Here is a 227,955-nt window from a genome sequence, read left to right as displayed (position 1 = left end):
GATGACCCCCTCGCGGGCCGGTTTGGCGAGCACCTCCATCCGTACCTGCTGCCCATGCAGGAGATCGTAGGGGGAAGGCACGACGAATGGTGTCACAATCGGTGCGCGCGCGTGCAGCATGTTCTCGATCAGTCCGGCCTTCCGGAGTATGTGTGGCCAGAGCCATTGATCATGACGGGTGTCGGCGATATAGGCAGCCGATTCTGTCAGGGCCCAGATCGCCAGACCCGGTGCGTCGGCTTCCGGTCCGGCCCCGCCGGCGAAATCGTGAGTGGCCAGGAATCGCGAGAGTACCCAGCCGACCTGCGGGTCGCCCGCTCGTGAGAGGGCTGCCGTGATATACGCGCCTTGACGCTGCCAGGCGCGAAAGAACATCGTCGGGTCTCCCGGCCTGGTTTCTCCGCTGATCAAGCCCATCATCAGATGGGACCGCTGAGCTTCCATGGAACGCTGGAAATACGGGTCGGGCAGGTCGACGTGAATCGCCGGCGAAGCAGCCCTGTAGTAGTGCTGCATCTCGATCGGCACCCGTCTGTCTTCCAGCACAAGTCTGAATTCCTGTTCCCGTTGGCCGGAATCGGCCGCAAGCGTCAGGCGAGCAAATCCCCAACCGGAGGCTCCATTCCAGGTCGAGGCGGAGGATCGGGCCGTCAATCCCTCGTGTCCGTTCTCGTCACCCAGGACGATGTCGGCTGGGGCCGGCGTCACGCGGATCACCCATCGACGGTTGACGGTGAGCTCATTCCCGTCGCGTCGTAAATCGGTGACCGGCCCACCGGCCGGTCCTACGCTCCGGATGAGGACCGCCGGTGTATGGGGACTATGGTGCGTGAACCGGAGCTCCCAGTGTGTCGCGTCGAGCCTCGACCAGGAGGCGTCATAGTAGGGAGTCTTGGTCGCAATCGCGGGCACAGCCGAATGTGCCGACGGTTCGAAGGTCTGGTGAATCTCCGCCAGAGGCATGGTTTGACTGGTGACGAGCGGGCGCCCTCTGTCATCACACAGCCACAACGAGACGCCGAAACTAGGCGTCTGCGGGCTGAAGTCGCCCCCTGGTTCGTGGTAGGCGTGGTCGGCTTCTGAAGCCCCCGGGACGGCCAGCGGGATATGCCCGACCGACCTGGGCCATGGTCGACTGGGATCCTTCTGCATCTGATCGAGCATCGCCTCACGCTGCGGTGTGAAGTGCGTGGCCAACTCGACCGACTCGCGAAACTGCTGCCAATTGTTGAGCCCTGCGCAGAGGGTGAACATTCCGGCCAGCACCAAGACCCAGGGGCGTCGTCGACCCAAGGTGCCGAACGCGGTCACCGCGATGAGCAGGGGAAGAAAATTCATGCTGTACGTAAACGTCTCTTCGCCATAGACCATGTGCAGGGACAACTCGAACAGCAGCATCGCCGTCAGGACCGCCCGGAAACGCCACTGCTGCTTCACGCTGAAGACACTCCAGATCCCGGTCAACAGTAACGCTGACCACAATCCGACGGCTGCAAGACCGAGCGGACTCCCTGAACCTGGCGTGGAGAATTGAAAGGCGAGGCGTTGAGAAAGGCGAAAGGAATCGTCTCCATACTGAATATACCCGTCGTCATCCATGAGCCGAACGGCAGGGGCGACCAGCGTATGCAACGCAAATGACGCGGCGATGTGCTGCACCTGTCCCGATTGGGGATGGTTGACCCAACTGGCCTCCTTCCGGCTTCCGATAAAAAACTCTGCGGACGGGAAGATGAATTTCTGTGCACCCCAGAGCAGCACCACCAGGCAGAACGCGTTGATCGACAGCTGGACGGCCTGCTTTAAGGGCCATCGCGCCACCGTGGCTAGGAGACCGCTCATCCAGTTGGTCACCGTGATGCTCAAGGTGAGAGCGCTGGCGACCACATACGCCGTGGCTCCGACTCGGCGTTGTTCGGCAACCAGCAGCACGATTAGCGCAAACATGATCGTCCACGAGCCCCAGGTGTAGGAATTGGGGACGGGCAGCCAGAAGATCGCCGACGCGCTGGAGAGGCCGAGTATGGTGAAGAGGCCGGCATCCAGTCGCCTGCACCCCATCAGCCGCAGCATCACGAAGAGGGTTCCGCTCCACAGGCCGCCGAGCAGTCCGGTGACATAGAGCACGGCTTGCAACGCGGGGATGCCGAACAGGTGCTTGACGAGGAAGACGGGCGTAAAGGCGAGAAGCGAAAAAAGCGGGTGGACCGAAGTGCGAGAATGATCGTCCGTCGTCGAAATCATGTTGGAGACTTCACGGATCGTATCGGCCTCGAACCAAAAATCCATCGAATGCAGGAGAAACGAGGGAATGCTTCCGGCGATGACGGTCGAGGCGATGCCGACGAAGAAGACCAGGCAGGCGGTGATGAGCCAATCGGCCAAACCAAGGAGCGCCCGTTTCGGAGGAGGTTCGGGTGTCGGTGCTGGTGAGAACGGCGGTTCTTCCGGCTCCAGAGAAGGAAGCGGGCGTGCGGTATTTCCGTCGATGACCATAGTGATTCCAGATTGCGTGCAGGCCGACTCGACCACAGACGAACGGAGTGTGGTAGTGACAGATCGGACAATTCATTCCGAGACTGAAGCAGGAAGGCAACGAACCCGGTCTTGTGGAGGCCTGCTGAGGCAGGGTGCTGCAGCAAGGCCTGTAGGAACCGGCCTATGCAGGTGGGATGGTCAAGTTGCTGGGACGTTCTACCGATAAAATCGAATGCCCATGCTGGTGTTCTATGCGGGAGTCCTTGCGCTGAGCCTGTTGTGGTGGGGCGCCTTCCGGTCCACTTTCGTTCGCCGCGAACGGTGCCTCCTGCTGGCCCTCGGAGTAGTCGGGCTCTGGCTCTGGCTCTGGATCTGGAGTCTCTCCGAGCCCTCCGTGCCCTTCTCTGATTTCAACGTCGCCTATTACCCTGCAGGGCGTGCGATCATCGAAGACCTTCCCCGGCTCTTCAGACGGTGCTGGGATACGCCGGTCTGCGGATTCGTCAATATTCCGATCGTGGCGTTGCTGTTTACCCCGTTCTCCATGCTGACGCTTCGGCACGCGCAGTGGCTGTTTGTCGCGCTATCGCTGGTCGGTCTGGTTGTGACCCTGCTCTTGCTCTGGAGCATGACCGACCGGGAGCCGTCGAAACGATGGGCCATCCTGTTGCTGTTTGCGATGAACGGGCCGCTGGTGTACAGCTTGAAAGAGGGGAACCTGACGCACTGCGCGTTGCTTGTCCTGGTTGCAGGCGTGGTCTGTCTGGATCGCGGCTGGGAACGAAGCGCGGGGGGGTGTTTTGCACTGGCGGCGATCATCAAGCTTCCGCTGCTGCTGTTTGCCGTCTATTTTGTCGGGATGAAGAAGTGGCGTGCCGCGTTCGGATACGGGCTCACCCTGGCGACGATCTCCGGTCTCTCGCTTTGGTATGCGGGGTGGGCCAGTCATGTGGCCTGGTATCGGGAGGTCATTCTTCCCCTGTCCGATAAGGGGCTGAGCGCCTTCAATGTGCAATCGATCGAAGGGGTATTGCTGCGGTTACAGGACGATGCGCGCCTGTACGATTGGACGCCAGTGGCGGTGTCCCCGGATATCCGGATGGCCGGGCGACTCTGTGCGGCCCTGCTGTTCGGACTCTCGTGCCTGTTGTGTCTGCGTCGCCCCGGCACGAGGCATCGGGACACCATGTATGTGGAATTGTCGATGGTGCTGTGCCTCGCGCTGCTCATCAGTCCGATTTCCTGGACGCACTACTACCTCTTTCTGTTGTTGCCCTTGTCGTTGTATGCAGGGAACCGCCTGCCGATGCCCGATCGCGGCGGATGGCTTGCAGCGATGACGGTCGCGACGTTACTGCTTGCGCCTCCGGTGACATTTACCGAGGGAGCCGTTTCACGCGGACTGGTGGAAAAACTCCTCCTCTCCCACTATGTGCTGGGCGCGTTGCTGTTGTGGGGGGTGTTGGCCTATGCGCGATGGCGGATGGTAGAGGTCCAGCAGTTCCGGCTGGTTGTGACCAAGCACGAGTCGGCGCGGGATCGTCGGGCCTACAGCGTGCCGGTGTCTCATGTGCCGGATGAGTCTCCCGATCGAAAGATTGCCGGGTAGGCAGCCCCTACTCGATCTCCTTAATTTATCCGCTCCGCCCGAACCACGTATCTGAGCGGACCGCCTGGCGTCACGGCGTCAAAGGGATAGCAGGTCACGAAGACCACCTCCTGGCCGTCTCGTGCCAACGGAATCCCATCCCGCCGCGAATCCAACACCTGCTGCTCTGTAACACGGTAGTGAACCGTGTGTCCGTCCGCGCCGGTGAGATCCACGCGATCGTCCAGTCGCACCCCTTTGAGAAACCGGAAATGTGTGTCTCGATGGCCGGTGAGAATCATGGTGCCGGTCTCTCCCGGTAACGCACTCGAACCGACATGTCCTGGCCCGAACGCCAGTGTTCGGCCATAGGCGCCAGCCAGGACGATCATGTCCATCGACAGTCGGTTGAGCTGCAGGCGCGCGACGGGCCAGGTGTCCGCCCAAGGCCATGGTTTCGGAGTGGGTTCACCAGCCAGGGCGCGGGTCCAGGCCCGCTGCAGCAGATACTGTGCGAGCCTGGCTTTCGCAACGATATAGGATGCTTCTCCGATCTGCCAGAAGCTGGTGGCGAGCAGTCCCACCACCAACCCAGTCAGAAGCTGCTCCTTGAGTCGGCGCCGAGTCATCCGGCCGTCGTCCTGAGCTTCCACAACAGTGCGGCAGATAGGAGTGCCGACAGTCCCAGCAGGAGGTGCCATTGCATTCCGGTTGCGGTCTTCGGCAGGCCGGCCAGCAGCGCCTGATCCTGCGCGCGTGCCGGATTCATGGCGCGGTCCTGTTCAGCAGCCGAGGCCTCGGTGGGCCTGGTCGGTGTCACATCCACGGCCACCAGGCTCGTATACCGACTGACGAGGTGATGCGACAGTGCCACATCGAGCACCGCCTTGCGGACGGCGTCGCCGGGAGTGCCCTTATACGCTTCGTCCATGAGGGCCGATATTTTTTGCCTCGCCCAATGGATGGAAAGTCCTCCCTGCGCCGCAGCAGGGTGAATGGAAACTGGAAGCGTCCATGCGACGTTCCCGGCCTTTCCGCGCAATGTCGCTTGCTCGGGGAGCGAGGCGGCTTTGATCGCGAGCACAACCGGCTCGCCTTCGTACAGATCCCCGATAGTGGAGGGATAGGGCTCCAGGGTCGGCCAGCCGGTCCCGTCCAGTGTGATGTCGCTGAGCACCGGCCGCTCCAGTTTCTTCAACAGTCCATCCAACTTTTCCTTCACCTCCTCGATCTTGCCGATGTAGGTAAAGGTGCCGCGGCCGAACTCGGCCACTTTTCGCATCACGTAGCTGTTCGGAGTCGCGCCGATGCCGATGGTGAACAGGCGTCGAGTGCCGACACGATGCTGCAAGAGCTCGAACAGATCTTCTTCGTTGCCGATTTGCCCGTCGGTGAGGAGAATGAGTTGCTGGAGGCGAGACGCGTCTTGCGGGCTGTTCAGCGCCTGTCGAAGAGCCGGCAGCACCTCGGTGCCACCGTCCGCCTTGAGGTGTTCCGTATATCGCACGGCCTGTTTGATGGTGGTGATGCTTACCGGTTGCGGGCTGGCGAAGAGCGATCGGACCTGGTTGTTGAACTGAATGATGTTGAAACGGTCCTGGGCGGTCAGCCGCGTCAGAGCGGTCGCCAAAGAACTCTTCGCCTGTTCGATCGATGCGCCGGCCATTGACCCAGAGGTGTCGATGATGAAGGTGAGGTCGCGAGGCACCCGCGGCGCATTGGCGTCAGGCTGGGTCGGTGGAACGAGCATCAGGAGGGTATAGGTGTCGCCGGTCTTCCGCTCGGTGAAGATGGTCGCCAGCGGTTGGGTCCGTGGGGCTTGGCGCCAGGTGAGCTGAAAATCGCGATCGGACGGGACCGTCTCTTCTTTGAAGCTGATGTGATGGCTCTGGTCCGCGTCGGGGATGGTGATGATGGGGTGATAACGCGATTCGATGTGCTCAACGGGAAAGCCCGGGCTGAGCGTGACGGACAGGCTGAGCGGATTCACTCGCCCCTCGTCCGGTGCCACGACGGGAGGTGTGATGCGTGACGCGTCGGGGACGCGGTCGGTATCCGGCATCGTGCCTGATCCCCTGGGCGTTTGCCCTTCGATGATCACCGGCGTGCCGGGGATGTAGCGTGGTCCTACCGCCATCGGGAAGCGGAGTTGGAACTGCCCGTTCTCATATCGAACTGTCTCCTGGTACTCGATCTCGACGATGATTCGTTCCCCGGGTCCGATGTTCGCCACGGAGGTCGTGAAGATATTCGGGCGTTCCTGCTCCACGAGACTGGTCCGTTTCCCCTCTTGCTTCGCCCGTTCGTAGGTTCGCTTGGCCTCGTCCCGCTCCTTGATCTGTCCCTCGATCGTTCGCTCGCCGACCTTCATGCGCAGCTGGTCGACGGCAGCGGTCTCGGGCAACGGAAAGACATACATCCCTTCCAGCCAATCGCCCTTGCGTGTGCTCGGGTTGGTGAATTCCTGTGTGACCGTCGCGCGGGCGATGGTGCCGGTGACGACAATCTGCACGTCGGTCTTCAGAATGGGGGCCGGGATATAACGGCCCGTCCGGCCGGTCCGGAAGAGCAGGGCTCCCTCGGTGACATCGCTGATCCCCATAGTTGGAATGACTCCGGTTGTCAGCGTGGCGGGCGGTTCGGCGGAGAGGGCCGCAGGGGGCGGCGTCGCCAATCCGGAAAAAGAGAGGGCAATGCACAGCATCAGGCGGGCGGCGAGCCGGCCGGCTCGCTGTCGATGGGCAACAGAGCGTGTCGCAAGCATGTGATCCTCGTATGGTCTGGAATGATGATGACGCGGCCGCCGGATGGCCCGGGAAAGACGGAACATCTTTCCCGGGCGCGTTCCGACCGGCCATTAGTTGCCGGTGCTCGAGTCGACGGCGGTTGCTGCGGGGTCGGTTTCGACTGAAGCGGAGGCCGGGATCTCGCCGATCGGATCGACGGTCTCCGTCTCGGTGAAACGATCGACATTGTCGGCGAGTGAGTCGGTCAGGGATTCAGTGGCGAGGGGTGCGCTCACCATATGCTCCAGGCCGATCTTTCGCATCTCCAGGTGGACCCGTCGGTTCATCCGGCGGCAGACATCGCTCTTGTCGATGCACAGGGCGCCTTCCTCACCCAGGCTGACGGTGCGAATCGCCGTTTCCGGCACGCCCAGCGCGATCAGCTGTTGCTTGACGGTTTCCGCACGCTTGAGGCCGAGGATTTTGTTAAAGCTCATCGAACCCTGTTGATCGGTATACCCCTGAACCAACACGCCCCAGTCTGGTTCGTTCTTCAGGAACTCTGCATGGCGTTGCAAGGCGGCCTTGCCGTCGTCGGTTAACCCCTTGCGGCCGACTTCGAACGAGATATCGTCGTGCAGGATGTCCGTGCTTCGGCTCGCCAGAGGAGCCATCTCAACTCTGGTGGTTGGGACGGACGCTATGACCGGCATCTGCTCGGTCGAGTCCTTGAGGACTTGTGACACCTGCGCACTGTTGAGTGCTTCGGCTGAGCGGTTGCTATGAGCGGCCTCGTCGGCCTGAGAGTAGTACCAGAAGGCGGCGACCACGATGGCGAGGAATCCGACCAATCCGCTCAGGATGTAGACGTCCTTCATGTCCTTCTCCGGTCCCATGATGGTCGGGGCGACTGGTCCGGCGCTGACGGTGGCTGTGGCTGTGGGGGATTTCTGCATGATGTGGTGCTCCTTGTGTTGAGGCCGACTCGTGCGGCCTGCTGGTGGTTGATCGAACCTTCGACTGGCCCTGTGCCGCGGGGCCGGCTGGGTGATGCTCACCTCCTTCCTGCCGGGTTGCCCGCCGTTGGCCGGTGCCTAGAGCAAGGGCGAGACCAGGCGAATCCGCGCGCCTGATGACCGAAAAGTAACGGCACAACAAAGAGTTAGCGAAAATTGATCGCTGCGTGGAGACAACGATTCATGCGGGGGGCAGCGGGAATGCGGGGCTGGCCCCGCATCAGACCGACGGGGAGTCGGCCATGACGGGAGAGCTGATTCGCTGATCGCCAGTTGTTGCTGAATGCCGGGTGGCTACGGCGCTGGGGGCTTGGGGAACGTGCGCAGCGGACTGGTCCGCCGGCTTACGCTTGTGACTCGAAATGTCGTCGCACGAGGGTTTCGACGAACCTGAAGTGCCGTTCGGGAAGGTTCTTGAATCGCCGTTTGCAGTCGACCAGCGCCTCCTCCACATCGGCGAAGGGCGCGATCGTATCCATGAGGTGCGCCCTGTAGTCCATCAGCTTCAGTTCGACGGTGCGCAGGAGTGAGGGGGCTCCCGCCAGGGCCGAGGCGGCTTTGGCCTGGTCCCCCGCCGATTCCACGAGCGCCTGAAAGCAGAGCCCTTTCAGTCGTTGGGTGACCGTGCTGCGATCCCAGCCCAGGGCCCTGGCCGTGGCCTGCATGTCGAACCGGTTTCGACGCAATTGGTTCAGGACGGCCAGGTCGCCGGCCGAGTCCGGCAACAACGCTGCTGCGGTGGGTGTGTCCGCGACCGAAGTCGACGTGCCGGGCAGTCGGAGATCGCTCGCCGTGATGAGCGCCCCCTCGGCCAGCGCCACCGCCTGTTCAAGGCATTGGCGCAACTCCCGTACGTTGCCTTTCCACGATTGCGTGGTGAGCGCCTCCAGGGCTTCCCCTGAGAGCGGCATCGGGGGTTGATGGCTCTTCTGTGCGGCCTCTCGCAGACAGACTTCGGCCAGCAGCGGAATGTCTGCGGTGCGCTCGCGAAGGGGCGGCAGGTGCAGGACGAGCCCCTTGAGTCGAAAATACAGATCTTCGCGAAACCACCCTTCCGAGACTCCGCGCTGCAGATCCTTATTGGTAGCGGCGACGATGCGGACATCGACCGTGGTGGGACTGGTGGCCCCGACACGATAGAAGGTCCGGTCCTGCAGCACCCGCAAGAGTTTGCTCTGGTGGTCGAGCCGGAGGTCGCCGATCTCGTCGAGAAAAATGGTGCCCAGATGGGCGAGTTCGAAATAGCCTTTGCGGTCTGCGTGTGCCCCGGTGAAACTCCCGCGCACATGGCCGAAGAGTTCGCTTTCGAAGAGCTCGGGAGAGATAGCCGCCATGTTGACGGCAACGAAGGGTTTTGCGGCGCGGGGGCTCAATCGATGCACCGCGCGGGCACAGAGCTCTTTGCCGGTTCCCGCTTCGCCGGTGATCAGGACCGTGACCGGCGAGCGGGCCCCCTTTTTGAGATCCCGAAACATCGTGAGCATCGCCGGGTCGTTGGTGACGATCCCGGATTGTTCGCATTCGCGCCGCAGCTGCTCCTGCTCGATATTCCTCAAGGGCGCTGCGCTGATCGTGGCGGCCCGCAGGTTGTGCAGTTGCCCCTCAAGCGCGTCCATCCGTTGCCTTGTCGCTTCTTCCTGCGCCTGTGCCTCGGCGAGCATGCGTTGCAGGTCGGCGGCGAGTGTTGCCGATTCGGCTGCTTTGGATGCGGAATGGGACATGCTGGTGCGAGCGGACTCGAGGTCTTCTTCCAAACTCTCCACGGCCGTTTCTTGATAGATCAATGCTTCCCGCACCGCGACCAGCTGTTGTTGCACCGACAACATGTCCTGTTCGAGCAGCACCAGGCGTCGGGTCGCCACGATTTGGCCGAGCAGGCTGCCGGCCACGAGCAGGAGCAGGGCAGCGGTGACCGGCATTACGAAGGGTAGGACCAATCGGAGGAGGGCGAGACTGATCACTGCGACCGCCAGATAGACGAGCAGCAAGCCTGAGCCCAGCAGGATCCCTCTCCAGTCGGTCCACCGGAAGGCAGCCCAGGCCACGCCGACGGAGAGGACGAATGCGAGGACGCCTCGTTGCCACGGAGTAAGTTCCCTGATCCAGTCCTGGGTCAGGAGCGTGTGAAGGAGCTGTGCTTGCAACAGCATGTCGGTCGTGTCTTCGCCGGACGGCACCGTCCGTTCCGGTTGAGGGCGCGGTTGTGTCGTCAGGAGAACTGCTTTGCCGTTGACCAGGGCGACCAGGCGGTCGTTGTCCTTCTGTTCGATCAGTCGAAAGATGTCGAGAATGGTGGCGGAGGGGATCGGCGCCAGGGATTGCGGTCCCGTGAAGTTCAGCAGCAAACGACCCTGACGATCGACGGGGATCGTCACGTCGCCCGTGGCGCCGCCCCCTATCTGTGCGTGAGGTAGCCGTATGGAGCCGGATCGCCGTTCAATGCGTTCAAGCGGAACCTGCCAGACGCCGGCGGCCAAGGAGAGGCCCAACGAGGGGAGCTCGCTGGATCCACTGCCATGATAGAGCAGGCCCCGGCGTACCACCCGATCGAGATCGAGCACCGGTTGCAATGTGCTCTTCCCCGGCACGAGGTGCTGCGGCGGCATCATCGGTGAGGGCCCCTCCTGGTCAATAGCCGGGGCTAGGACCGCTGGATAGGCGACGGTGCCGGCCGACTTGGCTGCCTCGATCAGCAACGCGTCGCTCACGGCGCCTCCAAGGTTGGGCGGACTCGGGAGATCGAGCGGAATATCGATGCCGATGGCGGTTGCGCCGGCGTCATGCAGCGCGGTGATGAGGGTGGCTGCCAGGCTGCGATCCCACTGGCCCGCGCCGAACTGATGGTCGCCGGCCGGATCTCTGGTGACGAGGAGCAGGTGTGGATCGGGTGCCGGATGGGGGCGGAGTCGGATCCAGGTGTCGTACGGGGCCCATTCGATCGCGTGGAACGTGGCAGGGGCCGCCGTCCAGATCAATTGGCTCACGAGGAGGGCGCACAAAGCCATGACCAGAGCTTGTAGCCAGACATTCCTGACGAACAAGCGGGTGGCGGTGCTCATGCGATGGTCGTGGCTACGGTTTCGGCGGCTCGGAGGCGGCGTCGTCGAGGATGCGTTTGACGTCCTCCCGTGGGAGACCTTTCAGGTAGCTCTTGGCCCTTGCGAGATCAGGGGCCAAGCCCAGGCCCTTGGCGTAAATGCGGGCGAGAGCCATGCGGGATGGTATCGCGCCGTCGGCGGCGGTCGATTCCAGGTAACTCAGAATCCATTGGCCATGGGGCGGCAGTTGGCCATCGAGCCCCTGTTCGTACAATTGTACGAGGGTCGCATGGGAAATCTCGTTGAGTGCATAGGCTTCACGCAACAGCACCGGCAGGGCCTCGGCGGTGCGGCCCTGTTTGAGAAGAGTGGTCCCGACCGTTTGTGTCGGCTGGTCCCGGTCGAGATCGGGAAAATCCAGCCAGAGTTGGTCGCAATAGTTCTTGAACGCTTCAGCCGCTGCCTTCGATTGTTTCGTCTGTAGGGTACCCTTTACCGCCGCCAGCCGTCTGAGCTGGGTCAGAGCCTGTGAGGCCTCCGGCAACCCCTGCTCGAACGCCTGCGCCCACCAGGTGATGGCCATGAGCTGACTCTTTTCAACCCCCTGCCCTGAGCGATAGGCGTTTCCCAGGAAGTACTGCGCCTTGGCGAGACCGGCCAGTGCGGCCGCTTCCAGCTCTTGCGCCGCGTCCTTGTCGCGCCCCGCCATTTTCAGGACCAAACCTAACCGGTAATGGGCCTCGGCAAAATCCGGCTTCAGCCGCAACGCCTCCTGGTAGGCCTTGATGGCGGATTGAATGTTGCCACGGGTGTAGTGAATCGTGCCCATGCTGTAATGGGCTTGCACGAGGGTGGGATCTAAGCGAGCCGCTTCCTGCAGCTCCGTCATGGCGGTTCGCCAGTCTTGTTTAGCCATGAGCGCCGTGCCGAGATCTAAATGGGCCTGTGCAACCGTGGGATGAAAGCGCAAGGCGGTTCGGTACTCGTCGATGGCGCCATCGGTATCGCCCAGCTGAAAGAGCGTGCGGCCCAGCGTGAGTCGCGGTTCCTGGGCGTCGGGTTCGGCATGCAGGGCTTGGCGAGCCTGCGCAAGCACCTCCAGTGGTGTCAGCGGAATTGGCGTCGGTACAACGATCGGCGGTGCCGGAGGGGGCGACGGCGAAGCGGGCGGCGGCGGAGGCGCTGGTTCACTCGGAAGCGGCTCGACTCGAACGGCTTCCTGCGGCGTGCTGTCAGCCGGTGGCGGCGGTTCGGCGATCGGCGATTCGGTTTGGACGGTTTCGATTGTTGGATTGGGAGAGGGCGCGTCTTGCGCACTGACCGGCAGGGACTGGAGCGGCAACGTGACGCTGATGAGCAGGACCCACCGTCCAAAGGCGACGCGTTGCAGGAACATAGGCGCTGACAGGCCTCCAGGTAAAAAAGATCGCTCTATATACACATAGATGGGAGGAAAATTCCACGGGATCTGAGTGGGGGATCTCTCTTGCGAGGCAGTTCACGTGGGCCTCAGGTCGTGAGCAGCGTGAGGAGCAGGTTCACCGAGGCGAGCAGCACCAACAGGCCCACAACGAGATAGCGCCACCAGGACAGTTGATCCTGAATCGGCATGAATCCCAAACTGACCCCTTCGGCAAGCAGCCAGTTTCGAAACTCCTGAGGGGCGACGAGACTGATCCCGCGCTCCGTGCACGAGGCAATGAATCGATCCACGATGATCCCGCGCAGGGCTTTGCGGATGAGCGTCTCCAGCCAGCGCGGCAGTCGCAGGCGTTCGCCGGTTCGAGTGGCCCATTGCTCAACCAGGGTTTCGTACTCCGCGCGCACGCTGTCGACAGGACGGCCTGTTGCTCCGTCCGCTCGTGCTGCGGCGGGAAGGGTATGCAACCAGGCACGGAGTTGTTGCTCCATTCGTTCGACTGTCTGTTGGGCCGCGTCCAAGAGCCCGGCCAGGATGCCGCCGGCCCCTGCGAGCATGAGCGAGACCGCCGTCAGCGACCAACTGCCCACAAGCGCCCATAGGCCATGCCCTGCCATGGAGGTGCTGGAATACAGCGCGCATCCGCCGACCACGAGGATCGACGCGAGCAGGTGCAGCGGGACGGTTCGGATCACCATCTGCGAAAACGTCCGGGGCGTCGTGGTATCCGGCTTGGGTGCTGGTGCGGACATCGGTGTGCGCGGATCGCCTCAGGCTTGCGGTGGCCTGTCGTCACAGTGTGTCGGCCAGCGCGTTCTCATGCGGTCGATCATGGAGGCCAGGGCATCCCCTTCCAACCGGACCGGTTCATGCGCGATGCGCCAGACCGGTTCGAGTGGGGCCGGGTCCTGACTGAGGCGCGGGATCAGATGCCAATGGATATGGGGCAGCTGATTGCCGAGCAATTCATAGTTGATCTTCACCGCATGCCACTCCTCGGCCAGGAGGGCGGCGACCTGGGCGACTTCTTCGATGAGGCGACTGCGTGCGTCGCGGGAGAGGTGGAAGAGTTCCGTCGCGTGGCGAGTCAAGACGAGCACGGTCCAGCCTGGAAAGAACTGGTCGTCGTGGAGATAGGCCCGCGTGAGGCCGCAGTCGGCGATGAAATGGTCCTGTCTGGGCCAGGTGCCGAGACAGGCTTTGCAGCCGGCGTTGGTCATGGTTGGTGCAGGAGCCGTCCTTCTTCCGCCGTGATCACACCCTTCTTGATCAGTAGTTGGATGAGTTTGTCGGTCGTGGCCTTGTTCGGCGGTGGTTGGGTGGCGGCGGCGCCGGTGGCATTTTTCTGCTTGGGCGGCTCGCGCTTCTGTCCCATCACGCGAAAGGCCGGCGTGAAGACGGCGACATAGTCGCGATTCCGGATGCGGACGGATACGGGCAGGCTCTCGCTGTTCGGGGTGAGGTCCGGCCCGGATCCCTGCGGGACACGGAAGAACGGCTTGCCGTCCTCGGTCGTGCCGTCCTGGCCGATAATCTCCATCCTGGTGAGGAGCGATTCCCCCGTCAAATTCTCACGATCCTGGCCGGCGGTGTTGGTGATGTGGTCCAGCACGACGATGAGGGAGTCGGCCACGAACAGATCGGGAGACACGTTGCGGACCGTGACATCGTACCGATACTCACTCGAAAAGTTGTCGCGGCTGCGCAGGGTGACGAAGGGGGTGACTTTGCCGGTCACATCGACGAGCTGATCGAGCGCGAACGCGGGCGCGATGGTTGCGGCCAACAGCAGATTCGTGCTGCAGGCCAGGATGTGCATGGTCCGACTCATCCGCATGGTTTCCTCCCCTGGTCGATCGGCCTCGGGGCCAGAATAACAAAGCCTCACCGCCAGTGCGAGGAAATCCTCTGCCTGCGCGGCGGTCTGCTTGACACCTTCTTTTGGCGAACGATATTCTGCCGAGCGGTAACGCGTCGACCCCGGTGCCCCACACCTGCATGGCCATATCACGTATCACCCTGCCTCCGTTGCTTGTGCCGCGTACCCTTGCCTCTCAGTTGTTGCGACTCTACGACTATCCGGACCCGCGCCGCCCAGGGCGAATGATCAAGGGCTACGACTGTCCCCATGCGGTGAGAACGGCCCGCATGTGCGCGGCGGTGGCTGAGCGATTGGGTCATCCGCCCGCTCGCGTGAGACAGTATCAGATCGCCTGTCTCCTCCACGATTTGGGACGCGCCGGACTTGACCGGCGTCTCTTCGGTCGGATTTGGTCCTGGGCACGCGCCCATGGCATTCCGACCAGACCGCGTGAATGGAGGGCCGTTCATCCGGACACCGGCTATGGACGTGAAACCGAGGCGTTTGTGGCTCGATATCGGAGAGCCATGGAAGGTGACGGCATCACGCTCGATTCGTGGGCCTGCGAGCAGGTGGAAATGCGGTTGGGTTATGCGCGTAGACTGGCGGCGCGGCTGCGGGCCGTGAAGCCGGTGTTGCGTGAACTCGGGGTGGCCTGGGCGCCGTGGATGGGCCGGGTCATGCTGTATTACTACTATCCTGAAAAGTTGGAAGGCGCGAAGCCCTGGGTGCGTCAGCTGGCGGAAATCCTGGTCGCCTGTGAACAGTTCGAGGCGTACAGCAACCAGCGCCGAGGCCGCGACTATTATGTGCGGCGGCGGGAGGATCTGTCCGAGGCCTTTGCCTACCTGCACAGGTTGCAGCAGGACCAGATCCTCAGCCGGCCGGTGGTGCGGGCGTTGCGCGATCTTGCGGCGGAGGGTGCGTTCGACGCGGTGTTGGCGCAGGCCAGGGGCCGGGCGCTCACCGCGCGTGAGCGAGCCTATTTGCGCCGTACCGATAAGGAGTTACTCGATGGCGGTTAAGTCCGTGTCATTGCGAGTCTCGATGCAGGGCCATTGCCAGGTGGAAAACATTACCGAGCGGGTGCGAGCGGCGCTTAAAGACACGCAGCTGCGCGCGGGTATTCTTACGATCTTCATCAAGCACACGACCGCCTCCGTCCTGATCATCGAGGATGAGCCCGGCATCCGAGCCGATACGAAAGCGATATGGGAACGGTTGATTCCTGCCGATCCCACGTGGCAGCACAATGAGCGAAATGCAGGAGAGGACAACGGGCATAGCCATCTGCGCGGGCAGTTGCAGGGACAGTCCCTCACGGTTCCGTTCAACGACGGAGCCATGGTGTTAGGGACATGGCAGCAAGTGGTGGTGTTGGACTTCGATACCCGCGCGCGGACCAGAGAACTGGTCCTGCAGGTCATTGGTGAATAGATGATGACGAACGCAAGGCGCACAGAGTGGATGACAGGGTGGCGTGCCGGGCGACGGGTGGAGCTGGGTGTGCTCGCCGGCATCGTGGCGAGTCTATGGATGCTACTCGGGTACGTCCGTGCCGGGGAACCGAACGGACTCCTGCTGGCGCAGTCGGTTGCCCCGACCGAGCTTAGTGCGGAGGAGCAGGCCACCATTGCCGTCTTCGACCGGGCGGCTCGATCGGTCGTCTTCATCGCCAATACGGCCATGCAGCGCGATCCCTGGTCGTTCAACGTCTTTGAGGTGCCACAAGGGTCCGGGACAGGCTTCGTCTGGAACCGGCAGGGGCATATCGTGACCAACTATCACGTCATCTATGGGGCTGATTCGATCACGGTGACCTTGGCGGATCGAACAGAAACCAAGGCGAAAGTGATTGGCGCCGATCCGGACCATGACATCGCCGTGCTGCAGATTCAGGCGCCGGAGTCGGCGCTTCAACCGGTTACGATCGGCAGTTCTCAGGCGTTGCGCGTCGGGCAAAAAGTATTAGCGATCGGCAATCCCTTCGGTCTCGACCATACCCTGACCACCGGGGTGGTGAGCGCGTTGGGTCGGACCATCAAATCGATGAGCAACCGGACCATTGAAGGGGTGATCCAGACCGATGCCGCCATCAACCCGGGCAACTCCGGCGGGCCGCTGCTGGACAGCGCCGGACGTTTGATCGGCGTGAACACTCAAATCGTCAGTCCCAGCGGCGCGTTTGCCGGGATCGGGTTTGCGGTGCCGGTCGATACGGTGAATCGCATCGTGCCGGAGCTGATCAAGCATGGCAAACTGATCAGGCCTGGGTTGGGCATTTCCCTGGTTCCCGACGCGATGGCGAGACGTTGGGGCGTCAAGGGCGTGATTATCGGGAAGGTGGGCCGCGGGAGCGCCGCGGAACGTGTGGGGTTGCGCGGTGCGCGGGAAACCATGGGCGGGCGCGTCGAACTCGGCGATATTCTTGTGGCGGTGGACGGCAAGCCGGTGGAGACCGTCGATGATTTGATGGATGAGATGGAGAAACATAAGGTCGGCGACCAGGTCACGATCGAATATGCGCGCGGCAATCGGCGCCTGCAAGCGACGGTGACGCTGCAGGCTGTGAATTGAGGGGCGGGGGTCTCAGCCGGTTTGCTCGCTCGGTAGAAGAGGGTGTGGTCTGTCGCTGGCGTCGCTTCTCAACAACCTGTTAGGATGACCGGAGTTGGACCAGCCGGAGGAAGAGTATGAGTGACCATCGCAATCCGGATCAGCCTGCCGCTGGGGGGCATCAATCGCCGCCCCGTGACGCTTCGGTGTCGGCCGATCCGATCGAACTGATAGACGAATGTTTAGCCGCGTTTCCCGACGGCGATCCCCGCCAAAAGCTGCTCTATAAATTGCGGCATGTGGTGCTGGCGCAATCGGTGACGCACGACCGTCGTGATGGTGAGCTGAAGAAGCTCAATGATGTCGTTGCCAAATTGACGGCGCCTGCCAATCGCGTGGGCCTCCTCGTGGAGTTGCCAGGGGAGGGGGTGGCCCGGATCGTGGTCGGCGGCGCAGAGTATTACGCCAATACCGATCCCCGGCTCTCGGTGGAAGACCTGAAGATCGGCACGCAGATCCTTGTCAACGAGGCCTATACGGTGATCAAGGCGCTCGGGTACGACCGGAATGGGCCGGTGTTGAAAGTCGCCGAGCTCCTGCCGGACGGTCGGATTCGTTTCGAACAGGATACGGGGCGGCAGGCGCTGATTCTGCAGCGCTCCAGCGATTTGCTGGGAGCGGACCTTAAGCCGGGCGATGAGGTGCGGGTTGAGCCGACGCACCGCATTGCGATCGAAAAATTCGAAAACCGGCAGGCACGCGCGCATCTGTTGGATGAAGTGCCGAGCGTGACCTGGGAACAGATCGGCGGCCAGCATCAGGCGATCGAGGCCATTCGTAAAGCGATTGAATATCCGTTGCTGCATGCCGACACGTTTTCGAAGTACCAGTTTACGCAGCCGAAGGGTTTCCTCCTGTACGGGCCGCCGGGATGCGGCAAGACGCTGATCGGGCAGGCGGCGGCGGCCAGCCTGTCGCAGTTGGTGCGGGAGTCGCAGGGGCAGTCCGCTTCTGAGGGTAAGGCCAAGCATCCTCCAGTGACGAGCGGCGCGTTCCTGCACATCAAGGGCCCGGAAATCTTGAATATGTGGCTGGGCGAATCGGAGCGGATCGTGCGCGATCTGTTTGCCAAGGCGCGCACCAGGCGCAAGGAAGGAGCCTTGCCGTTCATTTTTATCGACGAGGCGGAGTCGGTGCTTGGGACCAGACGGTCGATGCGATCGTTCAATATCAATAACACCCTCGTGCCGATGTTTTGTGCCGAAATGGATGGGATTGAATCGCTGCAGGATGTGGTGATCATCCTGGCGTCGAACCGGCCGGATTTGATCGATCCGGCGATCCTGCGGCCTGGCCGCATCGATCGGAAGATCAAGGTAGCGCGCCCGAACCGCGACGCGGCCGTCGAGATTCTGTCGGTCTATCTGACCGCGGCGCTGCCGCTGGATCATGAGTTGCTGAATCGGCACAATCAGGATCACGCCGCCGCTCGCCGTGCGGTCATTGAACAGGTAGTGGATCAGCTCTTCTCCCGTACAGACCAGAATCGCGTGTTATCGATTCGGCTCAGGAACGGGCAGAACAAAGTCCTGTATCGGGGCGATTTGGTCAGCGGCGCGATTCTTTCCTCGATCGTGCAGCGGGCGAAGGAGCAGGCGATCGAGCGAGCGGTCGCGGAGGCAGGCGCTCCATCCGGTGACGGCATCCGCGCTCAGGATCTGCTCGATGCGGTGCAGGAGGAATATCGTGAAGGGGAGATGCTGCCGCCTGATGATGCGGCAGAGGAATGGCTGAAACTGCTGGATCACCATCCGGAGCAAGTGGTCGGCGTGTCGTCCTTCCGGCGCGGCCGGGCTTCGGAAGAGCGGTTGGTGAATCAGATTATCTGACTATTATGCATCTCTTCGGCATTGAAACCGAGTACGGCATCACCAGAGAAGACCTCGACGCGGTGGATCCGGTCGAAGAGTCGATGGAGTTGGTGCGCGCGCATCTGACTGGGACCTTTGAGCGGCGATGGGACTACCGGGGCGAGGATCCGCATGAAGATGCGCGTGGGTTTCGGGTCTCAGGCCTGCAACAGGACAAGGAAGAGGACGACTTTGCCAAGCTGGATGCCCACCGTCCCTACTCGTTTCACGAGATGAAAAGTGACCTGGTGTTGCCGAACGGCGCCCGGTTTTACAACGACCATACCCACCCCGAGTATTCCACTCCGGAATGTCGCACGCTCAAGGATCTACTAGCCCACGATCGGGCCGGCGAGCGCATTGTGCAGCGGGCGGCGGATCACCGCAATCAACAGCTCGGCGGGGCCCATGTGCAGCTCTACAAAAACAATACGGATTTTCACGGCCACAGTTACGGCTGCCATGACAACTATCTCGTGCCGCGCTCGTTGCCCTTTCCTCAACTTGTGCGCGGGCTGATGCCGTTTCTGGTCAGCCGGCAATTGTTGGCCGGGGCCGGGAAAGTCGGGATGGAAGCGCAGGAGTCCGGGCATGTGCCCGGTTCCTTCCAGCTTTCGCAACGGGCCGACTTCATGGAAGCGGAATTGGGGGTGGATACGATGCACAATCGCCCCATCCTCAATACGCGCGACGAGCCCCACGCCGATCGAACCAAGTACCGGCGTCTGCACCTGATCCTCGGCGATGCCAACATGTGTGAATACGCGACCGCTCTCAAGGTCGGCACCACCAGGCTGGTGCTTGATCTGCTCCGGCGTGGCGCGGCTCCGATCGTGGATTTGGAACAGCCGGTGGCGGCGATCAAGCAACTGTCGCGCGATCCAGAACTGAAGGCGACGGTGAGACTCAAGGACGGGCGGGCGTGGTCGGGCTTGGCCATTCAAGAGGAATATTGGAATGCGGCGAGTCGGGTCTGTGGAGGCAGTGATCCCGATGCGGACTGGGTCTTGCGCGAATGGCACGAGACGCTCCGACTGCTGAGACAGGATCGCGCCCAACTGGTCGGCAAGCTGGATTGGGTGACCAAACAGTGGTTATTGGACACGTTCATGCGCGAAGAGCGGTTGACCTGGGAGGATCCATGGCTCGCCAGCTTGGATCTGGAATATCATAATGTGAATCCCGAGCGTGGACTGTTTCTGGGGTTAGAGGCGGAAGGAAAAACCTGGCGCATGACGACCGAGCGCGACATTGCGGAGGCGTCGGCGGCCGGGCCTGCGGATACCCGCGGAGGGTTGCGCGGATTGTGTGTCAGACGGTTTTCGGCAGAGATCAGCGGTATGCAGTGGGAGCGGGTCCAGTTCAGCGGGGGATTGCGGTCGCGCACCTTGGAGATGGGCGACCTGTTTGAGCCGGATGCCGTACGGGCCTGCGCGGCACTGTTGGAATCCGCGGCCTCGACGGCCGACGCCCTGGCTGCCTGGGCGAAACGAAAGGACTCATAGCCATGCGATATATGTTGATGCCGGATCGTCGTGAAGCGCCCGGTGATCCGATGCCGAAATCTCCGACCCCATCGGAGGAAGGCGGGGGGCCGAGACGCCCGGACGCCGGTTCGCCGGATAAGGACAACCTCTTGAAGCGGATGCGCAAGGTGGATCCGAAGCAGGCGGAACGATATCGGCAACGGACGGGAGAGTGAGGCCGGCCACCGAGTCAGGGTTTGTGCTCGCGCAACGCGCGGCCTCGGAAGGCCCTCGTTGGACGCGCGCAGCTAAGCCCTGATCTCTGTGTCCGCCAGAAATGACGGGAGCGAACGAATCGGAAAGGGTAGAGAGATGGGTATGCAGGGGGATTTTTTTCAGCTGTTGAAAGAGCAGGGCTATCAGTTCGGCAATCCGGTGGCGGCGGCCGCCGGCATTGAGGTGCCGACTGCGACGACGATTCTTGCCCTGAAGTATCGTGACGGCGTGTTGGTCGCGGGGGATCGCCGGGCAACTGCCGGCAACATGGTGATGTACGACCGCACCGATAAGGTGCTGGAGATTGATCGGTACAGTGTGATGGCTATCGCGGGCGTTCCAGCCACCGCCTACGAAATGGTGCGTGTGTTGGAACATTCGTTCAAGTACTACCGTCGCACGCAGCTGCAGGAGTTGAGTTTTGAGGGCAAGCTTCGCGCCGTGTCCAAGTTGCTCAAGGAGAATGTGCCTGCCGCGTTGGCGGGCACCGGGGCCGTCGTGCCCGTCTTCGCTGGGTATGACCATGAGCAGGGCGCGGCCAAGATTTATTTCTACGACATTCTCGGCGCCGAGTTTGAAGCGGTGGAGTATGCCGTGTCCGGGTCCGGCTCACCGACGATCCGTGGCATCCTGCACTACCAGAACACCTGGGGCCCGCAGCCACTGGCGGCCTTGCCGGAAGAACAGGCCACGGTTCAGGCGTTACGTTTGCTCTCCAGCGCCGCGGAGTTCGACTCGGCGACGGGCGGGGTCAATCGGGAACTGAACCTGTATCCGGTGGTGAAGTTGATCACCCAGGCCGGTGTCCGTGTCATTGCGGATGGCGATTTGAAACGACTCTACGAACAGGACGTGTTGCGCGTGCGGTAAGCCACGAGGTTCATTCAGCGCGACGGCACCGGCGTGATGATTGATAAAGGTGACATCTGATGTACGAAGAACCCTATCGATGGATCGAGGCGGTCGGCAACCGACGGCACTATCTCGATGAGCAGTTTACGAAAGGCACGCCGGTCGTGGCGTCCGCCTATGCCGACGGTATTCTGATGCTGACGGCGAGCCGTGGCACGCCTAAGCTGTATGAAATCTATGATCGCATTGCCCTTGGCGGCATGGGGCATCCAGCCGATCTGGAGAAGCTGCGGTTCTCCCTGCTGGAGATGGCGCACATCGAGGGATTCAACCGCTCTCCGTCCGATGTGACCGGCGCTCGATTGATGAAGTATGGGCTGGCTCCCGCCATCAAGCAGGCCTTTGAAGAAATCTACAAGGCGCCGTTTATCGTGAAGATTCTTTTGGCTGAGTTGGGGACCAGGCCGGAGCGGGACCTGTTCCTGACCATCAATTACGACGGCACGTTTGAGGAGAGTCGTCGCTGGGCTGCGTTGGGTGCCACCGCCGCCGTCCAGGCGCAGATGGGGCGGTACCTGGATTCGCAACCCGGCTTCGAACAAGTCCCGTTGAGGCAGGCGCTTGAGGCGGCCCTCTGTACTTGGGCCGTCGGTTCTCTGGCGCAAGCTGCCTCTGATACTGCGGAAGGGGAGGAGCCTTCCGGTCCCACGTCGGCGGATAACACTGCGAGTGACGCGTCGACCTTGCCGGACAAGGCCTCGTTGCTGGCCCATGTGCAGCAGATCGCGACCGAGAAATCTTTGGAATGTATTCTGCTTGAGCGTAACGGGCCCGGTTCGTCGAAATACCGCGCGCTCCGTCCCGACGAGTTGGGGGGCTTGTTGCCGTCCGGCATCAGGGCGGGGAGCTCTGCCTGATCGGTTAGTATGTTGAATCGTATCTTCGGACTCGAAACGGAGTATGGCCTCCTGGTGAACCAGGATCGGCCTGAGTACTCCCCCTCGTGGGTGGCCCAACGTATTCGCGATCACATTTTTCGTGTGGATCGGCGTGGGTTGCTCGATCTCCATCATCGCGGTCATGATGAACCGCCCGGCAACGGCGGGTTTTTGACCAATGCCGGACGGCTCTATATCGACATGGGGCATCTGGAATATGCGTCGCCGGAATGCACCACGCTGGCGGATCTGGTGGCCTCGGATCGAGCCGGCGACCGCATCATTCAGCAAGCCATCACCGCCTTGGGTTTGGACGCCACGGTGTCCCTGATCAAGAATAATATCGACCACGAAACCGACGCGACGTTTGGCTCGCATGAAAACTACCTGGTGAGCCGTCAGTTTCCCTTCTCCCGGCGCGGGCTTGGGCCGTTGGTCACCTTCTTGGTCACCAGGCAGATTTTCACCGGCGCCGGGCGGATCGGCTGTGCCAGTGATCCCAATGAGTGGGTGCAGGTCGGCGGGCTCATTTTGCATCGGCCAGGGCTGCGGGATGCCCAAGACCGCTCGATCGTGCCCTTCCAGATCTCCCAACGAGCTGATTACATCGTAAACGACTTCTTCGAATGGGTACAGCACAACCGGGCGATTGTGAACACGCGAGATGAGCCGTTGGCCGACCCCAATCAGTATCGACGCATTCACCTCCTGTGCGGCGATTCGAACATGGCCGAGTACGCCACGGCGTTGAAGATGGGGACCACGGGATTGGTGTTGCAACTGATCGAAGCCGGGCAGGCGCCACGCGGACTCGGGATCAGTGAGCCGGTCGAGGCGTTGCAGGACATTTCACGTGATCCGGAGCGCCGATGGATCGTGCGACTGGAGTCGGGGCAGTCCATCTCTGCCATCGATGTGCAGGAGCAATTTCTTGCCGCGGCGCAACGCCATTGTCGGGGGCAGGACGAAGAAACCGATTGGGTGCTCGCTCAGTGGGAATCGGTGCTGGCCGATCTGCGACGTGGATACGAGACGCTGGTGGGTCGGATCGATTGGGCCTCGAAGTTGTGGTTGCTGGACACCTATCGGGACGCGGAGCAGGTCGCCTGGGATGATCCCATGTTGAAGAGTCTCGATCTTGAATACCACAATCTGCATCCGGAGCGGGGGCTCTGCTACGGGCTTGAGGAGGAGGGGCGCGCGCCACGGTTGACGACTGAGAAGGTTGTCCAACTTGCGCAGGACCATCCGCCTCGAAACACCCGCGCGTTCGGCCGCGGGGAGTTGGTCCGTCATCTCTTGGCCGGCGGCGGGGCCGAACCGGAACAGGAGCCCCCGCATGAATACGACGACCACGCGTCGTACGACTACATTATTAACTGGTCGAATTTTAGGCTGCGGGGTGCCGTGCCCTTCTTTATGGCCGATCCGTTCAGGACCTATGTGCAGGATGTCCGCAGCCATCTCGCCGAGAGGTCAGTGTTGCCGGACCCACACGATGCTGGTTGAGCGGCAGCTGAATCTTTTGGGATGGGCGTCTCTGCGTTCCGCACGGAAGCGAGAGCGATGTTCCCCGCCTTACCTCTTGAGACCGACCCGTTCCATCGCCCCCTTGGATACATCAAACGCAAACCGCAGTTGCACGGCATAATACTTTTGAACGAGCCCGGATTGATCGAGCGGCCGGTCTTCTTCCCGGTAGAAGGACAGCTCCGTGTCCTTCCAACGCACGGCAATGCCGACGATCCAGTCGAGTTCCGATGGGTTTAGGGTATTGCTCGCTTCCCGGTCGGTAAAGAGGTTCGTGTCGGCATAGAGCACGAGCTTGTTCTTGTATAGATCCAGGTCGGCATGGGCAACGTAGCGGAACAGGGCACGACCGGTGTTGTTCGGGCGGGCAAAGTACTGACTGTTGTGAAATAGCCAGCCGGCTCCGGCGTAGGCCGTGAGGTTCTGATTGGGAAAGGTTCGACGCCACCAGGTGGAATCCTGGGTGGCCTGAAAGCGCGCGGTCACCAGCGCGTCCGCATACGCCTGCTTGAGGCCGCGGCGGTCGAGGGGGGCATCGCGCTCGTATTGCAGGCGCCAGTTGAACCGGTCGATGACACCCGTGAAGGCAAAGGTGGCATCCCATTCCGACAGCGTGATCCAGCCGCTGGTGCGGTCCGAGAAAAAGTTCTGATCCGTGTAAAACGTGAGGTATTGTTTGTAGAGATCAGTTTCGAGATGCAGCATGTGGCGCATTCCCACGAGGCCCGTATTGTCCGGCCTGGCGGCAAAGGTGGGGTTTTTGACGAAGGCGCCCGTCAGCAAGTATCCGCCGAAGAGCGTTTCCTCTTCCTCCCTGGCTTCGTGTTCCGGTTCGTCCATGGATGGGAGCGGTCGCCCATATTTTTCGAGCCCATGGGCAGGTTGTGGCCCGTACGTCGGGAACGGGAGGCAGCAGGACAAGAGCACCAACCAGAGAAGCCGCCCCCCCTTGTGTTGAAGTCGCATCATTCGGGGCAGTTGGCGAAGATTTCTTCGCAATCGTTTGAGGCATCCACAGAACTCGGCACGAAGCGGTAGCGAACCTGGTCGACTCGTTGATTCTGCAGAATGACGGTAGCCCAGCAGCCATGATGCACGGTCGGACGGCTGCTCTTCGAGCCCACCATGGACTCTTCCAAGAGCGGCGCTTCCTTGTAGTATCGGAGAGTAGTGAGTGTCCCCTCCTCTCGCTCCTGCAGCGGAGTTCCCGCACAGGCCACCACCTCGTGTTTTGACTTTCCCCGGAGCCCTTGTTGGTGGGGAAACCCATCGGTGACCGGCAGGGCGCGTTGGCAGCTGAACTGGAGGCCGGTAAGCAGGAGGATCACGAGCGTCGCATGACGCCTGAAGTGTGAAGGCCGCATGATGATGTGCATAAGGTAGAGGTCAGGCACAGTGGGTAGCATAACCACACGGTCAAAGCAACCAGCGTGGGTTCCTGCTGCAGGCGGCGGGACTCACCGGTCTTTCACCATGAACTCAGCAGGAATTGGCGGGAGATGAGACGACCGATGTGCCGACATGTGTGTCAGGATCGTGACACACGTCAGTGGGCTGACTGGCTGAGATGGTGCGAACGGCGCGAAAGCCGAGAACGCTACGGACGGTCGGCCCTATAGGGAACAACTAGGTTATTTGTAGTAGCCCGCCAAACTTTTTCCGTCAGATGAGTTGACAAATATGTCTAATTCCCTAGAATAACCTTCGAATCTACGCCACTTTGAGTGGTCGCTGTGTGCCTACACTGAGGCTGTGCGTGCCGCTTACCCTCCCCCGTTTCGATTGCTCGACATCACCCTGTCTCTCTGGAATCGTTCGTGCGCTTGCAAGAGTCCAGCCTCGCCCGGAGCTCAATGCGTAAACGGGCGACGATGATCACTCAGCCTGCATCACCAGGCGATGGATGGACCAGCGTTCAATCTTTCCGGGGAGGATGTATGTCGAATCAGGTCGCGACGCGCAATTTAAAACAAGTTGTGATCGGCCCTTGCGGGCCTGAGGATAGCCAAATCGCTTCGGCCCCTGAGAGGAAAAAAACGAGTGAGGCCTGGTCGCTCTCCATCGCTGAGCGGCGTGCTTCTCGCCGTCTGACGCTTCGTGTGCTGACCCAGCTTCGATTCCAAGGACAGATGTGGAAGGGGACGACGAGGAGCATCAGCCTCGGTGGACTCTCGATGGAGTTTGCCTCGGAGATTCCCGCAATGCTCAATCAGCAGATGATGCTGAGCCTCGGCCGGGAAGCCGCCGGGGTCGAGAGTGTGGGCATGGTCTGCGGTATCCGCGCGTCCGAAGATGCGCTCGGGTTGGGGAGGGTGCAGGCCACGATGACCTTGGCCATCCAGTTTGTTCATCTGAGCGCCGCCGACGAGCAGGTGTTGGCGGCATTACTGAGCGAGGGGCATACCGGGATAAAGGAACTTCGTGTGACCGCAGTATTGGTTGCCCAGGAGCAGGAGGAGGCCTTGATCGAAGCCGGCGCGTCCACCGCACCGATCGCTCCGGCTCGCTTGGCGCTTGTGCGGGGGGCTGAGTGTCCTCGCCACGAACGGCGACGTCAACCACGGGTGGTCGTCGGATTGAGCACGGAGGTCAGTCTCAGAAATCAAGCGGGGGGGCGATTCTGTTCCGAGGCATTGACGACGGATCTCACATCGAATGGCGCCTGTGTCCGTCTCTCGGTCGACGAGGATGTGCTTGGCTCTGAGCTTGAACTGCGGTGGACATCAGCCAGCGCTCCTCAGGGCATGTCCGGGGATGTCATGCCGTCCGGGCTCTGTTCGGTGGTGGGTGAGGTAGTCTGGACGAAGCCTGGTTCGGCCGATGCGCGTCCGGGGTGTGTTCCAGTGGCAGAGCGGACCGTGTTGGCGGGAGTGCGGTTTCTTCCGGTTGCGAAGGAGGCCGAAGATGTCATCGAACATCTACTGGCGCAGGTCCCGGCCGGAGGCGTGGAGTCTCGATCGGAAGGTCCCTCCGTCATCAGTGAGTTTTCGGAATGTGCCCGGCCTTCAGGCGACCGAATCGTGCTGTGCCATGACCGTTCGCGCACGGCCTCGGTCGACGATGCGCCAATTGTGATCTTGGCTCCCGGATATGGGGAGAGCAAACGCGACTATGTGCCGCTGGCGTATTACCTCGCGGGCAACGGCTTTCATGTCGTGCGATATGACAATGTCAATCATGTTGGGGAGAGTGACGGCCTGGTCACGCAATTCCGTCTTGAAGACATGGAGACCGATTTGGAGACCGTGCTCGACCATGTGGCCGGTCAATGGCCTGGTCGCCCCATCGGTCTTGTGGCCACCAGCCTCGCCGGACGCGTGGCTCTCAAGGTGACGGGGCGTGTCCCCCACGTGCGCTTACTGATGTTGATCAACGGCATTATGGATGTCCGGCATACGTTGCAGGCGGTCCACCAAGAGGATCTGATCGGTGAGCATCTAGCGGGTGTGCGCAAGGGCGTGGTGAATATTCTTGGGCTGACGATCGATGCCGATCGTTGGCTTGAACATGCGGTTCAGGCCGGGTATGCGGATTTATCCACGACACAGTCCGATGCCGAGCGTCTGCACACCCCGGTGGTGTTATTCCATGCCGAGCAGGATGCCTGGGTTGATCCGGCGTCCATCGCTTCCGTGGCTGAGGCGATTGGTCCGAACCTGCGCCACTCCTTTGAAGTCCCCGGTGCCTTGCATCGACTCCAGGAAAGTCCGCGAAAGGCTCGGACGGTGTATCGCCAAATCGCCGTCTGCTGTCAGCAGGAGTTGTGGCCGGAGCGGCGTCAGGAACGGATCGTGGAGCCCTCACATCGCGAGATCGGGGCGCAGAATCGGACTGAACGTGAGCGGAGCAAGACGCGCCGGCCGATGAGAAAATCCGACCACGTGGCTTTCTGGCAGGACTATCTGCAAAATTTTCAGACTATCCCGAACGTGGCCGACTTCTGGCGGCTGATGGATCATCTCTATCGTTTAATGGGCGATTGTCACCAGGGGGAACGGATTCTGGATGCGGGCTGCGGGAACGGCAACTTCGGCGTGTTCCTTCTGCTCAATGAGGCGTTCCGGCAGCGATATGCCCGTCGGGGGAATTTCCGTTCCCCTGATTACGTGGGACTCGATTTTGTGCCGGCGGCGTTGGCACAGGCCACGGTCAACTTCGAGCAAGTCGGATCAACGCTGCAGGGACAGTTCTACGAAGGGCTGCGGGCCTATGTGCCGATGTCGATGCGCCTGTGCCAAGCGGACCTGGAACATCCGCTGCCGTTTCCCGACCAGTCCTTTGACCGTGTCGTGTGCAACCTCGTGCTCGGGTATGTGCGTGATCCGTTGTCGACGCTTCGGGAATATCTGCGCGTGTTGGCTCCTCACGGACGGCTGGTAATTTCCAATCTCAAACCCTATGCCGACCTTTCGGCCATCTATCGAAATTTCGTGGATACGGCACAGACGCCGGATCAAATCGAGGAAGGCCGTCGTCTCCTTGATAATTCTGGTAGAATCAAGGAACGCGAAGGCGAAGGCACGTTTCATTTCCACTACCAGGCTGAATTCGAAGGACTCTTACGCGCTGCGGGTGTGTCCCGCCCGCGTGTATATTCCACGTTCGGGAATCAAGCGCTCATTGCCGTGGCCGACAAGGGTCTGGCCAATGTCACGATTGCTGCATGATGACGCGACTCGGGCCATGCCAGAGTACCTGATATGAAAGTGCTCGCATTCAGCGCGTTGGTGAATGCGCTGGCTGCGACAGGCCTCGGACTGTTTGTCTATTTCCGGGATCCTGCCGCAGCCCGCAACCGCATCTACGGGCTGTACTGTCTGAGCATTGCCTTCTGGAGCATCTTCTACTGCGGCTGGCAGCTCACCGAGTCGAAAGATCTTGCGGTCATCCTGTTGCGCCTGGTGATGGCGGGCGCGTCCCTCATTCCTGTCCTGTATTTCCACCACACGGTCACCTTTCTCGATATTACGGCACGTCATGCTCGAGCGTTGAAGCTCGGTTATGCCCTGGCCGGATTCTTTCTGCTGGCGGATACGACGCCCTGGTTTGTCGCGGGCGTGCGTCCCGCGATGTCCTTCTCCTTCTGGCCGGTGCCGGGACCGTTTTTTCACCCGTTTCTGCTGTATTTCCTCTGGTATGTCGTTTACGCCACCTCGCTGGTCGGCGTGGCCTTGCGGGATGCCAACGGAATCCGGCGTCATCAGTACGCGTACATGCTGGTGGCCAGTGTCATCGGATACGCGGGCGGTGCGACGAATTTCCCCCTCTGGTACGGGATTCCGCTCTTGCCGTACGGTACGGTGCTGATCACGGTCTACACCGCGTTGATGGCCTATACGATTGTTCGGTATCGCCTGATGAACATCAGTGTGGTGCTGAACAAGGGCCTCGGGTATGCCATCGTGTTGGCGATCATCGTCGTGGCGACGTCGATCGGGGCCATCCTCAGCAATCGTGCCACGGGGCAATCCACCCCCCCACTGTTGGCCGGGACATTATTTCTGATTTGTGCTTTTTGGGTCCTGAGCAACAATCCTCGTTCTTCTTCCAATACGGTCTTCAGTGCAGTGTGTGGTGCGGCCTGCCTGTGGTTGTTCGGCTGTTTTATGCTGTTCTCGGCGTCACGCGAGGATGAGGCGCTGTTCTGGGTGCGGGTGATCTATACAGGAGTCGTGTTTCTGCCCGCCTTGACCTATCACTTCGCGCAGCGACTCGCCTGGGGGGCGGTGCAGGATCGATTCATTCTCTGGAACTATCTGGTCGGCGCGCTGTTCTGGGGCCTGCTGTTCACGCCGTATCTGGTAGAAGGCCAGTATATCTATCAGTGGGGGCGCTACCCAAAGGCCGGCTTCCTCCACCCATGGCTGGTGGCCTATGTGGTCACGGGGGGCGGTCTCTCTGCCTACCGACTGTATCAAGGCTACCGCTTCCATCTCGCCTCTACCCCGCTCCTTGGCGCGCAACTCAAATATACCTTCGTCGCCGTTGCATTGGGATTCCTCGCCTCGCTGGATTTTCTTCAGAATTACGGCGTGAATTTCTATCCGGTCGGCTATCTGCTGGCGGGGCTGTCCGTGACGGTTGTGGCGTACGCGATTGCTCGATACGAACTGATGGACATCTCGTTCGTTCCGAGCCGCCCCAAGGTCATGTTGTCGATCAAACTGATGGGGCTGATTCCGGCCTACATGATGATTCTGCTGGTGATTCGAATTTTTACCGGCACGTTTCACTATTTACTCGCGGGTGTGCTGTTCGGATTGTTTGTGATTGTCTCCAGCGGCTTGGCGAACCTCCAGAAAGGTGTGGAGCGCGCGATCGGGCAAACCCTCTTTCGGGAACGGTACGACGCCTACGATACGCTGGTGCAGTTTTCCAGGTCTCTCGTGGCGATTCTGGAACTGAAGTCGCTCACGAAGGAACTGGTGCAAACGCTCGCCCGTGTCATGAACATCAAGACCGCGTCGGTGTATGTGCTTGATAACGAGCAAGGTGTCTACAGTCTGACCGCGTCCTATGGGTTTGTGACTCGCAATGTCATTGTGCCTCCCATCAAGATGGAGAGTGAATTTCCGCGAGTGTTGCTTCGAACGGAGACGGCACTGGTCCGGGAAGAAATCGAATATGACAAAGCCGATACCGATCACTTGGGACTGTTGGATACCTTGAAGGGGCTGGAATCTGAGGTGTGTATTCCCCTGGTCAGCAAGGAACGGCTCGTCGGATTCTGCAATTTGGGGCGCCGCGCGAATCATGGAATGTATTCCACCGAGGAACTGGCGCTGCTCAAGACGCTGGCACAACATGCCGCCATTGCGATCGACAACGCCTTGTTGTACGAGGACCTCCGGCGTTCACAATTGCTGATGCGCCGAACCGATCGGCTACGATCGCTGGAAACGATGGCCGGGGGGTTCGCCCATGAAATTCGAAACCCGTTGACCTCGATTAAGACATTCGTGCAATTGGCACCGGATCGACGGGATGACGTGGAGTTTATGGAACAATTCAGTCAGGTGGTGTGTGAAGACGTGGAGCGGATTGAGCGATTGGTGCATGAAATTCTGGATTATGCCCGCTACATGACGCCGAAGCTGACACAGGAGAATCTCAATGACGTCGTGTCCTCCTGTCTGTATTTTATCGAGGTAAAGGCCAGCAGCAAAGCCATTACGATTCAGAAAGAGCTCGAGGCCGACCTGCCGTATGTCAAGCTGGACCGGCAGCAAATCAAACAGGTGTTGCTGAACTTGTTCATTAACGCCATGGAAGCGATCGGCAGTGAGCAGGGTGGCCGACTGTCAGTGCGGACGAGGAGGTTGGTCAAGCCGGTGAACGAGCCCTGGGTGCAGATCGAAGTAGAAGACAGCGGGCCTGGGATCGAGCCGCAGGATCTCGATCACATCTTTGATCCCTTTTACACGACCAAACATGAGAGCGGCGAACGTGAGGGGACCGGCCTTGGCCTGACCATTGCCCATCAAATTGTGCAAGAGCATGGTGGTTACGTGGAGGTGCTGAGTGAACTAGGGCATGGAACGAAGTTCATGGTGAACCTCCCCGTGAACCCGCCTTTAGCTGAGTGGCAGGCCGCACAACCGGCGTATGATGATGGCCGAAAGCTGGCGGGATCATTCCTGGCCAGGCCTCACCTGGGGCTTGATGAACAATTTGGCAAGCCTGGCCCGACTGTCAAGGCCAGAACCTGAAAGGACCGGCTCGTTTCCGATACCTGATGCGGTGCGCCTCGTAATGTTGATGATAGCATCACGTCCGATTGAAAGTGGCGGCCAAGCTCACTTTCTGTGCCGAGCAGTTTAGCGGCGCAGGCCCAGCCACTCGACAATTCTATTTTCCGCCCAAAACCGATCTTCATCCTGGGTGTGTTTTTGGAAAAACCCACAATGCCCGCCGAACCGGAGCATGGCAGTCGTCACGTATTTGTTGCCGCTGATGGCAGGCGTGTCGAACATGGAGGCCGGTATGAACGGGTCATCCTGGGCGGAAATGATCAGGGTGGGAACTGCGATGTTGTGCAAGACGTGACGCGCCCCTGCGCGATCGTAGTAATCGGCAGCATCCCGATAGCCCCCATCGCGAGCCGTGTACAACTCATCGAATTGCGAGATGGTTTTGATCTGCTGCAGCGCGGAGATATCCCATCGTCCAGGAAACAGCGCTGCCTTGCGACGCAAGCGTGCTTTGAGGCTGGTAAGGAAGTGTAAATGATAAAGCCAGTTCCTGGGTGTTTCTAGGGCTGCCACGCATTGCGTAGGATCGATATTGGGGCTTACAGCCACGACTCCGGCCAACGCTGATTCGGATCGTCCAATTTCCCCCGCCGCCTTGAGGAGCAGATTGCCGCCCATTGAATATCCTACGAGCCAGATACGGTGCAGGCGATCCGTGTCTGTCAATTCTCGAACGATGGCCAAGTAGTCGGCGCTTAACCCGCTGTTGTAGAGCGTCGGCGTCAGGTGATCGGTTCCGCCACATGTGCGTTGGTTCATGCGAACCACGTTAAATCCTGCCCGGAACGCTTTGGCGGCCATGCCGCGCATGTAGTGTGACTCCGCGGAGCCCTCCAAGCCGTGAACCAACAAGACCGTTGATGTCGCAGGGGGATCGACTTGCCAGTGACACATTCCGAGAAGCTGGGTGTCCGGCGCAGTGGTGAACAAGCGTGTGATTTGCGGAAGGCCTTGCTTCCAGTGAGGTCGAGGCCAGTACCGAGGCATCAACGTCATCAAGTGAGGATTACGGAACAATAAGGGGGGGCTGAATTCATACAGGGAACGCATGCCAACGCCATCATAAACAAATGCGGATGCCGCTGCCCACTGCAAATGCTTGTCTTGTGGCGCTTGCCGGGTGCCGCGGCCTCAAGGGTTTTCGGCCACTGGCCGATAACAGATGCTGGAGAGTTCGTCCTTACAGGAGGCAGGCATGCTGACGGCAATCGGCGATGTGATGCGGCGAGTGTACGAGCGAGGGTGGATTACAACCAGAGATGGGAACATCAGCATGCGAAAGCGGGATGGGAAATATCTCTATATCACGCCGTCCGGATGGCGGAAGACCATTGTCCATCCCGAGCACGTCGTGCGGTTGGAGGTGATTGCCGATCCGGCAACCGGATTGCCGGCCCCCAAAGTGCGTGAGGGGCAGCAACCTTCCGGCGAACTCTGGATGCATTGGAATCTTCAGCGGGACACTAAGAAGACGCGCACGGTTGTCCATGTTCATGCGACCCATATCGTGGCCGCCATGTATGCAGGTATTGATTTGCAACAAATGAGTGCCGAGTTTCCCGAAATCTCTCGGTACACCCGTGTCGGGCCCACGGTCCCTGCACTGCCTGCGTTGTCCCGTGATTTGGCCGATGTGACAGCAGAGTGCTTAGGACTCAGGAAAGACGGGAGCTTGGAGTTCGACATCGTGGGGCAAACGAACCATGGCGTGTGTGCCGTGGACACGGACCCCTGGGCGGCCTATGAGCATATTGAACGCCTGGACCATATCTGCGAAATCGTGCTGAAAAGTGGAGTCGCTGCGCGCTCGATTGAGCAATAGAGATCCAGGTTCAGGACAGTCCTGGAGAGGATCAAAAGCAAAGGAAAAAGGTTGGTTGCTGGTCCAGACAGGGGGCTCTCGGTATGTTGCCGAGAGCCCCCTGTGTATTTTTAGATTGGCTCCCCGGGCAGGACTCGAACCTGCGACCAGCCGGTTAACAGCCGGCTGCTCTACCAACTGAGCTACCGGGGAATGAAGACGTAGTCAATAACCGACGCATTGTAACAAAACTAAAGTGCGAAGGGGGAGACTTTTTTAGATATCGAAGTCCTCTGTTTCATCTTCGTCGGATGACGCATCAGTGTTGCCCTCCGCCAACGCAGCGAAGTGTTTGGCCCAGGTAAGGTACAGATTTCCGCTGTCACGCATCGTGTCGGCTGCCTTGAAAAGCTTGTCCGCTAATTCAGGATCTTTTCCTTCCGCATGAATGACGGCAGCGCGTCGTTCAATGACCTTGGGGTATTCGTGAAGGAGACCGGAAATGTTGCGGAGGAGTTCGTCGAGCAAATTGTCTTCCTGTTCCATTTCATCCTCTCCCGCCAGACATCTAACAAAAAACCCCACGGCGACGGCGCCATGGGGTTTGATGAAGAGCCTGTGTGGCTCGTTCTAGCCTTGGTACGCCTGCCCCAGGGCTGCAGATTCACCCTTCCGATTGATTAATTCGCCAGTAGCACTAACGGCCTGCATCACGATCGCTTCATGCTTGGCGGCGTTACACACGACGACGCATAATTCGCAGCCTTTGCATCGGTCGATGTTAACTTCTGCCACCATCTTAGAGGTGTTGAGATCCAAACAGTTAGCCTCTGGGCAGTACATGATACAGAGGCGGCACCCCTTCTTTGCGGTGCATTTTTCGTCGATCACTTGCGCAACGTTATACATGTGGCTGGATTCCTTTTCTTGCGCTCACGCTGCAACTGCGGGGTTGCCGACTTTCAGCTCAATCTTATTTTTCTCGGCCCATTCGCTTGCGATTTCATATGCACGCTTTACGGTGGCCAAGTTTTTTTGAAGCAGCATTTCTTTCTTGGCAAACTTCTTCTTGATGGCTTCATCCAGAGAGGCGGTTCCTCCGGAGGCCACGAACTTTTTCCCGAATCGCTCTTGCAGCGCACCGTCTAAGGCTTCCATGGAGACGCATTTGGTAATTCCGGCGACTGAACCAATCATAGTCATATTTGTCGACAATTCCGTTCCGGCGACCTCAATGGCGAGTTCCGTTCCGGCGATGTAGAAGACGGCGACATTTAGGTCCTTCAGCCGCTCGATATCCTCCTCAGACAGGAGATTCTGAGCGGAGTTGATGATCACGACGCCGCCTTCCTTAATGCCAGAGTAGAACGGCATGGTGTAGCTCTTCCCCATGGTGATGACCTGAGGGTGAAAGACTTCGATCACGTCCGGGAACACCAGCTCGCCGCGGTCGTAGATCCGTTCAATGCCGATGCGGCAGTAACTTTCTGCCGGAGCCATACGCTTTTCGGCTCCAAAGAAGGGATTCGAGATCGAAAATTTCCCATCCCGGTTGGCAGCCATTGCCATCACGTGGGCTGCAGTGACGGCGCCCTGGCCGCCGAGTCCGGACATACGAATATTGAGTCTCTTCTTAATCATGGACGACCTCCGATTCTTTAAGCTTTTCCAGCCAATTGCTTGGCCGCAGCCTTCCGCTCTTTGTCTTTTGCAGCCAACTCGGCCAAAAGTTGCTTGGCAGGTTCGCTGACATATTCTTTGTAAGCAAACCGTTCGGTCGGCTTTTCAGAATCGCGCATTTCTTGGAGGCCTTCCATGCTGTTCTTGCCGATTTCCAGGATGCAAGGTGTATAGAGCTGAACGTAGGTCGGACCGATTTCTCGGGCGATTAACACCGAGTTCCGAATCACTTTCTCAACGAGCGAAGGCTTGCTCACCGTGCAGTTCACGACATAGTGGCAACCCGATTCTCGTGCGATTTCCGGGAGGCGAACCTTGTCGAAAAGCTTCCCAACTGGAGCCATTTTGGCCACGAAGCCTTTCTGCATCAAACCACTTTCCTGCCCACCGGTGTTGGCGTAGAGCTCGTTGTCAAAGCAGATCGTAGTGAATTTTTCCTGGCGAAACCAGGCTTGCAAGGTCATATCAAGTCCGATGTCGACCGTTGCTCCGTCACCCGCCAGCACAACGACATCTTTAACTCGATCTGGGAAACGGACACTGAGGGCTCGTTTCAGACCGGAGGCAATCGCATTCTGGTTGCCGAAAAGAGAGTGAATGTTGTGTACGGCCACCATAGGAAACACCAAGCTAGTGCAGCCAGTGGAGCCCACCATGACCGTGTCTTCCGGATTTGGGAGGGATGCCAGGATATATCGGAAAGCCATGGATTCAGGACAGCCAGCGCACAAGGAGTGCTGTTCAATCAACTCCTTCGATGTGCCGATGTCTTTCCAGCCACGGTCTTCTTTCCCATAGGTCGCACTCTGGACTAAATCTTGGTAGTCCGATGGCATGATGTCATATAGATCCGGCGAAATTTTGATTCGCTCTTTGCTCATGTATGCCTCCTCACGGCGTGTCTATCGGGACAATTGATCGTTCAGTTCTCCGCTCTACGGGAGAAGCAATCTCAGCTACCTCTGCCAGCGAGTGACTCGGAACGCAACCCAAGGGCCGTCTTAATCTCAGATACAATGATTTCCGGTGGCATGGTCATACCGCCGCAGACGTGGGGGCCAGCGTGGACACGTTCGCTGTTGGGGATGGTTGCCTTAATTTCTTTGGCCAGCCATCCCGTCACGTTAAATTCTGGAACAAAAATGTGCTTGGCATTCTTGGTCGCTTCTCGAATCTCTTCTCCAGGCCATGGTCTGAGAGACTTAACCTTCACGAGTCCGCAGCGGACGCCCTCGTCATCCAGGAGGCGGATGGCTTCGCGTCCTTGCGACACGGCAGTGCCTGATGCAACGATCATGACTTCCGCGTCGGCGTTCTCGGTGTCGATCAAGCCGTCTAACCAATGAATCGTGTGTTTTCTTGATCGTTCCACAGCCGCCCAGACTTCTTGCTGCCAGCTGGCATGTGTGGCATAGCTAATATAGTTGCTCTTCATGACGAACGGATCCCGCATCATGCGAACTGGCGGGCATTCCATGTCCATGCAAGGGACTGGAGAACGGTAGGGGTCATACGGCGGCAGGCACATGTCGGTCGGGGTGAGGTTTACCACGTCCTTCGTGTGCGTCACAAAGAATCCGTCGCAACACAACGCGAGAGGCAGGTGCACGTCTGGCTCTTCTGAGACCATGTACCCCTTCAGGATCCAGTCGAAAAAGTCTTGAGCCGTTTCCGCATGCCAAACGAGCATACCGGTGTTGAGGAGGTATGCAATCTCTAATGTGTCTGGTTGGATCGAGAGGGGGGAGTTGATTCCACGGCAGGTGACGATCATTTGGATCGGAAGCCTGGCGCCAGCCCACATCGGAAAGTTCTCCATTGCGCGCATGGTGCCTGGACCGGCTGTCGTCGTGAATACCCTCGCTCCGCCGAACGCCGCTCCCGCACATTGAGACATCACGGCGAATTCACTCTCTCCCCGGAAATAATCCCCGATATACCCTTCGGCAAATAGTTCACCGATGAGGGCTGCCGCCTCGCTTTGCGGTGTGATGGGGTAAGCAATCATGACATCGCAGCTTGCACGACGGATTGCTTCTTTAATGACCTCGCTTCCCGTGTAGAAGGAAGGCTTGCGAGGGGCCTCATTTAGCATTTTCCAAGGATCTGTGTAAGTCTGGCCCTTTTTATTTTGTGTCCCGATGTGGGATTTCGTTTCCGCCATGGACTCGGCCTCCTTTCAATCGTTGTCAGTGCTTCAAATGGTTAGTTCGAAGCGCCGGTCTTGGCTGATGTCAGCCTTGGTTTAACGGTCCCTTTCAATTTGCGGATCCATTCGCCCAACTTCAGGATTTTTTCGACCGAGGCGTCTCTGAAGGAGAGCATCGCATCTTCATGTCCAGCTTGCGCACACATTGCGACTGTATAGCAGGAGGTACCACCACGGATAATCTTCAAGGATAAGTTTGCCTGATGGCAGTGCACGCCGATAAACATGCAGCAGTCGATCTTGTTATGCCAGATCGTCAGATTGGGATGGTTTGGGTTAATTTCGATTTCAGGGTTGATCTTGGGATATTTGGGGCGATAGTCCGGCATTGGAATCAGCATAGGCTTCTGACCAGGCTGGACGCACTCCTTTAAAGTTTCGTAAAGACTTCGAACTGCCGCGGCTTTCTTTGCGGCCTTTTCGTTCCATGCCCACAGAACCAGCGGGCCGGGGAAGATAGTCGGTACCTGTGCCATGAGAAACTGGCGTGCGGCCTCTTCGTAGGCTTTTTCTTCCGGAACGATCACGCCGTTGATATGAGCCTCACCAGGGTTGGGGAGATAAATCCCCATCGAGGCTGCGGCCGGTGGCAGGAAGTGTTCTGGGCCTGGTAACACGCGATACTGAGTCATTCGAACCTGCTCTCTTTTTGGGGTTAACAAACTTGGAGAAGGGACACCATCGGTTAAAGCGTGGGGTCAACGCACTCTATGCTTCCTTGATGTTTTTCTGCAACCCAGCAGAAGGCCCACTTTGGGGAAATTAAGGGCCAGCGCATATAAAGGCACTTAGGTCTTTTGAACTACAGTAGCCGAATCATCATAAATAGCGCTAAGTGCGCATTATAGGTGGCAATCTTTTGAGTTGTCAATCTGGCGAAGCTGCAGGTTGTGGCCTGTCCTGCCCTTGGAGATGCCTGGTTGTGACGCTTTTGGGGTGAAACGAATGACGACGGTGTGGAGCGGTGACGAGAGGAATATAGAATGTGCCGAGGAATAGATTATCTATGAGTTGGGGGGGGCGGGGAGGACCTGAAGGAAGGGATGGACTTCAACGCGCTCAAAAATTCCATGGAGCGTGTATGGATCTTCCGCTGCAAACTTCTGCGCTTCTTCGAGTGAGGAGGCTTCGATGATGATCAGGCTTCCGGTCTGGTCAGTGAATGGTCCAGCGAGTAGAACCTTCCCTTGGCGATTGAGCGGCTCTAGGTTGGCGAGGTGTGCAGGGCGATGAATTTTTCGCCTGGCCTGGCCGTCAGGCCCATCGAAGCCGAGAATTACGAATTTCATGACGAATCACTCGTCCCTTCCCGATGCGGCTGTTCCATCAAGAGGGTGGCGGTCCTTATAGCCGCAGGAGGTCTCATGCCACCACCGAATCTCGTCCTCACCAAATTTCCAACAGAGGTACACAATTCGGCCTTCACGCTTCGAGGGAAAGTCGCAGAGGCCCAGATCGACGTCCTTGACCACCACGCCAAGCTCATGAATCGCTTGCAGATTGCCGCTAATCTCATGCAAGGCCTGAATGTAAGATGAACCGACCGGACTGCCACCACCGAGCGAGGCTTTTGCGCTAGCCTTGGAGATCTCGTCTTTCGTATTCGCGATAACGGTCTTGGCGCGACGAACGGTTGTAAACCGTTGATTCAGTTGGGGGACAAGCTCGTTTGCCTCTGCCAATGTGAAAATGCGATCGGGCGTGTCGTGATCAGATTTTGCCATAAGTGTGTCCCGCGGGGATCTTTAACACAACACCCCTTGGGCCGCAACCGAGGTCCGGGGGGCAACGGTGCGGCGGTGGGGATGAGGCGAGTGTCTGATGATGGAATTTTGCTGAGGCTAAGCGAATCAAATGGGGCATTAGATGTTGACAACGTACAGGATGGACGCTACTATCAGCGTAACTTCGCGCTTTATACAAAAAGTATTACCCCAGTACATCAGCTCCCGAGACCCATCTCAACCGTAAAATATCCCTAAGGTAGTGTAGCATCGAGTGTTGAATAGCGCGGTACTTTCGTTTCTGCAAAGTCTCAATCGGAAACGCCTTCATCTAGAGCGATCCTGCCATAAACAACCAGCAGGTTGACATCCAGACGATCACTTCCGTGAATTCGTTCATGAGTACTAAATCGTATTTCTCATCATGGGGAGCTATCGGGTTGAGAGCCTGGTAGGGAAGAGGTATGACACAGGTTAAAGGGGAAGTTATGCATCTCGCGGAGCTCAAACAGAAGTCGATTGCCGACCTGAATGATGTGGCGCGAGACTTAAAGATTGAGGGGGCGGCGAACCTTCGCAAGCAGGAACTCATCTTCGCCATTTTGCAGGCGCAGACGGAGAAAAACGGAGTTGTTTTTGGTGAGGGTGTGCTGGAGACCCTCCCGGACGGGTTTGGTTTCCTCCGCGCTCCTGACTCGAACTATCTGCCAGGTCCAGACGACATTTACATTTCCCCATCGCAGATCCGGCGATTCAATCTCAGAACGGGCGATATCGTGTCTGGGCAAATCCGTCCGCCCAAAGAAAGTGAACGGTATTTCGCGTTACTGAAGGTGGAAAAGGTTAACTATGAGGATCCGGAGGTCGCGCGCGACAAGATCCTGTTCGACAACCTCACGCCCCTGTATCCCGAGGAACGGCTTAACCTCGAGTTTGATCGTGAAGAATATTGCACGCGTGTTATGGACCTTACTACCCCAATTGGGAAGGGCCAGCGGGGCTTGATTGTCGCGGCGCCAAGGACCGGAAAGACGATGCTCTTGCAGGCCATTGCCCGTGCAATTCTCAAGAATCACAAGGAAGTCACGCTCATTGTTCTGTTGATCGATGAGCGTCCGGAAGAGGTGACGGATTGGCAGCGCCAGGTGAAAGCGGAAGTGATCAGCTCGACATTCGATGAGCCGGCTCAGCGACATGCCCAGGTGGCGGAAATGGTGCTGGAAAAGGCGAAACGGCTCGTTGAGCATAAGAAGGATGTGGTGATTTTGCTCGATAGCATTACCCGACTGGCGCGGGCCTACAATACGATCGCCCCTCCCAGCGGTAAGGTGCTCTCAGGCGGTCTGGATTCCAACGCATTGCAGCGGCCGAAGCGATTCTTCGGCGCTGCCAGAAATATCGAAAATGGCGGCAGTTTGACCATCATGGCAACTGCTCTGATCGATACGGGTAGCCGCATGGACGACGTGATTTTTGAGGAGTTTAAAGGGACCGGCAATATGGAAGTGCACCTGGATCGGCGGTTGGCCGATAAGCGTCTCTTTCCGGCTATCGATATCAGCCAGTCCGGTACGCGCAAGGAAGAGTTGCTGGTCGATCGCGACCGTTTGAACAAGATGTGGATTCTGCGAAAGGTCTTGAGCCCGTTGGGAACAATGGAAGCAATGGAGTTCCTGATGGACAAGATCGGCGGGACGAAAACCAATCAGGAATTCCTTCAATCTATGAATCGGTAGGTTGCCGCTTGCCAGTGTGGGTGCCTCCAGTGTAAAGTCGTGCACCCTGGCGAGCAGGACCGGGCGAGTTCAACGAATCAAGGGTAGTAGAGGAGTAGGCATGCAAAAGGGAATTCATCCAGTCTACCGGGAAGCGACTGTGCACTGCGCTTGTGGAAACACATTCAAGACGCGATCGACCATTGGAGACATCAAAGTCGACATTTGTGCGGGATGCCATCCGTTCTTTACGGGAACGCAGAAAATCGTCGATACGGAAGGGCGTGTCGAACGGTTCAAGAAGAAGTACGCCAAAAAAGATAAGTAGGCCCAGTCAGGACATCACGGAGACCCTGCTTCCTTTTGGGGCAGGGTCTCTTGTTTTTTGGGCTGATGCGGGCTGCGGCCGGAATGAGCGACATATGGAAGACGGGTTGATCAAGAAGTGGGAGGGGATGGCGGCACGGTACCAGGAGCTGACCAATCAGCTGATGGATCCGACTGTTCTTAATCAGCCGGGCATGATTCATAAGCTCAACAAAGAGCGGACTGAATTAGAGGAACCGGCCCAGCAGTTTGTGGCCTACCGTGAGCTGAAGAAACAACTCGAGGATGTGGCCGTCATGCTTCAGGACCCTTCGACGGGCGGCGAGATGAAGCAGCTGTTTGCTGAGGAAAGTGCCCAGCTCAATCTGCAGGTGCTGGATCTTGAAACTCGTGCCAAAGAGTTTTTGACCCCGAAAGATCCGCGCGACGAGAAGAACATGTTTCTCGAAATCCGGGCGGGAACGGGCGGGGACGAAGCCGCGCTGTTCGCGGGGGATCTCTTTCGTATGTATGTCAAATACGCTGAGCGCCATCGCTTCCGCCTGGAGGTGGTCGATGCATCCGAGACCGGCATCGGCGGCTACCGGGAAGTCATCGCGCTGTTGGAGGGGAAGGGGGCGTTCGGCCGTCTCAGATACGAGAGTGGCGTACATCGAGTGCAGCGCGTCCCTACCACTGAGGCGAGCGGAAGAATTCACACGTCGACGGTCACGGTAGCGGTGATGCCCGAGGTGGACGAGGTCGACGTGCACATCGATCCGAAGGACTTGCGCATCGATACCTTTTGCTCGTCGGGCGCGGGAGGACAAAGCGTTAACACAACCTACTCGGCTGTTCGCATTACGCACATACCGACAGGCGTGGTTGTGAGTTGCCAGGATGAGCGATCGCAGCTCAAGAACCGCACCAAAGCCATGCGGACATTGCGGGCGCGGATTGTGGAAGCCGAGCGGGAAAAGCAGGACGCGGCGATTGCGCAAGACCGGAAATCTCAGGTCGGGACCGGTGATCGAAGCGAAAAAATCCGCACATACAACTTTCCGCAAAATCGTGTGACCGACCATCGTATCGGATTGACGGTTCATAAGCTTGATCAAGTGTTGGCCGGCGACCTGGAGGAGATCGTCCAGGCGTTGCGTGCGCATTATGAGCACTTGGCCAGCCTGGAGACGAAATGAACGGGGTATCACGCGGCACCGTCGCGGCTGCTATCCCAACGATTCGCATTGTGGCAAATGAGGCTGAGCGCCGGCTGGCTGCCGCCGGAATCGATCAGCCCGCGTTGGAGGCGGCCTGGTTGTTGGAGCATGCGGTAGGGGTGTCGCCGCTCATGCAGCGCGTACATGCGGATCATCAATTGACTGCTGCGGAATGCGAAGGCGTGCGGACGTTGGTCGAGCGTCGTGCCCGTCGTGAGCCGTTGCAATATGTGCTTGGTACGCAGGAGTTCTGCGGAAGAGCTTTTCAAGTGACCCCTGCGGTCCTGATCCCACGTCCGGAGAGTGCGCTGTTGGTTGCGGAAACGGTTCGTCGTTGTGCGAACCATCCGGCCGCCACGGTTGTCGACGTGGGGACCGGTTCCGGCTGCCTGGCGGTGTCCGTGGCGCTGGCCTTGCCAGAGGCGCGGGTGCTCGCGATCGATCTCTCGGCTGAAGCCTTGCTGGTTGCGCGACGCAATATGGTTCAACACGGGTGTGACGCCCGCATCGACTGCCTTCAGGGGGATCTCCTGGCACCGCTTGGTGAGGCGGAATGGCTGCAGAAGATCGATGTGATCCTGTCCAATCCTCCGTACATCGCGGACGGCGAGATTTCGACGCTACAACCCGAGGTGGGGTGCTTTGAGCCTCGATTGGCATTGGCAGGAGGTCCGGATGGTATGCAAGTGCATCGGCGCCTCCTGCAGCAGGCGCCGATCTATTTGAGATCCGGTGGCGCGCTTCTGATGGAAGTTGGACTCGGTCAGGCTGCGGCAGTCTGCCATGTCGCGGAGGAGGGTGGCTGGTTTCGCGCTGCGGCTGTCCTACCAGATGAGGCCGGAATTGCACGTGTCGTCTGTTTTGAAAAACGTGAGTCGCGAAGGGAGCCTCTCGCGGGGAGTCGTTGAGAAGGGTAGGGAGTCGACAACGACGCGCCGGACCTCTTGAAACCTATGGATCAGATTATTATTCACGGCGGACGCAGGTTGAAGGGAGACGTACGCGTCAGCGGGGCGAAAAACGCCGCCTTGCCGATTCTCGCGTCGACGATTCTCGGGGGAGGAGAGTGTGTGCTCTCGAACATGCCGAGCGTGGTGGATGTGCTCACCATGGGAAAATTGCTTCGGATGTTGGGCATAGCGGTCGTCCAGGAGGGGGAGCATACGGTTGCGCATGCCCAGACCATCGCGTCGACGGAGGCCCCCTACGATTTAGTTCGGACGATGCGTGCGTCGGTGTTAGTGTTGGGCCCGCTCGTGGCTCGAATGGGTGAAGCGAAAGTGTCGCTTCCCGGAGGTTGTGCTATCGGGTCTCGACCGGTGAATTTTCACTTGGCCGGCCTGGAAAAGATGGGCGCCTCGGTTGAGATCGAGCACGGGTACATCAAAGCGACGGCGCGTCGCTTGCGCGGAGGCCGTATTTATTTCGACATACCGAGCGTCACCGGTACTGAAAACCTCATGATGGCAGCGGTGCTGGCCGAAGGGACCACGGTGCTTGAAAATGCGGCAAAGGAACCGGAAATCACGGATCTGGCTGATTTTCTTGTAAAACGGGGCGCACGCATTGCCGGTGCGGGGACGGACATGATCACGATCGAAGGGGTGACGGAACTACACGGGGCTGATCATGACGTGATTCCCGATCGTATCGAGGCCGGGACCTATCTCGTGGCCGGCGCCATTACCGGAGGTGAGGTCTCTGTCGAACGTTGCCGCCCTGAGCATCTGGAACCGTTGTTGGTGAAATTGCGGGAAAGCGGCGCGGAGTTGGCCGAAGAGGCCGGGAGAGTCCGCCTCAAGATGAACGGGCGCTTGAAAGGAACGAATGTTCGAACCAGCCCGCATCCCGGGTTTCCCACCGATATGCAGGCACAGTTTGTCGCCCTGATGGCCGTGGCTGAAGGCACCAGCGTGGTGACGGAGACGATTTTTGAAAGCCGCTTCATGCATGTGGAGGAACTACGTCGCATGGGCGCGGATATTCGTGTGGAAGGCAACCGGGTGGTGATTACGGGCAAGGAGCGGTTGACGGGCGCGCCGGTCATGGCGTCCGATCTCCGGGCCAGTGCCGGACTGATCGTGGCTGGCCTGGCGGCCGAAGGTACGACTGAGGTGTCCCGTGTGTATCATCTCGATCGAGGCTATGAACGGCTTGAGGCAAAGTTGAACGCGTTGGGCGCACGCGTCGAGCGGAGGAAGGGGAAGTGAGCGTGAGGGCGAGGAGAGCCGTGGAGGAGCGACCGAAAGGTCTGACAATCGCGCTGTCGAAGGGGAAACTACTTGGCCCGGTGCTGGAGTTGATGAAGCAGGCTGGGTACGACAGTGCCGGTCTTTCCGCCGAGAGCCGAAAGCTGGTGTTCGACTGTTCGGCCAACGACGCCAGATTTCTCATCGTCAGGCCAACCGATGTGCCGACTTACGTCGAACATGGGGCCGCCGACGTTGGGGTGGTGGGGAAGGATGTGCTGTTGGAGCAGGGCAGCGACGTCTATGAGCCGTTGGATTTAAAGGTCGGAGCGTGTAGAATCTCCGTCGCCGCTTTGCAGGGCCAACCGTCGCCGGACCGTTGGTCGTCCAAGATTCGCGTGGCGACAAAGTATCCCAACGTCACTGAGCGCTATTTCAATCAGCGCGGCGTGCCGGTCGAGATCGTCAAATTGTATGGATCAATCGAACTGGCCCCCTTGGTCGGCTTGGCTGATCGAATCGTCGATCTGGTTGAAACGGGGAGCACCTTGAGGGCCCATGACCTTGCAGAGGTGGAGGTGATCACCCACTCCACTGCCCGCTTGATCGTCAATCGGGCCAGCCTCAAGTTGAAGCACGAACCCTTAAAGGTGTTGATCGAACGGCTGCGCGCAGCCGTGGTGTCTGAATAGTGCGCCGACCGATCCCACGCGAGTAGCCGTGGAGGTTCGAGGGAGTGCCGTTGTTACGTCTGGCGTGCGGCGGCAGGACGGAAGTTATGACCATTTTTGCGAGTACCGATCGGGGATTTGCCAACGCATTGCGGAAAATTGCGACCCGTTCGCGTTCGCAAGGGGCGAGTGTTGAAAAAAGTGTCCGTGCGATTCTCCAAGCGGTCGAGCGTGGTGGAGATCGGGCGGTCCTGCGGTATACCAAGAAGTTCGACCGGCTCGCGTTGAAGCTGGATCAGGTGCGTGTGACGTCTGAGGAAGTCAAGGAAGCGTACTATCACATTCGCAAGGATGAAGGGGACTCGCTCCGATATGCGGCGGAACGGGTACGCCAGTTTCACGAACGCCAGCGAACCAAAACCTGGATGTATCAGGAGCAGACTGCGACGCTCGGTCAGACGGTGACGCCGCTTGATGCGGTCGGCGTATACGTACCTGGCGGAAAGGCCGTCTATCCCTCGTCGGTGCTTATGTGTGCTATTCCCGCAAAGGTGGCCGGGGTACGCCGGATCGTCATGTGCACGCCAACCCCCAAGGGGGAGATCAACCCCTATTTGCTGGTTGCCGCCGACATCGCCGGCGTCGACGAAATTTATCGGGTCGGTGGGGTGCAAGCGATCGGTGCGATGGCCTTCGGCACAAAGACGATTGCCAAGGTGGATAAGATTGTGGGTCCCGGCAATATGTATGTCGCGACCGCCAAGCGGCTGCTGTATGGCACTGTGGGCATCGATATGGTGGCCGGTCCCAGTGAGCTGCTGGTCGTGGCGGATGACGACGCGAAGCCGGCGCACGTCGCGGCGGACTTACTTTGCGAGGCCGAACATGACGAGGATGCACAGGTATACCTCGTGACGACCTCGGCATCCTTGGCGAAAGAAGTCGTACGGTTGATTCAGCTGCAGCTGAAGGGGTTGCAACGGGAAAAAATCGCTGCCAAGTCGATCGCTCGACATTTTGCTGCGTTCGTGGTTCCCACCATGGGCGACGCCATCGAGGTGGCGAATCAGATCGCTCCCGAACATCTCACGTTGTCGGTCGATCGACCCTTTGACTATCTGGAACAGGTTCGCCACGCCGGAGCGCTGTTCCTGGGGCGATACACTCCACCCGCCGTGGCGGATTACGTGGCAGGCCCTAATCACGTGTTGCCGACCGGCGCGACGGCGCGTTTCTTCTCTCCGCTCTCCGTCAATGACTACGTGAAGGTCAGCAATATCGTGCATTACACAAGGGAAGAATTGACGAAAGCCAAGGATCACATCGTCCGACTGGCGCACATCGAAGGCTTCGATGCGCACGCGAAATCAGCCCTAAGCAGGTTCTCATGAAAAAGACCGGCGCTCCGAGACAAGCTGCGCTTCATCGTGCCACGAAGGAAACCGATATCCGCGTCGAGTGGGTGCTGGACGGGAGCGGGCGTGGACAGATCGACACCTCTATCCGGTTTTTCGATCACATGCTGGAGCTGTTAGCCAAGCATGGATTCTTCGATCTCACGGTTCAAGCTAAGGGTGATATCGACATCGACGAGCACCACACGGTGGAAGACGTCGGCATCACGATGGGCAAGGCGCTGCATCAGGCCTTGGGGGAGAAGGCAGGAATCAAGCGGTTCGGGTGGGCCTCAGTGCCCTTGGATGAAACACTCGCTCAGGTGACGGTGGATCTCAGTGGGCGCCCATACCTGGTGTACAACGTGAACTTGCCGGACCGGAAGATCAAAACGTTCGACCTAGGCCTGTTCGAGGACTTTTTTCAGGCGTTCGTGACCCATGGTGGGTTGAATCTTCACGTCAATCTCCAGTATGGGCGCAATCCCCATCACATCATGGAAGCCATCTTCAAAGCGCTGGCTCGGGCGTTGGATCAAGCCACCATGGTGGAAGAGCGGTTGTTGGGGACGGTCCTATCGACGAAGGGAAGCCTCTAGCTCCCGCTGGTGGGGTCGGTGTGGGCCACCATTGCGTGGTCGGCGGTCCCTCATTGCGGATCTTCGAGCGTCATCATGATTGCCATCATTGATTACGGCATGGGTAATTTGCGGAGCGTCTTCAAGGCCTTCGAAGCCGTGGGGCATCAGGCCGTGGTGACGCGTGAGCCTCGAGCCATTGCGAATGCCAGTCATGTCGTGTTGCCTGGTGTGGGAGCGTTCGGGGATTGCATGGCGAATCTCGAACGGTATGAATTAATCACCCCCATTCAGGTCGCGATCCAGTCGGGTAAACCGTTTCTGGGCATTTGCCTGGGACTCCAGCTGCTGTTCACGGAGAGCGAAGAGTTCGGAACCCACAAGGGGCTTGGCCTCATTCCCGGCCGCGTCAAAAAATTTTCGCTGGATCCCTCCCTGAAAGTTCCGCATATGGGGTGGAATGAAATTCAGGTCGTCCGGCCCGCGCCTCCATTGGTAGGTATTGCGCCAGGCAGCTACTACTACTTCGTGCACTCCTACTATGTCGAACCTGTGGATTCGACGATCATCGCAACCGTGACTGAATATGGAAAGCCGTTCGTCTCGGCGGTATGGAAAGACAACGTGGTCGCCTGCCAGTTCCATCCCGAAAAAAGCCAAGCAGTCGGCCTGCAGCTCATCAAGAATTTCGGTGCCTGGACGTGAGCGCGCGGGTGTTTCGCTGTCTGCCGGCGTTGCTGACCGCCCTACTCATCGTCGGCTGCAGCGGGACGAAGGTGACGACCAAGATTTCTGCTCAAGCAGGGAAATATCCGGTCCGTACAATCGTCCTGATTCCGTTCGATACCATCGCGACGCCTCAGATTGTTGATGCCGGCGGTCCCGCATTTTCGGTGCCTTCCGGAGCGCGACGGTCTGACATGGCGGCAAGTGGCTCACTGGCGACCGATCAATATGTCCGCCGGACGCAGGTCGTCCCACCGGCCGCCGGCGAAAAAATTACCGAGTTGTTGTGGGCGAAACTGAAGGCCAAGCCAGGCTTGCGCGTGCTCTCTCCCAACGACGCGAGGTCCGCGGCGCGAGACCTTTCCGGCGGGGCTGCGGCTGAGGCGCCCCCCGCTCATAAAATCGCTCAGCGTCTGGGGGCCGATGCGGCATTAATTGGGAAGGTGCTGGTCTATCAAGAGCGTGTGGGGAGCCGGCTGGGAGCGGATCCACCCGCCGCTGTGGGGTTCGAAGTGAAGCTGGTGGCACCAGACGGGATGGTCTTGTGGGAAGGTAATTATTACGAAAAACAGCGGCCTATGACAGAAGATTTTATCGGCTTCATTCAGCGATCCGGTGGATTTGTGACTGCGGATGAGTTGGCGGCGTATGGGGCTTCCGAATTGGCGGAGGTCTTCCCCTACGGTGGGGCGGCCGGGGGGACTCCATAGTGGATTTGTGGCAGGTGAATGCATGCGTGTGATTCCGGCGATTGATCTGAAGGACGGGCGTTGCGTGCGGTTGCGGCAGGGTGATATGGCGGCGGAAACCGTGTATTCGGAGGACGTACCTTCGGTCGCGCGACGGTGGCAGGAACAGGGGGCCGACCTCATTCATGTCGTCGATCTCAATGGCGCAGTCGATGGTGAACCGAAGAACCTGTCTCAAATCCAAGCGGTGATGAAGACGGTGAGTGTGAAGGTGCAAGTCGGAGGTGGCATCAGAACCATCGAGACGGTCAGGACATATCTTCAAGCGGGAGTGGCGCGAGTGGTGCTCGGGACGGCCGCCCTCACTGATCGAGCATTTCTCGCGCAGGCTTGTCGTGAATTTCCTCGCCGGATTCTCCTGGGACTTGATGCGCGAGACGGCAAGGTGGCGGTGAAAGGGTGGACCACGGTGTCGGAGACCAGGGCCATCGACCTACTCAAGGAGCTTGCCGCCCATGAGCTGGGTGCCGTCATCTATACGGATATTGCACGCGACGGCATGTTGAGTGGGCCGAATCTGGCGGCGCTGCGGGAGGTCGTGGAGAGTTCCTCATTGCCAGTCATTGCCTCAGGCGGCATCACGCGGGTGGAGGATTTGCAGGCGGTGCAGGCGCTTGGTCCGCGTGTCGAGGGGGCCATTGTCGGGAAAGCGCTGTATGATGGTAAGTTGGACTACGCGGCGGCGGTTGCAGCCATCCGGAATCGTTGAGGATTTTCTGTGAGGGTTGGAGAGAGAACCGGTTCGTTTCACGTTTCACGTTTCACGCGTCACACATTCATATGTTGACCAAGCGCATCATTCCATGTCTGGACGTCAAGGATGGTCGGGTCGTCAAGGGCGTGAGCTTTGTGAATTTGCGCGATGCCGGGGATCCCGTGGAGGTGGCCACCATTTACGACCGTGAAGGGGCGGACGAATTGTGCTTCCTGGATATTACGGCCTCACACGAAAATCGCAAAACTATTATTGGCGTGGTGGAGCAGACGGCTGCCCAGGTTTTCATGCCGGTCACGGTGGGCGGCGGTGTGCGCACACTGGACGACATTCGTGCATTACTCAATGCCGGGGCCGACAAAGTGAGTATCAACACCACGGCTGTTCAGCAGCCGGAATTTGTACGTGAGGCGGCGCAACGGTTCGGCACGCAGTGCATCGTGGTGGCCATCGATGCCAAACGGAATGAGTCCGGCGGACAGTGGCAGGTGTATACACATGGCGGGCGGAAGGCTACCGGGTTGGATGCAGTGGAATGGGCTCAGCGCATGGAAGGATATGGCGCCGGGGAGATTCTGCTGACCAGCATGGATCAAGACGGTCGGCAAAATGGGTACGATTTGGCGTTGACGGCCGCGGTGTCCGAGCGCCTCACGATTCCGGTGATCGCCTCGGGAGGGGTAGGAACCTTGGAGCATTTGTACGATGGGCTGGTCAAGGGAAAGGCCGATGCCGTGTTGGCTGCCTCGATATTCCACTACCGAACGCATACGATTCAGCAGGCCAAGGCCTATTTGCGGGAACGCGGCGTGCCCGTCCGGCTCGGGGTCGTCCCGCAGGAGCAGGCGTGATGACACAGGACCGTCGGGATTTGACGTTTGACAGGCAGGGGCTGCTTCCTGCCGTGATTCAAGATTGGCTGGATGGGACCGTCTTGATGGTGGGTTTCATGAACCAGCAGGCCATCACCAAGACGCTGGAGACGAGGTTTGTTCACTTTTGGAGTCGCTCACGCCAAACGTTGTGGCAGAAAGGGGAGTCGTCCGGCCATGTGCTGCGGGTGAAAGATCTCTTTGTCGATTGTGATCATGACACCATCCTTGTGAAGGTGGAACCGGTTGGGCCAACCTGTCATACCGGTGAGCGCGCCTGTTTTTTTGCCAGGATGACAGAGCAGGGGCAAGCCGGTGAGACGAAGACTCAGGATGCCGGTGGAGGGATCCTGGAGCGCATTTACCAGACTATCCTGGAGCGGAAGGCCACCCCACAGCCTGATTCATATGTCTCGAAGCTGCTGCAGGGCGGGGCTGACCGGATTTTGAAGAAAGTGGCCGAAGAGGCGGGTGAAGTGATCATCGCTGCCAAGAACGGGAAGCGAGAGGAGATCGTCTACGAAACCGCCGACCTGCTCTTTCACACGCTTCTCGTGTTGGGCTATCACGATGTGACGCTTGGCGATGTGTATCGTGAGTTAGGCTCCCGGTTCGGGAAGTCTGGGATCAGGCCGGAGCCGGGAGGGAGAGCAGGTGGATAACTGCATTTTCTGTCGCATTGTGGCCGGTACGATTCCGGCAAAGATTGTCCATCAGGATGACCAGGTGCTGGCGTTCGAAGACATCAATGCCCAGGCCCCCGTCCACATCCTGGTGATCCCCAAACGACATGTCGCGGCAGTCCAGGATTGTGCAGACGGCGATCAGGCATTGCTGGGGAAGCTCCTGTTGACCTGTGCGGAGGTGGCGCGGGCTCGGAAGCTGAACGGATCCGGCTATCGTATCGTCACTAACACGGGGGCGGACAGTGGACAGACCGTGTTTCATCTCCACCTGCATGTGCTCGGCGGAAGGCCTATGGGCTGGCCTCCGGGGTAAGCGGTTCGCCAACTCGATTGACACTTGTGGGGACCGTTTGTTAGGGTGAACGGTCAACTTTCAATCGCGTCAAAGGCATCCAACTGGGTATCCGACCGGTGGGATCCCTGCGGGCACTAGCGAGGACCGCCGTGGGCCAAGGCCTGATTTCGGACGACGTCATCAACCAAATCAGAGACCGAGTGGACATCGCGGAGATCGTGGGCCAACATGTGGCATTGACGCGGGCCGGGCAGAATCTTAAGGGCCTCTGTCCGTTCCATCAAGAGAAGTCTCCCTCCTTCACAGTCAGTTCTTCGCGACAGATCTTCCATTGTTTCGGCTGCGGGGCCGGGGGCAATGTCTACACATTCCTCATGAAACTGACCGGGGCGGCTTTCCCCGAAATTGTGCGAGATCTGGGGCGCAAGGTGGGGGTCGATGTTCCGGAATCGAGCGGTGGATATTCCAATGAAGTACGCGCACAGCTTGGTCGATTGGAACGATTGAACGCGGCAGCCGGGGCCTGGTATCGACGGATGCTGGTGGAGGGTGCGGCGGGAGCCCAGGCTCGCGTCTATCTCGAAAGCCGTGGCATACAGCTCAACACGTCCGAGCAGTTCAAGATCGGGTTTGCTCCGCCCGAATGGGACGGATTGACTAAGGCCATGCTCAAGGAGGGGTTCGTCGCGGCGGATCTTGTTGCTGCCGGGCTTTCACTTCCCCGGGATCAGGGCAGTGCGCCGAAAACCGGAGCGTCCGGGCATTACGATCGTTTCCGCTCCCGCGTGATGTTTCCTATCGTCGATTTGCGGAAGCGCATCGTGGCCTTCGGCGGGCGTATTGTAGGGGAGGGGACGCCCAAATATCTGAATTCGCCTGAAACGCCCTTGTTTAAGAAGGGACACACACTGTTTGCCTTGGAGGCGGCTCGTGATGCGGCAGGGCAGCAGCAGACGCTGATCATCGTCGAAGGTTATTTCGATGCGGTGGCCCTCCATCAGGCCGGGATCCGCCATGTCGCGGCCACGTTGGGTACCGCCTTGACCCCTGAGCATATTGCCGTGATCAGGCGGTTCGCGTCGAATGTCGTACTGTTGTTCGATCCGGATCAGGCGGGAGTCAGAGCTGCCCTGCGGACACTGGATTTGTTCGTCAACAGCGGGCTCAGCGTCAAGGTGGTGTCGTTGCCGGAAGGTGAAGATCCTGACACCTATGTCCGGAAATATGGCGCTGAGGGGTTTACGGCGCTGCATCAGACGGCCCCCAGCCTATTGGATTTTGCGGTGGAGCACAGTTTGCGGACTGCAGAGGCCGGCACCGTTGAGGATCGGATTCGTGCCGTGGACGCGGTATTACGTATCCTCCAGAAAAGCGCACATCCCATCGAACGGGAAGAGCGGATTCGTCTGGTGGCGGAACGCCTGGGGTTGAGTCAGCAACGGTTGATCGATCGGTATCCCACCCTGGCGGCTCAGGAGCAGCGCCGCCCTGAACGAGAGGCGAAGGTTCCGTCCCCGGCTGGGCCCTCCAAGCTGAAGGGAAATCCCGAGGAGCGTGACCTGGTGCACTTGCTGGTGCAGGGGAGTTTATCGGCCGAGGACCTGGGAAAGTTGTCCCCGGAGGCCTTCTCGGTTCCGGCGTATCGCCGGCTGATTCACTGTGCGATGCAGCATCTGGGACAGGATGGCCGCGTGTCGGTGCGTGATCTCCTCGATGCGCTCATCCATGATGAAGAGTGCGGCACGCTGATTTCTGAACTGTCGATGCTGGAGCAACATTATGATGATGTTCCGGCACATATCGCCGGGTGTTTGGAGACGTTGGAACGACGAGGCCGGGAGCGGACCATGGGTGCCTTGATTCAGGAGTTGAAGGCTGCGGAGCGAGAGCGAAGGGAAGATGACGTGCATCGCCTGAACAGATTGATTAACGATATGCGGATTCGGAAAGCCGGCGTGGCGCCGGTTGCGCTGACGTCTGCGGTGAAGGAGTAGGTATGCCGAAACAAGAATTACTCGGCGAGGTGAAGAAGCTCATTAATCTGGGCAAGGAAAAGGGCTTCCTCACATACGACGATCTCAACAGTACGTTGCCGGCGGATGTCGTCTCGTCGGATCAGTTCAGCACGATCATGACGATGTTCGGTGAGATGGACATTGAAATTGTGGAGTCCGCCGAAACCGAACGTGCCCCAAAAGCTGCGGAGAGCGATGACACCATCGAGGAAAGCGAAGAGGCGGACTCATCGGAGGAGAACGAGAAAGAGATCGACCTCACCCCGGGGGCACTGAGCCGCACCGATGACCCGGTCCGTCTGTATCTCAAAGAGATGGGCAGTGTGGCGCTGCTGAGCCGCGAGGGCGAGATCGAGATCGCCAAGCGGATCGAGGAGGGAAAAAAGGACATTGCGACGGTCGTCTATGGCCTGCCGATGACCCTGGAGTTCGTCCTCAATCTGCGTGATCAACTGAAGAACGGCAAGATTGATGTGCGGGAGATTGTGCCGGTTGTTGAGACGGAAGAAGACTTTGAAGAAGAAGCCGTCGAAAAGGACTATGAGGAGCTACGGGTCAAGACGCTGGACTCCTTGAACGCGGTGCGTAAGGTGTCGGCCTCATTGAAAGACTTGTATGACAAGGCCCGCCATGTCGGCGCCGACCCCGAGAAGCTGAAGAAGCTTCGCAAGCAGATTGATACGGTGCGTGGACAGGTCGTGGATAAGATGGAGTCAGTCAACCTCCATGGCGTCCTGAAGGATCGGATGACCCAGCGGGTGCGCGACCTTAATCTGCTGTTCCGCCAGGCGGAGCGTGAAGTGACGAGCTGCCAGCGGCGTTTGGGTGTCGGCGGCGAAGCCGGCGCAGAGTTGCTGAGAAAGTTGTGTCGAACCCATAAGGATGTGCTGGCCGTCAAACGGAGAACCGGTCTCTCCGAAGAGGTCCTGCAAGACATCAAGAAGCATTATCAGGCTGCAAAGGGTCGCATCCGTCAGTTGGAGGAAGAAGAAGCACTGATTTCGGCCGAAGAGATCAAGGATGCGGTCAAGCATCTGGATGTGGCGGAGGAAAAGGTCAAACGCGGGAAGGCGGAATTGGTCGAGGCCAATTTGCGGTTGGTCGTCAGTATCGCAAAAAAGTACACGAATCGCGGGTTGCAGTTCCTGGATTTGATTCAGGAAGGCAATATCGGGCTGATGAAAGCGGTCGACAAATTCGAATATAAGCGTGGCTACAAGTTCAGCACGTATGCCACCTGGTGGATTCGGCAGGCGATTACCCGTGCGATTGCCGACCAGGCGCGAACCATCCGCATCCCGGTTCATATGATCGAGACGATCAACAAGCTGATCAGGACTTCCCGGCACTTGGTGCAGAAGCTCGGGCGCGAACCGACGCCGGAAGAGATCGCGGAGCGGATGGACTTACCGCTTGATAAAGTGCGGAAGATTCTGAAAATCGCGCGCGAGCCGATTTCCCTCGAAACTCCGATCGGAGAGGAAGAGGACAGCCATCTGGGCGACTTTATCGAGGACAAGAAAGCCGTGTCCCCGTTGGAGGCTGCGATCCGGTACGACTTGCAGCGTCAGATCAATGGGGCGCTGGAGACCCTGACGCCGCGTGAGGAGAAGGTTCTGCGCAAGCGGTTCGGTATCGGCGAAGCCACCGATCATACGCTGGAGGAAGTGGGGCAGGATTTCGAGGTGACGCGTGAGCGGATCCGGCAGATTGAAGCGAAGGCCTTGCGCAAACTGAGGCATCCGAGCCGGAGCAAGAAATTGCGCAGTTTTGTCGAAAGTCTCTAGCGCCGGGGCCCGAGTCGCGTTTGACTCTGCGGTATCGGCAGCCTAGAATCGTGCCGCTCGAACCAATGGTGCCATGACGCGAGCTGAGCTTGCCGAGTGGCCGGCAGGGTTGGGCCCATAGCTCAGGTGGTTAGAGCGGCTGACTCATAATCAGCTGGTCCTAGGTTCAAGTCCTAGTGGGCCCACCAGTCTGAGCATCTTCCGGTTGTTTCATTGCGAGGGGCGTCGGCGCGGCGCTACCCTCAGACTACCCCAAGGAGCCCGTGAATTTACAGCTTTCTCCCCTCATTGAACTGCAGAAGCTCGACCTCCGCATTGCTGATTTAAAAGAACAGCGGCGAAGAATACCGGAACGTCTTGAGGCGAGCCAGGCTCCGGTTCGCGAAGTGAAGCAGGTGTTGCAAGAGGCTTCAACGTCGGTCGACGCGTTGAACAAGGAGCGCCGCAGCCACGAGAAGGACCTTGAGGCGCATGAAGACCGGATCGGCAAAATGAAGGACCGTGCCGCTCAGTTGAAGACCAATCAGGAGTATCAGGCGCATCTCTTCGAAGTGGAGTTGGCGAATAAGAAGCGGGGTGAGTTCGAGGAGAAGATCTTGCTGGTGATGGAGCAGATCGAGCAGACGCAACGGACCATCACCGCGGCCCAGGCACAGCTGAAAGAGTCGGAGGCGCTCTTCATCAAGGAGAAGGCTGTGTGGGACGAGAAGGATCGCGTGCTTGCAGCTGAACTGGCCGAATTGGAGTCGAAGCAGGCGCAGTCGGCGGGGCAGGTTGAGAAAGCGCTTTTCGCGCGGTACAAGAAGCTGAAGGCCATGCGAAAGGAGCCGGCCCTGGTGCTGGTCAAGGACGGCATCTGCGTCGGGTGTCGGTTGCAATTGCCCCCGCAGCTCGTGTCTCAGGTGAAGCGTGGAGAAGACGTGCATACTTGCCCATATTGCTACAGGATGTTGTATTGGGAAGGCGAACCTGGGCTTGCGGAGAAGCCGCCCTTGGCGCAGGACCAGGCTAAAGATCTTGAAGTCGGTGAATCCGTCTAGCAGGTATTCTGCCCCGCCCTACCGACCCTGGTACCCACAGGCTTCTGGCATCGAATCACAGCAGCATGTCGTGTGCCCAGCGGTGTCGCCTGGCGCTAGGCCTCAGCCAGCACCTGTTGTGTGGTTTTGAAGTGCAGTTTCGCGACAGTTCCCAATCGGTCGCGTCCGTATTTCTTCACGACCATGCGTCCCGCCAGCTCCACTGATGCTGATGCGCCTTTCGGCAGCGTCGTGTTCACTTCCTGTGACAGTCGCTGTAGTCTCAACAAAAAATCCGCACGGGCGAGAATCGACGCTGCCGCGACCGCCAAATCCGACTCCGCTTTCGTCCGTTGGACCAGCCGTATCTGTTTTCCTTTCTCCTGCAGCGCGGTAAGAATCAACCGTTCGTCGCCGAACTGATCGGCGATGGCGAGTTCGCAGTCGACCTGCTGGAGCAAATTTTCGAGTGCTCGTGCGTGGCCCCAGGCCAGGAGACGATTCAAGTTTTTGATTTTGGCGTAGAGCTCGTTGTACCGTTGTGGCCCAATGGCGACGATGCTGTGCGGACAGAGCAGCCGGATGTCGGGCGCCATTTCCAAAATCCGTCCGTCCGCGATTTTTTTGCTGTCTCGCACCTGCATGAGGGCCAGGTCCTGCTCTGACGCCGGCGTGACGAAAACGGCAGCAATCACCAGTGGTCCGAAGTAGTCTCCCTTGCCGGACTCGTCGATCCCGATGCGGTTGAGTGATGAGAGCGTCGTGGTGGCCGGCACTCGGTGAAACTCCCAGTGGAAACGGGTGGGGCGGAGCGGTAATCTAACAGAGCTCACCAAGCTGGTCAATTTGCGGAGGCGTGTGATGGCATGTGAACGGCATCAGAGTACTCGGTGGCAACCCGGAGCATCATCCAGGGGGCAGTGGTTCCTGCTCTGCATCGTGATTATGCTGGCGACGACGGGCTGCCAAAGCAATCCGTACACCGGACGATGGCAGCTCATGATGATGCCGATGTCGCAGGAAGTGCAGATGGGGGCGCAGGCCTATGCCGAGGTCAAGAGCGACCCTAACATGAAGGCGTCGACCGATCCGCGTGAGATTGAGCCAGTCAAGCGGGTGGCCGCGCGAGTGATCGAGGCCGCCAAACGATCCAAATACAGTGAGATGGCCAACCAGTTTGAATGGGAAGTGACGGTCATCAAGGATGACAAGACCATGAACGCGTTCGCCCTGCCGGGTGGAAAAATCGCCGTCTATACCGGCATTTTTCCGGTCGCGAAGACGGAGTCGGGACTCGCGGCGGTGATGGGCCATGAAGTCGTGCATGCGTTGGCTCGCCATGGCGGAGAGCGCATGAGTCAGAACACGTTGGCGCAGACCACGCTGCAAGCGATCGGGATTGCGCTTGGGGTGAGTGGGGCCAATCCGGTTGTCTCCCAAGCGGGGATGGCGGCCTTGGGTCTGGGAGCTCAGGTCGGGGTGTTGCTCCCGTTCAGTCGGAAACACGAGTCGGAGGCGGACTACGTGGGCGTATTACTGGCGGCGGATGCCGGTTACGACCCGCGTGAGGCCATTCATTTGTGGCAGAGAATGGGTGAGTTGTCCGGAGGGAAATCTCCGTCGGAATTCATGTCCACTCACCCCAGCCACGAAACCAGAATTCAGCAGCTTGAAGAATGGATGGCCGAAGCCATGCCGATTTACCAGTCCAAGCCGCCTGCACCGAACAGTGAATTGCCGGCGCTTCGCTGACTCTTAATGTGTCCGACCTTTCACTATCCACCGTAGGTCTGTTGTCGGGGCATACGCCGAGACGCATGCCCCGCATAATCTAGAAGTAGGTCGCAGCCGATACCACTACCGCATCGTCGTGAATTCGCTGGCTGGTATTGGGGTTGAACGCACGCATGCCGAATTGATACGAGACCTTGAACACTGTGTCCTCGATCGGGCGGAAATTCAGTCCGAGGCTCAGCTGTTCGAGATCGCCGAATCCTCCGATGGCATCCCGGTTGGTGTCGATCTTGTCCCACCGGACCACCGCTGTCAGGGTGGATCCCTCCGAAAAACGTCGCGGCAACATCCGTCGCAGCATCTCCGGCATAAAGTGATAATTCCCCTGGATGTAATACCCATTCATCCGCTGCGGGCGCAGGCGTCCTGTGTCGGGATCGATGGCCGGACTGCCGTCCAGATTCCGGGAATTGTTCTTCACATAGGCCCATGCGGCTTCGCCGATCAGTTCAAAGGGGCCTCGCTGCAGTGTCCAATCCAGTACGAAGATCGACAGCGATCGTTTGCTCTCCGGATCATAGGTGCCATGGTATCCGGATCCGGCGATTTCGACTCCGAGCACCGGACTGTAGGCTACTCGTCCGACCACGGCCTTGCCGCGGTTGTTGTCGAATCCGTCGTCCGTTAAAGATTTGCGCTGCCGAGAGTTCTTCAATCCACTGGCCTCTCCGATCCTGGCCGTCCCATCCGGTTGATAGCCGTTCGGCCCTTGCGTGACATAAAACTCATAATCCATCTTGCCGGAACGACCCGGATAGAACGTGCCGTAGAAGCCGGCGCCGGCCTCGGACATGGTGGTCGGGATGATGAGTTGGTTGACCAGCGGGCGATCCGTGAGATCGTTCAAGGGAGAGTCGTGCAAGAGATTGAACTTGCCTACGGGTAAGAGAATGATGCCCGCGCGGAGGTTGATCGGCTCATGGATAAGGTAGTCGACGTGGGCGAACTCCAGGCTGACCTCGGTCTCGGTTCCTTCGCGGATGCCGTGTTCGATTTCGAGCTCGGAGGCGAATTTCACATGCTCCGTAATGTCGGCGTAAATAAACGGGACGAAGCGTTGCTGGTCGAACGAGCTGTTCGTACTGCCGATGCCGGGATTGCTGCCGGCCGCGCCCGCGCCGTTGTCGATTACGTCCTTCCGGTGATTGCGGTATTGTAGGTCAAAGTATCCGCCGACAAAGGCTTTGGGGGCGTTGACGAAGGGTTTGGCATAGATCATGGTGCCGGAACCGGACGTGCCAAAGGAAAGGGGCGCTTGTTTTTTTTGCCGAGAATCCCGCGCGATATCCGGGAGGACCGCGCCGGCCGGAGACCCGGATGAATCGGGCGGGGTGTCCGACTCGGGCGATTCGGCCGGTGGAAGAGCTCGCTGAAGTTGGCGATTGTGCTGCTCGAGTTCCTGCAGACGTTGCTCCAGTTTGCGCATGCGAGTTTCGACGCTTTCGTCGTCTGCGAGGGCGTTGGTGACGATCAGGGCGCTGAGAAAAACCATCCAGAGTGATGCTTGAGTCCGCATCATCATTCTCCTAACTGTTCATGAAGTGAATAGTAATGACTCGGGACTCTGGATGGTCTCTGGCCTGGAGGACATTGAGGCGTCGGGTTGGATTGTCGGTACGGGGCCTCCTTTCTTTCTCTCCGGCAGCAGCCGGTGAACCACTCGCGACAGCTGGGCAAAACTATCAGGGCATGTGCAAAAACTAGGCTGGAGTCGGGGAGGGCGTGAGGCGGCATTGCGAAACACTTGGCGCGGGGATTTTATGGACAGATCGGTAGTTGAACTAAGAGCGGTGGAGAAATGGTGCGATCGTGCTGCGTGCAGACTGTGCGGGAACGCTCAGGTTGGCACGAGGATCGGTGGCTTGAATCGCTCGGCCTACGAACTTTATACTGAACTGGCGCGCTGGGGGGACACGGGTGGTCGCTCGTCGAGCAGGCTCGGCGGGAGGAAAGTCCGGACTCCAAGGGCAAGGACGCTGGATAACATCCAGGCGGAGCGATCCGACACCAGCACCACAGAAAACAAACCGCCGATGGCCGCTGTTGGAGACCTTGGTTTCTTCCGGCGGCTCAGGTAAGGGTGAAACGGCGGGGTAAGAGCCCACCGCGGTGATGGCGACATCAACGGCACGGTAAGCGTCGTCCGGAGCAAGACCAAATAGGGAGACGCCCGCGGGCTCGTAGAGCTCAGCGGAAAGGCTGGCCCGGCCGAAGTCTCCGGGTAGGTTGCTTGAGGCTTGAGGTAACTCGAGTCCCAGAGAAATGATCACCCCCGGGTGAGCGCAAGCTTCACGCGGGACAGAATCCGGCTTATAGGGTTTCTCCAACGCGCCCTTTTTATCGCTTTGCGCAGCTCTCCCCCGGTGACTTTGCCGGAAAAAATTTCCCGGTCGTCCAGCAGTACCACGGGTATCCGATCACCATAGTGCAGACGCAGGTGTTCGTCGTTGTCGACGTCGACGATGGTCAGTTGAAAGGCGAGATCCTTTTGCACCTGGGCAGCCACGCGGGCTACCACATGGCACAAGTGGCATTCTCGGCGGGACATGATGGTGACGCGCATGGGGCTCATCGGGAGTCGGCTCCACAGTGCGAGCACGTTCGTATAACACGGGGCGGTGATCGAGACCAGTCTGTTGCGCAGAGAATCCGCTTCTCGGCTCTCTTGACCTCACTTGCGGGCTGGTGATACGATCCGCCATCTTACCCGTTGATTTTTCAGAAAGATCGTAGCAGTCTGTGTCGCGAATGTGTCGTAGCGCGGCGGTGTTGTTAGTTCAGACATCACGTCCTTCGCCTCGATGCGCGAAGGGGAGGTTGATATGAAGTTGACAGGGGCTGAAATCCTCATCGAGTGCTTAAAGGCGGAAGGCGTGAAAACGATTTTCGCTCTGCCGGGTGGCGTCGTGCTGAAGATTTTCGACATGCTGCACCAGCAGAAGGACATCGAGGTCGTCTTGACCCGGCACGAACAGGGCGCCGGGCATATGGCGGAAGGGTATGCCAAGGCCACGGGGAAGGCCGGTGTCTGCTTAGTGACGTCCGGACCCGGCATGACGAATGTGATTACCGCGTTGGCCGACGCCTATATGGATTCGGTTCCGCTTGTGTGTATCAGCGGGCAGGTGTCCACGAGTTTGATCGGAAATGATGCGTTTCAGGAAGCGGATAACATCGGCCTGAGTCGACCCTGCACGAAGTACAACTTCCTTGTGAAAGATGTGAACGACCTCGCCACGACCATCAAGGAAGCGTTCTACATTGCGACGACCGGGCGTCCCGGGCCCGTGCTGGTGGACATACCGAAAGACGTGTCCATGGCCAAAGCCGAGTTCACCTATCCCAGCTCCGTGGCGATTCGCGGCTATAACCCGACGTATGAGGGCAATAAGTGGCAGATCAAGCAGGCCGCTGAAGCCATCATGAAGGCAAAGAAGCCGATTCTCTATGTCGGTGGTGGTGTGGTGTTCTCCCAGGCGGCCAAGGAACTGCTGGAATTGGCGGAGATGACGCAGATTCCTGTGGACATGACGCTGATGGGGCTCGGGGCCTTCCCCGGCGAACATCCCTTGTCGATGGGCATGATGGGCATGCATGGGACTTACTGCGCCAACATGGCCGTCCACTATTCTGATCTGGTCATTGCAGTGGGGGCGCGTTTCGATGATCGAGTGACGGGCAAGGTGTCGGAGTTCTGTCCGTTCGCGAAGGTGATTCACATCGATATCGACCCGACCTCGATCCGAAAGAACATCCATGTCGACATTCCGATCGTGGGGGATTGCAAGGCCGTGTTGCGGGAGTTGAACCAGATTCTCCGAGCCACGGTGAACGGCAATCAAAAAGATCTGCGCAAGCCCTGGTGGGATCAAATCCGCGAGTGGCAGCAGGCACACCCGCTCGCCTACCAACAAGACCCCGATGGTGCGATTAAGCCGCAACACGTCGTCAAGCGGCTGTATGAATTGACCAAGGATCGAGACCCGATCGTGGCGACAGACGTCGGGCAACATCAGATGTGGACGGCCCAATACTTTAAGCTCGCCAGGCCGAATCGCTGGTTGACCTCGGGTGGGTTGGGCACGATGGGGTTCGGCCTCCCTGCGGCGATGGGCGCACAGGCTGCGTTTAGAGATCGTCTGGTGCTCTGCGTTGCCGGAGACGGTAGCATCCAAATGAATATGCAGGAAATGGCCACCGCCGTGGTGTCGAAGCTGCCAGTCAAGGTCATCATCCTGAACAACCGGTTCCATGGCATGGTGCGTCAGTGGCAGGACCTGTTCTACGAGGGGCGGTATGCCTCCAGTTATCTGGAGACGACGCCGGATTTTGTGAAATTGGCCGAAGCCTATGGCGCGGTTGGTTTGCGCGCCAGCAAGTTGGGTGATCTCGACGCGGTGCTGAAAGAGGCCGTCAGTATTGAGAAGCCGGTGATCGTGGACGTCCCGACCTATCCCTTCGAGAACTGTTACCCGATGATTCCTGCCGGCGGTTGCAATCACGAGATGATTCTCGAAGATCCGCCGGAATTAAAACAACGAATGGCAGGTGGACCCAGTGTCGGGTCCGACGAAAATAAAGATACCATTCTGACCGCGTAGGAGAAGGGGCTGCTGGCCGGTAGTGCCGTGTATCATTGATGACCGGAGAGACGGCCGCTTTGGGGTGGACGCTCCGAGGCTACCGGGTGTGCGCTCGTGGGAATGCCATGGAACATATTATCTCAGTCACCGTAGAGAATAAATTTGGTGTGTTGTCCCGCGTGGCGGGATTGTTCAGCGGACGCGGGTTCAATATCGAGAGTCTGTCCGTTGCTCCGACCCTCGATCCCTCGATGTCGCAGATGACGATTGTCACGTCCGGAGATGAGCGGATCGTGGAGCAAATCGTCAAACAGCTCAATAAGCTGATCGATGTGATCAAGGTCGTGGACCTCAATGAAAGCGACTTCGTTTCACGGGAGACGGCGTTGATCAAGGTGCATACGAAGGCAGAGGATCGTGCCGAAGCGCTGCGAATCGCCGATATTTTTCGGGCCAACGTGATCGACTCGACGCCGTCGACCTATACCATCGAGGTCACCGGTGACCCCAAAAAACTCGAGGCCATCATCAACCTGCTTCAGCCGCTCGGTATCAAGGAGCTGATTCGGACGGGGCGGGTGGCAATTGCGCGTGAGGCGATCCGGCCGGCCGTCAGCCAACCTAAGAAGCTCGCACGCGAATAGCGCGCATCCTCTCTGTGCAGCTGTCGTTTCCATCCATGTGCCCTATGAATATTCAGGAGTGATGTATGAAGATCTATTACGACAAGGACGCCGATTTACAGCTCATTCGCGGAAAGAAAGTGGCCGTGATCGGCTATGGGAGCCAAGGCCATGCCCATTCGCTCAATCTCAAAGAAAGCGGCGCCACTGTCGTCGTGGGTCTGCGTGAAGGCAGTTCATGGAAAAAGGCTGAAGCGAGCGGGTTGAAGGTCATGCCGGTGGCTGATGCCGTCAAGGCCTCCGATGTCATTATGATCCTGGCGCCCGATGAAGCGCAGGCGGCGATTTATCGGCAGGAGATCGCGCCGAATCTGAAGCCTGGTTCTTATCTGGCCTTCGGACATGGGTTCAATATCCATTTCGGCCAGATCGTGCCGCCGGCGAATGTCAATGTCTTCATGGTGGCGCCCAAAGGGCCAGGTCATCTGGTCCGGTCCGAATACACCAAGGGCAGCGGCGTGCCCTGCTTATTGGCTGTGCACCAGGATCCCAGCGGTAATACCCGCCAAGTGGGCTTAGCCTATGCCAGCGCGGTCGGCGGCGGGCGGGCCGGGATCATTGAGACCAATTTCAAAGAAGAGACGGAAACGGACCTGTTCGGTGAACAGGCGGTGCTGTGCGGTGGGTTGACCTCATTGATTCAGGCCGGGTTCGAGACCCTGGTCGAGGCGGGGTACTCGCCGGAAATGGCCTACTTCGAGTGTTTGCACGAGGTGAAGCTGATCGTGGATCTGATCTACCAGGGCGGCATTGCCAACATGCGCTATTCGATCAGCACAACGGCGAAATACGGCGACATTACTCGTGGCCCGCGCGTCGTGACCGATGAGACCAAGCAGGAGATGAAGAAGATCCTGGGCGAGATTCAGAGCGGGCAGTTTGCTAGGGAATGGGTGCTTGAGAATCAGGCCAATCGGCCGGTCTACAATGCTCTGCTGAAAAAGGGCGAAGGTCATCCAATCGAAGAAGTCGGTTCCCGACTTCGGTCCATGATGCCCTGGCTCAAGAAGGATCAACTCGTCGATAAGAACAAAAACTAACCCTGTGGCCAGGCTCCTCGTGGTAGCATGGTGAAGGGCCTGGAGGTGTATGGCTGATCGAGCGGTCGGGATCCCGATCGTGAAAGAAGGATTGCCGTTTGTCGGCGGTCTTGCTGGTTCGACCCTGCTGTGTGTGCTGGGAGGCTGGACTATTCCCGCGGTGGTGAGCGGCGGGTTCCTGCTGTTCACCGGGTGGTTCTTTCGAAACCCGAGTCGCACCATCCCGCAGCAGCCGAATGTGGTGGTGTCGTCCGGAGACGGTAAGGTCATTGCGATCGAGGAAGAGTTCGAACCGCGGTATTTGAAGGAAAAAAGCATCCGCGTGACGGTGTTTCTGAACGTGTTCGACGTGCATGTGAACCGAATGCCTTGCGCCGGAACCGTCGAGGGAGTGAGTTATCAGCCCGGACAGTTTCTCGTTGCAAGTAAGCCGGAGGCGACGCTCCGTAATGAACAGAATGCCGTGATGCTGAAGACTGAGTCCGGTGCCAAGGTTCTCTGCGTGCAGGTAGCCGGGTTAATTGCTCGCCGGATCGTTTGCTGGGTCGGGCAGGGTGACCGCGTGCAGCGCGGCGAACGGTTTGGACTGATCAGGTTCGGTTCGCGGATGGACACGTTCCTTCCGCTGGGTTCGAAGATTTGTGTGTCGATCGGCGACCGGGTCAAGGGGGGCGAAACCATCGTGGGGGAACTCCGATGAAATCACCAACTATGAAACCTCCGTTCGCGAGGGGGAATCGGAAGCGGCAGGCGATGTACCTGATCCCCAACCTCTGTACCACGGGGAATCTCTTCTGCGGTGTGTTTGCGATCCTGTCGGTATTTAACGGGCAGCATCTGTCGGCCGCCATTGCCATCCTGGTTGGCATGATCTTCGACATGCTGGACGGAAAGCTGGCGCGGTTGACGAACAGCACCGGGCAGTTCGGCATCGAGTACGACTCTCTGTCCGATGTCGTGTCGTTCGGTGTCGCTCCGGGGCTATTGATCTATTCATACGCGTTGAGCGGACAGGGCATGTTCGGTGTGGCGGTGATGTTCGCCTATGTCGCCATGGGTGCGGTCCGGCTGGCTCGATTTAACGCCACGGTGAGCAACTCCGACAGCAAATACTTCACTGGCTTGGCCATCCCAGCGGCGGCCGGGGTGATTGCCTCGCTGGTGATCTTTGACTTGCATATCACTCAGTTGGGCTCGGAAGTCAAACCGCTGCTCATCTTGGTGATTACGTTTGCCCTGGCGTTCTTGATGGTCAGTACGATCAAGTATCGCAGTTTCAAGGATCTCAAATTCCGGCGAGGTGATCACTTTACGTATCTAGTCTGGGGCATTCTGGCGTTGATGTTGATTGTCGCGTGGCCTCAGGCTATGCTGTTCGTGGCATTCGGTGGCTATGCCATGTCCGGTCCGTTATCACGAGTCTGGACGATGGTTGCTAAGGGCGCCGGCAAACCGGTTACGAAAGTCGATGGGCCGGTGTTGGATTCGAAAGAGTAGCATTGGCGTTGACGAGGAATAGTAGGGAGTGTCGACCGAACTGAGAGAGCTGGTGGGCGGTGCAAACCAGCCGGTTGCCTTCTGAACTCACCTCTGAGCCGGATTCGTGAATCCCGTATCGACGGGCGGTAATGAGTCCCGACTGATCCCCGTTACGGATTGCATGAGGGTGTCGGATGAAGAGGGCTTCATCCGGTGCTGAATCAGGGTGGTACCACGAGGCTCGCAAGGCCTTCGTCCCTGTCCAGGGGCGGAGGCTTTTTTATTGCCCGCATGCTGAAATGGGCTTCCAACTGTGTTCTCGGCTTGAAAACATCCTCAACGTACCCACGAGGGTACGCCTCGGGTGTTTTCTCCGCCTGCGGCCGCGTTGGAAAGCCCGTTTGAGCATGCTGGAGCACAGGAGGAGGTTGCCATGACTCGGATGATCAGAATATTCGATACGACGTTGCGGGACGGCGAGCAATCGCCAGGGGCGAGCATGAACGTCGAAGAGAAACTGATGATCGCCAAGCAACTGGCACGCCTCGGCGTGGATATTATCGAGGCGGGGTTTGCCTACAGTTCACCTGGAGACTTCGAGGCCGTACGACGGATTGCTTTGGAGGTTGAGGGGCCGGTGGTCTGTAGTCTTGCGCGAGCAAGGCCGGAGGATATCACCAGGGCGTCGGAAGCGTTGAAAGGGGCCCAGCGCGTCAGGATCCACACGTTCTTGTCTACGTCCGACATCCACTTGAAGCATCAATTCCGGATGACGCGCGACGAGGCCAAGAAGCGGGCGGTGGAGATGGTGCAGTTGGCGCGCACCTATGTGGACGACGTGGAGTTTTCTCCTATGGATGCCAGCCGTTCCGATCCCGCGTACTTGTGTGAGGTGATTGAAGCGGTGATTGCGGCCGGAGCAGGGACGATCAATATTCCCGATACGGTCGGCTATGCCGTGCCTCAGGAGTTCGGTGAGCTGATTCAACGCATCAGGGACAGGGTGCCGAATAGCCAGCAGGCAGTGATTTCAGTGCATTGCCACAACGATTTGGGGCTGGCGGTGGCCAATAGTCTGGCGGCGGTGATGGCGGGCGCCGGGCAGGTGGAGTGCACCATCAATGGCATCGGCGAGCGGGCCGGTAACACCTCGCTGGAAGAAGTTGTCATGGGACTCCGGACCCGCAAGGCTTGGTATGGGGCTGATACCAAGGTCGTGACGGAGGAAATAGCCAAAACGAGTCGTCTGGTGAGCAAGATCACGGGGATGGTCATTCAGCCGAACAAAGCGATCGTTGGCGCCAATGCGTTTGCCCACACGTCAGGTATTCATCAAGACGGGTTGCTGAAGGATAAAACCACCTATGAAATCATGCGACCGGAGTCGGTGGGGCTGGAACAGGTCAAATTGGTGATGGGTAAGTTGTCCGGGCGTCATGCGTTCCGCCAACGGTTGGAAGATCTGGGCTACAAGTTGAGCGAGGAAGAGATCAATCACGCCTTTGAGCGGTTTAAGCGGCTGGCGGATCAGAAGAAGGAGATCTACGAAGAGGATCTCGAGGTCATCGTATCGGAGGAAATTGCGAAGATGTCCGAACGGGTGGTCTTGAAGTCGTTTCACGTAGAAAGCGGGACCAATAAAGTTCCGAAGGCGACGGTCGAGTTGGAGATCGACGGAAAACTGGTGTCCCACAGCGGAACGGGCGATGGACCGGTGGATGCGGTCTATCGGACGATTGCGGCCATGACGCAGACCACGAGTAAATTGTTGATGTTCGGCGTGAATGCCATCACTGGCGGGACCGATGCCCAAGGGGAGGTGTCGGTGCGTCTGGAAGAGGATGGGCGAACGGTCTCCGGACATGGGGCGGATACCGACATCATTACGGCGGCGGCGAGAGCCTACCTCAATGCGCTCAATAAGCTGGCATACTTTGCTGCGAAACAGGCGGAAGGGATTCAGAAGGTCAGCTTGATTTGATCCCGACCTGCACGGTAGATTCCTCCCTCCGGTCGGTACGGGTGTGTCGACTCGGTCACGCGACGTTTGTGTGTGGATTCATCATGATCAAGGTACGGCATGTTCGGCACGCATCGTGAGCGCTGCCCGGAATTTCTTGCAGGCGATCACACCCGGTTGCGAGAACTGCTGCACCCGGCCAAGGCCGACCTGAAACTGGGCTATAGCCTGGCTCACGGATTCCTCGATCCTGGCCAGCAGTCCCTCTGGCACCGGTTGACATCCTCGGAGGTGTATTACTTCATCGCCGGCTGTGGCCTGATGAAGGTGGAAGAGGAGTCGATGCCGGTGGAGGCCGGTTCGGTGATCTATGTGCCGCCTGGTGCCAAGCAGGCCCTGCTGAACACCGGAACGAGTCCGATCGAATTTCTCTGCCTCGTCGATCCCGCGTGGAAGGCGGAAGACGAGGCGGTCGTTGAATAGCCGAGAGGAGAGCGCGACGTGAAAGCGAGAATTGCAGTCTTGGCCGGTGACGGAGTCGGCCGCGAAATTGTTCCGGAAGCGGTCAAGGTATTAAAGGCCGTGGCAGTCAGGTACGGGCATACCTTTGAATTTCAGTCGGCCGATGTCGGGGGGCATGCTATCGACAAGGTCGGCGTGCCGCTACCGGCTGAGACCCTCACCATCGCTAAGCACAGTGACGCAGTGTTGCTGGGGGCCGTCGGCGGTCCGAAATGGGAAGGGTTGGAGTATAGCCTTCGCCCCGAGCGGGCCCTGCTTGGCTTGCGAGAACAACTGGGGCTCTATGCGAACCTTCGTCCGGCGAAACTGTATCCCATGCTGGCCGATGCCTCGACATTGCGTCGCGAGGTCATCGAGGGCATCGACATGCTGGTGATCCGTGAACTCACCGGCGGCATCTATTTCGGTAAGCCGAAAGGGATTGAGAAATTGCCCGGTGGCGGAGAACGCGGGGTCAATACCGAAGTGTATACGACCGAGGAAATCCGCCGGATTGCGGTGGTGGCCTTCGAGGCGGCGCGCAAGCGTCGGAAGAAGGTGATGTCGGTCGACAAGGCGAACGTGCTGGAGTCGTCGGAGCTCTGGCGGCGAGTGGTGACCGAGGTACAGAAGGACTACGCCGATGTGGCCCTGAGCCACATCTATGTCGACAATTGTGCGATGCAGCTCGTGCGGAATCCACGGCAGTTTGATGTGCTGCTCTGCAATAACATTTTCGGCGATATTCTGAGTGACGAGGCGGCGATGCTCACCGGGTCGATCGGCATGTTGCCGTCTGCCAGCATCGGGGCCAAGGTCGGACTGTTCGAGCCGATCCACGGCAGCGCGCCGGACATCGCGGGGAAAAATATTGCGAACCCGATTGCGACCATTGCTTCTGCCGCCATGATGCTGTCGTACGCCTTTCAGTTGGACAAGGAAGCGGCGGCGATCGACCAGGCGATCGTCAAGACGCTTGAACTTGGATACCGTACCAAGGATATCCATGCCGAAGGGATGCGGCTGGTTGGTACCACGGAAATGGGCGATGCTATCCTGCAGAATCTTCCCGCATAAGCCCCATGACAACCGGTGTGACACCATCTGGAATCATTGAGACCCTGGCGGGGGACGGCGAGCCTGGGTATGCCGGTGACGGCGGGCCGGCCACTGCGGCGTCGTTAAACGAGCCGAAGGGCTTGTGCGTCGATTCACAGGGCAATCTCTACATTGCGGATTCGGAGAATCATGTGATCCGGCGGATCGATCGAACCACCGGGGTGATCACAACCGTAGCGGGAATCGGTCCTGTGGGAACGACGGCCCAGGTTTCGATGCCGGAGCCGGCGGTCGTCGGGAGCGATGAGGACGAAGATCCCTTCGCGGACAGTTCCGGCGACAAGACGAAGGCCTATACCCAAGTTACCGATTTGAGCGGCACCGTTCGCTACGTGACGGGTGGGCGGCTGACCATCGAACAGGATTCTGGAGACGATGGCCCTGCACGTCGCGCCCGCCTGAACTTTCCCAGTGCCGTGGCTGTCGATCGGGCGGGCAATCTCTATATTGCGGATACGATGAACCACCGGGTTCGGAGAGTCGACGCAACGACCGGACTCATCAGTCATGTGGCCGGTACCGGGCAGGCGCGATATTCCGGAGACGGCGGGCCGGCGGCCCAGGCTGCGATCAATGAGCCGACCGGATTGGCCGTCAACGACCACTATGTGTATATCGCGGACCAAAGCAACAACCGTGTCCGCCGTGTCGACCTGGCCACCGGTCTGATCAGCACCGTCGCAGGAGACGGGACCGCAGCCTACAGCGGCGATCATGTTCCTGCCACTGAAGCGAGTTTGGCCGGGCCCAGCGGCGTGGCGTTAGGCGCCGATGGTGTGCTCTACATTGCGGACACCTTCAATAGCCGGATCCGGTCAGTCGATCCGGCAACAGGCCGGATCAACACCGTAGCGGGGGATGGGGGATCCTACCGATACCAAGGGCCGGAAGAACCCAATTCGCCGAGCATGTCGCGCCCGGCCGCCATCGCGGTCGGTCGCGACGGTCGGGTGTACTTGACGGATTCGGACAGTCATTTGATCCGGGTGTGGGACGGGCGTGCCAACACCATTACGCGCGTATCGGGGACCGGTGTCGCGCAATTCGGTGGAGATGGCGGTGAGGCGTTGGCGGGAAGTCTGAGTTATCCATTTGGTGTAGCGGTCGATGCGGCCGGAACCGTGTATGTGGCGGATACCTTTAACCACCGCATCCGGATTCTGAGGGCAACGGCGTAAGGACAGCATGATGTTGAAGAAAAAGCAGGCCTATACGGTGGTGGTGCTCGGGGCGACCGGGGCCGTCGGAAAAGAAAGTCTGGAGATCCTGGAGGAGCGTAACTTTCCGATCGAGACGTTGCGGCTCTTTTCGTCGAAGCGCTCCGCCGGCGAGGTGTTGTCGTGTCAGGGCAAAGAATACAAGGTTGAGGAATTGACGGAGGCCTCGTCCTTCGCCGGCGTCGACCTCGCCTTTATTTCCGCCACCGACGCCATCAGTCGTGACTACGGTGCACGATTAGGCGCGGCGGGTGTCGTCGTCATCGATGACAGCGCCGTGTTCCGGATGGACCCGAACGTCCCGCTCGTGGTGCCCGAGGTCAATGCTGCGGCGTTGCAGTCTATGAAGCGGGGCATTGTGGCCATCCCGAACTGCACGACGACTCCGTTGGTCATGGCGCTGAAGCCGCTTCGGGATGTGGCCGGTATCAAACGCGTGGTGGTGACGACGTTTCAGTCGGTGTCCGGCACCGGGGCGGCCGCGATGGATGAATTGATGGATCAGACGAAGGCGCTCATCTCATTTCAGGATGTGAAGGTGCAGGTCTATCCGCATCAAATCGCGTTCAATCTCCTCCCCCAGGTGGGCTCGTTCGGCGAGGGCGGCGACTGCTCCGAAGAAGTGAAGATCGTCCAGGAGACAAGGAAAATTCTTGAGATGCCGTCACTGCGGGTCACCGCGACCACGGTGAGGGTGCCGGTCTTGCGCTGTCACTCGGAGGCAATCAATGTGGAACTCGAACGTCCGTTGAAGGCCAACGACGCGCGGGCCGCCATTGCCGATATGCCGGGGGTGATCGTCTACGATGATCCCGTCAAGAAACTCTATCCGATGCCCTTTGACGTGTCCGGCAAGGATGAGGTCTACGTGGGGCGTGTTCGGGTCGATGAGTCGATCACCAACGGCTTGAATCTGTGGGTCGTCAGCGACAACCTGCGGAAGGGGGCCGCGCTCAACGCCGTTCAAATCGCCGAATGTTTGATACAATGAATGATGGATGCCTGGAACGGGATAGGCCGTCTCCTGATTGTCGCAGGCTTGGCCCTCGCGGCGGTCGGTCTGATACTGACGCTGGCAGAGAAATGGCCCGGTATCGGTTCGCTGTTTGGTTGGGTCGGAAGGTTACCCGGTGATCTCTCGATTACGCGAGAGCGATTTAGCCTCTATGCTCCGATCGCGACCAGTCTTGTGCTCAGCATTCTGCTGAGTCTGCTCTTTTACGTCCTTTCATGGCTCTTTCGCCGCTGATTCCACATCGGTTCTTCAGAGTGGCCGTCGTCGCGGGGGGCATGGCGTGGCTGTCACTCGTTTGTGCCCATCCTTCCTCTGCTGAATCCATTCGGGTGTTGTTGGCGCAGGACGCACCGTTCCTCGATGTGCGCTCGGCCGGCGCCGTTGCGCTTGTGAGTGAGAGCGGCGAGACCAAGACACTGCATGGGCCGATTCATCTCACCGCTCGGGGGGATGGGTTGCATCTCGACGGCCGACGTCTCGCGGGTGGGCAGGTGCAGCTTCGCCCGCTCCGGCACAACTTGACGCTGCTCATCGGAAAGGACGGAGGAACCGGCGCGATGACCCCGCTGCCGATCAGCGGTGCCGTGCGGGTGTTGCGGAAAGGCCATGCGCTCTCCGTCGTCAACCAGGTGGATTTAGAAGAGTACGTCAAAGGTGTGGTGCCGTCCGAAGTCAGCTCGGCTTGGCATCCGGAAATGTTGAAGGTGCAGGCGGTAGCGGCGCGAACGTATGCCTTGTACAACAAAATGTTGAGTGCCGCGCGGGAGTATGACGTCGTCGCCACAATTCAAGATCAGGTCTATAGGGGGCGCGTGGGTGTGGATCGCCGGGTTGAGGAAGCCGTTGAATCGACGCGCGGGATTGTGGTGACCCATCAGAAGGCGCCGATCTATGCTGCATTCTCCTCCACCGCCGCCGGCCCGACCGAAGATGCCGTGAATGTGTGGGCCAATAAAGATTTGCCCTACTTGAAAGGCGTCGAGTGTCCGTTTGATTTGGAATCGCCCTATTATCAATGGAGAGCCAGCGTGAAGATTGATCAGCTGGAGCACAATCTCCGCCACCAGGGATTTTCCGTGGGTACGATTGCAACGATCACGCCGATTGCCTATAGTCGTGCCGGGCGAGTCGCCCGTTTACGCATTCTGCATTCCGGCGGCGAGACGATCTTGCGAGGAGAAGACCTTCGCAAGGCGGCGGGATATACAGTGATCCCGAGTACCCAATTTGAAGTCGAATCGATCGGCGCCGAGGTGGTCTTTGCCGGATACGGAGCGGGCCATGCCGTGGGGCTCTGCCAATGGGGCGCGAAAGAGTTGGCGGAACTCGGCTATTCCTACAACAGCATTCTGCAGTACTACTATCCAGGCACCGAGTTGCATGATGCCGCCCGGTCGCAGCTTCTGATGCCGGTGATTCCAACCCCCTGATGCTGCTCAGCGAGTTTGATTTCCCATTCGACCCGGTGCTCGTGGCCGACCATCCTGTGCTCCCGCGCGATCACGCACGGCTTTTGGTCATGGAGCGCTCGAGCGGTATGAGGACCCATCGCCGGGTCGCGGATCTTCCCTCGTTGCTCAGTCCCGGCGATCTGGTGGTGGTGAACAATACCAAAGTGATGCCGGCGCGAGTGCCGGCCAAGGTGCGGTCGACCGGAAAACTTCTGGATCTGCTGTTCGTGCAGGACCTCGGACAGAATATGTGGGAGGTGCTGATCAAAGGGCGATTTCGACCAGGGGCCATGATCGATTTTCCCGGTGGTGCCAGCGGTGAGATCGTGGAACGGAGCCAGGCTCGAACGACCATGATGGTCAGAGGCGTCACCAACGTGTATGACCTCATGCATGAGGCCGGCACGATGCCGCTGCCTCCGTACATCAAGCGTGAGCCGTCCCCGGAGGACCGGGGGTGGTACCAGACGGTGTTTGCCCGACACGAGGGAGCGATTGCCGCGCCGACCGCGGGACTACACTTCACACAAGCATTGGTGGAGTCGATGGCGGCTAAGGGAATCGGGGTGACGCAGGTGACATTGCATGTCGGCCCCGGCACGTTTCGTAGCGTGAAAAGTGAGCGAATCGAAGATCACCGCATGTTGTCGGAGCAGGTGGAGGTGTCGACCGCCACGGTCGAGCAGATTCAGCGAACACAGCGGAGCGGCCATCGCGTGGTTGCGGTCGGGACCACCGTCGTGCGCGCGCTGGAGACAGCGGCCCGGGGGGGACGTGGAATCGAGCCGTTTCAGGGACCGGCCGACCTGTTCATCACCCCTGGGTTTCCGTTTCAGGTGATCGATGCGCTGGTGACAAATTTTCATCTGCCGCGGACCACCTTGCTGATGCTGGTGTCTGCGTTTGTCGGCGTGGAACCGCTTCGCGCTGCCTACCACGAAGCGGTGGCGCAACGGTACCGGTTTTACAGTTATGGAGATGCGATGCTGATTGGGACGGGGTGGCCGGTCGCTACATGAGTTCTTTGTGGATTTTGACGGGGACTTTGCTCTTCATCGATTCGGAATAGGCCATCAAGGCGCGCTGCTGCTTTTGGAACAGCAGGTTCTGATACACCCGTTCCTTGATGATGGCGGCTTTGGCCGGATCAGACTCTCCTTCTCGTGAAGCCAGGGTCTGTGCCTCGGCATATTCGGACGGCGTCAAGGCCACAGCGTCCATGATGACCAATCGTGCTTTGTTGGTGAGGATATCCTTGGCTTCCATGGCTTCGAAGGAGGCCGGTGTCAACCGGTTTGCCGCCAACAGTCGCCGATAGGCCTCTGGGTCGAAGGCGCCGTTCTTCTGAAACTCCGTCCGCTGCATGATCGCCTTCCGCAAATCTTCGTCGGACACCGTCAGTCCCATTTCCTTGGCGACGTGCAGCCACATGCGGTTGTCGATGAGTTGGTCCAGCACGAATTGTTTCAGGAACTCGTCCTTGATCTCGTTCTGTCCTTTGTCTTTGTAGAAGCGGTACGTATTTTCATAGGCCCGCCGATATTCATCGAGCGGGACGACCTGGTCACCCACGGAGGCGACGACGTTGCCGCTTTGCTGGCCGAACCCCCACCAGCCCATCGTGATGACGAACGCGAGGGCAAGAATGCCCATGATGGATTTCAAAAACCATGGATAGTCGTGAGCGGCTTCGCGTAACAGCTTGATCATCGAGAGCGCCTCTTGTCGGCAACGTTTCGCGGATTCTACTCAGGCGGCGACAGCAAAGGCAAGAGCTAGAATCGCATGGAGCGCGGGTGTGAGAAGATTGCGACTTTGTTTGTGCAGGTTCGAGAGATTTGTTATAGTGACGACGAATTGGGGAGATTTCCGGTGGCGGAGGAGGCAATCGGGCACAGCCCGGTGGAACTGGGTGTCTATCCCAAGGCCCAGGTGCTGAATCGCTTCATCGCCAAAACGATCGATCTCCTGATCGTGGCGGCGGCGGGCAAACTGGTCCCTCCAATCGGTGTTCTTGCCGGACTTGCCTACATTCTGCTGGCCGACGGATTTGGTGGTGGTCGCAGTGTCGGGAAGCGGCTTATCGGGCTTCAAACCATCGTCCCACGTACACGGGATCCGGCGGGCTTCCGGGAGTCGATTATCCGTAATCTGCCTTGCGGACTTGCCCAGCTGGCGTTTGAAATTCCGTATGTGGGTTGGATCGGATGGGGAGCGCTGCTCTCGCTGGAAGGGTTGCTGGTCATCGGGAATGAACAGGGGCGCCGGTTGGGTGATGACATCGCCAAGACGCAGGTGCTGGAAACCGGACAACTGGAAGTGTCGGACTGAACGTGTAATGCGGCTGCGCGCAGGAATCGTGTGAAGGGAGAGTCCTAGTGGGCTTCATGAGTGACATGTTCGGGTGGTTCTCCAACGATCTCGCGATCGATTTGGGAACGGCGACGACTCTCGTGTACGTCCAGGGAAAGGGTATCGTGTTAAACGAGCCCTCCGTGGTCGCCGTGGAGAAGAAGACGGAACGCGTGATGGCCGTCGGCGCTGATGCGAAACGGATGTTGGGGCGTACGCCGGGGAATATCATCGCGGTGCGCCCGATGAAGGAAGGCGTCATCGCCGACTTCGAAAAGGCTGAGGCGATGCTGAGTCACTTCATTCAGAAGGCTCATAACCGAACGGCGTTCGTCCGGCCCCGCATCATCATCGGTGTTCCGTCCCGGATTACCCAGGTGGAGCAGCGTGCGGTCCGGGATTCCGCCGAACTCGCCGGTGCGCGTGAAGTGTATTTGATCGAAGAACCGGTGGCGGCCGCTATCGGCGCTGGGTTGCCGATTACTGAACCATCGGGAAACATGGTGGTGGACATCGGCGGCGGAACGACGGACATCGCCGTGATCTCGTTGGGTGGCATCGTCTACAGCGAGTCGGTCAAGGTGGCCGGCGACCGGATGGATGACGCCATCATGAATTACATCAAGAAGAAATATAATCTGCTCATCGGAGAGCACATGGCCGAACGGATCAAGTTTGAGATCGGCTCGGCCTATCCCTTCGAAGAGCGGAAAACCATGATGATCAAGGGGCGCGACCTGATCTCCGGTATTCCGCGCACGCTGGTGGTGGATGATGCCGAAGTCAGGGAGGCGTTACAGGAACCCATAGGAACCATCGTCAATGCCATCAAGGTGGCGCTTGAAAATACACCACCTGAATTGGCCGGAGACATCATCGATCGTGGTATCGTGTTGACTGGCGGCGGATCTTTGCTGAAGGGAATGGACACTCGGTTTCGTGAAGAGACCAATCTTCCGATCATTACGGTCGACGACCCGCTGACCTCGGTGGTCTTGGGAGTGGGGAAGATTCTCGACGAGTTGGACCTTCTGCGCAAAGTCTCGGTTATGTCGCAGTGCAGTACCTCTCGATGACCTCCATCCCGAGTGTGGATGGCTATATCGCGCTCTACATACGGCACCCGGCGTCTCGCCATCGCCTTGTTCGCCTGCTTGCTGATCGCCCTCTTTCTGCTTCCTAGCCAAAGCCAGAGGTTGTTGCAGTATGTCGGAGGCCCGTTGGGGCAGGTCCTGAGTGTGCCCCTCGCCGCGTTTTCCTCCGTGGATCATGGAATTTCCGACGCCTGGAACAGCTATGTCGCTCTACAGACCGTGCATGAGGAGAACCGCCAGCTGCGCCGCGACATTGACCTGTTGAAGGGCCAGAACAATCAGCTGCGCGAGTCCGTGGCCGCGTCGCAGCGGTACGAGACGCTCCTGAACTTCAAGCAGCAGTCGCCCTCGCAAACCGTGGCCGCGCAGGTCATCGGTCGGGATGCCACCAACTGGTACCGTGGGATGATTCTCAATAAAGGCGAGAGTGACGGGGTGCGGCCGGAAATGGGTGTGGTCACTCCTGCTGGGGTTGTCGGGCGCATCGTCAAAACCAACTCCACGTCGTCCGTCGTCCTGCTCGTCACCGATCCCAACAATGCGATCGCCGGTGTGGTACAGCGGACCCGTGATGAAGGGATCGTCGAAGGCACCAGTAACGGCCGCGCGCGACTCAAGTACATTCCGCTGTTGTCGCGGGTTCAAGCGGGTGACCGCGTCGTCACATCCGGTTTGACCGGAGCCTTTCCACGTGGGCTGGCGATCGGAGGGCTGACTCAAGTCGAAAAATCAGAAGGCGATCTGTTTCAGTCGGCCGAGATTGAGCCGGAAGTCGATCTGTCCAAGCTGGACGAAGTGCTGATCATTACGGCCCCCTATGACGATGCCGAGGCCGCGCAGAAGTTGCTGCAGGAAATCCATGGGGATCGAAAGAAGCCATGAAGTTTCTGTTGTACCTCCTCCTGGCGTTGGTCGTGGTTCCCTTTCAGACCACGCTGCTGCATTACCTCAGTGTGTTCGGCGTCCGTCCCGATCTTGGGTTAGTGGCCGCTTGCCTTGTGGGGTTTCTTGGCGGCGAACTCGACGGGCTGATGCTCGGCCTCATTCTGGGATGCTTTCAAGATATGTTGTCTGCGGGAGATCTGTGGATCAACGTAGTGACGAAGGGGGGCAGCGGGTTTCTGGCCGGATTGGCCGGGCGCCATATGGCACATATCACGCCGGCGGTCATGACGGCGGGATTGGCGATTATTTCCTGTCTGTCGAGCGCAGTATTTCTTTACTCGTTGAATCCCGCCGGCTTGGATGAAGTGTGGCTGGGGGTGCGATCGACTATTCTCGTGCAAGCGGGGCTCGACGCAGCCCTCGGTGCCGGTCTCTATCTGTTGTTCCGGGAACGCTGGTCCGATGATCGGATGGTCACGGAGGGGACGCTCTAAGTCAGTCCCGATTTTCCGCGGGAGTCGGTAACGAGCAGGCGACAATGGCGACGGCAGGATTCAACGATTCCGAGCTCCTGGATCTTCAGCGGCGGCTGGTCATTCTGCGGGTAGGCCTCCTGCTGGTGGTGGGTCTGCTCGCGTTGCGCTTGTGGCACCTCCAGATTCGAGAGGGCCCCTACTACCGGGATCTTTCCGAGAACAACCGGACACGCTCCGTGGTGCTCGAACCGGCGCGAGGGCTTATTTTCGACCGAAACGGCCTGTTGCTGGCCAACAATGTGCCGAGTTTCGCCCTGTACGTCACGCTGGAAGATGTAAAGGATCGCGCCGCGCTGGTGGGTCAATTAGCCTCGTTGCTCAGCCTTGATCCGGAGTTGATTCAGAAGAAACTGTCGATCGGTAAGGGGGGCAAATTACAGCCTCGCAAGATCAAAGACCGGTTGACGTTGCGCGAGGCGACGCTGATTGAGTCTCACCGTCTGGATTTACCGGGAGTGATGATCCAGGTCGAGTCACAGCGGAACTATCCTGCAGGGGATGTGGCGGCGCATTTGTTGGGGTATGTCGGCGAAGTCTCGGCCGATCAGCTTGAGAAACCAGATTTTGCCGATCTTCATCAGGGCAGCATTGTCGGTCAATATGGCGTCGAAAAATGGTTCGATCGTCAGGTGCGCGGGCGGGCTGGGCAGAAGAGCGTCGAAGTCGATGCGCTCGGCCATGAAAAACGTGCCATTGTATCGGATAAGCCGGTGGCGGGGGATGATCTCTACCTCACCATCGATGCCCGGCTCCAGAAGATCGCCGAGGATCTTCTGGGCGAAGAATCCGGGGCCATCGTGGCGCTCGACCCCACGAACGGCGATATTTTGGCGATGGCGAGTCGTCCGGGGTTCGACCCTAACGTGTTGTCCAAAGAATTGACCAACAAGCAATGGGTAGAGATCGTGCAGAATGAACGCCGCCCGCTGAACAATCGTGCCACGCAAGGACAGTATCCTCCCGGCTCGACCTTCAAAGTCATCATGGCGGCAGCCGCACTCGAATCCAACACGGTGACCCCTTCGACCATGGTGCGGTGCAACGGCGGGTATCAATTCGGCAATCGGCTGTTTCGTGATTGGAAACAGGGCGGGCATGGATCGGTGGACCTGAACGAGGCGTTGATCCATTCTTGTGACGTCTACTTTTACACCGTCGGCCAGCGTATGGGAATCGACACGATTGCCGAATACGCGAAACAGTTCGGTTTGGGGCAGGAGACTGGCGTGGAATTGCCGTCCGAACGGGTGGGCATCGTCCCGTCCACGGCCTGGAAGCAAAAGGCGCGGAATCAGCCCTGGTATCCGGGCGAAACCATTTCTGCTGCCATCGGACAGGGGTATGTGACTGTCACTCCGCTGCAGATGGCCAGCGTCATCGGCACGGTTGCCAATGATGGGGTGTCGGTCAAGCCGCGATTGGTGCAAGCGGTGATGAATCGGGCCACTGGCGAACGGGCTGAATTCCCGCCGGCGGTTCGCGGAAAGGTGGCGGTGAAGCCGGCGACCATTGCGCTCATCAAGGAGGCGCTGGCCGACGTGGTGACCAAGGGAACGGCGACGCGGGCCAAGTCGTCCCTCGTCACGATCGGCGGGAAAACCGGAACGGCCCAGACCGCGGCGCTGCGCACCGGCCCGGAGAAGGACATTCCCAAGAAGTTCCGGGACCACGCCTGGTTCGTGGCCTTCGCGCCGGTCGAAGCGCCGCGTATCGCCGTGGCTGTTTTGGCCGAGCATATGGGCCATGGTGGATCGGCCGCCGCGCCTCTGGCGAAAGATGTGATCGAAGCCTATGTGAAAGCGTATCCCGAAGTTCTCCACGGTGTTCCCTCTAACGGGCGGGCAAAGTCGACTGCACCGGCAGTCGGCACGCGACCGAACTTGTGATGATTGATCGGGTGATCGACAGTCGAGGGCTCGATAGTTTCGATCTTCGCTTCATGGGGCTGGTGGCGGTCATCCTGTCGGTCGGGGTGCTCTCCATCTACAGCGTGACGCATTCGCAGGATACGGCCTTTCCGTTTTACCTCAAACAGCTGGTCTGGATTCTCCTGGGAACGGTGGCGTTCCTGGTGATGTATCTGTCGGACTACCACAAGATCGCGCGCTTGGCCTATCCGACCTACGCGGTCATTTTGATTATGCTGGCGGTGGTGCTGTTCATGGGGAAATCCAGCCGCGGTGCTCAGCGGTGGATTCCTATCGGCCCCTTTGCCTTTCAGCCGTCGGAGTTTGCCAAGTTGGTGCTGGTCTTGGTATTGGCCAACTATTATTCTCGGGCTCCTCGCGTCGGCTGGTTGCATCGGGTGGTCTTGCCGGGGCTGATTGTGTTGCCGGGCCTGTTGCTCATTCTCAAGCAGCCGGATTTGGGCAGTGGTCTCAGCTTTTTGGCGGTCTACGCAGCCATGCTGCTGATGGTCGGGGTCAGATCGAAGGCCTTGGGGATTATTCTGTTGCTTTCGGTCATGCTGTTTCCGTTTGTTTGGGAAATGGTTTGGGCGTCACTGCATGACTACCAGCGTGAACGGGTCATGGCCTTTGTGGACCCGGATTATGATCCGGGAGGCAAGGGGTATCACGCTCTGCAATCGAGGATTGCTATTGGTTCAGGGGAACTGTCGGGAAAGGGGCTGTACGGCGGCACACAAAGTCAGCTGAAGTTCCTGCCAGAAGGCCACACCGATTTTGTGTTTGCCGTCTATGCGGAGGAATGGGGCTTCGTTGGGGTCTTAGTGCTATTGGCTTTGTTTATCGCGCTGATATGGGTGTCATTGGAAATTGCCGCGCGTGCGAAGGACACGCTGGGGGCGCTACTCGCGGCAGGCATCGTCGCCATGTTGTGTTTTTGCGTCGTGGTCAATATCGGCATGACCGCGGGGATGTTTCCCATCGTGGGTATTCCGCTTCCTCTCGTGAGTTATGGAGGCAGCGCGACCATCATGACCATGGCGTCATTAGGGCTGTTATTGAACGTCAAGCGACGTCGGCTGACCCTGTTTTACTAGGCCATGCCTGGACAGAGGCCGAGTCGTTGTGAAATAACCATGTGAACCAGATCGGCGCTGAAACGACAGCGAGACGAGTCACAACCCGGACTACGTGTCCGCGTGCGTCTGCCGGTCCGTCGATCTGAGTGTAAAGGAGTGTCTATGGGTGTGGAGATCGCAATCAGTATCGCGCGGGAAGAAACCCGCGTGGCGGTGTTGGATAACGGGGTCGTCACGGATTTGTATGGTGACCGCGCCAAGGACCAGGACTACGTCGGCAACATTTACAAGGGCCGGGTGGCGAAGGTGCTCCCGGGTATGCAAGCGGCCTTCATCGATATCGGGCTGGAGAAGGCGGCGTTCATGCACGTGTCCGATCTATCGATAGATATCGAGCCGGGCGACACCCTTGTTGAGGGTGACGATGAGGACAATAAAGATTCTGAGGTTCCCAAGCCCAAGCGGCAGAGCTCAAAGCCTATCGAAGAGTTGCTGTCCGAAGGGCAGGAAGTGATGGTGCAGATTTCGAAGGGGCCGATCGGCACGAAGGGGTCGCGCGTCACGACGTATGTCTCGTTGCCGGGTCGATACCTGGTGTTTATGCCGACGGTGGAGCATATCGGCGTGTCCCGCCGGATTCCCCGCGATGAGGAGCGGGCGCGATTGAAAGAAATCATGAAGCGGGCTCGCCGGCCGGGGTACGGCTACATCGTCCGGACGGTCAGCGAAGGGGTCAAGGAAGAAGAGCTGCGCTCCGACGTCGAGTTCCTCCATGTCTTGTGGCAGGACGTCCTGACGAAACGCGATCAGCAGCCTGCTCCCAGCCTGCTCCACAGTGATTTAAGTTTGAGCTTTCGCGTGGTGCGGGATCTGTTCGGCCGGCGTGTCGACCGGTTGCTGATCGATTCACGGGACGAATACAACGCAATCAAGGGATTCGTGCAGCGGTTTTCTCCGGAACAAACCTCCCGCATCCATTTTTACGACAAAGAAGAAAGCCTTTTCGACTACCTGGGTGTGGAACAGGAGATCACCCGAGCGATGAGCCGGAAGGTGTGGCTCAAGTCGGGCGGCTACCTGGTCATTGATCACACCGAGGCCATGACGGTCATCGATGTGAATACCGGGCGATTTGTCGGCAAGCGAGATCAGGAAGAAACCATCCTGCGGAATAACTTGGAGGCGGCGCGGGAGATCGCGTACCAGGTCAAGTTACGGGGAATCGGCGGGATCATCATCGTCGATTTTATCGACATGGAGCGGGAAAAGAATCGTGACAAGGTCTACCATGCGCTGGTGGATGCGATGTCTTCGGACAAGGCTCGCACGCGAATCTCCAGAGTCTCGGATCTCGGATTGATTGAAATCTCCCGTGAGCGTGTGCGGGAAGATTTGCTCCGTTCTCTGTCCGAGCCCTGCCACTACTGCGATGGCCGCGGGTACACCAAGTCTCCCATGTCGGTGGCCTATGAAATTTTCCGGGAAGTGCGTCGACTCGGTCATGAAATCGAACAACAGCGTGTCGTGGTGGGAGCGCATCCTGCCGTGGCGTTGCTGTTGCAGGAGCAAGAGCTGTCGGGAGTCGAGGATCTTGAGCGGCGGTATAGTGCCAAGATTCTCGTGACTCCGGACGAACGGTTGCATCTGGAACAGTTCGACCTTGTCGTGATGTAGCGCGGGACCTCGTGCCCCACGGCCGATTCCGATCGGACACCCCACAGCCGCCCGGCTTTCTCCAATACAATGGCCCCCTGGGTCGTCCCAGCCTTGCGAGGACAGATCGGACGATGGTGAACAGTCATTCTCTCCGGCCCTGGCTGATGCTTCGCGCAATTCCCGGGGTGGGCGATGCGGTGCTGCTCAAGTTGGTGCAGGTGTTCGGGGATCCAGAGGCAGTGTTCTCCGCGACGCAAGCCGCTTTGGAAGATGTCGGGTGTCGGCCGCAGTTGGGCGAGGCAATTCGTCGCGGGCCTGATGCTGATGCGATCAAGCAGCTTGACCATGAATTAACGCAATTGCAGCAGCGAAGGATCTCGGTGTGGACCTATCTGGATTCACGCTATCCTGCGCCGCTAAAGAGGATTGCGGATCCGCCCCCGCTGCTCTATGTCCAGGGCACGTTGGAGGAGGCCGACCGGCGGGCCGTGGCGATTGTCGGAACACGGAAGGTGAGTACGGCCGGACGAGCGTTTGCCGAGGAATTGGCGTCTGACTTGGCGGCCTTGGGATTTACGATCGTCAGCGGGTTAGCCCGCGGAGTCGACGCGGCTGCTCATCGCGGTGCCTTGGCCGGACAGGGACGGACACTCGCGGTAATGGGTTGCGGACTGGACCGTACATACCCAGCCGATCATCGGCAGCTGCGCGAGTCGATTGAGAAGCAGGGGGCGGTATTGTCCGAACTGCCGTTGGGGGCTGCCCCGAATAGTTATCATTTTCCTCGCCGCAATCGCATCATCAGCGGATTGTCGCTGGGGGTCATCGTCACGGAGGCTACCGTGCAGAGCGGCTCTCTCATCACCGCGCGATTAGCCGGTGAGCAGGGGCGTGAGGTGTTTGCAGTGCCGGGCTTCGTGAAGGCCGAGAATAGCCGCGGTCCGAATAGCCTGCTCAAAGACGGCGCGAGACTGGTCGAATCGGCGCAAGATATCGTCGAAGAATTGCTGCCGCAGCTTGATGCCCCGTTCCGCGAACAGCTCAGTGCGCGGGGAACGGCGAAGAAGCGATCAGGCTTCGTGTTAGCCGCCGACGAGGCGCGTGTGTATGCAGCCCTGTCCGTCCTGCCGCAGTCGGTAGATGACGTGATTCGACGAAGTGAACTGCCCGCCGCTCAGGTGGCGGCGCTGTTGCTCTCATTGGAATTGAAGAATTGCGTCCGACAGTTGCCCGGCAATGAGTACGTACGGCTTTCGAACGAGATCCCTTGAGAGATTAGAGCTGACAAGGCTTCGAGATTTGTTATAGTGGGTGTGGTAGTCTGGCGCAGGCATTGAGGAACCTGGATCGATATGGCCAAATCGCTGATCATTGTTGAGTCGCCGACGAAGGCGCGCACTATCACGAAATATCTCGGCCGTGGCTACTCCGTGATGGCCTCCGTCGGACACGTCAAAGACCTGCCGACCAGTAAATTGGGTGTCGATCTGGAACATGATTTCGAGCCCCAATACGTCACAATCAAGGGAAAATCCAAGGTTCTTGCGGATATCAAGAAGAAAGCCCAGGAGGTGGACACCGTCTTTCTGGCGCCGGACCCGGATCGCGAAGGGGAAGCGATCGCCTGGCATATTGCCCAGGAGTTACACGGCAAGGGTAAGAAAAAGGACGGCAAGGTCTTTCGGGTCTTGTTCAACGAAATCACGGAATCGGCGATCAAACGTGCGCTGAAGTCGCCGGGCGAGATCGATATCAAGCTGGTGCAGGCGCAACAGGCCCGCCGCGTGCTTGATCGCATCGTCGGGTACCAGGGCAGCCAGTTGTTGTGGAAAAAGGTCCGCCGCGGCCTCAGCATGGGGCGGGTCCAGTCAGTGGCGGTTCGGCTCATTTGCGATCGAGAGAAGGAGCGCGAAGCGTTCCGGGCGGAAGAATACTGGTCCATCGTCGCGCTCTTGAGCGGGGTGAATCCTCCAGCCTTCGAGGCGAAGTTACATTCCGTCAACGGGCAGGACGCGGACATCGGCACCAGTGAACAGGCCGATCGCATTCTCCAAGCCGTGCAGGGGAAGGCGTTCGTGGTTCAATCGATTGAGCGGAAGGAAAAGAAGCGGAACCCTGTGGCGCCGTTTATTACCAGCCGGCTTCAGCAGGAGGCTGCCAGGAAACTGCACTTCACGCCCAAGAAGACCATGACGCTGGCGCAGCAGCTCTATGAAGGGGTGGAAATTGGCGCGGAAGGTCAGACCGGCCTCATCACCTATATGCGAACGGATTCGCCGAGAATTTCACAAGAGGCGACTGAGGATGCCAGGGCGGTGATTGGGGAGCGATTCGGGGCGGAGTATCTGCCGGCCACGCCGAATGTATACAAGACGCAAAAGGCCGCGCAGGAAGCCCATGAAGCGATTCGTCCAACCGTCGCGGCTCGTGATCCGGAATCGATCAAGCAGTACCTCGAGCAGGATCAGTATAACCTCTATAAGCTGATTTGGAACCGATTCATCGCGTCGCAGATGGTTCCCGCTATTTTGGACGTCACGCGGGTGGATTCGAGTCCCGTCGGGACTGCGGATCGTTATGTGTTTCGCACGACCGGGACCGTCGTCAAGTTCCCGGGACATACGGCGGTGTATCTTGAAGGAACCGATGCGATCCTGCCTTCGCAGAAGCCGAAAAGCGAGCAGGAGTCCGAAGATGAATCAGATCGTCAACTCCCGGTCCTGAGTGAAGGCGAGTCGTTGCGTCTCGTGAGCCAAGAGGGCCAGACCGCACCGGGCTTGGTGTCCAAACAACACTTCACGCAACCACCACCGCGATACAATGAAGCACTGTTGATTCGAGAACTGGAAGAGAAGGGCATCGGACGTCCGTCGACCTATGCCACCATTATCTCGACGATTCAGGACCGGAAATATGTCGAGAAGCTTGAGGGGAGGTTTCTGCCGACCGAAACCGGGCGAACGGTGAATGACTTTTTGTTGAAGGGCTTTCCGGATCTCCTGGACACCGAATTTACGTCCCACATGGAAGAACAACTCGACGAGGTTGAGGAGGGCACGAAGCCCTGGGTCTCGGCAGTGCGGGAGTTTTATACTCCGTTCGTGAGAGAAATGGAGCTGGCGCAGAGTATTCCGGGGCCCAAAGATACCGTCGAGCCCCCGACGAACCTGCCCTGTGAAAAGTGCGGCCGCATGATGGAGATCAAGTGGGGACGGAACGGGAAGTTCCTGGCCTGTCCTGCGTACAAAGAAGAGCCTCCGTGCAAGAATACGCAAAACTTTGAACGATTGCCGGATGGGACCATCAAGATCGTTCCCAAGCTCGAAGAAACGACGGACGAGAAATGTGACAAGTGCTCCAGTCCCATGGTCGTCAAATCGGGGCGCTTCGGCAAGTTTCTCGCCTGTTCCGCCTACCCGGAATGTAAGACGACCAAAGCCATCGCATTGGGCGTGAAATGTCCCCAACCAGGTTGCGGTGGCGATCTGGTTCAGAAGCGTACGAAAAAAGGCCGAAACTTCTACTCCTGCGGGCGTTACCCAGAATGTGAATTCGCGCTCTGGGATCGCCCCATCAATAAGCCATGTCCCACGTGCCACGCTCCCTTCCTTATCGAGAAGGTCAGCAAGCAGGCCGGCCGCTCTGTGCAGTGTCGTAACGAAGAGTGCGGGTATCGCGAAGCGGGATAACCGGTCTCGGCGTATCTCTGGGCTCTGTAGGTCGAGTCACCTCCTCACCTCTGTTCACCTCCCCGCGTGTCAAAACTCTGACCCGCTGTGCGTTCACGATAGACTCGCGCGGTTGTTCTGATGAAGGAAATGAGAAGCGTTCTCGACGAAGTTGATAACCCTCCTCATTACTACGTACTTCTCTTGTTGACAATCGCTTCGAGAATCTCTAAGTAAGGAGTAGGATATGTTCAGTGAGCATGGAGCGACCAGGGCCATCCGACTCGGGATTCAGAGGGTGTTCACGGCCGGAAGGAGGGACATATGAAAGCGAAACAGGGTGTGATCGAATTGCTGAATAAAGTGCTGACGGCTGATCTCACCGCGATCAATCAATATTTCGTCCATGCGAAGATGTGCGCGAACTGGGGATACGAGCGGCTTCACCACAAAGTGAGGGAGCGTAGCATCGATGAGATGAAGGATGCCGACGAATTGATCAGCCACATTTTGTATCTTGAGGGCGTGCCCAACGTTCAGCGGATGAATACCGTGCATATCGGAGAAACGGTTGCTGAGCAGTTGAAGCTCGATCTCAAGGCCGAACAGGAAATGCTGACGTTGTTGAGCGACGGGGTCACCCATTGTGCAAAGGTCGGTGATTTTACAACCAGGCACATGCTTGAGGACATGGCCAAAGATGTAGATGCGCATATCGACTGGATCGAGACGCAAATGGAGACGATCAAACAGATCGGTCTCGAGAATTATCTGGCCGAGCAGATTAACAAGGACAGCTAACGAAGCGCCAGATCGGCGTGGTTATGGGGGCAGGGATGAAAGCGAAAGAGGGAGTTCTCGAGATTCTGAATAAGGTGTTGGTCAGCGAGCTCACGGCGGTGCACCAGTATCTGCTGCACGCGGCACTCTGCAAGCATTGGGGATATGGTCGACTGCACGAGCATTATAGCCACTTGGCGCAAGAGGAAGTCAGCCATTCCTCAGGCCTTATCGATCATATCTTGTACCTCGGTGGCGCCCCGGCAATGGATCGTCTGGATGCGGTAGCCGTGGGCAAGAAGGTGCCGGAGTTGTTCGAGGCTGACTTGGCGTTCGAGCGCGAAGATGCAGATGCATTGCGAGGTGGAATCGTGCACTGCGTGAAGGTCGGGGATTACACCACGCGACATCGGTTGGAGGAAATGATCGTCGATACTGAAGAGCATATCGAGTGGTTTGAGACCCATCTTCGCACGATCTCGCAGGTAGGGCTGGAGCGATATCTGGCCGAGCAGATTGCAGGCAAGTCGTAACTGACCTCTCTCATCCCACGCCGGTCGGCGTTTCTTGAACAGAAGTGCCGATCGGCCTGCCACTCTTTTTTCCTAACAATTCTCTTATCCCTCGGCCTGGCATGCCAGCCGGTTTTTTAGCCGGTTCCAGGTATGGCCGCAGTGCGCCGGTCTGCAGGAACGTGTGTGCAGACGGTCCTGCAAGCCGGTGCTCGATCACGGCCTCCCAGTCTACGCAGAACTGTCGGATGAGGAGTACCGGAATGGATGAATACCCTGGCGGGGTTGCTGCCGGATGTGGCGCATCCGTAACTCCATCGGGGAGTGTCCGGTCGCTCGCTTGAAGAAATGACTGAAGGCGAATTGGTCACTGAACCCTAAGCTCGCCGCGATTTCTGGCAGCGTCTGACCGCTGGTGCGAAGCAGTCTACTCCCGCGCTCGATCCGGTACCGGCGCAGATAAGTCGAAAAGGGTTCGCCCATCATTTTGGAGAACAAATCGGAACAGTATTTTTCTGAGTAACCTAGGAATTGTGCCAGCTCTTTGAGACTCATTCCTCGGTGGAGATTGTCGCTGATGAATGCTTTGATGCGCGCAGGGAGTGTAGGCGGAGCAGGAAGATATGACCCATGTGAGAGGATGGTATGTGACAGGTTGAAGAGATCGCAGACGAGAGCACGCAGTTCGTGCTCTGTTCGGACTTGCTCCAATCGATCCGCCCATTCGGGTGACTGTGTTCGAAGCTCGGCAGCAAGCATGTGTAGACGGTCTGCAAAATGTGGTGATGGAGAGGGTTTGGTCGTCATGTGGTGTCTCCTTCCCTGTGCGCTCAGCACGTCCTGAAAGTTGCGGCGGCGGGGCATGGGGCTTCTGGCCCCGCTTCAGTGGATGGGTTGAATAGTGCTCGGTCGTCGGCCTGCTGGCGCGCATCCTGCTCGGAGAGCAAGGCGCAGAATGTGGAACAGAGATCGGGGTCAAATTGGGATCCAGCGGAGGCGAGTAAGGCACGCAGGGCGGTGTGCCATGACGTCGAGCGGGAGGCAATGGTGTCGAACACATCTGCGATAGCCAGGAGTCTGGCCCCGACAGGAATGTAAACGCCTCGAAGCCCATAGGGATACCCAGCACCATCCCATCGCTCATGGTGATGGGCGATCAGCCGTGCTGGTTCGCAGAGAAACGAAAAGGCAGCAAGAAGGGCTGCGCCATCCCTGGGGTGACTTTGGAGGAGGGCATAGTCGTGTGATGAATGAGGGACGGTGTCGTCGCGGAGGTGCCCTGGTAGTGTCAGCAGTCCGATGTCGTGCAGCAATGCCGCATAGTGCAGGTCGAGGCACTGTTGTCGGTCCAGACCGATGTGTTTGGCAAGCAGGAGGGCATAGTGCGCAGTGCGTTCACCGTGACCGAAGTGGCCGGGGATCGAGGCTTCGATTTGACGGGCTAACCGTTGAAGCTGAATGATGCGAACTGATTCCAGCGCGTCCTGGGAAAGTTCAAGAGTGTCCAGGTTGCCAAGTTGTTGGCAGGCCTCCTGGATCAGTTGTGTCGCGGCATTGATTGGGACTGCTGGTCGATGCATGAGATGCCTCCCAAATAACAGAGCCCAGGACCGTGTGGCTCGATCCTGGGCTCTGGGCGAATGACCTCTGGCCTCTGTATGGAGAATAGGTGTTTAGGGTGGGGGCTTATGCCCGTCCCCATGTTTGCCAGCCATGAGCGGTTGTTTCAGGATCCACATTTCATGCAACGGGATCCACATCATCACGAGAAACGACAACATCATGAGCGTATCCCCCGTCAACATCGTCAGGACGAAGATCGGAGATACATAACTGATGAGCCAAGGGGAGACCAAATCGAGCCCTACCCCGGCGAACGAGAGCCACGAGATCCATACCTTCGTCGCGTGACTTGCATTTGTCAGATACAGCACATGAACGAGGATCATGAACACCACCGGCATGGTGAACAGGTGAAAGTGTGTGACTTCCGCCAATTCACGAAACGACATTGGTTCGCCGAAGGTGGCATCGGAGCCGCGATAGTGAGCAGCAATCCCTTGGGGGGAGAGGCCGGTCATGCTGTGAGCCCAGAAGAACGAAAAAAGAAACCCCACTAGCATGAGAAAGAGGAATTGCGTGTACAGCAGCCTGATGTGACGATCCGAATCACGCAGGCGGAATCGGGTATTGAAATTTCGCATGCCAGTGCAGAGCCTCGACGTCCTTAGTTGCCGAACAGGGTCCCCAACAGCCCTCGCTCGGCCTTCTGCACTGCCACGGTGTCGCTGCCCAAGCCGGCCGGCTTCAAATAAAACTCGTCAACCAGCACCAAAACTCGTTTGACGCCGGCGTTCATTGAACGGACGGACATGGTTGCGCCGCTGATGTTGATAATGTCTTTGTTGATGCGGATGGGGTCCGAGACGGTCTTGCCGTCATACTGAGAGTTGAATCGCTTCTTTCCAACTTCGCTGCCCTTTGCATCTCGAAACACTAGCAATTCGACATCGGTGCAATTGCCTTTGGCATCCACACCAACCATATACGTCATGGGCTTATATTTGCCGATGGTGTTGTGGATCATGGCATATCCATCGACCTTGCCTCCAGTCTCTCCGATATACAGGTCGAAGGAGTCTTCCGGGAACTTCCAGCCGATGCGTTGTTCGATCAGTTCTTTTTTGTCTTGCGCGAGGCGAATCATTTCCTTGCGGACATGTTGAGATTTCGGGAGGATGGTCTTGACGGCCTCCTCCTCCGTCATGAACTCTTCGTACTTGAAGTCGTCGTCTTTCAGAAAGCGGCGCAATTCGTTGTCCCAAACTTTCTCCGTTGCCAGAGCCGGGATTGATGAGGTCATCAGCAAGACGATTGTGATCAAGGTGCGGTACGCACTCACTGTACTGAACATCCGTGCTCCTTCAATTTGCTGTTCAAGCGGTTCTGCACATCAGTCATGACTTCAGCAGAGGGCTCAGTATCGGTCCAGCCGAAGAGGCGTGATCCGCCGCGGAAGGCCCACCGCTGTCGCTCTTCGATGAAACCTATTTTGGTTACGTCGTCCAGCCGTTTGACTGTCAGGGAAATCCGGGACCGATCTCTGCTGTCTCCCAAGTCTCGTTGGAAAGCACCAAAGGTCCGTCCCGGCATCGAGATTTCAAGCCATGCCGTGTCGATCACGCCTGCAGTCTTATCCTGCCGGGCAATCGCACGATCTTTGACTGCCTCAAGCGCGGCCTCCCAGGCATGGTCGTAACTGCAGACGGCGAATCGTTCTTGCGTGCCGCCCATCGCTGCGCAAGCGGTCAAGAGCGAGGGAAGCAGAATGAAGCTGAGTCTGCGGTGGCGTTGTGTCATACCATCTCATTCAGTTCAGCCAGGCCATCCCGATCGGGACGGCCTGGCCGAGAATCCGGTTAGAAGTACGTGGCTGCTTGGATCAAGAACCCGTTTCCATTCATGGGGCTGCCTGCAGTGCCGAGATCCCCGGCGGCGACAAGCCCCTTGGCGTCTTTCTGGGTGTTGAATTGCCAATCGAATTTGATCACCGTGTCTTCGATCGGCCGGAAGTTCAGGCCGAGGGTCAAGCGCTCAAGCTTCCGCTGGCCACCAAGTGCGTTCTGCTTGGTGCGATCGTCGGTGTCCGTGTTGACCTGTTCCCACCGGACGACTGCTGTGAATGTAGAGGCGTCGGTGAAACGGCTGGGGGCCCATTTTTTGAGGAATTCCGGCATGAAGTGATAATTCCCCTGAACGTAATACCCTTGCATGCCGGCTGGTCCGATGGCCCGGTTGGCCACGCCCGTCGCATTGTTGTTGCTGATTCTGGTCCAGGCCGACTCACCGATGATTTCAAACGGGCCTTTTTGGAGCGTCCAGTCCAATGCAAACATATCGATGTATCCCGCGCCCACGGCTCCGGCCGCCGGCTTGTATGCTCCATGGTATCCGGATCCGGCGATTTCAATGCCTAACATCGGGCTGAAGGCGACGCGGCCCACGACGGCCTTGTTGTCATCGCGATCCCGAGAGACACTGCCACGCGCGCTACGTACCCCAAGGTCTGTAATCCCACCGGCGGTCTGGCTCATTCCATTGACGGCATAGACTTCATAGTCCAGCTTCGACCGTGACGAAGGATACAAGGTTCCGTAGATACCGGCTCCTGCCTCAAACCAGGTGCTGGGAATGACAATGCGGGATACCATCGGTCGATCAACAAGATCGTTGAGCGGGGAGTCGTGCAGCAAGTTAAATTTGCCGACCGGCATGAGCAGAATGCCGGCGCGGAGGTTGATGGATTCGTCGATCAAATAGTCCAATTGGGCGAATTCGATCTGCATAGATCCATCGCCGCTCTGCGGGGCATTCTGGCCGCCGCGTTCGATCTCGATTTCAGTGGCAAACTTGATGTGGTCGGTAATGTCGGCATAAATAAAGGGTACCAGCCGTTGCTGACCGAATGAATTGCGGCTGGGGTTGTCCAGGTTCTGACGGGACAATGAGTTGTACATCACATCGGCGTACCCACCGACCGTTGCCTTCGGTGCACTCAAGAAGGGTTTGGCGTACAGGAGTTTGCCGGACCCGGTCGATCCGAATCCCAATGGAATTTTTTCCTCGCCCGGTCGACCTACGCGAATGTCGGTCATGGGGCCGGTCGCAACAGGGTACTGTGGGGCCGAGCCGGGTTCGGTTTGGCCCTGCTGCATGCCGCCTTCACGCCGTTCGTGTTCTTTCAATCGTTGCTCGACCGCTTCATCAACCAGCTTTTTGATGTCCTCCGGGGTCATGTTTTCTGCCAGTGCCGGCATTGCCGACAGACCGACCAACAGGAACGCCCCGAGGAATGCCCGCATTTTCATGGGTATCCTCCGTCTGCGAGTAAGGTTGTGGGATGACTCGGGACTCGGCGGTCTCTGGTCTGTTGAAAAAACATGCATGTGAGCTTGACGTCTTCGATGAGTGTAGGTGAGAAGACCTCCTTCCATAAATCGGATCATGCCGGCACCGTTCCCCAGCCTTCGATCGCGGTGAACGGAATCACGACGATACGTTTGCAGCGTTTACACTTGAGCTCGAGGCCTTGCCCGCGAACCTTTGCGATCAATTGACCGCACTCGCAGCGTGTTTCACTGTCTTGGCCGCAGGGTCTCGCTAAGTTATTGTGCGCAGTCATGAGGATTCGGTGTCCAAGTTTGTGAAATTGAGAACGATTATTAATATCCCGATCGATATCTGATTGTCAAGCCTGTCGTTCGCTCTCCGGACGTGGGAATAATTGCAATTTGCAGGGAGGCCGGAGAATATGGCGGTCTATTGGGATCACGCGCAAAGGAGACGCCGGATGAATCGACATAGGTCCGTCAAACTCTCTGGAACATCTGCCTCGACCGCTCTTGAACGTTCCCCCTCTGCGCAGGCAGGGCTGATTACGACCATGGTCGTCCTCTCCGGCTATCTTCTCATCTTCGCTGGTTGTGCCGGACCGACGCGCACTCCCTCTCCGGTAGTCGTAAAAAGAACGCAGATGCAGATGGGAACGCTGGTGACGATCACGTCGGTAGCACCGAATCGCCAGGTGGCCCAGGCTGCAGCCTCGGCAGGATTTCAGGAAATCCACCGCTTGGAAGGGTTGTTGAGTACGTGGATTGAGAGCAGTGAGCTTTCTCGCGTGAATGCCGCAGCAGGAAAAGAAGCGGTGACGGTTAGTCATGAGACGATACAGGTGCTGAAGGATTCGGAGAAGATCGCCCAATTGACGGATGGGGGATTCAATATTCTCGTTGGTCCTGCTGTTGATGCGTGGAGCGTGCTTGACCGCCAAGAGGTTCCGTCTGACGCAAAATTGGCTGAGCTTCGCCCCCTCACCGACCGGACTGCGCTGTACCTCGATGAGGAGCGAAGGGCGGTCAGGCTGGCCAAGGCTGGTATGCGAGTCGACGTAGGGGGCATCGGCAAGGGGTATGCTGCCGACATGGCCGTGGGGGCGATGAGAAAGGTCGGCGCAATTGCGGGGGTCGTTGCTCTATCCGGTGATATTAGGACATTCGGGCTGCTTCCCGATGGACGAACGTTTCCCTTTGGTATCCGGCACCCCCGGCGAGAAGAAGCCGTGCTGGCGTATATTGACCTTCAAAATGAGGCGATTTCAACTGCCGGGGACTACGAGCGATATTTTGAGCGCGGCGGGGTGCGATACCACCATATTCTGGACCCAGCGACCTTGCAGCCGGCGCGGGACTGCCAGAGCGTGACGGTCGTGGCACCTGACGGGGTAACTGCAGATGGATTGGATACAGGCATTTTTGTCATGGGGCGGGCGCGTGGTATGGCGTTGGTCGAACAGATGCCTGGCGTCGGAGCCGTCATCGTGGATCGCGACGGCAAGGTGTGGGTCTCATCCTCTCTTCGTGGGCGAGTGAGGATGAATGAAGAGTCTGTCGGCCGATGAGATACTCGTGCCGCGATGTCCGTTGCTGAGTCGACATCGGGTCTTCCCTGTTACGTCGTAAGTGGAGAGGCAGTAACCGAGCCCTATTTCTGAGCCTCGGGCCGCAAGTCTCTGGGTAAGATCTGGAGGAGAGTTAGTGCACCAGTTGGTAGTTGATGGGAATCTGAAGGGTGACCGACGATTTTTCGAGAGGCTGGGTCAACAGGATGGGCGACGATTTCTGCACGGTCTCGAGTGCCGCCTGGTCGAGAATGTCATGTCCGGAACTTTTTGCGATTGTGGCAGAGATGATCTGGCCGTCGTCCTGCACCACAATGCGTACGAGCACTCGCCCTTCCAAACGGTTGATCCGTGCTTCTGCCGGATATTGTTTGAGCGATTCTATCCGAGGCAGGAGCGACGCGGCGAGCCATCCATAGTCAGGTTTTCTCGCCATTGTGGCATTGGGTGTCGACGGCACGAGTGTTGCTGTTTGCGTTGAGGGAGCGCCGCTGTCAGGAGTTTGTTCCCTGTTGGTTGGTGAGACAGAAGGGGCCTGCGCGGGAATAATTTCCGGCAATGAAGGTGTGGCTGCTGTCCGTTCGGGAGCAGAGGCAGACTCAAGAATGGCTTGGGGAGCCGGGGCTGGAGGTACCAGTTCCTTCGTCATCGGTTCTGGTAGTAACGGAGGAGGGGGCATCACCGCTTCTGTCGCTGGCTGGAGGTGCTGGATTGATGGCGGAGGGGCAGGTTCTTCAATTTGAGGTTCTACCGGATGTGGAAGGGGCGTGGATGCGGTCGGACGAGGACTTGAAGACTGAGTCGTGACAGGGCGTGCCGGTGGAGCGGGCATGCTCCGTTGGACCGGCCTGGTTGCTGCTGACGCCAAGGCTGATTCGCTTGGTGGGGTGGAGAGGGTATGGGGCGTCGTGGGTGAGGCCACAACAGTGACATCCCAATGAAATGAGGACGAGGATGGGGCAAGTCCCATCTTCGCGATCAGCAGTCCCGCCAGAACAATGGCGGTACCGTGCAGGCACAGGGAGATGATCCAGCCTCCCGCCCGTTGACGGACGAACGGATCGTGAGTCGTGGGGTGCTCCGCAGTCATAGGCGCACGACTTCCAGGCTTACGGACTGAAATCCAAGGCCGCGTATCTCATCCACAACCGAGACAAAGCGCTCGAGCAGGGTGACTTTGTCCGCTCGCACGACGACCAGTGACTCTCGAGGGTGGGCTAACAGCATCGTTTTCAGGCCATCGGCTGGAACTGGGCGATCGTTCAGGAACAATTCACCGGTTGCGGTGAGCGTGACGACCACGGGAACATCCTTGTGATCGCCGGCCTCCTTGGCCTTGGCGAGGTTGACCGGAATTTGTCCTGTGCTGATGAAGGTCGCCGTCGTCAGGACGATGACGAGCAATACGAGCATGACGTCCACCAGCGGGATGACGTTGATCTGATTAACCTCGCGTTCCATGCTCCACCTTATAGGTTGTCAGGAGTTCAGCGACGCGCCGGCGAAGAATATTGTTCATGACGACACAGGGAATGGCCACCAGCAAGCCGACGGCCGTCGCCTTCAGCGCGAGGCTCAAGCCGATCATGATGGTATTGACGGCCATGGTCCCTGAGGTTCCCATCGTGTGGAACGTCATCATGATCCCAAGCACCGTGCCCAATAGTCCGATGTAGGGGGCATTTGCCGCGACAGTCCCGATGATCACCAGCCGCTTGGTCAGTGCGATTTCAAATGTTTGCACGTCTGTAAATTGCGCGGGGTCTACGCGTCGATAGTAGAGCCAGCGTTCGACAGCGACGGCCACCGACCACACACTCAACGCAATCAACAGCCCGATGATGCCATACTCTACCGCATTCTTGAGCACATCCATTCGTCAATCCTCCACCTGTCACTATTGATGCACGGTGGCCCTGTCCGCCTTCGTCAGTGCCTATTGTACCTGTGCCGCGCTTACGGAATCGAAGCATTCCCGTCGTGCGATTCCGGCTCAGCCGGCGATTCAGGGGACTGGGGAAACAAGACCGTATGGGTGGCCACCACACGCAGCGCGATGGCCGTTCCGGCTTGATAAATGCTCAACGACGATTCGCTACTGTGCACGATCTGTCCTGACGCGAGTCGGATGGTGTAGACGTTTTCGGACCCTTTGAATTGCCGCGCCACAATACGCGCATTGGCCCCCTTCGTTGGGACGATGTGAATGTCGTCTGGGCGGATCATCACGACGACCTTGGTGCCGGTGGCGAGCTTCTGCGTGTTGGGAAAGTCTCCGAGCTCAGTCGTGACCACATGGTTGTCCACGACGCCGGAGACGAAATCCGCCTGTCCGACGAAGTCCGCCACGAACGGTGTGGTCGGCAGATGGTAAATGGCCTCAGGGGTATCGAACTGTTCGAGCCGCCCACGGTTCAGGACGGCCACGTGGTCGGCCATGGAGAAGGCTTCGTCGTGATCGTGGGTGACAAGGATGGCGGTGGTTTTGGTTTGTCTCAATAAGGCATGCAGATCTTGGCGCATCCGACTGGCCATATCCGGATCAAGATTACTGAACGGCTCATCCAGCAACAGGAGCACGGGACGCAGGGCGAGTGCACGGGCCAACGCCACCCGTTGTTGTTGCCCTCCAGAAAGCTCATGTGGGTAGCGGTGTTCCAGGCCGCGCAACCCGGTCAATGCCAGGAGATCACCGACGATCGCTCGTTGCTGGGGGCGTGAGAGATGGTTCAAGCCGAAAGCAATATTCTTGTCCACGCGCAAATGGGGGAACAGCGCGTATTCCTGAAAGACCATGCCGATGTGTCGTTGTTCCGTCGGCACCAGCGTGTCCCGTGAAGAGACCAGACGCCCGGAGAGGGTGATGGTGCCGGTGGTGACCCGTTCAAAGCCTGCGATTGCGCGGAGAATCGTGGTTTTGCCGCATCCGGACGGGCCGAGAAGGCACAAAATTTCTCCCTGTTGAACGCTGAATGAGATGTCTTCGACCGCCGGCCGCGTTGCCTCATAGGCGCAGGAGACGTCGCGAAGCTCCAGCACCGCTGAGCCGTTCGACGTCGGCTCAGCCGTCGCGAGGGCTGTCTCCTCGTTCTTAACCAGTTGCTCGCCGGTGTCCGATCCGTTCACGGGGGTTACGTGCCAATCTCCTGCTCTTGGGCGCGCCAGTCTTTGGCGACCAGTAACATCAGCGCCGGCAGGCTTAGGACGACAATCAACAGAGCGGCAGGGGCTGCCAGTTGGTAATATTCTTCGCTGGCCTCCAGCCAGACCCGAATGGCCAGTGTATCAAATCCCACCGGCCTCAGCAGCAATGTGGCCGGAAGCTCCTTCATCGTTTGGAGAAACATCAGCACCCATGCCGCGGTGAAGCCATTGCGGACGAGGGGAAGTGTAATGCGTCGCAGACTTTGTTGTGCCGTGCAGCCCAGGGTGCGAGCGACTTCTTCTACATTCGGCGTAATTTGCTGCAGGGCCGGCTCCATCGACTGCAGCCCGACCGGGAGGAAATGCAGGATGTAGGCGATCAGCAGCACGACGACGGTGCCGTAGAGCGCGGGGACAAAGTGTGTGAAGAGGACGAGCACCGCGAGGGCTGCGACGGGGCCGGGCAACGCGTATCCGGCATAGGCTGCGTGGAGGCAGGCGAGGTTCAACCGGGACGGGCGACGGCTGGCCAGGTACGCCAACGGGATTCCGATAAGTACTGCGCCGCTGGCGGCGAGGGCCGCGAGCACGGTGCTGTTCCAGACGAATCCTACAAAACGCGCATCCAGTGCGCCTTGTCCGATGGCTTCAATGCTCCACTGCACCAACATTGCGGCGGGAATGCCGAAGGAGACGCCGAAGACCAGGACCACATAGCCGGTGATCGCTGCCGTTGCGATGGGTCCAGCCTGCCGGCGCATCGCCTTCCGGTATCGACCCGACGTTTGATAAAAGCGGCTGCGTTGGCGAAACCATCGCTCGGTGACAAGAAAGATTCCTGCCATGAGGACGAGCAGCAGACTCAGGATGCTCGCAGCCGTGTGGTCGTAGCGGCTGGTCATTTGCTGGTAGACGGCATAGGTGAGGGTTTGGTAGCGGAGGAGTGAGACGGCCCCGAAGTCCGAGATCACGTACAGGACGACCAGCGCGAGTCCCGCTGCGATAGCGGGGCGGATGAGCGGGAGTGTGACTTTCCAGAGGGTCGTCCAGGGAGAGACGCCGCAGACTCGCGCCACTTCTTCAAAGGATAGATTCAGATTCAGCAATGCGCCACGAACCAGGAGATAGACGAAGGGGAAGGTGTCCAGGGCCATGATGAGCGTCACCCCGAGAAAGCTTTGGGGAGAGAGTAGTCGTGCGTCAGCCCCCAGCACCATCTGCCACCATTGCTCCGCAGGTCCCCCCATTCCCAGGAGATGCGCATAGACGTAGGCCAGCACGTAGGTCGGCATCGCCAGGGGTAAGGCGAGGGCCCATTCCCACAACCGGCGGCCGGGGAATTCGTAGCGAACGATGAGCCAGGCGAGGGACACCCCGAGCCCCAGAGTGGCCAGTGCCACACTGGCGGCGAGCGACAGGGTGTTTCCCAGGAGTTCAGGAATGCGGGTCGACCAGAGACGAGTCCATACAGTCGGCGCGGCTGTCAAGGCCACGTAGATGATGTAGCCGGTGGGGAGGACCAGAAATGCTGCGGTGAGAAGGCTTACCCATTGCAGCGACGATGGCGTGTGGGCTCGTGTGGCAGTGAACATGCGCGGCCAACAGCTCAGCGAAGGCCGACTTGTTCGATCAGCGTGAGTGTGCTCTCGCGCAGTTCCGCCAGCCGAGCCAGTGGAACGAGCGCTGCGCGGAAGCTGTGCCGGTCGACGAGTGCCGGGTCGGCCTTGACCTCCGGATGCAAGGGGTATTCTTTGTCGAGGTCTGCAAACAGCTTTTGCCCGGCTTGGGCCACCAGGAATTCTACCAAGAGTTTGGCGCTCTCCACGTGTTTCGACGTCCGCGTGATCCCGATTCCGGTCACATTCATGATGGCACCCATGCCGCCCTCCTGTTGATCGGTCATGATGGCGGCAATAGGGGCGGCTGGCTGGGCGGCCAGATGTCGGTAGATGTAGTAGTGGTTCACGATCCCGAGTGCGACCTGGCCTTTGGCGACGGCCTCCACGATTTGCGAGCTTTTCTGATACACCTGTGTTCCGGCGTTGGCCTTGAGCCCCTGCAGGAATTGCCTCGTGCGGTCATCGCCGAACGTGGCCTTGATGACGGAGACGCCGGCTTGAAGGTACTCGCTGCCTGAGTTGGGAATGGCGATTTTGTCTTTCCATTGCGGCTGGGCCAGATCGAGCAGTGAGGTGACCTGCTCGGGCTTGACCATGTTCTTGTTGTAGACGACGATCCAGAATCGACCCGACAGGCCGATCCAGCTGTTGTCGCTCGCACGGAATTGTGGAGGAATGGCCCGTTCGACTTCACGCATGTTCATGGGCCTGAGGAGCTTCAGTTCCCGGGCATGTTCAAGACTGCCGGCATCGTTGGTAAGAAACACGTCGGCCGGGCTGTAGTCGCCCTCAGCCTGCAGCCGGTTGACCAGTTCGGTTGTCCCGGATGAAAGGAGTTCAATCTGAATCCCGCTTTTCGATTGAAATTCGTCCAGCACCGGCTTGATTAGACGTTCGGCTCGACCCGAATAGACGACGAGTTTGTCTGCCGCGGCTGCGGGGGCCGTGGCCAATTGCGAGCAGAATAGGCTGCCGAGGATCAGGGCCAGCGCAAGGATGGTACGAGGGGATGTAGCCATGCGGCATGCCTCCACGTGTAAAGACGGCCCGTGACGGGCGCTCTAGTTGAAATTGATAAGCCGTCTCAAGAGGATACTGGATGAGACGGCAATCCGTCAATGGCGGCAACGCGGGCAGAGCCCGTAGAGTTCCAGGCGGTGAGTTTGGATCACAAAGCCGTTTTTTGTCGCGACCTCCTCCTGCAGCCGCTCGATCTCGCAGTTCTCAAACTCGACGATCGTGCCACAGCCGGTGCAGATGAGATGGTCGTGATGGCCTTTATGGGAGATGTTGTCGTATTGCGTCTGGGTGCCGAAGTGGCGAGCCTGGGCAATCCCAGCCTCGCAAAAGAGGTTCAGCGTGCGGTAGATCGTCGCGAGCCCCAGATGAGGATCTTTCTTCGCAAGCTGATGATACATTGTCTCGGCCGTCACGTGCTCCTGTCGAAGGAACGCCGTCAGGATCAGTTCTCGCTGGCGAGTCAGTTTCAATTGATGCTTCGCCAGATGCTGACGAAGCACGTCCATTTCTTTAAGGCTTTTGCTCATCGTGTGTGGTCAGGCTTGAAAGAGGCCCATTAAAAACGAAAGTGGGTGAATGGGTCAAGAGGGGGACGCGACTTCAGGATCATCGATTGACGAATCCAAAGGGGCCTGTTTATAGTCCACCCCGTTGTCGTTCATGCAGAGGAGATGCGATCCGTGCGAAAGCCTCACGAGATGACCGTTGACCGGGCCTTGCTACTCTATGTCTTGTCGCTGGCTGAACCCTATGGGCTCTTGAGCGACGTGAAACTTCAACAGCTCTGTTTTCTCTGCGAATTGCAGCTGTTCGGTAAAGGCATCAAGGGATTACACTTCGAATTCGTCCGGTTTGCGTATGGGGCGTTCAGTCGCGACTTGGATAACGATTTGACCTCGCTTCGTCGGAAAGAGCGGATCGAAAATTTCAGTCCATCAGATCACGTGCGTGACGAGGTGCTCCCGCTGTTGATGAAGGGGATTGACGGCAATGAGGTCAATGAAAAGGTTCGGGACCTTATCCAGGCCGTGATCTCGACGTACGGGCCGCAGGATGTGACGGCCATTACGCAATCAGTCGAATCGGTTGAGTTGAGCACCCCTCAACAGCCGGAGTTCAAAATTCCCATTCGCGATATCGTCTTTCACACCACGCTGCTGGTCCCGGCCAGAATCGAAGTGGCGTCGGAGTTTCTCCTGCCCGCAAATCAATTAGCCAAGCTGAATGTGGCGATGGGATATTGAACGCCCTGATCCTGTCTGTGATCAGGGGACCGGGATCGTTCCCCTGAGTGCCACGCCGCGATTGACCGTTACCCCTTCCGTCGAGATGAGTGTTAAGCCCCGGTGGCTGCTCTCCCGGCAGGTGGTCCAGATTCGGGTCGTTTCGGGAGGGCGAGTGCTGCCTGAATCGTATGCAGCATGGCTCCGGTGTCGATCGGCTCAAGTAAACAATATTCAATATGCAGTTCGCGCACGACGCGCTGGAATTTCTCGCCCTCCAAGGCCGGGTCGTGAAGCGCTGCGGTGATGATCAGCCGGGCGGCGGGAAATGCTTTTCGAAGCTCAACCAGGCCTTCCGGCCCTTGATCGTCATCAGCGACCAGTCGAGCAATGACCAGGTCCATGGTGGAGGAGGAGGGGTGCGAAAAGGCGGCCTGCCGGCTGGCGCTGTACTGAACGAAGTGTTCCATCCCAGGTAGGGCCAGCTTGATCAGCCGTCTGAGATTTGCGTCGGCATTGATGATCAGGATATTGGCCATAGTCCCCCAACGCGAAGAGGTGATGGAGAGCGCGGTGCTGGCTTGTCAGGGCCTGTGGCGGCATCGCAGGAGACGTCCCTGGTGCGTGAGTGTGAGGGCGTGAAGGTGGGCCTCCTTTCGAATCTCCGATGCATTCAGACCAATTGTTGGTCCAGGGCGTATCGGATCAATTCAGCGGTCGTCCTCATGCCGAGCTTGATGAGGAGGCGCGAGCGGTACGTGCTCACGGTCTTGATGCTCAAGTTCAAGTGTTCGGCGATTTCCGTCAAGCGGCGACCCTGGGCGATCCACTGAAGGACTTCTATTTCTCGATCCGACAGTCCGGCCGGCAGCCTGTCCGTGTACGTAACGGGTCTGGTGGAGAGTGCATCTTGCTGTTGCGGGTCGATCTGGGAAGATGGGGCATAGCTGCCGCCGCGCAGAATGCGCGAAACCGCCGCGCGGAGTTCCTCTGGGCCTGTTTCCTTCGTCAGGTAGCCGAGGGCACCGGCTCGAACGGCACGCGTCGCGTAATGTTCTTCGGAGTAGATGCTGACAACCAGCACCGGCAGGGCTGGTTGCACAGACTTGAGTATGCGCAAGACCTCGAGGCCTGGCATGTCGGGCAGGTTCAAGTCCAGAATGACGAGGTCCCAGGCGGCCGCGCGAATCTGCTCAATCGCATGTTGAGCGGATCCTGTTTCGGCGATGTACGGTGTTTGCCCGTCTTCTGCCAGAAAGTCTTGCAGGAACTCTTTGAGGCCACGTCTGAGGAGTGCGTGGTCGTCTGCGAGGAGAATCTTGAGAGTGCTTTTAACGGTCGGCGATTCGTCCAATACATTCACGGCAATTATGTCCCTCACGGTGCGTTGCGGCGCCCGGCCGTGCGGCTGCACTGGGGCTTTTGTCGAGCGAGCCTAGCCAGGGAATCGGTCGTACAGTGAGGGACTGTCGCGTCGGATCGAAGGACGGATTGATCACGTCGTCATGCCCCGTCATGTCGTCTAGTCGTGGCAGCCTCTCATGGACATCGACGGTGAGGCCATGGATTCGTTGGAGACTTCCAGCGTCTGCGGAAGATCCAGGCCATTCGTGCGATTCCTTCGCCCACGTGCTCAGCCGATTCACTCCCTGGAGCAGGGTCAGCACTTAGGATCTGGTGCGTTGATGTATCCCAATGAGAATTAACATGGTTCTCGAAGGTCTCCCTAGATCTGAAGTATCCTGTTATGGCCCTAGGTATTTTGCGGGGGCGCGGTTCACGCGGCCGGGAAGGTTGGCTCAAGGCCAAGGCATGAACGCGAGGGAAGGCTGGAAAGCCTAGAGTTGATACAGTTGGCCGTACTTCTTTTCTAGATAGCGCAGGAATGGCTCGGGACTCACCCCGTTGCCGGTGACTCGCCGGGCGAGGTGGTCAGGCGTGAACATACGTCCCCAGCGGTGAATCTTTTGTTCCAGCCATCGCCGGAGCGGAACGAGTTGCCCGGCCGCGATGTCTTCTTCCAACTGGGGCAGTTCCAGGTTGGCCTGCTCGAAGAATTGGACTGAATAGAGGTTGCCCAACGTATAGGTCGGAAAGTAGCCGAATGCCCCCATCGACCAATGCACATCCTGGAGCACGCCGTCGGCATCCCGTTGCGGAACGATTCCGAGGTACGACTGCATTTTGTCGTTCCAGAGTCCCGGTAAGTCATCCGGTTGGATGCGATTTTCAATCAGCGCCTGCTCAATTTCCACGCGCAGCATGATGTGGAGGTTATAAGTTAACTCGTCGGCCTCGACGCGAATGAGGGAGGGCGCGGCCCGGTTGATCGCGGCATAGAAGTGATCGAGCGGGACGGTGGCCAGCTGTTCAGGAAATGTGTGTTGGAGGATCGGGTAAAAGCAGCGCCAAAAGGCGCGCGATCGGCCCACGCAGTTCTCCCACAGACGAGACTGACTCTCGTGGAAACCCAGTGACACGGACTCGCCGAGAGGCGAGCCGTAATATCGAGGGTCGAGCCCTTGATCATACAGGCCGTGACCGCCTTCGTGGATGCAGCTGAACAGGCACGAGGGCAAATCCGTTTCGAAGACACGGGTCGTGACGCGGACATCGGTTGGGTGAAACGAGGTCGTGAAGGGGTGGGCGGAAAGGTCGAGGCGGCCGCGCTCGAAATCATACCCCATGGCCACGAGCACGAGGCGACCGAATTCCATTTGCTTGGCTTGATCAAAGCGTTGGTGTAAACAGCTGTCGTCGATGGTCACTCCGCTGCCTTGCACCTTTTTGAGCAGCGGGACGAGCCGTTCGCGTAGTTCGCGAAACATCGGCGCAAGATGCGCAATTGTCGCGCCTGGCTCATAGGTGTCCAGGAGTGCGTCATACGGGGAGTCCCGATAGCCGAGGTATTGGGCTTCCTCGCGCTTGAGGTCGATGATGGTTCTGAGCGAGGGGAAGAATTTTGAGAAACGACTTTCCTCCCGTGCCGTCACCCAGGCCTGCTGCGCCAGGGAGCATTCGCGGCTCAGGCGGACCACAAAGGCAGAGGGAAGCTTCTTGGCTCGACTGAAATCTCGCCAGGTTTCACGGAGCAAAGAACGTGATGGCTCATCCCACCCTTCGGTGGCCTGGCCCGTCGCTGGGTCGACCCAATCGGTCAATAGCGTCTCGATTTCGCGGGATACGAGTTTCTCATGCGCGAGTCCTTCCAACGCGGCGATCTGTTCGGCCCGTGCCGCGCCGCCCCCGGCCGGCATATAGGTTTCCTGGTCCCAAGAGAGGACCGACGCTGCGCTCTGAATGCGCCGGATTTCGAGGAGACGGTCCGTCAATGGTTCCAATGTTGCCAATGTCTTCACGTGCTGGCCTCTTGTGCTGGGATGTCCGTGGTATGATTCGCGACCGGTGCGAATTGTCGCACAAGTCTCTAGTGGAGTGAAACTCATGGCTGATCTGGTCCTGCCCGATATCGAAGCCTATGCCGCGGCCTGTTCCTTGCCGGAAACTCCGGTCCGCCGGAATTTGCGAGAGGAAACCGAGCGGACCATGGAGTTTGCGCGGATGCTGGTGGGGCCGCTGGAAGGCGCATTTCTGTCCATGATGACTCGCCTCGTTCAGGCCCAGCGCGTGCTGGAAATTGGGATGTTTACGGGGTATAGCGCCCTGTGTTTTGCGGAAGCCTTGCCCGACCAGGGACGGGTGATGACGTGCGAGGTGGATGAAGAATCCGCCGCCGTCGCTCGCCGATTCTTTGCCCAGTCGCCGCATGGAGGGAAAATTGACATTCGGATGGGTCCGGCGCTGGAGACGATGGCGAATCTGACCGGCCCCTTTGAGGTGATCTTTATTGATGCAGACAAGATCAACTACGTGAATTATTACCGTCGGGCGATGGAGTTGCTGTCCCCGCGCGGCGTGATCTTGATCGACAATGTATTGTGGGACGGCGATGTCCTGCTGAATCCGCCGCCGGACGATCGCACCGCGGCCATTCAGGAACTCAACCGAGTCGTGGCGGCTGATTCGCGCGTGACGGCGGTGCTGGCCACTATTCGCGATGGAGTGTGGGTCATTTCCCCGAAACCGTCACGCGAGCCGTCTTAACCATCCGGTGTGTCGCACACCAGAGTGAAGGGAGAACGTGAACGGATGGACAGACCGTCAGCCCCTGCCGCCTATGCCGCCTTGACCACGTCCGCCCTGGTATGGGGAGGCTCGATTGTGGGGCAGAAACTCGCGCTCGGCGCGTTTTCGGCCGTGGAGACCTCCTTGCTGCGCGGCCTCGGCGCGTTGGCGATCCTGATTCCTCTCTGGTGGTGGACGGAAGGCGGGCGCACGACTCTGACGGCCCGCGATCTGAAGTGGCTGTCGCTGCTGGGTCTCGGCGTGCTCGGCAACCATCTGTTGACGCTGTTCGGCCTTCGGTATGTCGGCGCGGCCACCGCTGGAGTGATTATCGGGGCGAGTCCGGCCATCACCGCCCTCCTCTCATCGCTGTTAGTCCGCGATGTGCCTTTTAAAACCGTGGCGGGAGGGTGTGCGGTGTCGTTCGCGGGGGTGGCGCTGGTGTCCGGAGTCGGAGGAGATGCCCCGAGCGGAGAGAATCCCTGGTTGGGCGGCATCTTGGTCCTGTTGGGGTTGGTGAGCTGGGCGCTCTACTCGATCGGAGGCCGGCAGGTGATGGAGCGTCTAACCCCGCTGACAGTCAATTGGACGACCTTGTTCCTCTCGCTGATGCTGCAGATTCCCCTCCTCTGGACCGATCAAAAGCTGCTCGTCACCGGTATGAGCGTCGTTCCGCTTTCCGGGTGGTTGGCCTTGGGCTATCTGATCGTCTTTGCCACCGCTCTTGGCCAGCAAGCCTGGCTCTATGGCGTGCAGGGCGTCGGTCCCTCACGGGCCGGCGTCTTCGTGAACCTTATTCCCGTGTCGGCCCTGCTCTTGTCGGCCCTCATACTGGGTGAGGCGATTGGCGTTCGGGAAGTCGTGGGGATTGCTCTCATCCTCGCCGGCGTCTGGCTGGTCGGAAGGCAGTCGGCTCGACTCAAGGGTAGGGGCTAGCGACGTCGCCCGGTGTGTGCCTCGGTACATGAGCTCGTGGCGATGGCCGCTCTTTGTATGATCGCTGTGTGGGTGCGTGATGGGCGGGAGCACGGGTGACTTGTAAGCATCTCTCTACTGTGGGCCGGTCATCATGCGGCTGCGGCTGTTTCCTGAACCGAAGGCGTCTCGATGAACAGTGACAGGATCGCATTCGGTGACGATGGGTTGACGAGGGTTGCGGTGATCTTCACCAGGCCAGACGGGATCATCAGCAGTTTCAGCCACGCTGCCGAGCGATTACTCGGCGTGACTGCGGAGACCGTGGTCGGGCACCTCACCCCGGCCGCTTTTCATGACCCCCTCGAGTTGGACGCTCGGCGACGCACGATCGTGGCTCAGGTTGGCACGGTGATCGAGGATCCGTTCGGAGTGATTGTCGGATTGGTCAGCTTGGGGCAGATGGTCGAGGAGGAGTGGACGTACATCGATGGTACTGGCTGCCGGATTCCGGTGCGCCTCTTTGTCAGTGCTCTGCCTGACAAGCGCGGGAACATTGTGGGTTATTGTTTTGTCGTCAAGGATCGTCGAGGCCAGCTGCAGGCGGAAGCCTTACTCCAACGTCAAGCGAAGTTGCTCGATTTGGCCAACGATGCGATCCTCGTGCGCGACCTGGTGAGTGATACGATTACGTATTGGAACGAGGGCGCGGTGCGGCTGTACGGATGGACGTCCGGGGAAGCGTTGGGTGCGTATATTCACGAATTCTTACACACGACCTTTCCGTGCCCGCTGGAGGAGATTAAGCGGGAATTCTTGCAGGCAGGGTTGTGGCGGGGCGAATTGGTGCATCGGACGCGCGCGGGACGGACCATCACGGTGTCGAGCCGGTGGACGTTGCTCCGTGATTCATCGGGAGTCCCGAGCGGCAGTCTCGAATTGAACACGGATATTACCGAACAGAAGCGGACACAGGAAGCATTGACGCATGCGCATGAGGAGTTGGAGGCGCGGGTGCTGGAGCGTACGGCGGCATTGCGCGAGGCGAACGAGCGATTACGCATACTGTCCCGTCGGTTGATGGAAATTCAAGAGTCGGAGCGCCGTGCGATTGCGCGTGATTTGCACGATGAAATCGGCCAAGCGCTCACGGCGATCAAGCTCAATTTGCGAGAAATTCGCACGGTGCCTGGCAGTGAGGCGGTGGAGAATCAAATCGTCGATAGTCTGGAGATTCTTGGGCAGGTGCTGCAACGTGTCCGCAGTTTGGCCCTGGATTTACGGCCATCGCTGTTGGACGAACTGGGGTTGGGCCCGGCTCTCAGATGGTACGTCGGCCGGCAGGCGGAGCGCGCGGGGTGGGAGGCCCTGGTGTCTGTTGAGGCGCTGACAAGCCGGCCCTCGCCTGAGGTTGAGATCGCCTGTTTCCGGCTGACGCAGGAAGCGTTGACCAATGTCGCGCGCCACTCGCAGGCGAGCAAGGTGGAAGTGCGCTTGGAGCGCGCGCATCAGGAATTGACGCTGGTCATTCGTGACAATGGCATCGGGTTCGATCTGGAGATGGTTCGGGCGGGTGCCAGAGCCGGCACCAGTGTCGGGTTGTCCGGGATGGAGGAACGCGTTCAACTTGCCGGTGGAACGGTCACGATCACGTCCGCTCCTGCTGCAGGGACCGAAATTCGTGCGTCGTTTCCCCTCGCCGCGGCATCCGAGAGCAGTCGGGAGGATCTGCAATGAACACGATTCGGGTGTTGCTGGCCGAGGATCACACATTGGTGCGCGCCGGATTTCGGGCATTGCTGGAGAAGCTGGATAAGGTTGAGGTTGTTGGGGAGGTGAGTGATGGTCGAGAGGCGGTGCGCGCCGCCAGAGCACTAGCTCCCGACGTGGTTCTGATGGATATCGCGATGTCGGGGATGAACGGGCTGGAGGCCACGAGTCGCATGCGGCAGGAATGCCCCAAGGCGAAAGTGATCATGCTCACGATGTATACAAACGAGGAATATCTGAAAGAGGCGTTACGATCCGGGGCATCCGGCTATCTTCTGAAGGACGCCGACCGTTCAGAGTTGGAACTTGCGCTTAAAACGGTGTGTCGAGGAGAAACCTATTTGACCTCGGCCATGGCCAAATTCACCCTGGACGCCTATTGTCGTGAAGGCACCGCCGCGGCAGGTCCATTGGGCAAACTCACGGCGCGTCAACGGGAAATCCTGCAGTTGATTGCCGAGGGCAGCTCCACCAAAGAGATTGCTCATCGGCTCGACCTGAGCGTCAAGACCGTGGAGACGCATCGCGCCCAACTAATGGAACGGCTTGAAATTCATGACGTTCCTGGATTGGTACGACTGGCCATTCGGACCGGACTGATCGGGGCCGATCAGTAACGGAATGCATTGAACCCAAGGCGTTCGCCGAATCGTCCATCTGCCCCAACGCTCGTCTCACTTCCGGCTTGAGCTCGTGGCGCTACGTGGGGGAGAGGTCTCGTGGCTCGGGACATGGCTGACGCTTGTGGGGTGCAGGAAATTTCCCGTCATCCGAAGGACCTGTGGATACGAACGGCGCTCCATGCGGTGAGCGGTTTTGCCGCTCACGGTCGGCGGCGTGAAATAGGGGGACAAGCAACCAGGGCCACCACGTTCGTGCCTCAAGCCTCCCGCTCCCCCCAACTCGAGACCGCGACGCTCCACTTCTTCCGACGAGTTACGCACGGTTATCCTGGCTGATCGCGCCTCTTCTGCATGGACGATCCGTCAATGCACCCCATCCCGCCTCTCCCTCGGTAGGGCCGCAGTAGGGCCGATTGCCCGGGTTTACGTCCCCGTCGCAGACGCGTATCTTACCGGTGTTTGTCTGACAGACGACTCGCGTATCGGTCATTCGCCGTGACGGGCGAGGAAACGTACGATCATGCTGGCCGTGATTGGTCTGATGACTGCCGGAGTGTTCGCGCTGGATGCGATGATTCCGCTCGGCCATGTCGTCTGGTTGTTGTATCTGCTCCCTCTCTGGCTCAGTTCACGATGTGTGTCGCCAACCGTCCCGCTGCGGTATGCCTCGCTCTGTACAGTTCTACTTGGAGCCGGTGTTGTCCTGGCGCCGCCAGGTATCGAAGTGCGTACGGCGTTGTTCAATCGGACATTGGGCGTAGGAATAGTGTGGGGCGGCGCCTTCCTCCTGAGTCAACGTCGCGCCGCTGAAGCGGCGCTGCGCGCTGCGAACAACCGACTGGAATTGCGGGTAGCAGAGCAGACGCAGAGTTTGACGGCTGCCAATAGTCGACTGACTCAGCAATTGGTCGAGCAGCAACAGGCCGAGGAGGCTCGGCGAGCGAGCGACGAACGGTATCGCGAGCTGGTCGAGCAGGCCGGCGATATCATCTATCGGACTGATGCAGCCGGTCGGTTTACCTATTGCAATCCCACCTCGCTCCGCATCCTCGGGTATCTGCCTGAAGAATTGCTGGGGCGTCATTATCTGGAGATTGTCCTGCCGCCATGTCGAGCGCAAACTGAGCGGTTTTATGGGCGGCAGTTTGTGCGAAAAGTGCCACGAACCGTGTATGAGGTGCCGGTTGCCACGAAGGACGGGCGCGACGTGTGGCTGGGACAACATGCGCAATTATTGATGGAGGGGGAGACTGTCAGCGGCTTTCAGGTCGTGGCACGCGATATTACGGAGCGGAAACGGGTCGAGCAGGCCTTACGTGAAAGCGAAGAACGCTTTTCCAAAGCCTTTCAAAGCAGCCCGGCCGGCATGGCCATCAGTCGTCTGGAAGACGGGCGGGTGCTCGACGTCAACGACGCCTTTGTGCGGGTGTCAGGATTCAGCCGCGGAGAACTCATCGGCATGTCGTCGCTCGAGGTCGGAATCTGGGTCAATCCCGAAGACCGTCAACAGTTGGCGGACACCCTTCGTCGGGATGGATTCCTCCGGAACCTGGAGAAGGCGTTTCGCACAAAATCCGGTGAAGTGCGGCAAGGACTGTTCAACGTGGAACCGGTCTGTATCGGCAGGGAGAATTGCCTGCTGACGCTCGTGTTGGACATTACCAGACGCACGGAGGCGGAAGCGGCCCTACGCCACAGTCAGTCCGTGTTGCAGGTACACCAGCACGCGCTGATGCGTCTGACCAAGAGTCAACACATTGGGTCGGGGGACTGGCAGGCGGCTCTCGAGGAGTTGATGCGGACATCCGCGCAGGCCTTGGCGGTCGATCGCGCCAGCGTCTGGTTACTGGACCGAAACGGGGCCATGCTGGACTGTGCGGAGTTGTACGAGCAGCGTGTGGCACAGCACTCACGCGGGCAGCGCCTGAATGTCGCGCAGTACCCTCGCTACTTTGCCGAACTGCTTCGAGAGCAAGTGGTCGACGCCCACGATGTGGATCGGGATCCTCGCACGTCCGAACTGCTGCCTGCGTATCTCCAGCCTTTGGGTATTGTTTCCCTGTTGGATGTGCCGATTTTCTTCGGGGGGCGGCTGGCGGGCGTGGTGTGCCATGAACGGATCGGCGTGCCGCGTGCCTGGACCAGTGAGGAGACGCAGTTTGCGACGTCCATCGGGAATCTTGTGACGTTGGCCTACGAGGCGAAGCAGCGCCAGGAGGCGGAGAGCGCGCTGGTGATGGCAAAGGAGGCGGCGGAGTTCGCCAATCGGGCCAAGAGCGATTTCCTCGCCACGATGAGCCATGAAATCAGAACTCCGATGAACGCCATCGTGGGCATGGCGGATTTGTTGTCCGAAACGTCGCTGAACGAGGATCAGCGGGAGTATGTGCAGATTTTTCGAGATGCGGGGAGCAACCTGCTGAGTCTGATCAACGACGTGCTCGACCTGTCAAAAATTGAAGCCGGACATCTGGATCTGGATATCGTCGATTTCGACCTCAACGATTTGGTGCAGCGCGCGGCCGAATTAGTCGCCGTGCGCGCCGCCGAGAAGAATTTGGAGTTGGCCTACCAGATTCAGCCCGATGTGCCGACCTCGCTGGTCGGGGACCCGAACCGACTGCGGCAGGTGCTGCTGAATCTGTTGGGGAATGCCATCAAGTTCACGGATCAGGGGGAGGTCGTGCTGCGAGTGGAGTGCGATCCGCAGGCGGATGGGCCGGGAAATCTTCTGTTCACCGTGCGGGATACGGGTATCGGGATTCCAACGGACAAGCTGGCGGTCATTTTCGAACGGTTTACCCAGGTCGATTCGTCGATGACCCGGCCATACAGCGGGAGCGGCCTCGGGTTGACGATTTCCCGGCGTTTAGTCGAGCGAATGGGCGGGAAGATGTGGGTGGAGAGTGAGGTCGGCAAGGGCAGCCTCTTCAGCTTTAGCGCCAAGTTCGCCGTCCATCTCCAACCGGTCCCGGCCGTTCCTCCGGCACAGTGGGAGCAATTGGCCGGCTTACGCACCTTGATCGTGGACGATAATGCCACCAATCGTCTGATTGTGCGAGAAACGCTGACGGGCTGGGGAATCCCTGCTGTCGAGGCGTCCGGCGGTGATGAGGCGTTGGAGGAATTGCGTCGCGCAGCGAAGGCCGGTGTCCCGTATCGCCTGGTGATTCTCGACGTGCGCATGCCGAAGCTCAGCGGGTGGGAGGTTGCGGAGACCATCGCCCGTTCACCCTGGCTGGCGGGATTGTCTTTGATCATGCTGACGTCGGAACGCCGAGCCGGTGATCAGGCTCGCGCGCGGGAATGCGGAGTGGTGCGGTATCTCACCAAGCCGTTCCGGCGATCGGATTTGTTCAATGGCATGATGGCGGTCATCGGTAAGACTGCATCGGCCGAGGGGCATGGGGACCTGCCCGGTTCCCCAAAGGAGCCCTCCAGCCCGGTAGACGGTAGGGCCGGACTGTCGATTCTGCTGGCCGAAGACTTTGTGGACAATCGTCGCATGATGGAATTCTATTTCAAGGCGACGCCGCATCGGGTCGAAACAGCAGCCAACGGCCAGGTGGCGGTCGAGATGTTTCTGCGGGGATCGTACGATTTGGTCTTGATGGACATCCAGATGCCCGTCATGGATGGTTATGCGGCGACAAAGGCCATTCGAGCCTGGGAACGGGAGCAGGGCCGACCCCCGGTTCCCATACTGGCCCTCACGGCCAATGCGCTGCAAGGTGAAGTGCAGCGCAGTCTTGAGGCGGGGTGTACGGCCCACCTCACGAAACCGATTCGTAAGGCGCGACTGATGGAAGCGATTCAGTTGTATTCCCAAACAGCAGCGCTAGCACCGTCGCGGTCTGACGCGGCCTTGGCTCCTGTTGTGCTACAGCTCAGCGGAGAGTTCGAGTCGCTCATGCCGGGGTTTCTGGAACGTCGGCGCCAGGACCTGGTCCAGATCGCGGATGCGGTAGAACGCGAAGACTATGTCCTGGTCCGTGAAATCGGCCATGGCCTCAAGGGCGCCGGAGGGACCTACGGACTCGACGCCATCAGCGCGTATGGGCGGGCTCTCGAGGCGGCGGCGGAACGCAAGGACGGAGCGGCGGTGCGGGAGACGCTGAACGCGTGCACCAGCTATCTGGATCGCCTGCAAGTGGTCTATGTGTAAGTAAAGGGTGGAACAGTCATGCGCGTGTTGCTGGTGGAAGACCACATCGACATTCGGCGTTTGTTTGAACAGGTCATCGACGCGCGCGGGCATGAGGTGACGGCCTGCGGGGATGGGGAGTCGGCCTGGGAGGCCTACAGTCGGCGAGCCTTTGAACTGGTGCTGCTCGATTGGGAGTTGCGTGGCGGCGGCATGGACGGGCTGCAGTTGTGCCGCGCCATCCGATCGAGTCCGGGCGGTGATCGCTGCGTGATTGTCATGATTACGGCGCATGATTCACCGGATGCCTTGCGGACGGCGTTGCAGGCAGGCGTCAACGACTATCTGGTGAAGCCCGTCGGCGTCGAGTTTCTGAAACTGCGTCTGACGATTGCGGAGCAATGGGTGGAAAGCGTCCGACGGCGATTTGCGGCAGAGGATCAGGCTCAAGCGCTCCAATCGCAGTTGGCGGATCACGGAAAATTTCATGACTTGATCGGCCGGAGCCCGTCCATGGTGGTGTTGTACGAAGAAATCCAGAAGATCGCCGCGGTGGATGCGACCGTCCTGATCGAGGGAGAAACCGGCACGGGGAAGGAATTGGTGGCCCGTGCGATCCATCTCACCAGTCGGCGGGCACCCCACACATTTCTGGCCGTCAATTGTGCGGGGTTCACCGACTCGATTCTCGGCAGCCAGTTGTTCGGCCATAAAAAGGGGGCGTTCACCGGCGCCATCGACAACCAGGAAGGGGTTTTTGAGGCGGCGGAGGGAGGCACGCTGTTCCTGGACGAGATCGGCGATATTTCCCCCGCAGTCCAGACGAGCCTCCTGCGTGTCTTGCAGGAGCGGGAAGTGACGCGCTTGGGCGAGTCTAAACCACGGAAGGTCGATGTCCGTCTGGTGGTGGCGACGCACCATAACCTGGCGGAGGATGTGGAAAAGGGGACGTTCCGGAGAGATCTGTTGTATCGCATCAAGGTCGCACGGCTCCATCTGACGCCGTTGCGTGACCGGCCGACGGATATTCCCCTGCTGGTCCATGCCTTTCTCGGGCAGTTTCGCTCCGTCATGGAAAAGTCGGTGTTCCAGGTCAGCCCGGAGGCGTTGCAACTCCTGACCGCCTATCCCTGGCCCGGTAATGTGCGGGAACTGAAAAGCGCGGTGGAATCGGCGCTCATTCATTGCAAAGGGACGGTCGTGCAGGTCGGGGATCTCCCGCCGGAGATCAGGCATCCCGAGCCGAAGTCGACCTATGTTCCTCTCCAGCGTGACGATGAGCGGACCCGTATGCTAGGGGCCCTTCAGCAGACGGGCGGGAATCGTTCCGAGGCGGCTCGATTATTGGGCATGAGCCGCCGGACGTTCTATCGGCGTCTGGCCGAATATGATGTGGCCGCCTCCGAAGACACCGCTCAAGATTTTCGCCCGTGACCTTGCTCGATGCAGGCGCGAAAATCTTCCCCCTATGACACACCAGAATATCCATCCGATGATCAGGTGCCGCTTCTCGCAGATCTCCTCCGCATAGGCCGAACGGTCCAAAACTTAGATTCAGGCCTGGGTCACATCCGAGTATCGCCGACAGGTGTGCGCTGCGCCACATGAGACAGGTGTGGCACAGCACGTTGTGCCATCTCCTTGACACATGGCACCTCCGGCTGGTGGGCGTCTTGGCGTAAATCCCTAGTTTTTCCTCAACCTTCTCTCGGCAACAGCCATGGCATGATCCTTGATGGGTAGGTTCAGTGATTGTCGGAGAGTGATGGTCGGGTCAAGAAATCGGCAGCTGGCGCAGCATCAAGAGGCGCAGATGGGGTTCGCAGGGTTTTTCATCTCAACCGGTTCTGATCACGACGTGTTGATGACGATTCCGTCCTCGTCGCGGGGTGCCTTTGATCAACCGGTCGTCGCAGAGCAGATTGATGGGCGCTGGATCGATATGGGCCGCCTCCCGCATCAGGACCTGGTCGAATCGGACTCGGGCGGTCGGGGCCGTGTTGAGCTGCTTGCTAGGGCTGGTGCCGATTTCGTCGGGTTTTCTTGGTCATCTTCGTTCACAGTTGAATGTGTGGGCTCGGTAATAAAGGAGAGCAAATGATGTGGAATGACAATGAGAATGTCTTGCGGTTCAGTCGGGAGGGGAATCTGCGTGAGGTTCCGCCGGGAACGGATGCTGTGGCGAGCAGCAGCACGATGACCAGGCGCCGTCCGGAAGATCTGACCCCGAGAGAGCAGGAAATTCTGCAGTTGGTCTGGGCGGGGTTGACGAACCGAACGATCGCTGAGCAGCTGCATATCAGCATCAAGACGGCGGAGGCCCACCGGGCCAACATGATGAAGAAGCTTCGGGTCTCCAATATCGCGCAACTCTTGAAGACGGCGCTGGAAGAGGGGCTGCTCGCCACCCATGCGGGCTGATGGGACTCGCGGCGGCCTGCACTCTCGAGAGAAGTCCCACTCTCGGCGGTGCAACGGCTCCCCGTGAGTCCGCCCCCTCACCGCGTAATTGAGGCTCGCACCGGCAACGGTGTTTGCAGTACAATGCCGCACCGTTGCCGGAGCCAGCCGTGGTCGAACAACGCATCGAAGAAATCACGCGCGCCAATCTCGCCTTCTATGCCGCCTTTGAAAGTCTGGACATGCTCCAGATGGACAAAGTGTGGGCACATCTTGAGTATGTGACCTGCATTCATCCCGGCTGGAGCCTTCGCAGTGACTGGCCGGCCGTGCGCGACTCCTGGGTCCTGATCTTCAACAACACGTTCTCCATGAAGTTTGAACTGTCCGACGTGCAAGTGCAGGTGGCCGGGGATCTTGGTTGGGTCATCTGTACCGAACACCTGACCAGTCGTCAGGACGATCAGCCGGTAGAAACGCGCGTCCTTGCCACCAATTTGTTCGAGCGGATCGGCGACGAATGGTTGATGATCCACCATCATGGCAGCCCGGTGATGGGGTAGCCGCTGCCGTGCGGGTCGCGTCCTCTGCGAGGAGACGGGGCTATCGGCCCTTGTACTGGATGGGGTTGGGGTGCGTACTGCTTTCCGGCTGCACGACGGTCGCGCAGATCACGAGCTTGTCGGATGAATCGTGCCATCGGACCGTGCAAAGCCAACTTGAATCCATCCTCCTGGAAGAAGGTGAACAGCCAGAAGTGGCCAATCGCCTGGCCGTGAACACGACGGTGGTCTTGGCGACCGGCTCCCTTGGCCCTCGTCCATTCGGTGTCTCCTCACCCTCCGGTGCCGACTACAGCTTCTTCGTCCAACTCAAAGGCGACCAATGTTTCTTGCGGCTGTACGGCCGGAGGAAAGGGTTCACTCGCTACATCAACAATCTCACCTATATCGCCACTCGTTCGTTAGAAGGCTGCGCCTGCTCCGAGTAGGCATCTCCTGATCCCCGGCCTCGTTCGCGTCATTCGGCATTCTCGCAGCGCCCTTCCCTGTCCGGTTGTTCTGTTTCCTCTGCAACTGAATGATTGGTCGGCCTTGTAGGTCCAGGTGTCCATGCGGTGTCTCAGACCGTCTCATAACGTCTTATTGGCACAGTCGTCGTGTCTGTGGCACAGGTGAATCGGCAAGCGCGTGAGGCCGACGCCATACGCAACGCCTCGTTATTGTTGAGTACTCTTGGCAGTTTTCCGTCCGGCACGAGCTTTGATATGCACAGGGTCGTGTTGGTAGGGAGAAGTCCCTGGGGAGTTGTCGGGAGCGGCTGAGTCAACAGCAACGCGAACGAAAGACCCCAGTGCCACAGAGGGTGCCGGGATACAACAAGGAGGCGTGATCATGATGGTGAAGGGGTTCCTGCTGAAGGATCAGGAAGAGCAGGAGTATTTGTTGGCGATTCAACCGGCCACGCATGGCATGTTCGAACGGTTGATCGTACGTCAGAAGGTGGATGGAGGATGGGTCGAACTGAACGGCAATGCACAGGGGGCCTGGCAACCACGCACGCAAGCGATTACGGCCGTATTGGGGTATCTGCAACGCTTGTGGGACACCTCGAAACCCGTCACGGTTCGAGAAAACTGAGGGGCAGTTTTTGGGGTAGAGTCATGAAGGAGGACGAAGAGGTATGTTGGCCGAAATGGACGAGAATGAGGTGAGCGACAGAGACCGGAGCCGGACGAGAGTGTCAAAAGCCGGTCGTGCGGAGTCGCCGGAGCCGGTACCAACCGACGGGAAACGCAGGCCGGAGGATCTCACACCGCGCGAGTTGGAGATTCTCCGACTGATCTGGGAAGGGCATACGAACCGGAGCATCGCAGCAGGCTTGAAGATCAGCATGAAGACTGCCGATACTCATCGCGCCAATATGATGAAGAAGTTGCGGGCGTCCAACACGGCGCAGTTGCTGAAGGCGGCCTTGGAGCGCAAGTTACTTCAGACGACGGATGTCAAAGCGCGCTTCAGCGGAGTACAGTGACCGGTGAGCCGGCCTGGGGGGAGTGCTCGGCGTCCCTGTGTGAGATACCATCAAGAACAGGGCAGCGCGAGTCGGAACCCTGGATTAGAGCCCAGGAATGGGGTGAGGGAGGTCTTTCGTCGCCAAGGTCTGAAGCCATTCGGCCGCAATGGTATCACGCTCTTCCATTGACAGTCCCGCATACTTACGGAACATCTGCGGCCCTCGCCGCCTTCGCCAGGTCAGAAATCCGAGGAAGTGATCCTTGCAGATAGAACGGGTGCCGGCCGGCGCGTAGACTCTCGCCTGACAACCATCGATTAAGCAACTCTGTCCGCTCATCTGTGCCTCCCCTTGGTTGTGGCGAAGTATGCCGGAGATCGATCCGCAAATGCAACGTGGCGGCTCGGCTTCGTCGGCCATTCTCAGGCCGATGGCGGCGGGGCGGCCTCTGATTCCTTCCGGGGAATTTCCACTTGCAATCCTGTCAAACAGCCAGGTACCGTACCCCGTTCTCCAGTCCGCTTCGGACCGAGGGTGCGAGCCTATCCATGGTCATGCAGGTCATATCGGTGGCCGGAGCGCTGATGGTGCTCCTGGCCTACGGGTTGAATCAGGCCGGTACGTGGCGGGAACTGGACGCCGGTTACCTGGCGCTGAATATCATGGGGTCGCTGCTGCTGGGGATCGTAGCGATAGAAGATCGACGGGTGGGGTTCGTGTTGTTGGAATTTGCGTGGGCTGGGATAGCTCTGGTCGGAGTGGCTCGGGCAATTCGAGCCCGACGTGCCGCGCACAGCCTCGAATCATAGACGACAGCATACGCAGGAGACAGTCTTGTAACGAAGGAGTAAGGCGTTATGGCAGGGTTGATGTCGGCAGACGAGATTTTTGAAAAAGCGAAGGATGCGGCGGTCGGAGCGACCAATGCGGATGAGAAGGCGCTTCAGATCGATTATGAAGCCTTGCAACTGAAGTTTCGTGCGGCGCTGGGCGATCGCAAGGTGGCACGTTGCCACATCAATAAGTTTTTGCCGGAAGGTTATGAGGATCAGGGGCGGTTCAACCTGGTGCTCCTGACGGCCGGCAATGTCATTTTCGACATCGTCATCGGTGATTCCTACTTCCGTTACGACGTGGTGTCGGTCGGGCAGTTGGACAAGGTTCAGATCATTGATGCGATGTGGGACAACCGGGAAAAGCGCCGCGAGGAGCCCTTCCTGAGCCTCCGGCTGATGCACGCCGAAGAAACACACCTATTGCTGGCCTTGGACGACGAGGAGCGAAAGAGCGTGCTCGGGTTTGCGTCTGCCGTGACGGCTGTCCGCAATCCGGAAAAATAGCCAGCCAGTGCCATGCTGGCGGGCCTGGGGGCGTGTTCAATCTCCTACTGAGAATGAGCGTAGAAGGGAAGGGCATGGACGGTAGCCGAACGGCGCGTCCCTGCCACTTCCACGGTCAGTTCGGTGCCGGACGCCGAAAAGTCACGCAGCGGGAAACCGAACGCCAACACCGCATTGCGTCCCGGTGAAAACGCCGCGCTGCTGATCCAGCCGACCTCACGATCCCCGCTGAACAGTTTTGAGCCTCGTGGTGGAATCGCGTGATCCTGAATCAGTAGGCCGACCAGGTGTCGACGCACGTTTCCATAGGTATCCATCCTCGCCACGACCTCTTGTCCCGGATAACAGCCCTTCGAGAGACTGAAGGCTTTCCCTTCCAAGTTCGCTTCCGGAGGGACGATCTCCTCATTGAGGTCGGGCCCGGCTTTGGGAAGGCCCGCTTCGATCCTCAACAGCTCGCGTGCCTGTGCGCCGACCGGTCTGATACCGAACGGGGCTCCGGCGGTCATTAGTTGTTCCCAGGCCGGGACTACCGCCTCTGCGGGCAGCAACAGTTCCAGATCGCATTCCCCCGTCTCTTCGGTGCGTAGGATCAACGCCTGCTGGCCGTTGATGGTGAGGGCCATCGTGTGCAACAGGGGCAACGTGCCCACATCTGCGCCGAACGCGGCCTTGACGGTCTCCGCCGATTTTGGTCCGCTCACCAGCAGCAAGCCCCAGGTGTCGGTGCAGGGTTCCATCTTGGCTTTGGTGCCGTAGAGCAGAAATTTTCGCAGGGCCTGAAACGTCGCATCACCGACTTCGCCCACGTCTTCGATCCACACCGCGTCGCTCTGGATGTAGACCCGAAAATAGCCGAGCATCTTCCCTTTGTGCGTCAGAAAACTGGAATAGCGGCCCTGTCCAGGCTGGAGGGGAAGAATGTCGTTGCTGAGGATGCTCTGGAGCCACTTGATGCGGTCGTCGCCGGTCACTCGCAGCTTGCCGCGGTGGGATAGGTCGGACAACCCGACGGCTGTTCGCACCCCGGTATATTCTGCCGACGCATCGCCATAGTGGCCCGGCATCGACCATCCCGTCGTTTCTTCGAAGGTAGCCCCGAGTTGCTGGTGATGAGCCTGGAGTCGTGATTGTTTCATGGGAATCTGCGATCCTCTATTTGGGCCCAGTTCTCACGGTTGTGCGGAGGGTTGGGGATGAATTAGTTCTTCGACAAGGTCCTTGGTCCGGGCTGAAAATTCGTTTCGGGATACCACCTTGGTCACCCCGAGCTCTTTGGCGCGTCGCCATGTATCCACCTCTTCGTGGTTGGCGAACGCCAGGATCGGCAGCGAACGCAATGCCGGGTTGGTCTGGAGGGTTTCCAGGGCTTTGAAGGCATCAACTCCCAAATCGTTCATGTTCACAATCAGCGCGGCCGGGTTCGCTGAAGCCGCCTTGTCTGCCACCTCAGCCTGATTGCGTATCCGTTCCAAGATGTAGCCATGCGGGCGCAAGGCATCGCGTACCTTCGTGTAGAAAAAAATGTCGGTGACCGCTACCAAAATCGTCGGGTTTGTCATCGTGTGTCGTGTCTAGTTGAGTGAACTGATCAGGCGCCCCAAGGCTTTCTTGGCCAAGGCATAATCAGGGTTGAGGGCAAGGGCTTGCTTGTAGCAGTCGATGGCGTCGCTCCACTTGCCTTGACGTTCATAGACGCGGCCCAAGTTGAGGTGTGGGAAGGCCGGGCTTTCATAGCGCGTGGCCTGCATCGCTTTTTGAAACCAAGGGATCGCTTCGTCCAAGTCGCCCTTTTCAATTAAATAGGCGCCGATATCATTATAGGGGTTGCCGAAGTGGGGATCGCAGGCAATGGCCTTCTGGCATTCCTCAATCGCTTCGTCCAGCTTGCCCATGAAGCTGTAGGTCCAGCCGAGAAAGGTATGCGCCTCTGCGGTCTGATGCGTCGCGAGCGACAGCTTGTACAGGCTGACGGCCTCCTCCAGCTGCCCCTTCATCTGCTGCGCATAGGCTTGCTGGAAGAGCTGCCAGGCTTCGCGCTTGTCTTCCTCGCTGCCGTCGCCCTGTATGAGAAAATCTTGGACATCCATGGTGGTCAGGCTGATGAAAAAGGTCCCCAGCTTCGTTCTCAATCGTGCGAACTCCTCAACGTACTGAGAAGTACGCCTGCGGGTTCGCACTTTCTGCGGCCTCGCTGGATGACCCTTTTGATCAGCCTGCAGGCCGGAGGGCCTTGTTTGCTCCGCGTTACTTATGCCTCAGCTTTTTCTGAATTAACTCTGCGCCATATCGGCCTGACAGCAACATTGAGCCGAAGGCCGGGCCCATGCGTGGCGTGCCGAACACGGCGGCGACGGCCAGCCCGATCACAAAACAATTCGGAGAGACTTCTCCGGTCCGGTCCATCACTTCTTCTTCCGACCGCGACACCCACATGGCGCCGTTGCCGGGCACCTGCTGGTAGAGCCCACGCTTGTGCAATAAATTGACGACCACCGCGTCATGTCCGGTGGCGTCGACCACGATCTTGCTCTCCAAGGCGATCGGATCGACGTGGATGATATCGTGGCCGGCCATTTCGGCGGTGGTGCTGTTGACGACCACGCCTTCGAGCACGCCTTCGCGGCGCAGAATGAGATCGACCACCCGCGTCAGGTTCATGATCTTCGCGCCCGCATCGTACGCCGCGGCGATCAATGCGCCGGTTGCATGTGGGGGATCGACCATGTACATGCCGGGGCATTCCTTGATCTGCTTGCAGGGCACGCCCACTTCCTTCAGGATCTTATGGGCCGGGGCGCAGATGGTCGCTTTGTTCATCAGGTAGCCGCCGGACCAAAAGCCTCCGCCCAATGCAAGGCTCTGTTCGACGATCAGTGTTTTGACCCCCATTCTGCCCAGATCATGGGCGCAAATGAGGCCGGCCGGCCCAGCGCCGACGATGATGACGTCGCTCTCGATCAGTTGATCGAACTCTTTATAGTATTCCCGCGCGATCTGGCGGGTAATGTCGCGTTCGCGTAACGGCGCAGGTTTCGGTTTGCCCATGCGGTGTTCCCCTTCAGCGGCTGTTGAACATGGCTTCCAGCTTCGTTCTCAGCTCGTCCAAATCCTCAACGTACCCCTGAGGGTACGCCTCCGGTTTGGACTCGCCTGCGGTCTCGCCGGGCAGCCATGTTGACCAGCCTTATAGATAAATTTCGGAGCCGGCTTTTTTGAATTCCTCTGACTTTTCCTTCATGCCGATCTGAATGGCCTGTTGCTCCTCCAGCTCTTTCTTCGCCGCATAGTCGCGAACATCCTGCGTGATTTTCATCGAGCAGAAATGTGGCCCGCACATGCTGCAGAAATGAGCCACCTTCGCCGCATTGTCCGGCAGCGTCGCATCGTGATACGAGCGGGCCGTTTCGGGATCGAGCGCGAGGTTGAACTGGTCTTCCCAGCGGAACTCGAACCGCGCTTTGGACATGGCATTGTCGCGAGCTTGCGCGCCTGGGTGTCCCTTTGCCAGGTCCGCCGCATGTGCGGCGATTTTGTACGTCACGACGCCGACCTTCACATCCTCCTTCGTCGGCAAGCCCAGATGTTCCTTCGGCGTCACGTAGCAGAGCATGGCACACCCGTACCAACCAATCATCGCGGCGCCGATGCCGGAGGTGATGTGGTCGTAGCCCGGCGCGATATCGGTGGTCAGCGGCCCCAGGGTATAGAAGGGCGCTTCCTGACATTCCTTGAGCTGCTTTTCCATGTTCTCTTGAATCATATGCATCGGCACATGGCCGGGCCCTTCGATCATGACTTGGACATCATGGTTCCAGGCGATCTTGGTCAGTTCGCCAAGGGTTTCCAATTCGGCGAATTGCGCCTCGTCGTTGGCGTCGGCGATCGAGCCGGGGCGTAGACCGTCGCCGAGGCTGAAGGCCACGTCATAGGCTTTCATGATCTCGCAGATCTCTTCGAAGTGCGTGTAGGCAAAATTCTCTTGATGGTGCGCGAGGCACCATTTCGCGTGAATGGAGCCGCCCCGCGAGACGATGCCGGTCATGCGTTTCGCCGTCATCGGCACGTATCGCAACAAGACTCCGGCGTGAATAGTGAAGTAATCCACACCCTGCTCGGCCTGTTCGATCAGCGTATCGCGGAAAATCTCCCAGGTCAGGTCTTCGGCCTTGCCGTTGACCTTTTCGAGGGCCTGATAGATCGGTACCGTCCCGATCGGCACAGGCGAATTGCGAATGATCCATTCGCGAGTCTCATGGATATTCTTGCCGGTGGAGAGGTCCATCACGGTGTCGGCGCCCCAGCGGATCGACCAGATCATCTTCTCGACTTCTTCTTCGATGGAAGAGGCGACGGCAGAGTTGCCGATGTTGCTGTTGATCTTCACGAGGAAGTTCCGGCCGATAATCATGGGCTCGGTTTCCGGGTGATTGATGTTGTTCGGGATGATGGCGCGGCCGCGAGCCACCTCGTCGCGCACGAATTCGGGCGTGATGAGATTGGGAATGCGGGCACCCCAGGCCTGGCCGGGGTGCTGCAAGACCCCGCCGCCATGGCCATTGGTCGAAGCCATGAGTTCTCTGGCTCGCGCGCGGGACTGATTCTCCCGGATCGCAATGAATTCCATCTCCGGCGTGATGATGCCTTTCTTGGCGTAGTGCATCTGGCTGACGTTCCGTCCGGCCTTGGCGCGGAGGGGTTTGCGAATATGCGTAAAGCGGAGCTCGGCCAGCTTTGGATCGGCAGCCCGTTGACGACCGTACTGCGAACTCACCTGCGGGAGTTCTTCCGTATCCTGGCGGGCCTCGATCCAGGCTCGCCGCAAAGGCTGCAGGCCCGCCCGCACGTCGATCGTGACGTTCGGATCGGTATAGGGGCCGGATGTGTCGTAGACGGTAATCGGTTGGTTGGGCATGCCGCCATTGCCGTTGGTCGAGTGTGTCGAGGTCAGGCTGATTTCACGCATCGGCACCCGGACACCGGGCTGCGACCCTTCGACATGCACCTTGCGCGAGGCGGGAAAAGGCGTGGTGGTCAAGCGTGCCGTGGAAGGTTTGGAGCCGTGACCATTCTGTGAACCGTTCTGTGTATGGGCCTCGCTCATGGCAGCAATCCTTTCGTCGGAAGTGAGCGTCTGACGGCCAAATAAAAAAAGCCGCATCCAGCTTGGGTGCGGCTTGAAGCGATCTCGAAGCCAGTGGACCGGTCGCTTCCCTACGCTGGTATTACCCAGGTCAGGTTGTGAGGGTCGCCCGATCGCTCGGACTCTCAGCCGGATGGCACCCCTAGCTGTCGTCGGTGATCGTACCGACCCGCCGGGGCGAAGTCAATCTTCTGGAAGGCCTAGTAGCTAAGGGACCTCATGGGGTAGGTGCACGGCAGCGCCTATCGGCAAGGCCGGAACTCTCGCTTTGCCTGATCGACCGGCGTAAAATTTTCCACCGGGTGCATCATGGTCTGTGCTCACACACATGGAGGCACATCATGAGCGGGAGAGGCTTCTGGTTCGGACTGGTCTTGGGCGCGGGTGTGATGGGCCTGCTGGGGCAATGGGGCCCTGCGGCTGCAGGCAAGGAGGTGGGCCAGGCTCCCTGCATCGAGGCGGGCTTGGTGGCCGAGTATTTGCACAGCGTCATCCAGGCGGATCGCACGTTCTACACCACGGATGTCGTCGAACGGATGCAGATGCGCGGCATCGCCTTTGCGGCGGAAAACTGGCGGGAAACGTCTCGGCTTCCTCTTCCCGCGCAATACTTGCTGGAAACCGGGCGGCTGGTGGCGGCAGGTCGAAGCGGACTGCAATACCGGCTGATCAGCCAATGGGCAATCAATAATAAGAACCGGCCCAACTCCGATTTCGAACGGGCGGGACTCACAGAAATCCTCCTGAATCCTGACCGGCCGTATACGGCGGTGACCACCGACGGGCGCACCCGCCTCTTTCAAGCCATCTACGCAGACAAAGCGGCCTCTCAGTCTTGTGTCGGCTGCCACAATGCCCATCCCAATAGCCCCAAAAAAGACTTCAAGCCGCATGACGTCATGGGAGGCATTCTGCTGACGATTCCCCTCAGCCACTAGGCGGCGAGGATCGCACCACGAAACGGGCTTGGCCGATCATTCGATTCTCGCCGGCCTGTGTCTCGATCCAATAGCCGACAATTCAGAAAGAGAGCGACAGGGCGCCGTATTCGATGTGGTTGTATCGCATCAGATACCGGCCTCGTATCGCATCGGATACGAATCAGACGCTTCGATTACATCGGTGATTGAGACCCTCCTGGTCGTCCCTGAGTGCCCATCCGAAGCGATGAGTCGGATCCGCCACATTTCACCGACTTCCAAATACCTGCATTTTCACCGCATGCGTTGAGTGCGCCGCCGCCGAATGCGGTACACGATTTGCTCGCGACAGACCCTGGGAACACTTCCCTACAACCGCCACATTCTACGTTTCAAGCGAGGTGTCTCGTGTTGCTGCACATCGCTCTACAAGAGGGCTTCCATCACGACGACGTGCGTGTGCTTGTGGATGCTCGGGAGGCATTGGCGAATACGGACGTCACGACGCGGCGACAAACCGGCTATGCCGCGTCCGTGGACATCGACGTGACGCGCAGTCCGGTCGTGGTGGAGGTGGTGCTGAGCAAGCGGGGAGTGACTCAACGCAACTCGGTGTCGGTGGATCGTCCGACCTATGTCGGCCTGTCCCTCACACCTGAAGGAAAGTTGGTCTGGAACACCTCACACGAACCCTTTGGCTACCTATGACGGGGCGTTCCGGATCGGCACGTATGCATGATCGTTGTGACTCTCACAACAGGAGGTCGAGTATGAAAGAGCAAGACCACATGGAGCAGGAGTATCTTGCCGAGGCCGCTGAAATAGCTCGTCCCGGCATCGAGCCTCTCATCCCTATCTTCCCCTGGCCGCCGCGTCTTCGTGTGAGCGGGTTGTACGTCGCATCCCGGATCGTGACGCCGCCCATCTCAGCGCCTGGCCCCTTGCCGATTCAGCCCATCCCGATCGCTCAGCCGTTGCCGGGTATCGTGCCCACATCGGCTGGTCCTTGGCAGATTGAGGAACTCCTGCCCTGGGGCTTGCTGCGCGAGGAACTCCGCCTCGATGTCGATGGCCGGTATCCGCAGATGATGGCCAGCGGGACGCTCTATGGCGTGTTGGCCAAACGTGTGCACTGGATTGCCCGTCTCACCGCATCCGGGCCGAACGCCTGGACCGGTTCGATCTGGTTCAAGGATGGCGATGTCGCCGGTTTCCCCTACACGACGGTCGACATCACCACAACGTCAACCTTTCTGGCCAGTCAGCGCAAAGCGGTCGTGCGACTATCGGGCGGCGGCACGGCTGTCCGTACGAGAACGCTGGCGTTCAAATCACCGTATTTCCGGCAGGTCGAATTCGAGTTCGATTGTGCCACCGGCGTCACCGCAACCACCCACATCGGCACCCATGACCATCCGAATCGTCCGGCTACGTTGCCGAATGAAACGCTCAGCATCGAGGAGGTTTACCGGAGAGTCGGGTTCGACGTGCGGAAGTCGGGTAGCGACAGCATCGTGCCCATCGGCGATGCGGGGACAAATGCGCGCTGGAGCGACAACGAAATGCACGATGCGATGCAGGTCTACTGGTCGCGATTTGCGGGCAAGGCACAATGGTCGCTGTGGGTGTTCTTCGCCAAGCTGCACGAACAGGGCACGAGCCTGGGCGGCATCATGTTCGACGACATCGGGCCGAATCATCGTCAGGGGACGGCGATTTTCAACGACTCATTTATTTCCAGGCCACCGGCCGGTGATGCCCGACCGGCGGCCTGGGTCGAGCGCATGCGATTCTGGACGGCCTGCCATGAAATGGGCCACGCCTTCAACCTGGCGCATTCGTGGCAAAAGCAACACCCGCCGGACTGGGGCACCCCCTGGATTCCCCTGGCGAACGAGCCGGAGGCGCGGAGCTTCATGAATTATCCGTACAACGTGTCCGGCGGACAGACGGCGTTTTTCTCCGACTTCGCCTATCGGTTCAGCGACAACGAGTTGGTGTTCATGCGCCATGCGCCGGAGCGGTTTGTGCAGATGGGGAATGCCGATTGGTTCGATCACCATGGATTCGAGCAGGCGAGCGCGTCACCCGAGCCGTCGTTGAAGCTCAATCTTCGCGTCGATCGGGCACAAGCCACCTACCAATTCCTTGAACCGGTGGTGCTCGAGCTCAAGCTGACCAACATCGGTGCGCGTCCACTGGTGCTGGAAAAGGAACTGCTCTCCATGACGGAGCATATGACCGTCATCGTCAAGAAGCGGGACAAGCCGGCGCGTCAGTACCTGCCCTTTGCGCGATACTGCCACGATCAGCAAGCCCAGGTCGTAATGCCCGGCGAGTTTGTCACCGACTCGCTGTTCATCTCCGTCGGGCGAAACGGGTGGGATATTGCCGAACCGGGCTATTACACCATCCAGATCGCGCTCCATATGGAGACGGAGGATATCGTCTCGGACGCCCTGACGATTCGTGTCACGCCTCCCCGAGGCTACGACGAAGAGTTTCTTGCGCAGGACTTCTTCTCCGACGACGTCGGCCGCATCCTCAACTTTGACGGAAGCGTCATACTCCGTGGAGGGAACGACACGCTCAGGGAAGTGAACGACCGGCTCGGCGATCGTGCCGTGGCCTGTCATGCGCGCGTCGCGTTGGCTGCGCCGCTGGCCAGGGACTACAAGGTGCTCGACATGGGAGATCGCATGGGGGAGATGGCGTCCGCCAAGGAGGCCGGAGGCCGTCTCCGTCGATCCGCTCCCCGTATTGAGGAGGCCCGGCAGCTCTATACGAGCGCGTTGCTTGAGAAGAAGGATCAGGCGATCGCGACCTTGGGACGGACCGACTATGAATATTATCTGAGCCGGTTCAGAGCGGCGCTCGTGGAGCACGGGGCGGTGCTCAAGAAAGAGCCGCGCGATGTCAAACGCGATGCCAAGCGTGAGAAAAATGGTGATATCGAGCACACGATGCGAGTGATCAAGGAGGCCCTCTCCAGCCTCAAGGATCAGGAGCCGGTTTCCCGCTAGGCCGGCGTGGGGCGGTAGAGAAGCGGGCCGGTGCCTGAAGGCTCGGCCCGCTTGCCGTGAGCGTCACGAGGAACGGTGCGTCATGACCGGAGGCAGTCTCGCCTAAGCAGGCAAGACCAGCTGATAGACGGAAAATTGCTAGTCGCGTCTCCATCCTGCTGAACGATAGAGCGCCTGGGCGGTGTCATCCGTCAAGGCAATTGCGAGAGGCGCATCGCGTCGATTGAGACTCCAGGATCACCCCAAGCTTATGAATGCTGTACATCAACAGGGGGCCTGCCTCTTCAGTCTGGCAATCTAGGGGGGAGTCAGATGAAAATACTTAAATCGCAGCGATTTTTGTCGGGCATACTTCAGGCAGGACACAAGACTAAAACCGCCATGCTCGTACTAGGCCTATTCTTCTTAGTCGCTGCATGTATTCCTTCGCCGGTTCGCGGACAAGTTGATCTTCCCAAATCGTCTTCGAGGGGAGATGGAGGCAGTGGTGAGAGTTTTACTCTTCACCTGAACCCTGATCTAACGAAGCACCTGATCGCTGTAACCGAGAGGGTCGAAAACGAGAAGTGGTATTCTAGTCCTTCATTTATAACAATTTTTGTGTCGATTGCTGGAATTATTGTCACGATAGTCATTGCGAAAAACACGGTAAAGTCGGGTTTAGCTACTCAGCGGAAAATCCTCATTGATCAGGAAAGACTTAAGCGAGTCAATGCGCAGTTGAATGAATTCTATGCTCCGCTTCATGCTCTTGACTCAACTGGAGTGAGGCTGTGGAAGAAGTTCTGCGAAACCTATAAAAGGAACTGCGACCAAGATAAATTTTTGACGCATGATGAGGATGGTATCGAATCTGGGCCGCCCGAGGAATTTCTTGAATGTTATATGCGTGCGATGAGGGAGACTTTTGGCCCTTTAAATCAACAGAGAGAAAACCTCGTTCTCACAAAGGCGGCATTGGTAGCCAAGGATCAGAATGGAGATTTCCCCGAGGTGTTAATAAAGCTCGTTGCGCATGTCTCGGAGATGCGGTCGGTCATGGGGCGATGGCAGGATACCGAAAAATATAAGAACGGAAAGCTGCGATCGATTTTGCAGAAGGAGGGTTCCGCTGCCTTTTATCCGCAGTTCAAGTTTCCTGCCGACCTTGCTGAATTTGCCAAGGAAGGTTTTGACAGATTGCGAGCAATGCAGGGAACTTTGGAAGACACCCTGTCATCTCCTGAGCAGGTCGCGGAGGGCGCCACTCGCAGATGATGGTCGCTCTGAGAGAGGGTTTGCTGCGTCATGCCATCCTCCGAGGGGAGGCGGCTCGTTATCGGAGAAGTTTGCTGCAAGCCCGAGATGGAGGGAGAATGACAATAATGGTGTCGGGAGTATTTTTGGACCTGGACATCGCAGTCCGATGACAAAAGACTCCCGACCCCTTTGTTCGCACTCGGGCGAGAGGATCGGACGCCGGAGCAGGCATTGATGAATAGTCCGGGCTAGAGGACGCCTCGTTCGATCTCTTCCAGATACAGCAAGTCAGGCGCTTTCACGCCGGCATCTCGCCTCAATTCGACCAACTCCGGTGACTCAAAGAAACGCCGGGCGCTCTCTAGCGAAGACCAGGCCGAGAAGTGGACGATGCGGTTGGCATCTTCGTTGTAACGCAGGAGTTGGTAACTGATTGTCCCGGCACGTTTCCGCCGATCCGCCGCGCCATCGAACACGGCTTTCCAAGCCGGGTAGGCTTCGACTTCGTCAATAATCAACACATGGGGCATGTGAACTCTATGCGGCTCAGTGTACTGCAGAGGCAGGGGGATGCATCACGATGGAAGCGTGGGGGAAGGGGAGGCGTCTGCGCTGTCAGGGCGACGGCCTCACGGCGGCTTCTTCAGCGAGGTCCCGCATGAGGCGTTGAAACTCCTTGTCGTTTCGGAGGAGTTGGGCCCCGGCCTGGAGTAGATGGTCGACCTGCTCACCGTTCAAGGCGAGGTTCGTAGGGATATTCATGAGGCGTGCTTGCTCCTGTAAGTCTTCCATCTCCGTGAAGCTGACGTTGATAATATAAATGTCTGCATTGGATGTGAACGCACTTTCGACGCCCTGCGGTCGCTGGAGAAGTTGCGCCCGCCATTGTTCGACAGATTGCTTCATGAACTCAACGGTGTCGGTGGAATAGCGATTGATCGGAATATCGATAAGTGCCCGGCTCACGCGCATCAGGCCGGGGATTTCGTTCAGGATATATTGGTCTGGATCCGGCGAGGTTTCCGCGCTCACCATCAAGTAGACTAGTTTTCTGATCTGTTTCGCTCCCAATGACACAAACGTAGACTCAATATCTCCATAGAAGGAGGTGTTTTCCAACACTTCTCGCATGCCGATGTTATCGGAGAGTCCGCCGTCCAGCAGATAGATGTACGGACGCTTTTTCGCATCGAGGTATGTCCGCAGCTGGGTCGCCCGCAGCCGTCCCCACGAAGTTTTTCGGAGCTCTTGCAGTTGGGGTGGCAACACATATCCGCATTGACCGGCATAGTTGGTCATGGAGATCGGACTCAGAAGTAGGGGCAAAGCGCTGGATGCGGCAGTTGCCACCGACAGAGGCAACTGATTCAGATCGGAGCAAATCAGGTCGAACTGGCGCTGATTGAATTCGAATCGCGAGAGACTGGCCATGTCGGAGGCATGAATAAATATCATTGGCCGCCGGGGCTGTGCCATGAGATCGCCGAAGGTGTGTCCGTCGAACAGTGCTTCGTCCAGCAGTTCAGAAAAAATATGCGCGCGGCCGAAGAAGGGTGACCACATACGGAACCAGTTGATCGGGGATCGAAAGATTCTCGCGCGCAGTTCGCTCTCCCAGTTCTTCCGGAGAAAGCGCGTCTCGAAGTCGTCGAAGATGCGATCGCCGTAAAGGGCATAGTAGGCCGCAGTGAAGCTGCCTCCCGACAAGGCGTTGATGATGTTGAGTTCATCCAGCAGCCGCTTGCGTTGGCCTTCCCAGACGATCTGCGTCCGCGCCAGTTCCCGCAGCACGCCATAGGCAAGCGTCGACGCTCTTGTGCCGCCGCCGGAGAACGAGGCCACAATAAAGAGGCTGTCGGAGCTGCCGGTTTTTGACGGGGGGAGATTGGTGGAGCGATAGCCGTAGGCGGCGTCCCACTTGGCGAGCGGTGCGTTCATCGTCGGGCGCACGTACTCACAGCCGAGCGTCAGGCTGAAGAGGCTGATCAACGCTAGCGCGGCGACCACCCGCCGCCCGACCCCTTCAATCCGGCGTGGTATGTAGCTCATCTGGCGGCGGAGAGTACGCAGAATCGCGAGGGGTGTCAACTGAGGGGAAGGGGGAATGTTCAAAGCTCAATGTGTTGTGGTGGACCGTGAGCTGGCTCAGCTTCTTGTGACAATAATGGGGTCGAATAATGGGGTCGGGAGTCTTTTCTGACCCGGACATCGCAGCCCGCTGACAAAAGACTCCCGACCCCTTTGTTTTCACGCGCGGAAGGAAGTGGCCAAATTGTTGGTGATATGGTATGCAGGCACGGCTCGTTTAGGCTGTCCCCTTGAATGCTTGCACGATCCGAATGCGTAAGGGTATCAAACGTTATTCACCCACCGTGATCAGTCTCGTTTTCTTAGGACACGTGCTTCTCCTGAATTCGGCCTGTACAGTTCTGAGCTATCGTTCCGCCGGGGCGCCGGCCATACCGCTTGTTGAAACGCACGACAGGTTAGAGTTTCTCTCATTCTCCTATCTCGCAGGATTTCCTCCTGTTAGCAATGAAGAAAAGATTCCGTGGCCGAGTCAACTGCTGAAGGACTCACTTGAGAAGTACACTCCCTTTATAAAGGTCATCGTCACTCCTAGCTCGCCGGCAATGGGTGTGCATATCAATGCCTATCAGACCGACGGTCCACCACCCTCCACGTTATGTCGAGTATCGAATTGGACGTTGGCCATCATTCCCTGCTTCGCGGAAGGGACTGTACTCGAGACGCACTTTGATGTGTTTGTGGATAACCGCTTAAAGCAGAGTTATCGATACAACATTAGTCGAACCGGCATCCAATGGATCGGGTTGTTACCGTTTTTCTGGATCAATCTCTTTACCACAGACTATAAGGAATCGTTTTCTGATAACGTACTCCAGTTTATCGCCGACGCGAAACGAGCCGGCTTGCTGTAGCGTAAGCCGCTCCTGTCAATGAGGGACCCCAAGAAAGCAGGAAACGGCTCCCTGAGAATTTTGCCGGGTTGGGCGATTTGGTCCACTGTACCGAGCCATTCACTCCTAGCTGGCTTCGGCCGTCACGCACAATCTGACGCGAGCTGTCTTATGGAGCGACTTCAGGCAGCTTTAAGGGGTCGAACCATTTTTTTTCGCTTCTCTTCGTCCAGGTCCTGGCGGTGGCCTGGCTGGTTCCCTCGGTGCGCGCGTCCAACGAGGGCCTTCTGAGGCCGCGCGTTGCGCGAGCACAGGGAATCGTCTGGCCGCGGCGCTCCATTCTTCCCGAGATACCGCTTCTATAATGGTGCCCGGACAGGTGATTGTCCGCCGATTGACTGCATGGGCGGTACCCGACTTGCCGCAGCAGGCGGGGCTTAGTCGGGCGCTCATGCAGGCTTCCGTGGCGGACCAATCGCCTGCCAGGCATCGGCGCCTCCTTCCCCTTCGCCCCATCCCCTTGGTTCTCCATAGGCCATCTGCTCCGACTCATTTCATTGCGTAGCCACGAGGGGGTGTCGTAGAATCACACAGTATAAGTGCGCTCGTGGTATAGTTTTTTCAATCAACCGAAAGGCTGCAGGTGAAAACGGTCGCCACGCTTCCCCGTCCCATTACCGACTATCAATCCTTGTCTGCCGAAGAACTCTTCGAACGGACCCGTGCGGCCAAACGGACCCTCGGCGATCGCGTCATGGTTCTCGGCCATAATTATCAACGCGATGAAGTGATCCAACATGCCGATTTTCGCGGCGACTCCCTGATCCTCGCGCAGGTTGCCGAGCAGCGTTCCGACCGGCCTTATGTCGTGTTTTGCGGCGTGCACTTCATGGCGGAAACTGCCGATGTGCTGAGCCGGTCCAATCAAACGGTCATTCTTCCCGACATGGCGGCAGGTTGTTCCATGGCTGACATGGCGGCGATTGAACAGGTCGAACAGTGCTGGGAAGCGTTGGGTCGTGTAGTGCCGGTGGAAGAGGCGGTGATGCCGGCGGTCTATGTGAATTCAGCCGCGATCCTCAAGGCCTTCTGCGGCGAACATGGTGGACTGACCTGTACCTCGTCGAACGCCCGCAAGGTGATCGAATGGAGCTGGGCGCGACGTGAGAAGATTCTGTTTTTCCCCGACGAGCACCTTGGCCGGAACACCGCGAACAAAATGGGTATCCCGCGCGAGCAGATGATTGTCTGGGATCCCTACATGCCGCGTGGCGGCAATTCGGTTGAAGCCATTCAGCGGGCCAAGCTGATCCTCTGGAAGGGCCATTGCAGCGTGCACCAGATGTTCCAGCCGTCCCACATCGATTACTTCCGCAAGCAGCACCCCGAGGTGAAGGTCATCGTCCACCCGGAATGCCATGAAGATGTGGTGAACAAGGCCGACCTGGTCGGTTCGACGGAATACATCATCCGGACGATTACGGCCGCACCGGCGGGAACCACCTGGGCGGTCGGCACGGAATTGAACCTGGTTAACCGCCTGAAGCATGAACAGACGGACAAGAAGGTGTTTTTCCTCTCTTCCACGGTCTGCCAATGTGCCACGATGTATCGCATCGACGCCCCGCATCTCTGCTGGGCGCTGGAAAATCTCGCCGATGGCCATGTCGTGAACCGAATCGTTGTACCCGACGACGAAAAGCAGTTGGCGAAGGTGGCGTTGGACCGCATGATGGCGCTCAGTTGACCGCATCGTGAAAAGCGCCGGCTACGTCGTCCGATCCTCTCGCCCGGCGCGGCTTTTCTCGTTCAGCCTCCTCGACGTACTAGACGTACGCCTGCGTCAGCCTCACGTGCGAAAAGCCACGGCGGGCTTCGGTCTCGAACGCCTCGCATCGGCCTTTCCCCAGCTCCGGCGGCGTTCTCGCGTCGCTCAGATGTGCGCCGTATTGACGCGCGAATATTGTTAAGACACCGCCCGCTCACCGACTCGCGGGCGAGCACAAACGTGGCGCTCGTTATTCCTCGCGCCGTGCGCCTCGCTGCGGCCTTGCCGATAGACGCTGTTGACGATCCTGCCAAAGTTGGCCGCAGTTGTCAGCTGTTCTACGTGTGATCCGCCCTTGAAAGGGCTGGTACCTTCCCCCTTCCTTCCGGTATATTCCACCAGATCACCCGAGATGAAGCGTGTAACCTCTTGATATGCTGATCGCTGAAGGCTGTCAGCCGACAGCGTGAGTACCTATGGACTATAAATCGACTCTCAACTTGCCGAAGACCGACTTTCCCATGAAGGCGAACCTGCCGCAGCGGGAGCCGGAGATGCTGGCGCGGTGGGCGCAAGAAAAGCTGTACGAGCGCATCCAGGAGTCCCGCCGGGGGTTTCCCCGCTATGTGCTGCATGACGGCCCTCCTTACGCCAATGGGCGCATCCACATCGGCCACGCGCTGAATAAGATATTGAAGGACATCATCGTCAAGTCGAAGACGATGTCGGGGTATCAAGTGCCTTACGTGCCGGGATGGGATTGTCACGGCCTGCCGATCGAGCATCAGGTTTTGAAAGATCTGGGCGACAAGAAGCGGAATCTGGATGCCCTCGCGATCCGCAAGCTCTGTAAGGAGTATGCGGAGAAATATGTCGCGATCCAACGGGAAGAGTTTCAACGGCTGGGTGTGCTCGGCGACTGGCAGGAGCCTTACCTGACGCTGAATCCCGCCTATGAGGGCACGATCATCCGTGAGTTCGGCCGCTTCGTGGAGCAGGGCGGGGTGTACAAGGGGCTGAAGCCAGTCCTCTGGTGTACGCAGGACCAGACGGCATTGGCTGAAGCGGAGGTCGAATACGAGGACCACACGTCGCCGTCTGTGTATGTGAAGTTTCCGCTGGTCAGCCCCCCGGCTGTCCTGAGCAAGCGATTCGGTGGGTTGACGTTTCCTGCCGATGTGAAGCATGCCTCCGTCCTGATCTGGACGACGACTCCGTGGACCCTACCGGCGAACCAGGCGGTCTGTCTGCATGCGGACATCGACTATGCCTTCGTGCAGGTCGGCGACGAGCTGCTCGTCATCGCGGAAAAGTTGGTGGAACCGGTCGTGAAGGCCTGCAGTCTCCCGGAGTACAAGATCGTCGGCGTGAAAAAAGGCGCGGAGGGGTTCGAAGGGCTGGAAACGCAACGTCCGCTGACCACCGGCCTCTCGCCACTGCTCCTGGGCGACTTCGTGACGCTGGAGCAGGGAACCGGGTGTGTCCACATCGCGCCGGGCCACGGTATGGAAGACTATCTGCTGGTGCTGGACCACAATGCGAAGGCCAGCGTGGGTGAGCGCCTCGAAATTCTTGCGCCGGTGGACAATGGCGGGAAATTTACCGACGCCGTTTCCGAATTTGCCGGTCAGCATGTGTTCAAGGCCAATCCGAACATCGTGGAGCGTCTGAAGGAGAACGGTCGCCTGCTCGGCCATGGGTCCCTCCGGCATTCCTATCCCCATTGTTGGCGGTGTAAGCAACCCGTCATCTTTCGCGCGACCGAACAGTGGTTTGTGTCGATGGAGACAAACGAGTTGCGGCAGGCCGCGCTGGCGGAGATCGGACGGGTGCGCTGGATTCCGGCCTATGGCCGCGACCGGATCAACGGGATGATCGAGAACCGGCCTGACTGGTGCCTGTCGCGTCAGCGCGTCTGGGGTACCCCGATTCCAGGTTTTACCTGCCTCACATGCGGTAAGGTCCTGGCGCATCCCAGGGTCATCGACCATGTGGCCGATTTGATCGGGCAGCATGGTACGGACTATTGGTTTGCCAACCAGGCCGGCGCGTTGTTGCCTGCCGGCACCCGGTGCGAAGGCTGTGGTGGAACGGAATTTGAGAAGGAGCGCGACATTCTGGACGTCTGGTTCGAGTCCGGCGTGAGTTACGCGGCTGTCCTCAAGCCGCGCCAGTGGTATCCGGCGGATTTGTACCTGGAAGGATCGGATCAGCACCGCGGGTGGTTCCATAGTGCCTTGTTAGCCGGGGTGATCACCGATCACTGCGCGCCGTACAAGGCTGTGCTGACGCACGGATTTGTGTTGGACGGGGCGGGGCGAAAGATGTCGAAGTCGGCGGGCAATGTCGTCGCGCCGCAGGATGTCATCAAACAATCGGGGGCGGAGATTCTTCGCCTGTGGGTGTCGGCGCAGGATTACCGTGAAGATCTTCGGATTTCCCAGGAGATACTGAACCACCTGATCGAGGCCTATCGCAAGATTCGCAACACCTGCCGTTTCCTGCTGAGCAATTTGTACGACTTCGACCCGGCGCAGCATCGTGTGCCCTTTGAGCAACTGCCTGAATTAGACCGCTGGGCGCTCATGCGCCTGGGGGAGTTGATCCCGCGTGTGCGCAAGGGCTATGACGAGTTCGAATTCCATTCGATCTTCCATGCGCTGAACAACTTCTGTTCAGTGGATCTGAGCTCGGTGTACCTGGATATTCTGAAGGATCGGCTCTACACCTTCCGGAAGGATTCACCGGTGCGGCGTGCCTCGCAGACGGTGTTGTTCGACATTGTGGTCGCGCTCACAAAACTGATGGCGCCCGTGCTGAGTTTCACCGCCGAGGAAATCTGGCGGATGCTGCCGGAGTCGGTGCGGGCGGATTCGAAGGCCGAAAGCGTCCATATCGCGATGTTTCCCGAGGTCGATCCGCGCTGGGCCGATCCGGAACTGGCCGCGCGCTGGGAAACGTTACTCGGAGTGAGGACCGCCGTTCAGGCCGCCTTGGAAGTCAAGCGTCGCGAGAAAGTGATCGGTGCGCCCCTGGAGGCGAGGGTGGAGATCGAGGCGAATGCCGAACGGTATGAATTTCTGACTCGATACCAGCAGGATCTCTCCTCGTTCTTCATCGTGTCGGATGTGATGCTCACCAGGGTCGATCAGCTCGCGGAGTCCGCCGGTTTTGCCATCACCGTCGACAAGGCCACGGGAGCGAAATGCGAGCGTTGCTGGAATTATCGATCGGCCGTGGGCACCTCCGCCGATCATCCCACCCTCTGCGACCGTTGCATTGAGGCCGTCAGGTGAGCCCATCCATTCGGTATCTGCTGCTCGGGCTGCTCAGCCTGTCGATTGTGGTGCTGGATCAAGTCACGAAGTTGTCTGTCATGGAGACCATGCGGCTCCATGAGTCCATTCCCGTCATCGCCAACCTGTTCAGCATCACCTATATCCGGAATCCCGGCGCGGCGTTCGGCTTTCTTTCCTCCAGTAGCAGCTCATTCCGCTTTGTGTTTTTCGGACTGACCTCGGTGTTCGCTGTCGGCTTGTTGGGGATGATTCTGGTGCGTATGTCGAAGGACGATTGGATGGGGCGGCTCAGCGTGGCGGCGATACTCGGCGGAGCGATCGGGAATTTGTTGGATCGGTTGCGGTATGGGGAAGTGATCGACTTTCTGGATTTTTACATCAACGGGTACCATTGGCCGGCGTTCAACGTCGCCGACTCAGCCATTACCGTCGGGGTGGTGTTTCTGATTTTCCACTTTGCGACGGAAAAAGAGGCGCAGGAGGTTCCGGTCGCTCCGGAAAATCCCTCCTCCTGAGGAACGCCTCGAAGGGGGCTTCCTCTCCCGATCAGACCGGCAGCGTAATGATGAACCCGCCCTGCTCGCGAAACTGGCGCTGCTGCTCCACGGAAAACATCACGAGCGGTTCGCTGTGGCAGAACTGGCATTCTTTGAGCGTGATGACCGCCTGCGGTTCGCCGATGCTCACCAGGTGCTGTTTGGCAAGCGTGAGTGCCTTTTCCTGACTCGTCGTCATCACATCGAAGTGCAACTTGCCGTTCTTTCCCTTGACCCAGGTATCGTACACGTGGACGCTGTCCATCTCGTTTCCCATGCCGACTCGACTCCTTGTTGTGAAGTAGATTAACGCACCACCAACAGGACGACGACGCCCAGCACCATGCGGTAGTAGGCGAAGACGCTGAGGCTGTGGCGTTGCACGTAGGTCAAAAATGCGGCGATCACGGCCCAGGCGACCACAAAGGACACCACTAAGCCGATGCCGAGCGCGATGAAGTCATCCTGGGAGAAGGCGGCTTGCGATTTCAGCATTTGATAGATGGTGGCGATGATCATGGTCGGCAACGCCAGAAAGAAGGAATATTCCGTCGCGACACGCCGGTCCAGCCCGGCGAGGAGGCCTCCCACGATCGTCGAGCCGGAGCGGGACATGCCGGGAATCAGCGAGAAACATTGGGCCACGCCGACCCACAAGGCCGATCGTGGCGTCACCTGCAGCAGTTCCTTCACACGCACGCGATTCTGCATGCGCTCCACCACCAGAATGATGATGCCTCCGACGATCAACGAAATCGCGACGGTGGTCGGGGAGAAGAGGTAGGCCTTAATGGACTTGTGGGCGAGGAATCCCACCAGCGCGGCGGGCAAAAAGGCGAGGCCGAGTCCGATGACGAACCAGAGATTCGGTTGGTCGCGGATGGACTCTTGGATGAGGGCCGGCCAGGCTGTCGTACCCCGAGCGGCGATCAGCGCGCGAAAATCACGTTGCTCCCGCAATGCGTGGGAAGCCAGGGAGGAGAGCTTGGTGCGTTCGTAGGCGATGATGGCCAGGATGGAGCCCAGCTGAATCGAGATCTCCACGTTCGAGGCGATGTCGCCGGTGAATCCCAGGGCGTGGCCGACGAGGATCAGATGGCCTGTGGAGGAAACAGGAAGAAATTCGGTCAGTCCTTCGATGATGCCGAGAATGACGGCAAGCTCCGGGCCCCAGTTCATCATAGTGTGTGCGAGATGGTGTGTGGGATGTGGTGGTTGGTTCGGTCACTTCGTCGAACAGTCGCTGCATATTCCCAGACTGCTTTCCATCAGTCAAGCGACGTGAAGTTTGCGGCGGCAGGGCAGGAAGCCGGCCGGTTCTCCACACGTGAGTCGCAATCGGCAAACTTGTTGACAAAGTTGAGGTGATGGCATACACACAACAAGAGAGTAGAGGTCCGATCGGTCCAGATCGAACAGGGAGGGGCGCATGAGGCATGTGTGGATGGCTGGGTTTGCGTTGATGAGCGCGATAGCCGTCAGCGGGTGCGTAACAGAGAAGAAGTATCACGAGGCGCTTGCCGATGCCGATGCCACGAGAGGGGAACTGGAGCGTGCGAGGGCGCAGAAGAATGCCCTGGAGCAGCAGGTTAAGACACTCAAGGATCTGAACGCCAAGTTCGGGTCCGAAAGTCAGATCGCCCGGGATGAATTGCAGCGGATCCAGCACGGGCGTGATAAAGAGCGCGACACCATCGAGGTTCGTACCAAGGAATTGGAAGACAAGGTGAAGCAGTTGACGGCGCAGAATCGCAACGTCAAGCAAGAGTATGAAGAAGCTCGTCGCCACAACGAGCAGCTGAAGTCGTTGGTCGCGCGATATCAGAAGGAAATGAAGGAGCGATCACGCTCCTTGTCGTCGTCGATGGAATCATCAGGCGGGTCGGTTCCGTTCTCGGGTGCAGGGTCGTCTTCGACGAAAACCGCGCCCGTGCCGTCCCCGTTCGATGCCCCCGCGCCGGCGGCTTCCTTGCTGAACATCAACAAGGCGCCGTCGGCCGATCTCGTCCTCACCCTGGGCATTTCGCAGGATGTGGCCGAGCGTATTGTGAGCAATCGTCCCTACAAGGTGAAGGGCGAACTCGTCGCAAAGAACGTGGTGCCGAAAGACGTGTTCGACGACATCAAGGATCGTATTACCGTCAGTCCGTAGTTGCCTCGGCCGACTGAACAGAGTCGGCGGGACAGTGACCCTCTGAAGGGCCGTTTGCCTCCTGGCAAGCGGCCTTTCGTTTTTTTCTCTCCCTCCTGCGGCGGGCCTCATGCGGGCCTCGCGTTCCCCGGCCAAATTGTTTTCTGTTAGAATGCCCCCACAGTTCGGCAGAAGGAGAGTCCGTCGATGCGCCGTGTCACTGTGATCGTCGCTGTGCTCGCTCTCGGCCTCGCGATCGCCGGTTACGTCTTTTTCAACGGTGAGCGAAAGGTGCCCGTGCGGTACCGTACGGTGGCCGTTGAACGTGGGACGGTCGTCTCGCTCGTCACCGCCACGGGTACGATCAACCCCATCACGACGATTCAAGTCGGAAGTCAGGTGTCGGGCATGATCGAGAGTCTCCACGCCGATTTCAATTCCCGGGTCAAGGCGAACCAAGTCGTCGCGCGTATCGACCCTTTTCCCTACCAGGCCCGGCGCGATCAAGCAGCGGCCAGTCTTGCCAATGCCAAGGCCGCCTGGGAAAAGGCACGGATCGATCTCGCGCAACGGCGACGCGAGCTGGATCGTGCCAAGTCGCTCATCGGGCAACAGTTCATCTCTCAGAATGAGGTGGATGTCGCGCTGACCGCATCAGAGGGGGCCCTGGCGCAGCTGAAGGTCACGGAAGCCGCCGTGAAGCAGGCTGAAGCGATGCTACAGGCGGCCGAGTTGGATCTGAAGTATACGGTGATCCGCTCACCCGTCGACGGGGTGGTGATCTCCCGGCAGGTGGAGGTCGGCCAGCGGATTTCCGCCAGCTTTTCTATTCCCACCTTGTTTTTGATCGCCGAAGACGTGACCAAAATGCAGGTGGACACGAATGTCAGCGAGGCCGATATCGGGGGAATTGCCGAGGGGAAGGCTGCGACGTTCACCGTGGATGCATATCCTGGGGAACCGTTTCAGGGACGAGTGCGGCAGGTGCGCAATGCGCCGATCAATATTCAGAACGTCGTGACCTACGACGTCGTGGTGGAGTTTGAGAATCCGGACTTTCGTCTCAAGCCGGGAATGACTGCGAATGTCTCCATCGTCATCGATAAAAAGGACCAGGTCTTGAAGGTGCCGAGTTCCGCCTTGCGGTTCACGCCGCCGAAGGCGGTTCGAGAAGAGAAAGCAGGGGCAGTGGGAGACAGGCCGTCCCCGGCTGGTGGTGCCGAAACCCCGGCCTCACGCCGATGGGGCGTGTGGAAGCTGACTGCGAACAATGACTTGGAGCGAATACCTGTGATGATGGGCATCTCAGACCGGGCGTATGTGGAAATCGCGGCAGAGGGGATACAGGAAGGGGATCAGGTCGTGGTGGCGATCGATGCGCCGCGCGGCGAGCGTAAGGGCGCGGAGCTTCCTCCCGGGTTCGGCAATGGGCAATCGCGTGGTGCGCGGCGCGATCGTGGGCTATAGTGGCATGGTCGATGTTCAATTTTCAGCGCTCAATACCGAGCCGTCGATTGAGTATTGGGCATCGAGCATTGAACAGGGCAGGTATTCATGCCTTCTGAACGGCGGATGAAGACCTCTCTATGGCCGGCTTAATCGTGTGCCAAGACGTCTGGAAGGTATACCGCGTTGGTGACGTCGAGGTGCAGGCGCTGCGGGGGATCAATCTTACCATCGAGCGTGGTGAGTTTGTGGCGGTGATGGGCACCTCAGGATCCGGCAAATCCACGCTCATGAATCTGCTCGGTTGTCTGGATCAACCCACTCGAGGGCGCTATGAATTGGACGGGTTGGACGTCGCCCGCGCCAAGCCGGATCTGCTGGCCGAACTACGCAACCGGCAGATCGGTTTTGTCTTCCAGAATTTTAATCTGATCCCCAGGACCAGTGCGCTGGAAAATGCGCAACTCCCGCTGTTCTATCGTGGGGCCTCGATCAAAGAACAACGCCAACGGGCCGCCGCCGCGTTGCAGCGCGTGGGGTTAGCGGGGCGTGAGCAGCACTATCCGTCTCAACTTTCCGGCGGTCAGCAGCAGCGTGTGGCGATTGCGCGGGCGTTGGTGGGGGCCCCGTCGATCCTGTTTGCGGATGAACCGACCGGCAACCTCGATACCGCTTCCAGCCGCGAAATCATGGGCATTCTTGAAGAACTGAACCGGGAAGACGGCATTACGATCATCCTGGTGACCCATGAGCCTGACATCGCCGCCTACGCCTCCCGCGAGCTCATCATGAAAGACGGGCTGATTGTGCAGGATGTCCGTCGTACGCCACGATTGTCCGTCGTCCCCTAGGCCGTCCATGTCAGCGTTCGTTCTACTCACCGTCATGACTGCCTTGCGGATCCTGAGCCGGAACCGGTTGCGGGCCGGTCTGACGATGCTCGGCATCGTGATCGGTGTGGGAGCCGTCATTGCGATGGTCAGCATCGGGCAAGGCGCGCGCGCTGCAGTGCAGGCGCAGGTGGCGAGTATGGGGACGAACGTGATCGTGATCATGCCTGGCTCCACCACGGTCAGCGGTGTACGGGGTGGGCAGGGCGGCGCGGTGACGTTGACGGTCAACGATGCGGCCGAAATGAAGAAGCGGAGTCCGCTCCTCTCGGATACGGCCTGGGCCAAGCGTGACGTGATGCAGATCGTCAATGGCAACCGCAACTGGAACGGGCCGGTGAACGGTGTGTCCCCGAGTTACCTCACAATTCGCGACTGGTCGTTCTCGAGCGGCGGTCCCTTTACGCAGTCGGATATGGAAAGCGCCGCACGGGTGGCGTTGATCGGTCAGACGACCTTGGAGAATCTCTTCGATCCTGGCGAAGAGGCGGTCGGCGCGACGATTCGTATCAAGAATGTGCCCTTCCAAGTCATCGGCGTGTTGGCGCCAAAGGGACAGTCGGCTCAGGGAAGTGATCAGGACGATGTGATTTTCGTGCCCTTTACGACGGCGGAACGGAAGGTGTTCGGGAGCCAGTTTCTCGGGTCGGTGGGCGCCCTCTTTGCCTCGACCGAACAGAGTGCCGATTTGCCGGAGGCCGTCGAGCATATTCGCGAGGTCTTACGGGCTCGACATCGCTTGCAGCCGGATCAGGCAGATGATTTTACCGTTCGCACACAGGTCGACATCGGCAAGGTACAGGAAGGCACGAGTCAAACCCTCACGGCCATGCTGTTTGCCATTGCGTCGGTCTCGTTGCTGGTGGGCGGCATCGGGATCATGAACATTCTCCTGGTCTCGGTCACCGAACGAACCAAAGAAATCGGGGTGCGTATGGCGGTGGGCGCGAAACGGATGCATATCCTGACCCAGTTTTTAATTGAAGCGATGACGTTAAGCCTGTTTGGGGGCGTGATCGGTGTCATCGTGGGAGTAGCCGGCGCCAGGCTGACGACGGTGATTGCCGGCTGGCCGACCATCATTTCGTTTGAGTCGATCGCGACGGCCTGTGTGTTCTCTCTCGGGGTCGGCCTCTTTTTCGGGCTCTATCCCGCGAACAAGGCCGCGCGCCTGAATCCGATCGACGCACTTCGTTACGAATAACCCTTGCAACACTCGCATCGTGGTCCGGAGCGCAAGCGGTGCGACCTGTCGTGACGACAGGCGACGCCGGGATCAATGGTAGGCTCGCTCAAACTCCTCGGGGATGGTCCCCAGGACCGAGCGGATTCCACGTGCTGGCGCCTGTGCGTCCTGATTGGCGAGATCGATCACGAGCGGAACGATGTAGGGTTCTCCGGAAGGATCATGTGTGATGGTGACGATGGGTTGGTGTAGCTTGCTGGTGTTGATGACGGAGACAATCGCCCGCTCGCCTGTAGTGAGGGCGACATAACTATAGACCGGGTAAATGCCCATGACTTTGACGAACAGGGAGATCAGCCGAGTTTCGTACTTGCCCTCCTGTCCTTCTTGATAGAGTCGCTGTAAGGATTGGTGGGGCGTCAGCGGTGAGGCGCCGCCGAATCCCGTCATCAATTCGTCATAGCGATCGGCGACCATTACGATTCGGGTCATGTCCGAGGTGAAGGCTCCCCCGGATTCGGCGGGGAATCCGCTGCCATTCAAATAGGCATGGTGTTCCGCCACGATTTGTTCCACCGGCTGGGTGAACCCGCCTTGACGCTCCAGCAAAATCGCCCCCCCGCGCGCGTGGGCCTCGTAGGTCCGTCGCTGCTGTTCGGTCAGAGGGGCGGACGTGTCAAATACGCGTTGAAGCATGGCCGGCGGCACCTGCAACAGTCCGATGTCGTGGAGCAGCGCCCCGGTGGCCAACTCCTGGATGGCGACCAGGTTATAGTCAGCGGCATGCGCGAGAATCATCGAAAAGCTGCAGGTGGCGAGCGAATGTTGGCTGAGCGGCGCATTCGCCTCACGACCTTGACTGAACACCATAAACAAGGCGTGGCTGTTGAGCGACTGTGCGACGGCGCTGATGGCATGGACGGCGTGACTCGCTTCTTCCGGATCGACGATCCCGGTCTTCGCGATGCGTGAGAATGTGGATTGGACCGACTCTTCGAGGCGGGCACGCACTGACCTCGCAGCCAGAAGCTCCTGTGCCATGTTCGCGAGAGAGCGGACAGCCACTGCCGGGGAGGTAGCCTGGATAGCAGGGGAGGGTGGAGCGGTGACGTTGGGCTGGTCTTGAGGGGAAGCCGTCGTGTCCTGCAGGTCGAGCCCTCGCGTTGGATCGATGCTGAGCTGTTTGACGCCGGCTCGTCGCAACTTCTCGATCTGTTCGTCGGTTCGAATCAAGAACGAGTGGCGCATGAAGGGTGAGCGAAACCAGGCCACGTCCAACTTGGCGACGTGCATGCCGATTCGGAGTGCGTCAATGGTGATGGGGCGGTAGGCCATGCCGTGTAACTGTAAAAGGCTCGTCGTCTCTCGCGCGAGTGGCCTTTGCTCGTCCTAGGGGATTCGTTCAGGGACGGTCGATGATCCCGGGAGCACCGCAGGCGCTGTTTTCGCAAGGATGGGATCCGGGGATGTCGTGGGCCTTCGCGGTGCGACCGCCAACAGAATTTCCATGCGAGGATGGTCTCGGTCCTGATACTTGTACAGATGTGTTTCCACTACCCGATTATCGTTCAACCCCAGGCCCTCGCAGAGAGCATCTTGCGCGATCTTGAGTCCGCCATCGGTGTCCCGTCGCAGGGCCGACGCAAAAAAGAAACGGATCGATAGGGAGAGACTCGCCTGCTGCAAATTGTGCCTTAGAGTACCACGATGGGGCGATTGGGCAAGCGCAACCAGAATTTGTTGCCCTACGAATGCCTTGAAGGCGCGGCCTTTGGCGGAGAGCAACCGGCGCCCGTTCACGGTGGCATATTGGTGATTCACGCTCGGAGGGATGGGGAGCGTGAGGGCGAGGGCGTCACTGGAGACCCGGACGTCGGCGTGAATCGGCACGCCTGAGGTGGCAGCAGGCAGGCTGCGAGTCGATCCTTTCCTGAGCACAAGGTTGGTGGGCGGAGGCGTCACCTTGTCAGGGGGAGTCCGAAACGAAGTGGAACGAATCGGGATCGAGGATTGTCGGGGACGGGAGACGCGGCGCAAGGGCCTGCCTATAACACTAGAGGAGGTTTTGGATCTTAGCCATGTCCTGCTCGACCCGGTCTTCGTTTCTGGTGAGATACCGCCGCCATTCCGACGGGCCCCAGATTTCCAGGCGATGGTACATGCCCACGAGGTAGATTTCCTGATCGTCATCCATCGGAACAAGTTTGCGGAGGCGGCTTGGAATCAGCACCCGACCCGCCTTGTCGATATCCGAGGCGCCGGCCTGCGCCATCACGTGGTGCATAAACAGGCGGCTTTGATCCTCATCCAGGGTGGCCCTGGTCCGCTCCAGCACCTTTTCCCATTCTTTGGCTGAGTACATCCACAGGGTCTGCTCGGTGTTTTTCAGGAACATGACCTGGTTCCCCTCGGCCTGGAATCGCTCCCGAAGCGGAGAGGGGATCAGAAACCGTCCCTTCTCATCGACCTTGCAAAGGTGTTCACCGGCAAACACTAGCGATAACCTCCGCTCAGGGACTTATTAGAGGGTATGGGGACCTGTGCATGCATCGTTCAATCCCTGGCACGTGTGATGGGATTCAGGGGTGATGGTAGGAGACATGGACAATCCTGTCAAGAGAATATTCGTGACCCTGTCCGTCATTGTCCGTCGGTCATGTCCATCTCATTGGCGGATGAGTTGTCTCCCCCCATCGCCGCATCCAGGTCCTCGCTCAAGTCTTCGCCCATTTCCTGCCCCATCTTTTTCATGAACCGCTCCATGCTTGCGAGATCGTTTTCATCGAGTCCGCTGAGGTGGCTGGGGTCGGCGAGGGCCTCAAGTCTGGCCTCCTCGGATTTCGGTGAGGCGAATCTGGACAGTAAGCGATCCAGGTCGGCACTGTGGCAATGGGCGCAGGTTTGTTGCGGAGCCGCACTCACGCTCAACACCAATCGCGTGGTGCGTGTCCCGCATTGTCGGCAACGATATTCGTAGATCGGCATACGTTACGCTCGCAGCTCTGGATGTGATCTTGGACCGGACGGAGGCAACCACACCTCCGGTACTATGCCGGCCTCTACGGAACGGGCGAGGGCGAGCACCGTGACCCGCGCAGCCCCTGCATTGCAGAGAATTCTGGCGCATTCATTGGACGTTGTGCCGGTGGTGAACACATCGTCGACAAGGAGGATTCGTTTTCCGGCTACCTCCTGAGGCTCATGGAGAGCAAATGCCCGGTGGAGGTTGTGTAGGCGTGCCGAACGTGGAAGCGTGGTCTGCGGCTCGGTATCGACGGTACGAACCAGGTTTCGATAGGAGACTGGGCACTTCAGCACCGCCGCCACTCGATCTGCCAGCAGGAGCGACTGATTAAACTCCCGCTGTCGAAGCCGGTTGGGATGGAGGGGAATCGGCATGAGGACGTCGCCCTCCAGCTGAGGCGGGAGGGTCTGAATGAGCAGGGTCGCCAGCGCGTCGGCCAGTGAGACCTTCCCGTGATACTTGAAGAGGGCAATCGCATCCTGGAGCGGCGAGCAGTAGGCATAGGGGGCCCACACCTCGGCATAGTAGAGCTTGCGGGTGCGACAGTCATGGCATTCGTGAGTGGGGCTATGGCTCAGTGCCGTCGGGGAGGCCAATGGGCGGCGGCATCGAGCGCAGGCTGATCCTCGCAGGGGGCGGATCAGTGCCCAGCAGGGTCGGCAGAAAAAGGGAACGGGATCATCGGCCAGGGGCTGCGCGCAGGTGGTACAGGGTATTGGGAGCAGCAGTCGGGAGACCTGCCTGAGGACGTTCAGGATCATTGGGTGAGTGCACGGGTTGACGCGTGGTGGTTGCGATCCAGGCGCATGAGAGAGATTGTGCACGGAAAGACCCTGGGGCTGTCAAGGTTGTGGCCTGTAAAGTGGGTGTGGTATAGCAGCCTTCGCCTGCATCGAGCCGATTGCTTAGCCTCGCTCAGAGTCGGCTCGCACGCACCGGTCGGAAATCTCTACGAACCCTCATGGTTATGGGCTTCGACAATGCACGATCCTCCCCCAGCGTTGGTCAGCGTGAAGCATCTGTCCAAGGAATATCGCCCTGGCGGGGCAGTCGTACGTGCATTACACGATGTGACGCTCGACGTCCTGCCGGGAGAGTTCTGCGCCTTCGTGGGGCCGAGTGGGTGCGGAAAGAGCACCCTGCTCAATTTGATCGGAGGGTTGGATGCTCCGACGGCAGGCACTATTGCTCTCGACGGTCGGCCGGTCACCGATGCCAGCCCCATGGAGTGGACTCGCCTGCGCCGGGAGTTGATCGGGATCGTCTTTCAGGCGTTCCATCTGATCCCCGGTCTGACCGTCGCGGAAAACGTCGCGTTGCCGATCCTCCTGAAGGGTGAGCAGGGACACGGGATTGCGGCTCGTATCGACGAGGTCCTGCGGGCGGTGGGCATGGAGGGGCGTCGCTCGCATCGACCAAGTGAGCTGTCGGGGGGAGAGCAACAGCGCGTCGCGATCGCCCGGGCGATCGTGCATCGGCCGCGGTTGATTCTGGCGGATGAACCGACAGGCAATCTGGATTCGAAACAGGGAGCGGATATCGTCAACTTGTTTCGGACCTTGCCGCAACGGTATGGTCATTCGGTCTTGTTGGTGACGCACAGTGAGAGCGCGGCGGCGGCGGCGGATTATGTCTGGCACATGCGCGATGGTCGGTTGGTTAACTGCGTCAGACAGCAAGCGTAGGAATCGCAGGGCATGTCCTCAGGGACTGGACACAGGTTGTGGTGAGTCGGCCAGGAATGCCGTTGCAGGCGGAACATTCGGACAGATGGTGACGTGAGGCCGCAGTGTCGGAGGCTCCCCATCGGTATTGCCCGTGGTAAGGTCGTGCTCCAAGCAACGGAACGCAAAGCCGGTCGGCGGATCAACGCTTCTGGCTGGAGAAAGGACAGCAAATGGATTTGAGCATCACCATTGCGGGCGTGAAGTTCCCCAGCTGCTTTATGAATGCGTCAGGAGCGCTCTGCATGACGCGGGAAGAACTGCTGGCATTGGGCCGCTCGCGCTCCGGGGCCATTGTGACCAAGTCGATGACGGTGGAACCACGGAGCGGGAATCCGGAGCCGCGTTACTACGGATTTCCTGGCGGATCGATCAACTCCATGGGGTTGCCGAATCTCGGCTATCGCGCCTATGCCGAACTCATTCCTGAGCTCAAACAGTTTGGGAAACCGGTGATCGCAAGTATCGCCGGTCTTTGCGAAGATGACTTTCTGACCATGGCGCGGGTCATCAATCAGGCTCGTCCCGATCTGATTGAGGTCAATCTGTCATGCCCCAATATTCCGGGCAAGCCGCAGATCGCGTACGATCCGGTCGATTCCGAACGGTTGCTCAAGCGTGTACGGCCTCTCATTACGGTGCCGATGGGAGTAAAGTTACCGCCTTACTTCGATCCGGCACACCATGCGGTCATGGCTGAGGTCATCGCGCATTGTCAGGTCGACTATTTGAATCTGATCAACTCCGTGGGCAACGGGCTTGTGATCGATCCTACACGTGAAACGCCGGTGATCAAGCCCAAGGGCGGGTTCGGCGGATTGGGGGGGGCGCTGATCAAGCCTGTCGCGTTGGCCAACGTGCGGGCGTTTTGGAAACTACTCGGGGGGCGGATTCCCATCATCGGGACCGGCGGGGTGGTACAGGGGCTCGATGCCTATGAACACGTGCTATGCGGAGCCTCGGCCGTTCAGGTCGGCACCGTGCTGGTCGAGGAGGGTGTCGGGGTCTTCGAACGACTGGAGCGAGAGTTGGCGGCTGAGCTCAAGACTCGGGGGCTGCGCTCGCTGGAAGAATCTCGGGGGAAACTCAAGGAATTGTAAAGATCGACGTGTGGCTTCCGCGCAGCACTGCCCCGGCGGCATCTATCTGAACGCGAAATTCTTCGGCAGGAATCCCAACTGCAGTGCCTGGCGTAACAGCTGGGCCACGTTTCGGACTTTGAGTCGCCGCATGAGGTTAAAGCGATGCACCTCGACGGTTCGCACGCTGATATCCAGACGACGGGCGATGTCACGGTTCGTATTCCCCTGCGACACCAGTTTGAGAATCTCTTTCTGCCGAGGGGTCAGTCCGTCTGATCGTTTGCTCCGCACGGGTGCGGTTTTCACGATCTTGACAGCCTTTCGCTTCCTGGCTGCTGGAGTGGTTTTGGTGGTCTTCGCGGACTTCTTGACTTGAGGACGTTTGCGTGGTGCCATAAGAATTTGTACCCCAAAATTCTACTGAACGTAATCTTAGCATACCTGGGTAAATCTGTAAAAACAATTACTAGACTGTTCTATCGGCAAGTGTGGCGATGTCCTTGATACCTGCGGCGCTCTTGAAGGTCTACACACGTCTCGGGTGGACACATTTGTCCACTCATCCGGGTCGGACGGTTCTGACAATGATGGGCGTCGCTCTGGGGGTTGCGGCGACCATTGCGGTGCAAACGGCCAATGTTGAGGTACTGCGCTCTTTCGAGGAATCGGTGTTGACGGTTGCCGGGCCGGTCACGTTGGAAGTGTCGGCCGGGGAGGCCGGTTTGGATGAGCGTGTGATTCGCGCGGTGCGAGAGGTGGACGGTGTCGACTCCGCTCGGCCTGTGCTCGAAGTCGGGGTGACGGTCGCTGCTGGACGCCGACAGTCGTTCTCCGTGTTGGGTCTCGATCTGTTGGACGAATTGAATCGCGCTGACGGAAGAATTCCTGCCGTATTCGAGACGCGGAACCGGCGCGGTGAGGGCGTCGCAATGGAAGGGCTTCTGCGTGACAACGGTTTGCTGGTGGGCGGGGCGCTCGCCAAAGATTTGGGCGTCGAGCCTGGGGCGCAGGTCGCCCTGGAGGCGAATGGTCGAGCCATATCTGTTTCAATCCTGGCAGTGATGGGTCGGAGGCCTGGCGCACCTTCTCCCTGGGACCATTGGGCCATAATGGATATTGCTGCTGCGCAGCGGACCTTCGGCCTCACCGGGCGATTGGATCGCATCGATGTGGTGAGCGGGGCGTCCGTTTCCGTCGAGCAGGTGGCGAAGGCCATCGAGATGGTTCTGCCTCCTGCCGTGACGGTTCGCCGCCCGATTCAACGGAGCCAGCAGGTTGAGTCGATGGTGGGAGCCTTTCAATTGAACCTGTCTGTGTTGAGTATGGTCGGCCTGCTGGTCGGGATCTTTCTGATCTACAACACGGTGTCCTTCATGGTGGCGCAGCGACGGAAGGAAGTGGGGATTTTGCGCGCCATCGGCCTGTCTGAGCCGATGGTGATCGGGCTCTTTCTTGCAGAAGCCGGTGTGTTCGGCGTGGGCGGGGGGCTGGTGGGAGGTGTGCTCGGGCTGATGTTGGGGAACGTGCTTGTGGGAATGGTGGGACGGACCATTCACGATCTGTATACACCGCTTGCTGAGACGACCAGGGCAATTAGTTTCGCACCTGGCTCCGGTCGGATGTTGTTCGAGGCTGTCTTCATCGGAAGCGTCGTCTCTGTCCTGGGGGCGTTGGGTCCGAGCCTGGACGCTGGGAGGACGGTGATCGTCGCAGCATTGGCGCCGGGAGAGTACGATGTCGCCCAGCGCGTTCGCGCAGGCTCACTTGCTGTGACAGGAGTGTTGCTCTTGCTGGTCGCGCTGGGCTGTGTGTTCGCCGGACCGGTTGCCGGAATGCCCGTCTTTGGGTATGTGGCGACGTGTTGTCTTCTCGCGGGGTTGTCGTGCCTCGTGCCGAAGTTGATGCACGTGGTCTGTCGCACGCGAGAATTGAGCCTGATGTCCCCGGCGCCCTCCCTGGGTGGGGCTGTGCGCCACATCGCCCGTGAGCAGACCACCAGGGGAATGGGGCGGAACGCGGTGACTGTGTCGGCCTTTCTGGTCGGTGTTGCCATCATGGTCGGTGTGATGGTGATGATCAGGAGCTTCCGAGAAACCGTAGAAATCTGGATTGATCAGACCGTGATGGCGGATTTTATCGTAGCGCCTGCCGGGTGGCCGAATGTCGCCCGTCATGGGGCGTCGCCGACCGTGCTTCCGGGGCTGTGGCGGGAGCAGTTATCCGGTTCACGAGCGGTGTCGGCGGTCGATGCTTACCGTGATGTGCGGATTGAGGTACAGGGACGACCAATCGCGTTGGTGTCCAGGGATCTGGCGCTCCACGCGGCCCGAAGCCGGTATCTCTTTCTTGAAGGTGATTCCGAGCGTATTCTGACGCGTGCTGCAGCCGGGGAGGGCGTGATTCTCTCGGAGGTGTTGGCCAATCGTCTGCAACTCGCCGAAGGGAGCCGGGTGTCCATTGCTACGCCGACAGGAGAGCGGTCGCTACCGGTCCTGGGGGTCTTTTACGATTACGCGACCGACGGAGGCAAACTCGTCATCGACCGAACCCTCTATCAGCAATGGTGGAAAGACGACGGCGTGACCGTGTTTCCTGTCTATGTACGCGCGGGGATGGACCTGGACCAGGCCCGCTCAGCCATTGTGGAGATCTTCGCACGGGAGGCCGGCGGAAGCCTGATGCCGACGGTCCTGAGCAATGCGGAATTGCGCCGGGAGATTCTTCGCATTTTCGACCGGACGTTCACCTTGACCTATGTCTTGGAGGCGATTGCCATCATCATTGCCATGCTGGGCATCATCAATACGCTCGTGACATCCGTGGTCGAGCGGCGCCGTGAATTGGCGACATTGCAAGCCTTGGGAAGCAGCCGGGGGCAGGTGACGGCGTTAATTCTGTGGGAGGCCGGTTATTTGGGGTTGCTGGGAACGGCTATGGGACTCATCGGAGGGCTTGCCCTTGCGCTGATTTTGATCAGGGTCATCAACCGGCAGTCCTTCGGCTGGACGATCCAGATGGCATGGCCCTTGGGGCTGCTGGTGGAAGTTTCCCTCCTCACCCTCCTCGCCTCACTCCTTGCCGGATTGTGGCCGGCCAGTTGGGCCGCCAGGCAACCGTTGGTGGAGGGGCTGCGCTATGAGTGACGCCCGACGGCCGGCTCACCGGCTGGAGCGGCGTCCTGCGTCAGAGGCAGCGCATCCACCTGGATCTCGAATCCCAAGTCTTCGATCATGCGCCACACTTCTGCTGCCGGTTGGCCGGGCGTCGTTAGGTAGCCGTTCACGAAGACCGAATCCGCCGGATAGAGGGCGAGCGGCTGCAGACTTCGAAGGTTGTGTTCCCGACCGCCAGCGATCCGAATCTCCGTACGGGGGTGGAGAAAGCGGAACAGGCAGAGCGCCTTCAGGCAGCGTTGGGGGGTGAGCGGCGCAGCATGTTCCATCGGCGTGCCGCTTGCGGGATGGAGGGTGTTGATCGGAATCGAATCGGGCTTGACGTCCCGAAGTGCCAGGGCCAGATCAATCAGATCCTCGTCGCTTTCGCCCATGCCGACAATGCCGCCGGAGCAGATTTCGAGGCCGGCGGTCCGAGCGTGTCGAATCGTGGCCAACCGGTCCTGAAAGGTATGCGTGGTGCAAATCTCGGGGTGGTAGGCCTCGCTGGTGTTCAGGTTGTGATTGATGCGGTCGACCCCTGCGGCTTTGAGGTCTTTGGCCTGGTGCTCGCTGAGCAAACCCAATGAGCAGCAGATCTGAATCGGGACTTCCTGCTTGATGGACCGGACGGCCGAGGCAATCTCGGCAATGTCGCGATCAAGGGGGCTACGTCCGCTGATGACGATGCAATAGCGTTGAGCTTTGGCGGCAGCCGCGCGCCGTGCCCCCGTGATCATCTGCTCTTGCGGGAGGAGCCCGTACCGCTCGATCGGCGCCTTTGACACGGACGACTGCGAACAGTATCCGCAGTCTTCCTGGCAGGCGCCGCTCTTGGCGTTGAGCAGCATTTGCAGGCGGACGGTCTTGCCGAAGTAACGCTCACGCACCGTGAAGGCCGCTTGTAACAGTTCCAGTAGACGAGAGTCTGGGGTCTGCAACACGGCCAGTGATTCTTCGTGGGTCAACGGTTCGTCTCGTAAGGCCTTCTCGGCCAGCCTGCTCAGCTCAGTCATGCACGCTACTCCTGGAAAAAACAGATCGAACCTTGATTCCCGACCGGTGTGTCCGTGGGCGGAGGCCGTCTCTGTGAAGTGAAAAAAGTGCGGTCGAAACCCTACACGGTTTCAAAGGGAGATGCAATGCCTTGGTAGGGCACGGAGGGCAGGCGGGAGTTGTGACTGCCCGGGTCCGTTTCGGCCTTGGTGGTGTCGCGCCAGGGGAGCGCGACATAGGTGTTCCAGCGCCCACAGCGTCGGCAACGGCCGGACCATTCCGCCAGTTCATGGTGACATTGCGAGCATTGATAGGGGACGACGACTCGCTTCTTGAATCCCAGCGCTTTCTTGAGTTCTCCCACGGCCTCGTCCATGTGCTGCTTGCGGAGATACAGGTTCGCCATGATCTTGTGGTAATCGACCAGATGTTCCTGCGTGCCGTCCAGCGTCGAAAGCACGTCGTAGGCTTCGTCCACCATTTCCAGCCGGTAGTAGAGCTTCCCCAGGTAGAACTGGACGACGGCGTTGTGGGGATCTTGTTGAAGGGCTTCCTGATACACGCGGATGATCTCGTCGGGCTCCCCGAGCTCCAGGAAAAGTTCCTCCAGGCGGTGGAGAATGATGACGCTGCGTGTCTTGGCGTAAATTTTCTTGAGAATTTCAACCGCGTTTTTGGTTTTGCCCTCGCGGACCAGAATTTCACCGATGCCAATATAGGCCGGCAGAAAGGTGCGGTCTTTCTTGATCGCGCCACGGAAATACCGCCGAGCTTTGTCGGGGTGCCCTCGTTCCAAGAGTTGCCGGCCGACTTCGTACATGCAGCCAAGCAGGAGATTGGCCTCGGCTCGGCGCTCACTTTCCGGCAGATTGGCTTTCACGAGCCGGTGCTGAATCTCGAGCGCATCGCTCCATTTTTCAAGGCGGATGTACAGGTCCCGCTTGCGAATCAAGGCCATCAAGTTATCGGGTTCGAGTCGGAGAATGTTCTGCAGAGTTTGGAGCGCGTCTTCGTACCGGCGGGCGCCCTCCAAATCCTTAGCCAATTCGAGGAGCACTTCCACATTACGTTCTTCGATGCGGTGGGCCTGCTGATGGAGCCGGATCGCTTCGGCGAAGTTGCTCTCGGACCGGTAAATATTTCCGAGCCAGAGCAGTGAGTCGGTCCGGTTGGGGTCGATCACCAGCGCGCGCTCGAAGAGACTCACGGCGTCGGCCGTTCGTTTGGACATGAAGGCGTGCGTCCCGTCCCGATGGAGGGCATCGACCTTTTCTTTCCGGCGCACGAGGCGGTTGGTGCGCCAGTTCATGAAGACATGCGAAGTTTCTTTGATCGTGACGATCAGGGCCACCAGCGTGGCACCAAGGGCCATCGAGAATAGCACCAATGATACGGGACTGAGTTCAAACAGGGCATCGGGGCTGGTTCTGACCGTAATGGTACCGGGGTTCAGCTCTCGAAAGTAGCTGTAGAGAAAAATGCCGACGCTGGCGAGGAAGATCGTGGACAGGAGCCGAAACATGCTAGACCCGTTTCCGGGTGCGCGCGGGGCGTGCTGTCGATCGTGCCGGTTTTGCCGCCTTCACGGCGCGCTCTTCCGGCACCCGTACTTGCCCTGCATCGCCCCACAGTCGTTCGAGTGCGTAGTGTTCGCGAATATCCTTCTGGAAAATATGGACGATGACGTCACCAAAGTCTATGACGACCCACTTGGCCGACGAGGCCCCTTCGACGCTGAGCGGCGCATGCCCCTCAGCTTTGAGCACGTCACTCACATGGTCTGCGATCGCCCGTGCCTGTCGCTCCGATTCTCCGGAGCCGATGACTAAGTAATCGGCGAGGGAGGTCAGTTTGGCAATATGCAGGATCAGAACGTCGGTGGCCTTTTTGTCCAGGATGGCACTCGCCACCGCCAGCGCTTTGGCTTTTGATTCAGAAACGCTCACCGTCCTCCCTGTATAACCCCTCGCGAAGTATATAGGATTCAACGAGGGGGGGCAACAGATTTGCCAGTGGACGGCCGTCCCGAAGGCGGGCGCGGATCTCTGATGCGGAGCTTTCGCAAGGCGGAAGTCTAAGGAAGGTCAGGATGCGGCCGTTGGCCAGGGGCACGTCTGCCCGGTCTTGCGTGGCGGCGTCCAAGGCCTCCAGCCTGTCTCGTGGAACTTCGTTGAAGAACGGAACGGAGGCCAGGGTCACAAACCTGGTGGACGGTCTTGAAATCACGACAAAATCGCAGGTCTTCAGCAGGAGGCCGGCTTCCTTCCAAGAGGGGAGATCCAAAAATGCATCCAGGCCGATGATGAAAAACAGTGAGGTGTCCGGGCCGTATTCTTGCTGAATCGCCCGGACAGTATCGATCGAGTAGGATTTGCCGGTGCGGCGGATTTCGATATCCGTGAGGGCGAATTCAGGAATGTCCTGAATTGCCAGCTCGACCATGCGGTACCGATGCTGGGCATCGGCGAGCGTCCTGGACTGTTTGTGCGGAGGATCTCCGGTTGGGATGAACAGTACGCGGTCCAGGTTCAGAAGCTGCCGGGCCGATTGTGCGATCGAAAGATGGCAGCGGTGGACGGGATTAAAACTTCCGCCTAAGAGTCCCAGGCGCACGCTCTTCCCCTCACTCGAACTCAGGTCTCTGCGAAGCGAGTACTCGATTGACATCAAGGGATGCCGGCGTCGCGCGGGCTAGGCCACGGGCGCTACAGAATCACCAGATTGTCGCGGTGGATGACCTCTTCGTACTCCTGGAGACCGGGGATCTTCTGAATATCGGCCGTCTTGAGGCCCTTGATGCGGATGAGGATTGCGGAGGAAAAGTTCACCAGGCCTTTGGCGCATTCCTTGCCGTCTGGGCCAGTGCAGGTGACTGGGTCGCCGGCGTCGAACTGGCCGGTGATGTCGCGGATCCCCGAGGCCAGAAGACTCTTGCCTTTGCGCACCAGCGCCTCGACCGCGCCCTGATCCAATTGGACTTGGCCCCTGGGGCGTAAGGTAAACGCAATCCAATGTTTCCGGCTGTTCATGCGTCGCTCGCGGCCAAGAAACAAGCTGCCGCCTGGGTGTCCGGACAGCACCTCTGGGAGTAATCGTTGGTGAGTGCCGTTGAGGATCAAGGTCGGGACCCCGTATTCGCCCACCTTTTTCGCCGCTCGTACCTTGGTGGCCATGCCCCCGGTGCCTTCAAAGGTAGAGGACAGGCCTGCGCGCTGTTCAATGTCTTCGGTGATCTCGTGAATCAGCGGGATCAAGGTCGCGCCGGGATCTTTTCGAGGATCGGCGGTGAACAGTCCGTCCACATCCGAGAGAATGACGAGGAGGTCTGCATCGATAAGATGCGCTACCTGGGCTGCCAGCGTATCGTTGTCTCCGACCCGGATTTCTTCAACGGCAACGGTGTCGTTTTCGTTGATGATGGGAACGACTCCAAATTCAATCAAGGTCGTCAGGGTGTGCCTGGCGTTCAAAAAACGTCGGCGATCTGCCAGATCTGCATGCGTCAGGAGCACTTGCGCAACGCGGAGATCGAGTCGCTCAAACGCCTTTTCATAGGCCCACATCAACCGGCTCTGGCCGACTGCTGCCGCGGCCTGCTTCACCGGCAGGCTTTTGGGATATTCGCGCAACCCGAGTTTTTTGATGCCTGACACCACCGCGCCGGAGGAGACGACGAGCACCTCACGTCCCTGGGCGCGTATCTCGGCAATTTCCTTAGCGAGCCGCTCAAGGCGCTCGGCGCTCAGTCCCGTTTCGCGCGAGGCAATGAGGCTGCTCCCGATCTTGACGACCACGCGTCTGGCTTGTGTTATGACTTCGTCTCGCACGGGATTGTTCGCAACGCCTCCACCTGCTGCCCCATGTAGCGCAGGCACTCGTCCAATCCTTCACGCGTGGCGGCCGAGATGGCAAAGAAGCGTATTTTGCGCCGTTGGCAGTATTTGTTGAGCTGTTCGAGCCGTTTGCCTTCGCCTTTGATGTCGATTTTGGTGCCTACCACCGCGTAGGGGCGATCGGCAAGGGTGCGATCATACGTCGCCAGCTCGTGCCGCATGACTTTCAAGCTGGCGACCGGGTCCTCCGTGGCCCACTCGGACACATCGATCATGTGAATCAGTAGGCTGGTGCGTTCAATATGGCGGAGGAATTGAAAGCCGAGGCCTTTGCCTTCATGCGCCCCCTCGATCAAACCGGGAATGTCCGCTATGACAAAGGTATGCTCCCCGCTCGATCGGACCACGCCAAGGTTCGGCGTGAGGGTCGTAAAGGGGTAGTCGGCAATCTTGGGCCGTGCAGCGGAGACGGCGGCGATGAACGTGGATTTCCCGGCGTTCGGATACCCGACCAAGCCGACATCCGCCAGGAGTTTGAGATCGAGTCGAAGCAGACGCTCTTCGCCAGGAGTGCCCGGCTCAAACTGAGTCGGGACGCGGTTGGTGGAGCTGGCGAATTGGGTGTTGCCTCGCCCCCCCCGACCTCCCTTGGCAACGACGCAACTGTCGCCGTCTGCCGTCAGGTCGGCAAGAAGTTCCTGCGTGTTTGCGTCGAATACCATGGTACCGACTGGAACAGGAATGAGGACGTCGGTTCCGCGCCGGCCATGGCAGTTGCTACCGCCGCCGCCCTCGCCCTTCTCTGCTTCATAGTGCTTTTGGTAGCGAAGATCGAGTAGGGTGGAGAGGCGAGTCGTGGCCTGGACGAGGACGCTGCCGCCGTCTCCTCCGTCCCCGCCGTCTGGGCCGCCACGGGGTACGAATTTTTCGCGACGAAAGCTGCAGGCGCCGTGACCGCCTTCGCCAGCCTTCACGAGAATCTGGGCTTGATCGACAAATGTGGACATCGCAACGTCCCCTCAGCCGGCGAAGTTATTCAGAACCAGGAGTATACCGTATCCGCCGGCTCATGGGGGCGTTGCGTGAATGAAGGGTACCAGTTCCGCAGGAATCGTGGTCGGGACTGAAGAGAAGTCAGGCCTTTGCGGTCACGGGATAAACGCTGACCTTCTGTCGGCCACGGCCACCTTCAAACTTCACGACACCGGATACATAGGCATAGAGGGTATGGTCGCGACCTAACCCCACGTTCAGACCAGGAAAAAACTTCGTGCCGCGCTGGCGCACAATGATGGATCCGGCCTTGATCGTCTCTCCCCCGTAGGCTTTGACGCCGAGGTACTGTGGATTACTGTCACGGCCGTTCCGTGTGGAACCGCCGCCTTTGTTTGTTGCCATGGCAAACTCTCCTTACGAGGCGTTACTTCGTTTCAATCCCGGTGACCCGCAGCTGCGTGAAGCCTTGCCGGTGGCCCCTGGTTCGCCGATAATTTTTGCGACGTTGTTTCTTGAAGATCGTGATGGAGCGGGTGCGTCCTTGGCGAAGAATTTCCGCCGTCACTGTTGCTCCGGCAACCACCGGTTGACCCACTACCAGGCCGCCATCTCCGTGCAGTAGTCGAACCTTATCGATCTGCACTGAATGCCCGACCTCGCCGGGAAGTGACTCCACTTGGAGCACGGTCCCTGCTTCCACTCGATACTGTTTCCCGCCTGTTTCGATAATAGCGTACATGTTCGTTTCTTCTCCTCGTCAGCAGAACGTGGGTGTTTATCATAGGGATCGAGGGGGTGTCAAGAATAAGTGCATGCGCAGAACCGCTGCGCTCTTGTGTGATGCGATGCGCCGGAGTGTCACTCTGCCTGTGCATGATGCTGAGTGCTGCGTTGGTGGCCGGCGATGCCGCCTTGACGCTCATCGCGAGGCGCTGGTAATATCCGCCCCATGTTACAAACTAGCGAAAAAATATGGATGGACGGAAAATTTGTCGCGTGGGCCGATGCGCAAGTTCACGTACTCACCCATTCACTGCACTATGGCCTGGCAGCCTTTGAAGGGATCCGGTGCTACAAGGGGCAGAATGGGTCGGCTATTTTTAGACTGCCCGAGCATGTGGATCGGCTATTTGAGTCGGCACACATCGGGCTGATGCAGATACCTTATGATCGGAAGCAAATTACCGAAGCTATTGTTGAAACCGTCAGGGTCAACAAGCTCGAAGCTTGTTACATCCGTCCGCTGGTGTATATCGGCTATGGAGCCATGGGGCTCTATCCCGGTGAGAATCCCATCAACGTAAGCATTGCCGCATGGAAGTGGGGAACGTATCTCGGTGATGAAGCGCTGGCGAAGGGGATTCGGGCGCGAGTGTCTTCGTTTACACGCCACCATGTGAATGTTTCGATGACCCGCGGGAAGATTTCCGGCTACTACGTGAATTCCATACTCGCCAAGCGCGAAGTCAAAGCCGACGGATACGATGAAGCCATCATGCTGGATCCCGAAGGGTATGTCGCAGAAGGCACAGGGGAGAATGTGTTCATCGTGCGACGCGGAGTCTTGAAAACGACACCGCTCACCTCGATCTTGGAGGGGATCACGCGAAATTCAATTCTTCAACTGGCCAAAGAGCGTCAGATTCCGGTGGTTGAGGAGCGATTCACTCGTGACGAAATGTACGTGGCCGAAGAAGTGTTTGTGACCGGTACCGCGGCAGAACTTACGCCGGTGACGGAGATCGATCAGCGGAGCATCGGTACAGGAACTCCTGGTCCCATCACCAAAACCTTACAAAAGGCATTTTTTGACGTGGTGGGCGGAATAGATCCCGCTCATCGTCATTGGCTGACCCCTGTGTAGCCATCTTTTGGAACGTTCTTCCCCTCTTGCCCCAAGAGTTGCCTGAATCTTGGCAACATCGTCATCCCCCGGTTTCTGTTCACGCATCTTCGGCACAGCCGGCGTCTTGGTCGCGCGCTCCCGTCCCTTTGTAAAAATTGGCGGAATTCTCTACTAGGGTGCTCTTCAGGGAGGTGTTTCAGGATTCTCCCGCCTCAGTTCCCTGCTTTGGAGTCAAACGTGCCGGCTGTTCCGCGACAAGCAGCGTTCTCATTCCTGAGAACCGTTGTGTAGTTTTATGGTCTAAAGTGATCGCTAGAGGCGGCACCCGAGATTACGAGTCCACTCGAGCATCGATCGTGGGAGGGATTGAGCGATAGGAACTGAAAGCTTAGTGGGATCCTTCGCCGGAGGAATGTGATTCTTTCGCAGGAGCGGAGCTACTGTCGGTGGATGTCGAGCTAGGGGGCGTTGTAGCCGATTTCTTGTTCAGGTCGATGACGGTGGAGGAGAAGGTTCGATCTTTTGCCAGGATGGCCAGAGACAACGAGGTGAACATGAACACGAAAGCGGTGATAACCGTAAATTTGCTCAGGAAGTTCGCAGGACCTCGGCTGCCGAATACGGTCTGGCTGGAACCGCCGAAGGCCGCACCAATCTCGGCACCCTTACCCGATTGCAGCAAAATTGCTCCAATCATGAGTAGGCAGACAATGACATGAACAATAATGAGGAGAGTATACATAGGTATTTATGCGGTCCTGGTGGGTGTTGCCCTAATCGCGACTCTGACGAGTGTAGCAAAAGAGAGGGGATCTAAACAAGCCCCGCCGACCAGGGCCCCATCGATTTCTTCAAACGAGAGAAAGTCGGCAATGTTCTGCGGTGTGACGCTGCCGCCATAAAGAATTCTCAACTGCTGGACTCTGTCCGCTCCGCCTAATTCGCCGATGATTCGACGGATCATGCGATGGACGAGCACGGCTTGCTGTGGCGTCGCGGCCCGCCCGGTTCCAATGGCCCACACCGGTTCATAGGCGATCGTGACGGCAGCCAGTCCCTGATCATCTACGCCCACGAGTCCGGCCCGAAGCTGTCGTTCAATGACGGCGTCGGTGTGTTCGCTATCACGTTCCTGGAGCGTTTCTCCCACACACAGAATCGGCCGGAGTCCATGTCGGAGGGCTGCCAGGACTTTCCTGTTCGTCCACGTATCCTGGTCCCCAAAGTGCTGGCGACGTTCAGAATGACCGACAAGAACGAACTCACAGCCAAGGTCCTTCAGCATGGGGCCTGAGACTTCGCCGGTAAAGGCTCCCTTTTCCTCCCAATGTAGGTTTTGGGCTCCAAGGAGAAAAGCCGGGTTGGAAGCGAGGGCGTCACGTGTGGCGTGTAGGGCTGTGAACGGCGGTGTGAACCCGACCTGGATTCCCTCAACGCTGGGCAGCTCCTGCTTGAGGCGATGGACAAAGGCCACGGCTTCGGTGGCCGTCTTGTTCATTTTCCAGTTGCCGACGATGAAACGTGTTCTCACGAAGCCTCTATCGGGAAGAGCGGGCGAAGGATATCGTTACGCCTGTCGATTGGGAAGCGCAGCAAGTCCCGGGAGGGTTTTCCCTTCGAGCAGCTCCAGCGCGGCTCCACCACCGGTCGAGATGAACGAGATGCTTTCAGATTCCCCCGCACGGTGGATGGCCAGAGCCGTTTCACCGCCGCCGACAATGGTCAGCGCGTAGGCGTTGGCGACCGAATGGGCCATGGCCAGAGTCCCTCGTGCGAAGGCATCTACCTCAAACATGCCCATGGGACCGTTCCACAGAATGGTTTTAGCGTCCTGAACGGCTTCCGAGAACAGTTTGACGGAGGCCGGCCCGATATCCAGCCCATACCAACCTTTGGGAATTTCTTGAACCGGAACGATCTTTGTTTCGGCGCCCGGTTCGCGACTGGCGGCAACGACACAGTCCACCGGTAGGTAAAACTTCACGCCGCTGGAAAAAGCATGGTCTTGGACGCCTTTGGCGAAATCGAGCATGTCGTTTTCAACCAGTGACTGACCGATCTCAAGTCCCATCGCCTTCAAAAAGGTAAAGGCCATACCGCCGCCGATAATGACCTTGTCGACTTTCTTGCCGAGATTCTCGATGACGCCGATTTTGCCTGATACCTTGGCCCCTCCGAGAATGGCCACAAAGGGCCGCACCGGATTTTCCACGGCTCCTTCGAGATACTCGATTTCCTTCTTGAGGAGATAGCCCGCCGCTGCCTCGGGAATGTATTTCGTGATGCCGACAGTGGAGGCATGAGCCCGGTGCGCCGCACCGAAAGCATCGTTGATATAGACATCAGCGAGTGAGGCGAGGGCCTTGGAAAATGCTTCGTCGTTCTTCTCCTCTTCGGGGTGAAACCGGAGATTTTCCAGCAACATGACATCGCCCGGCTGCATTTTGGCGACGAGGCCTTCGACGGCGGCGCCGATGCAGTCAGGGGCAAACGTCACTTCTTTGCCCAGCAAGCGCTGGAGGCGTTTGGCAACAGGAGCCAGGCTGAATTTCGGATCAAATTTCCCCTTCGGTCTGCCGAGGTGAGAGCACAGGATCACCTTCGCTCCCTCGTCAACGGCTCGGTTGATGGTGGGAAGCGTTGATCGGATCCTCGTGTCGTCAGTGATCTGCAACGAATCATCGAGCGGGACATTGTAATCGGCGCGAATAATTACGCGCTTCCCGCGAAGCTGAAGATCTTCGATAATTCGTTTGCGAATATTCATGGCAGAGCCTACTCCTTTCCCGGGTGTTCCGCGCCGGTTGTTGGCAGCTCCGGCCCGTGCTGCACGTCAGAAAAGCGCGATGTGTGGGAGTCAGTTCACGACGCTTTGGCAACGATGTACTTGATCAGGTCCCGGACACGGCAGGAATAGCCCCATTCGTTGTCGTACCAGGCGGTGACTTTGACGAGTCGTTTGTCGATGACCGCGGTGAGGGGGGCATCGACAATGGCGGAGTGCGCATCATCCTTGAGATCGATGGATACAATCGGGGCTTCCGAATAGGCCAGCACGTTCTTCATCGGGCCTTCGGCGGCCTTCTTGAAAGCGGCATTCACCCCTGCCACATCACAGTCCTTTTCCGTTTCCACGGTGAGGTCCACCAATGAGACGTTCGGGGTGGGAACTCGAATGGCCAGTCCATCCAGTTTCCCCTTTAATGCCGGAATCACCAGGTGAAGCGCTTTGGCCGCGCCGGTGCTCGTAGGAATCATCGACATACCGGCTGCGCGTGCCCGTCGCAGGTCCTTGTGGGGCAGGTCGAGCAGTTGCTGGTCGTTGGTGTAGGAGTGGATGGTCGTCATGACCCCGTGTTTGATGCCGAAGTTTTCGAGCAAGACTTTCGCGACCGGGGCAAGGCAGTTGGTCGTGCACGAGGCGTTGGAAACAATGTTATGCGCTTTGGGGTCGAACACCTGCTCATTGACGCCGAGGACGACGGTGGCATCAGGGTCTTTCGCGGGCGCAGAAATGATGACGGTTTTGGCACCGGCCGAGAGGTGTTTTCCTGCGCCCTCGCGATCCGTAAACCGCCCGGTCGATTCGATCACGATATCCACGTTGAGCGCTTTCCATGGCAGTTCTTTCGGATCCTTGACGGCCAAAACTTTGATGGTTTTGCCGTCGACGATCAGGTGGTCATCCTTGGCCTCCACTGAGGCGTCCAGTGTGCCGTGAACCGAATCATACTTGAGCAAATAGGCCAATGTGTTGGCATCGGTCAGATCGTTGATGGCGACAAATTCTAGGCTGGGATCTCCCAGGGAAGCGCGGAGAACATTGCGGCCGATGCGTCCGAATCCATTGATGCCGATGCGTGTGGTCATGGGGCTAAATCCTCAAGAATTAAACGGGTTGAACTGAGTGAATCTGAGGCGATAGTACTGACCGACTTTCTGCGTGTCAAGCATACAAAAAGAGGGAAGGCTGGTGGATATTGGCGAAGAAAGCCTCTCGGAATCAGCGGAGGGTCGGCACGTCTTGTTGTCGGCGCAAGTGGTCCGGTAGAGTCTGATCCCTGAACATCCATCGAGAGTTGGAGCAAGATGCCATCTGAATCGTTGCAGGTCGAGGCGGGAAACGTGCTCGAGTGGGGGAAGTTATTGGAACACCTGGCGTCTTACGCCCAGTCGACGGTCGGCGCAGAACGCTGTCGCGCGATGGGCTTGGAGCAAGATGTGGAACAGGCCCGCAGCCGGCAGGCGGAAACTACCGACATGATGCGCTTGCGTGACGGTACCGATCCCTTCCCGGTCCTCCGGTTTCCGGATGTGCTGGAGTGGTTAGGGCGGGTGGCGAAAGGGGCAGCCTTGGAGGCGCATGAGTTGCGAGACATCGCGCTCGTCCTAGAAGTCATCGAGGATGTGCAGCGCTATCTCCTCCGCCACCAGGTCGATGCCCCCACGGTGAGCGCCCTGGTGTCGGAGTTAGGGCCGGTCAACGAGTATCGGCGGCTCTCCGCGGCTCTGAAGGGCGCGATCGAGCCCGACGGGTCGATACGGGAATCGGCCAGCCCTGAATTGCACCGCCTGATGCAACGTGCGACCGACCTTAAGCAGCAGATGCGGCATCGCCTCGATCAAATCTTGCATTCGCGCCGCTACGAAGCGGTCTTGCAGGAACAATACTTCGCGCAGCGCGAAGGGCGTTATGTGGTTCCGATCAAGGCTGAGATGCAGGGGCGGGTCCCCGGCATCGTGCACGACGTGTCGTCGAGCGGTGCCACCCTCTTTCTGGAGCCGCGTGAATTGGTGGATCTGAATAACTCGATTAAAGTGGTGGATTTGGACGTCGAGCGTGAGGTGCGTCGAATCTTGCGGGAGCTCTCGGCCCTCGTGGCCCCTCACCAACCAGCACTCGCCGGGGCGGTAGGGGTGCTCGGTCGCCTGGATGCCATCTCTGCGAAGGCAGGATTGAGTCAGCGTTTGCACGCCTCCCCCCCGCGTCTCAATGATCAGGGGCGCGTGGTGCTCAAGCAGGCCCGTCACCCGTTTCTCGTGTTGACGAAGGAGCAGGTGGTGCCCAATGACTTGGCGTTTGACGAAACTGTGCGAGTGCTCATCATCTCCGGTCCCAACACGGGCGGAAAAACCGTCACGCTGAAGTTGCTTGGCCTGTTCGCCTTGATGGTACGCTGCGGCTTGCATCTTCCCTGTGCGCCGGAGTCGGAGATGGCGATCTTTCCGTCGGTGTATGCCGATATCGGCGATGCACAAGATCTGGCGCGCGACCTGTCCAGTTTTTCCGCCCACATTACGCAGATGGTGCAACTGCTCAGTGAGGTGTCCGACGGAGTCGGCACTACCGGTCGACCTGCGACAGCGCCTCCCTCCCGTGCCCTGGTCTTGCTGGACGAGCCGGTGACCTCCACCGATCCCGCCGAAGGGGCGGCGCTAGCGAGCGCCCTACTCTGTCGGCTGGCTGAGGCTGGTGTGAAAGTCGTAGCCACGACCCACTACAGCGTGCTGAAAGGGTTAGCCCAGGAGCGACCTGGATTTGCCAATGCGAGCGTCGAATTCAATATTGAGACCTTGTCGCCGACCTATCGGTTGATACTGGGACAACCAGGGGGCTCCGCTGCGATTGAAATTGCAGGGCGGCTCGGGATGGATCAGGCGGTGCTGGATGATGCTCGAGCGCGGCTTCAGGGCGATAACCGTGTGCTGGAGACGCTGTTGACTGATCTACAGGACAAACAACGACGGTTGAGCGAAGACCTTGCCGCGGCGGTGGCGGCCAGGCATGGCGCTGAACAGGCTTCGCAGGAAGCCCACGAGTTGCTGACCTTGCTGCGCGAGTCAGAGCGAGATGAGCGGCAAGGACTGAAGAAGAAGCTGTCACAGGAATTTCAACGTGCCCGTGCCGCGGTGCAGGCGACGATCGAGGATCTCAAACGCGATCAAAAATTGCTCAAGGCCAAGGAGACCAAAGTCCGGCTGGTTGAATTGGAACAGGCGGTCCGACGTGAGGTGGAGGAACCCGAGGCGCCGATTCCTGTCGATCAGCTTGCCGCTGGGGATCCGGTGGAAGTGGTCGGGTTGGGAATGACGGGTACGTTGCTGGAATCACCTCAAGGGAAAAAGCGGGTGCGACTGAAAGTCGGTGAGGGAGAGATTCTGGCCAGCGTGGCAAGTCTGGCGGGTGTTGCCAAGCCTCACAAGGCGGCACGTCGTGAGCCGGTCAAGGCGAGTTCGGTTCCCTCCAGGCGTACCAGTCAAACACTCGCCACCGAGGATATTCAGGAGACATTGGACGTGCGCGGCCAAGCGGCTGATGATGCGCTGGATGTCGTGGTGGCCGGCCTTGATCGTGCCGTCCTCGGGGGAAGCCCGTTTGTGCGCATTATCCACGGGCACGGGACGGGTCGGCTGAGGACTGCCTTGCGGGAATATCTGAAGGCCTCCCCCTACGTCGTGGCGTTTAGGCCTGGTGATCGTGCGGAGGGAGGCGATGGGGTGACGATCGTGGAATTGCGATAACCCCGCGGCCCGTGGCCGGGGGACTATGCTCGATGCCTGAAGTTTTGTATGCTGAAGGGGTGCTGTGTGCAGATGTCCGCACGCCACAGGGTGTGTGGAGCATGACATGACGTCACCCATATTGCGTCGGGACCGGGGCTCCGCCGGGCCGCACACACCACTTAGTCCACGCTGCCGGTCACGCCGCAATCTACCCCATGGCCGCCGTCATGCGCCAGCGGGTCAGTCTTCAAAGTTTGGTCACCCTCTCAGTGCTCGCCGTGGGACTGGTCTCCGGCACGGTGGGGCTCGCCTATGCCTACTGGCATGCCCGACAATCGCTACAGACCACCGTCGGGATCACCTTTCAGGAAATCGCCCGCCAGAGTGCCGACAAAGCCGCCTTGTTGCTCACCGGAGAAATTGAATGGGTGCAACGGCTTGCTGCGCTTCCCGATCTGCGTACGTCGGTGGAAGGCACCCTGTTGCCAGCTCAGGCGGCTCGGCAGGTTGAGCGCTGGCGCGAAGCGCAGCATCGCTATTTTCATTCACTGGCCATTGTGCGGGCGGATGGGCAACTGGTCGGAGGCCGGTTGAGTGATTCCGTCCGAGAGTTTTACGCGAGGCAGCCGTGGTGGACGATGGTCGTGCAGGAGGGGCATTCCTGGGCGGGACCTCTCACGGTTGACGAGGAGGGACATGGGTACTGGGAAGTTGCGGTCCCGATCGGTGAGCGAGGTGAGGCGGTCCGTGGAGTCCTCAAGGTCGTCATCGGAACGGATCGCATCCTGTCCTCGATCCTCGGGAGCCGACTCGGTCGAACAGGCCACATGATGCTGTTGGACGATCACGGCACAATCCTGGCTTGCTCCGCTCTTGCCCCCACCCTCCATATGCCGCTTCCGGCGAGCGTGACGCAGTGGGGAACCGAGGGTAACGCTGTCCGATGGGCTCGGGTCAATCAGGATAGTCACGGCGGCCAGGAGAGCATCATTGGAATGGCTCCTGTCGTGCTTTCGGCTCAGGTGGTGCGGGCGCCGGCCTGGTCTATTCTGGTGCAGCAGGATCCGATTGAGACATTCGAGCCCTTGGCCGCCCTGCTCGGGAAACTTGGCGCCTTCTGGATCGGGACGAGTGTCTTTATGGTCTGGCTGCGCTGGCGGCTTGGTCGGCGAATTGTGCGCCCGCTGGGGACGCTGAGTGAGCGTATCAACCGGATGGCCGACGGCGGAACCCCCGCCACGTTTCTGGCGTCGTCGCCCGGCGAAGCGAGCGGCATTGAGGAGATCGATCGGCTGGCTGCGAGTTTTGATGACCTTGCGCAACGCTTGGAGTTGGCCTCACAGGCCAAGGAACAATATGTTCGAAGGCTCGAGCAGGCGAATGTCGATTTGGCCACGTCTGAGGAACACTATCGGCTGCTCTGGGATCATGCGGTCGATACCAAAATTCTAGTCGATCCCCTCGGGGTGGTTCAGGCCGTGAATAGACGTGGCGAGGTGATGCTTGCCCGGCCGGCCTCAACTCTTCTTCATCGGCCGGTCCTCGACCTCGTCGCGGAGGCTGAGCGGCTCCGCCTGCAGACACAACTGAATCTGGTGCTCCATCGCGGCGCGGAGGTCTCGGCAGGCGTGATGGGCGTGCCGACACCCGGAGGTGATTTGACGATGGAGATCGACTGCGTGCCGGTCACGAAGGCCGGCCGCATCGAGTCCATCATGGTGCAACTCCGAGATCTGACGGAGCAGAAAACACTCGAACAGCAATTGCTCCGATCCGAACGGCTCGCGTCGCTGAGTCAATTTGCCTCCATGTTTGCGCATGATATTCGGAATCCCCTGGCCGGGATTAAGAAGACACTGGAATGGCTGAGCGGGCGTCCGGAGATGGCGCAGGACCTGCCTCGACGCTGCTTGGAAGATTTGCGCTTCACGACGGATCTGCTCCTCGGCATGATCAACGATATGTTGGATGTGTATCAGGAGCACTATTCAGGACTTCCGTTGAGTACCTCACCGGTGGCCGCCAGCCTGCTGCTGCAGGAGACGTTACGACTCTTTCGTTCCGAGGCGGAAGCGCAGGGCGTGCGGTTTGCGGTGCGTACGCCGTCGGACGAGGTGTGGCTATGGGGGGACGGGCGACGGCTGCAACGGGTGCTGATCAACCTGCTGCATAACGCCCTCAAGTACTCGCCGCCTCAGGGCACGATCACCATGACCCTGCAGGTGGAAGAGACGCCGATGTCGAACGCCACGCTGCCCGGTGAACCTTCTCCCGGAGTCATGGTCACGATCTGTATCGAGGATGAGGGCCCGGGAATCGCCCCGGAAGATGTGCCGCATCTGTTCGAGATGTTCTTCCGAAAAAAGGATGGACAGGATTATCGGATCGGCCGCGGTCTGGGGCTGCATTTTTGTCGTCTCGTGGTCGAGGCCCATGGGGGGCGCATCACGGCCGGCAATCGTCGTGCGGGTGGAGCCGTCTTGACGGTTGCGTTACCGGTCAGACAGGAACAGTCATGCCTCTCACCATCCTGATCGCCGAAGATCAACGGCTCTTCCGGCAGAGTCTCCGGATGTTGCTGGAGCACGAGCCGGACATTGTGGTGGTTGGAGATGCGATGGACGGTCGGCACGCGTTTGACCTCGCGGTCGAGCATAAGCCGGACATCGTGTTGATGGATGTCGACATGCCGCGGCTGGATGGCATTACCGCTACCCGTTTGATCCGCAGCTGTGTGCCGGATTGCCGTGTGTTGATGTTGTCGGTGCATGACGACGATGCCCGTATCGTTGCTGCGGTGCGGGCCGGCGCCTGCGGATATATTTTGAAAGACGCCGACCATCAGGAGTTCCTGCGGATCATCCGTGCGACCTTCCAGAATATTCCCGTGCGCTCGGCCTACATGCCGGACGGGTTTGCCAAGCAGGCTCTGTCCATGGCGGGCCGACAAGGCCGGGCGGATCCGGGAGGGCTGTCTCTGTTGACCGATCGTGAGCGGGAAATTCTGGCCTGCGCGGCCGCCGGTCGCAGCAATAAAGAAATCGCCGATCAACTCTGCGTATCCCTGGATACCGTCAAAACCCATCTCCATCATACCTACCAAAAGTTGCAGGTCAGCGGGCGTGTCGAGGCCGTGCTCGTCTACCTCGGGAATGGCTAACGTCAGCTCTCTCAGGCGTTTCTCCTCACCCGAAGGGTGGAGAGAAAATCCATCCCCCAGGCAATAGTCCTCGCAGACAACTATCCGTACAGTGGGATTAGTGTCAGTCGTCACGGAGTGCCGTGAACATGCTTGAGAGAGGAGGACGCACCATGGAGACGAACGCGCGTCTAGCGGCTGCATTTCAGATCATCGTCGGGTCGGCTGTCGCACTGTTCCTGGCATCTGGCATGGGAGCCCAGGTTATTCACCCGGATCAGATGCTCGGGACGTTTTCGCCGCAATTGGAGAGTCGGCCCGGGGAAAGTCCGGCCTTTAGTGAACCGGCGGGGAGTGAGCCGGACAAGAGGTTTGAGCGCCAGATGCTGGCCCCGGAGAACGAGACGTCCGGTGGAATGGACATGAAAATGCTGAAGACGCCGGACAGCCATGATGCAGAAGAGGCACGGGAATCGGATCGTCAATCATCGGTCTCCTATTGATCCTATTTCCGGGGATCGGGTCATGACCAAGGAGGCGCACCATGAACAGTTACAGGCCAGGATACGGGCTGTGGACCCTGTTGTTCGGATTCTGTCTGGGGACGAGCCTGCTGCTCGGACACGCCGGTGCCCAACAGTCGTGGATCGACGAGATCAACGGCTCGCTCAACTTCTACAAAACCAGCTATCCGGGCGCGAATTGGGAGCCGTATAGCCAGCGGCTGGCGGTGGTGAAGGACGCCATTGGGCGTGGAGATACCAAGACCGTCAAAACCGAGATGGGGAAGTGGTTCAAGATGTTACGGACTCGCGAGCAGGGCATTCACGATGTCGCGGCCGATGAGTTGTTTAACTTTGCCGTCATGGTCACCCCGATCCAGGAATACGGCATTGCTGTCCCACCGGTTCCGGGCATGGGCAGTGAGCCGGGCTACTGAACGGGACGACGGATCACGACAGACGTGAAAGGAGGGTGCCATGAAGTGGACGGCGTGCCTTCTTGTCGGGATGCTCGGAGTTGTGTGGCCGTTGGGGCCGGCCGGGGCCGGCTCCTCGGATGCGTCATCGCCAGGCGTGCATCTGGCCGTGAGCGGGCAGATTACCAAGATCGAGAGCGGGCTCCTGTTTGTAAAGACGCCGTACGGGCTGCAACTACGGACGATCAGCCCCAATAAGGCGGATCGAGTCGGATTGCATGATGCGCGGGTCGGTGATGAGGTGTGGTTGTTGCTCGATTCAGGCAATGTCCTGTTGGACGCCGCCAGGCCAGGTGGAGAGGATTTTGCTAATCATAAGGTGTTGGCCGGTCGAATACATTACGCCGATCCCTATTGGGGAGAAATCCAGATCTCCACTCCTGAAGGGTTCGAACGGTTCGAGGTGGATACGCTGGCAGGGAGCAAGCTCTCGGTGTTCCAGGAAGGGATGCCCGTGACGATCGAACTGGATGCAGATAATGTGATGATCGACATCCAGTCCAATCGGTGAGGCGCAGGGTTCGGCATGCCTGTGCTCCTTGACTTGCTTTCACGCGACTCGTACCATTTCTGCAGACGTGTGCTGCTGTCCGACTGACGCGGGCGGCAGCGCACGATTCCCCACAGCCCGCAACGCGAACGCATCAGGGTTGCCCATGCGACGTCGTCTGCCGTGGATGTTGGCCTGTCTCTTAGCCGGAGGGGCGCTGCCCGTCATCCCGGCGACCTCAGGGTTTGAACAACCCGAACATTCATCCATCCCGTTCCAAACAGTCCTTGAGCTTGAACAAGCCGCTCGGCTACTCGCCGTGCTCCTCGACTCCGGTCGTGCGGTCATCAACGACAATCAGATCGTGTTAGAGGAATCGCAGGGCAAGGGCCTCACGCCGGAAGCCTTCGAACGACAACTCATGGACATGTTCCGGGGGCGGGCCGGTATCGACCTGCATGAGTTGGACGGCGCGGCTCTGGCCCCCCGCACCAAACGGCTGCTCCGCGCATTGGTCGAGACCAGCAGGCAGGTGATCGCCGATCTCCGTCAGGAACTCCATCCCCAGGCGACCCAATTCAGAGGCTTTATTCCCGCCGCGTTCGGCGCAAGGGTGTCGGCCCGGTTCACCGATCACACAGGGGTGCGCTTGAAACAAACCTCCTTGGCGCCGCGGAACCCTGCCAATCGCCCGGACGCCTACGAACGGGGTGCCTTGGAAGCCTTTGCCGATTCCGCCTATCCCCGGGAAACCGTCATCAGTGAAATGGCGGCCAAGAGCGCGTCGTTCCGGCTGATGTTTCCGTTGTACGCGACGAGGCATTGTCTGGATTGTCATGGTGAACCCAAAGGCGTGGTCGACCGCATGGGCTATCCACGGGAGGGCCTCGTTCTCGGACAAAATGCCGGGGCGATCAGCGTACTACTGCCGGTCAAACCATGAAGATCGTTCTGGTGCTACTTGCCCTGCTTCTCGGCACTGTTGACTGCGGGGCCGCCAATGAGCGCCCGCTGTTGCCGGTTGAGAAACCGGCCGGCAGTGGGGTCATCGTGCATCATGATGGCTATGTGCTCACGGCCCATCATGTGATCGCAAACGCAAAACGCATCACGATTGTGACGCCGGGAGAGTTTCGCGCGCCTGCGGTCCTCGTCAGTGTGGATGCGGAGCATGACCTGGCACTCTTGAAGGTCGAAACCGTCGGGCTCTCCGAAGCGCCGCTCGGGTATGCCGGTGCCGTGAAATTGGACCAGGAGGTGATTGCCGTCGGGTTTCAGTTCGGGTTGCGCGAAACCACGATTACCAGAGGCCATGTGGCCGCCGTGCGGACGAGAGGCGTGCAACGGGTGTTTCAAGTCGACGCGGCGGTGAACCCGGGCAACAGCGGCGGGGCGATATTCAATCGGCAGGGTGAAGTCGTTGGGATTCTCACCACGAAATTTACGCACCCCTCCGGCATTGTGCCCGAAGGCATGGCGTTTGCTGTGCCGATCAGTTATGCCACGCCTCTGCTGGCCAACATTCCGGACTTTGATTTTTCTGCGATCGGCAAAGTCAGGAAGGAGTCCAAGAAAGCAAAGGGGAACGGGGATCCCGTGCTGGAAATGGCGCGGACCTCGGTCCGGATCGAAACGATCCGCATGTCTGAACCGCCGGCTGTCCCGAGCCACTCGGCGGCGCCTCCTCCGGTTGCGGAGACGCTACGAGGCGGGCAGCCCTCGGTTGCCCGCGCACCAGCGCCGCTTGTCCGGTCGAATGACACTCCTCCGTCACTCGGTGAGGATGTCATTGAGCGGGTCAATACGCAGCTTCAGGCGGACCAGCAGGAAGCCGTAAAACGGCTGCTGGACCAAGGTCTGACGCCGCCACCCGGGATGGTGCTGATTCCGGCAGGCGAATTTCTGATGGGCATGGAGGATGGCCTGCCCGATGCGCGCCCGGTCCATCGTCTCTATCTCAGCGCCTACTGGATCGATCAACAGGGGGTGACGAACGGGCAGTATCGAGCCTGCGTGGACGGAGGGAGTTGTCTTCCGCCGAAAGTACGCGCGGCCTTCGATGATCCTCAGTTGGAGCCACGTCCCGTGACCGATGTGACGTGGATGCAGGCGAGAACTTACTGTCAGTGGGGCGGGAAGCGGTTGCCCACGGAAGCCGAATGGGAGAAGGCCGCGCGCGGAACAGATGGCCGGCGGTATCCCTGGGGCAACAGTGACGAGGTGATCCAGAAAAGCCGTGCGGCACTGACGGATGGAAAGGCCTCAGCGAACGGCGTTGAGCCGGCGGGCATGCCGCTGGCGGCTCGTTCCCCCTATGGCGTGTCCGGCATGATCGGCCTGGTCTCGGAATGGGTGAAGGATTGGTATGCCGAAGACTTTTACCGCACCTCGCCCGTCCGAGACCCACAAGGGCCGCTGCGCGGAACGTTCAGAGTCTTGCGCGGCGGCAGTTGGATGGAACGGCCCCTGGAATTGCGCGCCGGGTATCGAGGCTGGGACGAGATGACGTACTGGGGTCCGACCTTGGGGTTTCGGTGCGCGAATGACGCGCCGTAGCGGTCAGGATGCGGACCAGGCCGCTGGTTTTCCTTGCCGGGAGATGCGGCCGTTTCCCGCCTCTTTCCCTCTCACCCGTTCTCCAGTACGATAGCCCATCCCGTACAGACTGTTACACCGGTTGAATCGTCTCGATGTCCTCTTCGACCCAGACAACTAAAATTCTCTCCGCGCTTGCAGTCGGCCTCGCGGTCTGTGCCTTCGTGGCAGGACTGCGCATGACCCGGTGGTTTGAGGTCGCGGAACTCAAGGCGCTGGATCATCTTGTCCGTCGCTACGCCGAACCCGCCAAGGCGGATTCCAATCTTGTGCTGCTGGCCATTGATGAGTCGAGCTTGGAGGCCTTCGGGCGCTGGCCCTGGCCGCGCGATCGCTATGGGTATGTTGTGCGGTATCTCAAGCAGGCGGGTGCGCGGGCCGTCGTGTTCGATGTGATGTTTTTTGAGCCGGATGAAAATGCCGAGGAATTTGATCAGTCGTTTGCGGACGACATGCGCGCGGCAGATAATGTGTTCCTGCCGATGTTGTTCCAGGCCGAGCCGGGTCAGCTTCCTCCGGATCTGCAATCCCGCGCGACTCTGAAAGTCGAACTGCCGGAATCGGACCGGGTTGCCGCGCATCAGGGTGGAGTGAAACTCCCGATTCCTGTGTTGGCCCAGCAGGCGAGGGGGCTGGGTGTCATCAATCTGTCAGCCGACGCCGACGGCCCCACGAGACGCATTCCGTTGCTGGGGCAGGTGAACGGGCGGTTCGTGCCGCACCTCTCCCTCGCGGTTGCTCGCTATCTGCTCGGGGCGGAGGGGATCACCGTCAAGGACGGCCGGGTACAGATCGGTAACACCAGCGTGCCGCTCGATGCCGATGGCCGTCTGTTGATCCGGTGGCACGGGTCCTTGGAGGAGACGTACCATGTCCGAAAGTATTCGATCGGGCGGGTGTTACAGGCGTTTGCCCAGCAGCAGAAGGGGGAACGACCAGCGTTGGACGCGACGCTCTTCAAAGACAAGGTCGTGTTTATCGCTGGGACGGCTGCCGGGTTGTACGATCTTCGAGTGACCCCGTTTGCCTCCGCCACGCCCGGGGTGTTGATCCACATGGCGGCCTTGGACAATGTGCTCCATGGGCAGGGGTTGCAGGCCGCTCCACCCTGGTTTTCATTGACCGTCCTGTTAGGGCTGTGTCTCGCTTCAGCCGGGACTTTCATGTTGTTCCGATCATATCCGGCGAAATTCGGCGTCACGTTGGGGCTGGCCGTGGCCTACTACGGCCTGGTGGCGCATGCGTTCGGCGGACATGCGCGTTGGCTGGAACTTGTTTTTCCGGAGGTAGCGTTGGTCGTGACGTTCGGTACCGCGGCGACGGTCGAATATGTGACTGAAGGCAAACAGCGTCGGCTCATGCGTGCGGCTTTCGACAAATACATGTCGTCCGAGGTGGTCGAGGAGATCATGCGCAACCCCGAGGCCATCAGGCTGGGGGGAGAGAAGAAGGAAATCTCCATCCTGTTTTCCGATATCGCGGGCTTCACCACGATTTCGGAGAAGATGACGCCCGAGGATCTTGTGGCCTTGCTCAACCGCTACCTCTCGGCGATGACGACGATCATCAAGACGAGCCATCGCGGGAATGTGAACAAGTATTTGGGGGACGGGATCATGGCGCTCTTCGGGGCGCCGCTCGACGATCCGAAGCATGCGTCGCTGGCCTGTTATGCCGCGCTGGACTGTCAGGCCGAATTGGCCAGACTTCGCCGCATCTGGGTGGAGGAGGGACTCCCGGAGATCGGGGCCAGAATCGGCATCAATTCCGGCCCCTGCATCGTGGGGAACATGGGGTCCGAGGAGCGCATGGAATATACGGTGACGGGCGACAGCGTCAATCTGGCGTCGCGTCTGGAAGGCGCGAGCAAATATTACGATACGTTGATCCTGATCGGACAGCGGACCGCCGAACTGGCCAAGAACGACGTTGAAGTGCGCGAGATCGATCTGTTACGAGTGAAAGGTAAAAAAGAGCCGGTCGTCGTGTTCGAACTCCTGGGCCGGAACGGGCAGGTGGACGAGGCGAAACGACGTGTCGTCGATCGGTATCTGGAGGGGCTGGCGGCCTACAAACAGCGAGATTTTGAGACCGCCTGTACGCGATTCACCGAGGCGCTCGCCATGGATCCGTCGGATGGACCGTCACGGGTTTACGTGGAACGGTCCACCAACTATCGGCACACACCCCCGCCGGCCGACTGGGACGGGGTGTATGAGATGACATCAAAGTAAGCTGCGGTGTTGAGGGGAGGACGCTGTGACACAACCACGACGAAACTGGATTCCATTGGTCGCATTCTGCGCCGTGCTGGTGACGGGAGGCGTAGAGGCGTGGGCTGAGACGGTCTATGTGCAAGCGAAGACCGCGCAACTCCGTTTAGGGAAAACCTCGTTGGATGCGGTGGTCGGCAACGTCAAGTACGGTGATGCGCTGGAAGTGGTCGGTCGCGACGGCAGCTGGGTGGAGGTCAAGACGGCTACCGGTGCCAAAGGATGGATTTTCTCCAACAAAACGTCGAGCACAAAACCCTCCGGGACCAATGATGCGCTGGCCAGGCTCGGGCAAAGTATGCGCGGCGGTGACGCCTCGGCGACCACGGCATCAGCCGGGGCCAGGGGCCTGGACAAGGCATCGGAAGGGTATGCCGACCGCACCGGCGTGTCGGCGAGGGATCGTGAAGCGGTGGATCGCATGACAGCGTACCAGATTGCCGATCAGGAGGTTGAAGAGTTTCTGCGGGAAGGAGGGCTTGGCGAATATGCGAAATAATCACGTCGTGACGGCAAGTCTGCTCGCGCTGTCTCTGACCGTGGCCGGCTGTGCGGAGGTTCAACGTGCCGGGGAAGATCTCGCGCGGCAATCCGGAAACCCGCGGTTGGCTGGGGCCATCCATGGAGTCGGGAATGTCGTCGGCAGTCTCTTTCCCATCGGCTATGAGGAAGAATCTTCGATTGGGCAGGCGATGGCCCTGCAGGTGGTGGCCCGTTACGGTGGTGTCGTGGACCAGCCGGAGCTGGTCCGATACGTGAACCTTGTTGCGAGGGCCGTGGCCAACACCTCGGATCGGCCGGACATTCCCTACCGGGTGGCGATTCTGGAACATGAGTCCATCAACGCCTTCGCCGCGCCGGCCGGGTACATTTTTGTGACTCGCGGGCTGCTCAAACAGGTCAGGAACGAGGCGGAACTGGCTGCCGTGTTGGGGCACGAGATCGCCCATGTGAGCCAGAAGCACATCCTCGATATTATTCAGCGGAGCAAGCGCCTGGCCGGTGTGACAGAGGCAGGCCTCTCCTATGCGACCAGTAATCCGGCTGCGTTCAAGAACGTGATCGACGGGGCCGTCAAGAAACTCCTCGACGAAGGGCTGGACCAGGGGAAGGAAATGGAGGCCGATACGATCGGCGAAGTCTTTGCCGCGCGAGTCGGATACGATCCGGAGGCCTATGTCGGGTTGCTGACGCGCTTGCGGGAGTTGAAGGGTGATGATCGCGCGCTGTTCAAGACGCATCCGAATTTTACTGCACGCATCGAAGCGGTGCAAAAAACGATACAGGGCAAACATCTCACCTCCACGGGGGTGATCTTGCAGGAGCGGTTCTCCCGAATGACCAAGCGTGTCTAGTGGCAGGCGGCTGAAACAGGCCGCCTGCAGCGTTCTCGCGGCGCTGGGCGGCTTGCCGCATTGACGCGTGAAGATTGCTAAGACACTGCCCGCTCACCGGCTCGCGGGCGCGCACAAACGTGGCGCTCGTTATTCCTCGCGCCGTGCGCCTCGCTGCGGCCTTGCTGGACGGCCTGTTTGAGCCGCCTGCCATGCTGCTTCGCTTGGTCGCCAGCGGCGTGCTCGCGTCGAACGACGCTTCACGAACGATGGCCTTTTTGCTCAGCCCGCCCCTGCGGGACGAAAGCGGAGTGTGCAGGACGTTCCTTTCCCTACCTCGCTGGTCACGGCCAGAGTTCCTCCATTATCCTCGATGAGCCGTTTGACGTTCGTGAGGCCAAGTCCGGTTCCATAAGCCTTGGTGGTAAAGAATGGTTCGAAGATCCGTGCGAGGTGATCGGTCTGGATTCCGCTTCCCGTGTCCGCCACTTCAATTTCCACATCGCCTTCCGAGCCCAACCTGGTGGTGAGAGTGAGTGTCCCTCCGTCGGGCATGGCTTCCCGTGCATTGATCAGCACATTCATCAGCGCTTCTTTGATCTGTTCGGGATCAATGCGAACCGGTGGCAGGTTGGGACCGAATCGGTGCTCAACTCGGATCCGTTCATGTCCTCCCTGTGCCTCCCATTGTTTGAGGGCCGCGCGCACCGCGTCTTCTGCGGAGGTGTTGGTGAGGTCCGGCGGTTTCTGCCTCGCGTAACGGAGAAAATCGTGGAGGCGCTGCGAGAGTTTGTCGACTTCGTCGATGATATACCGGGCCATCTCCTGTCGTATCGGTTCTTCCTGCGGTCCCTCTAGCACGATCTGTGCGGAGCTTCGGATGACGCCGAGCGGATTGCGCAGGTCGTGAGCGAGGGCGGCCAGCAATTGTCCCACCGAGGCCAGCTTCTCCTGCCGGATCAGTTCATGCTGCTGGGAGCGGATCGTGCGGAGGCTTTCTTCCAACACCGCCCGCATGGCGGCGAAGGTCGTGGCGAGGTCCTCGATCTCATCGCCCGTGCGGTAGTCCTGCGGTAACGACGCAATCACGGGTGGGGGAGCGTTGGGCGTCTCCGGCGTCGCCAAGTCGAGGCGTAGCCCTTCGGCTTCGCGTTGGAGTGCCGTAATGGGTTTGACGATGCGGGAACCGACCACGAAGCCCAGGCCTGACAGGACGATGACCAGTCCGAAGCCGATTATTCCCACAGTCAGCAACAAGGCGTAGACCGGTGCGTAGGTCTCCTCCGGTGCCTGACGGATGAAGGTGTACCACCGGTTTCCGTCAAGGCTGGAGGGCGTGAGGCGGTGGCTGAAGCGCACCGGCGCGGCCCCAACGATCGCATCGCGCCCGCCGTGTGCGTCGTCGTCCGCGACCAGCCAGAGAGGATGGTCCATCGCCAATCGGTTCATCAGGCCGGAGGGGATCAGGTGTGCGGTGGGTGGCAGTACCGGACAGATCAGGGGGGTGCCTTGGGTGTCGAGCAGCATGGCATGGCCGGTGTTCCCGATGTGGATCGGGAGGATCATCTGCGTGAGCAGGCTGCGACGGAGGACGAGGCCGACGACCCCGATCGAGCCACTCCCTGGATTGTCGACGATGGGGACGGCAATGTGAAACAAGGCATCGCTGTTCCCCGCATCCGTGGCCACGTTGCTCACGTAGGCAGTGCCGGCTGGTGCCTGCATGCCTTCGCGCCACCAGGCCTGGTTTTCCTGTCGCGGCGAGACGGCAGGGTCCGTGGAGGCAATGACGAGTCCTTGGTGGTCGGCGACGGTGATACGCGCATAGTGCCGCGATTCGCGGGCCCAGATGTCGAGAACGTGCGGCGTAATTAAGCCGGGAGCCAGCCGCCGCATCTGCTGGGAAGGTGCAGGTGTTCGAGCGCTGCGGATGTCCGCAGCGGATGAGTCCTGCGTGTGTTGAGATGCCAGGGTTGCGGCCAGTTGAGCGGCGCGATCGATTTCATCATCCACGGCGGTTGCCAGGCGAATCGATGTGGAGCGTGCGATTTCCTGAAACCCTTCGCCGATGGCTTGCTTGAGGGTGGCGGTGCTGGAGTGATAAGTCGCCCAGAGCGCGACCATGCCGGGCACGATGCCGACAATCAACAGCGCAAAGAAGAACTTTCTCTGAAGCCGCCCGGTTCGTGCTGGAGGGTGCATCAGCCTTGAGGCTGCGAGAGGTTGTGTTTAGCCATTCGATATCGCAATGTGTTGCGGGTCATCTTCAGCAGACGGCTCGCTTCGGACACATTCCCCCCGCTTTTCTGAAGAGCTTCCTGGAGCATCGCTTTCTCCACTTCCTCGACCGAGAGTCCCAGCGACAGCAGTGATGGCGCGTCTGCCTGTAGGCCGGAAGGTTGAGGCGGCGAGGCGTGCAGGGAGGCCGGAAGGTGCTCGGGCAGAATCGTGTCTTGCTTACAGGTGATGGTCAGCCATTCCACGACGTTGTGAAGTTCCCGGACGTTCCCAGGCCAGGCATAGGACTTCAGCATGGCAAGGGCGTCGGGAGCGATCCCTTTGATGCGGCTGCCACGCTCGCGACGGGCCTGGTTGAGGAACTGGGTGAGAATCGGCTCAATGTCTTCCGGCCGTTCCCGTAGGGGCGGCATGCGGAGCTGGTAGACATTCAAACGGTAATACAGGTCCAGACGGAACCGGCCGGCCTTGATGAGATCGGGTAATTCCCGGTTGGTGGCCGCGATCACCCGAATATCCACGGGGATGCTGCGGACACCGCCCAGCGGCTCCACGACATGCTGCTCGAGCACCCGTAGCAGTTTTGCCTGGGCCGTGAGGCTGAGTTCGCCGATTTCATCCAAGAACAGCGTGCCTCGATCGGCGATCTGAAAGCGGCCTGGCTTGGATTTCTTGGCATCGGTAAAAGCGCCCTTTTCATAGCCGAACAGCTCGGATTCAAGTAGGTGTTCGGGAATGCCGGCGCAATTCAAGGCTACCATCGGTCCGTGAGCACGCGGGCTGATCAGGTGAATGGCGCGTGCCAGCAGATCCTTGCCCGTGCCGCTTTCCCCCGTGATCAGCACGGTGGCATCGGTGGCCGCGACTTCCTTCGCCAGCCGCTTCACGAGTTCCATTTCCTTGGAAACGCTGACCATGCGGTCGAACCCAAACTGCTCCTGGAGGCCCGCGCGCAGGGTGCGGTTGTCCCGGGCGAGCTGGCGGACTTGCAGCGCGCGGGCGATCACGATCTTGAGCTCTTCATTGTCGACCGGCTTGGAGATGTAGTCATACGCGCCCTTCTGCATCGCCTCGACGGCCGACTTCACGGTTCCATACCCGGTGACGATGAGGACCGGCACGTCGGGGATTTGTTGGCGGGCGGCCTCCAGCACCTGCATGCCTGACACCGTGCCCAGTTGCAGGTCCGTGATGATCATGTCGAGGGCGTCATGGTTTTGGATCAGGTGAAGGGCTTCGTCTCCGGAACGCGCCAGAAGCAGCTGGTACCCGGCAGGTTTCAACACGAGCTCAAAGAGCCGCCGCATGCGCTCTTCATCTTCGACGATCAGGAGAGTGGGTGCCTGCATGGCCTCGTGCCGGCTGTGGTGGATCCTCGAATGAGCGAGGACGTGATGCCGTAGCCTACCACTATCGGCAGGGGAGGAACAGTGGGCCGAGGTTAGCGGGGGCTGGTCGGCGGCGGTGCGGGGTTATTGGCTGAGGCCCAGGACAGGTTGCGCCGGAACCCGGAGTATTTCGCGCGCTTGATGGGGCTCTGTGAGAACGTGGCCATGAAGGTCTGCTCGTCCATATCGGCGAGTTCTGTGAGGTTGGGGGCTGTCGTGAGCGAGCTGGGCTGGAAGCCCGGTTCGTTGGTGGGCATGGCCTGGTGGTTGTAAGGGCAGATGTCCAGACAATCGTCGCAGCCGAAAATCCGGTTGCCGATGCCGCGGCGGAGTTCCTCGGATAAGACGGGCTCACTGCCACGAAGTTCGATGGTCAGGTAGGAGATACAGCGCCCGGCATCGACGACATAGGGCTCGGTAATGGCGCCTGTCGGGCAGGCTTGAATGCAGAGGGTGCAACTGCCGCAGAGATCCGTTCCGGCCTCGTCAGGCTCCAACTCCACGGTCGTCAGAATTTCTCCCAACAGGAGCCAGGAGCCGAATTCTGCCGATACAAGATTGGAGTGTTTGCCGATCCATCCCAAGCCGGCCTGTTGGGCCCAGGCTTTTTCCATGACCGGGCCCGTATCGACATAGGCACGATGATTGTGGCCAGGGGCCAGCGTACTGAGGCGCGCAGCCAGCCGTCCGAGGCGATCACCGAGAATGTCGTGGTAGTCACGGCCCCAGGCATAGCGGGCGATACGTCCATTACCCTGTCGTTCGTCGGCGCGCTCATCGGTGTAGTAATTCATGCCGAGGGAAAGAATGGAGCGGCAGCCGGGCAACACCAGGGCCGGGTCCGTTCGTCTCTGGGGATCACGGGCCATCCAGGCCATGGTGGCGTGGAAGCCGCGTTGAAGCCATTCTGTTAACCGTGTGAGCAGGCTGTCGGGGGAAGTGTGTTGTCCCCGGGAGGGGGCTTCATGCTTCTGCGTCGACAGCCGGCTGATGCCGACAACGTCGAAGCCCAGGTCTCGCGCAGCCTGTTTGATCTGCGCTGTAAGCGTCAGGGGCATCAGGGTTTCGTGCACTCGAACCGCACCATGAACTGCCCGGTGCAATGGCTGGAGTCGCACCGCGTGCAGTGGCCGGTGATGCGGGTTTTCCAGTCCGTCCCCTTTTTGTCGAAGGTGCAGAAGGTGCGCCCGGCTTTAGACACGGTAGTCCAAGGTTTGTCTGTCCCGGGAAATTTGGCAATGACGCAGCCGCTCGGGATCGGCACTTGGCACTGATGGGCCGGGTCGCCCTTGGCCATGCCGAAGCTGCAGGATTGCTCTGTGGTTGCGGCGGAATCGGTCGGGGCCTGCGCCTGGACAGCAGCCGACGTGAGGAACGGCATGAGGATGATACCCAGAGCGACAACCAGCGGGAAATGATTTCGTCGATCCATACCCGGTGAACTCCAGAAAAACGGCATCGTATCACAGCCATGGTTTCTGCGGCGAACCCCCCGCAACCTGACCATCCGGCGTCGCCTCCAGGGATGCGCCGATTCTGTCCACGCCCTGTTCAAAAATCACCTTTTGGAGGAGCGTGTCTGTACAAGTCAAAGCCTAACTCAATGCCCAAGCAGAGAAGCCTCAATGGCATGCTAGTTGCGTTCTCTCCAAGGCATCGACCGGCGTAGGGATACGTGTGTGGTGAACGGGTTCTCGCTCATTGTGGCAGTGCCGGAACCTCTTGGTGACAGCATGGCACAGGAAAAAATCCTCATCGTGGACGACGAAGTGGTGGTGGCTGAGGACATCAGGCGCCAGCTCCGTTCTCTCGGGTATCTCGTGGTCGGCGTCGTCTCGTCGGGAAATGATGCCGTGCGCCTCGCGGGCGAACACCGGCCCGACCTCATCCTCATGGACGTCAAGCTGAAGGGCCCGATCGACGGGATCGATGCGGCGCGCACGATCCACGCAGAGTACGGTATTCCCGTCATCTATCTTACGGCCTTCTCGGACGAGGACACGTTGGAGCGGGCGAGACAGACGCTTCCCTTGGCCTATTTGATCAAACCGTTTGTCAGTAGCGATCTGCGGGCGGCACTGGAACTCGCGCTGTTTCGCTATCGCGTCTCGCGTATCGCCGAGCAACGGGGACGCTGGCTCGACGCCGTGGTGCAGTCGATGGGAGATGCCGTTGTGACCGTTGATCCGCTGGGCCGGGTGACGTTGCTCAATCCAGCGGCGGAGCAATTGACCGGCTGGTCGCAATCGGACGCATTGGGGAAAGCCATTCAGGAGGTGATGGTCATCCTGGACCCGAAGCTGCGAACGCCGGTCCCGCATCCGGCCTTGCATGCGCTGGGCACGCCGCGTCCCTCGCGGCCCAGTGCGCGGCCGTTTCTCCTCATCGATCGTCGGGGGGAGGAGCGCCTGATTTGTGATAGTACGGCCGTGATTCAAGATGAGCGGGGAACGGCGTCAGGCGTGGTCCTGGTGTTTCGTCCTGCGGCGATCGTCTGATTCAATCTCCTGCCTCTTGCACGCGCGTGTGTCAAAAGTGTTTCGTGGCCCCTTCCTCGACTCTCGCACTCACCGCCGCCGATCAGTATACTTCTAAGAGAACCTTGGAACTTGCTGATGCGCGCTATGGTAGGTCGTGTGTGTCGTGGAGGCATGATGCTGGGTGGCCTAATGGCCTCCATGCTCAGTCCTGTGGTTCATGTCTGGGCGGGAGAGGTGGGGGCTATACACCTGCTTCGTGAGCTTGTCGTGCAAGCAGAGCCAACCGGTGGCGTGCGGGCGACGGCCACCCTCCTGTTTCCCGGGAATCCCTCCGTGCTCCATTCGATCCTGACTGAATACAGTAAGTGGCCGGAGCTATTCGAGACCAAGATGCGAATGGCACAGGTCGCAGAGCGCGAGGGACATGTCCTCACCGATGTCTACATTTCCCATCCGCTGCTGCCGGGCGAACAGCGACTCATCTGTGAGTCACAGGTGTTGCCGGGGGGCGGACTCGTGACTGAACTCAAGGGGGGCGATTTCAAGCAATACCATCGGGCCTGGAAGCTTGAAGCGGCCGGGGACGGGAGTCAGACGAGAGCGGAATTTGAACTCTTGGTCGAGCCGAAGACGATGATGCCGGATTGGGTGATTGCGGTCGCAATGGAGCGGGAACTCAACGTGCATTTCCGCCTGGTGCGGCAACGAGCGCTGGATCGGGTTACGAAGGAAAGGTGAAGGTGGAGAGTTCGGCCTTTTCCACCCCCTGTTTCACAAAGGCGCTGATTTCCAAACTCCGTTCGACGCGGAGGATGTCGTCGAGTCTCGTTCGGGTGCTGGGATGCAGGGGGACAAAGAGCTTGCAACAGTCCTGATCCGGCTCGATCGAAGTGGTGAAGCTCCCGATCCGCTGTGCCTGTTCGGTAATTTCGATCTTATCCATCCCAATCAACGGCCGGAGCACCGGAAGTTCCGCCGCCTCCTCGACCACGGATAGATTTTCCGGCGTCTGTGAGGCCACCTGGCCGAGACTATCTCCGGTGACCAACGCCCAGCACCGTTCCCGCCTAGCGAGTTCCTGCGCGATCCGGATCATGATCCGTCTGTACAACACCACGCGGAAGGGTGCCGGCGCGTTGGCGACGATCTCCCGTTGAATCTCGCCGAACGGGACGATATGGAGCCGTGATTCGTACTGGTAGGCTGTCAGCAATTGGACCAACTCCTGGACCTTTTCCTCTGAGGCCCGACTGACCAGCGGGCGACCCGAGAAGTGCACGAAGACGGCCTTGCACCCGCGTTTCATCATGCGATACGCGGCGACGGGCGAGTCGATGCCGCCTGAAATCAAACAGGCGACTTTTCCGCTCGTGCCCACCGGCATGCCGCCTGGCCCTTGAATTTTTCGTGCCGCGATATGGGCCTCGTGAGTGAGCAGCTCGATGTAGAGTGTCAGGTCGGGCTGTTTCAGCTTGACGGTTTTTCCCGTGACATCGAAGAGGTAGCCGCCGACTTCGCGTTCGACGTCCATGGAGGTCAACCTGAGGCGTTTGTCCGCGCGCTTGGCCGTCACTCTGAACGAATGAAAGGATTGTCCGGCAAGTTGCCGTTCCGCGACCTGTTTGAGCGGCGTGAGGTCTGGTGCCTGGAGATCCAGCGGGACCGATTCGGTGAGGAGGAAATTCGACACTCCGCAGGTCCGTCGGAGACGTTCCACCACCTGCTCCGGCGAGATCTGATCTGGAATGGTGACCCGAATGCGCCCCTGCAGCGATTCGATCCGCCGAATCTTCAGATCGCGCAGCGCCAAGCGGAGGTTGCGCACGAGTCGTTGCTCGAAGAAATCGCGGTTACGGCCCTTGAGGGCGAGTTCGTGATAGTGGACGATTGCGCAGTGCATGGTCTCGGTCGCTGAAAACTTCCTCCGGCGGCGTTCTCAGTCGCTTTCCCTTCCTCACGTGCCAACGCGTACGCTCGGTCGGTCAATCTCCCTGCGGCCTTGCCGGAGAAACTTTTGAGCGGCTTCCTTTTAATGAAGCTCGATGTTGGTTTTTTGAAAATTGTCCGTCCTCGATGGCTGCCAGCTTCGTTCTCGACTCACCAAAATCCTCAACGTACCGCAAGGGTACGCTTCCGGTATCTGTCTCGCCTGCGGCCTCGTTGGACAACCATTTTGAGCATCCTGTGGGGGAGTTAGAGATGATGAAGCGCAGATTCAAGGAATCGCTCGGCGTCAATGGCGGCCATGCAGCCGGACCCGGCTGCCGTGATCGCCTGACGATATTTCGTGTCTTGGACGTCGCCGGCGGCGAACAGGCCGGCCACGCTGGTGGCGGTCCCCCGCGAGGTGATGACGTAGCCCTTCTCATCCATGGCGACCTGTCCCTTCACGAGGTCGGTGTTGGGTCGGTGGCCGATGGCCACGAAGACTCCGGCACAAGCGAGTTCCGTGGTGGTTTCGGTCACGATATTCCTCAGACGGACTCCGGTGACGACGTCCTTCCCCAATATCTCCTCAACGATGGAATTCCACGCGAACGAAATTTTTTCATTGTTCATCGCGCGGTCCTGCATGATCTTCGACGCCCGCAGCTTGTCGCGTCGGTGCACAACGGTGACGGTGCGCGCGAACTTTGTGAGGAAAGTGGCTTCCTCCAACGCGCTGTCCCCGCCTCCGACGACGACCAAATCCTGGCCGCGGAAAAAGTACCCGTCGCAGGTTGCGCAGGTCGAGACGCCATGCCCGGTCAGGCGTTGCTCATCGGGGAGACCGAGCTGAATGGCCGATGCGCCGGTGGCCAGAATCAAGGCCGCGGCCTCGACGGTCTGTTCTCCGTCGATCGTCAGACGAAAAGGCCATTTGGAAAGGTCCACCGCCGACACGTCGCCCGTCAGGAACTCCGTCCCAAACCGTGCGGCCTGCCCCCGCATTTCCTTCATGAGCTCCGGTCCCATGATGCCCTTGGAAAAACCGGGATAGTTTTCCACCTCTGTCGTGGTGGTCAGTTGTCCGCCGGACTGCCAGCCCTCAATCAGCAGAGGTGACAGGTTGGCCCGCGCGGCATAGATGGCGGCGGTGAGCCCGGCCGGTCCGGATCCGATAATGACGAGATTGCGCATGCGCGGATGCTAACATACCGAAGCCGCGAGGGAAAAGCTGGTGTTAGGCCAGTGCGAGGAGTTCGCGGTACAGCTGTTTCACGGCGGTGAAGAGGCGCGGACGGGAGATGGTGCCGTCGAGGAGATAGTCGGCGGCGGCAGCTTTGTGCTTTAACGGCAGTTGGCTGCGGATGCGCCTGATCGCTTCGGCGCGCGTGAATCCGTTGCGGCGGTTCAAACGAGCGATTTGGGTGGGGCGATCTGCGGTGACGACGATGACCTTGTCCACGCGTGCGTCGATACCGGCCTCGAACAGGAGTGGCACGTCATAAATGACGACGGCCTTGGGATCCTTGCGGCCGGCCGATTTGGTCAGTCGGGCCTGCTCCCGCGCGACGCGAGGATGAATGATCTGTTCCAGGCGGCGCAGTTGTGCCGGCTGTCGGAAGACGAGGGCCCCTAGGGCTTGACGATTCAGCGTGCGATCAGGGTTCAGCACGGTCTTGCCGAACGTCTTGACGATGGCGCGCCAGGCTGGTTTGCCAGGCTCGACGACCTGGTGGGCCAGTGCATCGGCGTCGATGATCACTGCCCCGCAACGAGCAAACATGCGTGAGACCGTGCTTTTGCCGGTCGCCACTCCGCCGGTCAGGCCCACGAGAATCATGGGGCGTGAAGATAACATGGGGTGCTGGCCCCCGCAATGAGGCTCGATTGACTTCTCGTTGGTCGCGGCGGTATAGCCATCCATATGACCTCTTCGATGTTTCAACGCTTGTTCATGTGTCTAGGGATCGTGGCCATGGCCGTGACGGGTGCCCTCGCGGAAGAGCCGGTGGCTGCGGAGCGCGAGCCTCTGGTTGTGGCCTTGGACGGGTCGGGGCAGTACCGCTCGATTCAGGAGGCGGTCGACGCCGCGAAGAAAGGTGACACCATTCTGATCAGGCCCGGCGCCTATGCCGAAGATGTCACGATTCACAGCAAGGAGAACGTGCGTTTGATCGGGGCCGGCATGGATCAGGTGACGATTCTGGGCCGGGAACGGGTGGGCGTGTTTCATATCGGCAAGTGGCCGTACGGCGCTACGAACATTGAGATCTCCGGCATCACGGTCAATGAACACGGCGGGCACGCGATGGGTATGTTCAACGGCCGTGGCATTCATTTTCATCATGCGCGCGTGAAGGGCATGTTGTTCACGCAGCAGGTGGAGGATGTGCGGATCGAAGATTGCGTCATCGGCGGCAGTGAAACCACGGGCATTCAGTTTGCCAACTCGCAGGCGGTCATGCGGGGAAATTTTATCCATGACAACGACCACGGGGTCAGTGTGGCGGGCAAATCCACCGTGCGTCTGGAACGAAACGTCATCACGAGGAGTCTCTTTGAGGCGGTGATCGTGAATGATCAATCCCGCGCGATCCTGGTCGGCAATACGTTCGTGAAAAACGGTGGAGGCGCTGCATTTCTCGGAACCTCCCAGAACGAAGCGTCCGGCAACATCGTCAGCTTGAATGCCTATGGATTTGTCGTGGGCGCCTCCAGCCGGGTGCTGTTGTCCTACAATGCGATGCAGAATTCCGGTTCCAACTATTTACGCTCAGGCACCCCCAACCAACCGGCTCCCGACTTGAAACCCGATTCCGATTTGACGGTGGATCCACGTTTCGTTGACACTGCGCGAGACGACTTCAGGCTACGAGCGGATACCTCCCTGGTCCGCATCGGCGGGTTCCCCTATCTCGGCGCCCTCCCTCCGCTGGCCGAATCCCACTAATCGTCGACCAAAGCAGCAACAAATTCAGTGGTTAGCCCGCGCGCCAGGCCGGACAAGTCCATGTGCTATGCTTCATCGTGAGCGGAGACATGACGTGGTTCCGGTATGGCTCAAGAATTGCTGTACTACGACCGACAAGGGATTGGAGGTAAGACGTGGCCAGCTTTCGATTCGATCTAGAAAAGCGTAGTACCGACGGGATTCCTAACCTGGCGGAAGTGGAATCCGGCAAGCTGCTTGGGGCGGTGTTACCCATGTCCGAGCAGGCGCAACTCCAGCTGCGGGATAGCATCGAGGTCATCGACTATCTCATGAACCAAGAGGGTGTGATCTGGAGTTAGTGCCTCCGCCTCCCGGCTGATCCTCCCGCGACGTGCTTCCCACGCGTTCCGTGGCATCGTTCCGGTCAGTCTTGGCCCTCATTGGGGCCGGTTTCCTTCCCCGCTCAGTCCTACTCCTCAACTTCAGATTCCAGTGCAGTGTGATTCGAGAGGCCGGGATGTGTCGTCCCGAGCCCCCAGTTGAATCTTTTTGACGCTGGGTGCATGCTGGCGGCGTTGCGTGGCCGACTGCGGCCACTGGACGGGAGTCTGTGTCATATGTCGACATCGGCAGGGGGGAAGGCCGCGCGTCAGCCCTCGGCGGAGCAACAGCGCCTTGAGGAAGATGATCTGCGTCAGAAACATTGGAAGCGGTGGGGGCCCTATCTGAGCGAACGCGCCTGGGGGACGGTGCGAGAAGACTATAGCCCCTATGGAACAGCCTGGGAGGCGCTCCCTCACGACCAGGCGCGTTCGAAAGCCTATCGGTGGAATGAGGACGGGCTGGCCGGAATTTGCGACCGTCACCAATTTGTCTGTTTTGCGTTGGCGCTCTGGAACGGGCGCGATCCGATTCTCAAAGAACGGATGTTCGGCCTCACCGGCCATGAAGGGAATCACGGGGAGGATCTCAAAGAATACTATTTCTACCTCGACTCGACTCCCACGCATTCCTACATGAAATTTCTCTATAAGTATCCGCAGGCCGCGTTTCCCTATACCCAGCTCGTCGAGGAAAATCGCCGCCGGACCCGGAACGATCCGGAGTTTGAGCTGCTTGATACGGGGGTGTTTGACGACGACCGATACTTCGATGTGTTCGTGGAGTATGCGAAGGCCTCGCCCGAAGACCTGTTGGTGCGGATCGAGGTCATCAACCGGGGTTCGCAGCCTGCGGAACTGACCCTGTTACCGACGATCTGGTTCCGCAATACGTGGTCATGGGGCCTTGATGTGCGCCGCCCTCGGATGCGCAAGGGCCGATCTCTGCCTGGTGTCAGCGTCGTGGAGTTCGATCACGACTATTATGGCCGCCGGCAACTGCTCTGCGAGGGAGCCCCCGAGCTGCTCTTTACCGAAAATGAGACCAACACGCAGCGTCTGTACGGCGACGCAGAGGGCGAACGGTATGTGAAGGACAGCTTTCACGCGTACGTCGTGCAGGGGGAGAAGGCTGCGGTCAATCCCGACCAGGTCGGCTCGAAAGCCGCGGCGCACTATGTCGTTTCCACCCAGCCGGGGCAGCCGGTGAGCATCCGGTTACGCTTCACAAACGGCTCATCCGACGGGGCGTTTGACGCCGATACCTTTGATGCGGTCTTTGCCGCACGGCTTCGGGAGGCCGATGAATTTTACGCGCCCCTGGCACCGCCGGATGTGTCCGACGACGCGCGCTTGGTTCAGCGGCAGGCCTTCGCCGGCCTTTTGTGGAGCAAGCAGTTTTATCACTACGCCGTTGATCGCTGGCTGAAGGGGGATCCGGCCGGTCCTGAGCCGCCATCCGAGCGGTTGCGCGGAAGGAATGCCGACTGGACGCATCTGTACAACGCCGACGTCATCTCTATGCCGGACAAATGGGAATATCCCTGGTATGCCGCCTGGGATTTGGCGTTTCATTGCCTGCCGATTGCGCTGATCGATTCCCGCTTCGCGAAGGACCAGCTCGTGCTCATGCTGCGTGAATGGTATATGCATCCCAACGGGCAGATTCCCGCCTACGAGTGGGCTCTGGGGGATGTGAATCCTCCCGTGCATGCCTGGGCAGCCTGGCGGGTGTACAAGATCGAAAAGAAACGCAAAGGGGTGGGGGATCGCATCTTTCTGGAGCGAGTCTTCCACAAACTGCTGCTGAATTTTACCTGGTGGGTGAATCGCAAAGACGCCGAAGGGAAAAACATCTTTCAGGGCGGGTTTCTGGGATTGGACAATATCGGGGTGTTCGACCGGAGCAAACCGCTTCCCACCGGCGGGCACATCGAACAGTCGGACGCCACGAGCTGGATGGGCATGTATTGCCTCAACATGTTGTCCATCGCCCTCGAATTGGCGCGCGACGATAGGGCCTATGAAGACGTCGCCAGTAAGTTCTTCGAGCATTTCGTCTATATCTGCCGGGCCATGAACAACATCGGCAATGCGAAGATCGAACTCTGGAACCGGGAAGACGGGTTTTTCTACGATGTGCTGCATTTGCCCGACGGCAAAACCTTTCCGATGAAGGTCCGGTCGATGGTCGGACTGATTCCCCTGTTTGCCGTCGAAACCTTGGACTCCGAGCTCATCGACCGGCTGCCGCGCTTCAAGCATCGCATGCAGTGGTTCATCGAGAATCGTCCGGATTTCAGTCTGCACATCGAAACACAGTCCCAGGACGGGGAGGTGCGTCGGTTCCTGTCGCTGGTCAATCGCCATCGCTTACCCAAGGTGTTGCGGTACTTGCTGGATGAACGCGAGTTCTTATCGCCGTATGGTGTGAGGGCGTTGTCTCGCTATCACGAAGAACATCCCTACATCCTATCGATGATGGGGACGACGCATTGCGTGGAGTATCAGCCGGCGGAATCCACAAACGGACTCTTCGGGGGCAACTCCAATTGGCGAGGGCCGGTCTGGTTTCCTGTGAACTATCTGCTCATCGAATCGCTCCAGAAGTTCCATTACTATTTAGGTGACTCGTTTACTGTTGAGTATCCGACCGGGTCCGGGCAGCGGCGCCATCTTGCCGACGTTGCCGCGGAGTTGTCCCGTCGCCTCACGCATACATTTCTCCGCGGCACAGACGGCCGGCGTCCCGTGTACGGCGGCACGGAGAAGTTTCAACAGGACCGGCATTGGCGTGACCTCGTGCTGTTCTACGAATATTTCCATGGCGACAATGGTGCCGGGATCGGCGCCAGTCACCAGACCGGCTGGACCGGCCTGGTTGCCAAGTTGATTCAGCAATCAGGGACGTAACTCGGAGTCGTGGCATGACGATCGATGCGAGGGGGTGCCGGGATCTTGAGCGGGCGTTGAGTCTGGAATGGCTGGAACCGAATGGTCGCGGCGGCTATGCGTCGGGAACAGTCGCCGGGGCCAACACTCGACGGTACCACGCCTTGCTGCTGGTGGCCAGGCATCCGCCGGTCGATCGTGTGGCACTGGTCAATCATGTGGAAGAATCGATCGAGATTGGAGAAGGCACATTACCCCTCTCGACAAACGTCTATGGCGGCGCCGTACATCCGGAGGGCTATCAATATTGTGAGCGGTTTTCCGACGTCCCCTGGCCGACTTGGCGGTTCGCCTGTCGCGGCATTCGGTTGGAGCGAGAACTCGTCTGTCCGTATGGCCGTGACCTGGTGGTCCTTCGCTGGCGCCTGCTCGATGACGCCTCGCCGGCCGTGGTGTTGCGAGTGCGCCCGATGCTCACGGGGCGGGATTTTCACGCGACGCACCTGGAAAACGCCGCATTACGAAGCGAGGCGACGATCACGGAGGGGCAAGTGGTCTGGCATCCCTATGAGGGCTTGCCGCCGGTGCGGGCGCAGCACAACGGGCAGTACCATCACCGGCCGGATTGGTACCGCCAGATTCACTACCGGGTTGATCGGGAGCGCGGGCTTGAACATGTCGAGGATTGGTGGTCGCCGGGCGAGTGCCTGTTCACGCTTACGCCGGGGACGACTGCCGAACTCGTATTCACCACGGAGACCATTCCGACCCTCAGCGTGACGCAGGTGATGGACGCGGAACGTCGTCGCCGCGACACGTTGGTGACCTCTGCGCCGACAGAAGACGAACTGACCCACCGCCTGTGGGTCGCCTCGAACGCCTTCCTTGTCAAGCGGGCAGCCAGGCAAACGGTGATCGCCGGCTACCCCTGGTTTGCCGATTGGGGGCGCGATACGTTCGTCGCCCTGCCGGGGCTCTGTCTGGTGACCGGCCGATACGAGGTGGCCCGGCAGGTAATCGAAGCGTTTGCGTCGTATGTGTCGCAGGGGATGGTCCCCAATCGCTTCCCCGACATCGGGGAACAGCCGGAGTACAACACGATCGATGCTTCCTTATGGTTTATTCACACCGTAGATCGGTACCTGCACTACAGCCGCGATCTTGTGGGCGTGCAGCGGATGGCCTGGCCCGCGATCAAGCAGATTCTCGACGGATATCGGCAGGGCACGCGGTTCGGGATTCGTATGGACGAGGACGGAATGATCACCGGCGGCGTCGAAGGGGTGCAGCTGACCTGGATGGACGTCAAAATCGGCGAGTGGGTCGTCACGCCGCGGCATGGAAAGCCGGTCGAGATTCAGGCCCTCTGGGTACGGGCCCTGGCGGTTGCCGCTGTGTTGGCGGAGCAGTTCGGTGAGTCGGCTTATGCGGCACAGTGTCGACAGGATCGTGCCCGCGCGACCGCATCGTTTCGGGACCGGTTCTGGTACCCGACCGGAGGGTATTTATTTGATGTGGTCGACGGGCCGACCGGGGATGATGCGTCGCTGCGGCCCAACCAGATTTTTGCCCTGGCGTTGGATGATCAGTTGGTGACCGACGCGCAGGCGAAACAAGTGCTGCAATTGCTCAAGGAGCGCCTCCTTACGCCCGTCGGGCTGCGAACGTTGGCGCCGGAAGACATTCGGTTCTGTGCATCGTACGAAGGCGGTGTGGCCGAGCGGGATGCCGCGTATCATCAAGGGACCGTGTGGCCCTTCTTGCTCGGTCCTTTCGTGACGGCTTGGGTGAAAACCTATGGGGGCAGTCTGTCCGTGCGGCGTGAAGCACGGCTGTTCCTCCAGGGGTTGTTCGAACATCTTGACGAGGCCTGTCTGGGCCAGGTGTCGGAAATTTTTGACGGAGAGCGTCCCCATCGGGCACGCGGCTGTGTCGCGCAAGCCTGGTCCGTAGCGGAGCCCTTACGCGCCCTTATCGAGGATATCGCTGTGACCAGCGAGGGCGCGCCGCTGCTGCGCTGAGCTGCCGTGCCCTGCTCGTTGCCCGCCACCACGTAGCGGCCTGTCCTTCCCGCACGCATGACGCGTCGGTCTTTTCTCCGGATACCTCCCCAAAATTCTTGACAGCGCCGGAATCGTTCCGGTAAGCATACGTTCAATGGTGTTGTCCAAATCAATACGTCTGTCTGCGTGGCTCTCGGTCGGCATGTTGCTCGCCGGTTGTCAGCTGTTCGATGCCTCCACGCAATCGACGACCATGCGATCGACATCGGTGATGTCGATGTGGGAGTTGTACCGTCACTGCCAGTCCAGCGAGGATGTCGAGACAGTCCTATCGGCCGCAAAGCAATTGCAGCAGTCTGCTGATACCCATGTCGTTCCCGCTCCCGATGTGCCGAAAAGCCTGGATCGGTTTGTCACGAAACAGCCGGTGCGCACGACTGTGGATCCCAAAGCCCTGGCTGCGTCGTGCACCTTGCAGGCGGCCCGGACAAGCCTCAGCGCGGGGCGTGAGCAGGAGGCCGAACAGCTCTTGTATGCCGTAGTATTGAGTTATCCCGAAAGCGACTACACCTTTTATGTCGCGCAGGCGAAGGTGTGGATAGAGGAACTGCATCGTCCCGGTGCAGGTGACCCCGTCATCCATCCCATTTCCATCAACTGACCGCCGTCGATCTCGTCCAGTCTCCCCCTCTCGCCCAGGCACTTGTACGCGCGTTGCTGCGGACGCTCACGTCGTCGCGCTATTCCTCTCACGATCATTCGATTCAGACCGTTCGTCTCCGGCGGCGAGATTCGCACTCTCTTGCTCATCTGCTGTGTTCGTCCTATGGTTGCCGGTGCGGATGGTCGGAGTATTGACAGAGCGGGTGGATGGCCGTAGTCTCGCGATGCGAGGCTCATCGAGACAACGACCAAGGGAGGCCAATGATGGTGAGGGCGATACAGGTGTCCAGGAGGAAGTTGGGCCGTGCAGGGCTGGTGGCCGCCATGTTGGTACTGGCCGGCGGAGGAACGATGGTGGCACAGGCAGCGGATGAGTTGCCGAAAGAGTCAGTCTTACCGTCGTCGTTGGCTGGAAAAGCCGCGCAGGCAGCGGTGGATTTTTGTAAAAAGGACGGCTACCGGGTCAGCGCGTCCGTGGTGGATCGGGCCGGCGTCTTGCGCGCCATGTTGCGGGCCGACGGCGCTGGTCCGCACACGGTCGACAGCAGCAGGAAGAAGGCCTACACCGCGGCAAGTCTGCGTCGTGCGACCACGGAGTTAGCGGAGATGATTGCCAAGCAACCAGCGTTGCAGGCCTTGCGAGAGATGAACGAGAGTATTTTGATGGTTGGCGGGGGGCTGCCCATCGAAATTGCCGGCGAGGTGGTGGGGGCGATCGGGGTCGGTGGTGCTCCGGGCACTCATCTGGATGATGCCTGTGCCGAAGCCGGTCTCGATGCCATCGGAGCCGCCTCGAAGATGCCTACTGCAAAATGAAACGAATGCGAGGGAGGGGACCGGGCTGGATGGTGATTGGCCTGGTCCTTGTCCTAGTCGCCTGCAATAGTGATCGCCCCGAGCCGGCAGAGGTCGAGCTCCCATCCGCCGGGTTACGCGTACGGCTGACCCGTGTCGCCACCCATCCGTTTCTGTCCCGTTATCGGCTGACCCTCCATGTTGCCGGCCGGCAAGGCTGTGAGGCGACGGCCGAACTGTTTCCTGATACGGGGTATGCCGCACGCCGCAATCTGTATCAGCAGGCCTCTGGAGTGATCACGGTCTTGGGGCAGTACGACGCGAGGGTAGTGGATCCGTCCAGTTGTGCCATTCGCCTGGTGGAGTTTCAATCCCTGGCCGGGCAGGCCATCTATCTGGGCATGTTCGACGTCGATGCGCAGAAGCGATGGCAATTTCTCCCGCCCTCGGTCAGACCGGAACGGCCGTTTGAAAAGCTGTGATCGTGAGGCGGGGTTATTCCCCGGTGCGTGACTCTGTTGCACGCTCCTTGAATGTCAGTTCCGCCACGGCCGACTTGTCCATCTCTCCCTTGCCGATCGCGACCAATCGCCGATATTGCTCATACGTGGCCGTGGCCAGCGGGAGGTCCAATCCGACCTGTTCGGCCAAGGCACAGGCGATTCCTGAGTCTTTCGCGGCATGGGCGGCAGAAAAATAGCACTCGTGCGCACGATGCTGCATGTCCTCACCGTCGGTTTCCAACACGCGGGAGTTGGCGCCGGTTTGAGAAAATACTTCGCGGAGCATGGTGAGGTCCAGGCCCAGAGCAGATCCCAATCCCAGTCCTTCGGCCAGGGCGGCGGTATTGGCGTTCATCACCATATTCACGAGGGCCTTCACCTCGGCAGCTTCTCCGGCCGGACCGATATAGCGCAGGTGTGCGCTCAAGGCGTTGAGTAATGGTCTTGCCCGCTCGAAAACGTCGGGGCGTCCGCCGCACATGAGGTAGAGCGTCCCTTGGCGAGCTTGTGTGATACTGCTGGCCATGCAGGCCTCAAGACACTGTCCGCCCTGTTGCTCCACCAACGTGTGGACCTCTCGTTGGAGTGCCGGGGAAAGGGTTGCGCAATTGATGAAGAGTCGCCCGGTCGCCTGTCGCAAGAGGCTATCAGCTGATCCGGGGGCGTAGATCCGCCGCATCGCTTCATCGTTCGAGACGACGGTCAGCACTGTGTTGGCGGGTTCGACCAGGCCTACCAGGGTTGGGGCGGCTGCACATCCCAGTTCCTGCGCCAGTGCTTGCGCGCGTGGTGCGTCGGCGTCATAGACCGACACAACGGGGTAGTGGAGTTCCTGGAGCCGTCGGGCCATGTTGGCCCCCATACGTCCTACTCCGACGATGCCGAGACGAAAGTCTGACTGTGCCATCCATGCCCTCCTGGAAAACATGCTGCTCTTATCGGCGCGGAAGTGTACCATAGTCACTTCTGATGCAGGTATCCTGACCCCCTGAAGCGGTCGGGCCATTAGAATCGTGTATGCGCGGCAGGAGCGATGGGAGTCCGGGATGCAACAAGCGATCATCGGGTATCATCAAGACGAAGAAGGTCACTGGGTCGCAGACCTCCGCTGCGGGCATGGCCAGCATGTGCGCCATCAGCCGCCCATGACCAGTCGTCCTTGGGTGCTGACCGTGGAAGGGCGGCGGGCGTTCCTCGGCACCGAGCTCAATTGTAAAAAGTGTGAAGAGGGTGGGGATGGATACAACCCCACCGGATCCCTGTCCTGAGGGGCCCGGTAGGGCTGACGTCGATTTGCGGGGCGTCCTGATCAGGGTGCCGGAAGTCGAACCGCTGCAGGGGCGCTAGGCCCAAATCCAATTCAACAGAGAAGAGAACCAGCCGGTCACACTGGAGAACCAGGATTCTTCCTGCGGGGCTGTGGCTGTCGCGGGGCGAGGGGCCGCCGGAGTCACTGGTGCCTGAGCCACTTTTGTCGGTGCAGGCGAAGGCGCGAATGGCGCAACCGTCGGCGCCGGATGCGGTACGGTCGTCGCTGGGGCGAGGTTCGTAGCCGTTGGGGTAGACGTCTGGGTTGGAGCCGGAGTTGCCGCAGGGGCCGGCAAGGCCGTCGAGGATTCAACCGGGCTTGGTTGCGGTGTCAGCACTGCGACTATCGGCGGCGCCGGTTGCACATGATCAATCATCGTCGCATGCGCGTCCGTCGGAGCTTCGACGGGAGCCATGGTCTGTTCACGCTCGGCGGTCAGCGCCTCCAACCGTTTCTCGAGTCGCTTCGTCTCGCCGATTTCCTTCACCATCGCCTGATGCCGGGCGCGTAGTGCGGCGATGTTGTGTTCCAGGAGCGCCAGTTTGGCCTGGTTGGCCTTGTGGATCTGATCATAGGAGGCCTGAATCTGCTTCAGCTCGCTCTTGAGCGCGGCAAGGGCGCGTTCATCACGCTGGTTGGCGAGATGTGCCTCCTCCCGTTGTTGCTCCAGCCCCTTGATGTCCGACTGGGTCTGGGCCAGTTCATTGGCCCTCGTGTTCACTTCCTGCTTGGCGGTGTCGTAGGTCCGTTGTGAGACACAGCCTCCCAACATCAATGCAGCGCTTGCCACGATCCAGCAGAGGGTGATGGCTCGGGGAGCCAGAGCTGAGACATTCGCTGCTCGTGAAGATGGGGTCGTTGGTTGCATGGGACATTCCTCTCAGGTGCGTAGAGTGGCAGTCTCTGCGTCGGGTGGCTCGCCCTGTGCGAAGCCACTGTGCCTAAGGTAATTTTTCAGAAAAGGGGAAAAACGGCAAAATATTTCGGGAAACCTGCAGTCGATTGTCTGGGCAGGGGATGGGGCGTGCGTCCGGTCGGTTGCCTATTCAATGGTGATGGTGTCTGCCGGGGACGGCACCTGCATGGCCAGGCCTGATTCCTGCCAGGGCTGCAGGCGAGGGCCGATGTACCGATAGCCACCTGCGACGGGATCGGTGGAGAGGAGGAGTGGGGTATCCAGATCGAGAACATCAAAGCCGCCCATCCCCAGCACCAGGCTGAATGAACAGCCCATGGCAATACGAGTTTCCAACATTCCTCCGACCATGAGACGGAGGCCGATTGAGCGGGTGAACGCGGCGATGCGTCGGGCTTCGATCACCCCGGTTTTCATGATCTTGATGTTGATATAGTCGGCGGCCTGCATCTCGACGACTCGGCGTGCATCGTCCAACGATCGCACGGACTCGTCTGCCGCCACGGGAATGCCGGTTAAATGCCGGATTGCCTGCAGGCCTTCGAGATCATTCCGTGCTACCGGTTGTTCGAGCAGAACCAGCCGCCCTCCGAATTGCTTCACTCCGCCTGCGAAACGGAGGCAGTCCTCGCGGGAAAACCCCTGGTTTCCGTCACCGATGAAGCTGATACCTGGAAGCGCCTCATGCACGGCGTGGAGCCGGCGAATGTCCCCCTCGACATCGGTGCCCACCTTCATTTTGAACAGGCGGAATCCTCGTCCATGCCAGGCGCGCGACAGGGCCACGGTCTTCTCTAGACTGCAGATGGGAATGGTGATGTCGGTTTCATGGGCACGAATCTCGGCCTCTCCCCACAGCCGCCAGAGTGGCATGCCCTGTGATCGACAATAGGCATCCAGTACGGCGGTTTCCAGCCCGCAACGGGCGGCCGGCTGGAGGGGGGCCTGCTTCGTGAGTCGGTCGGCGAGCGATTCGCAGTCGGCGGCCGATTGGCCGATCATGGTGCGGGCGAGTGCCGTCGCAGCCGCAACACACGTGGCCCGGTCTTCTCCACCGACTTCCGGAAACGGTGCCGCTTCTCCGAGGCCTTGAGCCCCGTCACGTAAGGTCACTCGGATGAACAGGTTTTCTGCCGTGACTCGTGCGCCCGTGGCGACGACAAACGGATCGGTGACCGGGATATCGATCGGCCAGATCTCGATGCGTTGTATGGTGTGGGCGTTCACGGGATGTGCGGCATTCGTGACGAGTGGTTCATCCGTACCGGTCATTTTTCCAGGGGAAGGCGGTATTGGAATAGCCTCGGACTTCCCAGAAGCCCTTTTCGTCCTGCTCCGAAAACGTGATTTCTTTAACCCACTTCGCTCCCTTCCAGGCATAGCGCTTCGGGACGATCATGCGCACTGGGCCGCCATGTTCTTTCGTGAGCGGACGGCCGTTCCATTTATAGGTGAGCAAGACGTCGTCATCCTGACAGGCACTGAGGGGTAAATTGGTGGTGTAGTCGTCGTACGACTTGAACAGTACGAATCGGGCGGAAGGCAGCGGTTGAACAACGGTCATCAATTGTTTGAAACTGACCCCTTCCCATTCATTGTCGTAGCGACTCCAGGATGTGACGCAGTGAAAGTCTGAGACGTCCTTGAACTGCGGCTGGGCCAGAAAATTTGCCCATGTCCAGATGACTGCCGTGGTGACGGCACCCCCGATGGTTAATCTCCACTCTTCGAGAGAAATCTCCGGTTTGTGGCCGAGGTCCAACACCGGCCAGGTTTCCACCAGATGCTGGCCGGGTGGAAGCCGATCGTCCCCCTCATAGAAGACCTCGCGCTCTTCCCCGCCGCGGCGGGCCCTGGCCCACTGTTCCTTGCTCTTGGTCAAACGGTCATTCTGATCCATATCCCCCCTCCTAACACTACAGAGTAGGGCAAGTGGGTCTGGCCTGACAAGGGCAGAGGGCCTGAGAACTAGAGGTGCCGTGCATGGCCGGTGACAAAAGACGCCCGCGATTGCAATGGAGCTTTTCAGCAGAAGTGCCTGGAATGTTTGATCATTATGGGTAGAAGCGGCGTGGGCAGTCGAGGCGGAGCGGCGCACCTGGCTGTGGTCGGCCAGGGAGTGTGGCGGCACGAGGAAGAAGAAGGTTCAGGCGTGGAGCCTGGTCTCTCGTTCACACCAGCGTTGCGGGCGCATCAACGTCCCCAGCGCGGCGATGGCACAAATCGTCGCCAGGAGCACGAAGCTTGCGATGAGGAAAAATCCACCTTTCATATCATGCATCGAGAGCGGTCCCATGACGTCACCCCCCTGCTATGATGCAATTGTACCACCATCACTCCGTGCGCCAACCGCAACTGCAACGCCATGATTCTTCGGGCGACTTTTTTCTCAGGCGTGAACTGCAGTGCGGGCAGGGGCGCATCCACACATGTGAGGTGGTCTCGTGGCTGGGGTGCGAGGTACGGGTCTGCTGCGAAACCGAATGTGTCGTCGGCATAGCAGGGTCCAGAAGTTCAATCAGTGTGACGACCATGACATTACCTCCTCTCGCCCCCTGGCTTCAAGAGATCTTTCGGATGGCGACATCCCGTACTTGAGCGGTGCGGCGAGCAGGTCAGCGACCGATTTGGAACTGGGTTGCGACGGCGGGCGCATCCATTCATCCCGTCATTGAGAGGGCGCCGCGTCTGTAGGCTGGATGACAGCAGGCGTTTGTGGTTGAGGGTACGGTATGCAATGAGGCGAGGTCACAATTGACACATGCGTGGAGAGACACGATGATACCGCCAAGGAGCACAGCAGCACGATGACGTCTTCTGCGGATAGATCCTTGCAGCCGAAACGTTCCAACACCGGCAAACTGATGCTGGGACTGTCAGTCGGGCTGGCCGTCACGGCATTTTTTTATTTTGATCTTGGGCGGTACCTTTCGTTGGATGGGCTGAAAGCCAACCGCGATGACCTGCTGGTCTTCACCGACTCACACTACTCGACGGCTGTGGCCCTGTTTGTTGTCGCCTATTGCCTCGTAGTCGGACTGTCGTTGCCAGGCGGGGCGATCATGACCCTGGCCGGAGGATTTTTGTTCGGCAGCGTGTTGGGGACCCTGTATGTCAATGTCGGAGCGACCATGGGAGCGACCGTGGCTTTTCTGGTGGCGCGGTACCTGCTGCGAGACTGGGTGGAGCGGAAATTCGGGAGCCGGTTGGGTGCCATTCAGGAGGGGTTTGCCAAAAATGCGTTCAGCTATTTGATGACCCTGCGTCTGATTCCCTTGTTTCCATTCTTTTTGGTCAATTTAGTATCGGGCCTAACTCGAGTCTCCATCATGACATATGTGGTCGCCACGTCCCTGGGGATCATTCCAGGCAGTTTTGTGTTCGCCTATGCCGGGCGTCAGCTAGGGACGATCAATTCGCTCAAGGAAATCGTCTCGCCGAATGTGTTGATGGCCTTTATGCTGCTGGGCCTCCTGGCGCTGGTTCCTATTCTGTACAAGAAATTCGCCGGCAGGTCGACGTCGGCAGTATGAGTGTTCATGAGATGCTCTCGGGGAGACGGGGAGAAAGGTATCGATGATGTCGCGTGATGCAAGAGTCGGCTCGTCGTCGATGGCAGCACCGGCGCAGCCTTTGGTGTTGCCGGATGACGAATACAACCGCACGCTGGTGGAGAACATTCATCCGTCCAATTGGGTGAATCCAGAACCGGCGGGGCGATACAACATTGTGGTCATCGGAGCCGGTACGGCAGGCTTGATCACCGCGGTCGTTGCGGCGGGATTAGGCGCGAAGGTTGCCCTCGTTGAACGCCATCTGATGGGGGGCGATTGTTTGAATGTCGGTTGTGTCCCGTCCAAGGCGGTTATTCGTGCCGCCAATGTGTGGGCCCAACTGCGCAATGCGTCGGGCTTCGGCGCACAGATGGGATCCGGGGCGTCGTACGACTTTGGCGAAGCCATGGCTAGGATGAGGCAAGTACGTGCCAGGATCAGCCGCCTCGACTCCGCAGAGCGATACACCTCATTGGGCGTGGATGTCTACATCGGTCAAGGGCGGTTTACCGGGCAGGACAAGGCTGAAGTGGAAGGACCGGCAGGGAACCGGACCTTGTCTTTTGTCAACGCGGCAGTCTGCACGGGCGCAAGGGCGTCTGCCCCTCCAGTTCCTGGGTTGGAAGATGCCGGGTATCTTACGAATGAGACCGTATTTTCGCTGACGAAGCTCCCTCCCCGGATTGCTGTCATCGGCGCGGGACCGATCGGCTGTGAATTGGCGCAGGCATTCGCGCGATTCGGCAGTCGCGTCTCGTTGTTCGAGGCGATGCACGGCATCATGCCGAATGAAGATCGGGATGCGGCGGAGATTGTTCAGCGGGTGATGGCCAAGGATGGCGTCACGCTCTTCTGTTGTGGAAAGGATGTAAGGGTCGAACGCACCCCCGAGGGGAAGCGCCTGCTCGTCGAGTCCCATGGTCAGCGCCATGAGGTGATCGTGGATGAAATTGTGGTAGGGACAGGCCGCTCGCCGAATGTGCAGGGATTAGGGCTGGAGACTGTCGGGGTAGAATTCGACACGACGGGCGTCAGGGTCAACGAGCGCCTTCAATCCACGAATCCGCGGATCTACGCCGCCGGCGACGTGTGTTCACGATACAAATTTACCCATGCAGCGGATGCCATGGCACAGATCCTCATTCAAAATGCCTTGTTCCCGCATCCCCTTGGATTGGGTTATGCGAGGACGGATTCACTGACCATGCCCTGGTGTACGTACACTACGCCGGAGGTTGCCCACGTTGGTCTGTACGAAGCCGACGCCAAGAAGACGGGCATGGAGGTCGAAACCTATACCTATCACTTCAATGAGATCGATCGAGCCATTCTGGATGGTGAGGAGGAAGGGTTTGCCCGTCTTCATATCCAGAAAGGGACGGACAGGATTCTCGGCGCGACGATTGTGTCGGCTCATGCCGGAGATCTGATTAGTGAGGTGTCGGTTGCCATGAACGCGAGGGTCGGTGCCAAGACCATTGCGGCCACGATTCATCCCTATCCCACCCGGGCGGAGATCATCAAGAAGACCGTGAATCTCTGGCGCAAGGCGCATTTTACCCCTCGGACCAAGGCATTCTTGACCCGACTCTTTGCATGGGTGCGGCGATGAGCCGGTCGTCGACGCAGGCTGCTCTACTCGTGAGCCTGTTGTTGAGCTCGGCGTCTGATGGGGTGGCGCAAGAACCAACGAGGCTGGTGGTGGGGGGATTTTCGCTCGCCACCGAAGGGAATCGCCTGCCGGAGGGGTGGAGTCCGCTCACGTTCAAGAAGATCGCCCAACACACGCATTACGAGGTTGTGAAGGATGGGGCAACGTCGGTGGTGAAGGCGGTGAGCGACGCCTCCGCTTCAGGGCTGACCAGGGCCGTGACGATCAGCCCGCGTGAGTTTCCGATTGTCCGTTGGCGCTGGAAGGTCGAGAATCTGTTGGAACGCGGCGATGTGCGTCGCAAAGAGGGCGATGATTACCCGGCGCGGCTCTATATTACGTTTGCGTATGAGCCGGACAAGGTCAGTGTTGGCAAAAAGTTGAGGTACAAGGCTGGGCAGGCACTGTTCGGCGAGATTCCCATTGCGGCGCTCAACTACATTTGGGACGGGAAGAGCCCGATGGGCACCATGGTGGACAATGCGTATACTGGGTTCGCCAAGATGATCGTGGTGCAGAGTGGTCCCCGCCATGTCGGTTCGTGGGTTGAAGAAGAGCGCAATGTGTATGAGGACTACAAGCAGGCGTTCGGGGAAGAGCCTCCGGCGATCAACGGCGTGGCGATTATGACCGACACGGACAATACTCTGGAGCGCGCCGTCGCCTACTACGGCGATATCGTATTCGTGTCGGCAACGAAGTAAGTGGACTGGTGAATAATTGTGCGCGATGAACTGCGGTGCGGCCGACCTGTAGGGGACGGCCGTACCAGGACACCGGCGAGCTGAGGGGGGCGCAGCGTCTGTGGGTTATTGAATGGAGTTTGCGAAGCCGCCCTGCGTGATTTCAGCCCGAATGGTGTCACCGACCTTTTTGTCGCCTCGGAGGTGTTTGGTGCTCTTTCCGACACGAAGTTTTATCTGGATCCCTTCGTAGTCTTCCACGGTATAGGTTTCCCCCTGGATAGCTTTGACGGTCCCGCCGATCGTTTTCCATGCGACTCCCGGTGTTGAGTCGGAGTGGCCTGGTTTCGGCGCGGGAGCCTGCTCCGGCACAGATCCCAAAAGGGCGGCTGCGGCGACTGCCGATGTGGTGGTTGCGTGCTTCGCGTGTTTCTCAGCCTTGTCCTTCGCAGATGCGGGAGTGACGAGGAAGCTGACGGTTGCGAGGGTCGCAACTGCGAGGGTGGCGATGGCCAGCTGGGTGTTGTTCTTCATCTCGTTCCTCCTTAGCGATGGGTCTCATGGCAAATCGGAATTGTAGTCAGCAAACCATGTGCCCACCACGTCTGCCTTCTCTGTGCTGAATCCGTCTGATTTGTAGCGGTTCTGTCCTGTTGTGTGCGCATGGCGTACAAGGTGGAAGGCCAATCGCGCGCCCCTGTTCAATACTGCTCAGCCGACGATCCGCGGGGGGCCGTGAGGATGTTGGTGGTGTTCGAAACCGCTATTGCCGCTGAGTGCTCAGACCGCTGTAGAAAATGGAATCTCGTTGTCAACGCGGCGGCCCCCTTGTACGTTGGAATGGCTGACAGGCAGGAGCGTTAACCAAGGGAGGATGTATGAAGCAGGTCATTTGGAGTGCTGCGATGTTGTCGATGTTCTCCGCAATGTTGTCCGCATCAGTGGTGTTCGCGCAGGCAGAGACGCCCAGGATTGATCAGCGACAGGCCAACCAGGAGCGGCGTATTGATCAAGGGATTGCGAGCGGCCAGTTGAATGAACGTGAGGCCACTCGCTTGAACAATCGACAGGACCACATCAACAACCTGGAGGACAAGGCCAAGAGCGACGGCGTGGTCACGAAGAAAGAACGCGCTCGGATCAGACATGCCCAAGATCGCACGTCGCGCCATATTGCCCGCCAGAAGCACGACCGCCAGCAGCGATAACCTTCCGTCTGCGTGCCGGCTTTCAGTCAGTGTGCGCACGGGGGCGCCCGACCGGTCTATCGAACTCCGCGCTCATACTTCTCGTCGAGTGGTTTCGTGCCGTCCGCGACACCTGTTGTGGACGGCACGGCTGTTTTGACGGCTCCTGTTGTGATGCCAGTACTTGATCCCCCCTTCAGTTGGCCCTCGCAGAAATCCCTGACATTTCTAAATCGATTCGGCTGATCCTGCTAGAATGCCGACATGGATCTGATCACGACTCATGTCAATGCTGATTTTGACGGCTTTGCCTCAATGGTGGCAGCCAGGAAACTCTATCCCGGGGCCGTGCTGGTGCTTCCGGGGGGCGCGCAGGAGTCAGTCCGGAATTTTCTGGCTACGCATAATTGGGAGATGGCCCGCTTGAAGGACGTCGCGCTGGAACGAGTCCGGCGCTTGGTGCTGGTGGATGTGCAGGAGCCGGATCGGCTGGGCCCATTACACGTGCTGAGTTCTCGCGGCGACGTGGATGTCCATCTCTTCGACCATCATGGAGTCGAGGAGACTGCCAAGCAGCCGCTGTGGCCGTCGGTCAGCCAGCGTCATGTCGAGTCCGTCGGGGCCACCACCACCCTGCTGATCGAGCAATTGCAGCGCAGGCAGATTCCCCTCACCACCGATGAGGCGACGGTGCTGGCGTTGGGTTTATACGAGGAAACCGGTTCGTTCGTCTATCCGTCAACCACTCCGCGGGATGTGGAGGCGGCGGCCTTTGTCTTGCGGGCGGGGGCCGATTTACGTGTGGTGGCGGAGACGTTGCAACATCCCCTGGATCCGGACCTGATCGCGCTGCTGAATGATCTTCTGCAATCAGGCGAGATTTATTACCTGGAAGGTCGGAAAATTCTGGTCGCGTCCAGTGCCTATGATCGGTATACGGGCGATCTGGCTGAAGCGGTTCAGCGGCTTGCGGAGCTGCAAGGCCTCGACGCGGTGATCGTCGCGATTGCGCTGCAGGAGAAGGTGGAGGTCATCGGGAGAAGCCGGAGACCGGAAATCGATGTGGCCTGGATTGCGCGCGAATTCGGGGGTGGCGGCCATGCGGTCGCCGCGGCCGCCAGCGTCAAAGGCCGAACCTTAGTGGAAGTGCAGCAGCATCTGACAGAGCTGCTGACGCAGCGGTATCGCCCCACGTTGTTGGCGCGGGATGTCATGACGACGCCGGTCAAATCAATTGCCGAGGAGGCCACCATCGCGGAGGCCGAACGGGCCATGACGACCTATGGAGTCAACGTGCTTCCTGTGGTCGATCGGAAAGGGCAGTATCTCGGCACGATTGCGCGGGAAACCATTCAGAAGGCGCTGTTCCATCACCTTGAAGCCCACTGCGTGGGGGATTGGGCCAGCAGCGGGCAATATACTGCGCAGCCTGAGACGCCGTTCCACGACATTGAAACCAAGATGATCGAGCTGAACCAACGATTTGTGCCGGTGTTGTCCGAGGGCAAAACGGTCGGGGTCATCACCAGAACTGATCTGCTGCGCAGCCTTCATGACGATGTTCTTGCGGGTGGGCGCGGGAAGCCGAAGTCATTGATGGGATTGGAGTCGACGGGGGGTGTGCGGCGGCGGGACCTCAAGGGGCTGTTGCGTGATCGTTTGCCTGATGCGGTGCACGATCTATTACGGATGTCTGGCGAGTTAGGAGAGCGCCTGGGCGTGTCGGTGTATGTCGTCGGCGGATTTGTCCGTGACCTGTTGCTCGGGATCGACAATCTGGATGTCGACCTCGTGGTGGAGGGCGATGGGATCGCGTTTGCGCGCGCACTGGCGAAGGAGAATGGAGGAAAACTCAAGGCGCATGAGCGGTTCGGCACAGCGGTGGTGCACCTGCCTGATGGCTTCAAGCTGGATGTGGCGACTGCTCGCACCGAATATTACGAGTACCCGACTGCGTTGCCGACGGTTGAGCAGAGTTCGATGAAGAAGGATCTCTATCGGCGGGATTTCACGATCAACACCTTGGCCGTGGCGCTCCGGCCGCGACAGTTCGGTCAACTCATCGATTTTTACGGCGGGCAACGTGATCTGAAGGAACGCCTGATCCGGGTGCTCCATAGTCTGAGTTTCGTGGAGGATCCGACGCGGGTGTTTCGCGCGATACGATTTGAACTGCGGTTCAATTTTCAATTGAGCAAAGAAACGTTGGCGCTGATCAAGGGCGCAGTGAAGATGGAATTGTTTCACCGGCTGTCCGGGCAGCGTTTGTTGGATGAATTGCGCCTGCTGTTTTCGGAGCGGACGCCTCGGCATGCCGTTCGACGTTTGTCCGAACTCGACCTATTGCGATTCATCCACCCGAAACTCACCTGGTCGAATCGGCTGGATCGTCGACTCATCGAGGTGGAGGCGGCGCTGGATTGGTATAAGCTCTCCTGCCTTGACCGGCCTATCAGTGGATGGCTGGTCTATGCCATGGCACTGGCTGAAGCCATGCCGGACCAGGCGGTTCACGACATGCTGAAGCGATTTCCGTTTGCCGATGCCGAGCGCACTGCACTCAACGAAGCCCGGTTCCTCACGCAACCGGCTTGTCGGACGCTGAGTCGCCGCGCGCCGCCGAAACCATCGGAAACGGTTCGGGTGTTGACGGGATTGTCAGAGGAGTGCCTGGTGTTCCTGCTGGCCCAGAGTCTGACGGACTCGGCAAAGCGGCAGCTGTCCCTGTTTCTCACGACCTATCGTAACGTGAAGCCCGCGCTCACGGGGAAGGAACTCAACGCCTTGGGCCTGAAACCAGGCCCCCTGTACCGCACGATTCTGGCGCGTTTAACCGAGGCGCGGTTAGATGGCGAGGTGAAGAGCGAGGCGGAGGAACGGGCGCTGGTGAAGGAGTGTGTCGACCAAGGACGGGGACGATCGAAAACCTCGGGTGGTCCCTGATGGGGAAAAGACCGCTCGGTGCCGACCGCACCACCGCGTGCGGCGGAGGCAAGAACGAGGTGCCTTGGAGCCGACGACACGACTGATGGAGGTTAGGCCAATGGCTCAACCGGCTCGAATTCGTCGTCGGTATCGACGGCTCGAGCGTCTTTCCCCATCGCGGCGAGAAGGCCGTCATAAACGATGCGAGCCGCGTCCGACCATTTCGGATTAAATGGGCGACCAGCGAAAGCGGCCTCAGCCGCCTTTTTCTCATCGTGGGTAATCTGTCGAGGAGTCAGTGTGGTGTCCATACGAATAATAATAGATCGCTTCAGGGCAAAGTCAAGAAGTGGTTGGCCCGGCAGGCCCCTCTCGTTTGGCGGGGAGCACAGCCATGAATAGGCGCCGTCGTGCAGCAGGCATAGGGTTGGTGCGGACGATTCAAGGATTCTGTGGCGGCAACAGCCGGTCAAGTTCTGCATGCGACGACCGAAATAGCTTGGATGCCTCTTTCATGGTGATGACCCTAAACGAGAGGCTATCTCCCGGCCCCAGCTGGGCGGCGAGATGGCGATCGGCACGAATCAGCGTCGCCAGTTTCGTATACCCACCGGTCGGTTGACAGTCGGCCATCAAGAGAATCGGTTGGTGGTTCGAGGGCACTTGGATGCTGCCGGCGCTGACGGCCTCCGAGATGATATCGGCTGGGCCACAATGCGGTAATTCCGCTCCTTCCAAACGATACCCCATACGATCAGATTCCGAGGTGACGCGATAAGGGCTTGTCGCCAGGACGTGCAGCGCTTCCTCGGCAGAGTGGTCGACTTGTGACCCTGGGATCACGCGCAGGATCGGAGAAGCGAGATACTGAGGCCGAGACGACTGCGCGAGCGCGCGACCCTCCCAGCACCTGTTCGTGCTTGGGGGAGATCCCACCACAAGTTGGTCTGACTTCTTCAGTGGGCGTCCTGCCAATCCGCCCAGTCCACTCCGCACATGTGTCGAACGGCTCCCGAGCAGGAGTGGCGCGATGATACCGCCTGCGACTGCCAAATAGGCGCGGGTACCTTGTCGGCGCGTTCCGAACCGCAATCGGCTGCCGGCCGGCATGGTCGCCACGGTCCACATGGGAAGGGACTGGCCGCCGCATGTCGGTGACAGGTCTGCCCCGGTGATGGCGATGGACAGCCGCTGCTCGAAGAGCAGCTCAGGGCCTTGCAGTGTGAGTTCCAGCCCGGCGGCGCGGTCGGGATTGCCGAGCAGGCGATTGCCGACCGTTAGGGCCCAGGGGTCCATGGCACCGCTCACCGATACGCCGAACCGCTGATAACCGTAGCGCCCGAGATCTTGAATCGTCGTGAAGAGTCCGGGGCGCAGCACATGGATGATCGATGGGTTAGGCGACATGGTCTACGCGTGTAACGGAGATCCCGGCTTCGTCGAACATGACCCGCAACGCCTGGGCCAGCGGGACCGCATCGGGCGTATCTCCGTGCAGGCAGAGGGTATGAATATGACAGTGCAGCATGGAGCCATCAATGGCGGCAATACGGTCCGCCGTGACGAGTGACCGTGCGCGGGCCACCACCGTCGCTTCATCGTGAATGATGGCGCCCTGTTGTCCGCGTGGAACCAAACTGCCGTCGGCTTGATAGCCCCGATCGGCAAACCCTTCGGCAGCGACTCTGAGCCCCTGCGCCGAGCCCGCGGCGATCAACGCGGATCCGGCCAGTCCGATGAGGATCAATCGATGGTCGAGTCGCGCAAGCGCCGTGGAGATGGCATCCGCAATCACGCGGTCCCGTGCCGCCATGTTATACAGGGCCCCGTGCGGTTTCACATGCGACAGGCGTGCTCCCTCCGCCTGGCTGATGCTCATGAGGCCGCCGACCTGTGAGTGAATCAGTTCCTCCACGAATGAAGGGGACAATGTTTGCTCACGCCGGCCTTGGGACTCCCGATCCGGGAGCCCGGGGTGAGCGCCGACGGCCAACCGGTGACGGAGGGCCATGCGAACGGTGTGGCGCATGAGCGTCACGTCGCCGGCATGCACACCGCAGGCGATATTGACCGAAGTGACCAAAGTCATGAGGCGCGCTTCCACCTCGAGTTGGTCGGTTGTCACGGCTTCGCCGAGATCACAATTCAAATCGATGCGGCGTCTCTGTGTCATGTCCGGTCCCTAACCCGCACTATTCATGAACACTTCTGCTGCACTCGCCGACCCGCTGTGCCGACAAGCCCGCGGCCGACGGGCTTGCCTCTCAGCCCCTCGACGTCCTGCACGAGTACGCCTCGGGCCCTCACGGCTCCGCACGCCGGTCTCACGACGCGGCTTGGCGATTTCGCGACGAACCGTCATGAATAATCCGGGCTAGAGAGCCTGGAAAACTCGTCTTCGTCGATCGGGACAAACCGTACCAAATCACCGGGTTCCAGCAAAAACGGCTTGGCTCTGGTGAGACTGAACAGACGAACCGGTGTCCGCCCGATAATGCGCCAGCCACCTGGGCTGGTCTGCGGGTAAATACCGGTTTGAGTTCCTGCAATGCCGACGGAACCGGCGGCAACCTGCTGGCGCGGTGTCGGGTGGCGGGGTGTGGCGATGCGCGTCGGTACGGTGCCTAGATAAGGAAACCCCGGACTAAATCCCAACATGTACACGCGGTAGGTGACAGAGGCATGGAGCCTGCTGGCTTCGACAGGCGTCAGGTCAGCCTGTTGTGCGATGTTGAGCAGGTCCGGCCCCGCGGCGCCACCGTACCACACGGGGATGATGTGTGTGGTGGCGGGGCGGGAGGGCGTATGAATCTTGTTGCTGATGAGGGGCTGGATCTGTCTGGTGAGTGTGGTCTCATCGGTCTGCAACGGATCAAAATAGACCGTCGCGGATCGATAGGTGGGGACGACTTCTACCACCCCGGGAAGAGCTGCCTGGTCGATTGCCGCGGAATAGGCGAGTACTAGTTCGTGTGTTCGAAGGGTGATGCCGTCGCCGAACTTGATGGTGAGGGCACATTCACTCGTTGGAAAGATTCGTGGCATTCTGCGCACGTAAGGCCTCGCGGCGGAGGGTGACGGTGACCGGTGGCGATCACTCCGGTAGCGGTCTCCCATTCGTTTCGGTTGCGAATGGAAGTATGGCCAAACCCAACAGGTAGATCAATGCAATGGCGCTCGCGGCACTGTTGAACGAACCAAACACGGTGACGAGCCAGCCCGTGAGAAACGGTGCCGCCGACGCGAGTACACGGCCCGCGTTAAAACAGAATCCAGACCCTGTGGCTCGAAGGCGTGTGGGATAGAGCTCAGGGAGGTAGATCGGAAACCCACTGAAGATGCCGTTGTTGAAAAATCCGAGCACCGGCAACAAGACCAGTACCTCCGCATAGCTGTGGGGCACAACATAGGTGGCCGGTAGCAGAATGAGACTACCGAGACACATCAAGCCGAAGACGGGAAGACGTCCGAATCGTTCCGCCAACGGCCCGAACCCCAGATACCCGAACAGGGCACCTACGTTCAGCGCCATGATGGCGTAGCTCACTTTTTCACTGAGGACGGCGGGGTCCTGACCCTGCAGATCGGGCAGGGCACGGATGAGGGTGGGCGCCCAATTGGTCGCGCCCCATACGCCGAAGACGGCCACGAAAGCCAAGGTGGAGCCCACCAGGGTGTCGCGGCGCAGCGCCGGCTCGAACAATTCACCCAGGTGCAGAAGCGTCGCGCGAGCTGAGCGTCCCTCCAGTTCATGCGCCTGCACCCAGCGTTCTGGTTCTTTGACCCATCGACGGACCAGCAGCGCCACACACGCCGGTAGGATGCCGACCAGGAACAGCACCCGCCACTCGGAATCTTTCAGCAGGAGATTACACCCGGCGGCAAGGAAAAAGCCGAAGGCCCAGGCCGACTGTAAGATGCCGGCGGCTCTGGCGCGTTTCTCCTCAGGCCAAGTCTCGGCCACGATCGCCGCTCCTGCCGCCCATTCTCCGCCGACGCCGAGGGCCGTGAGAAAGCGGGCAATCGCCAGATGCCACCATTCCTGCGCGAAGGCGGCCAGCCCCGTGAAGATCGCGTACATCAGGATGGTCGCAATCAGGGTCTTGGTGCGGCCGAAATAGTCGGCTGCGAGGCCGAAGCCGATGCCGCCGATGGCCCAGCCGATCAGGAAAATGGAAAAGACCAGGCCGCCGTACCATCCGATGCGTTCGGCGGTGACCTCGCCGTTGGCGGCTCCGGTGTGGAGCAATTCCTGGAGGGCGGGATGGAGCACGATCGCGTAAATCGTGGCGTCCATCGCGTCGAAGACCCAGCCCAACCAGGCGACGAACAGGACCACCCATTGGTATCGCGTGACGCCGTTCGTCCACCCCACGCAGAGTTCTCCTTGGTTCCGATACAGAATTGCCGCCACGCTACGGGCAGGGTGTCGAGTTGTCAAGGTGAAGCTGCCGGAGCCCCGTGGTATAGTCGCCGGTATTATGCGTCGAATCGACTATTACCGTGTCCTCGGTGTGTCGCGCGACATCTCCGATGATGACCTCAAGAAAGCCTATCGAAAGCTCGTCTTCGAGCACCATCCCGATCGGAATCCTCACAACAGCAAGGCCGACGAGAAGATTCGGGAGATCAATTCCGCCTACGAAGTGCTCGGCGATCCGGAGCGTCGGCGCACCTACGATCGCTTGCACTGGGGCGAGGAGCCCAGGGCCGAGACCGCCGATCCCTCCCAGATTCTTGAGGAGATGGAGAAGAAGTTGTTTGACGAGGGGCGGAAGGAAGTATTCGCCGTCCTGATGAAAATGGTGCCACGGATCAAATCGGAGCTCGCCGTCATCCGTGAGCGCACCGTCGCCCACCAAGGCTATGACACGTTCAAGGAGCCGATCGTTGCGGCGCGCGGAGCGGAAGTCATCGAGGAATTCGTGACGCCGGACATGGATGAGCGCAAACAGCGTCTGCTCGAAGTGGCGGTGCAAATGATGGTGTCGCAATCGGTGGTCGCGCGGGGCGATGAGGGCGGGATTCGGGCGCTCCGGAGTCGCTTGGACGACGCGTTTCGAAAAGGCCGGATCAACGGTTTCGCCGCCGCTTTGGAGTTGCTCTACGAACGCAGATAGCGTCGAGGTTGAGACGCGGCAGCCGAAGCCATCCGGCGTTCATCGGGGATAGCCTCGGATGTGCCGTCGGTCACATTCTTGAGAGTGGCCCTGCCACGAAGCGCCCGCCTTGCATCACACCGGCGATCCGTTCGGGTCTCTGCAGGAGGTCGATTCGTCGTAGTGGATTCCCGTCCACGAACAGGAGATCCGCCTGCTTTCCCACTTCGATGGTGCCGATTTCCTCGGACATGCGCAGCAGTCGTGCGGCGGCGGAGGTGCTGGTCATGATCGCGTCCATCGGCGTCATACCGAGGGTTACCATGCGCTCCAGTTCCTGTGCGTTGTCCCCGTGATAGTTGAACGGCGTGCCGGCATCGGTGCCGAGCGCGATCGGGACTCCGCGCCGCACGGCCGCGCGGAAGCTCTTCTCGTGTTGTTTCACCATATTTTTCGCCTTGGAGCGAGCGCTGTCAGGAATGCCGCAACCGCTCGGACAGGCGGCCGTGGTTGCGAGTGCGGACAGGGTCGGCACCATATAGACGCCCTGCCGCCTCATCATCCCGGCGGCTTCGTCGTCCATTAGGGTGGCATGTTCGATCGAGTGCACGCCGGCCCGCAGCGCATTTTTCATCCCGGTCGCCCCGTGGGCATGGGCGGCCACATGTCGCCCGCTTGCGGCGGCGACCTCCACGGCGGCTTGCAGTTCTTCCACGGTCATCTGGGCATCATCGGGGGAGGTGCCGGGGGTCAAAACCCCACCGGAGGCAATGACCTTGATGACTTCCGCCCCGGCATCGAGTTGATCCTGCACGGCCGCTCGAACCGCGGCAACTCCGTCCGCTTCGCGCCCGATGAAGCGTGCATGTCCGCCCGGCATACAGATGGCCAGCCCGGCGGCCACAATACGTGGCCCAGGCGTCAGGCCCGTTGTGATGGCGTGCTTTAGTGCAAAGACGGCATGGTCACGGAATCCCACATCGCGCACGGTCGTAAAGCCGGCCTGGAGCGTGCGGCGGGCCAGCTCGGCGGCCTTGAGCAGCGTGACAGAGGAGGATTCTCCTTCGACCGCCGCGACCACATCGGCTTCTGCGCCCAGGCAGAAGTGGACATGGCAATCGATGAGCCCCGGGAGGACGGTGAGACCACGGCCGTCGATGCGTTGCGCTCCCTTGGGGATGCGGATGCTCCGGTCTGGGCCGGCTCCCACGATGCGGGTCCCATCGATGACGAGGGTGCCCTGTTCGAGCCGCCCTCCGAGCCCGTCGAGAATTCGGATCTGCCGGATCGCAATAGTCATGGCGCCTCGCTGATCGGGATTGTGACGATGACGCCGCCCATGATGTCGTTCAGTTTATAGTCCCGCCGGGGGCTGTTCGCGTGCCCGTTATGACAGGAGACGCAACTTTCGGACACCGCCCGGTCGGCGTAGATCCCTTGAAAATATCGGACGCCGGCCTGTTGGTAGAAACCGGTAAAGGGTTTTTCCGGTGACTTCATGACGACTTCCAAGCCGCGCCGTTCGAACTCGCTGTTCGGTCCGTTCCACACGTAGATCGGGGTGAGACTCGCCAGGCGGAAGCTGAGTTTCATATCCTTTTGTGCCACAAGCCGTCCTGATTCGAGGAGGAATTGGGCGGGCAACGGCAGGCCCTTTTCCTCCTTCCAATGTTCGAGCGCCTCGACCACGCCTTGCGTATGCAACTTATCGACGACGTTTTGTGTGTAGTTGGCACGATTCGCATCAATCACGGCGTGAATGAAACCGGTGACACGCTCCGGAGCCACCATATCCGCCTTTCGCGATTCGGCGACGGCCAAGGCGATGACCCAGTAGGTCACGGCCGCGACGAACCCGGCCACGCCCGCCGCTACAATCCAGAATCCGTTTCGACTCATGTACTCCTCCTCGTCGTCGGCTGTGAACCGGTATAGATGTCGACCGCCGCGTGCACCGCGCGGCCGGGCTGGGCGGGCCATCCGTGGTGCGCAAAGATCTCTTCCAAGGCCCCCAGCAGCGTCAAGACATGAGCCTCCCGGCTGGATTCGCCCATGAGCCCAATGCGCCAGACCCTCCCGCGCAGCGGTCCCAATCCGCCTCCGATCTCAATACCATAGTCTTCGAGGAGCCGGGTCCTCACCGCGGCGTCGTTGATTCGATCCGGCAGGGTGACACAATTGAGCATCGGGAGTCGATGCTCAGTGGCAGGCAGGGGCGTCAATCCTAAGGTTTCAAGTCCTGCCAGCAGTGCCTCGCTGTTGAGCCGGTGGCGTGCGAACCGGGCCTCGCGTCCTTCGGCCTGCACCAGACGTAACGCCTCTCGAAGGGCATAGAGCATCGAGATGGGGGCGGTATGGTGATAGGCTCGACTCCGGTCATTCCAATAATCGGCGATCAGGGCTAGGTCAAGGTACCAGCTGTGGCAGGGAGTCTGTCGCTGCCGAATCGCCTCCATGGCTCGCGGACTCATCGTGAGCGGAGCCAGACCGGGCGGGCAACTCAGACATTTCTGGGTGCCACTGTAGCAGGCGTCGATGCCCCAGGCGTCTACCTCGACCGGAATCCCGCCAAGGGAGGTCACCGCATCGACGATCAGGAGGGCTCCGTGTGCGCGGCAGAGGGCGCCGACGTCTTCGAGCGGTTGCCTGGCGCCGGTGGATGTCTCAGCATGGACCAGTACGACGGCTTTGACCGGAGCGGAACGGGCGAGCTGCTCGCGCACGGCTTCCGCCGGAATGATGTCTCCCCATGACGCGTCGATGCGCAACGGTACCCCGCCCTGTCGCTCAATCATCGTGGCCAGTCGCGTCCCGAAGACCCCGTTCACACCGACGAGGGCTCGGTCTCCCGGTTCAATGAGGTTGGCGATCACGGCTTCCATCCCCGCCGATCCGGTGCCGGACAAGGCGATGGTGAACTCATTGTTGGTCTGAAATGTGGCGCGGAGGAGGGCCTGAATATCGTTCATCAGGTCGAGAAACAGCGGATCGAGGTGGCCGACGAGCGGCTGAGAGAGGGCGTGCAAGACCCTGGGATGAACCATGCTCGGCCCGGGACCTAGGAGCAGGCGATAGGGCGGGAGAAACTCGTGATCCTGTGGAGGCAGGCTCATCGTCGGAGTTGATCGTGTCTCGTCAGGAAAAATTGCGCTGCCCGACTACAGGCCTGTGATCGTACGCGTCTTAGTATAACGAAACCGGAGGGGATTCAGCCATGAGATTATGCCGGGGCTGGGGGGGGACGGCGCGCTGCCTGTTTCACCTCTCCAAGGCCGGTGCTATACTCCGGCGCTTCTTTCTTTTCGGGAGGACTTCGTGGACGTGGATCCGTCGACTGACCTGGCTGCGCAGCCTGTGACTTCCCCGGGACCCTGCGTCGGGGCCCCTCCTCCGCCGCATGCCTACAATCCCGGTTTCTCACGGGCGGTCACCTTGTTGTCTGCCCTGGTGCTATCCGCCTCGATTGTTGTGGTGGCATGGCTCTCGTTCGATGTGCCGCGGATCGAGCGTGTTCCTGATGCCGAACGGGCCCTCAGTCATATGGTCGGCCGCCTGATGGATCAGGAGGAGGGACTGAAGACGCTGCCGGTGTGGGAACAGGTACTGTACGACCTCACGATGGGGAGCGACGCGAACGATCGCGACCAGGCCATTGACTGGTACCGGGAGCTGGCGGAAGAATCGTCCGATCCGTTCGTCGATCTGCACTTGGCGATTTTGCAAGGGGAGTCCGGGCAACTGCCGGAGATCAAGCAGCACATCGTGCGATGGAGTCGGCAGGGTGAGCCATACCCGTCGTTTGCCCGGTTGCTGCAGGCCGCCTATGTGGATGCCAACGTGTCGCCGCCGGTCGCATTGAATTTACAAGCCTACCTGGCGGAACAGCCGGTTACCGGTTGGTTCTATGCCCGGCTCGCCACCCGCATCGCCGAGCGGGCAGGAGACCGTCCCCTGCTCGTGACGATCGATACCTCTTCGCAGCAACGGATTGAGGCGTTGGTCTGGCGATCGCGGGCCTTTGCCTGGCTTGAGTTGGTGCTCATGTGCACAGGATTGGTGGTGCTGATGGTCTGGGTTCGGCGGGGGAAGGGGCCCACGATGTTTCGCGTGGGCTCGGCTGAACTGCCGCCCTTATGGGCCGGTCGTCTCGGTGCCGGCGTGCTGCTCCGCGGTGGCGCCGTTGGTGCGCTCCTGACCGTGGCCTTTTTATTTGTCGCAAGTGATCTGCCCTCGTTACGCGTCGTGGCCGTGCCGCTGTCGAACCTGCCGTTGTTGGCGCTGGCCTACTATCACTTGCTCAGACCCCAACGACAGACATTTTGGCGGGGGTTCGGCCTCAGTATTCAGCCGCGTCACCTTGGGCAACTCGGGCTTGCGGTTCTGGCGGTCGTGGCAGCAGGACTGGTGGGTGAGTGGGTACTGGGCCGGATTGCGGAGCCGCTCAAGCTGGTCAGTCATTGGACGGAATGGTTCGATGCGGACCTTGTCTGGGGATCCTCGCCGACCTTGCTGGTCAGCCTCTTGGAGTATGTCTGTTTTGCACCGGTTTTCGAGGAGTTGGCGTTTCGGGGGCTGTTGTTTGGTGTGTTCCGTCGACGGTTTCAGTGGGGGACTGCGGCCATGCTGAGCGCAGCCTTGTTTGCTCTAGCCCATGGGTACGGACTCATCGGGTTTCTCAGCGTCTTTTGGAGCGGTCTGATCTGGGCCTGGGCCTATGAGCGGACCGGCAGCCTCTGGCCCGGGGTGCTCGGACATGCCCTCAACAACCTACTTGTGTGTGTGAGCGTCATGGCGTTGCTGCGATCCTGATGCGACGCCTTGTCCCTGTCCCATAGGGTCATCCTGGAACCATCCGATGGCTGGTCGAGGCGAAAGGATCAATGCTGTGGTCTAGATGGACCGGTGGGCGGTCACGAGCAGCATCTGCGCCGGCTTCCGGCTTGCGTTCCGCCAACAATGGCGGCTGCCTGCAGGGATTCCGACGGCATCCCCCCGCTTGAGGATATGGACGTCTTCCTCCAGAGTTAGTTCGAGAGAGCCCTGGAGCACCATGGCCAATTGTTCGGCTTCCCGGGCGTAGGGTTTATGTCCGCTCGCGCCGCCCGGCTGGATGGTAATGACCATGGGCTCGAACCGGCTGTCTTTGTTGAAGGGCCCGAGGGTTTCAATTCGTGCGCGAGACCATTGGCTCTGGACGACGGGGCGGGCGCCGGAGCGAATAATGGCCGGCAGGATTGGGTCTGCCGTGCGAAAGAATTCCCCCAGGGTCACGCCGAGCGCGGAGGCGATCCGCTCGGTGGAGGCAATGGACGGTGAGGCCTGACGGAGTTCAACTTGAGAGATGAAGCTGGGGGAAAACCCGCACTTATCGGCGAGCATTCGCACGGAAAGGTGGCGGGATTTTCGCAACCGTCGAACGATGTCCCCGACGTGTACCTCTGGTTTCGGTGCACCCTTAGGGCGGACTGTTCGAGTCATGTCTCTCCTCGCGGTCCTGCCCTGGCGTGATCCCGCGTCCCGAATGAGTGGGGGAGTGTACACGTTTCACGCAGGGGGTACAAGGTTTTCAGGTGGCCGTGGCCCACGCCATTGGTCCCATCCGGCAGCGGCTATTGCCGGTATTTCCACGGGAGTGCCCCGGCTCAGTCAGCCGGATGCTGGTCCTGTGCAGGGGCCAGGGCAGGAGGATCTTCGATCGACCGGAGGGCCTGATAAAAATCAGGATAGCGGAGTCTGTACCGGAGTTGTGTGAGCGCCCTATGGTTGAGAATCCGTTTCCCTGACTCGTCCGCATAGGCCTGGCGTGGACTGACCACGCCCCATCGAGAGGACACTTCATGGCAAATCTCGGTCCAGCGCCGCGGATGGCCGTCACTGATGTTATAGGATGCTCCTGGCTGGCCATACGCCAGAGCCTGCAGGCAGAGTTGGGCTAAGTCTTCCACGTGAATGAGGTTGACGAATTTGTTCGTCGGGCCGACCCGCCCCCGCCTGATCCACTCCACCGGATTGCGATGCGGACCGTAGATCCCTGCGACGCGCAGAATGACGGCTCCATGGTGCGTGCGAAGATATTCTTCCCCTTGGACGCGGGGCAGGTCGCCATTGACGGGACTGGTTTCATCAATCCATGGAGGTAGCTCCACGGGAGGATGGTCATTTCGGTCGTAGGCCGAGGTGCTCCCGAGCACCACCAGTTTCCGCCCCGCGTGGCAATGGTGTCGGGCGAAGGCCTGAACCTGGTCCAGTGGAGTGGCGGGAAACGTCCAGATGAGGTCTGCGTCACAGGGCAGGGCGTGCCAGCTACTCTGGTCCGTCAGATCAAATCGAAGGCGATCGGGTGGAGGGATGTCGGTCAGGTGACTCTCGGGCCGGCGACTGCTCGCGAGTATGCGACGCGCTGGTGTGCGAGCCAGCCGAAAAATACACCGGCCTGTATAGCCGAATCCCAGAATCGCAAGAGGGGGCATGGCGGTCATCGCCCCATCATACTCGAACCGCCGGCCGGTTTCCTGTGGCCGTTTCCTATGTCTGCCGGTTCTGGTCTCCTGGCCAAACTGCATGCTAAAATCCCCGCCCGATGGCGCCATTCAACCAACGGCGAGACAAGCGGATGGATCAGGTCGACCGGTCAGTCGATGTTCTGGGCCAGCGGCGACAGCATGTGATGGTCGGGTTGGCCGGCCTGCTGGCCTGTCTCTTTTTTGTCCTGGACCTTCAGTTGCCGCTGGGGGTAGCGAACGCGGTGTTGTACAGCGCCGTGGTGTTGCTGTCTTCCGCGAGCCAGTACCGCTGGTTGCCGATCGCCACCGCCGGCGCCTGCTCCCTCCTGACCATCGTCGCCGCTCCGTTCAGCCCTCGCGTTCCCGGCCTTCCGTCCTGGTTCGAGTGGGTTAATCATCTCTTCAGCCTCTTCGGTATTTGGGTTCCGGTGTTGTTCGTGTATCAGCGCCGTCGTACGGAGTCCCTTTTGAAGGAAATCAATGAGCGGCTGGAGCAAGGCGTCGAGGCGCGGACCGCGGACTTAGCCGCCAGCCGCATGGCGTTGGAGCGGAGCGAGGAGCAGCTGCATGTCCTCACCGGACGTATTCTCACCGCGCAAGAAGAGGAACGTCGACGAATCGCACGGGACTTACATGATGATGTCAATCAGCGGCTGGCCCTCTTGTTGTTGGAGTTGCAGGAGGTTGATCGGCACATTGCGGGGGATCCTGGCGATGTACACATCGGGGTTCGCCATGTGTTGAAGGGGTTGGAGGAACTGTCCGACGATGTGCGCTACATGGCCTATCGCTTCCACCCCTCTATCTTGGATGATTTGGGATTGAAGGCCGCTCTGCAACGGCTGTTGGATGACTTTTCCAGCCGGACCGGCGTGAAAATTCTTTTTGTCCATCAGCCGCTCGACCATCAGTTGGATAAGGCCGCGTCAACGGCCTTGTACCGGGTCGTGCAGGAGAGTTTGTCCAACATTGCCCGGCATGCGAAGGCGACTCGGGTAGAGGTGGAGGTCACCGTGGAAGACGACGGGGTGGTGGTGGTGGTGCGTGACGACGGACAAGGGTTCGATCAACTGCTGGTCAACAAGGGGGAAGGCGGGCTGGGCTTGCTGAATATGCGCGAGCGTCTCTTGTCGGTTCAGGGTACCTGTGAGATTGAATCGATTCCGGGAAAGGGCACGACGGTCTCGATGTATGTGCCGCTGGTCAGGGTGGCGATATGACGCTGCCGCGCGTGTTGTTGGCGGATGATCATACCCTGGTGCTGGAAGGGTTTCGGCGCCTGTTGGACGATCAGTGTGAACTGGTCGGCACGGTTGGAGACGGACGCGCGTTGCTGGACGCCGTCCCGCAGTTGAAGCCGGATATCGTGATTCTCGACATCTCGATGCCGGTACTCAATGGGATCGATGCCGCTCGTGTCCTTAAGGTCAAGTATCCCGAGATCAAAGTGGTGTTTATCACGATGCACGCCGACCCGGCCTATGTGCGGGCGGCATTTGAAGCCGGTGCGTCCGCCTATTTATTGAAACGATGCGTGGGCGAGGAGTTAGCCCAGGCGATACGGGCGGTGAGGGGCGGGAATTTCTACGTCACCCCGCTGGTTACCAAGGAAGTCGTGGAAAGCATGTTACGGGGCGTCGACGGCGGAGCGCCCTCCGGCCCCGAACTTACGACTCGCCAACGCGAGGTGCTCCAACTGTTGGCCGAAGGGCATACGGTCAAGGATATTGCCGCAACTCTGAAGATTTCTCCCCGCACCGTTGAATTCCACAAAGGGCAGATCATGGAACAGTTGAATCTGCACACGACCGTCGAACTCGTCAAATACGCCCTGGCGCAGGGCCTCACCAGCCAGATTTAATGTGCCCAACCTTTTGAGCTCGGCCTACCGAGCGGCAGGTTAGGGAAATACTGGCATGATGACTGGTATTTTTTGAGTGATTGCCCCCGCTTTATTACGCGTGTGGTTTTCCCTGCACTTGCCTACTATGCGCCATCTTTTTGACTACGCAGTCACTCGTAGGACTATGAGAAAAAAGTTTCCCCGTCCGCGCGTCCTCCTCGGCGACTCGTCACGATCCATGCTGGCGTTTCTGGAGATTTTGTTGGAGCCTCAATTCGATGTCGTTTCTTCAGAAACCGAAGCGGAAGCCATCGTCTTGACGGCAAGAAAACTTGCTCCCGACTTGGTGATTCTCGATTTTTCCCTCTCGTTTCTCGAGGGCCTCGGGGCGGCTCGACAGTTATATGAAACGCTGCCGAACACGAAAGTCGTCTTTTTCTCCCTGCATGAAGACCCGATCTACGTCAGGGCAGCGTTCGAGGCGGGAGCAAAGGGGTATCTCGTCAAGCATCTCACGGTCGATCTCGGGCATTATCTTGGCCGGGTGTTGCAAGGGGAACGCGTCTGTTGGCCGGACGGTCTTGAGACGCAGGTGTCTCGCATGAAAGACAACTGAGCGCCTGTCTGTCCGGCCAGGTGATGGATTCGCGCAAAAGGAGACCGCCGATGGTCCGAGTCGTACCGATGTGTGAGTTGTGCCGGCGGGTTCGTGATGATGGATTTCCGGCGAGGGGCACGCATTGCTGGGTCGACTTTCCCAGTTATCTCGCGCGGCATGTCGTGACCCCGTCCCAGGTACGATTTTCGAGAAACTACTGCAGTGAATGCCGGTTATCGTACGACATCTTGAAAACGTATGGCGGCGCAATGAGGTAATGCCCCGCACTGGGCAATATCGTGCCTCCCCGGTTCACGCACCTGCTCCAGGATACACGCCTTCCACACCGGTGACTGTTCCCGCCGTTCCGGCCGTAGATATGTTGGCTTCCTTGGTTGTGTTACGATCAGCCGATGACCCCGGCCTTGCCCTTTCATCCCATCATCACCAATTGGTTCACGGGACGCTTCGCTTCCGCGACGGACGTGCAAATACGGGCTTGGCCGGCTATTCAATCCGGGCGTGACCTCTTGATCTCTGCCCCGACCGGGTCGGGCAAGACACTGGCGGCCTTCCTCTCCTGCATTGACAGGCTGTTTTGCCAGGCCCTGCGCTGTGATCTCCGCGACGAAACTCAGATCCTCTATGTTTCGCCGTTGAAAGCGTTGAGCAACGACGTCCAGAAAAATCTTCAGCAGCCGCTGACCGAGATCGGCCAGGCCGCGTTGGCGGCCGGGTTACTGCTGCCGGACCTGCGGGTTGTTGTACGGACCGGCGACACACCGATGACCGAGCGCCAGCAGATGCTCCGGCGACCGCCGCACATCCTGATTACGACGCCTGAATCGTTGTTCATCTTGCTTACCGCGGAGAAAAGCCGGGCAATGCTGAGGACCGTGTGCACGGTCATTGTGGATGAAATTCATGCCGTGGCGCCGAACAAGCGCGGAGCACATCTGGCCCTATCCCTGGAGCGGGCGGCGGCGCTGGCCGGTGGGGTCGTCCAGCGGATCGGTCTGTCCGCCACCCAGCGGCCGATCGGGACCGTTGCAGAGTTTTTGGTGGGGAATAGAAGCGCGTCAACCGTCAACGGTCACATGCTATGCGAAGCGGTCGGCCATCGGCCATCAGCCATCAGCGCTGTGCCGTGCACGATCATCGACGTGGGACACCGGCGCGACATGGATCTCGCCGTAGAGGTGCCCAAGGACGAACTGGGTGCCGTCGCCACCAATGCAATTTGGAGCGACGTGTACGACCGAGTGGCCTCCCTGGTCGAGGCGCATCGCTCCACACTCGTATTTGTGAATACCCGCCGCCTGGCGGAGAGGGTTTCCCACTATCTGCAAGAACGGCTGCGGCATCTGGGGGAAGATGTTGTGGCGGCGCACCACGGCAGTTTGTCGCGCGAGATTCGTTTGTCGGCGGAGGATCGCCTGAAGACAGGGGCTGTCCGGGTGGTGGTGGCCACGGCGTCATTGGAACTCGGCATCGATGTCGGAACTGTTGACCTCGTGTGCCAGATCGGCTCGCCCCGTTCCATCGCGACCTGTCTACAACGCATCGGTCGGGCCGGCCATTGGGTCCACGCAATCCCCAAAGGGCGACTCTTCGCCACGACACGCGATGAGCTGATTGAATGTGCCGCGTTGATCCGGGCGATCAGAACTGGGGTGCTGGACCGTATCGAGGTACCGCCGGCGCCATTGGACGTCTTGGCCCAACAGATCGTGGCGGCGGCTGCGACGCAGTCCTGGGATGAGACGGAGTTGTTTGAGCTCTGCCGACGGGCCATGCCCTATCGCGATCTTACCCGCGCCTCGTTCGATGCGGTGGTACACATGTTGGCCGAGGGGTTCGTCACCAGCCGTGGCCGGGGACGAGCCTATCTCCACCATGATCGCATCAACCATCGCATCAGAGGACGTCGGGGGGCGAGATTGACGGCCATCACCTCCGGCGGCGCCATTCCCGATACGGCCAACTATGTCGTGATTGCCGAGCCGGACGGCACGGTAGTCGGGTCGGTGGATGAGGACTTCGCGGTTGAAAGCCTGGCCGGGGACATCATTCTGCTGGGCAATACGTCCTGGCGCATCAAAGGGGTCGAAACCGGCAAGATGCGTGTCGAGGATGCGCAGGGGGCACCTCCGACGATTCCCTTTTGGCGTGGAGAGGCTCCGGCGAGAACGGCGGATCTCTCCTCGGAGGTGGCGACGCTGCGGGACGAGATCGATCAGCGCCTGGGCGCCACCCCATCCACTGCGGCCTTCTTCACGCCGCCGGTGCAATGGCTGAAGCAGGAATGCGGGCTGGATCAACGCGGGGCACAGCAGGCGGTCGAATACATTCTGGCGGGGAAGGCGGTGCTCGGAACAGTCCCGACCCAACAGACCATCGTCGCGGAGCGCTTCTTTGACGAGAGCGGCGGTATGCAATTGGTCATCCATGCCCCGTTCGGCGGACGAGTCAATCGCGCCTGGGGCCTGGCCTTGCGAAAACGGTTTTGTGTGACGTTCGACTTTGAATTGCAGGCCGCTGCCACGGACGAAGGCATTGTGCTGTCGTTGGGGGAGAAACACAGTTTTCCACTCGACACCGTGTTCGCGTTCCTCAGTCCCGGGACCTTGCGGGAGGTGTTGACGCAAGCGGTCTTGCAGGCTCCCATGTTCATGACGCGCTGGCGCTGGAATGCCTCGCGTGCTCTGGCCCTGCTCCGATGTGTCGGCGGCAAGCGGGTTCCGCCGCAGATTCAACGCATGCGTGCCGAAGATCTCCTCGCGGCGGTCTTTCCGGACGCGATTGCTTGCCAGGATAATTTTCAAGGCGAACGCACGATCCGGCAAATTCCCGACCATCCCCTGGCCCAGGAAACCATCCGTGATTGTCTGACTGAGGCGATGGATGTGGACGGCTTGATTGCGGTATTGGAACGAATCGAGAGCGGCGCGATTGCCTGTCGGGCTGTCGATACGCCCTTGCCTTCCGTCTTTTGCCACGAAATTCTCAATGCCAATCCCTATGCGTTTCTCGACGACGCGCCGCTGGAGGAACGCCGGGCGAGGGCGGTGGACATGCGACGCACGCTGCCGCCGGAATTGGCTGGTGAGATGGGCGCCTTGGATCAGACGGCCATCGATCAGGTCATCGACGAATCGTGGCCGGTGGTGCGCGATGCGGAAGAATTTCATGACGCGCTGTTGTCTCTCGGATGGGTGCCTTGTGAATCTATGCCCGGCTGGGATCTGCTCGTGCCCACCCTGTCGGCTGCGGGTCGCCTGGTGACGTTGTGGCAGGGAGGCACCAAAGTGGGGTGGCTGGCTGCGGAGTGTCGACACTACGGACGGCAGCTGTTTTCTGACGCCCGGATCGAGCCCTCTTCCGCCTCGAATGAGGACACAGACGTGGTCGAGCGCGACGAAGTGCTGACCCGCGTCGTGTTGGGATGGATGGAAAGTATCGGGCCGACGACCGCGGGAGCTTTGGCCGCTCGTCTGCACCTGGCGACGCAGGATGTGTATGGGGCGATGTTGCGATTGGAAGCGCAGGGCCATGTCCTCCGTGGCCGATTTTCGCTGCACGCCTCACGAACGACGAGTGACGTTGTTGAGTGGTGCCATCGGCGTCTCCTTGCGCGCATCCATCGTCTCACCATCGGCCGGCTGCGCAAGGAGATCGAGCCGGTCTCGGCCGCCGAGTTCATGCGGTTCCTGTTTCAATGGCAGCGGGCCGCGCCCGGTGCGCGCCTACATGGAGAAGCAGGGTTGCTGGAAGTGGTGAAGCAGCTGGGTGGATTCGAGGCGGCGGCGTCGGCCTGGGAAAGCCAAATCCTGCGCGTCCGGATGGCCAAATACCAGCCGGAATGGCTGGATCGACTGTGCCTGAGCGGGGCGCTGATGTGGGGACGCGTAACTCCCCATCCGCGGCTGATGCAGGAATTGGCGGCGGTGCCTGGGCGTCGGGTCGTTCCCACGCGCGTGGCGCCGGTGGGGCTGTTTGCGAGGGAAGATGCGCCGGTCTTGCTCGCCTCGACAGGAGAAGCGTTGGCCCGGTTTGATCTCTCGGCCAGACTGAGTTCGCCGGCACAGGCGATTCGTCGTTGCCTGCAGGATCGTGGCGCCAGTTTTTTCAGCGAGCTGCTGCATGGAACCAGGTTGTTGGCCTCGGAGGTGGAAGACGGGTTGTGGGAGTTGGTGGCAGCCGGGCTCGTCACGGCCGATGGGTTTGACAATCTGCGCGCCCTCATCGATCCCAAGCGGCGGCGGGCGGAGGCGTCCGATCGCAGCCGTCGGCCACGCCATGTCGGCGGCCGTTGGTCTCTGTTGAGACCAACCGCTATTTCATCGGATCCGCGCACGGCAGCAGAGGCTTCCGAGCGTGTGGCGAGGCAGCTGCTGCAGCGCTACGGAGTGGTGTTCCGGGACCTGCTGGCGCGTGAGTCGATCGTGTCTTCCTGGCGCGATCTGCTGGTGTGTTATCGGCGGCTCGAATTCACCGGGGAAATTCGTGGCGGCCGGTTTGTGAGCGGGTTTACGGGAGAGCAGTTTGCGTTGCCGTCGGCATTGGAATCCCTGCGAGCGATGAAAAAACGCCCGGGCAGCGCACATCAACAGGAGATCAAGCTCTCGGCCGCCGATCCGCTGAATCTTGCGGGTGTGATATTGCCTGGTCCTCGAATTGCCGCAGTGCCGTCAAATTTCGTGGTGTTTCGCGACGGGCTGGTGGTCCGCACCGTGACCGGGCGTGATACGCACGATCGGCAGGAGTCGCCGACATTGGAAGTCGCTCGACGGGACGTTCGCTCCTGATCAGACCAGCGGCGCCGGGATCGCAAGCACCGGGCAGCGCGCTCCGCGCAGCACGCGTTCCGTCGTGCTGCCGCGCAACATGTCCAGCACGCTATCCTGTCCCTTCGTTGCCATGACGATCACATCCACATCGAACTCGGCGCCTGCTGCCAGAACCCATTCCACAGGATCGCCTTGCCCGAACAGCTGGTTCCAGGACCAGTCAGGCTTGTCCGGAAGCACCAGTGCAGTCGGGTCCGGTTCCTGTCCGGCATGAACCAATGTCAGCGTCACCGGTGACACGTTCAATTGAGAGACCAGCGCGGTCGCCGCATCGATAGCCGGTTGAGACGGCGGGGTGAGAGAGATCGGTAACAGGAGTCGGTTGAGCGAAGTGTTCCCGGTCTCCCTGTCAACAAAACCCTGGACATGCGACGGGACGAACAAGGTCTTCACATGCATGTGTCGCGAGACCGGTTCAGCCAGCGAGTGATGCACCCACCGGGCGAACCCTTCGTGTTGATGCGTGGCCAAGACCATGAGATCGGTGGGGGCGGCCGTCAGGTGATGGATGATCGCTTGTTTGGCGTCTGAGGCCAGGGCGCGCACCTTTCGGATGTGCAAACCAAGCCTCGTGACGTCGCCCTTCGCACTGGATTCCGGCAGCAGCCCCCATTTAGCCAGCGTCGGGCGAACGCGGGGAAAGTCCTCGAATCCCTCAGGCGAGACCTCGGGATCCACGTGCATGATCGTGAGTTCGGCTCGGTACGCCAGGGCCAGCTTGAGGGCGTGGGCGAATGCCACCTGACTGTCTTCTGAAAAATCCGTGGGGTGGAAGATACGGTGAATCACAAGCGACGTGCGAGGCGCATGCATGTTGATGTCGAACTCCGGTGAGGTGCGGTGCAATCTTTTGCGACGGCTCGTTCGATGGTCAGCGTGCCGACGCCTGGAGGTCTGTCACAAGGTCGGTGGCCGAGGGACTCGCCGATCGACTCCATCGGCTGAATACCTCTTGCGCGGTCGGCTGAAAGGTCTGTCCATCAAATGTGGCGGTGAGCTGGCGGAGCGAAGCCAGGTACTCGCCTTGTCCGCGCGCGGCATCAGTTTCGAGATTCTCCGCGTTATACGCGGTGAAGGCGGTCACCTTGTGTTCGGGCTTCAGCATGCCGTCCTCGTTCCACCAGATGCGTCCGGAGGTCGTGCCGGTGATATTGGAGGTGGTATCCGTGGTTTCCTTGAAGGTGGCCTTGAAGGAGCAGGCCGAAAGCAGAACGAGGAACAATCCGCCGAATGCCGCGATCATCGAACGATAGCCGGTGGTCATGGGTGAACCCTCCTGGTTGTCTCCATGCAACGCTCCATGCGCATGGCGCCAGACTATACCATAGTCATTGAGAAAATCAGCCGGGAAGAGTCGTGCCGTTGCGGTGCCGACAGGAGGGAGCGGTTGACAATGCCTGAAGGCATGAGCACAATCGCCGGGTCCTTGGTGGGGCACGAATTCGGGCGAGGCGTCCTGGTGGATCTCGGTGAGCCCAGGAGCAGACGCACCCCGGCATGACAAGGAGGTTTGGGGATGAAGACAGGCGTGGGGATGTATGTGATTGCGGGGGTGATTTGCGCGGCACCGGCAGTGGGGGCGGAGTCGGTGCCTCTGAAGCCGGGGGAGTATCAGGTGACGGCTGTTACGGAAAGCAGTAACGGCGAGGCAGGCAAACCGGACACTCGTAGCCGCTGTCTGAAGGAAGAGCACCTTGCCGATCCCGACGCGGTCTTTAACTACTATGCCCTCAACGGCTTCAAGCCCAATCCGGCAAATAAAGTGATGAATGTCTCCATGCACGGTGGGAATGTCAGTTATGAGATCGAGGGGGTCTATGCGATCACCCGCGTGGAAGGCACGGTCTCGAACACGAGCTTTTCCGTCGTTCGGAAGGCGACGCCGAAGGGGGACAAGGCGCTCTCCGTGACGATGAAGGTCGACGGAAAGCGAACGGGTGACTGTGCCTCAAAGTAACCTCCCGATTCCTATCTTGCGAGCACAATTCGCTTCCGCTGGCTGAAGGAGGCCGGTAGTTCCGGCCTCCGGTGCCGCCTCGCCTATAACCCTCAGTTGCCCCACAACCGTTGATACCACTTCTTCTTGCCTTCGATGGGCCCCCGTGACGCGAGGTGCATCTCCTGGCGGATGTCCTCGATATTCCACCCCGTCAGCGACGCCAGTGTTTGGGCCTCGCGCTCATATCGTTCAGGTAACTGTCGGCGGTAGGTGACGGCTGCCGCACAGGAATCCGTGCCGGCCCAGGCATGGCGAAGGATGTAGCGTGCCTGGAAGTTGGCACGATCCGCCGTTTCCTGGAACA

General features: G+C 59.4%; 213 protein-coding genes, 2 tRNA genes, 1 other RNA gene, 1 pseudogene, 1 riboswitch and 1 other annotated feature (2 of these 219 only partly in view). Of the genes and pseudogenes, 122 read left to right on the top strand and 95 right to left on the bottom strand.

Translation table 11 applies throughout. The features are described 5' to 3' along the window. Positions 1-2,496: the 5' portion of a glucosidase family protein gene (locus KJA79_RS01680; protein ID WP_246507360.1), read on the bottom strand. 783 nt of this gene lie to the left of the window's left edge; the window shows 2,496 of its 3,279 coding nt (coding positions 1-2,496); its start codon is at positions 2,494-2,496; its stop codon lies beyond the left edge, outside the window. A 220-nt stretch (positions 2,497-2,716) separates the two neighbouring features. Here KJA79_RS01680 and KJA79_RS01675 point away from each other — a divergent pair, with 220 nt between their 5' ends. Then, a complete protein-coding gene (locus KJA79_RS01675; RefSeq protein ID WP_213040263.1) occupies positions 2,717-4,087 on the top strand; it encodes a glycosyltransferase family 87 protein in 1,371 nt (456 codons plus the stop codon). A 20-nt stretch (positions 4,088-4,107) separates the two neighbouring features. On the opposite strand, the gene KJA79_RS01670 is transcribed toward KJA79_RS01675, so the two are convergent. The 8 genes from KJA79_RS01670 to KJA79_RS01635 form a co-directional block, all read right to left on the bottom strand. Then, positions 4,108-4,695, bottom strand: a complete 588-nt coding sequence (locus tag KJA79_RS01670) for a class GN sortase (protein ID WP_213040262.1) — start codon at positions 4,693-4,695, stop codon at positions 4,108-4,110. After that, positions 4,692-6,830 (bottom strand): marine proteobacterial sortase target protein, encoded by a 2,139-nt coding sequence (locus KJA79_RS01665; protein ID WP_213040261.1) that lies wholly within the window; start codon positions 6,828-6,830, stop codon positions 4,692-4,694. The genes KJA79_RS01670 and KJA79_RS01665 overlap by 4 nt, the downstream gene beginning before the upstream one ends. A gap of 93 nt (positions 6,831-6,923) precedes the next feature. Continuing rightward, positions 6,924-7,748 carry an OmpA family protein gene (locus tag KJA79_RS01660; RefSeq protein WP_213040260.1) on the bottom strand — a complete coding sequence of 275 codons (825 nt, stop codon included), beginning with the start codon at positions 7,746-7,748 and terminating at the stop codon, positions 6,924-6,926. Between the two features lie 404 nt (positions 7,749-8,152). Then, the gene (locus KJA79_RS01655) at positions 8,153-10,867 is read right to left on the bottom strand and encodes a sigma 54-interacting transcriptional regulator (RefSeq protein WP_213040259.1); all 2,715 of its coding nucleotides are present in this window, start codon (positions 10,865-10,867) and stop codon (positions 8,153-8,155) included. 13 nt (positions 10,868-10,880) lie between these two features. Continuing rightward, on the bottom strand, positions 10,881-12,242 hold the full coding sequence (locus KJA79_RS01650) for a tetratricopeptide repeat protein (RefSeq protein ID WP_213040258.1): 1,362 nt from the start codon (positions 12,240-12,242) through the stop codon (positions 10,881-10,883). Positions 12,243-12,355: 113 nt separating this feature from the next. Then, positions 12,356-13,018, bottom strand: a complete 663-nt coding sequence (locus tag KJA79_RS01645) for a hypothetical protein (protein WP_213040257.1) — start codon at positions 13,016-13,018, stop codon at positions 12,356-12,358. 18 nt (positions 13,019-13,036) lie between these two features. Beyond that, positions 13,037-13,486 (bottom strand): HIT family protein, encoded by a 450-nt coding sequence (locus KJA79_RS01640; protein ID WP_213040256.1) that lies wholly within the window; start codon positions 13,484-13,486, stop codon positions 13,037-13,039. Continuing rightward, positions 13,483-14,103 (bottom strand): hypothetical protein, encoded by a 621-nt coding sequence (locus KJA79_RS01635; protein ID WP_213040255.1) that lies wholly within the window; start codon positions 14,101-14,103, stop codon positions 13,483-13,485. Before KJA79_RS01635 ends, KJA79_RS01640 begins: the two co-directional genes overlap by 4 nt. Positions 14,104-14,264: 161 nt before the next feature. Between KJA79_RS01635 and KJA79_RS01630 the strand changes: the two genes are divergently transcribed. The 9 genes from KJA79_RS01630 (at position 14,265) to KJA79_RS01590 (ending at position 23,634) form a co-directional block, all read left to right on the top strand. Then, complete coding sequence (locus tag KJA79_RS01630; protein WP_213040254.1) at positions 14,265-15,152, top strand: HD domain-containing protein; 888 nt, start codon at positions 14,265-14,267, stop codon at positions 15,150-15,152. Next, the gene (locus tag KJA79_RS01625; protein WP_246507358.1) at positions 15,142-15,564 is read left to right on the top strand and encodes a secondary thiamine-phosphate synthase enzyme YjbQ; all 423 of its coding nucleotides are present in this window, start codon (positions 15,142-15,144) and stop codon (positions 15,562-15,564) included. The genes KJA79_RS01630 and KJA79_RS01625 overlap by 11 nt, the downstream gene beginning before the upstream one ends. A 30-nt stretch (positions 15,565-15,594) precedes the next feature. Continuing rightward, positions 15,595-16,704 (top strand): S1C family serine protease, encoded by a 1,110-nt coding sequence (locus tag KJA79_RS01620; RefSeq protein ID WP_213040253.1) that lies wholly within the window; start codon positions 15,595-15,597, stop codon positions 16,702-16,704. 116 nt (positions 16,705-16,820) lie between these two features. Beyond that, positions 16,821-18,572 (top strand): AAA family ATPase, encoded by a 1,752-nt coding sequence (locus tag KJA79_RS01615; RefSeq protein ID WP_213040252.1) that lies wholly within the window; start codon positions 16,821-16,823, stop codon positions 18,570-18,572. A 5-nt stretch (positions 18,573-18,577) separates the two neighbouring features. Then, the gene (locus tag KJA79_RS01610; protein ID WP_213040251.1) at positions 18,578-20,098 is read left to right on the top strand and encodes a proteasome accessory factor PafA2 family protein; all 1,521 of its coding nucleotides are present in this window, start codon (positions 18,578-18,580) and stop codon (positions 20,096-20,098) included. A gap of 2 nt (positions 20,099-20,100) precedes the next feature. Next, positions 20,101-20,295 carry a ubiquitin-like protein UBact gene (locus tag KJA79_RS01605; RefSeq protein ID WP_213040250.1) on the top strand — a complete coding sequence of 65 codons (195 nt, stop codon included), beginning with the start codon at positions 20,101-20,103 and terminating at the stop codon, positions 20,293-20,295. Positions 20,296-20,431: 136 nt separating this feature from the next. Further along, complete coding sequence (locus tag KJA79_RS01600) at positions 20,432-21,205, top strand: proteasome subunit alpha (RefSeq protein WP_213040249.1); 774 nt, start codon at positions 20,432-20,434, stop codon at positions 21,203-21,205. A gap of 59 nt (positions 21,206-21,264) precedes the next feature. After that, positions 21,265-22,104 (top strand): hypothetical protein, encoded by an 840-nt coding sequence (locus KJA79_RS01595; RefSeq protein ID WP_213040248.1) that lies wholly within the window; start codon positions 21,265-21,267, stop codon positions 22,102-22,104. Positions 22,105-22,113: 9 nt separating this feature from the next. Next, entirely contained in the window at positions 22,114-23,634 is a 1,521-nt protein-coding gene (locus tag KJA79_RS01590; protein WP_213040247.1) for a proteasome accessory factor PafA2 family protein, read from the top strand. Between the two features lie 69 nt (positions 23,635-23,703). Here KJA79_RS01590 and KJA79_RS01585 read toward each other — a convergent pair whose 3' ends face one another. Both KJA79_RS01585 and KJA79_RS01580 read right to left on the bottom strand, forming a co-directional pair. Continuing rightward, positions 23,704-24,624, bottom strand: coding sequence for a hypothetical protein (locus KJA79_RS01585; RefSeq protein ID WP_213040246.1), 921 nt, complete (start codon positions 24,622-24,624; stop codon positions 23,704-23,706). Beyond that, positions 24,621-25,019, bottom strand: coding sequence for a hypothetical protein (locus tag KJA79_RS01580; protein WP_213040245.1), 399 nt, complete (start codon positions 25,017-25,019; stop codon positions 24,621-24,623). Before KJA79_RS01580 ends, KJA79_RS01585 begins: the two co-directional genes overlap by 4 nt. 573 nt (positions 25,020-25,592) lie before the next feature. On the opposite strand from KJA79_RS01580, the gene KJA79_RS01575 reads away from it, so the two are divergent. Beyond that, on the top strand, positions 25,593-28,322 hold the full coding sequence (locus tag KJA79_RS01575; RefSeq protein WP_213040244.1) for an alpha/beta fold hydrolase: 2,730 nt from the start codon (positions 25,593-25,595) through the stop codon (positions 28,320-28,322). Positions 28,323-28,355: 33 nt separating this feature from the next. Further along, the gene (locus KJA79_RS01570; protein WP_213040243.1) at positions 28,356-31,364 is read left to right on the top strand and encodes an ATP-binding protein; all 3,009 of its coding nucleotides are present in this window, start codon (positions 28,356-28,358) and stop codon (positions 31,362-31,364) included. A gap of 108 nt (positions 31,365-31,472) precedes the next feature. On the opposite strand, the gene KJA79_RS01565 is transcribed toward KJA79_RS01570, so the two are convergent. Then, positions 31,473-32,300 (bottom strand): YheT family hydrolase, encoded by an 828-nt coding sequence (locus KJA79_RS01565; protein WP_213040242.1) that lies wholly within the window; start codon positions 32,298-32,300, stop codon positions 31,473-31,475. Between the two features lie 301 nt (positions 32,301-32,601). Between KJA79_RS01565 and KJA79_RS01560 the strand changes: the two genes are divergently transcribed. Then, on the top strand, positions 32,602-33,228 hold the full coding sequence (locus KJA79_RS01560; protein ID WP_213040241.1) for a class II aldolase/adducin family protein: 627 nt from the start codon (positions 32,602-32,604) through the stop codon (positions 33,226-33,228). 116 nt (positions 33,229-33,344) lie between these two features. On the opposite strand, the gene KJA79_RS01555 is transcribed toward KJA79_RS01560, so the two are convergent. The 9 genes from KJA79_RS01555 to KJA79_RS01515 form a co-directional block, all read right to left on the bottom strand. Beyond that, positions 33,345-33,420 (bottom strand) — tRNA-Asn (locus KJA79_RS01555). A 63-nt stretch (positions 33,421-33,483) separates the two neighbouring features. Beyond that, positions 33,484-33,753 (bottom strand): hypothetical protein, encoded by a 270-nt coding sequence (locus KJA79_RS01550; RefSeq protein WP_213040240.1) that lies wholly within the window; start codon positions 33,751-33,753, stop codon positions 33,484-33,486. 84 nt (positions 33,754-33,837) lie between these two features. Further along, the gene (locus KJA79_RS01545; protein WP_213040239.1) at positions 33,838-34,116 is read right to left on the bottom strand and encodes a pyruvate ferredoxin oxidoreductase; all 279 of its coding nucleotides are present in this window, start codon (positions 34,114-34,116) and stop codon (positions 33,838-33,840) included. A gap of 24 nt (positions 34,117-34,140) precedes the next feature. Next, positions 34,141-34,848 (bottom strand): 2-oxoacid:ferredoxin oxidoreductase subunit gamma family protein, encoded by a 708-nt coding sequence (locus KJA79_RS01540; protein WP_213040238.1) that lies wholly within the window; start codon positions 34,846-34,848, stop codon positions 34,141-34,143. Between the two features lie 17 nt (positions 34,849-34,865). Beyond that, the gene (locus KJA79_RS01535) at positions 34,866-35,768 is read right to left on the bottom strand and encodes a thiamine pyrophosphate-dependent enzyme (RefSeq protein WP_213040237.1); all 903 of its coding nucleotides are present in this window, start codon (positions 35,766-35,768) and stop codon (positions 34,866-34,868) included. A 71-nt stretch (positions 35,769-35,839) separates the two neighbouring features. Continuing rightward, on the bottom strand, positions 35,840-37,051 hold the full coding sequence (locus KJA79_RS01530) for a transketolase C-terminal domain-containing protein (RefSeq protein ID WP_213040236.1): 1,212 nt from the start codon (positions 37,049-37,051) through the stop codon (positions 35,840-35,842). A 41-nt stretch (positions 37,052-37,092) separates the two neighbouring features. After that, positions 37,093-37,728 carry a carbon monoxide dehydrogenase beta subunit family protein gene (locus KJA79_RS01525; RefSeq protein ID WP_213040235.1) on the bottom strand — a complete coding sequence of 212 codons (636 nt, stop codon included), beginning with the start codon at positions 37,726-37,728 and terminating at the stop codon, positions 37,093-37,095. Between the two features lie 372 nt (positions 37,729-38,100). Continuing rightward, the gene (locus KJA79_RS01520) at positions 38,101-38,385 is read right to left on the bottom strand and encodes a YciI family protein (RefSeq protein ID WP_213040234.1); all 285 of its coding nucleotides are present in this window, start codon (positions 38,383-38,385) and stop codon (positions 38,101-38,103) included. 6 nt (positions 38,386-38,391) lie between these two features. After that, complete coding sequence (locus tag KJA79_RS01515; protein ID WP_213040233.1) at positions 38,392-38,820, bottom strand: DUF2203 domain-containing protein; 429 nt, start codon at positions 38,818-38,820, stop codon at positions 38,392-38,394. 488 nt (positions 38,821-39,308) lie between these two features. Between KJA79_RS01515 and rho the strand changes: the two genes are divergently transcribed. The 18 genes from rho to KJA79_RS01425 all read left to right on the top strand — a co-directional run bounded on the left by rho (position 39,309) and on the right by KJA79_RS01425 (position 55,778). Continuing rightward, positions 39,309-40,556 (top strand): transcription termination factor Rho, encoded by a 1,248-nt coding sequence (gene rho, locus KJA79_RS01510; RefSeq protein ID WP_213041342.1) that lies wholly within the window; start codon positions 39,309-39,311, stop codon positions 40,554-40,556. A 100-nt stretch (positions 40,557-40,656) separates the two neighbouring features. Beyond that, complete coding sequence (rpmE, locus tag KJA79_RS01505) at positions 40,657-40,863, top strand: 50S ribosomal protein L31 (RefSeq protein WP_213040232.1); 207 nt, start codon at positions 40,657-40,659, stop codon at positions 40,861-40,863. A 106-nt stretch (positions 40,864-40,969) separates the two neighbouring features. After that, entirely contained in the window at positions 40,970-42,040 is a 1,071-nt protein-coding gene (gene prfA / locus KJA79_RS01500; protein WP_343224234.1) for a peptide chain release factor 1, read from the top strand. After that, positions 42,037-42,969, top strand: a complete 933-nt coding sequence (prmC, locus tag KJA79_RS01495; RefSeq protein ID WP_213040230.1) for a peptide chain release factor N(5)-glutamine methyltransferase — start codon at positions 42,037-42,039, stop codon at positions 42,967-42,969. Before prfA ends, prmC begins: the two co-directional genes overlap by 4 nt. Positions 42,970-43,014: 45 nt before the next feature. Beyond that, complete coding sequence (gene murA / locus KJA79_RS01490) at positions 43,015-44,271, top strand: UDP-N-acetylglucosamine 1-carboxyvinyltransferase (protein ID WP_213040229.1); 1,257 nt, start codon at positions 43,015-43,017, stop codon at positions 44,269-44,271. 20 nt (positions 44,272-44,291) lie between these two features. Continuing rightward, positions 44,292-44,942 carry an ATP phosphoribosyltransferase gene (gene hisG, locus KJA79_RS01485; protein ID WP_246507354.1) on the top strand — a complete coding sequence of 217 codons (651 nt, stop codon included), beginning with the start codon at positions 44,292-44,294 and terminating at the stop codon, positions 44,940-44,942. 86 nt (positions 44,943-45,028) lie between these two features. Then, positions 45,029-46,312: a histidinol dehydrogenase gene (hisD, locus tag KJA79_RS01480; protein ID WP_213040227.1), complete on the top strand. Its 1,284-nt coding sequence runs from the start codon at positions 45,029-45,031 to the stop codon at positions 46,310-46,312. Beyond that, a complete protein-coding gene (hisB, locus tag KJA79_RS01475) occupies positions 46,309-46,914 on the top strand; it encodes an imidazoleglycerol-phosphate dehydratase HisB (protein WP_213040226.1) in 606 nt (201 codons plus the stop codon). Before hisD ends, hisB begins: the two co-directional genes overlap by 4 nt. Positions 46,915-46,989: 75 nt before the next feature. Beyond that, positions 46,990-47,598 (top strand): imidazole glycerol phosphate synthase subunit HisH, encoded by a 609-nt coding sequence (hisH, locus tag KJA79_RS01470; protein WP_213040225.1) that lies wholly within the window; start codon positions 46,990-46,992, stop codon positions 47,596-47,598. Next, the gene (locus tag KJA79_RS01465) at positions 47,595-48,329 is read left to right on the top strand and encodes a hypothetical protein (protein WP_213040224.1); all 735 of its coding nucleotides are present in this window, start codon (positions 47,595-47,597) and stop codon (positions 48,327-48,329) included. The genes hisH and KJA79_RS01465 overlap by 4 nt, the downstream gene beginning before the upstream one ends. Before the next feature lie 22 nt (positions 48,330-48,351). Beyond that, positions 48,352-49,077 (top strand): 1-(5-phosphoribosyl)-5-[(5-phosphoribosylamino)methylideneamino]imidazole-4-carboxamide isomerase, encoded by a 726-nt coding sequence (gene hisA, locus KJA79_RS01460; protein WP_213040223.1) that lies wholly within the window; start codon positions 48,352-48,354, stop codon positions 49,075-49,077. A gap of 71 nt (positions 49,078-49,148) precedes the next feature. Then, positions 49,149-49,934, top strand: coding sequence for an imidazole glycerol phosphate synthase subunit HisF (gene hisF, locus KJA79_RS01455; protein WP_213040222.1), 786 nt, complete (start codon positions 49,149-49,151; stop codon positions 49,932-49,934). Next, the gene (gene hisIE / locus KJA79_RS01450; protein ID WP_246507352.1) at positions 49,934-50,617 is read left to right on the top strand and encodes a bifunctional phosphoribosyl-AMP cyclohydrolase/phosphoribosyl-ATP diphosphatase HisIE; all 684 of its coding nucleotides are present in this window, start codon (positions 49,934-49,936) and stop codon (positions 50,615-50,617) included. The genes hisF and hisIE overlap by 1 nt, the downstream gene beginning before the upstream one ends. Then, on the top strand, positions 50,610-50,954 hold the full coding sequence (locus tag KJA79_RS01445) for a histidine triad nucleotide-binding protein (protein WP_213040221.1): 345 nt from the start codon (positions 50,610-50,612) through the stop codon (positions 50,952-50,954). The genes hisIE and KJA79_RS01445 overlap by 8 nt, the downstream gene beginning before the upstream one ends. A gap of 131 nt (positions 50,955-51,085) precedes the next feature. Further along, positions 51,086-52,930: a DNA primase gene (gene dnaG, locus KJA79_RS01440; RefSeq protein ID WP_213040220.1), complete on the top strand. Its 1,845-nt coding sequence runs from the start codon at positions 51,086-51,088 to the stop codon at positions 52,928-52,930. 2 nt (positions 52,931-52,932) lie between these two features. Next, positions 52,933-54,738: an RNA polymerase sigma factor RpoD gene (rpoD, locus tag KJA79_RS01435; RefSeq protein ID WP_213040219.1), complete on the top strand. Its 1,806-nt coding sequence runs from the start codon at positions 52,933-52,935 to the stop codon at positions 54,736-54,738. 111 nt (positions 54,739-54,849) lie between these two features. Beyond that, a tRNA-Ile gene (locus KJA79_RS01430) sits at positions 54,850-54,926 on the top strand. Positions 54,927-55,001: 75 nt separating this feature from the next. Beyond that, positions 55,002-55,778 (top strand): zinc ribbon domain-containing protein, encoded by a 777-nt coding sequence (locus KJA79_RS01425; protein WP_213040218.1) that lies wholly within the window; start codon positions 55,002-55,004, stop codon positions 55,776-55,778. A 95-nt stretch (positions 55,779-55,873) separates the two neighbouring features. Here the strand turns inward: KJA79_RS01425 and rnhC are convergent, their stop codons facing one another. Further along, positions 55,874-56,533, bottom strand: coding sequence for a ribonuclease HIII (rnhC, locus tag KJA79_RS01420; protein WP_213040217.1), 660 nt, complete (start codon positions 56,531-56,533; stop codon positions 55,874-55,876). A gap of 85 nt (positions 56,534-56,618) precedes the next feature. On the opposite strand from rnhC, the gene KJA79_RS01415 reads away from it, so the two are divergent. After that, positions 56,619-57,509, top strand: coding sequence for a M48 family metallopeptidase (locus KJA79_RS01415; protein WP_246507350.1), 891 nt, complete (start codon positions 56,619-56,621; stop codon positions 57,507-57,509). A gap of 79 nt (positions 57,510-57,588) precedes the next feature. On the opposite strand, the gene KJA79_RS01410 is transcribed toward KJA79_RS01415, so the two are convergent. Further along, entirely contained in the window at positions 57,589-59,043 is a 1,455-nt protein-coding gene (locus KJA79_RS01410; protein WP_213040216.1) for a hypothetical protein, read from the bottom strand. Between the two features lie 413 nt (positions 59,044-59,456). On the opposite strand from KJA79_RS01410, the gene rnpB reads away from it, so the two are divergent. Then, positions 59,457-59,880, top strand: an RNA gene (gene rnpB, locus KJA79_RS01405) — RNase P RNA component class A. An 18-nt stretch (positions 59,881-59,898) separates the two neighbouring features. Here rnpB and KJA79_RS23240 read toward each other — a convergent pair. Further along, a pseudogene (locus KJA79_RS23240) lies at positions 59,899-60,099 on the bottom strand (glutaredoxin family protein); the annotation flags it as partial. 274 nt (positions 60,100-60,373) lie between these two features. Between KJA79_RS23240 and ilvB the strand changes: the two are divergent. From ilvB to queA, 13 genes are all read left to right on the top strand, one after another. Beyond that, on the top strand, positions 60,374-62,152 hold the full coding sequence (gene ilvB / locus KJA79_RS01395) for a biosynthetic-type acetolactate synthase large subunit (protein WP_213040215.1): 1,779 nt from the start codon (positions 60,374-60,376) through the stop codon (positions 62,150-62,152). 107 nt (positions 62,153-62,259) lie between these two features. Beyond that, a complete protein-coding gene (gene ilvN, locus KJA79_RS01390) occupies positions 62,260-62,778 on the top strand; it encodes an acetolactate synthase small subunit (protein ID WP_213040214.1) in 519 nt (172 codons plus the stop codon). A 65-nt stretch (positions 62,779-62,843) separates the two neighbouring features. Beyond that, a complete protein-coding gene (gene ilvC / locus KJA79_RS01385; protein WP_213040213.1) occupies positions 62,844-63,857 on the top strand; it encodes a ketol-acid reductoisomerase in 1,014 nt (337 codons plus the stop codon). A 49-nt stretch (positions 63,858-63,906) separates the two neighbouring features. Then, positions 63,907-64,557 carry a phosphatidylserine decarboxylase family protein gene (locus tag KJA79_RS01380; protein WP_213040212.1) on the top strand — a complete coding sequence of 217 codons (651 nt, stop codon included), beginning with the start codon at positions 63,907-63,909 and terminating at the stop codon, positions 64,555-64,557. 11 nt (positions 64,558-64,568) lie between these two features. Then, entirely contained in the window at positions 64,569-65,354 is a 786-nt protein-coding gene (gene pssA / locus KJA79_RS01375; protein ID WP_213040211.1) for a CDP-diacylglycerol--serine O-phosphatidyltransferase, read from the top strand. Next, positions 65,354-65,599: a binding site (T-box leader), on the top strand. It overlaps the preceding gene by 1 nt. 170 nt (positions 65,600-65,769) lie before the next feature. Beyond that, entirely contained in the window at positions 65,770-67,317 is a 1,548-nt protein-coding gene (locus KJA79_RS01370) for a 2-isopropylmalate synthase (RefSeq protein ID WP_213040210.1), read from the top strand. 99 nt (positions 67,318-67,416) lie between these two features. After that, complete coding sequence (locus KJA79_RS01365; RefSeq protein WP_213040209.1) at positions 67,417-67,779, top strand: cupin domain-containing protein; 363 nt, start codon at positions 67,417-67,419, stop codon at positions 67,777-67,779. A gap of 18 nt (positions 67,780-67,797) precedes the next feature. After that, complete coding sequence (gene leuB / locus KJA79_RS01360) at positions 67,798-68,874, top strand: 3-isopropylmalate dehydrogenase (protein WP_213040208.1); 1,077 nt, start codon at positions 67,798-67,800, stop codon at positions 68,872-68,874. 17 nt (positions 68,875-68,891) lie between these two features. After that, a complete protein-coding gene (locus KJA79_RS01355; protein ID WP_213040207.1) occupies positions 68,892-70,094 on the top strand; it encodes an NHL domain-containing protein in 1,203 nt (400 codons plus the stop codon). A gap of 10 nt (positions 70,095-70,104) precedes the next feature. Further along, positions 70,105-71,124, top strand: coding sequence for an aspartate-semialdehyde dehydrogenase (locus KJA79_RS01350; RefSeq protein ID WP_213041340.1), 1,020 nt, complete (start codon positions 70,105-70,107; stop codon positions 71,122-71,124). Beyond that, positions 71,125-71,382, top strand: a complete 258-nt coding sequence (locus KJA79_RS01345) for a DUF2905 domain-containing protein (RefSeq protein ID WP_246507339.1) — start codon at positions 71,125-71,127, stop codon at positions 71,380-71,382. It begins immediately after the preceding gene. After that, complete coding sequence (locus tag KJA79_RS01340) at positions 71,364-72,578, top strand: SpoIID/LytB domain-containing protein (protein ID WP_213040206.1); 1,215 nt, start codon at positions 71,364-71,366, stop codon at positions 72,576-72,578. The genes KJA79_RS01345 and KJA79_RS01340 overlap by 19 nt, the downstream gene beginning before the upstream one ends. Next, on the top strand, positions 72,578-73,618 hold the full coding sequence (gene queA / locus KJA79_RS01335; RefSeq protein ID WP_213040205.1) for a tRNA preQ1(34) S-adenosylmethionine ribosyltransferase-isomerase QueA: 1,041 nt from the start codon (positions 72,578-72,580) through the stop codon (positions 73,616-73,618). The genes KJA79_RS01340 and queA overlap by 1 nt, the downstream gene beginning before the upstream one ends. Here queA and KJA79_RS01330 read toward each other — a convergent pair. Then, complete coding sequence (locus KJA79_RS01330; protein WP_213040204.1) at positions 73,611-74,309, bottom strand: SurA N-terminal domain-containing protein; 699 nt, start codon at positions 74,307-74,309, stop codon at positions 73,611-73,613. The two genes, queA and KJA79_RS01330, sit on opposite strands and share 8 nt — an antisense overlap. 75 nt (positions 74,310-74,384) lie before the next feature. On the opposite strand from KJA79_RS01330, the gene KJA79_RS01325 reads away from it, so the two are divergent. The 11 genes from KJA79_RS01325 to bfr (KJA79_RS01275) all read left to right on the top strand — a co-directional run bounded on the left by KJA79_RS01325 (position 74,385) and on the right by bfr (KJA79_RS01275) (position 87,089). Then, positions 74,385-74,930 (top strand): RDD family protein, encoded by a 546-nt coding sequence (locus KJA79_RS01325; protein WP_213040203.1) that lies wholly within the window; start codon positions 74,385-74,387, stop codon positions 74,928-74,930. Positions 74,931-74,995: 65 nt separating this feature from the next. Further along, positions 74,996-76,027 (top strand): rod shape-determining protein, encoded by a 1,032-nt coding sequence (locus KJA79_RS01320; protein ID WP_213041338.1) that lies wholly within the window; start codon positions 74,996-74,998, stop codon positions 76,025-76,027. An 18-nt stretch (positions 76,028-76,045) separates the two neighbouring features. Beyond that, a complete protein-coding gene (gene mreC, locus KJA79_RS01315; RefSeq protein ID WP_213040202.1) occupies positions 76,046-76,927 on the top strand; it encodes a rod shape-determining protein MreC in 882 nt (293 codons plus the stop codon). Further along, positions 76,924-77,424 (top strand): hypothetical protein, encoded by a 501-nt coding sequence (locus KJA79_RS01310; protein WP_213040201.1) that lies wholly within the window; start codon positions 76,924-76,926, stop codon positions 77,422-77,424. Before mreC ends, KJA79_RS01310 begins: the two co-directional genes overlap by 4 nt. A gap of 44 nt (positions 77,425-77,468) precedes the next feature. Next, entirely contained in the window at positions 77,469-79,352 is a 1,884-nt protein-coding gene (mrdA, locus tag KJA79_RS01305) for a penicillin-binding protein 2 (RefSeq protein ID WP_213040200.1), read from the top strand. After that, positions 79,352-80,470, top strand: coding sequence for a rod shape-determining protein RodA (gene rodA, locus KJA79_RS01300; protein WP_213040199.1), 1,119 nt, complete (start codon positions 79,352-79,354; stop codon positions 80,468-80,470). The genes mrdA and rodA overlap by 1 nt, the downstream gene beginning before the upstream one ends. 144 nt (positions 80,471-80,614) lie before the next feature. Then, positions 80,615-82,126 (top strand): Rne/Rng family ribonuclease, encoded by a 1,512-nt coding sequence (locus tag KJA79_RS01295; protein ID WP_213040198.1) that lies wholly within the window; start codon positions 80,615-80,617, stop codon positions 82,124-82,126. Positions 82,127-82,239: 113 nt separating this feature from the next. Beyond that, entirely contained in the window at positions 82,240-83,379 is a 1,140-nt protein-coding gene (gene dprA, locus KJA79_RS01290; RefSeq protein WP_246507337.1) for a DNA-processing protein DprA, read from the top strand. A gap of 81 nt (positions 83,380-83,460) precedes the next feature. Beyond that, on the top strand, positions 83,461-85,797 hold the full coding sequence (topA, locus tag KJA79_RS01285) for a type I DNA topoisomerase (RefSeq protein WP_213040197.1): 2,337 nt from the start codon (positions 83,461-83,463) through the stop codon (positions 85,795-85,797). 303 nt (positions 85,798-86,100) lie between these two features. Beyond that, positions 86,101-86,577 carry a bacterioferritin gene (gene bfr / locus KJA79_RS01280; RefSeq protein ID WP_213040196.1) on the top strand — a complete coding sequence of 159 codons (477 nt, stop codon included), beginning with the start codon at positions 86,101-86,103 and terminating at the stop codon, positions 86,575-86,577. A 35-nt stretch (positions 86,578-86,612) separates the two neighbouring features. Beyond that, complete coding sequence (bfr, locus tag KJA79_RS01275) at positions 86,613-87,089, top strand: bacterioferritin (RefSeq protein WP_213040195.1); 477 nt, start codon at positions 86,613-86,615, stop codon at positions 87,087-87,089. Positions 87,090-87,299: 210 nt separating this feature from the next. Here bfr (KJA79_RS01275) and KJA79_RS23235 read toward each other — a convergent pair whose 3' ends face one another. The 6 genes from KJA79_RS23235 to KJA79_RS01245 form a co-directional block, all read right to left on the bottom strand. Further along, positions 87,300-87,623, bottom strand: a complete 324-nt coding sequence (locus tag KJA79_RS23235; protein WP_425518098.1) for a helix-turn-helix transcriptional regulator — start codon at positions 87,621-87,623, stop codon at positions 87,300-87,302. Between the two features lie 275 nt (positions 87,624-87,898). Next, complete coding sequence (locus KJA79_RS01265; RefSeq protein WP_213040193.1) at positions 87,899-88,648, bottom strand: HD-GYP domain-containing protein; 750 nt, start codon at positions 88,646-88,648, stop codon at positions 87,899-87,901. A 93-nt stretch (positions 88,649-88,741) separates the two neighbouring features. After that, the gene (locus KJA79_RS01260) at positions 88,742-89,272 is read right to left on the bottom strand and encodes a hypothetical protein (RefSeq protein ID WP_213040192.1); all 531 of its coding nucleotides are present in this window, start codon (positions 89,270-89,272) and stop codon (positions 88,742-88,744) included. A gap of 23 nt (positions 89,273-89,295) precedes the next feature. Further along, on the bottom strand, positions 89,296-89,982 hold the full coding sequence (locus KJA79_RS01255; RefSeq protein ID WP_213040191.1) for an FMN-binding protein: 687 nt from the start codon (positions 89,980-89,982) through the stop codon (positions 89,296-89,298). Beyond that, the gene (locus KJA79_RS01250) at positions 89,967-90,428 is read right to left on the bottom strand and encodes a hypothetical protein (protein ID WP_213040190.1); all 462 of its coding nucleotides are present in this window, start codon (positions 90,426-90,428) and stop codon (positions 89,967-89,969) included. The genes KJA79_RS01255 and KJA79_RS01250 overlap by 16 nt, the downstream gene beginning before the upstream one ends. Before the next feature lie 59 nt (positions 90,429-90,487). Further along, positions 90,488-91,936: a porin gene (locus KJA79_RS01245; protein WP_213040189.1), complete on the bottom strand. Its 1,449-nt coding sequence runs from the start codon at positions 91,934-91,936 to the stop codon at positions 90,488-90,490. Between the two features lie 482 nt (positions 91,937-92,418). Between KJA79_RS01245 and KJA79_RS01240 the strand changes: the two genes are divergently transcribed. Further along, positions 92,419-93,525: an FAD:protein FMN transferase gene (locus KJA79_RS01240; protein WP_213040188.1), complete on the top strand. Its 1,107-nt coding sequence runs from the start codon at positions 92,419-92,421 to the stop codon at positions 93,523-93,525. 133 nt (positions 93,526-93,658) lie between these two features. On the opposite strand, the gene KJA79_RS01235 is transcribed toward KJA79_RS01240, so the two are convergent. From KJA79_RS01235 to KJA79_RS01205, 7 genes are all read right to left on the bottom strand, one after another. Beyond that, entirely contained in the window at positions 93,659-93,961 is a 303-nt protein-coding gene (locus KJA79_RS01235; protein WP_213040187.1) for an energy transducer TonB, read from the bottom strand. Positions 93,962-94,611: 650 nt separating this feature from the next. Next, entirely contained in the window at positions 94,612-94,986 is a 375-nt protein-coding gene (locus tag KJA79_RS01230) for an ExbD/TolR family protein (protein WP_213040186.1), read from the bottom strand. Next, positions 94,970-95,401, bottom strand: a complete 432-nt coding sequence (exbB, locus tag KJA79_RS01225; RefSeq protein WP_213040185.1) for a TonB-system energizer ExbB — start codon at positions 95,399-95,401, stop codon at positions 94,970-94,972. Before exbB ends, KJA79_RS01230 begins: the two co-directional genes overlap by 17 nt. An 80-nt stretch (positions 95,402-95,481) precedes the next feature. Next, entirely contained in the window at positions 95,482-96,651 is a 1,170-nt protein-coding gene (locus KJA79_RS01220) for an ABC transporter ATP-binding protein (RefSeq protein WP_246507334.1), read from the bottom strand. Positions 96,652-96,656: 5 nt separating this feature from the next. After that, positions 96,657-98,261: an ABC transporter permease gene (locus KJA79_RS01215; RefSeq protein ID WP_213040184.1), complete on the bottom strand. Its 1,605-nt coding sequence runs from the start codon at positions 98,259-98,261 to the stop codon at positions 96,657-96,659. 14 nt (positions 98,262-98,275) lie between these two features. Then, positions 98,276-99,307 (bottom strand): extracellular solute-binding protein, encoded by a 1,032-nt coding sequence (locus KJA79_RS01210; RefSeq protein WP_213040183.1) that lies wholly within the window; start codon positions 99,305-99,307, stop codon positions 98,276-98,278. 96 nt (positions 99,308-99,403) lie between these two features. Further along, positions 99,404-99,835, bottom strand: coding sequence for a Fur family transcriptional regulator (locus KJA79_RS01205; protein ID WP_213040182.1), 432 nt, complete (start codon positions 99,833-99,835; stop codon positions 99,404-99,406). A gap of 153 nt (positions 99,836-99,988) precedes the next feature. Here KJA79_RS01205 and KJA79_RS01200 point away from each other — a divergent pair, with 153 nt between their 5' ends. Next, positions 99,989-100,552, top strand: a complete 564-nt coding sequence (locus KJA79_RS01200; protein WP_213040181.1) for a Panacea domain-containing protein — start codon at positions 99,989-99,991, stop codon at positions 100,550-100,552. 92 nt (positions 100,553-100,644) lie between these two features. Here KJA79_RS01200 and KJA79_RS01195 read toward each other — a convergent pair whose 3' ends face one another. The 3 genes from KJA79_RS01195 to KJA79_RS01185 form a co-directional block, all read right to left on the bottom strand. Continuing rightward, a complete protein-coding gene (locus KJA79_RS01195; RefSeq protein WP_213040180.1) occupies positions 100,645-101,070 on the bottom strand; it encodes a DNA-binding transcriptional response regulator in 426 nt (141 codons plus the stop codon). 134 nt (positions 101,071-101,204) lie between these two features. Then, positions 101,205-101,912 (bottom strand): response regulator, encoded by a 708-nt coding sequence (locus KJA79_RS01190; RefSeq protein WP_213040179.1) that lies wholly within the window; start codon positions 101,910-101,912, stop codon positions 101,205-101,207. Positions 101,913-102,369: 457 nt separating this feature from the next. Beyond that, positions 102,370-103,890 (bottom strand): carboxypeptidase M32, encoded by a 1,521-nt coding sequence (locus KJA79_RS01185; protein ID WP_213041391.1) that lies wholly within the window; start codon positions 103,888-103,890, stop codon positions 102,370-102,372. An 85-nt stretch (positions 103,891-103,975) separates the two neighbouring features. On the opposite strand from KJA79_RS01185, the gene KJA79_RS01180 reads away from it, so the two are divergent. The 12 genes from KJA79_RS01180 (at position 103,976) to KJA79_RS01125 (ending at position 116,542) form a co-directional block, all read left to right on the top strand. Then, positions 103,976-104,635, top strand: a complete 660-nt coding sequence (locus KJA79_RS01180) for an O-methyltransferase (protein ID WP_246507332.1) — start codon at positions 103,976-103,978, stop codon at positions 104,633-104,635. A gap of 45 nt (positions 104,636-104,680) precedes the next feature. Continuing rightward, positions 104,681-105,592: a DMT family transporter gene (locus KJA79_RS01175; RefSeq protein ID WP_213040177.1), complete on the top strand. Its 912-nt coding sequence runs from the start codon at positions 104,681-104,683 to the stop codon at positions 105,590-105,592. Positions 105,593-105,763: 171 nt separating this feature from the next. Further along, on the top strand, positions 105,764-107,308 hold the full coding sequence (locus KJA79_RS01170) for a PAS domain-containing sensor histidine kinase (RefSeq protein WP_213040176.1): 1,545 nt from the start codon (positions 105,764-105,766) through the stop codon (positions 107,306-107,308). Further along, positions 107,305-107,958, top strand: a complete 654-nt coding sequence (locus tag KJA79_RS01165) for a response regulator (protein WP_213040175.1) — start codon at positions 107,305-107,307, stop codon at positions 107,956-107,958. The genes KJA79_RS01170 and KJA79_RS01165 overlap by 4 nt, the downstream gene beginning before the upstream one ends. Before the next feature lie 526 nt (positions 107,959-108,484). After that, positions 108,485-112,129, top strand: a complete 3,645-nt coding sequence (locus KJA79_RS01160; protein ID WP_213040174.1) for a PAS domain S-box protein — start codon at positions 108,485-108,487, stop codon at positions 112,127-112,129. 18 nt (positions 112,130-112,147) lie between these two features. After that, positions 112,148-113,542, top strand: coding sequence for a sigma-54-dependent transcriptional regulator (locus tag KJA79_RS01155; RefSeq protein ID WP_213040173.1), 1,395 nt, complete (start codon positions 112,148-112,150; stop codon positions 113,540-113,542). A gap of 331 nt (positions 113,543-113,873) precedes the next feature. Next, on the top strand, positions 113,874-114,209 hold the full coding sequence (locus tag KJA79_RS01150) for a hypothetical protein (protein WP_213040172.1): 336 nt from the start codon (positions 113,874-113,876) through the stop codon (positions 114,207-114,209). Next, positions 114,206-114,529: a response regulator transcription factor gene (locus KJA79_RS01145; RefSeq protein ID WP_213040171.1), complete on the top strand. Its 324-nt coding sequence runs from the start codon at positions 114,206-114,208 to the stop codon at positions 114,527-114,529. The genes KJA79_RS01150 and KJA79_RS01145 overlap by 4 nt, the downstream gene beginning before the upstream one ends. A gap of 149 nt (positions 114,530-114,678) precedes the next feature. Continuing rightward, positions 114,679-115,071 (top strand): nuclear transport factor 2 family protein, encoded by a 393-nt coding sequence (locus KJA79_RS01140; RefSeq protein WP_080878658.1) that lies wholly within the window; start codon positions 114,679-114,681, stop codon positions 115,069-115,071. After that, complete coding sequence (locus KJA79_RS01135) at positions 115,029-115,499, top strand: hypothetical protein (protein WP_213040170.1); 471 nt, start codon at positions 115,029-115,031, stop codon at positions 115,497-115,499. The genes KJA79_RS01140 and KJA79_RS01135 overlap by 43 nt, the downstream gene beginning before the upstream one ends. Positions 115,500-115,902: 403 nt before the next feature. Next, positions 115,903-116,148, top strand: a complete 246-nt coding sequence (locus KJA79_RS01130; RefSeq protein WP_213040169.1) for a hypothetical protein — start codon at positions 115,903-115,905, stop codon at positions 116,146-116,148. Positions 116,149-116,191: 43 nt separating this feature from the next. Then, positions 116,192-116,542 carry a LuxR C-terminal-related transcriptional regulator gene (locus KJA79_RS01125; protein ID WP_213040168.1) on the top strand — a complete coding sequence of 117 codons (351 nt, stop codon included), beginning with the start codon at positions 116,192-116,194 and terminating at the stop codon, positions 116,540-116,542. Between the two features lie 84 nt (positions 116,543-116,626). Here KJA79_RS01125 and KJA79_RS01120 read toward each other — a convergent pair whose 3' ends face one another. After that, complete coding sequence (locus KJA79_RS01120) at positions 116,627-116,863, bottom strand: hypothetical protein (RefSeq protein ID WP_213040167.1); 237 nt, start codon at positions 116,861-116,863, stop codon at positions 116,627-116,629. Between the two features lie 209 nt (positions 116,864-117,072). Between KJA79_RS01120 and KJA79_RS01115 the strand changes: the two genes are divergently transcribed. Together KJA79_RS01115 and KJA79_RS01110 are read left to right on the top strand one after the other, a co-directional pair. Continuing rightward, on the top strand, positions 117,073-117,333 hold the full coding sequence (locus tag KJA79_RS01115) for a CBU_0592 family membrane protein (RefSeq protein ID WP_213040166.1): 261 nt from the start codon (positions 117,073-117,075) through the stop codon (positions 117,331-117,333). Positions 117,334-117,381: 48 nt separating this feature from the next. Then, the gene (locus KJA79_RS01110) at positions 117,382-117,864 is read left to right on the top strand and encodes a hypothetical protein (protein ID WP_213040165.1); all 483 of its coding nucleotides are present in this window, start codon (positions 117,382-117,384) and stop codon (positions 117,862-117,864) included. Between the two features lie 44 nt (positions 117,865-117,908). Here KJA79_RS01110 and ygfZ read toward each other — a convergent pair whose 3' ends face one another. The 5 genes from ygfZ to thiC form a co-directional block, all read right to left on the bottom strand. Next, entirely contained in the window at positions 117,909-119,003 is a 1,095-nt protein-coding gene (ygfZ, locus tag KJA79_RS01105) for a CAF17-like 4Fe-4S cluster assembly/insertion protein YgfZ (RefSeq protein ID WP_213040164.1), read from the bottom strand. A 33-nt stretch (positions 119,004-119,036) separates the two neighbouring features. Further along, positions 119,037-119,426: a response regulator gene (locus KJA79_RS01100; RefSeq protein WP_213040163.1), complete on the bottom strand. Its 390-nt coding sequence runs from the start codon at positions 119,424-119,426 to the stop codon at positions 119,037-119,039. A 12-nt stretch (positions 119,427-119,438) separates the two neighbouring features. Beyond that, positions 119,439-119,996, bottom strand: a complete 558-nt coding sequence (locus tag KJA79_RS01095) for a tetratricopeptide repeat protein (RefSeq protein ID WP_246507330.1) — start codon at positions 119,994-119,996, stop codon at positions 119,439-119,441. Positions 119,997-120,111: 115 nt separating this feature from the next. After that, positions 120,112-120,912 (bottom strand): sulfide-dependent adenosine diphosphate thiazole synthase, encoded by an 801-nt coding sequence (locus KJA79_RS01090; protein ID WP_213040162.1) that lies wholly within the window; start codon positions 120,910-120,912, stop codon positions 120,112-120,114. Positions 120,913-121,051: 139 nt separating this feature from the next. Further along, positions 121,052-122,968 carry a phosphomethylpyrimidine synthase ThiC gene (thiC, locus tag KJA79_RS01085; protein WP_213040161.1) on the bottom strand — a complete coding sequence of 639 codons (1,917 nt, stop codon included), beginning with the start codon at positions 122,966-122,968 and terminating at the stop codon, positions 121,052-121,054. 90 nt (positions 122,969-123,058) lie between these two features. Then, positions 123,059-123,161: riboswitch (TPP riboswitch) on the bottom strand. Between the two features lie 187 nt (positions 123,162-123,348). Here thiC and KJA79_RS01080 point away from each other — a divergent pair. The 4 genes from KJA79_RS01080 (at position 123,349) to KJA79_RS01065 (ending at position 128,207) form a co-directional block, all read left to right on the top strand. Further along, the gene (locus KJA79_RS01080; RefSeq protein WP_213040160.1) at positions 123,349-123,945 is read left to right on the top strand and encodes a Tll0287-like domain-containing protein; all 597 of its coding nucleotides are present in this window, start codon (positions 123,349-123,351) and stop codon (positions 123,943-123,945) included. Between the two features lie 390 nt (positions 123,946-124,335). Further along, positions 124,336-124,635 carry a hypothetical protein gene (locus tag KJA79_RS01075; protein WP_213040159.1) on the top strand — a complete coding sequence of 100 codons (300 nt, stop codon included), beginning with the start codon at positions 124,336-124,338 and terminating at the stop codon, positions 124,633-124,635. A 62-nt stretch (positions 124,636-124,697) separates the two neighbouring features. Further along, positions 124,698-126,950 (top strand): zinc metalloprotease, encoded by a 2,253-nt coding sequence (locus tag KJA79_RS01070; protein ID WP_213040158.1) that lies wholly within the window; start codon positions 124,698-124,700, stop codon positions 126,948-126,950. A 312-nt stretch (positions 126,951-127,262) separates the two neighbouring features. Continuing rightward, positions 127,263-128,207, top strand: coding sequence for a hypothetical protein (locus KJA79_RS01065; protein ID WP_213040157.1), 945 nt, complete (start codon positions 127,263-127,265; stop codon positions 128,205-128,207). A gap of 230 nt (positions 128,208-128,437) precedes the next feature. On the opposite strand, the gene KJA79_RS01060 is transcribed toward KJA79_RS01065, so the two are convergent. Both KJA79_RS01060 and KJA79_RS01055 read right to left on the bottom strand, forming a co-directional pair. Beyond that, complete coding sequence (locus tag KJA79_RS01060; RefSeq protein WP_213040156.1) at positions 128,438-128,719, bottom strand: putative quinol monooxygenase; 282 nt, start codon at positions 128,717-128,719, stop codon at positions 128,438-128,440. 85 nt (positions 128,720-128,804) lie between these two features. Beyond that, positions 128,805-130,238 carry a patatin-like phospholipase family protein gene (locus KJA79_RS01055; RefSeq protein ID WP_213040155.1) on the bottom strand — a complete coding sequence of 478 codons (1,434 nt, stop codon included), beginning with the start codon at positions 130,236-130,238 and terminating at the stop codon, positions 128,805-128,807. A gap of 584 nt (positions 130,239-130,822) precedes the next feature. Here KJA79_RS01055 and KJA79_RS01050 point away from each other — a divergent pair. The 4 genes from KJA79_RS01050 (at position 130,823) to lspA (ending at position 136,692) form a co-directional block, all read left to right on the top strand. Then, a complete protein-coding gene (locus KJA79_RS01050; protein ID WP_213040154.1) occupies positions 130,823-131,131 on the top strand; it encodes a hypothetical protein in 309 nt (102 codons plus the stop codon). Between the two features lie 622 nt (positions 131,132-131,753). Further along, on the top strand, positions 131,754-132,857 hold the full coding sequence (gene nadA / locus KJA79_RS01045) for a quinolinate synthase NadA (RefSeq protein WP_213040153.1): 1,104 nt from the start codon (positions 131,754-131,756) through the stop codon (positions 132,855-132,857). Positions 132,858-133,354: 497 nt separating this feature from the next. Then, entirely contained in the window at positions 133,355-136,174 is a 2,820-nt protein-coding gene (gene ileS / locus KJA79_RS01040; protein WP_213040152.1) for an isoleucine--tRNA ligase, read from the top strand. Beyond that, on the top strand, positions 136,171-136,692 hold the full coding sequence (gene lspA / locus KJA79_RS01035; RefSeq protein ID WP_213040151.1) for a signal peptidase II: 522 nt from the start codon (positions 136,171-136,173) through the stop codon (positions 136,690-136,692). The genes ileS and lspA overlap by 4 nt, the downstream gene beginning before the upstream one ends. Before the next feature lie 31 nt (positions 136,693-136,723). Here lspA and KJA79_RS01030 read toward each other — a convergent pair whose 3' ends face one another. Continuing rightward, a complete protein-coding gene (locus KJA79_RS01030; protein ID WP_213040150.1) occupies positions 136,724-136,990 on the bottom strand; it encodes a DUF2024 family protein in 267 nt (88 codons plus the stop codon). A gap of 29 nt (positions 136,991-137,019) precedes the next feature. Beyond that, positions 137,020-137,895, bottom strand: coding sequence for an undecaprenyl-diphosphate phosphatase (locus tag KJA79_RS01025; RefSeq protein ID WP_213040149.1), 876 nt, complete (start codon positions 137,893-137,895; stop codon positions 137,020-137,022). Between the two features lie 247 nt (positions 137,896-138,142). On the opposite strand from KJA79_RS01025, the gene KJA79_RS01020 reads away from it, so the two are divergent. The 4 genes from KJA79_RS01020 (at position 138,143) to KJA79_RS01005 (ending at position 142,384) form a co-directional block, all read left to right on the top strand. Beyond that, positions 138,143-138,865, top strand: coding sequence for a hypothetical protein (locus KJA79_RS01020; RefSeq protein ID WP_213040148.1), 723 nt, complete (start codon positions 138,143-138,145; stop codon positions 138,863-138,865). A 186-nt stretch (positions 138,866-139,051) separates the two neighbouring features. Then, a complete protein-coding gene (locus KJA79_RS01015) occupies positions 139,052-140,311 on the top strand; it encodes an efflux RND transporter periplasmic adaptor subunit (RefSeq protein ID WP_213040147.1) in 1,260 nt (419 codons plus the stop codon). A 119-nt stretch (positions 140,312-140,430) separates the two neighbouring features. Continuing rightward, complete coding sequence (locus KJA79_RS01010; protein ID WP_213040146.1) at positions 140,431-141,141, top strand: ABC transporter ATP-binding protein; 711 nt, start codon at positions 140,431-140,433, stop codon at positions 141,139-141,141. Positions 141,142-141,175: 34 nt separating this feature from the next. After that, on the top strand, positions 141,176-142,384 hold the full coding sequence (locus tag KJA79_RS01005; RefSeq protein WP_246507328.1) for an ABC transporter permease: 1,209 nt from the start codon (positions 141,176-141,178) through the stop codon (positions 142,382-142,384). A 72-nt stretch (positions 142,385-142,456) separates the two neighbouring features. Here KJA79_RS01005 and KJA79_RS01000 read toward each other — a convergent pair whose 3' ends face one another. The 5 genes from KJA79_RS01000 to KJA79_RS00980 all read right to left on the bottom strand — a co-directional run bounded on the left by KJA79_RS01000 (position 142,457) and on the right by KJA79_RS00980 (position 146,152). After that, complete coding sequence (locus KJA79_RS01000) at positions 142,457-143,701, bottom strand: cyclic di-GMP phosphodiesterase (RefSeq protein WP_213040144.1); 1,245 nt, start codon at positions 143,699-143,701, stop codon at positions 142,457-142,459. A gap of 54 nt (positions 143,702-143,755) precedes the next feature. Further along, positions 143,756-144,256 carry a RusA family crossover junction endodeoxyribonuclease gene (locus KJA79_RS00995; RefSeq protein WP_213040143.1) on the bottom strand — a complete coding sequence of 167 codons (501 nt, stop codon included), beginning with the start codon at positions 144,254-144,256 and terminating at the stop codon, positions 143,756-143,758. A 163-nt stretch (positions 144,257-144,419) separates the two neighbouring features. Beyond that, positions 144,420-144,860 carry a division/cell wall cluster transcriptional repressor MraZ gene (locus KJA79_RS00990; RefSeq protein ID WP_213040142.1) on the bottom strand — a complete coding sequence of 147 codons (441 nt, stop codon included), beginning with the start codon at positions 144,858-144,860 and terminating at the stop codon, positions 144,420-144,422. Positions 144,861-145,006: 146 nt separating this feature from the next. Continuing rightward, positions 145,007-145,351: an FmdB family zinc ribbon protein gene (locus KJA79_RS00985; protein ID WP_213040141.1), complete on the bottom strand. Its 345-nt coding sequence runs from the start codon at positions 145,349-145,351 to the stop codon at positions 145,007-145,009. Positions 145,352-145,354: 3 nt separating this feature from the next. Then, positions 145,355-146,152, bottom strand: a complete 798-nt coding sequence (locus KJA79_RS00980; RefSeq protein WP_213040140.1) for a ComFC family protein — start codon at positions 146,150-146,152, stop codon at positions 145,355-145,357. A gap of 249 nt (positions 146,153-146,401) precedes the next feature. On the opposite strand from KJA79_RS00980, the gene KJA79_RS00975 reads away from it, so the two are divergent. Together KJA79_RS00975 and KJA79_RS00970 are read left to right on the top strand one after the other, a co-directional pair. Beyond that, positions 146,402-147,076, top strand: coding sequence for an ABC transporter ATP-binding protein (locus tag KJA79_RS00975; protein ID WP_213040139.1), 675 nt, complete (start codon positions 146,402-146,404; stop codon positions 147,074-147,076). 212 nt (positions 147,077-147,288) lie between these two features. Beyond that, positions 147,289-148,215, top strand: coding sequence for a dihydroorotate oxidase (locus KJA79_RS00970; RefSeq protein WP_213040138.1), 927 nt, complete (start codon positions 147,289-147,291; stop codon positions 148,213-148,215). Positions 148,216-148,257: 42 nt separating this feature from the next. Here KJA79_RS00970 and KJA79_RS00965 read toward each other — a convergent pair whose 3' ends face one another. After that, entirely contained in the window at positions 148,258-148,593 is a 336-nt protein-coding gene (locus KJA79_RS00965) for a response regulator transcription factor (protein ID WP_213040137.1), read from the bottom strand. A gap of 98 nt (positions 148,594-148,691) precedes the next feature. Between KJA79_RS00965 and KJA79_RS00960 the strand changes: the two genes are divergently transcribed. Next, a complete protein-coding gene (locus tag KJA79_RS00960; RefSeq protein WP_213040136.1) occupies positions 148,692-151,340 on the top strand; it encodes an ABC transporter permease in 2,649 nt (882 codons plus the stop codon). On the opposite strand, the gene bioB is transcribed toward KJA79_RS00960, so the two are convergent. The 8 genes from bioB to rplU all read right to left on the bottom strand — a co-directional run bounded on the left by bioB (position 151,331) and on the right by rplU (position 157,913). Further along, positions 151,331-152,365 (bottom strand): biotin synthase BioB, encoded by a 1,035-nt coding sequence (bioB, locus tag KJA79_RS00955; RefSeq protein ID WP_213040135.1) that lies wholly within the window; start codon positions 152,363-152,365, stop codon positions 151,331-151,333. The genes KJA79_RS00960 and bioB overlap by 10 nt on opposite strands. Before the next feature lie 101 nt (positions 152,366-152,466). Next, a complete protein-coding gene (locus tag KJA79_RS00950; protein ID WP_213040134.1) occupies positions 152,467-153,867 on the bottom strand; it encodes a tetratricopeptide repeat protein in 1,401 nt (466 codons plus the stop codon). A gap of 1 nt (position 153,868) precedes the next feature. Beyond that, positions 153,869-154,291 (bottom strand): ribosome silencing factor, encoded by a 423-nt coding sequence (gene rsfS, locus KJA79_RS00945; RefSeq protein WP_213040133.1) that lies wholly within the window; start codon positions 154,289-154,291, stop codon positions 153,869-153,871. Further along, a complete protein-coding gene (nadD, locus tag KJA79_RS00940; protein WP_213040132.1) occupies positions 154,278-154,958 on the bottom strand; it encodes a nicotinate-nucleotide adenylyltransferase in 681 nt (226 codons plus the stop codon). The genes rsfS and nadD overlap by 14 nt, the downstream gene beginning before the upstream one ends. A 92-nt stretch (positions 154,959-155,050) precedes the next feature. Continuing rightward, a complete protein-coding gene (proB, locus tag KJA79_RS00935) occupies positions 155,051-156,172 on the bottom strand; it encodes a glutamate 5-kinase (protein ID WP_213041334.1) in 1,122 nt (373 codons plus the stop codon). Further along, positions 156,154-157,185 (bottom strand): GTPase ObgE, encoded by a 1,032-nt coding sequence (gene obgE / locus KJA79_RS00930; protein WP_213040131.1) that lies wholly within the window; start codon positions 157,183-157,185, stop codon positions 156,154-156,156. The genes proB and obgE overlap by 19 nt, the downstream gene beginning before the upstream one ends. Before the next feature lie 127 nt (positions 157,186-157,312). Further along, entirely contained in the window at positions 157,313-157,576 is a 264-nt protein-coding gene (rpmA, locus tag KJA79_RS00925) for a 50S ribosomal protein L27 (RefSeq protein ID WP_013247686.1), read from the bottom strand. Positions 157,577-157,598: 22 nt separating this feature from the next. Then, positions 157,599-157,913: a 50S ribosomal protein L21 gene (gene rplU, locus KJA79_RS00920; protein ID WP_213040130.1), complete on the bottom strand. Its 315-nt coding sequence runs from the start codon at positions 157,911-157,913 to the stop codon at positions 157,599-157,601. A gap of 210 nt (positions 157,914-158,123) precedes the next feature. On the opposite strand from rplU, the gene KJA79_RS00915 reads away from it, so the two are divergent. Next, entirely contained in the window at positions 158,124-159,038 is a 915-nt protein-coding gene (locus KJA79_RS00915) for a branched-chain amino acid transaminase (RefSeq protein WP_213040129.1), read from the top strand. A gap of 370 nt (positions 159,039-159,408) precedes the next feature. Here the strand turns inward: KJA79_RS00915 and secG are convergent, their stop codons facing one another. From secG to gap, 4 genes are all read right to left on the bottom strand, one after another. Continuing rightward, positions 159,409-159,762, bottom strand: a complete 354-nt coding sequence (gene secG / locus KJA79_RS00910) for a preprotein translocase subunit SecG (protein ID WP_213040128.1) — start codon at positions 159,760-159,762, stop codon at positions 159,409-159,411. A 6-nt stretch (positions 159,763-159,768) separates the two neighbouring features. Then, positions 159,769-160,551, bottom strand: a complete 783-nt coding sequence (gene tpiA, locus KJA79_RS00905) for a triose-phosphate isomerase (RefSeq protein ID WP_213040127.1) — start codon at positions 160,549-160,551, stop codon at positions 159,769-159,771. Positions 160,552-160,587: 36 nt separating this feature from the next. Next, positions 160,588-161,787, bottom strand: a complete 1,200-nt coding sequence (locus tag KJA79_RS00900) for a phosphoglycerate kinase (RefSeq protein ID WP_281412639.1) — start codon at positions 161,785-161,787, stop codon at positions 160,588-160,590. Between the two features lie 95 nt (positions 161,788-161,882). Beyond that, positions 161,883-162,890 (bottom strand): type I glyceraldehyde-3-phosphate dehydrogenase, encoded by a 1,008-nt coding sequence (gap, locus tag KJA79_RS00895; RefSeq protein ID WP_213040126.1) that lies wholly within the window; start codon positions 162,888-162,890, stop codon positions 161,883-161,885. Positions 162,891-163,109: 219 nt separating this feature from the next. On the opposite strand from gap, the gene KJA79_RS00890 reads away from it, so the two are divergent. The 11 genes from KJA79_RS00890 to KJA79_RS00840 all read left to right on the top strand — a co-directional run bounded on the left by KJA79_RS00890 (position 163,110) and on the right by KJA79_RS00840 (position 176,355). Further along, complete coding sequence (locus KJA79_RS00890) at positions 163,110-165,542, top strand: endonuclease MutS2 (RefSeq protein WP_213040125.1); 2,433 nt, start codon at positions 163,110-163,112, stop codon at positions 165,540-165,542. A gap of 197 nt (positions 165,543-165,739) precedes the next feature. After that, positions 165,740-168,058 (top strand): ATP-binding protein, encoded by a 2,319-nt coding sequence (locus KJA79_RS00885; protein WP_213040124.1) that lies wholly within the window; start codon positions 165,740-165,742, stop codon positions 168,056-168,058. Beyond that, positions 168,040-168,684 (top strand): response regulator, encoded by a 645-nt coding sequence (locus KJA79_RS00880; protein ID WP_213040123.1) that lies wholly within the window; start codon positions 168,040-168,042, stop codon positions 168,682-168,684. The genes KJA79_RS00885 and KJA79_RS00880 overlap by 19 nt, the downstream gene beginning before the upstream one ends. A 152-nt stretch (positions 168,685-168,836) precedes the next feature. Beyond that, positions 168,837-169,166 (top strand): hypothetical protein, encoded by a 330-nt coding sequence (locus KJA79_RS00875; protein WP_213040122.1) that lies wholly within the window; start codon positions 168,837-168,839, stop codon positions 169,164-169,166. Positions 169,167-169,207: 41 nt separating this feature from the next. Further along, on the top strand, positions 169,208-169,603 hold the full coding sequence (locus KJA79_RS00870) for a hypothetical protein (protein ID WP_213040121.1): 396 nt from the start codon (positions 169,208-169,210) through the stop codon (positions 169,601-169,603). A 40-nt stretch (positions 169,604-169,643) separates the two neighbouring features. Beyond that, entirely contained in the window at positions 169,644-170,153 is a 510-nt protein-coding gene (locus KJA79_RS00865) for a hypothetical protein (protein WP_213040120.1), read from the top strand. 145 nt (positions 170,154-170,298) lie between these two features. After that, positions 170,299-171,075 carry a Tll0287-like domain-containing protein gene (locus KJA79_RS00860; protein WP_213040119.1) on the top strand — a complete coding sequence of 259 codons (777 nt, stop codon included), beginning with the start codon at positions 170,299-170,301 and terminating at the stop codon, positions 171,073-171,075. Next, positions 171,072-172,688: an SUMF1/EgtB/PvdO family nonheme iron enzyme gene (locus tag KJA79_RS00855; protein ID WP_213040118.1), complete on the top strand. Its 1,617-nt coding sequence runs from the start codon at positions 171,072-171,074 to the stop codon at positions 172,686-172,688. Before KJA79_RS00860 ends, KJA79_RS00855 begins: the two co-directional genes overlap by 4 nt. Positions 172,689-172,822: 134 nt before the next feature. Further along, positions 172,823-174,961: a CHASE2 domain-containing protein gene (locus KJA79_RS00850; protein WP_213040117.1), complete on the top strand. Its 2,139-nt coding sequence runs from the start codon at positions 172,823-172,825 to the stop codon at positions 174,959-174,961. Positions 174,962-174,986: 25 nt separating this feature from the next. After that, positions 174,987-175,499 carry an SH3 domain-containing protein gene (locus KJA79_RS00845; protein WP_213040116.1) on the top strand — a complete coding sequence of 171 codons (513 nt, stop codon included), beginning with the start codon at positions 174,987-174,989 and terminating at the stop codon, positions 175,497-175,499. After that, entirely contained in the window at positions 175,489-176,355 is an 867-nt protein-coding gene (locus KJA79_RS00840) for a M48 family metalloprotease (RefSeq protein ID WP_213040115.1), read from the top strand. Before KJA79_RS00845 ends, KJA79_RS00840 begins: the two co-directional genes overlap by 11 nt. A 261-nt stretch (positions 176,356-176,616) precedes the next feature. On the opposite strand, the gene KJA79_RS00835 is transcribed toward KJA79_RS00840, so the two are convergent. From KJA79_RS00835 to KJA79_RS00820, 4 genes are all read right to left on the bottom strand, one after another. Continuing rightward, on the bottom strand, positions 176,617-178,536 hold the full coding sequence (locus KJA79_RS00835; protein WP_213040114.1) for a sensor histidine kinase: 1,920 nt from the start codon (positions 178,534-178,536) through the stop codon (positions 176,617-176,619). Next, positions 178,536-179,921 (bottom strand): sigma-54-dependent transcriptional regulator, encoded by a 1,386-nt coding sequence (locus KJA79_RS00830; RefSeq protein WP_213040113.1) that lies wholly within the window; start codon positions 179,919-179,921, stop codon positions 178,536-178,538. Before KJA79_RS00830 ends, KJA79_RS00835 begins: the two co-directional genes overlap by 1 nt. Before the next feature lie 92 nt (positions 179,922-180,013). Then, positions 180,014-181,018: a tRNA epoxyqueuosine(34) reductase QueG gene (queG, locus tag KJA79_RS00825; protein ID WP_213040112.1), complete on the bottom strand. Its 1,005-nt coding sequence runs from the start codon at positions 181,016-181,018 to the stop codon at positions 180,014-180,016. Continuing rightward, a complete protein-coding gene (locus KJA79_RS00820) occupies positions 181,018-181,392 on the bottom strand; it encodes a hypothetical protein (protein WP_213040111.1) in 375 nt (124 codons plus the stop codon). The genes queG and KJA79_RS00820 overlap by 1 nt, the downstream gene beginning before the upstream one ends. A gap of 301 nt (positions 181,393-181,693) precedes the next feature. Between KJA79_RS00820 and KJA79_RS00815 the strand changes: the two genes are divergently transcribed. Together KJA79_RS00815 and KJA79_RS00810 are read left to right on the top strand one after the other, a co-directional pair. Then, on the top strand, positions 181,694-182,458 hold the full coding sequence (locus KJA79_RS00815) for a response regulator (protein WP_213040110.1): 765 nt from the start codon (positions 181,694-181,696) through the stop codon (positions 182,456-182,458). Positions 182,459-182,638: 180 nt separating this feature from the next. Next, positions 182,639-183,178 carry an SRPBCC family protein gene (locus tag KJA79_RS00810; protein ID WP_213040109.1) on the top strand — a complete coding sequence of 180 codons (540 nt, stop codon included), beginning with the start codon at positions 182,639-182,641 and terminating at the stop codon, positions 183,176-183,178. Here the strand turns inward: KJA79_RS00810 and thiI are convergent. The 3 genes from thiI to coaE all read right to left on the bottom strand — a co-directional run bounded on the left by thiI (position 183,162) and on the right by coaE (position 186,206). After that, positions 183,162-184,340 carry a tRNA uracil 4-sulfurtransferase ThiI gene (gene thiI, locus KJA79_RS00805; RefSeq protein WP_213040108.1) on the bottom strand — a complete coding sequence of 393 codons (1,179 nt, stop codon included), beginning with the start codon at positions 184,338-184,340 and terminating at the stop codon, positions 183,162-183,164. The genes KJA79_RS00810 and thiI overlap by 17 nt on opposite strands. A 293-nt stretch (positions 184,341-184,633) precedes the next feature. Further along, the gene (trxB, locus tag KJA79_RS00800; RefSeq protein ID WP_213040107.1) at positions 184,634-185,560 is read right to left on the bottom strand and encodes a thioredoxin-disulfide reductase; all 927 of its coding nucleotides are present in this window, start codon (positions 185,558-185,560) and stop codon (positions 184,634-184,636) included. A gap of 43 nt (positions 185,561-185,603) precedes the next feature. After that, a complete protein-coding gene (gene coaE / locus KJA79_RS00795) occupies positions 185,604-186,206 on the bottom strand; it encodes a dephospho-CoA kinase (protein ID WP_213040106.1) in 603 nt (200 codons plus the stop codon). An 84-nt stretch (positions 186,207-186,290) separates the two neighbouring features. Here coaE and KJA79_RS00790 point away from each other — a divergent pair, with 84 nt between their 5' ends. From KJA79_RS00790 to KJA79_RS00760, 7 genes are all read left to right on the top strand, one after another. After that, complete coding sequence (locus KJA79_RS00790) at positions 186,291-187,316, top strand: right-handed parallel beta-helix repeat-containing protein (protein WP_213040105.1); 1,026 nt, start codon at positions 186,291-186,293, stop codon at positions 187,314-187,316. Between the two features lie 155 nt (positions 187,317-187,471). After that, a complete protein-coding gene (locus KJA79_RS00785) occupies positions 187,472-187,657 on the top strand; it encodes a hypothetical protein (protein WP_213040104.1) in 186 nt (61 codons plus the stop codon). 258 nt (positions 187,658-187,915) lie between these two features. Then, positions 187,916-190,591 carry an MGH1-like glycoside hydrolase domain-containing protein gene (locus KJA79_RS00780; protein WP_213040103.1) on the top strand — a complete coding sequence of 892 codons (2,676 nt, stop codon included), beginning with the start codon at positions 187,916-187,918 and terminating at the stop codon, positions 190,589-190,591. A 14-nt stretch (positions 190,592-190,605) separates the two neighbouring features. After that, entirely contained in the window at positions 190,606-192,591 is a 1,986-nt protein-coding gene (locus KJA79_RS00775) for an amylo-alpha-1,6-glucosidase (protein WP_213040102.1), read from the top strand. Positions 192,592-192,727: 136 nt separating this feature from the next. Beyond that, the gene (locus tag KJA79_RS00770; protein ID WP_213040101.1) at positions 192,728-193,234 is read left to right on the top strand and encodes a hypothetical protein; all 507 of its coding nucleotides are present in this window, start codon (positions 192,728-192,730) and stop codon (positions 193,232-193,234) included. A 263-nt stretch (positions 193,235-193,497) separates the two neighbouring features. Continuing rightward, complete coding sequence (locus tag KJA79_RS00765) at positions 193,498-194,052, top strand: GlcG/HbpS family heme-binding protein (RefSeq protein ID WP_246507318.1); 555 nt, start codon at positions 193,498-193,500, stop codon at positions 194,050-194,052. A 29-nt stretch (positions 194,053-194,081) separates the two neighbouring features. After that, positions 194,082-194,513, top strand: a complete 432-nt coding sequence (locus tag KJA79_RS00760) for a hypothetical protein (protein WP_213040100.1) — start codon at positions 194,082-194,084, stop codon at positions 194,511-194,513. A gap of 13 nt (positions 194,514-194,526) precedes the next feature. Here KJA79_RS00760 and KJA79_RS00755 read toward each other — a convergent pair whose 3' ends face one another. Next, the gene (locus KJA79_RS00755) at positions 194,527-195,441 is read right to left on the bottom strand and encodes an NAD(P)-dependent oxidoreductase (RefSeq protein WP_213040099.1); all 915 of its coding nucleotides are present in this window, start codon (positions 195,439-195,441) and stop codon (positions 194,527-194,529) included. 139 nt (positions 195,442-195,580) lie between these two features. On the opposite strand from KJA79_RS00755, the gene KJA79_RS00750 reads away from it, so the two are divergent. Then, on the top strand, positions 195,581-195,802 hold the full coding sequence (locus KJA79_RS00750) for a DUF3565 domain-containing protein (protein ID WP_213040098.1): 222 nt from the start codon (positions 195,581-195,583) through the stop codon (positions 195,800-195,802). 75 nt (positions 195,803-195,877) lie between these two features. On the opposite strand, the gene KJA79_RS00745 is transcribed toward KJA79_RS00750, so the two are convergent. The 4 genes from KJA79_RS00745 to KJA79_RS00730 form a co-directional block, all read right to left on the bottom strand. Continuing rightward, entirely contained in the window at positions 195,878-196,711 is an 834-nt protein-coding gene (locus tag KJA79_RS00745) for a coiled-coil domain-containing protein (protein WP_213040097.1), read from the bottom strand. 174 nt (positions 196,712-196,885) lie between these two features. Beyond that, a complete protein-coding gene (locus KJA79_RS00740; RefSeq protein WP_213040096.1) occupies positions 196,886-198,031 on the bottom strand; it encodes a dipeptide epimerase in 1,146 nt (381 codons plus the stop codon). Beyond that, positions 198,015-198,659: a sulfite oxidase-like oxidoreductase gene (locus tag KJA79_RS00735; protein ID WP_213040095.1), complete on the bottom strand. Its 645-nt coding sequence runs from the start codon at positions 198,657-198,659 to the stop codon at positions 198,015-198,017. The genes KJA79_RS00740 and KJA79_RS00735 overlap by 17 nt, the downstream gene beginning before the upstream one ends. Before the next feature lie 246 nt (positions 198,660-198,905). Further along, the gene (locus KJA79_RS00730) at positions 198,906-199,055 is read right to left on the bottom strand and encodes a hypothetical protein (protein WP_213040094.1); all 150 of its coding nucleotides are present in this window, start codon (positions 199,053-199,055) and stop codon (positions 198,906-198,908) included. Between the two features lie 511 nt (positions 199,056-199,566). On the opposite strand from KJA79_RS00730, the gene KJA79_RS00725 reads away from it, so the two are divergent. From KJA79_RS00725 to KJA79_RS00715, 3 genes are read left to right on the top strand one after another with little or no spacing between them, the layout of a single operon-like run. Next, positions 199,567-200,292 carry a TVP38/TMEM64 family protein gene (locus tag KJA79_RS00725; protein ID WP_213040093.1) on the top strand — a complete coding sequence of 242 codons (726 nt, stop codon included), beginning with the start codon at positions 199,567-199,569 and terminating at the stop codon, positions 200,290-200,292. A gap of 43 nt (positions 200,293-200,335) precedes the next feature. Further along, the gene (locus tag KJA79_RS00720; protein ID WP_246507317.1) at positions 200,336-201,925 is read left to right on the top strand and encodes a mercuric reductase; all 1,590 of its coding nucleotides are present in this window, start codon (positions 200,336-200,338) and stop codon (positions 201,923-201,925) included. Beyond that, on the top strand, positions 201,910-202,668 hold the full coding sequence (locus KJA79_RS00715) for a DUF3047 domain-containing protein (protein ID WP_246507316.1): 759 nt from the start codon (positions 201,910-201,912) through the stop codon (positions 202,666-202,668). The genes KJA79_RS00720 and KJA79_RS00715 overlap by 16 nt, the downstream gene beginning before the upstream one ends. Before the next feature lie 105 nt (positions 202,669-202,773). Here the strand turns inward: KJA79_RS00715 and KJA79_RS00710 are convergent, their stop codons facing one another. Next, complete coding sequence (locus KJA79_RS00710; protein WP_213040092.1) at positions 202,774-203,181, bottom strand: hypothetical protein; 408 nt, start codon at positions 203,179-203,181, stop codon at positions 202,774-202,776. 344 nt (positions 203,182-203,525) lie between these two features. Here KJA79_RS00710 and KJA79_RS00705 point away from each other — a divergent pair, with 344 nt between their 5' ends. Both KJA79_RS00705 and KJA79_RS00700 read left to right on the top strand, forming a co-directional pair. Continuing rightward, positions 203,526-203,855 (top strand): hypothetical protein, encoded by a 330-nt coding sequence (locus tag KJA79_RS00705; protein ID WP_213040091.1) that lies wholly within the window; start codon positions 203,526-203,528, stop codon positions 203,853-203,855. A 243-nt stretch (positions 203,856-204,098) separates the two neighbouring features. Further along, positions 204,099-206,777, top strand: coding sequence for a CBS domain-containing protein (locus KJA79_RS00700; RefSeq protein WP_213040090.1), 2,679 nt, complete (start codon positions 204,099-204,101; stop codon positions 206,775-206,777). Positions 206,778-206,869: 92 nt separating this feature from the next. On the opposite strand, the gene KJA79_RS00695 is transcribed toward KJA79_RS00700, so the two are convergent. The 5 genes from KJA79_RS00695 to KJA79_RS00675 form a co-directional block, all read right to left on the bottom strand. Further along, positions 206,870-207,070, bottom strand: a complete 201-nt coding sequence (locus tag KJA79_RS00695) for a hypothetical protein (RefSeq protein WP_213040089.1) — start codon at positions 207,068-207,070, stop codon at positions 206,870-206,872. A 130-nt stretch (positions 207,071-207,200) separates the two neighbouring features. Next, entirely contained in the window at positions 207,201-208,166 is a 966-nt protein-coding gene (locus KJA79_RS00690; protein WP_213040088.1) for a 5-oxoprolinase subunit C family protein, read from the bottom strand. Next, positions 208,156-208,932: a LamB/YcsF family protein gene (locus KJA79_RS00685; protein ID WP_213040087.1), complete on the bottom strand. Its 777-nt coding sequence runs from the start codon at positions 208,930-208,932 to the stop codon at positions 208,156-208,158. The genes KJA79_RS00690 and KJA79_RS00685 overlap by 11 nt, the downstream gene beginning before the upstream one ends. A gap of 185 nt (positions 208,933-209,117) precedes the next feature. After that, on the bottom strand, positions 209,118-209,804 hold the full coding sequence (pxpB, locus tag KJA79_RS00680) for a 5-oxoprolinase subunit PxpB (RefSeq protein WP_213040086.1): 687 nt from the start codon (positions 209,802-209,804) through the stop codon (positions 209,118-209,120). Positions 209,805-209,853: 49 nt separating this feature from the next. Continuing rightward, positions 209,854-211,173: an MFS transporter gene (locus tag KJA79_RS00675; protein WP_246507315.1), complete on the bottom strand. Its 1,320-nt coding sequence runs from the start codon at positions 211,171-211,173 to the stop codon at positions 209,854-209,856. A 67-nt stretch (positions 211,174-211,240) separates the two neighbouring features. Between KJA79_RS00675 and KJA79_RS00670 the strand changes: the two genes are divergently transcribed. Next, on the top strand, positions 211,241-211,879 hold the full coding sequence (locus tag KJA79_RS00670; RefSeq protein ID WP_213040085.1) for a DnaJ domain-containing protein: 639 nt from the start codon (positions 211,241-211,243) through the stop codon (positions 211,877-211,879). Positions 211,880-211,949: 70 nt separating this feature from the next. Here the strand turns inward: KJA79_RS00670 and KJA79_RS00665 are convergent, their stop codons facing one another. From KJA79_RS00665 to KJA79_RS00655, 3 genes are read right to left on the bottom strand one after another with little or no spacing between them, the layout of a single operon-like run. Further along, complete coding sequence (locus KJA79_RS00665) at positions 211,950-213,158, bottom strand: metal-dependent hydrolase family protein (protein WP_213040084.1); 1,209 nt, start codon at positions 213,156-213,158, stop codon at positions 211,950-211,952. Continuing rightward, positions 213,155-213,757, bottom strand: coding sequence for a Tll0287-like domain-containing protein (locus KJA79_RS00660; protein WP_213040083.1), 603 nt, complete (start codon positions 213,755-213,757; stop codon positions 213,155-213,157). Before KJA79_RS00660 ends, KJA79_RS00665 begins: the two co-directional genes overlap by 4 nt. Further along, positions 213,754-214,971, bottom strand: coding sequence for a pyridoxal-phosphate-dependent aminotransferase family protein (locus KJA79_RS00655; protein WP_213040082.1), 1,218 nt, complete (start codon positions 214,969-214,971; stop codon positions 213,754-213,756). The genes KJA79_RS00660 and KJA79_RS00655 overlap by 4 nt, the downstream gene beginning before the upstream one ends. 208 nt (positions 214,972-215,179) lie before the next feature. Between KJA79_RS00655 and KJA79_RS00650 the strand changes: the two genes are divergently transcribed. Next, on the top strand, positions 215,180-216,667 hold the full coding sequence (locus KJA79_RS00650; RefSeq protein WP_213040081.1) for a CPBP family intramembrane glutamic endopeptidase: 1,488 nt from the start codon (positions 215,180-215,182) through the stop codon (positions 216,665-216,667). An 81-nt stretch (positions 216,668-216,748) separates the two neighbouring features. Here KJA79_RS00650 and KJA79_RS00645 read toward each other — a convergent pair whose 3' ends face one another. Together KJA79_RS00645 and KJA79_RS00640 are read right to left on the bottom strand one after the other, a co-directional pair. Then, complete coding sequence (locus KJA79_RS00645) at positions 216,749-217,336, bottom strand: helix-turn-helix domain-containing protein (RefSeq protein WP_213040079.1); 588 nt, start codon at positions 217,334-217,336, stop codon at positions 216,749-216,751. A gap of 164 nt (positions 217,337-217,500) precedes the next feature. Beyond that, positions 217,501-218,421, bottom strand: a complete 921-nt coding sequence (locus KJA79_RS00640; protein ID WP_213040078.1) for a Rossmann-fold NAD(P)-binding domain-containing protein — start codon at positions 218,419-218,421, stop codon at positions 217,501-217,503. A gap of 17 nt (positions 218,422-218,438) precedes the next feature. On the opposite strand from KJA79_RS00640, the gene KJA79_RS00635 reads away from it, so the two are divergent. The 4 genes from KJA79_RS00635 (at position 218,439) to KJA79_RS00620 (ending at position 225,610) form a co-directional block, all read left to right on the top strand. Then, positions 218,439-219,581, top strand: coding sequence for a sensor histidine kinase (locus KJA79_RS00635; protein WP_213040077.1), 1,143 nt, complete (start codon positions 218,439-218,441; stop codon positions 219,579-219,581). Beyond that, positions 219,578-220,222 (top strand): response regulator, encoded by a 645-nt coding sequence (locus KJA79_RS00630; protein ID WP_213040076.1) that lies wholly within the window; start codon positions 219,578-219,580, stop codon positions 220,220-220,222. Before KJA79_RS00635 ends, KJA79_RS00630 begins: the two co-directional genes overlap by 4 nt. Before the next feature lie 127 nt (positions 220,223-220,349). Then, positions 220,350-220,820, top strand: a complete 471-nt coding sequence (locus KJA79_RS00625) for a response regulator (protein WP_343224221.1) — start codon at positions 220,350-220,352, stop codon at positions 220,818-220,820. 395 nt (positions 220,821-221,215) lie between these two features. Continuing rightward, entirely contained in the window at positions 221,216-225,610 is a 4,395-nt protein-coding gene (locus KJA79_RS00620; RefSeq protein WP_213040074.1) for a DEAD/DEAH box helicase, read from the top strand. On the opposite strand, the gene KJA79_RS00615 is transcribed toward KJA79_RS00620, so the two are convergent. Both KJA79_RS00615 and KJA79_RS00610 read right to left on the bottom strand, forming a co-directional pair. Continuing rightward, a complete protein-coding gene (locus tag KJA79_RS00615) occupies positions 225,611-226,465 on the bottom strand; it encodes a universal stress protein (protein WP_213040073.1) in 855 nt (284 codons plus the stop codon). A gap of 58 nt (positions 226,466-226,523) precedes the next feature. Then, the gene (locus KJA79_RS00610; protein ID WP_213040072.1) at positions 226,524-226,916 is read right to left on the bottom strand and encodes a DUF3015 family protein; all 393 of its coding nucleotides are present in this window, start codon (positions 226,914-226,916) and stop codon (positions 226,524-226,526) included. A 252-nt stretch (positions 226,917-227,168) separates the two neighbouring features. Here KJA79_RS00610 and KJA79_RS00605 point away from each other — a divergent pair, with 252 nt between their 5' ends. After that, positions 227,169-227,609 (top strand): DUF3617 domain-containing protein, encoded by a 441-nt coding sequence (locus tag KJA79_RS00605; RefSeq protein WP_213040071.1) that lies wholly within the window; start codon positions 227,169-227,171, stop codon positions 227,607-227,609. Between the two features lie 92 nt (positions 227,610-227,701). Here the strand turns inward: KJA79_RS00605 and KJA79_RS00600 are convergent, their stop codons facing one another. Further along, positions 227,702-227,955: the end of a DUF2330 domain-containing protein gene (locus KJA79_RS00600; protein WP_213040070.1), read on the bottom strand. It continues 1,099 nt past the right edge of the window; the window shows 254 of its 1,353 coding nt (coding positions 1,100-1,353); the start codon falls outside the window, past its right edge; the stop codon is at positions 227,702-227,704.

Origin of the sequence: Nitrospira defluvii (assembly GCF_905220995.1) — a bacterium.
GTDB classification, from domain to species: Bacteria; Nitrospirota; Nitrospiria; order Nitrospirales; family Nitrospiraceae; genus Nitrospira_A; species Nitrospira_A defluvii_C.
Note: the sequence above shows the minus strand (reverse complement) of the source record. Positions and strands in the feature narration are given on the sequence as shown.

Excerpts from the sequence above, each read along its gene's own strand:
- KJA79_RS01675 (WP_213040263.1), top strand. The coding sequence starts at position 2,717 with ATGCTGGTGTTCTATGCGGGAGTCCTTGCGCTGAGCCTGTTGTGGTGG.
- KJA79_RS01670 (WP_213040262.1), bottom strand. The coding sequence starts at position 4,695 with ATGACTCGGCGCCGACTCAAGGAGCAGCTTCTGACTGGGTTGGTGGTG.
- KJA79_RS01665 (WP_213040261.1), bottom strand. The coding sequence starts at position 6,830 with ATGCTTGCGACACGCTCTGTTGCCCATCGACAGCGAGCCGGCCGGCTC.
- KJA79_RS01660 (WP_213040260.1), bottom strand. The coding sequence starts at position 7,748 with ATGCAGAAATCCCCCACAGCCACAGCCACCGTCAGCGCCGGACCAGTC.
- KJA79_RS01655 (WP_213040259.1), bottom strand. The coding sequence starts at position 10,867 with ATGAGCACCGCCACCCGCTTGTTCGTCAGGAATGTCTGGCTACAAGCT.
- KJA79_RS01650 (WP_213040258.1), bottom strand. The coding sequence starts at position 12,242 with ATGTTCCTGCAACGCGTCGCCTTTGGACGGTGGGTCCTGCTCATCAGC.
- KJA79_RS01645 (WP_213040257.1), bottom strand. The coding sequence starts at position 13,018 with ATGTCCGCACCAGCACCCAAGCCGGATACCACGACGCCCCGGACGTTT.
- KJA79_RS01640 (WP_213040256.1), bottom strand. The coding sequence starts at position 13,486 with ATGACCAACGCCGGCTGCAAAGCCTGTCTCGGCACCTGGCCCAGACAG.
- KJA79_RS01635 (WP_213040255.1), bottom strand. The coding sequence starts at position 14,103 with ATGCGGATGAGTCGGACCATGCACATCCTGGCCTGCAGCACGAATCTG.
- KJA79_RS01630 (WP_213040254.1), top strand. The coding sequence starts at position 14,265 with ATGGCCATATCACGTATCACCCTGCCTCCGTTGCTTGTGCCGCGTACC.
- KJA79_RS01625 (WP_246507358.1), top strand. The coding sequence starts at position 15,142 with ATGGCGGTTAAGTCCGTGTCATTGCGAGTCTCGATGCAGGGCCATTGC.
- KJA79_RS01620 (WP_213040253.1), top strand. The coding sequence starts at position 15,595 with ATGACAGGGTGGCGTGCCGGGCGACGGGTGGAGCTGGGTGTGCTCGCC.
- KJA79_RS01615 (WP_213040252.1), top strand. The coding sequence starts at position 16,821 with ATGAGTGACCATCGCAATCCGGATCAGCCTGCCGCTGGGGGGCATCAA.
- KJA79_RS01610 (WP_213040251.1), top strand. The coding sequence starts at position 18,578 with ATGCATCTCTTCGGCATTGAAACCGAGTACGGCATCACCAGAGAAGAC.
- KJA79_RS01605 (WP_213040250.1), top strand. The coding sequence starts at position 20,101 with ATGCGATATATGTTGATGCCGGATCGTCGTGAAGCGCCCGGTGATCCG.
- KJA79_RS01600 (WP_213040249.1), top strand. The coding sequence starts at position 20,432 with ATGGGTATGCAGGGGGATTTTTTTCAGCTGTTGAAAGAGCAGGGCTAT.
- KJA79_RS01595 (WP_213040248.1), top strand. The coding sequence starts at position 21,265 with ATGTACGAAGAACCCTATCGATGGATCGAGGCGGTCGGCAACCGACGG.
- KJA79_RS01590 (WP_213040247.1), top strand. The coding sequence starts at position 22,114 with ATGTTGAATCGTATCTTCGGACTCGAAACGGAGTATGGCCTCCTGGTG.
- KJA79_RS01585 (WP_213040246.1), bottom strand. The coding sequence starts at position 24,624 with ATGATGCGACTTCAACACAAGGGGGGGCGGCTTCTCTGGTTGGTGCTC.
- KJA79_RS01580 (WP_213040245.1), bottom strand. The coding sequence starts at position 25,019 with ATGCGGCCTTCACACTTCAGGCGTCATGCGACGCTCGTGATCCTCCTG.
- KJA79_RS01575 (WP_213040244.1), top strand. The coding sequence starts at position 25,593 with ATGTCGAATCAGGTCGCGACGCGCAATTTAAAACAAGTTGTGATCGGC.
- KJA79_RS01570 (WP_213040243.1), top strand. The coding sequence starts at position 28,356 with ATGAAAGTGCTCGCATTCAGCGCGTTGGTGAATGCGCTGGCTGCGACA.
- KJA79_RS01565 (WP_213040242.1), bottom strand. The coding sequence starts at position 32,300 with ATGTGTCACTGGCAAGTCGATCCCCCTGCGACATCAACGGTCTTGTTG.
- KJA79_RS01560 (WP_213040241.1), top strand. The coding sequence starts at position 32,602 with ATGCTGACGGCAATCGGCGATGTGATGCGGCGAGTGTACGAGCGAGGG.
- KJA79_RS01550 (WP_213040240.1), bottom strand. The coding sequence starts at position 33,753 with ATGGAACAGGAAGACAATTTGCTCGACGAACTCCTCCGCAACATTTCC.
- KJA79_RS01545 (WP_213040239.1), bottom strand. The coding sequence starts at position 34,116 with ATGTATAACGTTGCGCAAGTGATCGACGAAAAATGCACCGCAAAGAAG.
- KJA79_RS01540 (WP_213040238.1), bottom strand. The coding sequence starts at position 34,848 with ATGATTAAGAAGAGACTCAATATTCGTATGTCCGGACTCGGCGGCCAG.
- KJA79_RS01535 (WP_213040237.1), bottom strand. The coding sequence starts at position 35,768 with ATGAGCAAAGAGCGAATCAAAATTTCGCCGGATCTATATGACATCATG.
- KJA79_RS01530 (WP_213040236.1), bottom strand. The coding sequence starts at position 37,051 with ATGGCGGAAACGAAATCCCACATCGGGACACAAAATAAAAAGGGCCAG.
- KJA79_RS01525 (WP_213040235.1), bottom strand. The coding sequence starts at position 37,728 with ATGACTCAGTATCGCGTGTTACCAGGCCCAGAACACTTCCTGCCACCG.
- KJA79_RS01520 (WP_213040234.1), bottom strand. The coding sequence starts at position 38,385 with ATGAAATTCGTAATTCTCGGCTTCGATGGGCCTGACGGCCAGGCCAGG.
- KJA79_RS01515 (WP_213040233.1), bottom strand. The coding sequence starts at position 38,820 with ATGGCAAAATCTGATCACGACACGCCCGATCGCATTTTCACATTGGCA.
- rho (WP_213041342.1), top strand. The coding sequence starts at position 39,309 with ATGCATCTCGCGGAGCTCAAACAGAAGTCGATTGCCGACCTGAATGAT.
- rpmE (WP_213040232.1), top strand. The coding sequence starts at position 40,657 with ATGCAAAAGGGAATTCATCCAGTCTACCGGGAAGCGACTGTGCACTGC.
- prmC (WP_213040230.1), top strand. The coding sequence starts at position 42,037 with ATGAACGGGGTATCACGCGGCACCGTCGCGGCTGCTATCCCAACGATT.
- murA (WP_213040229.1), top strand. The coding sequence starts at position 43,015 with ATGGATCAGATTATTATTCACGGCGGACGCAGGTTGAAGGGAGACGTA.
- hisD (WP_213040227.1), top strand. The coding sequence starts at position 45,029 with ATGACCATTTTTGCGAGTACCGATCGGGGATTTGCCAACGCATTGCGG.
- hisB (WP_213040226.1), top strand. The coding sequence starts at position 46,309 with ATGAAAAAGACCGGCGCTCCGAGACAAGCTGCGCTTCATCGTGCCACG.
- hisH (WP_213040225.1), top strand. The coding sequence starts at position 46,990 with ATGATTGCCATCATTGATTACGGCATGGGTAATTTGCGGAGCGTCTTC.
- hisA (WP_213040223.1), top strand. The coding sequence starts at position 48,352 with ATGCGTGTGATTCCGGCGATTGATCTGAAGGACGGGCGTTGCGTGCGG.
- hisF (WP_213040222.1), top strand. The coding sequence starts at position 49,149 with ATGTTGACCAAGCGCATCATTCCATGTCTGGACGTCAAGGATGGTCGG.
- hisIE (WP_246507352.1), top strand. The coding sequence starts at position 49,934 with ATGACACAGGACCGTCGGGATTTGACGTTTGACAGGCAGGGGCTGCTT.
- rpoD (WP_213040219.1), top strand. The coding sequence starts at position 52,933 with ATGCCGAAACAAGAATTACTCGGCGAGGTGAAGAAGCTCATTAATCTG.
- KJA79_RS01415 (WP_246507350.1), top strand. The coding sequence starts at position 56,619 with ATGGCATGTGAACGGCATCAGAGTACTCGGTGGCAACCCGGAGCATCA.
- KJA79_RS01410 (WP_213040216.1), bottom strand. The coding sequence starts at position 59,043 with ATGGTTTTTCTCAGCGCCCTGATCGTCACCAACGCCCTCGCAGACGAC.
- ilvB (WP_213040215.1), top strand. The coding sequence starts at position 60,374 with ATGAAGTTGACAGGGGCTGAAATCCTCATCGAGTGCTTAAAGGCGGAA.
- ilvN (WP_213040214.1), top strand. The coding sequence starts at position 62,260 with ATGGAACATATTATCTCAGTCACCGTAGAGAATAAATTTGGTGTGTTG.
- ilvC (WP_213040213.1), top strand. The coding sequence starts at position 62,844 with ATGAAGATCTATTACGACAAGGACGCCGATTTACAGCTCATTCGCGGA.
- KJA79_RS01380 (WP_213040212.1), top strand. The coding sequence starts at position 63,907 with ATGGCTGATCGAGCGGTCGGGATCCCGATCGTGAAAGAAGGATTGCCG.
- pssA (WP_213040211.1), top strand. The coding sequence starts at position 64,569 with ATGAAACCTCCGTTCGCGAGGGGGAATCGGAAGCGGCAGGCGATGTAC.
- KJA79_RS01370 (WP_213040210.1), top strand. The coding sequence starts at position 65,770 with ATGACTCGGATGATCAGAATATTCGATACGACGTTGCGGGACGGCGAG.
- KJA79_RS01365 (WP_213040209.1), top strand. The coding sequence starts at position 67,417 with ATGTTCGGCACGCATCGTGAGCGCTGCCCGGAATTTCTTGCAGGCGAT.
- KJA79_RS01350 (WP_213041340.1), top strand. The coding sequence starts at position 70,105 with ATGTTGAAGAAAAAGCAGGCCTATACGGTGGTGGTGCTCGGGGCGACC.
- KJA79_RS01345 (WP_246507339.1), top strand. The coding sequence starts at position 71,125 with ATGATGGATGCCTGGAACGGGATAGGCCGTCTCCTGATTGTCGCAGGC.
- KJA79_RS01340 (WP_213040206.1), top strand. The coding sequence starts at position 71,364 with ATGGCTCTTTCGCCGCTGATTCCACATCGGTTCTTCAGAGTGGCCGTC.
- queA (WP_213040205.1), top strand. The coding sequence starts at position 72,578 with ATGCTGCTCAGCGAGTTTGATTTCCCATTCGACCCGGTGCTCGTGGCC.
- KJA79_RS01330 (WP_213040204.1), bottom strand. The coding sequence starts at position 74,309 with ATGATCAAGCTGTTACGCGAAGCCGCTCACGACTATCCATGGTTTTTG.
- KJA79_RS01325 (WP_213040203.1), top strand. The coding sequence starts at position 74,385 with ATGGAGCGCGGGTGTGAGAAGATTGCGACTTTGTTTGTGCAGGTTCGA.
- KJA79_RS01320 (WP_213041338.1), top strand. The coding sequence starts at position 74,996 with ATGTTCGGGTGGTTCTCCAACGATCTCGCGATCGATTTGGGAACGGCG.
- mreC (WP_213040202.1), top strand. The coding sequence starts at position 76,046 with ATGGCTATATCGCGCTCTACATACGGCACCCGGCGTCTCGCCATCGCC.
- KJA79_RS01310 (WP_213040201.1), top strand. The coding sequence starts at position 76,924 with ATGAAGTTTCTGTTGTACCTCCTCCTGGCGTTGGTCGTGGTTCCCTTT.
- mrdA (WP_213040200.1), top strand. The coding sequence starts at position 77,469 with ATGGCGACGGCAGGATTCAACGATTCCGAGCTCCTGGATCTTCAGCGG.
- rodA (WP_213040199.1), top strand. The coding sequence starts at position 79,352 with ATGATTGATCGGGTGATCGACAGTCGAGGGCTCGATAGTTTCGATCTT.
- KJA79_RS01295 (WP_213040198.1), top strand. The coding sequence starts at position 80,615 with ATGGGTGTGGAGATCGCAATCAGTATCGCGCGGGAAGAAACCCGCGTG.
- dprA (WP_246507337.1), top strand. The coding sequence starts at position 82,240 with ATGGTGAACAGTCATTCTCTCCGGCCCTGGCTGATGCTTCGCGCAATT.
- topA (WP_213040197.1), top strand. The coding sequence starts at position 83,461 with ATGGCCAAATCGCTGATCATTGTTGAGTCGCCGACGAAGGCGCGCACT.
- bfr (WP_213040196.1), top strand. The coding sequence starts at position 86,101 with ATGAAAGCGAAACAGGGTGTGATCGAATTGCTGAATAAAGTGCTGACG.
- bfr (WP_213040195.1), top strand. The coding sequence starts at position 86,613 with ATGAAAGCGAAAGAGGGAGTTCTCGAGATTCTGAATAAGGTGTTGGTC.
- KJA79_RS23235 (WP_425518098.1), bottom strand. The coding sequence starts at position 87,623 with ATGAGTCTCAAAGAGCTGGCACAATTCCTAGGTTACTCAGAAAAATAC.
- KJA79_RS01265 (WP_213040193.1), bottom strand. The coding sequence starts at position 88,648 with ATGCATCGACCAGCAGTCCCAATCAATGCCGCGACACAACTGATCCAG.
- KJA79_RS01260 (WP_213040192.1), bottom strand. The coding sequence starts at position 89,272 with ATGCGAAATTTCAATACCCGATTCCGCCTGCGTGATTCGGATCGTCAC.
- KJA79_RS01255 (WP_213040191.1), bottom strand. The coding sequence starts at position 89,982 with ATGTTCAGTACAGTGAGTGCGTACCGCACCTTGATCACAATCGTCTTG.
- KJA79_RS01250 (WP_213040190.1), bottom strand. The coding sequence starts at position 90,428 with ATGACACAACGCCACCGCAGACTCAGCTTCATTCTGCTTCCCTCGCTC.
- KJA79_RS01245 (WP_213040189.1), bottom strand. The coding sequence starts at position 91,936 with ATGAAAATGCGGGCATTCCTCGGGGCGTTCCTGTTGGTCGGTCTGTCG.
- KJA79_RS01240 (WP_213040188.1), top strand. The coding sequence starts at position 92,419 with ATGAATCGACATAGGTCCGTCAAACTCTCTGGAACATCTGCCTCGACC.
- KJA79_RS01235 (WP_213040187.1), bottom strand. The coding sequence starts at position 93,961 with ATGGCGAGAAAACCTGACTATGGATGGCTCGCCGCGTCGCTCCTGCCT.
- KJA79_RS01230 (WP_213040186.1), bottom strand. The coding sequence starts at position 94,986 with ATGGAACGCGAGGTTAATCAGATCAACGTCATCCCGCTGGTGGACGTC.
- exbB (WP_213040185.1), bottom strand. The coding sequence starts at position 95,401 with ATGGATGTGCTCAAGAATGCGGTAGAGTATGGCATCATCGGGCTGTTG.
- KJA79_RS01215 (WP_213040184.1), bottom strand. The coding sequence starts at position 98,261 with ATGTTCACTGCCACACGAGCCCACACGCCATCGTCGCTGCAATGGGTA.
- KJA79_RS01210 (WP_213040183.1), bottom strand. The coding sequence starts at position 99,307 with ATGGCTACATCCCCTCGTACCATCCTTGCGCTGGCCCTGATCCTCGGC.
- KJA79_RS01205 (WP_213040182.1), bottom strand. The coding sequence starts at position 99,835 with ATGAGCAAAAGCCTTAAAGAAATGGACGTGCTTCGTCAGCATCTGGCG.
- KJA79_RS01195 (WP_213040180.1), bottom strand. The coding sequence starts at position 101,070 with ATGGCCAATATCCTGATCATCAATGCCGACGCAAATCTCAGACGGCTG.
- KJA79_RS01180 (WP_246507332.1), top strand. The coding sequence starts at position 103,976 with ATGGCTGATCTGGTCCTGCCCGATATCGAAGCCTATGCCGCGGCCTGT.
- KJA79_RS01175 (WP_213040177.1), top strand. The coding sequence starts at position 104,681 with ATGGACAGACCGTCAGCCCCTGCCGCCTATGCCGCCTTGACCACGTCC.
- KJA79_RS01170 (WP_213040176.1), top strand. The coding sequence starts at position 105,764 with ATGAACAGTGACAGGATCGCATTCGGTGACGATGGGTTGACGAGGGTT.
- KJA79_RS01165 (WP_213040175.1), top strand. The coding sequence starts at position 107,305 with ATGAACACGATTCGGGTGTTGCTGGCCGAGGATCACACATTGGTGCGC.
- KJA79_RS01160 (WP_213040174.1), top strand. The coding sequence starts at position 108,485 with ATGCTGGCCGTGATTGGTCTGATGACTGCCGGAGTGTTCGCGCTGGAT.
- KJA79_RS01155 (WP_213040173.1), top strand. The coding sequence starts at position 112,148 with ATGCGCGTGTTGCTGGTGGAAGACCACATCGACATTCGGCGTTTGTTT.
- KJA79_RS01150 (WP_213040172.1), top strand. The coding sequence starts at position 113,874 with ATGGTCGGGTCAAGAAATCGGCAGCTGGCGCAGCATCAAGAGGCGCAG.
- KJA79_RS01145 (WP_213040171.1), top strand. The coding sequence starts at position 114,206 with ATGATGTGGAATGACAATGAGAATGTCTTGCGGTTCAGTCGGGAGGGG.
- KJA79_RS01135 (WP_213040170.1), top strand. The coding sequence starts at position 115,029 with ATGGTTGATGATCCACCATCATGGCAGCCCGGTGATGGGGTAGCCGCT.
- KJA79_RS01130 (WP_213040169.1), top strand. The coding sequence starts at position 115,903 with ATGATGGTGAAGGGGTTCCTGCTGAAGGATCAGGAAGAGCAGGAGTAT.
- KJA79_RS01125 (WP_213040168.1), top strand. The coding sequence starts at position 116,192 with ATGTTGGCCGAAATGGACGAGAATGAGGTGAGCGACAGAGACCGGAGC.
- KJA79_RS01120 (WP_213040167.1), bottom strand. The coding sequence starts at position 116,863 with ATGAGCGGACAGAGTTGCTTAATCGATGGTTGTCAGGCGAGAGTCTAC.
- KJA79_RS01115 (WP_213040166.1), top strand. The coding sequence starts at position 117,073 with ATGGTCATGCAGGTCATATCGGTGGCCGGAGCGCTGATGGTGCTCCTG.
- KJA79_RS01110 (WP_213040165.1), top strand. The coding sequence starts at position 117,382 with ATGGCAGGGTTGATGTCGGCAGACGAGATTTTTGAAAAAGCGAAGGAT.
- ygfZ (WP_213040164.1), bottom strand. The coding sequence starts at position 119,003 with ATGAAACAATCACGACTCCAGGCTCATCACCAGCAACTCGGGGCTACC.
- KJA79_RS01100 (WP_213040163.1), bottom strand. The coding sequence starts at position 119,426 with ATGACAAACCCGACGATTTTGGTAGCGGTCACCGACATTTTTTTCTAC.
- KJA79_RS01090 (WP_213040162.1), bottom strand. The coding sequence starts at position 120,912 with ATGGGCAAACCGAAACCTGCGCCGTTACGCGAACGCGACATTACCCGC.
- thiC (WP_213040161.1), bottom strand. The coding sequence starts at position 122,968 with ATGAGCGAGGCCCATACACAGAACGGTTCACAGAATGGTCACGGCTCC.
- KJA79_RS01080 (WP_213040160.1), top strand. The coding sequence starts at position 123,349 with ATGAGCGGGAGAGGCTTCTGGTTCGGACTGGTCTTGGGCGCGGGTGTG.
- KJA79_RS01070 (WP_213040158.1), top strand. The coding sequence starts at position 124,698 with ATGAAAGAGCAAGACCACATGGAGCAGGAGTATCTTGCCGAGGCCGCT.
- KJA79_RS01065 (WP_213040157.1), top strand. The coding sequence starts at position 127,263 with ATGAAAATACTTAAATCGCAGCGATTTTTGTCGGGCATACTTCAGGCA.
- KJA79_RS01060 (WP_213040156.1), bottom strand. The coding sequence starts at position 128,719 with ATGCCCCATGTGTTGATTATTGACGAAGTCGAAGCCTACCCGGCTTGG.
- KJA79_RS01055 (WP_213040155.1), bottom strand. The coding sequence starts at position 130,238 with ATGAGCTACATACCACGCCGGATTGAAGGGGTCGGGCGGCGGGTGGTC.
- KJA79_RS01050 (WP_213040154.1), top strand. The coding sequence starts at position 130,823 with ATGGGTGTGCATATCAATGCCTATCAGACCGACGGTCCACCACCCTCC.
- ileS (WP_213040152.1), top strand. The coding sequence starts at position 133,355 with ATGGACTATAAATCGACTCTCAACTTGCCGAAGACCGACTTTCCCATG.
- KJA79_RS01030 (WP_213040150.1), bottom strand. The coding sequence starts at position 136,990 with ATGGGAAACGAGATGGACAGCGTCCACGTGTACGATACCTGGGTCAAG.
- KJA79_RS01025 (WP_213040149.1), bottom strand. The coding sequence starts at position 137,895 with ATGATGAACTGGGGCCCGGAGCTTGCCGTCATTCTCGGCATCATCGAA.
- KJA79_RS01020 (WP_213040148.1), top strand. The coding sequence starts at position 138,143 with ATGAGGCATGTGTGGATGGCTGGGTTTGCGTTGATGAGCGCGATAGCC.
- KJA79_RS01015 (WP_213040147.1), top strand. The coding sequence starts at position 139,052 with ATGCGCCGTGTCACTGTGATCGTCGCTGTGCTCGCTCTCGGCCTCGCG.
- KJA79_RS01010 (WP_213040146.1), top strand. The coding sequence starts at position 140,431 with ATGGCCGGCTTAATCGTGTGCCAAGACGTCTGGAAGGTATACCGCGTT.
- KJA79_RS01005 (WP_246507328.1), top strand. The coding sequence starts at position 141,176 with ATGACTGCCTTGCGGATCCTGAGCCGGAACCGGTTGCGGGCCGGTCTG.
- KJA79_RS01000 (WP_213040144.1), bottom strand. The coding sequence starts at position 143,701 with ATGGCCTACCGCCCCATCACCATTGACGCACTCCGAATCGGCATGCAC.
- KJA79_RS00985 (WP_213040141.1), bottom strand. The coding sequence starts at position 145,351 with ATGCCGATCTACGAATATCGTTGCCGACAATGCGGGACACGCACCACG.
- KJA79_RS00980 (WP_213040140.1), bottom strand. The coding sequence starts at position 146,152 with ATGATCCTGAACGTCCTCAGGCAGGTCTCCCGACTGCTGCTCCCAATA.
- KJA79_RS00970 (WP_213040138.1), top strand. The coding sequence starts at position 147,289 with ATGGATTTGAGCATCACCATTGCGGGCGTGAAGTTCCCCAGCTGCTTT.
- KJA79_RS00965 (WP_213040137.1), bottom strand. The coding sequence starts at position 148,593 with ATGGCACCACGCAAACGTCCTCAAGTCAAGAAGTCCGCGAAGACCACC.
- KJA79_RS00960 (WP_213040136.1), top strand. The coding sequence starts at position 148,692 with ATGTCCTTGATACCTGCGGCGCTCTTGAAGGTCTACACACGTCTCGGG.
- bioB (WP_213040135.1), bottom strand. The coding sequence starts at position 152,365 with ATGACTGAGCTGAGCAGGCTGGCCGAGAAGGCCTTACGAGACGAACCG.
- KJA79_RS00950 (WP_213040134.1), bottom strand. The coding sequence starts at position 153,867 with ATGTTTCGGCTCCTGTCCACGATCTTCCTCGCCAGCGTCGGCATTTTT.
- obgE (WP_213040131.1), bottom strand. The coding sequence starts at position 157,185 with ATGTCCACATTTGTCGATCAAGCCCAGATTCTCGTGAAGGCTGGCGAA.
- rpmA (WP_013247686.1), bottom strand. The coding sequence starts at position 157,576 with ATGGCAACAAACAAAGGCGGCGGTTCCACACGGAACGGCCGTGACAGT.
- rplU (WP_213040130.1), bottom strand. The coding sequence starts at position 157,913 with ATGTACGCTATTATCGAAACAGGCGGGAAACAGTATCGAGTGGAAGCA.
- KJA79_RS00915 (WP_213040129.1), top strand. The coding sequence starts at position 158,124 with ATGTTACAAACTAGCGAAAAAATATGGATGGACGGAAAATTTGTCGCG.
- secG (WP_213040128.1), bottom strand. The coding sequence starts at position 159,762 with ATGTATACTCTCCTCATTATTGTTCATGTCATTGTCTGCCTACTCATG.
- KJA79_RS00900 (WP_281412639.1), bottom strand. The coding sequence starts at position 161,787 with ATGAATATTCGCAAACGAATTATCGAAGATCTTCAGCTTCGCGGGAAG.
- gap (WP_213040126.1), bottom strand. The coding sequence starts at position 162,890 with ATGACCACACGCATCGGCATCAATGGATTCGGACGCATCGGCCGCAAT.
- KJA79_RS00890 (WP_213040125.1), top strand. The coding sequence starts at position 163,110 with ATGCCATCTGAATCGTTGCAGGTCGAGGCGGGAAACGTGCTCGAGTGG.
- KJA79_RS00885 (WP_213040124.1), top strand. The coding sequence starts at position 165,740 with ATGGCCGCCGTCATGCGCCAGCGGGTCAGTCTTCAAAGTTTGGTCACC.
- KJA79_RS00880 (WP_213040123.1), top strand. The coding sequence starts at position 168,040 with ATGCCTCTCACCATCCTGATCGCCGAAGATCAACGGCTCTTCCGGCAG.
- KJA79_RS00875 (WP_213040122.1), top strand. The coding sequence starts at position 168,837 with ATGGAGACGAACGCGCGTCTAGCGGCTGCATTTCAGATCATCGTCGGG.
- KJA79_RS00870 (WP_213040121.1), top strand. The coding sequence starts at position 169,208 with ATGAACAGTTACAGGCCAGGATACGGGCTGTGGACCCTGTTGTTCGGA.
- KJA79_RS00865 (WP_213040120.1), top strand. The coding sequence starts at position 169,644 with ATGAAGTGGACGGCGTGCCTTCTTGTCGGGATGCTCGGAGTTGTGTGG.
- KJA79_RS00860 (WP_213040119.1), top strand. The coding sequence starts at position 170,299 with ATGCGACGTCGTCTGCCGTGGATGTTGGCCTGTCTCTTAGCCGGAGGG.
- KJA79_RS00855 (WP_213040118.1), top strand. The coding sequence starts at position 171,072 with ATGAAGATCGTTCTGGTGCTACTTGCCCTGCTTCTCGGCACTGTTGAC.
- KJA79_RS00850 (WP_213040117.1), top strand. The coding sequence starts at position 172,823 with ATGTCCTCTTCGACCCAGACAACTAAAATTCTCTCCGCGCTTGCAGTC.
- KJA79_RS00840 (WP_213040115.1), top strand. The coding sequence starts at position 175,489 with ATGCGAAATAATCACGTCGTGACGGCAAGTCTGCTCGCGCTGTCTCTG.
- KJA79_RS00835 (WP_213040114.1), bottom strand. The coding sequence starts at position 178,536 with ATGCACCCTCCAGCACGAACCGGGCGGCTTCAGAGAAAGTTCTTCTTT.
- KJA79_RS00830 (WP_213040113.1), bottom strand. The coding sequence starts at position 179,921 with ATGCAGGCACCCACTCTCCTGATCGTCGAAGATGAAGAGCGCATGCGG.
- queG (WP_213040112.1), bottom strand. The coding sequence starts at position 181,018 with ATGCCCCTGACGCTTACAGCGCAGATCAAACAGGCTGCGCGAGACCTG.
- KJA79_RS00820 (WP_213040111.1), bottom strand. The coding sequence starts at position 181,392 with ATGGATCGACGAAATCATTTCCCGCTGGTTGTCGCTCTGGGTATCATC.
- KJA79_RS00815 (WP_213040110.1), top strand. The coding sequence starts at position 181,694 with ATGGCACAGGAAAAAATCCTCATCGTGGACGACGAAGTGGTGGTGGCT.
- KJA79_RS00810 (WP_213040109.1), top strand. The coding sequence starts at position 182,639 with ATGCTCAGTCCTGTGGTTCATGTCTGGGCGGGAGAGGTGGGGGCTATA.
- thiI (WP_213040108.1), bottom strand. The coding sequence starts at position 184,340 with ATGCACTGCGCAATCGTCCACTATCACGAACTCGCCCTCAAGGGCCGT.
- trxB (WP_213040107.1), bottom strand. The coding sequence starts at position 185,560 with ATGCGCAATCTCGTCATTATCGGATCCGGACCGGCCGGGCTCACCGCC.
- coaE (WP_213040106.1), bottom strand. The coding sequence starts at position 186,206 with ATGATTCTCGTGGGCCTGACCGGCGGAGTGGCGACCGGCAAAAGCACG.
- KJA79_RS00790 (WP_213040105.1), top strand. The coding sequence starts at position 186,291 with ATGACCTCTTCGATGTTTCAACGCTTGTTCATGTGTCTAGGGATCGTG.
- KJA79_RS00780 (WP_213040103.1), top strand. The coding sequence starts at position 187,916 with ATGTCGACATCGGCAGGGGGGAAGGCCGCGCGTCAGCCCTCGGCGGAG.
- KJA79_RS00775 (WP_213040102.1), top strand. The coding sequence starts at position 190,606 with ATGACGATCGATGCGAGGGGGTGCCGGGATCTTGAGCGGGCGTTGAGT.
- KJA79_RS00770 (WP_213040101.1), top strand. The coding sequence starts at position 192,728 with ATGGTGTTGTCCAAATCAATACGTCTGTCTGCGTGGCTCTCGGTCGGC.
- KJA79_RS00765 (WP_246507318.1), top strand. The coding sequence starts at position 193,498 with ATGATGGTGAGGGCGATACAGGTGTCCAGGAGGAAGTTGGGCCGTGCA.
- KJA79_RS00760 (WP_213040100.1), top strand. The coding sequence starts at position 194,082 with ATGGTGATTGGCCTGGTCCTTGTCCTAGTCGCCTGCAATAGTGATCGC.
- KJA79_RS00755 (WP_213040099.1), bottom strand. The coding sequence starts at position 195,441 with ATGGCACAGTCAGACTTTCGTCTCGGCATCGTCGGAGTAGGACGTATG.
- KJA79_RS00750 (WP_213040098.1), top strand. The coding sequence starts at position 195,581 with ATGCAACAAGCGATCATCGGGTATCATCAAGACGAAGAAGGTCACTGG.
- KJA79_RS00745 (WP_213040097.1), bottom strand. The coding sequence starts at position 196,711 with ATGCAACCAACGACCCCATCTTCACGAGCAGCGAATGTCTCAGCTCTG.
- KJA79_RS00740 (WP_213040096.1), bottom strand. The coding sequence starts at position 198,031 with ATGACCGGTACGGATGAACCACTCGTCACGAATGCCGCACATCCCGTG.
- KJA79_RS00735 (WP_213040095.1), bottom strand. The coding sequence starts at position 198,659 with ATGGATCAGAATGACCGTTTGACCAAGAGCAAGGAACAGTGGGCCAGG.
- KJA79_RS00730 (WP_213040094.1), bottom strand. The coding sequence starts at position 199,055 with ATGGGACCGCTCTCGATGCATGATATGAAAGGTGGATTTTTCCTCATC.
- KJA79_RS00725 (WP_213040093.1), top strand. The coding sequence starts at position 199,567 with ATGACGTCTTCTGCGGATAGATCCTTGCAGCCGAAACGTTCCAACACC.
- KJA79_RS00720 (WP_246507317.1), top strand. The coding sequence starts at position 200,336 with ATGATGTCGCGTGATGCAAGAGTCGGCTCGTCGTCGATGGCAGCACCG.
- KJA79_RS00715 (WP_246507316.1), top strand. The coding sequence starts at position 201,910 with ATGGGTGCGGCGATGAGCCGGTCGTCGACGCAGGCTGCTCTACTCGTG.
- KJA79_RS00710 (WP_213040092.1), bottom strand. The coding sequence starts at position 203,181 with ATGAAGAACAACACCCAGCTGGCCATCGCCACCCTCGCAGTTGCGACC.
- KJA79_RS00705 (WP_213040091.1), top strand. The coding sequence starts at position 203,526 with ATGAAGCAGGTCATTTGGAGTGCTGCGATGTTGTCGATGTTCTCCGCA.
- KJA79_RS00700 (WP_213040090.1), top strand. The coding sequence starts at position 204,099 with ATGGATCTGATCACGACTCATGTCAATGCTGATTTTGACGGCTTTGCC.
- KJA79_RS00695 (WP_213040089.1), bottom strand. The coding sequence starts at position 207,070 with ATGGACACCACACTGACTCCTCGACAGATTACCCACGATGAGAAAAAG.
- KJA79_RS00690 (WP_213040088.1), bottom strand. The coding sequence starts at position 208,166 with ATGTCGCCTAACCCATCGATCATCCATGTGCTGCGCCCCGGACTCTTC.
- KJA79_RS00685 (WP_213040087.1), bottom strand. The coding sequence starts at position 208,932 with ATGACACAGAGACGCCGCATCGATTTGAATTGTGATCTCGGCGAAGCC.
- pxpB (WP_213040086.1), bottom strand. The coding sequence starts at position 209,804 with ATGCCACGAATCTTTCCAACGAGTGAATGTGCCCTCACCATCAAGTTC.
- KJA79_RS00670 (WP_213040085.1), top strand. The coding sequence starts at position 211,241 with ATGCGTCGAATCGACTATTACCGTGTCCTCGGTGTGTCGCGCGACATC.
- KJA79_RS00665 (WP_213040084.1), bottom strand. The coding sequence starts at position 213,158 with ATGACTATTGCGATCCGGCAGATCCGAATTCTCGACGGGCTCGGAGGG.
- KJA79_RS00660 (WP_213040083.1), bottom strand. The coding sequence starts at position 213,757 with ATGAGTCGAAACGGATTCTGGATTGTAGCGGCGGGCGTGGCCGGGTTC.
- KJA79_RS00655 (WP_213040082.1), bottom strand. The coding sequence starts at position 214,971 with ATGAGCCTGCCTCCACAGGATCACGAGTTTCTCCCGCCCTATCGCCTG.
- KJA79_RS00645 (WP_213040079.1), bottom strand. The coding sequence starts at position 217,336 with ATGACTCGAACAGTCCGCCCTAAGGGTGCACCGAAACCAGAGGTACAC.
- KJA79_RS00640 (WP_213040078.1), bottom strand. The coding sequence starts at position 218,421 with ATGCAGTTTGGCCAGGAGACCAGAACCGGCAGACATAGGAAACGGCCA.
- KJA79_RS00635 (WP_213040077.1), top strand. The coding sequence starts at position 218,439 with ATGGCGCCATTCAACCAACGGCGAGACAAGCGGATGGATCAGGTCGAC.
- KJA79_RS00630 (WP_213040076.1), top strand. The coding sequence starts at position 219,578 with ATGACGCTGCCGCGCGTGTTGTTGGCGGATGATCATACCCTGGTGCTG.
- KJA79_RS00625 (WP_343224221.1), top strand. The coding sequence starts at position 220,350 with ATGCGCCATCTTTTTGACTACGCAGTCACTCGTAGGACTATGAGAAAA.
- KJA79_RS00620 (WP_213040074.1), top strand. The coding sequence starts at position 221,216 with ATGACCCCGGCCTTGCCCTTTCATCCCATCATCACCAATTGGTTCACG.
- KJA79_RS00615 (WP_213040073.1), bottom strand. The coding sequence starts at position 226,465 with ATGCATGCGCCTCGCACGTCGCTTGTGATTCACCGTATCTTCCACCCC.
- KJA79_RS00610 (WP_213040072.1), bottom strand. The coding sequence starts at position 226,916 with ATGACCACCGGCTATCGTTCGATGATCGCGGCATTCGGCGGATTGTTC.
- KJA79_RS00605 (WP_213040071.1), top strand. The coding sequence starts at position 227,169 with ATGAAGACAGGCGTGGGGATGTATGTGATTGCGGGGGTGATTTGCGCG.